Genomic DNA, 228,244 nt, shown 5'->3' with positions numbered 1-228,244 from the left:
ACAATTCTCATTTTAATATATATTTTTTATACTGATTTTATATAATTTTTTGTTACAAATTTACACCTTTTTCAGCTATTTTTTATAAGTGATAAATCAAGCTTTATATCATCATTTTTAATCACACAAATTCCGCGATTTAAAATGTTTTTGGCGATAAGCTTTGCTTCATCTAAGCTATGCATTTTGTAAGTTCCACATTGATACGGATTTAGTTCCGGAATTTGGCTTTGCGAAGCGACATTTAAAATATCTTTCATAGAAGCTTTCCACGCCGAAATAACCGAGCTTTCGCTAGGATTTCCAAGCAAACTCATATAAAAGCCCGTCCTGCAACCCATAGGCGAAATGTCGATTATTTCGACTTCGCTAGAATTTAGATGTTCTCGCATAAATCCTGCAAACAGATGTTCAAGCGTGTGAATTCCCTTTTCGCCTAAAATTTCGTAGTTCGGTCTGCAAAAACGCAAATCAAAAACGCTGATAATGTCGCCTTTTTTGCTTTTCATCGTTTTTGCTAGGCGAACGCCGGGAGCTTGCATTTTAGTATGATCGACTTTGAAGCTATCAAGTAACGGCATTTTAAATCCTTTTGTAAATTTTTGTGGTATTTTACAGAAAAATTTTTAAATTTTAGGATAAATTTTTAAAAAAAATTAATCAGAAAATTCGGTATAGTCATCGCAAGAAAAACCAAATTTGCAAATTCACAAATTTGGTTTAAAAAGAGTAAAAATTTATGCAAGTTCAGATTTTATCTGTCCCACCCACGCTTCTATGCGAGATTGCGTCAAGTCGCTTTGATTGTCGTTATCAAGTGCTAAGCCTACAAATTTGCCGTCTTTTACTGCGTTACTATCATCGAATTCATATCCGTCGGTGGCGACTGCACCAACTATTTTAGCACCTTTTGCAACGAATTTTTCGTAAAGTTCGCCCATTGCATTGCAATAAGCATCCGAATAGCTCGAACTATCGCCCATACCAAAAATCGCAACAACTTTGCCTGATACTTCAAGCCCGTCAAAATCGAAATCCGCCCAGTCATCTTGTAACTCGCCGTCGTTCCAGGTCGAACTTCCGATAATAAGCGATGAGAATTTGTTTAAATCGCTAGGACTTATGTCGGCGACATTTACCACCTCGTTTTCTAAACCCAAACACGCAGAAATCGCCTTTGCGGCGTCCTCTGTATTTCCCATAGAACTACCAAAAATAATTCCTACCATTTTATTTCCTTTCAAAAAATTTTGTTATTTATGCTATATGGAACAAGTTTTACTTTTAAATTTGGCTCAAATTCGAAGCTTTTTATCTCGATATGTCGCCTAAAATTCGCACTTCTTGGATAAACTAAATAAAGCATATCGAATTTGCCTTTTTGTAAAAGTGCATTTTGCAAATCATGGCTAAAATTTTCCGTGTTTAAATTTGAAATTTCTTTAAAATTTGGCACAATTCCAAGTCTAAATTTATCTTTTTTGATGACGATAATATCGTCATCAAAGGTGATCTTTAAGTTTTTATTTTTATGCGAGATTTTATCAAAAACAAAATTTTTAAAACAAGAATTTGCATCAAATTCTATGCCAAAATCAAACGCACTTCTTAATAAAAAAATTATTTTAGCAACTTTTAAATTCGGTAAATTTGCCAAATTTGGTTGCGGTTTATTTTGTAAAAATGAAAAAATAATCAAATTTGAAGATACACAAAATTTGGTTATTTTTTTAAAATTTAGTGGTTTTTTCACTAAATTTTGCGCTATAAAATTCTTAAAAATTTGATTTAATGTAGTGCAATTTTTTGCAAATTTTGGCGGAATTCTATAATCTTTATCAACATTTGCATTATAAATCGTTAAAAAAATCTCTGAAATTTTCTCTTTTTTCAAATTTGAAAAAATTCTTGGCACGAACTCGCCGTTTTCGCAAAAGCCGAATTTTTCGTTATTTTTTGTAGGATTTTGCAAAAAATTACTCCGCACACGACGAGCAAGAAAATTCTTGATTTAAATTAAAAACCTTACAATACTCACAATACACGCAGCTAACGCTTCTTTTAGCGCAAACTAACGGAATTTTTAGTTTTTTAGTTTCACTTTTGATTTTTTTCATAGTGTTGTGATTTAAAAAACTTGTTAGCATAACCACGCAGTCAGTTCCAGCGGGAATTGGCTTTCGATTTACCCTATTTTCGTTTCTAGCGTCCCAGTGCTCTATATCTTTTGCGCCTAAATTCCTTAAAACTGCCTTTATGGGAGTTATTTCATCAGCCCCGATAACCAAAACTCTCATTTTATTTTCCTTTTTCAATTTTTAATTTGATAATTGCTATTATAAAATTTTTTTCTTTAAATTAAACTGATATTCTATATCATAAAATAAATTTATAATAAATATTCTCAAAAAAATTCAAATAAAAATTTTAAAAAATCAAAAAATAATAATCAAATAAATCAAATTTAATCAAATTTCAAGTAAAATACCCGTTATGAATAAGGCTATTTTTTTGGATCGGGACGGAGTTATAAACGAAGATAGCGGATATGTAAGCAAAATCGCTGATTTTCATTTTATTGACGGCGTTTTTGAAGCGTTAAAAGGCTTTAAAAAGCTTGGTTTTTTGCTTATCATCGTTACAAATCAATCAGGCATCGGCAGAGGTTTTTATAGTCTTGGAGATTTTGAAAATTTAAATAAATTTATGCTCGAAGAATTCGCTAAAAACGCCGTTTTTATCGATAAAGTTTATTTTTGTCCGCATAGCCCCGAATTTGGTTGCGAGTGCAGAAAACCGCGTGCAGGTATGATTTTGCAAGCGATAAACGAATTTAAAATAGATCCGAAAAATTCGGTCTTAATCGGCGATAAGCCTAGCGATATAGAAGCAGCCAAAAATGCGAATTTGGCAAATGCTTATCAAATAGGTATTGACGGAGCAAATTTATATGAAATTTATGAAAAAATAAAGGATAATTTATGAGAATAGTTATCACAGGCGGCGGCGGATTTATCGGCTCAAATTTAGCAAAACACTTTATGGCTGAACATGAAGTTTTGGTGGTCGATAGCTTTCGCTCAAACAAAACTTTTAGCAACGGCAACTTACGAAGTTTCGGGCATTTTAAAAATTTGCTAGGATTTGACGGGGAGATTTATTGTGGCGACATTTGCGATGAAAAGACAATGCAAAAAATTAGGCACTTCAAACCTGATGTTATTTTCCACGAAGCAGCCATTTCCGATACGACCGTGAGCGAACAAGACGAACTTTTAAAGGTAAATTTAAACTCATTTTATGATCTGCTTGAAATTTCGCGTGATTTAAATGCAAAGCTCATTTATGCAAGCTCAGCAGCAACTTATGGTAATGCTAGTGCCCCACAAAAGGTATTTGAATGCGAAAATCCAAACAATGTTTATGGTTTTAGCAAACTTATGATGGATAAAACGGCTTTGAAATTTGATAAAGAATTTGGCACCAAAACTATTGGTTTAAGGTATTTTAATGTCTATGGCGGTGGCGAATTTTTCAAAAACAAAACCGCTTCAATGGTGCTTGTGTTTGGTTTGCAAATTTTGGGCGGAAACGCACCAAAACTCTTTGTCGGAAGCGATAAAATTTTTAGAGATTTTATCTATATAAGAGATATTATTAACGCTAACGAACTTGCCATGAAATCAGATACTAACGGCATTTTTAATGTCGGAACAGGAAATGCTAGAAGCTTCCAAGACATAGCCGACATTTTACAAAACGAACTTGGCACGAGTTGCGGCAATGAATATATCCCAAATCCATTTAGCTCACAATATCAGTTTTTCACACAAGCCGACATTGAGCCAACCAAAATGGCACTTGGTTATACGCCAAAATGGACACTAGAAGCAGGGATCAAGGATTATCTACCTGAAATAATTAAAATTCATGAGAGTTTGAAAAATGGCTAAAATACTAGTTATCGGCGATTTGATGATAGATCATTATATTTGGGGGAGTTGCGATAGAATTTCGCCAGAAGCCCCAGTGCAAGTCGTTTTAAAGCAAAATGAAAACAAAAGACTTGGCGGAAGCGGAAATGTCGTTTCAAATTTGATCGCCCTTGGGGCCCAGGTCGGTGTCATAAGCGTAATCGGAGACGACAGCCTTGGCGAAGAAATATTAAATTTAATCTCGCTTCGTGGCGCAAAAGCTGAGCTAGTCATAAAAGAAAAAGGGCGAAAATCTAGCCAAAAATCACGCATAATGGTCGCTCACCAGCAGGTTTTGAGGGTTGATACCGAAAGCGTTTGCGATATTTCGTGCGAAAGCGAAATAATCAATAAATTCGATGAAATTTTAAGCAGATACGACTTAGTTTTGCTAAGCGATTACGGCAAGGGCGTTTTGAGTAAAAATTTATGCCAAGAAATCATTACCAAAACTACGGCTAAAAACAAAATGGTCTTAGTCGATCCAAAAGGCAAGGATTACTCAAAATACAAAGGTGCTACGCTTCTTACGCCAAATAAAAAAGAAGCAGGAATCGCGCTAGATACGGATCTAAATTCATCACAAAGCATAAATCAAGCCGTGCAAAATTTAAAAGAAAAATTCGCTCTAAAATATGGTCTTATAACGCTTAGCGAAGAAGGCATTATTTTATGCGATGAAAATTTGCAAATTCGCTCTTTTCCTGCACTTGCCAAAGAGGTTTTTGATGTAACGGGCGCCGGAGATAGCGTTTTAGCGACTTTGGGATACTGCTTGGCAAGTGGAGCAAACATAGATGAAGCCATAGAAACTGCAAATTTAGCAGCCGCGGTCGTGGTCGGCAAAGTAGGCTCGGCAGATGCTGCTTGGAGCGAAATCGAAGCCCTAAAAAGCACGAAAATCGGCTTAGAGCGAAAGATTGTCGATTTACCGACACTTTTAGGGCTTTATCTAAAAGATAAAAAAGTGGTTTTCACAAACGGTTGCTTTGATATTTTGCATGTGGGGCATATTTCGTATCTACAAAAGGCAAAAGAGCTTGGCGATATTTTGATTGTGGGGCTAAACTCAGATCGCTCAGTAAAAGCCCTAAAAGGCGATCCGCGTCCAGTAAATGAGCAAAATGATAGAGCTAAAATGTTAGCGGCATTAGAGTGCGTGGATTTTGTGGTGATTTTTGACGATGATACGCCACACGACTTAATCAAAGCCCTAAAACCTGATATTTTGGTAAAAGGTGCGGATTACACAGGCAAAAAAGTGGTTGGCAGCGAATTTGCTAAGGAAACAAAACTGATAGAATTCGTTGAAGGTAAAAGCACAACAAATTTGATAAATAAAATTAAAGGTTAAAAAATGTTTGAAAATGAATTAAAAGCACATTTAGAAGCCGCACAAAAAACGGCGAATTTAAGCGGTGCAGTCAAAAAAGCGACTGATATTATAGTAGAGTGCCTTAAAAACGGCGGGAGAGTTTTGATATGTGGCAACGGCGGAAGTGCCGCAGATAGCCAACATTTCGCAGCAGAACTAAGCGGTAGGTATAAAACCGAGCGAACTCCGTTAGCAGGAATCGCCCTTACCACCGATACTTCGGCATTAACAGCCATCGGAAATGACTATGGGTATGATGCGGTTTTTGCTAGACAATGCGGTGCAATCGGACGAACGGGCGATGTTTTGGTGGGGATTTCGACCAGCGGAAATAGCAAAAATGTGCTAAATGCCTTTGAAGTCGCCAAAAAAATCGGTATGCGAACGATAGGTTTTAGCGGCAAAGGCGGCGGCGCGATGAACGAAGCGTGTGAGCTAAATTTAGTAGTCCCTAGCGACGATACAGCCAGAATCCAAGAAATGCATATTTTGATTATTCACACCATTTGCGGTGGCGTGGATAAGGCGTATATGGAATAAAATATGAAATATCCCGTTTATGTAATTTCTTTGGAAAGAGATACCGAAAGAAGGCAAAATTTAAAAAAACAATTTAAAAGCTATGATGAATTTGAAATCATCGACGCCGTAGATGGTAGCAAAATACCGTCAAAAGAATACTACAAATATATGATAAATTCGCTAACTGAATACTCCATACTTCTAGCTCCAAATGAAGTTGCCTGTTCGCTTTCACACATAAAAGCATACGAAAAATTTTTAAATTCAGGCGCAGAATACTGCTTGATTTTAGAAGATGATGTTATAGGTAGCGATGAGTGTATCAATAAAGCTTTTGAATTAGCCGAGAAATTACCTAAAAATAGCATATTTCACTGCGGTAAGAGAAAAAATTTAGAAACAATTTGGGGAAAAAAAGAAGATGATAATCTAATTTTAGTTTCAAAATTTGCTCACTATTTGCTAACGGGGGCTTTTGCTTATGTTCTAGATAGAAAAATTGCCCAAAGCCTTTTAGATACTCAAAGAAATACACTTTGCGAAGCAGATAATTATAAATTTTTCTCGCAAAAAATAAATTTTAATTTATATTATACCGATATTTTTCACCATGAAGACCTGACGGAAGAAAATTCAAACTTGCAAATATCAAGAAATCAACGAGCAATAGCTGATAAAAAAATAATCCAACCAAAACATTCAACAAAACTTAGATGGCTAAGATTTAAAGATAAATATTTAAGCGGAAATAAATATTTTCAAATTTAAATTTATAAATTTAGTGAAGCTACTGCTCCCAAAACCATTTTTGGCGTTAAATTTTTCATGCACTCGTGCGTTTTTAACGGACAAATTCGCTTCATACAGGGCATACATGGCAAATTTAGATGAACGATTTTTGCATTTTTGTTCCCATACGGCGAAGTCTCATCAAATCTAGTCGGTCCAAAAACTGCCACACTTGGGATTTTAAAAGCTGCTGCGATGTGCATAGGACCGCTATCGTTTGTGATAAAAAGATCTAAATTTGCGATATTTTCGCAAAGCTCTTTTATGCTCGTTTTTCCACATAAATTCACACAAACTACGCCATTTTGCCTTAAAATTTGCTCGATTTCATCGCAAATTCCCTTTTCGCCCACTCCCCCAAAAATCACAATGCCAAATCTGTCTTTCAAAGCAGTCGCCACTTCGGCAAAATAAGCAGGATACCAACGTTTTGCCGAGCCGTAGGTAGCTCCCGGATTTAGTCCTAAAAGTTTTTTTGGTGAATTTAGAAGCGATTTTTTTTCAAAATACAACTTTTGATCTTGCGTTAAATTTTGCAAATTCAAGGCAGAATTCACAAAATTTAGATATTTTTGCACTTGATGAATTTTTTCACCATTGTTTTTAAATATAAATTTACGCCTGACACTAGCGAATTTAAGAAAAACTCTGCTTGCAAAATGCGAACGAAAACTCACGGCGATGTCAAATTTGCCAAGATTTTTTGCTGTTTTTATCAAATTTAAAAGCCTAAATTTGCTTTTTCTGCTTTCATCTATAACGATTTTTTCGCAATTGGGGTGATTTTCGTATAAATTTGCACTAGCAAACGAGCCAAAAAAGACTATTTTTGCATTATCAAAATTCGCGCATAAATTTTCAACCGCCGCACTCGCCATCACGCCATCACCTAACCACGACGGAAGCTCAATCAAAATTCGCATTTATCGCCCTTGATAACTATTAATAAAAATAATTTGTTTCATAAATTTCATATTCCATTTTTTTAATAATTTTTTTGTTATAATACCCAAATTTTTAGAAAAAAGACCGATAAATGATAATTTCAAGTGAAAAAAAAATAAAAATTTTTGATAACGCAATATTTGTTTTTGTCTGTTTGTATTTTTTTGCCGAATTTATAATGAACTTAAATATCATAAAAAGTATAGGCGTATATACTAGCGTTGTGTTGATAATGTTTTTTTTAATCTTGTGCCGAGAAATAGCGATAGCTAGATTTAAAGAAAATTTTTTTAGAAATAAAACTATGTTTTTAATATTATTGCTACTAGTTTTGGTAACTTTTGCTTCTTCGCTTTTTCCATACGATTCTACGCATAATTCGGTTAAAGAATTTATGCGAGTTGTAAAAAAAGAGTATCTACTTTTTGTTTTGCTATTTTTTTGGTTTGACGGAAGCGAAAAAAGATCAAAAATCATTTTTTGGGTTTTAGTCGGTTCGCTTTTTTATGAATCGATTTATACTATTATCAAAAGTGTCATAGAATTTGATCCAAAGATGTTGCAAAAAAGAGTAAATGTAGTATATAGGGATTATTCTATATGCGTAGATGGGCTTTTTGCTTTTTCTCTTATAGCATTTTTGTTTGTAAAAAAACGAATTTGGTTGCAGGTAGCATTAGCACTTCTTTTAGCAATGGTAGTTGTTTTGGATATTTTAAGCGGTGCTAGGGCAAGTTGGTTGGCAATGTTTGTAGTATTTTTACTCTGCTTTCTGTTTTTTATTTTTAAAAATAAATTTAGTCTAAAAACGGCACTATATATTGGGTTGTTTTTTGCACTAGTTGGCGGCGTGGCAACCGTAGCATACGAAACCTTTCCGCATATAAAATATAAACTAACACAAAAAACTTCTAGCGGAAGAGATTTGATTTTAAAAAATCGTTTGCCGTTAATCCTAAATAGCGACAGAGCCTTAATAGGCTTAGGTTACGGAACAGATCAATATGAAAAATTTATTTTTGATAACAGAGATAAAGCTACCGGAAATCTAGGCCCTGCCAGAGTAGAAAGAGATAAAAACAAAAAGGTAAAATTTATACATTATTTTCATGACGAACCTGCATTTATAGCTTATTATTACCATGTAGGGGTTGGGGTTATATTTTTTATAGCACTAGTTTTTTATATTATCTATAAAGGTATGAGTGAATTTGTCAAAAGAAATAATTATTTACTTTTTAGTGTAGCACTTAGTGTCGTCTCTTTTTATTTGGTAAGAGGAACTTTTGAATGGTTTGGCGGACTTAAACCAATAATCGCAATGTGCGCACTTTTTATAGTATTAAACTATAAAAATAAAGAAGCGGTAACAAATGAAAATTGATTTTGGTAAATTTATAATCAAATTTTTACTTTTAAATAAACGCATAAAAAAAAGCGAATTTGTAAATTCAGACGAATTTGAAAATGTATGTTTTTTTTCAAATTCTGCTATCGGCGATACCTTGTTTAACACACCTGTTTTTCGTGCTTTTAAACAAAATTTTCCGAATAAAAAACTCACTTGCGTTTTAGATCCCAGAAATTATGAACTCTTTAAAAACGATCCAAATTTAGATGAAATTATTTTGTATCGCAACAAATGGCGAAATTTTTTTCAGATTGCAAAAATTTTAAAAAATAAAAAAATCGATACCATTTTTATTTTGCACTCAAACGAGCCACAAGCCACGCCATTAGCAGTTTTTAGCGGTGCAAAATATATTTTTAAACTGCCAAATTTACATAATGAATTTAATAAATTTCACTCAAATTTGCCAAGCGATGAAAATTTAAACGAATATGTAGTGCAAAGAAGATTAAATCAGCTTAAATTTATCGGTATTGATAGTAGCGATACAAAAATGCAAATTTTCTTTGATGATGATGATTTTACTAGTGTTAATGAGATTTTTGAAAACTCCAAGAAATTTAAATTTATCGGCTTTCAAATGGGAGCAAGCGTGATTTCTAGGCAGTGGATTTTTGAGTATTGGGGTGAGCTAGCAAAAATGCTTTTAAAACACGAAAATATAAAAATAATTTTCACAGGAAGCCCGGGTGAGCGTAAAATAACCGATAAATTAGAGCAAATTTTAGGTAGCGATAGGGTTTTAAATTTAGCGGGGAATTTTAATCTTAAAAAATCAGCCGCCCTAATTTCAAAACTAAATTTATTTATCACCCCAGATACTGGCCCGCTTCACATAGCCATAGCCACTAGAACACCAACTATATCGCTTTATGGAAGTAGCAATCACAAAGAAGTATATCCAAACTACGACCAAGAAATTCACAAATTTATCCAAAAACCGATTATTTGCAAACTTTGCGAAGATAGAAAATGTATCTGCCAAAAAGGTATGCGTCAAATCAAACCAATCGAAGTATATGAAAAAATAAAAGAATTTGGTTTATTTAATGATTAATTTATCAAATTTATCTCTTGTGCCTTAAATTTAATAATCTTACAAATTTGTTCAAAATTTAACTCTGTTAAGCACTTGCTAATGCCCGAATTCTCACAACCTTTCGCACCGCACGGAACGCAATGCCTGTCATCTTGGATAACGATGTGCTTATTTGTGCTTTGGATTCCTTTTCTAGCTAGATAATTACTTTTTTGCAAATCATTATCCCAAGGCCCCCATTCAAATGCACCGCTTGGTCCAAAAAATGCGATAACAGGCGTATTATTTGCAGCACTAATATGCATTATAGAAGTATCCACGCCGATAAAAAGTCTAGCTTTTGAGTTTAAAAATGCCACTTCTTTTAAACTTAAATTTCCTAAAAATTTAATAGGATTTGATTTGCAAAGGCTTAAAATTTGCTCATTTTTTTGCATTTCATCTTCATTTTTATCACCAGTTATAATGACTTTTATGCCTAAATCAATCTCGCAAAAATCGATAATCTTAGCAGCAAGTTCATCGCTTAAACATTTAAAAAAATCTATACTCATTAGATGGATATGAATAAAATTTTGTGGCAAATCGTTGAATTTTTCTCTAAAATCATCAAAATAGATAGAAACTTTTTTACTAACAGGCTCAAATCCTAAAACTCGCAAAACATCTAAATTCTGTTCTACCGTATGTTTTTCTTCGCTATGTTTCAAACTTTTTGTAATAAATTTATTTAACTGCGTGTGTCTTGTAGGATAGGCAACAATCTCTTTTGCGCCGCTTAAAATAGCCAAAATAAGCCCACGATCGCCTTCTGTGGTTTGGATAATAATGTCAAATTTTTCTCGCCTTAATTCAAGAGCAAATTTAATCTCTCCCCAAATTCTAGCAAAGATATTTGCATTTTTTATCTTTTCTCGCTCATAAATGTGAATTTTTGCTACATTTGGATTTTGCGTTATCATCTCTTTTGAGCTACGATTTAGAGCAAAATGAATTTCGGCGTCCCCGTAAAAATGTCTTAAATTTTCTAAAAGCGGAGTAGTTAGTAGCACATCACCGATACGCCTAAATTTCATAACTAAAATTTTCATTTTATCTCTTCGCTCCGTAAAATTGGCTCATTTATAACTCTCTTCATAGTAGTGATTAAATTTTTTATGCATCCAAAAATACTCATCGGGCCCAGTTTCGATAACTTTTTTTGTGGCATCGCTTTGCATTTGCGTGGCGATTTGCACGGCGTTTTTGCCAAGCTTGTTTATGTCGATAGGCTCGTAAAATTCAATATCAGTCATGCTTTCCCCGTTTCTACGGGCAAAAAAAGGAACGATTAGGGCATTTAACTTTTGCGCAAACACAGAAGCTGCTGGCGTGTGAGATATTTTTTTACCAAAAAATTCGCACTCTATGCCCTCATCTCCTGCATTTTGATCGACTAAAATTCCAAGCATTCTGCCGTTTTTAAGCGCTCTTAGCATTTCTTTTGCACCGCCTTTTTTCGAAATCAACTCTATGTCAAATTTTACCCTATTTTTGGTTAAAATTTTATCCATCGCCACACTATCAAGCTTTCGCCCGACTATACTCATTTTACCAAATTTTGCCCCCATAGCAAGTCCCATTATCTCCCAGTTACCATAATGCGCCGTTTGCACTATAATCGGTCGTCCCGAATTAAGTGAATTTTCTAAAAAATGCGAATTTATAAAATTTACTTTTGCTAGAATTTGCTCTTTGTCTAAATTTTGATTTTTTAAAAAATCATAAGCAAAAAATGCAAAATTTTTATATGTTGATTTTATGATTTTATCGATTTCATTTTTAGCTAAATTTGGAAAGCAAAAGCCCAAATTTACGCTCATTATGCGATAATGCTTTTTATCAAATTTATAAAAACAAAATGCGATAAAATTTAAAAATCCTAATACAATTTTATTTGGCAAGGCATTTACTAAAAAATTAAAAAATTTATATAAAAATAGATAAAATTTATCCATTGTCTAGCTCTTTTTTGTAGCTTTCGTCATAGAAATGCCTAAATTTTCTATGCATCCAAAAATACTCATCGGGCTTAGCTTCTATGACCTTTTTTGTGGCATCGCTTTGCATTTGCGTGGCGATTTGCACGGCGTTTTCGCTAATCTCGTTTATGTCGATAGGCTCGTAAAATTCAAAGTCCGTTAAATTTGGATTTTCTAAATTCCTACGGGCAAAAGCCGGAACGATTAGAGCATTTAGCTTTTGCGCAAACACAGAAGCCACAGGCGTATGCATAATTTTTTTGCCAAAAAATTCGCACTCGATACCTTCAAAACCGGCATCTTGATCGACTAAAATTCCTAGCATTATCCCTTTTTTTAGCACACTCATCATCTGCTTTGCGCCGCCTTTTTTATCGATCAGTTCTATATCAAATTTTTCTCTTTTTTTTCTTAAAATTTCGCTCATCACGGCACTTTTTAGTCTTCGCCCTACAATGGCAACTTTGCCGTATTTTGCCGCCATCGCTAGGGAAGTTATCTCCCAGTTACCATAATGCGCCGTTTGCACTATAATCGGTCGTCCCGAATTAAGTGAATTTTCTAAAAAATGCGAATTTATAAAATTTACTTTTGCTAGAATTTGCTCTTTGTCTAAATTTTGATTTTTTAAAAAATCATAAGCAAAAAATGCAAAATTTTTATATGTTGATTTTATGATTTTATCGATTTCATTTTTAGCTAAATTTGGAAAGCAAAAGCCCAAATTTACGCTCATTATGCGATAATGCTTTTTATCAAATTTATAAAAACAAAATGCGATAAAATTTAAAAATCCTAATACAATTTTATTTGGCAAGGCATTTACTAAAAAATTAAAAAATTTATATAAAAATAGATAAAATTTATCCATTTAACAACTCGTTTGCTTTTAAAATCACCATTTCAGGCGGTATTTCGTTGATACAAAAATCATTTTTATCGATTTTTTTTGGATCGATTTTTTTGCCCGTATCGATCACCAAATTTATCGGCGTTTTATATGCGTTTCGCCGGCTTGGACGATTGCCAAAAAGCGTGATTGAACACACATTTTGCGCCCATGCAAGGTGCGTTATAGCACTATCATTTCCGATAATCAAATTCATATTTTCCACTACGCTTATCATTTCATTTATACTCAAACTTGGCAAAACTTCGGCGTTAGAGCTCCCTGCGATGAGTTCGGCACGCTTTTTTTCGTTTTCATTGCCATGACAAATGTAAATTTTTTCTGCGTTTAAGCCATTTATAACTTGCTTAAATTTGTCGTAACATTTGCTTGGCTCACTCGCAAACGGCGCTATTAAGACCTTTTTGGCGTTAGCAAATTCTAAATTTGTTGGCTTAGTGCTAAAACATTTTTGCTTATTTAAAATTTCATTTTCATCAAATTTAAAACCCAAAGCCTTACTTGCTAGTGTCAAATAGCGAATAATCGTATTTTCGCCGTAATCGCAAGAAATTTTATCTTTATAAAAATTTGCAGCAAAACTCTCTCTAATGCTAAATTTGTCAAATCCAAAAGTGTTTTTTCCTAAAATTCTAGCCACAATGGCGGATTTAATCAAACCTTGAAAATCCAAAATAAGATCAAATTTGCCACTAAATTCTTTTAAAATTTGGTAAGATTTTGCGATTTTTTTATCTTTAAGCGGAATTTTTATAATGCCGTTTAAATTTGGCAAATTTTCTAAAATTTTGGCAAATTTTTCATCGCAAACCCAGTAAATTTCGGCATTTTCTACATTTTTTTTGATAAATTGCAAGACTACCGAGGTCTGAATTATATCGCCGAGTGCCGAAAGCCTAATTATCGCTATTTTCAATCTTTTTTCCGTTTTTAAATTTAACTAAATATTTTATAAAAAAAATCCTAAAAAAGCGGTAAAGGGCAATTAAACTCGCTCTTTACTCGCTCAAAGTATTCGCTAACTCTTTTAACGCTTTGAAATTTACTTTTCCGCTACCAAGCACAGGGATTTCATCGATTTTTTTGATTACGCTTGGTTGCATAATGCCCGTGATTTTCGAGCTTTTTATCCGCTCATTAATCTCACTTTCGCCTAGCTCACCGCTATAAAGCATTACGATTTTTTCGCCTTTTTTATCATCGCTAACATTTGCACACGCAAAATTTATCTCATCTTTAAAAATTTCACTTAACGCACTCTCAACTGCGCCCAAACTTATCATCTCGCCACCGATTTTAGCAAATCTAGAAAGGCGATCAGTGATAAATAAAAATCCATCGTCGTCCTTATAGCCTATATCGCCACTTTTATAGTATCTAACGCCGTCATTTTCGATGATGACTTCGGCAGTTTTTTCAGGATTTTTATAATATTCCTTCATAACTTGGCTTCCGCCGATTAAAACCAAGCCTTGTTTGCCGTTTTTAAGCTCTTCATAGCTATTTGGATCTACGATTTTTACGATAGTTCCCGGTAGTGTTAGCCCAACGCTTCCTGGTTTATTAAAAATTAGTTCGCCAAAAAAATCAGGCTCTAAAATGTTTGGCGTATTTATACAAACCACAGGCGCAGTTTCGGTTGCGCCGTATCCTTCGTAGGCTTCTATACCAAATTTAATCTTAAATTCTTGGCGAACCACCGAATTTAGTTTTTCGGCACCTGCTACGACTAAGCGAAGAGTTGAAAACATCAACGGATTTAATTTTTTATTTTTGGTATAAATTCGCAAAAATGTCGAAGTGCCAAACATCAAACTCGCACCATATTTTGCCGCCATTTTACCGACACTAAATGCATCTGTTGGATCAGGCACATGTATGCTAAGCAATCCTTCATTTAACGGAAAATACGCAGTTACCGTTAGTCCAAAGCAGTGGAAAATCGGCAAATTTGCCAAAATCGCTTCATTTTTACTAGCATTTACCAAATCTGCGATTTGTTTTATATTTGCCATTAAATTTTTATGCGTCAAAACCACACCTTTTGGGTTGCCTTCGCTTCCGCTACTAAATAAAATCACCGCTTCATCGTCGATTTTTGTGTAGTGAAAATATAGAAAATCAAGCATAAATTTAGGCAACAAAACTGCTTTTAAAAGTGCTTTTACTCGCTCATTTTGCGAAATTTCTTTGCCTATGTCTTCAAGGAAAACTAGCTTCTCACCGATACTGCTTTCTAGGTCAAATCCACGACCTTTTAAGCGTTCGATAAAGGTGCGAGAAGTTATGATATGCTCTAACTCAGCCATTTCAGAGCATTTGATTAAATTTTCTTCGCTTAAAGTGTAGTTTAAATTTACAACGACTTTTCCCAGCATAAAAAGCACCAAATTTACAATACTTCCCATAACCGAGCTTGGCAAAACAACGCCGACATTTTTATTTTTACCAAGAATTTTCTCAAATTTATTGTGAAATAAAATCGAAGCCGTTAGCACCTTTAAATTTGTCATTGTTAGTCCCGTTGTATCGACCATAACCTTTTTAAAAAGATTGCTTTTAGCCTGTTTTAGCCAGTTATACTGCATAGGTTCTAGCGAATTTAAATATTTTTCCCAGCTAAAAAATGATAATTCAACCACTTTTTCTTTGACTTGCGGTGCTTTTGAATTTATATCCATTGGTTTGCCAAAACTTACACGAAGTGCCGATTTGCCGTGTTTTGAAAATAGTTTTTTGTAGTTTTTGTCGGCTCTTGAAAATGTCGAACCCCAAAGCCCCCTTATGTAAAACGGCACGATTTTTGCGTTAGTATCGGCTGCTGCGACTTCAAAGCCGTGCTGGAATTCATCGATTCGTCCGTTGTAGCTGATATGACCTTCCGGGAAAAGTGCTACAACTTCGCCGTTGTTTAATTTCGTTCTAATAGTTTCAATGGCGCTTTTGCTAACTCCTGCGCCAATCGGAATAACTTTGAAAATTTCCAAAAACCATTTTAGATACCAAAGATCGTAAAAGCTTCTGTGCATAGCAAATTTTATTGGGCGCGGGGAAGCGATTTGCACGACAGCCCAATCAATCCAGCTAATGTGATTTCCAAGCAACAAAACACCGCCTGTTTGTGGTATATTTTCAACGCCATCGACATTTACTTTATAGCCCATTTTTAGGAAAGGAATTGCCAAAATTCGTACAAACAAATGCGGTAAGTATTTAATCGCAAAAAGCGCACTTATCAAAACACAAATGGCTGCTAAAATCAAAATATGCCTTGTGGCAATAGGAAATTTAACAAGCAAAATAACCAAAACAAGGGCAAAAAGCATAAAAATATTTTGAACAAAATTACTTCCTGCCAAAACGCGACCCATTTTGTGTTCTGGCGTGAAAAATTGGATATTTGCATTTAAAGGAACGATAAAAATTCCCCCGGCAAAACCAAATCCAAAACTAGCAACCATCATCCAAAACACAGAGTGCGAATTTGCTAATCCCATTAAACACAAAAATAGACCAAACGCACCAAACGGCACAATTCCCATTTCAATATGTTTTTTGCAATAATTTCCCGCCGTTATAGAACCAAGCGTGATCCCTATGATACTCATCGCTAAAATCAGCTGAACCAATGCTGCATTATCGATGCCGGTAATTGCCTTAAAATGAGCCGGAAAAACGGCGATAATAAGCTGCGAAACGCCCCAAAATACGCCAAGTCCGAGCGTGCAAAGCAGAACATTACTACTTTTTAGCACAAAATTTAAATTTTCTTTTAAATATCCTAGCGTGTAGTATTTTTTTGCTTCAAATTTGGCTTCACTATTTGTAGCTTCAAAATATGGAATTTTAAATGCAAAAACAGCTTCTGCTATCGCGCAAATCACCAAAATAACGCCGATAAACCAAATCGACTGCAAAGTTTCGTTTATGCCATCGCCGACAACGACGATTTTTTCAAAAATTATAGAAAAAATCAATGAAGCAAAAAGTATCGCAACGACCGTGATTCCTTGAATCAAGCCGTTTGCGGTTCCCAAATTTTCAAGTCCGACAAAGCGTTTTATTAGACCATATTTTGCAGGCGAATAAATCGCACTTTGAAATGCAAGTAAAAGAGTAAGCGCAAATGCAGCATAAAACCAGCCAAAATAGTAGCTAATCGTGATTAAAAGCGTAAGCAAAACGCCAAGTAACGCCATAGCTCTTATGACTTTTGTGCGCGAGAATTTGTCATTTACAAAACCTGCAACGCTAAAAAATAGGATAAACGGAAGCAAAATTAGCATATTTACAATCGCCGTTGTAATCGCTAAAAATTCGCCGTCAAAGCTCTTAAAAAGCACATTTTGGATTGTGATTTTATGTCCTAAATCAACACTAGCGTTTATAAACATTATAGCTATAAACGCCCAAAAACCTTTGATATTAAATAAATTTCCCATTAAAATACCTTTTTAGTTTGAACATAAAATCCTACCAAATTTTTGCTTTAAAACTATAAAAATCGTAAAAATTTAAGCCCGAATTTGTTAAAATTGCAGGATTTTTATTTTACGGAGACGATATGGAAGTTACGGTTACCAACAAAGATGTTACAAATTTGAATAAATTTATGCTTAATCATAGCAAAAGTGCGAAAAAACAACGATTTTTTAGCACTTACGCGATTCCTTTTGAATTTATACTAGTGGGTATCATCACAGATACACTTTTGAAATTTTCACCATTTACTACGATTATTTCTACTATTTTAGCAGCTCTTTGGCTGATATATTTTCCAAAATTTTACAACAAAAACATAGAGAAAAATATCAAAAAAGTAGAAAATTTAAATCTTAGCGATTCAAAAATGAATTTTATAGTTGAAGATGACAAAATTTCATTTTCACCTGATAACACACCAAAACCTAGCGAAATTTTTGATATTAGTTTGCTAAAAAGAATAGTTTGCACTGATGAAAATTATTTTTTAGGCTTTGATAAAAGCGTTCATATTGTGCTTCCAAAAACAGACGAAATAGCTCAAATAGCACAAAACCTAAGCCAAAAACAAAATATAAAAATAGAAAATGTGGAAATTTAGATTAAATTTGGCAAAATGGCGCCAAATTTAATCCTTTTAAATCAAATTTATAATTTAAAAATATCTTTTATAGCAGATATTTGTTTATTTGCCATTGTATCGCTATTTTTGGAAATATAACAACACTCTAAAATCGGTTCTAAAACTTCGCTAAAAAAGCTATTTAAGCCATCTTGTGTGATTTGGGAATTGCTTTGAAAATCAACTAGTTTCATAAAAATACCATGCCCTATTTCAGTGCCCAAACGACCGTCTTTGGCGATAAAATCGTTTAAATTTCGGCACACAGCCACGCAAGCGGCTGAATTTTTAATCTTTTCTTCATTTAGCGTATCTTCGATAACGCTATAATTACAACCCATTTTGACCCAGTTAAAAACCTTAGCAGATGATGGCGAAATGCCGTCATTTTTGCCATTTGTAGCACATAAAATGTATAAATTTTTTGGCACCGCAAAATACGACCTGCCATTTTCTACAACCACGCTAAATTCAGCCTTTTTGACTTCGTCAAATTTGTCGATGATGTGCGAATTTTTCGTGCGTATCATCGAAAACGGCTCATTTTGATCGTAGCGTTTTTTTAAAAGTTCAATTGTCTCGCCAAAAATTTCATCAAATTTACCGCAATTAATATTATCTATTACCAAATAATATTCATTTTGTGGATCGCTTAGAGCCTTTTTACAAATTTGTTTAAATTCACCGTTTGTAAATTCGCTTCCGACAAAACCATCGATAATGTCGCTATAATCGTAACTTCGGTGAAGCGAAATATAGCTAAATCTATCAGGACTTAATTTTTTTGATTTGATAATTTCTGCTATTTTTCTACTTTTGCCCGAACCCACAGCTCCATAAAAAATGGTATTTTTGGCAATTTCTTCTGATTTGAAATTTTTGATATAATCAAAAAATAACCCGGTATAAATATATTTCATCAACGAATTTGCATCACTTGGATACGGAGAAAATTCGCTTAGAAATTTATCACATAATCTTTGAAAATCGCTAAAATTTGATATTTTTTCGCCAAAAGTTTGCTCTAATATTTCTGCGTTTTCAGCAGAATAAATAAAACTCGGAAATGTTTCATTTAACATCGCAAACGCAGAAGCTATCGTATAAAGTTCATTTTTTTCTATGCGATGAAAATTTTCATTGTCCGCAATTTTAAAATTCAAAAGTCCGTCATCTGTCAGATAAAGCTCAATCTCATCAAATGAAGTCGCATTAATGGCGGTTTTTATAAATTCGACTAAAATCAAAGGCTGATTATGCAAAACTAAATCAAAATAAAAAAGCGAAATCTCGCCGCCGATGGTATAAAAAATCTTAAAAATAGCATCATAAAATTTGACTAACTTTCCTTTAAATTCATCTCTTTGTGTCCTATCGGCACAAGTTGTGTTAAAATTTTTAGCAACATTTTCGATAAATACATAAAGTGAAATTATGCTTTTATCTTCCCCTTTTAGCGTATTTTCAACGCTTAGAGCAGAAGCATTTTGAAAAATTTCTTTTTTGGCGATAATTTTATTTTTAAAAACAAAATCATAATAGTGCGAAGTCATATTTGATTCTAAAATTTTATCAATAAAGAAAAACTCGGCTCGTTCGTATTTTTCACCAAGTTCTAAAATTTTCGTGCTATGAATATTTCCGTCGCTTGAATTTATATAAAAATTCTGAAAAAAATCATTTTCTGTTTCATTAAATGAGCCTAAAACTGCCCTTAATTCGCCTAAATATTTTGCTATATTGTTTGATTTTTTTACCCAAAATTGATTTTTGTTATGGATTTTCCAGCTCTCAACCATTAATTTGACATTTTCAGGACTCGTTTCTAACATTTTTTATCCTTTGAATTTAGTTAAAAATTTATGAATTTTAGTGTAAAAGTTATTAAAATACAATCAATTTTAAATTTATTCTCGTCCGCTAAGAAGCGGCACAAATTCGCAAGATTCTATGATTTTTTCTACGATACGATACGATTTTTCGCCTGTTTTATCAAAATTTAAAGCCCCATTTGTGCTTAAATTCGGTAAAGGCATTTTTGTATATTTGATGATTTGTTGAACGCCGTTTTTCTCAATCGGGGCAACCAAAATTCCGCCCATTGTAAGCTGATCAAAAAGCCGTTTGTCGATCTGTTTTGCGGCCGCTGAGAGCAAAATTCTATCATAAGGAGCATAGTCTTTCCAGCCTGCATTTCCATCATCGTAACGCACATTTATGTTGCTTAAATTTAAATTTGCAAAGTGTTTTTTGGCTTCTTTTACTAAGCGTTCTATGCGTTCGATTGTAAAAACTCTTCGCACGATTTTACTTAAAATGGCAGCTTGATAACCACTTCCACAGCCGATTTCTAGGACACTATCGGCGTTTTCTAGCTCTAATGCCATTGTCATTTTCGCCACCGTCAAAGGCGAACTTATCCATTGATTTCCTAAAATGGGTTGGGCATTTAGGCTAAATGCGTAAGCTGAAACAGGGACAAACTCAGAACGAGAAATGGCGCAAAATGCTTCATATAAATTTGGGCTGATTTGAATTTTATCGGCGATTTCGTCCGCCATTTTCGCGCATCTTGCTTTTTCCAAAGGTTGCATTTGTATCCTAATTTTTTAAATTTAACGGCGATATTTTAAGATAAATTTGCTTAAATTTAAGATTTTTATGAATTTTTGCAACAACAAATTCGTAATTTTGAATTTATAAAATAGCAAACAGCGAATTTAACCACTAGCGATTGCTTCGAAATGCTTCGCATTTCTCGCAATGACAAATTATGCGATTTTGTTTAATTTATAAAAAAATATTCAAGACAGCATAGGCGTAGTAAGGCGTAAATTCGGACGATTTCAAGTGAAGCTACCTTTGTCGGTAGTGAGCGTAGGAATTGTCCGAATTTACGCCTTAATCCGTTCAAGTCTGGGGAATTAAAAACAAAAATATTTCAATTCCACAAGACATTTAAAAATCGTCGAAACTTAGGCTACCTTTTGAGTAGTTCGTAACCTTACTTTCAAAAAAATTCGACTTTTGATCGTTAAATTTAGAAAAATCATCAACCCATTTTATCGGGTGAGTTGCATTATATTTTTTCTCTAAACCGATTGCGAGCAAGCGTTGATCTACTAAATAGTGAATATACTCTTCGATAATATCATCTGTAAAGCCCATTATTTGGTTATCTGTGATATATTTTCCCCATTTGATTTCCAAATTTCCTGCCGCTTCAAACATTTCATAAATTTTATTTATATTTCGCTCGTGGAAAAGATCAGGTCGTTCCTTGCGAACCGAATTTATCATATTTTGGAAAAGCAATAAATGCGTGATTTCATCTCTTTGAATAAAGCGAATCATTTGCGCTGAACCCAGCATTTTTCCGGCACGAGCTAACGCATAAATCGAAGTAAATCCGCTATAAAAATAAATTCCTTCTAAAATTTGATTTGCAACCATAGCTAAAAGCAGTTTATCTTCGGTAACTTCGCCCGCAAGCTCTTCGTAAATGCTTGAAATGTAGTCATTTTTCTCGCGCAAAACATCGTCGTGTTTTTCCATTTCATAAATCAAATCGGTATTTTCGCAAATGGCTTCGACCATAACGGCGTAGCTTTTTGAGTGATTTGCTTCTTCGTAGGCTTGACGCGCTAAAATTGCATTGATTTCAGGGGCTGTTATATAAGGGTTTATATTATCAGCTAAGTTGTTTGTTTGGAAGCTATCCATTGAGATAAGTTGGCTCCAAACCAAATCATACATGCGTTTTTCGGCAGCTGTTAGGTTGAAATTATAATCCCTGACATCATCAGTTGTATCGACTTCTTTTGGAAACCAAGTGTTTGCTTCCATTATGTCCCATAATTTCAAAGCCCATTGATACTTTGCTTTTGTGAAATTTAAAATTCCTTGCGGATTTCCGCCAAAAACCTTGCGATTTGTAAGCGTTTCATCAGAAAACGGATTGTAGATTTTTTTCCTATTCATTGCATTTTCCTTAAATAAATTTATCGGTAATTCTAGCTAAAAAAGTTTGAAAAATTTATAATTCAGACCTAAAAATTCCGTAATGAAATTTTTAAATTTGAATTTATTTTGCTTGGATCAAATTTACTCACAGGTTCGCCGATACAACCAAAATTTTCCCCTGTATATAAAAAATTTTGCAAAAAATATGTCCCTTTATAACCTTCGTTTTCTAAAATTTTTGCCATTTTTTCTATCAATTTTTCATCAATAAAATCACTATGGACGGTTGTTCTCACTTCAAAGTCAAAATTTATACTTACTAAATAACGCAACGATTGTAAAAAATTGGAATACAAATTTGAATTTGTAATAAATTCAAAGTGTTTTTCATCGCCTTTAAAATCAAGTGCGATAAAATCTATCAAATTCTCTTCTATTGCCTTTTTTAAGATATTTGGATTAGAGCCGTTTGTGTCAATTTTAAGTTTAAACCCAAGCCTTTTAACTTCCCTTGCCAAATAAAAAAAATCGACATTTTGTGTGCATTCGCCACCGCTAAAAACAACGCCGTCAAGCTTATCTACGCGAGATTTCAAAAACTCACTCAGCTCTTCATAGCCGACATTTCCTTCGCTTACGACTAGCTGGGTATTGTAACAATAAATACAGCGCATATTGCAACCCACAAACCAGACGATACAAGCAGTCAGTTCGCCAAAATCGAGCATCGTAAATGGCGTTATTTCATAAATTTGACTTTTATGCACTTTGTTTTTTTACCTTTTTTTCCACGAAAAATACTCGCTCTTTGTGTTCGCCTTTTTTGCCAAGATTAAAGCTCTCAACAGGTCTAAAATAGCCCATAACCCTAGTATAAACTACGCATTTTGTGCGTTTTGCTTCAAGTTCTTTTGGAAATTCCATTTTATGCCCCTTTGTTTTTTTGATATTCTTGCAAAATTTCTTCATCGCATTTCGGACAAAACTCATGCTCACCTGCGATATATCCGTGTTTATGGCAAACGCTAAAAATCGGCGTTATTGTTATGTAAGGAAGTTTGTAATTACTAACAATTTTTCTAATTAAATTTTTACACGCTTCGCCAGAACTAATGCGCTCTTTCATATACAAATGAAAAACCGTTCCGCCTGTGTAGCTAGATTGTAAGTCATCTTGCAAATCCAAAGCTTCAAACGGATCGTCTCCGAAATACGACGGAAGCTGGGTCGAGTTTGTGTAGTAAATATTTTTATGAGATCCTGCTTGCAATATATTTTCATAGCGTTTTTTATCTTCTTTTGCAAAACGATAAGTCGTGCCTTCTGCGGGAGTTGCTTCAAGGTTGTATAAATTTCCCGTTTGCTCTTGGAAAAGGCGAATTTTTTCACGCAAATGCTCGATAATTTCACTAGCAAATTCTCGCCCGAACCTAGTCGTAATGTTTTCTTTATCATCAGTAAAATTTCGTATCATTTCGTTTGCGCCGTTAATGCCAATAGTGCTAAAATGGTTATTAAAGCCGTTTAAATAGCGTTTTGTGTATGGATAAAGCCCACGCTCAAACATTTCATTTACAAATTTGCGTTTTTTCTCCAAGGTTGATTTTGCAAGTTCTAATAGCTCATCAAGTCTAGCAAAAAGCCCTGCTTTATCATCTTTATACAAATATCCAAGACGGGCTAAATTTATGGTTACCACGCCGATACTTCCTGTCATTTCCGCACTACCAAAAAGACCCCCACCCCGTTTTAATAGCTCTCTTAAATCAAGCTGTAACCTACAACACATAGAGCGAACAGCGCCCGGCTTATAGGCTTTTGGGTTTGGCACTTTTTCGCCATTTTCATTTGTGATATATTGGCTTCCGATAAAATTTTGAAAATAGCTAGATCCGATTTTAGCGGTATTTTCAAAAATAGCATGTGCCGCCTTACTTTCCCAATCAAAACTCTCGGTTAAATTCACGGTCGGTATCGGGAAAGTAAAAGGCTGACCGCATTTATCGCCTTGCGTTAGCACTTCATAAAACGCGACCACAATCCGCCCCATTTCAGGCTCAAAATCGCCGTAAGTAAGCTCTTCTAGCGAATTTTTGCCCCGTTTTTTAACTTCTTTTAAAAGCTCGTCATCGCAAATTCCGCGAAATAAATGAATATCGTTGCTAGTTGGAATTTGCTCTTTTAAATCATCAGGGCAAGTTAAATCAATCGTAACATTTGTAAATGGACTTTGACCCCAGCGAGCCGGGACATTTAGGTTAAAAACAAAACTAGTTATTGCCTTTTTGATCTCATCGTCGCTAAGTTTGTCTTTAAAAACATAGGGTGCTAAATATGTATCAAAACTCGAAAATGCCTGAGCTCCCGCCCACTCGCTTTGCAAAATTCCCAAAAAATTTGCCATTTGATAAAGTGCTTCGCGAAAATGTTTTGGTGCTTTGCTCTCAACCCTGCCGCGAACTCCGTTAAAGCCTTCGTTTAATAAAACTCGCAAACTCCAACCGGCGCAGTATGCACTCAAACAATCTAAATCATGTATGTGATAATCCCCGTTTCTATGCGCTGCGCCTTCTTCTTTGTTATAAACTTTATCTAGCCAATAATTTGCAATGACTTTTCCTGCGGTGTTGTTAATAAGCCCTGCATTTGAGTAGCTTGTGTTTGAATTTGCAGAAATTCGCCAATCAGATTTACTTATATATTCATTTATTGTCTGAGTACAGTTTATATAGGTCGTATCGTCATTAAGCCCTAAAATTTGCTCTCTTTGCATTTTATGCGTGTGGCGATAAATCATAAAGCTTTTCATAACGGCAAAGTATCCGTGCGAATACAGCGACTTTTCAATCAAATCTTGAATCTCTTCGACGCCTAGTTTTTCTTTAAAAACTATACTTTGCAAAACACTTTCAAAAACTCGTTTATCATAAGGCCATGATTCACTTTTGAAAGCTTTTTTGATTGCATCTTCGATTTTGTAAGGTAAAAATTCCTGAGCGCTTCCGTCTCTTTTGATAATTTTTTTCATAAAATTTATTTCCTTTCACGAAGCGAGTATAATGAAAAAAATATTTCACTATACTTAAAATTTACAACTTTTTTTGATAAAATTATCAATTTTATGACTTTGTAATAACATATTAATAATATCCTAAATTTCGAACTTTGCAAAATATTTTTAGAACTTAAATTCAAATCAAAAAATTAGTTTTTTGTATCTAAATATTTTGTAAATTTAAAGCATAAATTCATTTAAATAAATTTAATATAATTTCGTAATTTTTTTAATAGGAAAGCCTGTGAATTTGCGAATTTTCGTTTTGATTTTTACGGCATTTTTGTTTAGCGGGTGTGCTGTTTTTACAGGGCATGGCGATAAAATAGCTAAATTTGATTACGAAATTTCACGCGGAATTTGCGACACAAAAGATTACGCAAAAATGGTTGCTAAAAACGACGATAAGATTTTTGCCGCAAATAGCGCAGGTTCGATTGCTAGAAACTGCAAAAACTATGAAGAAAGCAACTATTTTTTTGACATCGCAGAAGGAAATTATAAAACCGCAGTCGATGAGCGAAATTTATTCGTAAGAGGGCTAAATGAGATAGTTTCGTCCTTTACAAATGACAACATTTTAGATTATAACGGCAAATTTTACGAGCGAATTATGACAAATTTATACAAAGCCTTAAATTTTATGAATTTGGGCGAATTTGACAATGCAAGGGTCGAATTTAACCGCATTTTAGAACGCCAAGAAATCGCCAAACGCCATTTTATGGACGATATTTTAGCAGTAGCAAAAACGCAACCAAACTACACTGATGAAACGGGGCGTTACCTTTATAATGCAAATTCAAAAAATATCAACGAATTTTTAAATTTTTACGAAAATTCATACTCAAATTTAAAGGCTAGTAGTAACTTTGTAAATCCTTTCGCTTCGTATTTAGCAGGAATTTTCTTTTTGTGCGACGGCTCTTATGCAAAGGGAGCTGATTTGCTAAAAGAAGTTTCGCTTATAATGCCAAAAAATGGACAAATCAAAAAAGATTTAGCCTATGCAAATTCACTCGCAAATTCGCTAAATGCAAGAAATTCAAAAAGACGAGTTTGGGTTATTTATGAAAACGGACGAGGTGCGGGTTTAAAAGAGAGCGGATTTTCGTTTCCGTTTATAATAGATAGAGCATTTATGTCGCTAAATGTAGCTTTGCCGGTGCTAAAAAAACGAAATACTTCGTATGAATTTTTGCAAATAAACGGGGCAAAAACCACACAAATAACCGATATGAACGAGATTATCGCGGCTGAATTTAAAGCCACGGCAAATCTTAGGGCCAATCGACAAATTTTTCTAGGAATTTCAAAAATCATTTTAGAATATCAGCTTTCACAGCACAAAGACGGAGCGGCATTTGGGGCGATTTATGCTATGTTTAATATATTAAGCAATCGTGCAGATATTCGCTATTGGGGCTATTTACCTGCGAATTTCCAAAGTGCGAGTTTTGAAAACAAAAACGGATTAAATTTGCAAATTTCAGGCGATAATGGCGAAAAAATCACAAATTCGCAAATTCCGCCAAACAAAAATGCAATAATTTATATAAAATCATTACAACGAAATTTAAACTATATTGATACAATCATATTTTAAGGAGTTAGTATGAAAAAGTTTTTAATCTTTTTACTTAGCGTTTTCTTGCTAAGCGGTTGTGTAAAAAAGGTAAAAGATCCAAATTTCACGGTCGAAGATAGCGGAATTTACGATACTTTGGAGTTTGTAGATATGGTTAAGCGCACCAAAGAAGACGGATTTTTAGAAATTCAAGCCGTCTTTAAAAACTATACAAATTCAAACGAAACGGTCGCTTACAAGGTTGATTGGTATGATAATGACGGCTTTTTAATCGATACGATTATGTCAAAATGGAAAGTCGTCGAAGTCGAAGCCAAGCGAAATTTTGTTTTAAAGGCAGTTGCGCCGTCGATTAAAGCGGTGGATTATAAAATTCGTATGCAGTTTCCTAGCGACGATGACGAATTTAGAAATAATCCTGCACAATATGAATATCAAGGGAAATAAGGAGCTATGATGAAGAATTTAAAATTTTTGCTAATTTGCGCTTTGGCTGTGGGAATTTTCACAGGTTGCGCTGATAAAACCGAATATATGAGCAACGGCAAACCAAGCGGCGGAAACGAATATATGACGCTAGGACTTGATCGTGCTGATTTTGAAAAAGCAGCAAGCGATGCGGTCGAAAACCTGCTATCAAGCGGAGTTTTAAACAAAAAAGGTGGCGGCAGGTATGTCGTGGCTATTGGTCGGGTTATAAATGACACAACCCAACGCATAGATACAGATTTGCTGACTAAAAAAATTCGCATTGCAATGCTAAATTCAGGCAAAGCCGTCATCACAAGTGCTATTAGTGGCGACGGAAACAACGAAGAAGGGCTAATCGGCGACATTAGAGATATGAGAGAGAGCGACGAAGTAAATCAAAAAACGCTTCCGCCAAAAGGCTCGATTTACGCACCAAATTTCGCTCTTAGCGGAAAAATAATCCAACGCACTTCGCTAACGGCATCTAAAAAAGCCTTAGTAGCGTATTATTTTCAGCTAACCTTGACCGATTTAGAAACAGGACTAGCGTTTTGGGAAGATGAAAGTGTCATCGAAAAAATCGGCTCAGCCAAAAGCGTAACATGGTAAAAGGATAAAAAATGAAAAAATTAGCTTTGATTTTTTGCGTTTGTGGTTTGGTTTTTGCCATAAGCGCACCAAGTTCAAATTCGCAAGGCAGTTCAGCCGTGCCAAAAATCACAAGTATCGATTTGGGTGGAAATTTAAGTAAAGATAGTGGTTGTGGGGCAGATTTGCCAAATGATGTTTTTAGCGGCGGAGTTAAAATTTGCGCCGTCGATGAAAATGAAACAGACACAAACGCTACAAGCGAAGGTAATTTCACGGCAAATTTAGAAAATAATGCAACCGAAGTTTCGCAAAATACAAACGAAAGTGAAATTTTGCACAAAAGTAACTCAGGCGTAATACAAGGCAAAAACGGTGGCGTAAAACTACCTTTTGATTAAAATTACAAATTCGCCGAGTTTATAAAATTCGGCGAATTTAATTAAATTTAGAATAAAAAATCTAAAAAACGCTAAATTTTATACAAAATTTACAAAATTCAACTATAATTTAACGAATTTTTTAATAAGGAAAAAAATATGAAAAAAACAATTTTAACTTCGGCACTAGCCGTAGCTACTCTAACTAGCCTAAATGCAGCAACTGATGAGCAAATTTTATCAGTTTTTGGTGGTGCGCCAAAAGAGTTAAATTTTAAAGTCGCTGAAAGATTGCCTATTAAAGGACTTGACGGCTTTGAGGCTGTTGTAGTGGAGGTTTTACAAGACGGAAATGTAAGGCAAGAAGAAATTTTAATCTCAAAAGACGATTTGATTTTCCCAGAAGTTTTTAATATAAAAGATAAAATTCGCTATATCGATGAAATCAAAAAACAAAGAACTGCGGTAAAACTTTCTAAGGTTTATAACGAAGAAAAAGCTGAAAATATCATAAAACTAGGCAATGACAAAAACAAACCTACAATGATAATATTTACAGACGCAGAATGCCCATACTGCCGTCAAGAAATGAATCAAATCGAAGAAAGACTTAAAGCTTGGAATTTAGAAATCATTATGACTTCGGTTCATGAAAATAGCGGACACTCAAAAAGCTATATGATTTACAAGGATATTAAAACAGCTAAAACTGATGCCGATAAAATCAAAGTTTTACGCAAATACTACGACAAAGAGCTTCCTTCACAAGAAAAAGAAGCAGGTGCTGAAAATATCGCTAAAATGGAAGCTTTGGCTATAAAATACCACAAAGCAGGCGTAGATAGTGTTCCTTTTAGATTTGAAAAAGACAAAATCATAAAATAATTTATCAAAATTTGTGCGAGTTTTGCTCTCGCACAACTCTTTTTTGTAATAAATTATTATTTTTTAATTCGCCAAATTTCATCACAAAACAAGAAAATTTTATATAATTTTAAATAATAATTACCAAATTTTAACCATAAAAAAAGCCCGAGTTTTTGGCTCGGGCTTAGCAAATTTATTAGAAATTAGGAATAAAAATTTAACGAGAATTCGGTAAATTCTGTTATAGATAGCCTTGATCTATCATCGCATCGGCTACTTTTCTAAAACCTGCAATGTTTGATCCTAAAACCAAGTTGCCTTCTTGACCAAATTCTTTTGAAGTCTCATAACTAGTTCTAAAAATATGTCGCATGATATTGTGAAGTCTTGCATCAACTTCTTCAAATGTCCAGCTTGTCATACTCGCATTTTGCGCCATTTCTAAGCCGCTAGTTGCAACACCACCCGCGTTTGCTGCTTTGGCAGGTCCGAAAAGAAAATCTTTTTTGCTAAGCATAAAATCGATAGCTTCAAGTGTGCTTGGCATATTTGCACCCTCGCAAACCATGCGGCAGCCGTTGTTATAAAGCGTTTTTATATCTTCTAAATTTAGCTCATTTTGTGTCGCACTTGGGAAAGCCGCGTCGCATTTAACGCCCCAAACGCCGTTTCTTCCTGCCGGATAGCTACTAACAGGCGTGAAAACTGCTTTTGGGTGAGTTTTTACATACTCGGCAAGCCCTACTCTCATCTCTTCTTTTAATTTTTTTAGAAGTGCCAAATCAATGCCGTTTTCATCATAAATAAAGCCTGTCGAATCGCTAACGGTTACAGGTTTTGCTTCCATTTCATAAAGTTTTGCAACGGTGTAAATCGCAACATTACCCGCACCGCTTACGGCGCAAATTTTACCGCGTAAGCTATCATCTTTTTTAGTTAGCATTTCATTTGCAAAATAAACCGAGCCATAGCCTGTTGCTTCTGTTCTAGCCAAACTTCCGCCCCAGCTTAGACCTTTTCCTGTTAATGAGCCGTCAAATCTGCGTGTGATTTTTTTGTATTGACCAAACATATAGCCGATCTCTCGTCCCCCGACACCAATATCACCAGCCGGAACATCGGTAACATCGCTAATAAGCCTTTGAAGCTCAATCATAAATGATTGACAAAATCTCATAATCTCGTTATCACTTTTACCTTTTGGATCGAAATTCGCTCCGCCTTTGCCGCCGCCGATATTAAGCCCTGTTAGTGAATTTTTGAAAATTTGCTCAAAACCTAAGAATTTCAAAACGCCCAAATTTACGGTCGGATGAAATCTAATACCGCCTTTATATGGTCCTATGGCTGAGTTAAATTCGACTCTATAACCCGTATGAACGCAAGGTTCGTTTTTATCGTTTGTATAAACAACTCTAAACATCAAAGTTCGCTCAGGAACCAAAATTCTTTCAACAATCTTATGTTTAATGTATTTGTCTTCTCTTTTTAGTAGTGGTTCAAGGCTTGTTAAAACTTCGGTGGCTGCTTGGATAAAAACTTCTTGACCCGGATTTTTTCTCTTAATATCTTCTAAGATATTACTGACATAGTTTTTCATTTAACTCCCTTTCGTTTAGGATTAAAATTGTAAGTTCTTGCTCTTTTTATAAAGATCTTAAACGCCTTTTCTTCTTTTGCGCCGATTTTATAGCTAATAAAATTTAGATACTCTAATATATCTTTTGGCGCAATCTGCCGTGTCTTGGCGTAATCTTGCAAAATGTAGTATGGAATTTTAATCTTACGGCTCAAAAATTTTTTCACCAAAACTTTATATAAATCGCCGTTTTTTATGTAACAAAATCTACCGAAAGTAAAGGGCAAATTCGTCTTTTTTTTCCAAACTTCGCCAAGATCGTGAAAATTCTCACTTCCTTCGCTAAGATTTGCTCTAAGTGCATTATCTCCGATAATGACTTCGCCCCAAAGCCCTAAAATTCGGCAAAGCATATTTGAACTCATCGAAGCGCTATCTAGTTTGGAAGCAGAATTTTTCCTAACCAAAACGCTTTTAACGCTTTTTTTCGCGACTATACCTAAATTTAGTTTCTTGTATTTTGCTCGTCTGCTTTCTATGCTAGAAATCACAGCTGCATCGATTTTGCGGTTGTAGAGTTTTTTGCAAAGTTCGCTTGGAACGCCTTTTTTAAACTCGATTGCCTTTTTTGCGTAATTTTGAAGCGGATAACCTTTTAAAAACACATGAAAGGGCAATAAATTTAGATAATCTATCTTTCCAAAAAGCATTATTTTCCTTTTTGAAGCTTTTATTCTATTATTTGTTCTCTTAAAATTTAATAAAAAAATGAATTTTATTTTATTTTAATGTTTGTAAATTTTTATATAAAATCTCGTTATATCGCGATTTAATTATAAAAAATCACTGAATTTAAGTCTAAATTTAGTCATTTTTGTATTAAATTTTAAAAATTTTCATCAAATTATGATAAAAATAAATTTTATATTTTTTTAATATTAAAAACCTAGTGCCTTAAAATTTGATTTTAAGGCACTTTTAAAATTAAAAATAACTTAAAATTAATCTACAAGATCAATCGTAATTGATTTATATTTATCAAATTCGACAACACCGTATGTGTTTTTAAAATGGATATTTGCTCCGTCGGCTGATTCCATATAAACACCGCTACCTGATGGTTTGCGAACCATAGAATATGATTTTTTATTTTTATTTGTTGTCATTGTCGCTGTTTCGAAATCGTCATTTGAAACCAACTTGACTTTTAAACCGTCTTCACCTTCAAAATTTAAAACTTCTTCATTGATTAAATCAATATTAGTTTCTTTATATTTTCCAAATTTAACTATGCCTTGTGAGCCTTTAAAATGGATATTTGCTCCATCTTTTGATTCCATATAGACACCGCTACCTGATGGTTTGCGAACCATAGAATACGCTTGTTTGCTTTTATTCGTAGTCATAGTAGCTGTTTCAAAATCATCATTTGAAACTAATTTAACCGTTAAGCCTTTTTTACCTGTGAAATTTAAAACTTCTTCTTTGTTTTTTTCGACACTAGAACTAGTTCCTAGACCTAAATTTGCAAGTTCTGCACAACCGCTAAGCAAAAATGCGCCTAAAAACGCACAACATAACATTTTTTTCATGTCTTCTCCTTAAAAAAAGATTTTATTAATTTATTGTATTAAAAACTCTATCTCCTGCATCCCCAAGTCCGGGAACAATGTATCCGTTTTCATTTAATTTTTCATCGATTGCAGCCGTATAAACAGGAACATCAGGGTAGATTTCGCTAAATTTTTTCAATCCCTCTGGTGCAGAGATAATCGAAATAAATTTGATATTTTTAACCCCTTTTTCTTTTAAAAATTTAACCGCATCGATCGCCGTTCCGCCTGTGGCAAACATAGGATCGATGATAATCGCGGTGCGATTTTTGTAATCTTTTGGCAATTTTGCGTAAAAAAACTCTGCTTGAAGTGTTTTTTCGTTGCGTTGAAAGCCCAAAAACCCGACACTCGCATCAGGAATTAGCTTGAAAATCGCATCAAGCATACCAAGAGCAGCTCGTAAAATCGGACAAATCATAATCTTTTCATCAAGCTTTTTTGCGTTCATTTTTGCAACGGGCGTTGTGATTTCTACGCTTTTAAGCTTTAAGTCATTACTGGCTTCAAATAGCATTAAATAGCTAATTTCATCGATTAGCATACGAAATTGAAACGGATCGGTTTTTTTATCCCGTAAAATAGATAATTTATGCTCTATAAGCGGGTGCGAGATGAGTTTTACATTTTTCATTGTATTCCTTTCCTATGCTCGTTTATTAAATTTTCTCTGAGTTCATAAAGTTTTTTAGAGAGATCGACTTTGTAAGTTTGTGGGTGAATATTTCTTAAAAATTCGTCCCAAATGCTCTCTTTTTCGGACTTTGCAAATTCGGCGATTTCATTAACACTATAAATTTTCCCTACAAATTCGCCGTTTATAAACAGCGGTTCAAGCAGTTTTTTAGCGTAAAAATTTGAAATTCGTTTTCGTTTATAAGTATAAAGCGGGTGAAAAATTTCAAGTTCCCTACTCTCGTCGATAATCTCATCATCAAGCGTGATAAGATCGGCAAGTGCTTTATTTGTCGCTTTATCATAAAGTCTAAAAACTTGCTTATAAGCAGGATTATTTATTTTGCGTGGATCGTTTGAAATTTTAATTTTTGGAATTTCTTTACCATTTTTGATAATCGCACTTAGTTTATAAACACCGCCAAGACTAGGGCAATCGCTAGAAGTTATGAGCTTTGTGCCAATCCCCCAGCTATCGACTTTTGCACCAAGAAGTCTTAGTTGATCGATTTTATATTCGTCTAAATCGCTTGAAGCCGTGATTTTAGCGTCAGTAAAACCAGCATTATCTAGCATTTTTCGTGCTTGTTTAGTAAGATACTCAATATCGCCCGAATCAATGCGAATTCCAAGCGGTTTGTAGCCATTTGCTGCTAACTCTTTGAAAACCTTTATCGCATTTGGAACGCCACTATTAAGCGTATCATAAGTATCGACAAGCAAAAGAGTGTTATTTGGGTAAATTTTTGCATACGCCCTAAAAGCTTCGATTTCGCTATCAAAACTTTGAATCCACGAGTGAGAGTGCGTTCCAAGCGCCGTGATACCAAATTTTTTAGCCGCTACTACATTTGAAGTTCCAACGCAACCTCCAACCACAGCAGCCTTTGCGCCGTAAATTCCGGCACTTTTATCTTGCGCTCTTCTTAAACCAAATTCCATTATCGGCGCGTTCCCTGCACTTCGCACCATGCGTGAGCTTTTTGTAGCGATTAGAGTTTGAAAATTTATGGTATTTAAAATGGCAGCTTCCATGAGCTGAGCTTCCATGATATTTGCTTTTACTCTTATTAACGGTTCGTGTGCAAAAACAACGCTTCCTTCACGCATAGCGTAAATTTCGCCGTTAAATTTGAAATCTTTTAGATAAGCCAAAAATCTTTCGTCAAAAATTTTCAAACTTCTTAAATATGAGATTTCTTCATCGCTAAATTTTAAATTCTTAACATATTCGACTACTTCATTTATACCACAAAGTATCGCATAACCACCGCCACACGGAGCTTTTCTAAAAAAAACATCAAAAACAGCAACTTCATCTTTTTTCTCAAAAAAATAGCCCTGCATCATAGTAAGCTGGTAAAAATCGGTAAGTAAAGCAAAATTTTGCATAACGCCTCGTTTGTAAAAAAGTCCGTTAATTATAGTTAAATTTGTTTAATAAAATACTAAATTTTAGGAGTTTTTCCGAATTTACCATAGCAAATTCGGAAAAAAAATATACATTTATTTTAAAAGCGTTTTTAAACTCTCTTTATATGCTTTTTTATCAAAATTTTTCACTAATGCCACGCCGTCATCTACCGCAGCTTGCGCAACAGCAGGAGCTACTTCTGTAAGCACTCTTGGATCAAAAGGTTTTGGTATGATGTAGTCTTTGCCAAATTTCAGCTCACTCACGCCATAAGCCTTTAAAACCTCATCAGGAACTTCTTTCATAGCTAGTTCTGCTAAGGCATTTGCTGCTGCGACCTTCATATTTTCGGTGATTTTAGTCGCTTTTACATCAAGTGCGCCACGGAAAATAAAAGGAAATCCAAGGACATTATTTACTTGATTTGGAAAATCTGTTCTGCCTGTTCCCATAATAACATCGTCTCTTACGGCTTTTACTTCATCAGGATAAATTTCAGGCACAGGATTTGCTAATGCAAAAATTATAGGATTGTTTGGAGCCATTGTTTTTACCATTTCGCCTGTTAAAACGCCCGGTTTTGAAAGACCCAAAAACATATTTGCGCCTTTCATCGCATCTGCTAGGGTTCTATCTTGTGTATCGATAGCAAATTCCTCTTTTTCAGGTGTTAAATTTGGTCTTCCTTTGTAAATCACGCCCTTGCTATCGAGCATTACGATATTTTTGACGCCTAGATTTCTATACATTTTCGCGCACGCTATCCCAGCAGCACCAGCACCGCTTACTACGATTTTAAGGTTTTCTGGTTTATCGCCTGTGATTTTTAGGACATTTATTAGACCTGCTGTCGTGATGATAGCCGTGCCGTGTTGGTCATCGTGCATAACTGGGATATTTACGCTTTCTTGGAGTTTTTTCTCGATATAAAAGCATTTTGGTGCGCCGATGTCTTCAAGATTTATACCGCCAAAAGTAGGTGCCAATGCTTTGCAAATTTCGACGATTTTATCAGGATCTTTTTCATCAAGTTCAATATCAAACGCATCAACTCCTGCAAATTTTTTAAACAAAACTGACTTGCCTTCCATTACCGGTTTTCCAGCTACCGCACCGATGTCGCCAAGCCCAAGCACTGCCGTTCCGTCTGTGATAACTGCTACAAGATTGCCTTTATTTGTGTATTTGTAGGCTAGTTCGTTGTCTTTTTCTATCTCTTTGCAAGGCTCAGCCACGCCCGGAGTATAAGCCAAACCCAAATCTTCCGCGCTAACGCAAGGTTTTGTTACTCTAATCTCAATTTTACCGTTTTCATGGTATTTCAAAGCTTTTTCTTTCAAATCCATTTTATGCTCCTTAAAATTAAATTAAAAACTAATTTTGGAATTATACACCATTTAAGATAAGGTAAAAATAAAATTCTTCTGAATTTATAGCATTTAAGTAGGAATTTAAAAAAATTTTATAAATTTAAGCCGAATTTTAAAAATAAATTTCAAAATTCGGCAAATTTAAATTTATTGTTTTGCATAGGCTAAAAGTTTTGAAATTCGCTCTTTTACGCACTCGCTTCCTAAAATTTCAATAACTTCAAAAATGCTTGGACTCACACTTGTGCCAGTAATCGCAACTCGCACAGCTTGGGCTAAATCTTTTAGCTTTGCGCCTTTGCTTTCAAGGAATTTCATAGTGGCTTCTTCGTAATCAATTGCAACCAAATTTGGCTCTAAAATCTCGCTAAATTCAGCTAAAATTTGCAAAGAGTTTTCATTTATAAATTTATTATATGCCTTTTCGTCGTAGCTTTGCGGGGAATTTAAAAGAGAATTTATGGAATTTGCCATTTCTAGCAAAGTTTTGCTTCGCTCTCTGTATTGATCTATCAAAAGTTCCTTTTTAGCGTGGTTTTTCACATTTACGCCAAGATCATTTAGCTCGTCCAAAATTCTTTGCAAATTCGCTGTTTTTATATAGTGAGCGTTTAACCACTCTAATTTTGTTTGGTTAAATGTGCTTGAAGATTTGCTTAGATGATTTGGATCAAAAAGCCTTTTCATATCATTTATGCTAAAAATTTCATCGTCCCCATGACTCCAACCAAGTCGCACCAAAAAATTTAACAACGCTTCGCTTAGATAGCCCATGCGTTTGTATTCCATAACATCGGTTGCGCCGTGCCTTTTTGATAGTTTTGCGCCGTCGCTTCCGTTTATCATCGCAACATGATAAAATTTTGGAATTTTAAATCCCAAAGCTTCATATAAAATAATCTGTTTTGGCGTATTTGAGAGATGATCGTCCCCGCGAATAATATCCGTTACGCCCATAAGCGCATCATCAATCACAACGGTAAAGTTATAAGTCGGCGTCCCGTCGCTTCTAGCGATAATAAAATCATCTAGTATATCATTTGCGTTAAAGCTAACTTTTCCTTTTACGCCGTCTTCAAATTCGATAACACCGCTAGTCGGGGCTTTTATGCGAATAACAGGCTCGATTCCGCTTGGCGGCGTTCCTGTAAAATCTCTGTAACGCCCGTCATATTTTGGGCGTTCTTTTCTGGCTTCTTGTTCGGCTCTTAAAGCGTCAAGCTCTTCTTTGCTCATATAGCACTTATATGCTTTTCCGCTTTCAAGCAGTTTTGCAACATACTCTTTGTATAAATCAAATCTTGAACTTTGATAAACAATCTCGCCGTCGTATTCTAACCCGCACCAGTTAAATGCCTGAACTATGGCTTCTGCGGCCTCTTTTGAGTTTCGTTTTAAGTCGGTATCTTCAATGCGAAGTAAAAATTTACCCCCATTGGCTCTTGCATAAAGATAGTTATAAAGCGCAGTTCTTAGTCCGCCGATATGTAAATAGCCTGTCGGGCTTGGCGCAAAACGAGTTACAATCATAGAATTTCCTTAAATTTACTAAATAATGTTATAATTCAAGCTTTAATTATAAGTAAAAAAATATAAATAAAGGTTGAAAATGACAAAAAAATTTTTATTAATTTTAGCGTTTGCTTTTGTAAGCGCAAATGCAGAAGTTGTAAATAGCGTTATCGCCGTTGTCGAAAACGAGCCGATTACAAATTATGAATTAGCCCAAGTTAAAAAAGAACGAAGAGTAAGCGACGCTGAGGCGTTAGAAATTTTGATAAATTCAAAAGTAAAAACAGCTGAAATCAAAAAACGCGGTATCATGGTAAATTCTTATGAAATCGACCAACGAATCGCAGCTATTGCGGCACAAAACAATATGAGCGTAGAAGCATTACACGCAGCCGCCGCAAAAGACGGCATAAGCAAAGCCAAATTTAGAGAAGATGTAAAAAAATCTTTGCAAGAAGAGAAGCTTTACGGCGCATTTGAAAACGAAATTCGAAAAAGCGTAACACCTGAAAATGTTAGACAATTTTACAACCAAAATTTATCGCTATTTACGACATTTGATAGCGTTACGCTTACAAGATTTATCGCAAAAAGTGCCGATAGATTAAATGCTGTGCTAAAAAATCCAAACGCTAGACCAAGTGGCGTTCATGTCCAAAAAGGAACGCTTAAAAATTCGCAAATGGACGAAGGTTTGCGCTATATCATCACAAATGTTGCTCAGGGCGAGTTTTCGCCGGTGATTCCTACTGCAAACGGATATGAAACATTTTATGTAAATTCGAAATCCGGCGTGCAAACTGCTGACTTTGAAAGTGTGCAAGAAAAAGCGATCGAAGCCTATGTGCTTTCAAAACGCCAACAAATGCTAAAAGAATTTAACGAACGACTTCGCTCAAACGCAAATGTTCGCATTATAAATCGATAAATTTAGATTTTAATTTACTCAAATTTGCCGAAAAAATTCGGCAAATTTATCTTTTTTTTAAAAAAATTCATAAATTTTGATAAATTTATTTTTCGAAATCTCTATTTTTTTCAAATTTTTTTATATATTTTTTATTTTCACAAAAGCCCATAAATTCGGCATCTATCTCGTTGGAACAAAAAAAACGATTTTAACCCGAGTATTTACTTTTTAAAAATATAATTTCGCTTTCATTTCAAAATTCACACAAAGGAAATTTATGCCAAATATAAACAAAAATGCCTTTTGGATTAAGCCTGTGGTAATTTTCATTTTGCTTTTGCTAATGCTAATTCCGCTTGGTTTTATCAAATCTATTCTTTATGATCGCCAAGCCGTAAAAAGCGAAGCCGAAAGCTCTATCATGCGTCCCGTTGGTGGCACACTCGAAATCGGTGGAATTTTGCTTTCGCTTCCTGTTAAACAATTCGTTAGCACCCAAAATAGCGACGGTCGCTTTACTACGCAAAGCATAACAAAGCAAATTTTGCTAACACCGAAAGATTATAAAATTTCAACCGAACTTGACCCACAATACCTAAAACGAGGCATTTTTAGCGTTCCGATTTTTAATGGCGAAATTGCGTTAGAAGCCAAATTTGAACCGATTGATTTCGAGCATTTGGGCGTCAAAGAGGGCGATATTTTATTTGACGAAGCCGTGATGATTTTGGGTATCGGAAATAAAAAAACTTTCACAGCTTTTCCAAAACTAGTTGCAAATTCAGATGCAAATGCCACCAAAAGCGAACTCGTTCAGTCTTTTGCAGCACCTGAGTATTCACCTTTTAGTCAAAGCATTTTTTATAAACTGCCTTATGATATGGCAAGGTCAAATTTCACAATTTCTGCTTCGCTTTTCGTGCAAGGCGGAGCTAAAATCAGCTTTACGCCACTTGCTACAAACAACACTTTTGCACTAAAATCTACATGGGCATCTCCGTCATTTAGCGGTGGCTGGTTGCCAAAAACACGCCAAATAAACAAAGACGGATTTAACGCCGTTTGGGAAGTTTCAGGTCTTAGCACAAATTTTGCTCCCGCTTGGATAGTAAAGCCAAACGAACGCTCACATTACGAAATGATAGATGTAAATTTCATCAGCCCAATCAACAACTATTCGCTCGTGAAGCGTTGCGTAACTTACGCGCTTTTATTTTTAGTCGTGCCGTTTTTGGCGATTTTCTTGTGCGAAATTTGGGCTAAAACGCGAATTCACCCGGTTCAATACTTCCTAATCGGCGCAGCAGATGTGCTTTTTTATCTGCTTATTTTATCGATTTCAGAGCATTTGGCATTTTTCGCTGCTTACGCGTTAGCGGGAATTGCAGTAACTTTGACGGTATTTTTATACGCAAGTTCGATTTTTAAATCCAAAAAACACGGCGCATTTATCGCAATCGTTCATTTGATTTCATATATTACGCTTTATGGAATTTTGCAATCCGAAGACTACGCACTGCTACTTGGAAGCATTTTGATGTTTGCAGTGTTAGCGATATTAATGTTTGTTACGCGCAAAATCGACTGGTATAAAAATGCTTTTTCAAACGAAGTTGAAGAGTTTTTTACAGATAAAATAGACGGGGAAGATCGGTAAAAGTATAAATTTAAAACCTTAATAAAGGCAAAGCCGCCGGTAAAATACGCAAATTTAAAAGCGAGAAGCTTTTAAATTTGCAATCTTTTAGGCTTTGCAAGAAATTGCAAATTTTATCAAAATTCGAAAAGCAAAACCATACTAAACTTAGCGAATTTGCTTATCAGGGCGAATAAAAATATATAAAATCAGCGAAAAAATTGCTCCTAGCGTATCACAAAGCATATCTTTTTGAGCGTCCCAAATATCACCTTGTGAACCTAAAAACTCAATTCCTGCGTTTCCGCCTTTAATAACAGCATAAAGCCACTCGATAATCTCATAAGCTCCTGCAACGCTCATCATAAAAAATAGCCCAAACCAAAGTGCCGTGCCAAAAGTGCATTTGTGCTTTCGCAGTAGCCACTCGCTCATCGCAAAAGCGTAAAATCCAATGGAAAAATGCGCCAAACGATCAAAGTGGTTGCGCTCTTCGCCAAAAATAGGCGTTAAAAACTCATTTCCCCATTCAAACGGAACGGCTGCAAATGTATATTTTGCGCCGATTGTATGCAAAAGTAGCCAAACGCTCATCAAAATATAAGCCGTGTTGCTAAATTTAAATTTTTTATATGTAAAAACAAGAGCCAAAAATACGATAAAAAGCGGCAAACTTTCAGCATACCAAACTGCTCTATCATTTGGCGAAATTCCAGCCCACAGCGACATTATGATAAAAACATTAGCCAAAATCAAAGGCACGGCGTGGTTTTGCATTGAGTAAAATCCTTAAAAGCAAATTTAGAGCTAAATTTGCTCTAAATTTGCCAAATTTCAGTGTTTTGCTAGATAATTTGTATCAAATTCGTTATTGATAAAATCAGGATTATTCATCATCGCTAGATGAAAATCACGCGTTGATTTTATGCCTTGAATCATTAGTTGTGAAAGCGCCACTTTCATCTTTGCTATGGCTTTGTTGCGGTCTTTGTCATGCACGATTAGTTTGCCTATCATGCTATCATAATACGGCGGAACACTGTAACCTTCATAAACATGGCTATCCATGCGAACACTTCTGCCACCGGGTGCGACATATTTTGTGATTTTGCCCGGATTTGGCGTAAAACTTTTTGGATCTTCTGCTGTGATACGGCACTCGATAGCGTGTCCGCTTAAATTTATCTCACTTTGTTTTGGCAGTTTTTCACCTTGCGCCACTCTTATCATAAGCTCGATTAAATCAACACCGCTTCGCATTTCGCTAACTGTGTGTTCAACCTGCAAGCGAGTATTCATCTCGATAAAATAGAATTTTTTGTCACTGCTATCATATAAAAATTCAAATGTCCCTGCGCTAAAATATCCGATAGCTTTTGCCGCTTTTACAGCTGTTTCATGGAGTTTTTTGCGAGTTTCATCATCTAAGATTACAGCCGGGCTTTCTTCGATGAGTTTTTGATGACGGCGTTGCATAGAGCAGTCTCTCTCGCCGATATGAAGAACATTTCCGTGCTCATCGCCTATAACTTGAACTTCGATATGGCGTGGATTTGTAATGTATTTTTCCATATACATTGTCCCGTCACCAAATGCGCTCACTGCTTCGCTCTCAGCCGACCAAAAAAGTTTTTCTAAATCTTCTTCTTTTTGCACCACGCGCATACCGCGACCACCGCCACCGGCAGCAGCCTTGATGATAACAGGATAACCGATTTTCTCGGCTAATTTTCTAGCTTCTTCGACATCGGCGATTGCGCCGTCAGATCCCGGAACAACAGGAATTCCGGCTCTCATCATAACTTGTTTTGCTTTTGATTTATCGCTCATTAAAGTCATAGCTTCAACGCTTGGTCCTATAAATTTAATGCCGTGTTTTTCGCAAATTTCGATAAAATTTTGATTTTCGCTTAAAAAGCCGTATCCCGGGAAAATAGCGTCTGCCTCTGTTAGCTCACAAGCTGTGATAATCGCAGGTATATTTAAATAGCTATCACTTGACCTAGGTCCGCCTATGCAAATGGAAGCGTCTGCGTATTTGACATAAAGGGCGTCTTGATCGGCTGTCGAATGCACGACAATGGCTTGTTTGCCCATTTCTTGGATAGTTCTAAGCGCTCTAAGAGCTATTTCGCCACGATTTGCTATAAGAATTCTTTTGATTTCTTTCATAGTTTTTCAACCTCAAATAACGCCATAGCGTATTCTACCGGCTGTCCGTCTTCGACAAGGGCTTTTTTGATACGACAATCAAACTCGGCTTCAATCTCGTTCATAATTTTCATAGCTTCAATAATACCGATAGTCTCGCCCTTATGCACGACTTGACCGACACTTACAAACGCATTTGCACCCGGACTTGGGGCTTTATAAAAAGTTCCTACCATAGGGCTATCGATTGTATCTGTGGTGGCTTTCGAGCTTGATTTTTCATTTACAACCACATTTACGCTTGGAGCTGCTTGTGGAGCAACAGGTATTTGCGGTGCCAAATTTTCGCCGTCTGCTCCGTATTTTTTAATCTCTATTTCAAAATCTTTGTCTTTGATTTTTAGCTTATTTATACTTTTTTGTTCGTCAAAAAAGCTCATAAGTTCTTTAATATCGTCTTTATTCATTAAGTTTCTCCTAAAAATATTGTAATTAATAATATTAGCTAAAATTTTATAATTATTTGATTAAATTTGGTTGATTTATTCTTTTGGCGTAGTGTTAAAATTTAAAAAATTCAACTTAAATTTGATTATTTATGCCGACGATTTCGTGTGTTTTGAAGCAAATTTTGAGTGAGATAAGGCTTGTTTGCCTATCGAACAAAAAATTTGCGAAATCACACGAAAGCTAGGCTCGTCTGGCTTTCCAAACAATTACATAAATACTGGAATTTTGGTATTTTTTAGGAAATATTTTGATGCTCCGCCTAAGAAAATCTCTTTTATCCCGTTATCTGCGTGCATTCCTGCTACGATTAGATCGTATTCGCCTTTGCTTGAATGTTCTACTAGCATTTGACCGGGTACTTTCCCTTCGGTATCTAAACACTCAAATTCGACATTTTCTATGCCGTGCAAACTCAAATAGTTTCGAATTCTACCCACTGTTTCTTCTTCGCTATCTGCTAAATAATGTCTAGCGATAACACAATGCACGACTTTTGCTTTTTTAAGCAAAAAAATCGAATTTGTAAGTGCCCTTGCGCTAGCTGCCGTTCCGGATAAGCTAAGTAAAATTTTATCAGCTTTAAATTGATTCATTACACGCGGTATTACTATACAACTTTTTCCGCTTTTGACAACGGCTGCTTCAAAAGTCCCCGTAATGCTGCCTGTCGGTGGGACAGAAGCGATAACCAAATCGCAATAGCGAGAGTGCTTCTCAACTAGCTCAGATCTAACTCCGGTTAAACATTTAAGCCTAGCACTATTTGGAATACCTACTTCATCATTTATATCTAATCCGACACTTTCGCACTCTTCTTTAAAAATTTGATTTAAATTTTCTCTTTCCTTTTCTAGCTCATCATTTGCAGATTTTAAAAATTCGTCCATTAAAACGCCGCCTTTTAGCGTCATTCTGACATTATAAATCGTTCTTGGATCTAACTGGGCTGCCATAATAGTTAAGTGTGTCCCAAAAAATTTATTCACAAGCAAAGCTCCACGAATTCGCTCTCTAAGCTCTTCTCCGCCACCGATTGGGAAAAATAATTTTTTTAACTCCATTTTCATTCTCCTTATGAATTTTCGCTAACTAATTCAAGTGAAATTTTGCTTCCTTTTTGCTCTGCCACTTTTACTTTGACACTATCGCCTTCGTTTAGTTTTGTTTTGATTTTTGAGATATGAAGCAAACCATCTACGCCGTCTCTAAGTGAGATAAATGCACCAAATTCCATTACTTTTTGCACCACGCCATCAAATTCTTCGCCGATTTCAAATTTAATATCTTTTTTGAAATCTTTTCTTGGAGCACCTTTTTTGAAATCTCGTCCGCCACCTTTGACAATAGAAAGAATTTGCTCTTTTGCGCCATCGACACCAGATTTTTTAACGCCGTGAATTTTAACTTCGCCTTTTTCTCTATCTAAATCAATGCTAACGCCGAATTTTTCGGTAATTTCTTTTATAGTTTTACCGCCTTGACCGATAATATCGACGATTTTGCTTGGATCTACGCTAAAAATTTCAAGCTTTGGTAAAATATCTTCATTTATGCAAATTTTTTCATTTGCAATTTCCATTAAATTTAAGATATGCTCTCTGCCTTCTTTTGCTTGATTTAGGGCTTCGCTTAGCACTTCAAGGCTAATTCCGCCAAGCTTTATATCCATTTGAAGTGCAGTGATTCCGTCCTTGCTACCTGCAACCTTAAAATCCATATCTCCGTCGTGGTCTTCTAGTCCCATGATGTCTGTTAAGACCGCGTGTTTATCATCTTCAAAAACTAAGCCCATAGCAACTCCTGCAACTAGTTTTTGTGTCGAAATTCCTGCTGCTCTCATAGATAAAGAACCGCCGCAAACACTCGCCATTGAGCTAGAACCATTGCTCTCTAAAATTTCGCTAACTACGCGAATCGCCCACGGCGAATTTACCGCTACACTTGGGAAAAGCGCTCTTTTGGCTAAATTTCCATGTCCTAGCTCTCTACGACCAGGACTCTTTAAAGGACTTGCTTCGCCGACAGAAAATCCCGGAAAATTGTAATTAAACATAAATTTTTCAGTAATTGCCGAGTTTTCCGTTAAACTATCGCTAAGTTGGGCATCGCTATCGCCGCCAAGCGTAGTAACAACTAACGCCTGAGTTTGACCGCGCGTAAAAAGACAGCTACCGTGAGCGTTTGGAAGCAAATTTGTTTCTATGTCGATTGGGCGAACTTCATTTAATGCTCTTCCGTCAGCTCTACGGCGTTCATTTATGATTTGGCTTCTAATGATTTTGCGTTTATACTTGCCGATGACATTTGAGATAACGCTCTCTTCCCACTCATTTTTAACTGCTTCATCATCAGTTATGATTTTTTTAACGATTTTATCAAGCTCGGTTGCTCGCTCACTTTTTGCCATTTGGTTTATAGCAAATTTGACATCGTCTTTATAGAATTTATCGATATATTCGGCGATTGCTTCATTTTCGATTTCAGGTTTATACTCTAAATTTGCTTCATTTTTTTTGTGTGGCATAAAAACTTCTTCATAAGCCAAAGAGCCTTTTAAAATCGCCTGTCCTGCAAAATCAATGGCTTTTACCATATCATCTTCATTTACTTCGTTCATATTTTGATTTTCGCCGTTTAGTTGTGGCAAAGATCTCATCTCTATCATCAAAAGCTCATCGCCGACACCCGCGACATAAAGATCAAGCGAACTTTGTTTAAGCTGCGAATTTGTAGGATTTATGATAAGTTCGCCGTTGATCTTACCTACTCTAACACCGCAAACAGGGGCTTTCATAGGTATATCGCTTAGATAAAGTGCTGCGCTTGCGGCATTTAGACTTACAACTTGTAAATCAACTTCGGGATCGGCTGAAAGCACAAAAACCACGATTTGCGTAGGATAAGCATAGCCTTTTGGGAAAAGCGGTCTTAAAGAGCGGTCTATTATACGGCTTGTTAGCGTTTCAAAATCTCCGGGCTTAGTCTCCCTTTTTATATAACCACCAGGAATTCTACCTGCTGCGTATTGTTTTTCGATATACTGCACGGTTAGCGGTAAAAAATCTTCTTCAACCTGCCTTTCTTCTCTTGCGACTGTAGCTAAAACAACTGTGTTTTTCACTCTTAAAAGTGCAGCTCCTGCTGCTTGTTTGGCGACTTTGTTAATATCAAAAATCTCTAAATTGTTATTCACATCAACTAAGCACTGCATTTGTTTCTTCTCCTTCTAATACTTCTTTATGTAAAGGTAAATAATACGGACTTTCTTCTAAAATTTGCATTATAATATCAACTTTTGGCTCAATTTTTTCTTTGTAATAAAAATCAACCGAAACAAAATCGGCAATATTATGAACACAAAAAAGCTCATCAACCAAAACGCCCAAATTCTTAGCAACGCTGTTTGGTATTAAAGGCGTTGCGTAAATTATCGTTTTCGCGTTTAAATTTGTAAGCGATTTTATACACGCAAGTGCCGTCATACCGCTTTCGCAACCTTCATCTATCAAAATGACATTGCGATTTTCAAAATCTTGCAAAAGTTCGCCTTTGCGGTATTTATAAACACTTTTTAGAATTTTTTCTTCATATTTTCTATTACTTTGTCCGTAAATATAGTCTAAATTTATGCCAAAAGATTTAACTAATTCGTCCATTATAACGATCTCTTGCGTTTCGCTAACACAAGCAATGGCACATTCAGGGTTATTTGGCGCAAAAATTTGTTCGCTAAATAAAATTTCATAACCGATTTTTAATTTTCTAGCTATCTCATCTACCAAAATAACGGAATCTAGCGACGAACAGATAATAATATAATTATCTTTTTTAAAATCACTTACAGGCAAAATTTCTATTAGTTTTTCGGCTGCTTGAATTTGATTTTCAAACATTAAATTTTCTCTTGGAATCATCAGTTTTGCTCCGTATAATCGTGATTTATAGAAAAGTCATAGCCAACACCACCAAAAGGATAGAAATTTACAAAGAAATAAAATCCTTGTTCTTTGCTCGCTTTTTCATAATTTTGCTTGTTTGTATTTTTTGGCTCAATATCTTCTTGATACACAAATGAGAAATTCCAGCATTTTCGGTTATGCGTAACGCCGACTCGCCACATTTTAGTATAATCTCTTTGCAAATCATAATCAACCCTGCCAAAAAGTTTGTAATAATTTGGCAAATTTAGTGCTAAATTTGCTATGAAATAGTTGTCTTTTGTATATCTATCTCTATCTTCGCTAAATTTTCTATACTCATAAGAGTGCGTCAAAGATCCGCTAAAATAGTCATTTGAATAACCTGCATAGCTTCTAATTCGATCAAAGCTATGGTATTTATGCGAATATAAAAATCTATTTCCAAGTCTAAGACCATTTTTAAAATAAAAATCAATGCTATGATCTAACTCGCCAAATTCATCTTCGTCAAAATCATATCTTTGTTTTATCATGTGGCGAATAAATTTACGCCCATTTCCATCATAAAAATACTGCGTAAAACGCCCTGCAAGGCTATCGTGCGTATAATCATCGCTAAGTTCGTTTATGAAATTATCTTCATAATAAAGCGAACTTTTTACATTATTTAAGGCAGATTTATTTATTTTTGAATTTTCCTTATCATAATCGTAGCGGTAGTATTTAAACAATCTATCATCGATATCGCCCTTTTGATACCAAGGGATAAGCAAATCAAGCCCAAATGAAACGGTGTGGAAAAAATTCTCATAAGATTTTGCTAAATCGCTTTGAAGAGAAATTAAATGATAATTATTTATATATGCAGTTGAATTATCCGTGCTAAATTCGCCATTTGCGTAGTTATACTTTTTATCCCAATCAATATACGAAAAATAGAGATTTTCGCCGATAATCAAATTTAAATACTCATCAAATAAAGGCATAGAAAAACTCACAGGAATATTTAACTCATAATGTCTTGCTTCTACGCCGTCATCTCTAATGTAGTTGTGTGCCTTGGTATCGACAGAATAAAGCAAATTTGGCAAGGCAAAATTATCAACGAATTTATGATAATGCAAAGTAGGAATTTCTTGAACCGTATCGTTATTTTTAAACAAATTCTCGCTATTTAGCTTCGCAGTATCTAAATAATATCTCGCGTAAAGCCCAAAATAGTGATTATCTGTCGTTAGATAATAATTTAGTCTTGAAGTTACAAGCGAATTTGCACTATCGTCGTCAATCCCGCCTTTGCTAACTAAATCATAATACTCCAAATCATTAAGCTTGGTAAAATCAAGCCATAAATTTTCTTTGAAATCGCCGTCGATTAGGTGTTTTACGAGCCTACTTCTATCGTATTGTATCTCGAATCCATGGTGTTGCTTATTTGCAAGTTCAAGTCTTTTTTGATGCTTTGATTTGTTTTCAAACATACCACCCCGAATTTCGCCATAAGAGTAAGGCGAATCGGCAAATCTAAATGTGCCATAAACTCCAACTCCCCTACGAGAACGAATTTGCGGATCGATTTGAAAATCCCAGCTCTCATACGGAGCAAAATAAATCGGCTGTTTATAATACGCACCCTCGCTTCCGATATAGCCAATCTCAGGCGGTAAAAGCCCAGTTCTGCGTGTTTTATCGGTCGGAAAGCCAAAATACGGCAGATACAAAACAGGATAATCGCTAACATAAAAAACAGGATTAAAAATATGCAAAAATTTGCTTTCTTTATTCATTTTTGCACTACTAAATTTAATCTTCCAGTCAGGATCGCTGACATTACAGCTAGAAACCGCGCCGCCTTTTATGCGATAATATTCGCTATCAACGCAGGTTTTATCATTTTGCATCCAAATTTCGCCGTCTTTATCCATGATAAAATTTGCATCGGCTTCTTGCAAATCGTTTTTAAAATCAAGTTTGACATAGTTTGCCCGCGAAGCCTCATTTAACCCACGCATAGAATTTACATTGCCAAAAAGCTCGGCAACTTCGTCTTTTTGATCATACACGGCGCGATCTGCGGTTACGAAATAATCTTGCGAATATATTATTACATTTCCGGTTGCTGTTATTATGTCTCCGTTTTTTACTACATCATCGGCGATAAGCTCGACATTTTGGACTTTTGCATTAAGTAAATTTAGGCAAAATAGCAAAATAACGGATAAAAATTTAAATATTTTAATCAACTTGCACCACCAAAGTTGTCGCAAATTTATCGTGCCAAGTTTGCTTAAATTCGCTAAAAAATGCCCACACAAAGCCCAAATAAAAGGCAAATTCGCTAATAATCCTAACAACGGCTCTCATTAGAGATTCATAAAAATTTGGCACAAGAGCGTCTTGGTTTATGCAACGAATTTTGCAAACAAATTTACCCAAAGTCGCTCCGTAAAAATAGACAAAAAGCGTGTGGTAAAGCACTTTTATGATATAGTATTGCACTATAAAATTCATCATTATATCTTGAAGTTGCTCTTGATTTGCGGCTTTTGAAAATTCGCCCATGTAAATAAGAAAAAATAAAATCGCCAAAACCATTTCATCGATACCACAAGAAAGTATCCTGCGTCCGTTTGTGGCTAGGCTTAATTTTCCGTTTTCAGCCATTTTTTAACGCCTGATACGCTATATCTTTGCGATACTGTGCGCCGTCAAATTTGATATTTTCACAAAGTCTGTAAGCCGTGTCTCTTGCTTCTTTTATGCTTTTTGCAGTTGCTACGCTTACTAAAACTCTGCCCCCGTTTGCTATGATTTTTCCGTTTTCGCTACCTACACCGGCATAGCAAATGTGCGAATTTGGCTCAATTTCGCTTACACTTATCAAAGCAGGTTCGCTAGAAGAAAAAGGATAATTTTTACTAGCCATTACAACACCCACGGCAAATTCGTCTTTTAGTTTTATGCTTTGAAGTTTGCCTATTGCGGCATTATAAAGAATTTCACTCAAACTTCCATCAATCAACGGCATTAAAACTTCGCATTCAGGGTCGCCAAAACGGACATTGTATTCAAGCACAAAAGGCTCGTTTTTAACTATCATAAGTCCTACAAAAAGCACTCCACAAAAAGGATTTCCATCTTCCTTCATGCCTTTTAGAGTTGGTGCTACGATTTCATTTTCCACTTTTTTTATTAGCTCAGGCGTTGCCAACGGACTTGGAGCATAAGCGCCCATTCCGCCTGTATTTGGACCCATATCATTATCTAATAGTCTTTTGTGATCTTGTGCAACAGGAAGCGAGACAAAATTTTCGCCGTCGCAAATGGCAAAAAAGCTAAGTTCAAATCCGTCTAAAAATTCTTCCACAACCACCGTTTTACCGGCATTTCCAAAGCTTTCACCGCTTAGCATACTTTTTACAGCACTCTTGGCTTCATCTTTGCTTTTTGCGATGATTACGCCTTTTCCGGCACAAAGTCCGTCGGCTTTAACAACGATTGTTTCGCCCAAATTATCGATAAATTCGCAAATTTCATTAAAATCGCTTGAACTTAAAAATCTAGCAGTTTTTATATTTTTTCGCTTTAAAAAATCTTTCATAAAGGCCTTACTGCCCTCGAGCCTTGCAGCATTTTTACTCGGTCCAAAAACGGCTAAATTATGAGATTTAAAAACATCGACAATGCCCTTTGTAAGCGGATCTTCTGGACCTACGATAGTTAGATTTATATCTCTTTTGATTGCAAACTGAGCCAAATCTTCAAAGTCGCTTAAATTCACATTTTTGCCGAGTTTTTCGGTCGCTCCGTTACCGGGAGCAAAGTATAAATTTAAAACATTAGAATCTTCTTTTAGTTTTAATCCGATGGCGTATTCTCTACCGCCGTTGCCGATAATAAGTATATTCAAAGCAAATTCTCCAAAAAATAAAAAACCCAAGTGAGCGTTGCGTAGAAAGAATCGGCCCAAAACAAGCCAAATCTTGCGAGTAGGAAAGGTCTTCTAGGTCGCAACTCGTAAGCTTAGAGCCTCAAACCGAGCCGCGTCACACGGACTTTTTCACATCGTCGCTATCACAATTATGTTGGACCCTCATAAAAACGCTGTCGCATCACTCAGGCGTTAGATAATTATATTAAAAAAATACTTAAACTATTAGTAAAGCAAGATTTATTGCCGAATTTATCGACTGAATTTCGCAAATTTTAGGTTCGCAAAAATCTTTTAAAATTTGTGCCGTTGTATTTCCGATACTAACTGCCTTGTAGCTTTCGTCCCAACCGAAATTTCGCACGAAAGAGCGAACATTTTTTGGGGAAGTAAAGATTAAAACCGAGTTTTTTGGCGGTTTGGCTGAATTTGGCAAATTTAATTCTACATTTTCATAGGCTGCAATAACGCTTAAATTTACGCCGTTTTGAAGCAAATATTTATCCAAATTTGAAACGGTTTCTTTGGCTTTTAAATACAAAATTTTTCCTTTTAAAAACGGCAAAATTTCACGCGCAAATTCGCTTCCGTGCGAGTTTTTGGCTAAATATATATTTTTAAATCCAAATTTTTTAGCTTCTTTATGGGAAGCTTCGCCGATAGCGTAAATTTGTGTGTTTAAATTTAAGCTAATTTGGTTAAATTCCAAAGCTTTTATCGCATTTTTCGAAGTTATAACAATACTATCAAATTCGCCCAAGTTTGCAAATTCAAAAAATTTGATTTCGCAAACTTGCAAATGTGCTATGCGTTCATCGCTACAAGGCGTATTTGAGATAAGATAGATTAGGCTTTGCTTTTTAGCCATTTCTCTATCTCTTTGATTTGTGTTTTCACACTTGCATTTGCCGTGCCGCCAAGCGAAGTTCTAGCTTCTTTTGAGTTGGCTAAATTTAGCACTTCTATGGCACTTTCATCGAAATCTGCGTAAATTTTTCTAAGCTCTTTTAGGCTGATTTCGCTTAAATCAATGCCAAGTTTTTCAGCCCTTGCCACGCACTTTCCTGTGATAAAATGAGCCTGTCTAAACGGCACATTTCTTTCTCTCACCAAAAAATCAGCTAAATCAGTCGCACTTAAATGCCCTGTTTTAGTTGCTTTTAGCATATTTTCTTCGTTAAATTTGGTTGTTTTTAACATTTCATTTAAAATAATAAGCGAATTTTTAGCTTGTTCTACACTATCAAAAACGCCTTCTTTGTCTTCTTGCATATCCTTGTTATACGCCAAAGGTAGGGCTTTCATCGTGGTTAGCAGTGCCATTAAATTTCCATAAACTCTGCCCGTTTTGCCTCTAATTAGCTCTGCGACATCTGGGTTTTTCTTTTGCGGCATTATGCTTGAACCTGTGCTAAATTTATCGCTTATCGTAATAAATCCAAATTCTTGCGAACTCCACAAAATAAGCTCTTCGCAAAGCCTTGAAGTGTGCGTAAAAATAACGCTTATGTTAAATAAAATTTCTAACGCAAAATCTCTATCACTAACGCCGTCCATAGAATTTGACAAAGGCGCTTTAAAGCCCATAAGCTCGGCAGTTTGGTTGCGATTTATATTATGTGGCGTTCCTGCAAGTGCTGCGCTTCCCAAAGGAGAGAAATTATTTCGCTCATAACTTGAAATAAGGCGATCAAAATCCCTTTTAAACATAAACGCATACGCCATTAAATGTTGTGCTAGGCTTACCGGTTGAGCGTGTTGTAAGTGCGTGTAACCGGGCATTAGCGTGTTTAAATTTGCTTTTGCGATTTCATTAAAAGATGTGATTAAATTTAGCAAAAGTTTTGAAATTTCCAAATTTGAGCGAAGCACAAATCGCCTAAAATCGGTTGCAACCTGATCATTTCTACTTCGTGCTGTGTGAAGTTTTCCACTAAATTCAGCTCCGATTATCTCGCCAAGGCGTTTTTCAACCGCCATGTGAATATCTTCATCGCTGATTTTTATCTCAAATTTGCCGTTTTCAAACTCTTTTAAAATTTGCTCTAAACCTTTTATGATTTTTTTGCTATCATTTTTTGTTATAATCCCGCACTCACCAAGCATCGTAGCATGGGCAATCGAGCCTGTAATATCCTCAAAATATAAATTTTTATCAAATTCAATCGAAGCGTTAAATTTTTCTAAAAGTTCGCTACTAGCTTCGCTAAATCTGCCTTCCCACATTTTTTTCATCGTCGTTTCCTTGCTAAAAAATAAAATATAATTATAGCTAAAATTATACCGCCCACAGCGTAGATGAGCGGATCTTGCTTGTAATTTTTTGATTTTTCTTTTAAAAACACATTGATAACTTTGCCGTCATTTGTCGTAATTTTTAGTTTCGAACCTTTTGCGCCACTAAGTTTAACTCGCAAAGTATTTGCATGTGGATTTGAAATTTCAGGTTTATTCATAAATGAAGAACTTGCCTTATATGAACTTAGCAAGTCATTGCAATCTTTTGGTGCGATAAAAATATCATAATAAATATCGGGCATAACGCCCAAATTATCGCCATCTTTGGCTACAAAATAGTTGTTTTTTGGTGTGGAAGTTTTAAATTTCCACGCATGAGTTTTATTTTCTCCATCTTGCGTGTAGCTAAATTTGGCTTCGTATTCCGCGTCAAATTCAAAAATGCTTTTACTAAAAAGCACAAACTGGCGGTCGTTTAAAATGCCGTTTGGATCGCTTTTTTTATCCAAAATTTTTGTATCTGTGATTTCTACGCCGTTTTTGTAAATTTTAAAACTTTGCATTTTAACGGGCTTAGCAAATTTATTAAATTCGATACTTATCGGATTTGCCGTGATTTTGCACTCCGGAATAGGATCTGGAATTTCATTGCTAAAAAAAGCTTGTTGGGGTTCCGAATTTGGAAAATAAACAAACGGCGTGGAATTTAATCTATTTGCCATTTCAAATTTATCGGATTTCATTTTTAGCGTTTTATCCTTGCACATACCAAGTATAAATCTGCCGTTGCCTTCGTCGTTTTTGTTTGCGCTACAAAATCGTTCAAGCGATGAATTTCCCATTTCAAAGGCGTAACTGGCGTCTTTTTCGTTTTTAAAGTAGGCAATGCCGACCTCATCGATTTCAAAATCCAAAAATGCAAAGCGATGATAAATCGCACTCATAAGCCCGTCAATTGCACTTTGCAAATCATCGGCATTAAAAGATATATTTTCTCTAACGCTTGAATTATACCCTACAAACTCAGCTCTTTTGCTTGGATTTTCTCCTGTAAAACCGGTTTTTCCTTGAATTTCATCGTGCGACATAACTGAATTTGCAACAACATATTTTGCGTGATTAAGCGCGGCAAGATCTAAAATTTGATTTTGTTTTAGCTGGTTAAGTCCTGATTTTATGCGAAGATTATTTAGATAATTAAGCGGTTCATCATAAACTAAAAAACCGCTTTTTGATTCAAGCGGTTCTTTAAGATTATCTGGGGCTTTTTCGCAAGAAATAAGCAAAAAAGCAGCGCCCAAAAGCAAAAAAAATCTAAGCTTTCGGACCCGCTTTTGCAAATTCTATTCCTTCTTTGACATCTTCGTAGCGTTTGAAATTTTCTACAAACATTTTCGCAAGTTTTTCACGAGTTTTTGCGTATTCATCAGCATTTTCCCAAGTGTTAGCCGGATTTAGAAGTTTTGTCTCAACGCCTGCTAACTCTTTTGGAACAGCTAAATTAAATTTTTCAAAATTTTCAAATTCGCATTTTGTGATACTTCCATCAAGGATTGCATTTATACAAGCACGAGTTGCCTTTATGCTCATGCGTTTGCCAACACCATAAGCTCCGCCACTCCAACCTGTATTTACTAAATATACATTTACGCCGTGTTTGTCGATTTTCTCGCCTAAAAGTTTTGCATAAACGGTTGGGTGAAGCGGCATAAACGGCTCACCAAAGCAAGCACTAAAAGTCGCCACAGGCTCGGTAATACCGCGTTCAGTTCCTGCGACTTTGGCAGTATATCCGCTTAGGAAATAATACATCGCTTGTTCTTTTGTAAGCTTCGCAACAGGCGGTAAAACGCCAAAAGCGTCAGCGCTTAGGAAAATGATATTTTTTGGGTGTCCTGCTTTTAGACTTTTTTGATGATTTTCAATGTGTTCTATCGGATAGCTAACGCGTGTATTTTCGGTTTTATATGAATCAGCATAATTTACAACCCCGTGTTCGTCATAAACGACATTTTCTAAAAGTGCATTTCTTTTGATAGCAGCGTAAATTTCAGGCTCACTAGCAGGGTCTAAATTTATACATTTTGCGTAGCAACCGCCTTCAAAATTAAACACGCCTTCATCGTCCCAGCCATGCTCGTCATCGCCGATTAACGCTCTGTTTGGATCTGTCGAAAGTGTTGTTTTTCCGGTTCCTGAAAGCCCAAAAAATAGTGCAGTATCGCCGTTCTTGCCGACATTTGCTGAGCAGTGCATTGACATTTTGCCTTGAAGCGGAAGCCAATAATTCATCATAGAAAAAATTCCTTTTTTCATCTCTCCGCCATACCATGTTCCACCGATAACCGCAACATTTTCTTCGACATTAAAAATAACAAAAACTTCTGAGTTCAATCCGTCTTTTTCATAATTTTCATTTTCACATTTACAAGCGTTATAAACGACGAAATCCGGGTGAAAATTTGATAACTCATCAGAGCTTGGGCGGATAAACATATTTTTTACAAAGTGCGCTTGCCACGCTACTTCTGTTACGAAACGAACGCTTTTTCGGCTCTCTAAGCTAGATCCACAAAATGCGTCTTGGATATAGATATTTTTATTTGAAAGTTGCGTTTTTGCTTTTTTTAGAAGTTTTTCAAAAAGTTCTTTTGTGATAGGTTGATTGATTTTTCCCCAAGCTATGTATTTTTGGCTAGGGTCTTGTTTGACGAAATATTTATCTTTTGGGCTTCGTCCGGTAAAAATTCCGGTATCAACCATAAAGGTTCCGTTTGAGCTAACCTTGCCCTCATCATTTCGCACCTCATGCTCAAAAAGTTCGTCATAACTTAGGTTATAATAAACTTCCTTCACGCCTTCCAAGCCTAACTTGTCCAAGTCGTTAATCATCGTAATTTCCTTTAAATTTGCTAAGAGATTGAATTTCGTCAAAAAATTCAGACAAAATTCAAAAAATCCACTTATGATTATAGCTAAAAAATGCTTTTTTTAACTTTATAGATAAGAATTATTATTAAATTTACGATGCAGAAAAGTAAAAATTTGGAGAAATTAAAAAATTCCCCCAAATTTATGATTTTATTGAAGTCTAGCCAAAACCTGTCCGCTATCTACGGTTTCGCCTTGTTTGACTAAAATTTCAGCTATCACGCCGTCTCGTGGGCTTTCTATGTTGATTTCCATTTTCATGGCTTCTAGTATTACCACGGTTTGCCCTGCTTTTACATGTTCGCCCTCTTTTACGACGATTTTAAAGACATTGCTTGGCAGTGTTGCTTCGATTTCATTTCCATTACCGCTAGAAACGGCTTTTGGTGCTTCACTTTGGGCTTGTGCTTTTGGTGCTTCTACTTTTTTGATTTGTGGATAATTATTTTCACCTACGCCAACAGCCACTTCGTATTTGTTACCATTTACGCTTACTTCATCGCCGTTTAGCGCGACTTCGTATTTATTTCCATTTACTAAGACGCTATATTTTCTAGTGCCTTTTTTAGGCGTATTAGCTGTTTTTGGCATATCTGAGTTTTTGCGAACCATAACCTTGCCTTCGCCTTTTAAGAAAGCAATTCCTTTTTCTTTACAAGCAAGAGCGATGAAAATATTTTCTTCATTTGCTTCAATACCTTCTTTTTCAAGCTCGGCTTTTGCATAGGCGATAGATTTTTTCTCATCTTTATCGGCTATATCAATCGCATTTTGCGTTGTCGGTTCTAGTTTTAGTTGCTCACTAGCCATTTTTACAATCTCAGGATCTGGCGCAACAGGAGTTTTACCAAAATATCCTAGCACCATTTTGCCATATCCGTCTGCGATTTTTTTCCAGTCGCCAAACATTACATTATTAAATGCTTGTTGGAAGTAAAATTGACTTACAGGTGTTACACTCGTGCCGTATCCGCCTTTTTCAACTACCACACGCATAGCCTTGATAACGGCGTTAAATTTATCCAAAATATTATTATCTCTCATCATTTGCGTATTTGCCGTTAGCGCACCACCCGGCATAGGCGAAAATGGTATCAACGGGCTTACTTGCGTAGCTTCCGGTGGCATAAAATAATCTTTCAAGCAATCATAAAGTGTCTCTTCGTAAATTAAAACTTTTTCAATATCAAGTCCGCCAAGATCGTAGTTTTTGCCTTTTACTGCATGAAGCATAGTTAAAATATCAGGTTGGCTCGTTCCGCCACTTACAGGGTGAGCTGCAAGGTCGATTCCGCTAACTCCTGCTTCAAGTGCTGCTAAATAACAAGCCACGCTAACGCCGGCTGTTTCGTGTGTGTGAAGTCTTATGTGCATATCTTCGCCAAGCAATCTTCTAGCCATTTTTATGGTTTGATATACTTTTTCAGGGCTACTTGTGCCGCTTGCGTCTTTAAAACAAAGGCTATCAAAAGGAATTCCGCTATCTAAAATTTGACGCAAAGTTTTTTCATAAAATGCCGTATCGTGGGCGCCTTCGCATTTTGGCGGAAGATCCATCATAGTAATTACGATTTCGTGTTTTGCGCCGTGAGCCTTGATTCTCTCGCCACTATAACGCAAATTTTCAACATCATTTAGCGCATCGAAGTTTCTAATGGTAGTCGTGCCGTGTTTTTTGAAAAGTTTTGCGTGAAGATCGACGATTTCGCGACTTCCTGTATCAAGAGTAACGGTATTTACGCCCCTTGATAAAGTTTGCAAATTTGCGCTTTCACCGACGATTTCTCTAAATTTATCCATCATATCAAAAGCGTCTTCATTTAGATAAAAATATAAACTTTGAAATCTAGCTCCGCCGCCAAATTCGAAGTGATTAATTCCTGCTTCTTTTGCGGCAGCCACCGCGGGCAGGAAATCCTGCATAAGCACTCTTGCACCAAAAACAGACTGAAACCCGTCACGGAAAGTCGTATCCATGACATCGATAAATTTTTTTGCCATTACAAGCACCTTTTTTGAAATTTTTTAGCAATCTTAAAATTTTAATGTTTCAAAATTATTTTTGGCTTAAAAAATTTAATTTTCAGCAAAAATTTATTTGCGATTTTTTACAAAAATTGATATTAATTTTTAAAAATACTGCTTTGCAAATTTAGCAAAAAGTCGCTATATTGGATAAATTTTAACAATATAAATTTATAAATTTAAATGCTAAATTTGCTAAATTTATACAAAATTTGTCTAAAAATAACTTTTTAAATTTGTAACAAGTTGTAACAATTTATTTTTATCGTTTATGAATTTATTGTAAAATACGGAAATTTAATCGAAGGATTGATTGTGAAAAAGAGTTTTTTAAAAGTTATTTGTGCGGTTTTTTGCCTTTTTTCTTTTGCATTTTGCGAGCAAGATGAACGCTATATCGTGCTTGAAAATCCGATTGAAAATGCCGAAAATTCGCTGATTGAGATTTTTAGTTACGATTGTCCGTTTTGTTATAAATTTGATGAAGTTATCAAAAAAATAATGTGTGAAAATACAAATTTGAAATTTATCCCTTATCATTTAGCAACTAGGGGCGAATTTGGGGTTTTAGGAAGTGAAATTTTTGCAAATTTGATAGCTTATGACAATAATAAAAGTGTTGATTTATTTGATGAGCTTTCCGAATTTAATAGAGCCAAAAAGGCAATTTTTACGGCATATCACGAGAAAAAAGAGCGTTGGGGCGGTGTGGCTGATGAAAACGGAAAAAATGCTTTTTTGCAAACCGCTTTGGCAAATTCGCAAATATCAAATTTTAAATTTGAAAATAACAGCACCGCCGTTAGCGAAATTCTAAATTCTTGGGGTCTGGATAAAAACGGAAAAGCCTATGAAATCGCAAAAATTTTAGGCGTTCCTGCCTTTGTGATAAACGGAAAATATCTTATAAAAACAAGCTCTTTGCGTAGTTTTGAAGATATGGATAAGCTTGTTAAAGAACTAAGTTTAAAGGATTAAAATGAGCTTAAAAGCGATACTAATTAAAATCGGAAATTGGCAAAATGGACGGGATTTTTGGATTTATTTGGCGATAATTTCGGGCTTTTGTGTGTTTTTTTCGCACTATTTTTTCCAAAAATATCTTTTTATGTTGCCGTGCGAGCAATGCGTTTATGTGCGTTTTGCACTTTGTGTGATAGCCCTTGGTGCGATTTTTGCAGCCATTAATCCAAAAAATATCTTTTTAAAAATTTTAGGATTTGTTTTTGGAATTTATGGTGTGATTTTAGGAATTAGCTCTGCACTTCATTTAAATGCCATCCACAAAGCACTTCACGGCGGAGATATGTTTGGAATCCAAGGCTGTTCGGCTGAACCAAAATTTATACTAAATTTGCCTTTGCATGAGATTTTTCCTGCGATTTTCAAGCCATTGGGAGACTGTGGTTATGATATGCCTGTTGTGCCAAACGGCGCAAAACTCGATGCTACGCAAGAAGTTTTAGTCAAACTCTATGAAAACGGCTGGTACTTAGTGCCGCAAATGAGATTGATAAATCTTGCCGAATGCTCATTTATACTATTTTTTGTAATAGCAATTTTATTTGCACTAACAATTCTGTTTGGAATTTTAATGAGAAATAGATTTTAATAAATGCGTGAAAATCCCGCATTTATTAATTTCGTGTTTCTACAAATATAATGCCATCAGAAAATAGCATGTTTTCTAAATTTCTCAAACTTCCGTTTTGCCAAACTTTACTGCATAAACCATTATTTAAATGCATAGTAAGAATAGTTTCATTAATATCTCTATATGTAAATTCTGCACAAGTTTCGCCTTTTATTTGTATAGGATTTGAAACATTTGTCATAGAAGAAATATTTGAATTAAATTTTCCTTGCGAGATATAATAGCCACCAACATCCTGAACAGCATTCCTTATGTTATTTGCTGTTTTGACTATCTCAGCATCATCTCTTGTTGCTGCTAGTCTAGGTATGGCAACTGCCGCCAAAATCCCTAAGATAACGATCACGAAGATCAATTCAATCATTGTAAAAGCTTTCATGTTTTTAACCTTTGTTAAAAAAATTTTGCTTACATATTATACAACTTTTTTTTTAAAAATGTTAAATTTTATAAATTTCTAAGCATTTCATCCAAAAATTTGACATTATTTATATCTAAGACTAAATAAGGATTATTTATCAGGCTCTCGCTGTTGTATCTTGGTAGCTCACGCGTTTTTAAATCTATTATCACACCGCCGCTTTGAGTAACCAAAAAATCCCCCGCAGCGATGTCCCAAAGCGAAGACGGACCAAGCCTAGAATACGCACCTGCTTTGTTTTCGCAAATTCTACAAAATTTAATCGCCGAACCAATTCTTTTTAATTCATAGCCAAATTTGTTAGCTAATTCTGTTCTTTTTGCCGAATTTCCGTGTCTTCCAAGTAAAAACAAATTTGGTGTCCTATCGCATTTGGGCAAAATTTCGCCATTTTTATAGACTATGCCTTCGCCTTTGCTATAAAAAAGCTCATCACTTACGGGGATATAAATCGCACTCAAAATCGGCCGTCCGGCTTTTATCAAAGCAATACAAACGCAAAATTCGCCATTTTGTGCAATAAATTCTTTTGTCCCGTCAAGCGGATCAACAAGCCAAAACATTTCGGTATTTTTGCGTTCATCGGCACTTAAAATGCTCTCTTCGGAGCAAATTTTTATCCCACTTTTGCCTAAAATTTTTAAAATTATCTCATTTGCAGCCAAATCTGCCGTCGTAAGCGGAGATTTATCTTCTTTTTCGTAAATTTCGAATTTTTCATAATGTTTTAAAATTTCCTTGCCGGCATCTTTCGCAGCCATAACTGCCAAATTTAGTAAATCTTGCATTTTTTATCCTTTTAAAATTTGGATTTTACAATAAATTTGATTTATAAATTTTGAAAGAATTTGCCGAATTCGCAAATTTGCAAATTCGGCAAAACGCTTAATTTTTCGGAGTTATATCTTTTGGGCCGACATAAAGTTGTCTTGGGCGAACGATTTTTATAGTATCTTGTTCTTTTAGTTCCATCCATTGAGAAATCCACCCCGGACATCTTCCCATAACAAAAATTACCGCAAACATCTCCGTTGGGATTTTTAGCGCCTTTAAAATCAGACCTGAGTTAAAATCAACATTTGGGTAAAGGTTGCGCGAAACGAAATAATCGTCATTTAGCACGATTTCTTCAATTCTATTTGCAATTTTAATTAAATTTGAATCAATGCCGATTTCATCGATTAGTTGATTTCTCATTTTTTTAAGTACTTTTGCGCGCGGATCGTAGTTTTTATAAACTCTGTGTCCAAAGCCCATTAGTCTAAACGGATCGTTTTTATCTTTTGCTTTTGCGATATATTTATCGACATTATCGACACTTCCTATCATTTCTAGTTGGCGAATTACGCTTTCATTAGCACCGCCATGCGCATGTCCCCAAAGTGCGCCAATACCCGCACTAATGCAAGAATACGGGTGCGAATGCGTTGATCCGACCGTTCTAACCGTCGTGGTTGAAGCATTTTGCTCGTGGTCGCAGTGAAGCATAAGCACGGTATCAAAAGCTTTAACTTCGATTGGTCTTAATTCAAAACGAGAGTGCGGAAATGATCTCATCATATAAAGGAAATTCTCTGTAAATCCGCGATCAAGATCAGGATAAATTTGCGGATAACCGCGTGAGTGGCGATAATAAAATGCTGCAAGTGTAGGCATTTTTGCAACTAATCTTTTTGCAAGTTCCATATATTCAACTGGATCGTCAAAATTCATATCTCGTGAATAATATGTGCTAAGCGTTGCCACACAAGCCTGTAAAACTGCCATAGGGTGGGCACGATCAGGAAATGCGTCAAAAAGTTTTAAGATATTTTCATTGATAAAACAGCGAGTTTTTAACTCGGTTTTGAATTCTTTTAGCTCGTCTGAATTCGGAAGTCTTTTATTTAAAAGCAAATAAACCACATCTAAGAAAATTTTATTTTCGGCAAGCCACGCTATATCATATCCTCTGTGCAAAAGTTCGCCTTTTTCGCCGTCGATATAAGTTATTTGGCTTCGACACATCGCAGTAGAAGTATAACCACGATCGAAAGTAAACATTCCTGTATCTTTATAAAATGTAGAAATATCTACAACACTAGGTCCTAAATTTCCGTCTAATATCGGGAAATTATATGACTTACCATTACGATTATCGGTTAGAGTTACGGAATTTTCTGCCATATCATATCCTTTCAAATTTTTTCTGAAATTGTAGCGAAAATATTATTAAAATTCGAAGGGGCTTAAAATCAGAAATAAAAATTTAAGATTTTTTTAAATTAAATACAAATTTGATTAAAACCATCGAAAGAACGGCTTCAAAAATACTTGATAAAACCAAAGCATAATAAATTTCATTGTTTATAATTTCAAGTGTTTTTCCGATTGTAGCTGTTGCTATAACCAAAGTTAGCGGCATAGAAAGACTTAAAGAAGTTAAAATCGTATTTTTTAATTTAAATTCTTTTAGAAAAACGCTTGAAGCAATCAATCTAAATGCGAACATTGAAACAACGATTATAACGATATTTGGTAAAACTCCCGGAAGCAAAACCGAACGCAAATCCACAACAGAGCCTGTGTAGATGAAAAATATCGGTACCAAAAATCCAAAACCAAAACCCGATAATTTTTGTGGCAAATCTTTTTTATGCTCGAAAAATGTCGGTATGAAGGTTCCTGCGATAAATGCACCGATGACGATTTCAAGGTCTAACATTAGCATAATTCCTGCTACAAAAAACAAAATCGCCGCCGCAAAACGAATATCTTTTTCATTTTTGTCATATTTTGGCATAATGATTGTTTTTAAATTCGGATACCACCAAAATAGCGTCTCTAACCCTTTGAAAACAAAAGTCGCCATAAGCAAAAACGCACAAAGTGCAAAAATATGCAAAAACAAATCGCTTCCAAAGCCGTTTTTTAGGTAAATCGCGCCGATAGTGATGACGCCAATGCTGATAACTTCGCCGATAATGCCTATTAGCATTGCTCTATTTAGCCAAATTTCGTTTTTGCCGTAATCTTTGTAAAGCGTAGAAAGCAAACCGATACTCATCGTAGGGATTACAATGGCAAAAATTTGCTCCAAATTAAAGCCAAAAACCAATAAAATAGTTAAAAAATATAAAATTGCCAAAAATAAAAGCACTTTTTTTAGAATTTCTCGTTTTATATTTAGGAAAATTTTTAAATCAACCTCAGTTCCTGCCAAAAACATCATATAATAAAATCCTATCTCTGAAACTGATTTAAATAGCTCATTTTGTGGCAAAAAGCCAAAAAAACCAAAAATCATACCAAGCAAAATTTCAGTCGGAGAAATGGGAATTTTTATCACTTTTGCGACATAAGGAGAGAGAAAAATAATCAAAGCAACGCTAAATAAAATGGAAATTTCGCTCATAAAATAATTTCCCTTTGGTTCCAAAATTTCTCGCCGAAGTCCTTTTCAACCTTAAAAACTCTAAATTTAGCTTCATCAAATTCGATATATGCAAATTCGTGTTTTGGTTTTTTTCTAGCACAAATTTCACCCGAATTTAGCGTTAAATTTGCACCATTTAAAACACCGGCAAAAAAATGCGTATGCCCGTAAATGGTTAAATTTGCCGAATTTTCAAAATAAAACGGGTGGTGCATAAGGCGAATTTTTAAATCTTTAAATTCAAAATCATAAGGCTCAGGATAAATTTCAAATTCACTCTCGCAACTTTTTAAAAAAGAATCATTATTTCCCAAAACGGCTTTATACGGAATTCCGCTATCTCGCATATCTTTTAGCGTAGAAATTTCTACGATGTCCCCTGCATGAAGCAGCAAATCCACGCCCTTTTCTTTTAGATAATCAATCGCACTTTTTGCGATGTCAGAGCGATGATGGGAATCCGAGATAACGCCGATTTTTAGCATATTTTAATCTTGTTTTTCTTTAAATTTACAAGCCGGACACTCAAAAAAAGTTCCGCTTTTTAGCTCTTTTTTTACCAAATGCGATTTTTTGCACTCAGGGCATTTTAAATTTGTCGGTTCGTAGTTGCTTACAAATTTGCATTTTGGGTAGCTTTTACAGCCATAAAATTTGCCCCGCCTTGAAAATCTCTCCACGATTTCGCCACCACACTCTGGGCATTTTACGCCGATTTCTTTGGCGACTTTTTTTGTGGCAGTCGCACTATTTTCATCGCCATTTTCGCTCTTTAAATTCCTTGAATATTTACATTTTGGAAAATTTGAACAAGCGATAAATTCGCCAAATCTACCACTTCGTTTTAGCAGATCTCCGCCACACTCAGGACATGCTTCGCCGATACTGATGGCTACTTTTTGACTAGCGATATTTGTTTTTCCTTCGCTTATTTTTTCTATAAAAGGATAGTAAAAATCAGATAAAATTTCTTGCCAATCTGCCTTATTTTCGGCTATATCGTCAAGTTTTTCTTCCATTTTTGAAGTAAATTCGCTATCGACTATATTTTCAAAATTTTTCTCCAACATTTCCGTGATTTTAAATGCAATCTCGGTCGGAACCAACTGCTTTTTCTCGATTTCTACATATTTTCTAGCACTTAGCAAAGAAATCGTCGGCGCATAAGTAGAAGGCCGTCCGATACCTAAACTTTCTAGCTTTTTAACCAAACTAGCTTCTGAATACCTTGCAGGCGGCTCGGTAAAATGCTGTTCGCTAGAAATTTTTTCTAAGCTCATTTCATCGCCGATATTTAGGCTTGGCAAAATTCTATCTTTATCCAAATCCCCGTAAATTCGGTAAAATCCGTCAAAACTTACCTTTCTACCGCTTAGCCTAAATTCGCTTTTTTGCCCTTTAATATTTACGGTTTGAATTTGCGACACGCTTGGCGTCATTTGCGAAGCCACAAATCGGTTGTAAATAAGCGTATAAAGCCTTGCTTCATCTTTTGGCAAAGTCGCCGCCGCAAGCTCTGGCGTAAATTTCAAATCAGTAGGCCTTATAGCTTCGTGTGCTTCTTGTGCGCCTTTGCTTGAAGTTGTATAAAAATTTGGGCTTTTTGGCAGGTAATTATCGCCAAATTCGCTCTTTATGAAATCTCTTGCCATAGCAATGGCTTCTTTTGCGATATTTAGCGAGTCGGTTCTCATATAGGTTATCGCACCGCCTGATTTCGTATTTACGCCCTCATAAAGGCTTTGAGCCAAACTCATCGTTTTTTTAGGGCTAAAACCAAGACTTGAACTAGCGCTTTGTTGCAAGGTTGAAGTCATAAACGGCGCATAAGGATTTGTTTTTCGTTCTTTGCTCTCAATCGCACTAACACTAAATTTCTCTATTTCAACGCTTTTAACTATTTCATCGGCAAATTTAGCAGAATTTACGCTTAGTTTTTCCATTTTAACGCCGTCAAATTTAACTAATTCGGCTTCAAGTTTTTTCTTAAAAATCGCATCGATACTATAATATTCAACAGGTTTAAAGGCCTTTATTTCGCGCTCTTTATCTACTACGATTTTTAGAGCTGCGCTTTGCACACGCCCTGCACTTAGCCCTTTTTGGATTTTTAAATTCAAAAGCGGACTTAGTTTGTAACCAACAATTCTATCTAGCAAACGCCTTGCTTGTTGAGCATTTACGCTATCGATATTTAGTTTGCGTGGCGAATTTAAGGCGTTTTGGATTGCAGTTTTTGTGATTTCATGGAAAACAATGCGTGGCAAGGATTCCGGTTTTTTGCCGATAGAAACGGCGATATGATAGGCTATTGCTTCTCCTTCTCTATCTTCGTCCGTTGCAAGGTAAATTTGATCGCTTTGTTTTGCTAAATTTTTTATCTCTTTTACAACCGCAGCGTGGTCGCTACTGATTTCATATTGTGGTTCAAAATGATTTTCATCGATTTTTATACCAAATTTTTTTGTCGGCAAATCCCTAATATGCCCTTTTGAGGCGATTACTTCGTATTCATCGCCTAAAAATTTTTTAATCGTTTTTGCCTTTGCGGGAGATTCCACTATTATTAAATTTTTCATATTTTTACCTTAAATTTAACTCTTTAAATTCTTGTATTCTACCAAAAATTTATTTATTTCAAAATTCGTGGCAAAGTAATGCCTGTTTGACTTTGGTATTTGCCTTTTTTGTCGCTATAACTTACTTCGCACGGCTCATCACCTTGCAAAAATAAAACTTGCGCAATGCCTTCATTTGCGTAAATTTTAGCAGGCAATGGCGTTGTATTTGAAATCTCAATCGTAATATGACCTTCAAATCCCGGCTCAAACGGCGTTACATTTACGATTATTCCGCACCTTGCATAAGTGCTTTTGCCAAGACAAATCGCTAAAACATCGCGTGGCATTTTAAAATACTCCACAGTTCTAGCAAGTGCGAACGAATTTGGCGGGACAATGCAGACATCGCCTACAAAATCAACCACATTTTTTTCATCAAAATTCTTTGGATCCACAACCGTTCCGCCGATATTTGTAAAGATTTTAAACTCATTTCCTACTCTTATATCATATCCATAGCTAGAAACGCCATAACTTACCACGCCTTTGCCAACATTTTCTTCGCAAAATGGCGTTATCATTTCATTTTCTACGCTCATTTTTCGTATCCACTTGTCGCTTTTTAAACCCATTTAAAATCCTTAAAATTTTTTTGGCGAAATTATAGCAATAAATTTTTAAAATGCAAATTTTCGTAAAAGCAAATTCAAAAAGTTAAAAACTTTTTTCTAAATTTGATTTTATGAGAAAATTTGCTTCGCAAATTTACAAAACTAGTTTTTATTTATGGTAAAATTCGCTTAAATTTTTAAATTTACAAAGGATAAGCTATGAATTTCTTAAACAAAGTCGCATTAACTACATTTCTAGCTGCTTCAACGCTTGTTGCAAAACCTACTATTTATATATTAGCTACCGGCGGGACGATCGCAGGAAGCAGCGAAAGCACACTTAGCGGAGACTACACATCAGGCACGGCCACCGTAGATCAGCTTATAGCTTCTGTTCCTGAAATAAAAGAACTTGCAACCATAAAAGGTGAGCAAATTTCAAATATCGGCTCACAAGAGATGAATAACGAAGTCTGGCTGAAACTCGCAAATAGAGTAAATGAGCTTTTGGTTAAAAACGATGTTGATGGCGTGGTTATCACGCATGGAACCGATACTATGGAAGAAAGTGCGTATTTTTTAAATTTGGTAGTAAAAAGCAAAAAACCTATCGTTTTTGTGGGAGCCATGCGCTCAGGAACTTCCATAAGCGCAGACGGACCGCTAAATATTTTTAACGCCGTAAATGTCGCGATAAATCCAAAAAGCTGGGGAAAAGGTGCGTTGGTTGTCTTAAACGATGAAATTCACGCCGCAAGAGAAGTAAGCAAAACAAATACAACTTCGGTTGCTACTTTTGCTTCGCCAAATTCGGGTAAAATCGGAAGTGTAAATTTTGGCATTGTAAATTATTATATGCAAAGCACACGCAAACACACGGTAGATAGCGAATTTAACATAAAAGATATAAAAGAATTTCCACGAGTTGATATTGTTTATGCTCACACAAACGATACGGCAGATTTTGTAAATTTAGCCGTAGAAAAAGGCGCAAAAGGGATTATTTTAGCTGGTATGGGAAACGGAAATCCATATCCAAGTGTCGCAGAAGCACTTGAAAATGCTGCAAAAAGTGGCGTTATCGTAGTTCGCTCATCTCGCACAGGAAGCGGCTCGACTAGTGTCGGCGGCGAAGTAGATGATGAAAAACTCGGATTTTTAAGCGGGGATAATTTAAATCCGCAAAAAGCGAGAGTTTTGCTGATGACGGCTTTAAGTAAAACAGATGATAAGGCAAAAATCAAAGAGTATTTTGCGACGCATTAAATTTCTATGAATTTAATCTCGATTGAAACGAGCCTAGCTTTTTAGCGTGACAACCACCGATAGACAAACAAAGTCTTATCTTGTGTTTGCCACGCTAAAAATCGTCGGCATTTGATTGTCAATTTTGGTATTGGATTATTTTTGCAAATTCGCTTTCATTGTCATTGCGAGACCACGAAGTGGTCGTGGCGATCGCCAGTGTAAGCAAAATTCGCAAATTCGAGTTTAAATTTAACCAAATTTTGAATTTATTTTATAAAATTTGGTAAAATCATCGCTAAATTTGATGAAAGGATTTGCGATGAATAAATTTAGAGTTTTATTTTTGGCAGTTCTTATGACTTTTTTCCTAACAGGTTGTGCTAGTAGCGGTGTTGCGCGAAATTCAGGCATTATAAAATCTAGCGATCCGATTTTTATCACAAATTTACCAGATAAAAAGCTCGTAAATGTCGCATTTACAAACACTAGCAATTTTGATTCAAATTTAACCACTGCAATCGAAGAATATCTTACACAAGACGGATATAGCGTAGTTTCAAAAGACAAAGCAAATATTTTAATCGAAGGAAATTTAAACTATTTTAGACGCATTGCTTATAGAGATGATAGATTTCGCCCGACATTTGGTTTTGGATTTGGTATGGGTAGATTTTCACGCCACTTTGGGCTTGGCATGGGCATGGGATTTCCGTTAGGATTTCCAGATGACGATTATTACGGCGTTACAAGCTATATTTATGACGGGCAATTAAGCCTTTTGATTAGGGTTAAAAACGGCAAAGAATTTAAAGATTACGCAACAAATTTAAACTATCAAAGCGAACCGGACGCCGGTGGTATCGCACGAGTAACCGATTCGTTTAATTACAAAGTTTATCAACAAATTTCACAATTTTTAAGTAGGCAGCAATGACAATTAAAGAAAACAAAAAATCTGCACTTTACACGCTAATTGGAGCGATTATTCTCATAGTCGCAGGAACACTTGGAACGCTAAATAACGAAGGTGGGGCTTATATTTTTGCACTCATCGTTGGGCTTGCTTGTATAGGATTTTGCATAGCAAAACTGCTTAGTAAAAATTATATGGAAATTTATGATGACGGATTTATGATTGAACACTCTAAAAAACAGATGAAATTCGATTTTAAGGACATTGAAGATATAAGCATAAGAACATTTCACACGGCAAAAAATGTGCAGGTTTTAAATTTTAAATTCAAAAAAAATTTTTCGTGCGAAGATAGATTTAATTTCGTTAGATTTTATAGTGAAGATGAAGCTACTTTGCCAAACATTTACGAAAAATCATTTTATGAAATTTGCGGAATTTTAAGAAATAAATTCATCGAATTTAAAGAAAAGGGCGAACAAATTTAGCCTATGTTTGTCTCTTTTTTAAACGGAGCGATTTTAAGCTTTTCCCTAATCATCGCCATCGGCGCACAAAATGTTTTTGTTTTACAACAAGGACTTATGAAAAATCATATTTTTGTTGTTTGCTTTATCTGCTTTATTTGTGATGCGATTTTGATGGCGTGTGGGATTTTTGGTATCGGCGAAGTTTTTGCAAAAAATGAAAATTTATCATTTTGGCTTGGCGTGTGTGGCATTTTATTTTTACTCGCTTTTGGCTTAAACGCTTTTATTTCGTCATTTCGTGGCTCAAATTTCGCTAAAATCAAAAATGCCGTCCCACAAAAACTCTCAAAAACAGCACTCAAAACCCTTGCCGTTACGCTTTTAAATCCGCATGTTTATTTAGATACCGTTGTTATCGTAGGCGGAATAGGAACCACGCTAAATTTGCAAGAGCGAATTTATTTTTGGTTAGGAAGCGTTCTTGCATCTTTTATTTGGTTTTTTTCTCTTGGATACGGTGCTATGAAGCTTTCAAAACTTTTTATGAACACAAAAGCTTGGCGAATTATTGATTTTGTAGTTGGCATTTTTATGTTTTATATAGCTTTTTTGTTGATAAGATTTATATTAAAAATTTAAATAAATTTAGATAAAATGAAGGTTTTAATTTTAAATTTAAAAAGGATAAAAAATGCGATTATCTGTCAAAAACGGTACTAAAATCGATACCGTTGTCAAAAAAATAAAAAAAATGCTCGGAGATGAATATAAAGACGGGGTTTTGACATCAGGAATTAATATTTACATAGGTAGCGATACATGCAATGTTTATGATTGCGAAATTCAAAACAACATACAAGAAGCCTACGCCTATGCAAGGGGTAAATTTCGTAACGAAATGCTAACTTTTTTTGAAAATCATCTAAATTTAGACCTTTCAAAAGAGATAGAAAAATATAACACAAAATATAGAAAACACCTAGAACAAGGGCAAACTATGTTAGCCATGAAATACAAAGAGCTACTAGAAGATACAAAAAAAATGCAAGAGCAAATTCCGTTTTACAGACAGCTATATGCTATGGTGATGACAACCGGCAAAAAAAGCACGATTCATCTTAAAGTCGCTGAAATCGGTAGAAAATGGGTAATAATCAGAGCTTATCAAGAATTTGACCTTGAAAACGGCGAGAAAATTTACTACGCAAATAAAAAAATATATAATAAAATCGATGAAAATTTTGGAAATCGATATAAATTCGCAATTTAAATTTGATAAAAGGAAAACAAAATGAGCCATATTTTGATTATCGGAGCGGGTGGAGTAAGCCGTGTGGCAACCGTGAAATGTGCGATGAATTCGCAGGTTTTTACCAAAATCACACTAGCAAGTAGAACTAAAAGCAAATGCGATGAAATCGCTAAATTTATAAAAGATCGCCTTGGCGTAGAAATCGCAACGGCCAAAATCGATGCCGATGATACGGAAGCCGTGGCAAAATTCGCCAAAGAAATCGGGGCAGATTTGCTTTTAAATGTGGCTTTACCGTATCAAGATCTCACACTAATGGACGCTTGTTTGAAAGCTGGTATCCCATATATCGATACCGCAAACTACGAGCACCCAGACACCGCGCACTTTGAATACAAACTTCAATGGGCGAAAAATGATGATTTTAAAAACGCAGGAATTCCCGCACTTCTTGGAAGCGGATTTGATCCGGGCGTTACAAATGTATTTTGCGCCTACGCGCAGCAAAATTTATTCGATGAAATAAATGAGATTGATATTTTGGACTGCAACGCAGGAGACCACGGATACGCGTTTGCGACAAATTTTAACCCAGAAATTAATCTGCGTGAAGTTTCAGCTAATGGTAGATACTGGGAAGATGGCTCGTGGATCACCACAAAACCGCTTGAAATAATGATGAAATGGGACTATCCCAAAGTCGGCGTAAAAGATAGCTATTTGCTTTACCACGAAGAAATGGAAAGTTTGGTTAAAAATATCAAGGGCTTAAAGCGAATTCGCTTTTTTATGACTTTTGGGCAAAGTTATCTTACGCACATGCGTTGCCTAGAAAATGTCGGCATGCTTCGAATCGATGAAGTAGAACACAACGGCATGAAAATCGTGCCAATCCAGTTTTTAAAGACTTTGCTTCCTGACCCTGCAAGTCTAGGACCACGCACCAAAGGCAAAACAAATATCGGCTGCGTGATAAAAGGCGTCAAAGACGGAAAACCACGCAAAGTTTATATTTACAATGTCTGCGACCACGAAGAGTGCTACGCAGAGACTGGCGCACAAGCCGTTAGCTACACCACAGGCGTACCTGCGATGATTGGCTCAATGATGATAGCAACTGGCAAATGGAATGGAAAAGGCGTATTTAATATGGAAGAATTTGATGCCAAGCCATTTATGGACGAGCTAAATCGCCAAGGCTTACCATGGGAAATCATCGAAATGGATCCAAACGAAAGTAGAGTTGTGGAGTAAATTTATGAGTGAAATTTGCTAAATTTCACTAAATTTATAGACAAAATTCGCCAAATTCGGCAAATTTAAAGTCGAATTTGGCAATTTTAAATTTAAAAAAGGACTAAATTTGCCCTACGAATCGACACTTTGGACTAAATTTCTTGTATATTTGCAAGGCTTAATTTTTACCTATAATCCCTATTTTAAAATTTTTTTAGTTCTATTTTTTGTGATTTTTTGGATTGGCTTTGTTTTTGGCGTGATTAAATTTAAAAAATCTCGCAAATTAGGCAAACAGACATTAAAATATAAATTTATCATCGCCGTTTGCGGAATTTTATTTCTCTTTGGTATTTTTATATATTTTTCTTGCTATTTTGCGATGTGGGCTGCATATATGGGAGTGTGAAATTTCCACTTAAAACATAGTAAAAAAATCTAATTTGCGAATTTGCTAATATTTAATAAAATTTATATTTCCATTTACTTTTATTTAATTTTTATTTAACTTCTGATATTATTCCAAAATTATTAAAGAAAATTTCCGTTAAATTTCTCAAAAAAGGATAATCAATGAAAAAAGTAGCCCTACTTTTAACTGCGTTATTTTTGGCAAGTTCGTTAAATGCAATAACTTCAAACGACAAAATTGCGCTACTCCACATGGTGACAGAAGATTTAAGCAGTATCGATATTAGTAACACATATTGCGAACAAGCAATACTAGATTTTTACAGTATTGTTGCTAAAAAAGGCGAACAAAATGCAAAAATTGTAAAAAAATATAAAGAGTGTATGGCTCAAAAACCAAACTACGAAGTTGTAGAATAATCGATAAATTTTAGGGCTTATATGCAAAAGCATAAAGCCCTTTTTGTATCAGTACAACAATGCCTTATATAAATCGTCAAGCAATAAGTGCTTTCTATCGACTGTTCCTTTATAAAACGATTCAAAAGTATCATCATAAACATCTTTGAAAAAATTTGTCGCACTTAGCTCGATGATTGTATCATTTATGACTTTAAGCAAATCAGTATTTCCCTTAACAACTCCTGCACAAACATAATCCAATCCACCTATGCTTTTAATACCCATTTCAAGGTCGTCATTATTAAGCGGAACAGCAGCATTAAGGATATTTGTATGTATATAGCCATCGCCTTCATCATCAGCTAATGCCTGACCACACTCTTTAACGCTATTACAATACACGACTTCAAGTCCGTATTTTTGAGCATTTATTTGTAGCCAATCATCACTTGTGGTAGCTTTGGTTACTAGCATTCGCTTACCGCTTAAATCTTTTATATTTTCGATTTTATCTATTTTGCGAGTGATAACTGCTTGTGTGTTCGATAAATACGGCGTAGAAAAATCAACTTTTTTTGCTCGTTCAGGTGTTTTGGTGAAATTTGCCACGGCAATGTCGATTTCACCGCTTTCTAACATAGGAATTCTATCTTTTGCATTTAAAACAATAAACTCGATTTCACCATCTTCGCCAACAAGTTTTTTGGCGATTTCCTTGGCTAAGGAAACCTCAAAACCATCGCTTATTCCGTTTTCATCTTGGTTTGAAAACGGCGGAAGTTTTGCCCTTATACCAATTTTAACTTTTTTAGATTCTTGAATTTCTTGCAACGACGCAGAAAAAACAAACGAAGATAAAACAAACAATGAAATAAGTAATTTTTTCATAGCCGTCTCCTTAAACTAAGATCTATAACATTGTTGCATTTAGTGGCGAAATTATAGCAAAAAAACAAAAAAAAAAAAAACGATTTTTTAAATACAAGACAGCAACCGAATTTTAGGCACTTAAAATACTATAAAAAATATAATTAACTTTTTATTAATAAAAATTTTTTTCAAATTTTTCATATTTTTTGTGAAATTATTCTATTTAGGATATCCAATATATGTTTAGCTATTGTTAAGCCTTTTGTTCGGTGCGAAATTTTTAGCTTTGTTTCAATCGGTAACTCGCCAATAGTTTGTGAAAATCCATTTGGAATAAACATAAAATCATACCCAAAGCCATGCTCTCCACGCTCTTCGTTTATCACTTTTCCGTGCATAAATCCGTGTGCGCTAAATTCGCCAAATTTACTCACAACGGCGATACAGGCAGTGTAAAATGCCCTACTTTGGCTCAAATTTAGTGAATTTAGTTCGCTAATTACCTTTGCGCGGTTAGTTGCGTCAGTGGCATTTTCGCCACTATAACGAGCCGAAAAAATCCCCGGTCGCCAATCAATAGCTTCTACGCTAATACCGCTATCATCGCTTAGCACGACAAATTCATCTTGCAAATTTTTCTCTTTTAGTTTTTCAAAAACCGCCCTTGCTTTTATCAAAGCATTTTCTTTAAAAGTTTTTCCGTCTTCAACAATCTCAAAAGGCTCTAAAACTTCATTTAACGCATAAATTTCAAATTCATTGTAAAATTCTTTTATCTCTTTGACTTTTCCGTAATTTCCAGTTGCAAGTAAAATTTTCATGCTTTTCCTTTAAAAAATTTCGCATAATTTTACCCAAATTTAGTGATTTTTAGTTAAACATATACGATAGTAACAAATTTACAAAATATTTTAAATAAAATTTGGTAGAATTATAACTTAATTTTATCTCAAAAACGAAAGGTAGTTAAAATGAAAAAAGTTTTATTTTTTCTTGCTCTTGGAAGTTTTTTATATGCTGATCCTATTAAAGTCGCCATGGATAACGAATTTCCACCATTTGAATATCAAAAAGACGGCAACATTATAGGATTTGATGTTGATCTTGCAACAGAGATCTCAAAGAGAACAGGACTAGAATTTCAAATAGTCTATGTCCCTTACAATGACGCTTGTGCAGCCATAAATTCAGGTAGTGTCGATATAGGAATTTCAGCTTTTGCCACAGATGATGCCACGAAAGATTGCGACCATGGGCTTTCTTATTTTGAATCTTCGTATGTTTTTATCAAAAATAAAAATAGAGATGATATTAAAAATGCGGCTGATTTAAAGGATAAAAAGGTTGCTTACGATAGAGATAGTAGTGCAATGAAGGATTTTATAATTGATTTAGGGGCAAGACCGATTCCAAAAAGAGCAGGAACTATCATACCAAGTCTGCTTTCTTTAAGCGAAGGACAGGTTGATAGCGTTATGGTGTATGATTTAAATATGCCTGTTGTGCATGGCGACACAGAATTTTTAACACAAAATGATATAGATAAGTTAGAATTTATTAGTGGTGGGCTTGAAAGTTTTGCTGTTTTTGATAAACAACACGGATACGATAGCGAAACTTTTGCTATCTTCCCAAAAGACGGACGACACGAAGAGCTAAAAAAGAAAATAAATGGCGCCATTTTGTCGATGAGACAAGATGGTTTTATAAAAAAACTACTTGAAAAATATAAAATTAATTAGAAAATTTCATCTACGAATTTGCCGAATTTTCGGCAAATTCTCTCAAATTTAAATTTTTTTGTTATACCTGTCGCATAAAAGTAACAAATTTAGCTAAATTTTATTTTAAATTCATAAAAAGAGCTATTTTATCTTTTTATTTTGTTCTCATTTCTTTTTTATGAATTTAATTTCTATATTTTTTCATCTGAAATTTCTTATAAATTGGCTAAATTTAGAGATTTTTGTGAATTTTGACTAAAATCGTCTAATTTTTTCAAAACAAATGCTATAATATAAAAACAATTCCAAAAAGAAAGCGAGAAACGATAGATGAAAAAAGTTTTATTTTTGTTTCTGTTTGGTGGAAGTTTTTTATTTGCCGATACCATAAAAGTAGGTATGGATTATCAATATCCGCCATTTGAATACTTAGACCAAGCAGGAAATATCAAGGGCTTTGATGTTGATCTTGCTAACGAACTTGCAAAACGAGCAGGATTTCAAATCGAAATCGTTAAAATGGAATACGATGGCATTTGCGATGCCGTAAATGCAAAAAAAGTTGATATAGGAATTTCTGCTTTTGGAGACGATGAAGCCACAGCGGCTTGTGATCATGGAGTCTCATACTTTGAAAGCGAACTTCTTTTTGTAAAAGATAAAAGTCGAAAAGACATAAATACCCCTGAGAATTTAGCTGGTAAAAAAGTTGCTTATGATGCCGATAGTAGCGTTTTAAAAGATGTTGTTACTGCTTATGGCGGAAAAGCTGTTCCTAAAAAATCAGGAACCCTTGTTTTGACATTACTTTTGCTTCACGAAGGTAAAGTAGATAGTATAGTCTTGGATAGTTGCAATGCGCCTATTTTATATGGAAAGCTTGAAACTTTATCAGATGCCGATAGAGACAGGCTTGATTTAATCAGCGGCGGTTTGAGTAACTTTGAAATTTACAATGTACAACCTGTTGATGATTCCGAAACTTTCGTCATTTTTCCAAAAGACGGTAGCCAAGAAGCTTTGAAAAATAAAATAGATGAAGCAATCGTGCAAATGCGAAATGACGGAACTATACAAAACTTACTTAACAAATATGGTTTGAAATAATTGAATTTGCCGAAAATTCGGCAAATTCGTTGAATTTAAATTTAAAAATTTATTGCAAAAATTCATTAAAAAAGTGGTATAATTTAAACTTGTAAAATCAATGTAAGGATAAGAATTATGAAAAAGGTACTTTTTTCGCTCTTGTTTTTGACTTATTTCTTGTATGGTGAAGATTTAAAAATCGCTATTGACCCGACTTATCCGCCATTTGAATACAAAAATACAAACAATCAATTAGTCGGTTTTGATATTGAACTAATCGCAGCTATCGCCCAAAAAGCAGGTTTTAACTATACTTTTGTAGAAACAGCTCACGATAGCGCTTGTGGTGCTGTTAATGGAAAAAGTGTCGATATAGCAATCTCTGCTTTTACGCACGATAAATTTACACAAGATTGCGATTATAGTGATTCGTATTATAATCCAAGATTTATTTTTCTAAAAATTTCGGGAAGCCCCATAAATTCAACCGATGATTTAGTCGGTAAAAAAGTCGGCTATGTCGGAGATGATGTAGCAAAAGAGATGATAGAAGCTTTTGGTGCAAAGCCTATCAGACGAGATAGAAATGCGCTAATAAATTTATTTACCGCTATGCAAGACGGCAAAGCAGATGCTCTTTTGATTGATTCTAGAAGTATGCCTATACTTTCAAATGATTACGAACACATGAGCCAAGCCGATAAAGATAAACTTGTTGCGTATGAAAGTGTAGGCTATGGAAAAAATTTAGAAATTCTTTATCAAGAAGATGTAGGTAGTGCTGAAACTTCTATTTTATTTCCTAATGACGGTTCAAAAAATGAACTAAAAGGTAGAATAAATAAGGCTATTTCGGAGCTTAAAAACGACGGAACAATTGATAATTTAATAAAAAAATATAATCTTTAAATTTAAAAAATCGCCCAAATTTACGGGTGATTGAATTTTTTTACAACGGATTTTTATGATAAAAAATGTTTTACCTTTAAGTTTTATTGTTGCAACGAGGTTTTTCGGGCTTTTTATAGTTCTGCCCGTTTTAAGCCTTTATGCTCTAAATTTGGACGGAGCAGACGAAAAACTAGTCGGTTTTTTAATCGGAATTTATGCCTTTATGCAAATGGCACTTCAAACTCCATTTGGAATCCTTAGCGATAAAATCGGTCGCAAAAATGCCCTTGCTATCGGGCTTTTGATTTTTATCATTGGCTCTATTGTTTGCGCTTATAGCAGCGGAATTTACACTATGATTTTTGGTCGCTGTTTGCAAGGCTGTGGAGCTGTTGGAGCCGTCGCCACCGCACTCATCAGCGATTTTACAAAAGAAGAAGAACGCGGCAAAGCTATGAGCATAATGGGCGCGATGATTGGCATAGCTTTTGCAAGCGCGATCGTTTTAAGCCCGATTTTAAGCGATAAATTCGGACTTTCTAGCATTTTTAATCTAAGCGCATTTTTGACTTTGATTTGTTTAATCTTGCTTTATGCAGTCGTTCCAAAAGAGCCAAAAATCACCACAAAAAGCGAAAAAACGCCATTTAGCGAGATTTTAAAAGACAAAAATTTACTGCTTTTAAATTTAAGCAACTTTTTGCAAAAAATGCTAATGACCACGGCATTTTTCATAATCCCTATCATTTTGGTAAATAATCTTGGCTTTGATAAAAGTCAAATTTACAAAATTTACATTACGGCGATGATTTTTGGGCTAGTTGCTATGGGACTAAGTGGCGCACTTGGCGAAAAACGGGGCTTGGCAAAGGAAATTTTGCTAAGCGGCATTGCATTTTTTATCGCTTCTTACGCACTTTTTGCCACAGAAAATTCGCTTGGCGTTTTCATCGTTGCCGTGATTTTATTTTTCATCGGATTTAACATGCACGAGCCGATTATGCAAAGCCTAGCGTCAAAATTCGCCAAATCACACCAAAAAGGCTCTGCGCTTGGGGTTTTTAACTCATTTGGATTTTTAGGAAGCTTTGTAGGTGGCGTTTTTGGCGGCATTGCGTTAAAAGAAATCGGGCTTTTTTACCTTGCCCTTGTCGTGGTCGTTTTAGCCGTCATTTGGTTTGTTTTGCTTTTAAATTTGACAAATCCGATAATTTTTAAAAATTTATATTTCGATAAAAGCATAAAAGTCGATTTTACCGCACTTAGCGATACGCACGGCATTATCGAGTGCTACGAAACTGAAAAAAACTTCATCGTCAAATACAATAGAAAACGCATTAGCAAACACCAAATTTTAAAAAAATTAGGGCTAACTCGCTAAATTTGAAAGGAAAAAAATGCCAAATTTGCCGAAATTCGAAGATACAATCGCAAATCTCAAAAAAAGCGTTACAAAATGGGATCGTATAGAAAAAATCGCCCTAACTCAGGCATTAGATAGAGTTCTAGCCACCGACATAATCGCCCCACACAACCACCCAAAACAGCCAACCGCTGCTATGGACGGGTATGCGCTTAAATTTAGCGATTTAAAAGAAAACGCTGAAATTAAAATTTTAGGCAAAACTCCTGCAGGAACGCAAAACAGCATAGAAATTCATAACGGCGAGTGCATAAAAACCTTTACAGGCTCACTTATGGCTAATGGCTCTGACACGCTAATTCCTATCGAAAATGTCGAAGCCATGGACGAATTTATCAAAGTTATAAAGCCAGTATCACAAGGCTTTGCCGTCAGAAAAATAGGCGAAAGCTACGCCAAAGGCGAAATCCTAATCAAAAAAGGAACACGCATAAATTACGCTGTAATCGGGCTTTTAGCCGAACTTGGCATTTCATATATAAGCGTTTTTGTTCGCCCCAAAGTCGCCGTTTTTTCCACCGGAAGCGAAATCAAAGAACTTGGCGAAAGCCTAGAAAACGGGGCGCAAATTTATAGCTCAAACCACATAATGATTGCGAATTTAGTGCAAAAAATGGGCTGCGAAAGTATCATTTTGCCCGTTGTCAAAGACGAAAAAGAACTGCTTGAAAAATCCATAATCTCAGCGCTAAAAAGTGCCGACATAGTGCTTAGCACGGGCGGAGTGAGCGTGGGGGATTTTGATTTTGTCAAAGAAATCGTCAAAGAAAACTTCGAAATCATCGTCGATAAATCCGCCATAAAACCGGGTCGCCACATAAAAATCGCCAAAACCGGCGAAAAATACATTTTTGCGTTGCCGGGATTTCCGTTTTCTGCCGTGGTTACTTGCGTTTTATATTTGCGTGAGTTTTTAAATTCGGCTTTTGGAGTGAGCGAAGAGTGCGAAATTTCGGCGATTTTAGCAGAAGATTATGCCAAAAAATCGCCGTTTTTGGAATTTAGCGCCGTTAGTTTGATAAACGAAAACGGGCAAATTTACGCCACCACAAAAGGCAAAAGGCAAGGAAGTAGCGCGATTTTAAACAACCTTTTGCAAAATGCAAATTTGCTAGTTTGCCCCGCTGAGCGAACGGACGGACTGAAAAAAGGCGAAATTGTAAAAATCATAAAAATGCCTTAAATTTTTGCAAATTGAACTTAGTCTAGCTTTGCACTAAATTTGCAACGATAGACAAACCCAAGTCTTATCTTATGCAAATTTAGTGCAAAATCGTCGGCATACGCATATCGAGTTTAAGTTGAATTATTTTTTAATTACTTCCATTGTCATTGCGAGTTTTTGCAAAGCAAAAACGAAGCAATCGCCAAAGTTTAAATTTCCAAACAATTCAATTTAAAATTTGCGTAGCAAATTTATTGTCAGAATTTACAGTTATTTTGTCAAATTTACCACTATCTCGCCAAATTTGATAAAATTCTCGCCTTTTTCTACGGCAAAATCGCTTTTAAATTCATGCACTTTTGCGTTTGCATAACCACTAAATTTATTGCAAATCACGCCGTTTTTAAGCGTCAGCATTTGCTCGCTTAAATACTCTTTGTCGATAAATTTAGCCGGAATTATCCCAAAAATTTCGCTTTTAACGCTATATAAAAAGCTCGTATCATCGGCGTAGTCGCCAACTGCGACTTCAAATTTGACAAATTCGCTTCCGTCTGCAAATTTGCCAATCTCGCCGTCTTCAAACGAGCCTACAAACTCCAAATTTTCATACTGCAAAATCCACGCCAAATCTCCGATAAAATATTCGCCTTTTTTCATAAATCGCCCTTAAATTCGCCATTTTCAAGCATTTCTTTGATTTTTTCTTTCACTTTTTGCAAATCATCACTCGATAAAATCCCCGTTAAATTTTCTATTTCTTCCACGCTTTTATCCCACCATTTAAGAGTTAAAAGCAAATTTATCATCTCATCATCGAAGCGTTTTCGCACTAGCCGTGCAGGGTTTCCGGCGACTATGCTATATGGCGGGATTGCGCCACCCACTACGCTACTAGCGCCGATTATCACGCCATCGCCGATTTTAGCTCCCGGTAAGATGAGCGAATTTTGCCCTATCCACACATCGTTTCCGACCACCGTGTCGCCCTTAATCGGCAGTTTATCAAGGCTCGGAGCGTCTTGCGAAAAGCCTTTAAAAATATAAAACGGAAATGTGCTAACCCCGCTCATAGCGTGGTTTGCGCCGTTCATCATAAACTCCACCCCAGCCCCGATTTGACAAAATTTGCCGATGATTAGCCTGTCGCCGATAAAATCATAATGGTGCGTAACCTGCTTCTCAAAATCCTGCCCCGCATAGTAGCTAAATTCGCCCACGATTATATTTTTATTTTTAATAGTCGGCTTAATGTAAGTTACACTTTCTAACCCCGATTTTAAGGGGAAAATTTCGCCCCAGTTTGGTAGAGTTTTCATAGTTTGTCCTTAAAATTTAGAATTTTAACGAAAATTAAAAATCCTGAAACCTGCGAGATTTTTCTTTTATGATAACTTGTGTGATATTTTGCTCCGATAATTTTACAAATTCAGAAAAATCCACTTTTTTAAATTTGCCATCTTGTTTGTAAAGATAATGTTTGCAAGGAACACTCGAACTCGTCGGATTAAAAAAGCATTTTATATTTTTTGTCAAACTATACGACTCATCTGCGTCTATAACCACAAGCAAATTTTCTTTATTTTCATCTGAAAGAATACTTGTAAGTTTGCTTTGTTCAAAATTTCGTATATAAAATTCATAACTGTGCAATGGTAAAGTAATATTGTTTTCGCCATTGTTAGCAAACATAATATGATGTATCGTTCCAGTATGCAATCTAGGTATAAAAAGTGCAATTACTATAAATACCAAAATAACTACCAAAAAAGCGTTGAAAATTTTCCTTTTTTTGCTTATTTTTGTTCCCATTTACAACCTCAAATTTTACCCATAAATTTTCTTTAAATTCCCCAAATTTGCACTTGCATTTAGCAAAAGTAAATCAGCCAAGATTAGCCGTAAAAGTGCCGTGCAGACGACACTACCACGCACTCCGATACAAGGGTCATGGCGACCACGAAGCGAACAAATCGTTTCATCGCCGTTTTTATCAATCGTCGGCTGGTCGGCAAAAATGCTAGGGGTCGGCTTAAAATGCGTTTTTATGATGATTTGCTCGCCCGTTGTGATACCGCCTAGAATGCCCCCTGCGTGATTTGATTTAAAGCCATTTTTATCCATAAAATCGTTATTTTGTGAGCCAAATTTGCTTGAAGTTTCCACGCCGTCGCCGATCTCTACGGCTTTTACGCCATTTAGCCCCATGAACGCCCCGCCGATTAACGCGTCAGCCTTAGCATAAAGTGGCTCTCCAAGCCCCTTTGGCACGCCATTAGCGATTGTTAGCACACTTGCTCCCACGCTCTCGCCTTTTTTCTTTAAATTTGCGATTAACTCTTTTTGCGCTTCTTCTACGCCTTTATCCAGTGCGAAAATCTCGCTATTTTGGGCATTTGCGAAGTCTAAATTCTCAGCCATTATTTCGCCCACGCTTAAAACTCCGCTTTTCACGCTCACGCCAAATTCATTTAAAAGCATCTGCGCAAACGCGCCACCTGCGACCCTTATCGCCGTTTCTCTTGCCGAGCTTCTGCCACCGCCTCTGTGATCCCTAATGCCGTATTTGCTAAAATAGCCAAAATCAGCGTGTCCCGGGCGAAAAAGCTCTTTTAAATTTTCATAGTCTTTTGAGTGCTGATTTGCGTTGTAAATCACAAATCCTATCGGCGCGCCCGTGCTAAGCCCATCGAAAACGCCACTTAAAATCTGCACCTCATCGCTTTCTTTGCGAGAAGTGGCAAATTTACCGCCCGGTTTGCGTTTGCCCAGTTCGCTTTGTAAAAAATCCATATCGATTTTAACGCCACTTGGAAAACCATCCAAAACGCCACCAATCGCCATGCCGTGGCTCTCTCCAAAAGTCGTAAGTCGTAATTTTATACCTAGTGTGTTCATTTTTCATCCTAATTATTTTCTAAAATTTCAATCGCAATCTTTGCTGCCTTTTGCTCGGCTTCTTTTTTGCTTTTGCCAACTGCTCTGGATAGTTCTTTATCGCCCAAAATCACAGCCATTTCAAACTCTTTCATGTGATCTGGACCCTTTGAGCCGATTAAGCGGTATTCGGGCGTAACGCCAAATTCGCCCTGAGTTAGCTCTTGGAGTGCAGTTTTGTGATCTTTTAAAAGCGTTTTTGGATCGATTTTTGGGTAAATTTCTTCTAAAATTCTAACGGCGATTTCCTTGCACGGCTCAATCCCGCTTTCTAAATAAATCGCCCCAAAAATCGCTTCAAAAGCATCAGAAAGCAAAGAATCCTTGCTTCTTCCGCCGTTTTTTTCTTCGGCTTGCGAAAGGATTAAATTTTCGCCCAAATTTAGCAAATTTGCAAATTTTGAAAAGCTTTTTTCATTTACCAAAGCAGCGCGAAGTTTGCTAAGATCGCCTTCTGATGTGTTTAGCTTTTTAAAAAGATACTCAGCCACGACTAAATCCATAACCGCATCGCCTAGGAATTCCAAGCGTTCGTTGTTGTATCCTGCGTTTGAACTTTTGTGCGTAAGCGCCGCCTTTAAAAGCTTTGTGTCTTTAAATTTATAACCCAATTTTTCTTGTAAGATTTCCAAATTCATTGATTTGCCTTTTTTAAATTTTCTGCTTGATTCCTTGCTAAGCGGTCGCACTCTTCATTTTGTGGGTGTCCGGCATGTCCTTTTACCCAAAAAGCCGTGATTTTATGGGCTTTTGAAACTTCTAAAAACTCCAACCACAACGGCACATTTTTTACATTTTTGAAATTTTTTGCTACCCAGCCATCTAGCCACAAATTTATAGAATTTGCCACATAGCTACTATCTGTGTAAAGCTCGACAATGCAAGGTTCTTTAAGCGCTTTTAAGCCCATTATGGCGGCTGTTAGCTCCATTTGATTATTTGTTGTTTCAGACTTTGCGCCACTTTGGGATTTTTTAAATTTGCCGTATTCTAAAATATACGCCCAACCGCCAACGCCAGGATTCCCCAGACAACTTCCGTCGCTAAAAAGTTTGACTGATTTCAATGCGTTTTTCCGTGATTTTTGGGATAATGCAGGAAGTATCTAGTTTGTGGCAAATCGGACAGCGATAGAAAAAAAGCGGGATTGTATTTTTGCACTCGGTGCAGACAAACTCAAAGGCTAAATCAGCGTTTAAATTTGATTTTTTAAGCTCTCTTAGGGCATTTATTTCAAAAAATTTGCTCTTTTGCGAATTTTTGCTAAGCCCCTTTGCACCGAAAAACGCTGCATACTCGCTATCTTCTAAATTTACGGCTTCTTTAAAATCATTTAACATATCCACGCATTTTTCAAGCGGCGGAAATTTGCTTAAATTTGAAAACGGCTCTTTGTGTTGCAAACAAAGCTCTAAGGCAAATCTCGGCGCATTTTTAAAGCCGTTTTCAAGTAGCAAAATCTCATTTATTTTCTCGCTAAATGGCATTTTTACATTGTTTGCGATGATTTGCGATTTTATATAATCTGTTTCGCTTCTAGTATCGGCTCCTAGCTCCCTTAGCGCATCTAAAACTTCAAGCGCACGATCAAATTTTTTAAGTTTTTCATAAATCACGCTTAGATGAGTTAGGCTCTCTGTGTTTCGTGGGCTAAGTTTCAAGCTTTCTAAAAAAATCTCTTCTGCACGACCTAAAAATCCTGCTTTGAAATAAATTTTCCCCAAATTTGTAAGGATAAATCTTTTTTCTTTGTTTGAATTTACCTTTTCAAGGGCGATGAGATAAACGCTTATGGCTTTTTCGTAATCTCCGCTTTTGGCAAATGTAAGGGCTAAAAAGCCAAGTGTATCGGCTCCTACTTGCAAATTTTGCAAGATTTTTTTATGCTCGTCATCAAGCCCGTTAGAAATATCAAATTTTTTGATAAATTTTTCGATATTTTCTTGTTCGCTATTTTTGCTAAAAATCCCCCACAAGTAGCTTAGCACCGCAACTAGCAAAATAATGCTAATCAAAACAATCAAACCAAAAATCGGATCTCGATACTCTACAAAAAAATTTTCCACCTAAAATTCCTAAAAAAATTCAAAAGGATTATAGCAAATCTTGTGTATAATTTGGCTTATGATTAAAGAAGAAAGCATAGAACGGCTACTTAGCATTGTTGATATTGTTGAAGTTGTAGAAAGATATGTGCCTTTGAAGCGTTCGGGGCGAAATTCTGTGGGAATTTGCCCATTTCACGACGATAGAAACCCGAGCATGAGCGTAAATTCGCAAATGGGAATTTTTCACTGCTTTTCGTGCAAGGCAGGCGGAAATGCGATAAAATTTATAATGGAATATGAAAAAATTTCCTACCCAGAAGCCATAGAAAAACTCGCCGCAAGTGTCGGTTTTACGCTAGAATACGAAAATAACCATTTTGGCGAAACCAAAAAAGAGAGCAAAAAAATTTTAGAGCTTTTAAACGGATACTATCAAAATTTGCTCTATTCGAACCAAGAAGCGCTGAATTATCTATATTCGCGTGGCATAACCGATGAGCTTATTCGCAAATTTGGCATAGGCTGGGCTCCTGCATCGCAAAATACGATTAGATTGCTTGAAAACGAAGAAATCGAGCCTAGTGAAGCCCTAAATGTCGGCGCGATAAAACAAAACGAACGGGGCTTTTACGCTAGTTTTACAGAACGCATTACATTTCCAATTTGCAATCACACAGGGCATTTGGTAGGTTTTGGGGGACGAACCATTTCAAATCACCCTGCAAAATATGTAAATTCGCCACAATGCTCCGTTTTTGATAAATCTCGCATTTTTTACGCTTTTGATTTGGCTAAAAAATCGGCTTATGATAAAAAAGAACTTATCATCACAGAAGGCTATATGGATGTCATAATGCTCCACAAAGCAGGATTTACAAACGCTGTGGCGGTTTTAGGCACGGCTTTGACCGAGCTTCATTTGCCGCTTATTAAAAGGGGAAATTTTAAAGTTATCCTTAGTTTTGACGGCGATAGCGCAGGTATTAATGCAGCCATAAAATCGGCAAAACTTCTTAGCACAAACGGCATAGATAGCGGTGTTGTCATCATACAAGACGGATTAGATCCTGCTGATATGGTATTTCGTGGCGAGATAAAAAAACTAAAAGAAATTTATGCAAATTCGGTCGAAAGCGGGGAATTTTTGATTAGAAATATCGTTAAAAATTATGACATTTCTCGCCCGATAGTAAAAAATCAAGCCTTAAATGAAATCATAGCCTATACTACCACGCTAAATCCGATTGTAGCAGGATCGTATCAGGATTTGGTAGCAAATTTGCTAAAAATTCCGATAAATTCGTTTAGGCTTACCAAAAATTCGCAACAAAACACAAATTTTAGCGAATTTAAAAACGAAAAAACTCAAAATTCGGTGCAAAATGGTGCATTTTCACGCCAAAAAGATATAAACGAGTTGCAAATTTTAAAATCGATGATTTTAAATAAAGATTATTTGCAACTTTTTTATGATTACGGCGAAAATGATGATTTTAAGGCGCATAAAGATTTGCTTGGTATAGTTTTATCGGGCGATGAAAATGACGAAAACAAGGCGATTTTTCGCAATCTTGCACTCGATGAAAATATTTTGGAATTTAGCGAAGATGATAAATTTATCATGGCACTTAAAATTCTGCGTGAAAATCGCTATCGAGACGAAATCGAAATTCTAAAACACTCAGATGATTCGGATAAATTAAGCAAAATAATGAAGCTTGAAAATCTCATACGAGCGTTAAAATCAAAAAAATTAAGGTAAAATATGAAATGTTTAGCACTTTTTAGCGGCGGGTTAGATTCTATGTTAGCGATAAAAACTATCAGCGATCTTGGTATCAGCGTAACTGCGCTTCACTTTAACATAGGCTTTGGCGGAAAAGAAGATAAAAGCGAGATTATGAAAAAAAGAGCGAACCAAGCAGGTGGCGATTTTAAGCTAGTTGATATTCGCAACGAATATCTCCAAAAGGTGCTTTTTAGCCCAAAATACGGCTACGGAAAGCATTTTAATCCTTGCATTGATTGTCATGGATTTATGCTAAAAACGGCTTTATCTATGCTAGAAAGCGAAGAAGCAAAATTTATCATCACAGGCGAAGTAGTCGGGCAACGCCCGATGAGTCAGCGAAGTGCTGCGTTAAATCAGGTTTTAGGCGTTAGTGGCGATACACAAAATCTTATTTTGCGACCACTTTGCGCCAAACTTTTAAAGCCAAGCATGGCTGAAATCAACGGCTGGGTCGATAGAGAAAAACTGCTTGATATTAGCGGTCGCAGTAGGACGCGTCAAATGGAGCTTGCTAAAATTTATGGTTTTAGCGACTATGAAACGCCGGGCGGTGGGTGTTTGCTGACGATTGAAAGTTTTGCCGAAAAAATAAGAGATATGATTAAATTTGAAAAAATCGAGACTTCGAAAGATACCGAAATTCTTAAATTCGGTCGCCATTTACGCTTAGAAAATGGCGCAAAAATGGTTGTCGGAAAAGATGAAACCGATAACGAAAAACTGCGTCAAATCGCAAATGAAAAATTTACCGAGATTAAAATTCCATTAATCGGAGCGTGTAGTTTGATAAGCAAAAATGCTAATGAAGCCGACTTGCAAACGGCAGCAAAAATCGCTTTAACTTACGCTAAAAGCGAATTTGGCAAAGAATATGAAGTGCAAATTGATGAAAAAAAATTCACCGCAACGCCATTAAAAAGCAAAGATGAGATTAAAAAATATTTTGTAGGCTAGATTTTCAAATTTGAAATTTATATTTTTTAACGGATAAAAACATCGTATCCGTTTTCGATTTTTTCGATACTTAAATTTCCTTCTTTTGTGCCGATTTCGATTGTGTAAAATCCGTCATTTCTGGTAATATTTATATCGCTAAAACCGCCTTTATTTAGGCGAAAACTCACAAATGACAAAGGAATTTCCATACGAAAAAACTCAGCCCTTAAAACGCCGTTTTTAAAGGAATTTGATTTTATCGAGTCTTGCGTTACTAGGCGAATGCTACGATTTTTGATGATAAATTTAAGCTCGTCATCAAATTTCAAAGTTTCAATCGGAAGTTCAAATTGTGGCGTGATAAGCGAGCTAACGGCGCTTGTGGCGCTATTTTCTTTTAAATTCGGATCTTTTGAAGTAACTGAAACATCGATTGCCTTTGATAAATTCGGTCTTTCGCGACTTACGACGCTAAAATCGTGTTGCCAGTTTATGGTTTTATTTATCTCTAAAATTTTCTCATTTAACGCGCCCGTGCCGTCTGTATAGCGAACGATGATTTGATTTAAAATCGCTGCATCGCTTGGCATATTAAAATTTAAATTTTCAAACATTTCCAACTTTGGCTTGTTTAAAATAGCCGTCTGGTTTGTTTCGTTTTTATCCAAATTTGCCAAATTTGAAGTTAAATTTGCAGGAAGCGGAATTTTGTAATTTGTAAGATTAAATTCGCTCTTGTTATTTTCTAAATTTGATGAATTTTTCTCGCTTTTAACGGCATTTTGCGAATTTTTTGGCGTCTTTAAATTTGGCGTGGTATCAGCAAAAGCTAAATTTAAAAAAACCAAAAAAACACTAAATTTGAAAATTTTTTTCATTTTGCAAAGTCCGGATCAAGCGATTTTCGCTCCAAATAGTTGCGTTGAAGCTCGGCATTTTCTTTTTTTAGGCGTTCGGTGTCTTGGTATAAAAACGCCTTTTCCTTTTGCAAATCTCGCAAAACTTCAAACGAGCGTTTGCCAAAAAGTGCATCGCCGATAAAAATTCCGATAAAAATGACAAAAACGGCAAGTGCCAAAAACACAAAAATTTGTTTAAACGGAGCTAGAATGTCTCTATCTAGCCCCGTTTCGATTTCGTCTAAAATTTCGTCTTCGCGTGAAATTTCGCTCAATTTTTAGCCCAAAAATTAAAGTTTATTGCCTAAAAATTCATCGGTATCTACTTCAATTTCAAGCAAACGATTGTATTTTGCGTTTCTCTCACTTCTTGAAGTAGCGCCAGTTTTGATTTCGCCCGTATTTAGCGCGACCGCAAAATCAGCGATAAACGCATCTTCACTCTCGCCACTTCTGTGGCTCATAATGCAGCGATAGCCGTTGCGTTGCGCTAGGCGGACGGTTTGCATGGTTTGCGACACAGAGCCAATTTGATTTGGTTTAATCAAAATCGCATTTGCAACGCCTTTTTTGATACCTTCTAACAAAATTTTCTCATTTGTTACAAACAAATCATCGCCCACGAGTTGCACTTTTTTGCCAAGGCGCTCAGTTAGCTTTTTCCAGCCGTCCCAGTCATCTTCGCTTAGACCATCTTCGATTGAGAAAATCGGGTATTTTTCGCACAAATTCGCATAATACTCAATCATCTCTTCGCTTGTAAATTCTTTGTTTTCAAGTTTGTATTTGCCATTTTCATAAAGCTCACTAGCAGCGACATCAAGAGCGATTTTAATTTGTTCGCCCGGCTTATATCCAGCTTTTTCGATTGCGCTCATAATGATTTTAATCGGCTCTTCGTTATCTTTTAAATTTGGTGCAAAACCGCCTTCATCGCCGACTGCTGTGCTATGACCTGCGTCATTTAGGATTTTCTTTAAAGTTTGATAAATCTCAGCTGCTGCTCTTAGAGCCTCGCTAAAACTACCAAAACCAAACGGCATAATCATAAATTCTTGGAAATCCACGCTATTGTTTGCGTGTGCGCCACCATTGATGATATTAAACATAGGCACAGGCAAAATACTAGCGTTAGCCCCACCCAAATAGCGATATAATGGGATATTTAGACTTTTTGCGGCTGCTCTTGCTACCGCCATAGATACGCCTAAAACCGCATTTGCACCCAAATTTGAGTAGTTTTCGGTGCCGTCGATTTCAAGCATAATATCATCAATCTCTTTTTGATTAAACGGGCTTAAACCCACGATAACTTCGGCGATAGCTTCATTTACATTTGTAACTGCCTTTAAAACGCCCTTGCCGCCAAATCGTTCGTCTTTATCTCTAAGCTCTAAGGCTTCTCTTTTGCCAGTGCTTGCGCCACTTGGGACTGTCGCACTTGCAACCGTGCCATCACTTAGCTCAACTGTTGCTCTAACTGTCGGATTTCCCCTACTATCAAGCACTTCTTGTGCATAAACATTTTCAATAAAAACCATTATTCATCTCCGTTTTGTGAATTTTCATCGTCCCCGCTAGCAGACATTATGTTTGTTCCGCCGATTTGGGCTTTGATTGCGTTTAAGATTTCTTCTCTAACTTCTTTGTTTTCTTTTAAAAAGGCTTTTGAATTTTCTCTGCCTTGACCTAGTTTTGTATCTTTGTAGCTAAACCACGCGCCGCTTTTATCGACAATGTCAAGCTTAACACCATAATCGATTATTTCGCCCTCGCTGCTGATTCCTTCGCCAAACATAACATCAAATTCTGCCACTTTAAACGGCGGAGCGACCTTGTTTTTAACCACTTTTGCCTTAACTCTATTTCCGATAGATTCTTCGTTTTGTTTAAGTGTAGCGATTTTTCTTATGTCAATTCGCACAGAAGCGTAAAATTTAAGCGCATTTCCGCCTGTGGTGGTCTCTGGCGAACCATATCCCATTTGACCGATTTTCATACGAATTTGGTTGATGAAAATCACCGTTGTTCCCATTTTATGCACGACGCCTGTTAGTTTGCGAAGTGCTTGGCTCATAAGACGGGCTTGAAGTCCTACATGCGTATCGCCCATATCGCCTTCGATTTCGGTTTTTGGCGTAAGAGCTGCCACGCTATCAACGACAATTAAATCAATCGCACCGCTTCTAGCAAGAGTTTCGACAATGTCAAGTGCTTGTTCGCCAAAATCGGGTTGGCTCACATATAAATTGTCGGTATCAACGCCCAAATTCGCAGCATATTTTACATCAAGAGCATGTTCTGCATCGACAAAAGCGCAAATTCCACCTGCCTTTTGGCACTCTGCAATGATATGAAGCGTAAGAGTAGTTTTACCTGAACTTTCAGGTCCATAAACTTCGACAATGCGACCTTTTGGAACGCCGCCTATGCCAAGAGCGATGTCTAAGCCGACAGAACCTGTCGAAATAGAATCAATGGGCTCAACTTGTTTGTCGCCAAGCCTAACCAAAGTGCCTTTGCCAAACGCTTTGTCAATCGATTTTAGCGCGGCATCTAATGTTTTTTTCTTGTTTTCATCCATGCGTTACCTTTAAAAAATTTCTCATCATTTTACCAAAAAATATCTTAAAAAATTTAGCTAGATTTAGCTATCATTATGCAAAAATTTATAAAGGTTTGAATTTGAAAAACATTAGCGTTGCTCACTCGCCCGATGCGGACGATATTTTTATGTATATGGCGATAAAATTTGGCTGGGTTGGTTCTTCGTGGCTGAGATTTTCTAACCACGCGGACGATATTCAAACACTAAATTTGGCAAGTCTTGCTGGGACTTATGATGTTTGCGCGATCTCTTTTGCATTGTATCCAAAAATTTACGCCGATTATGCTCTACTTCGCACGGCTGTGAGCTTTGGCGAAGGCTATGGTCCAAAACTGATAAAGAAAAAAGGCGTGAAGCTAAAACCGAATTTCAAAGTCGCCCTAAGTGGCGAACACACGACAAATGCGATGATTTTTCGCATTGCTTACCCAAGTGCTAGGATTGTGTATAAAAATTTCTTAGAGATCGAAAACGCCGTGCTTAGCGGCGAGGTCGATGCTGGGGTGCTGATACATGAAAGCATTTTGGATTTTTCTAGTGATTTGTGTGTGGAGCGCGAAATTTGGGACATTTGGAGCGAATTAAACGGCGAAAATTTACCACTTCCGCTTGGCGGTATGGCGCTTCGCCGCTCACTGCCACTAACTGACGCGATTGAATGCGAAAGGGTGCTAACTGATGCTGTGCGGGTCGCTCACGCAAATAAATCTTTGCTTTCAAAAATGCTGATTGAGCGAAATTTGGTGCGAGTCGATGATGAAAAACTAAAAACCTATCTTGGGCTTTATGCGAACGAAAATTCGATTACGATGGGCGAAACGCAACTAAAAGCGGTACAAAAGCTCTTTGATTTGGGCTTTGAAAATGGCTTTTACTCGGAGCAAATTTGTGCGAGAGATATGCTGATACCGACGGAGTATAAGGAAATTAGGAATTTGTAAAAATTTAATTCCCCAAACTTGAACGGATTAAGGCACAAATTTAGGTAATTTCTACGCTCATTACCGACATAGGTAACTTCGCTTGAAATTACCTAAATTTGTGCCTTACTGCGCCTATTTCGTCTTGAATATTTTTTGTGAAATTAAACAAATTTGCGAAATCGTCGGCATTTGGTTATCAAAATTTAAGTTGAGTTTTTCGTCATTCTGAGCGAAGCGAAGAATCTCAATTCAATCTGCCATTGCGAGAATTTTTATGTAGCAAAATCTTGTTAGCAAATTTTAAAATATTGTATAATAACGCAAAAATTTTAAGGCATTATTGTGGCAAAAATTTATAAGGAAATTGACTTTTCGAAATATAGTTCGGTTAAAATCGGTGGCGTGGAAAAAGTTGAAGTTTTAGACGAAAACAGCGAATTTAACGGCTTTGTCGTGGGTGGCGCAAATAATCTTTTAATCTCGCCAAATCCGCCAAAACTTGGAATTTTAAGCGATAAATTTGATTTTATCACGCTTGATGGCGACATTTTGCAAGTCGGTGGTCGCACAAAAAGCGGTAAAATTTACAACTTCGCAAAACGCCAAAATCTCGCAAATTTCGAGTTTTTAAAAAATATCCCGGGCACTCTGGGCGGTCTAATAACGATGAACGCAGGACTTATGGGCTTTGAAATTAGCCAAAATTTGCTAAGCGTTCGCACAAATCTTGGCGAATTTGGCAAAGACGAGTTAAATTTCGCCTATCGCCACAGCGAAATTAACGGCATTATTTTGGAAGCGAAATTTAGAGTTTCGCATGGATTTAATGCAACCCTTAGCGAACAAATCGCGCAAAAAAGGGCAAATCAACCAAAGGGTGCAAGTTTTGGAAGCTGTTTTAAAAACCCAGGGGGCGATAGCGCTGGCAGGCTCATCGAAGCAGTAGGCTTAAAGGGCTTTCGTATCGGCGGGTGCGGATTTAGTGAAATCCACGCAAATTTTCTTATCAACTACGGCAACAGCAAATTTGACGAAGCAATCGCACTTATAAATCTCGCCAAAAAGCGAGTTTATGAGCAATTTGGCATAAATTTGCAAGAAGAAGTGGTGGTATTGTGAAAATAGATGTGCAAACAAGCTTGTTTCCTAAATTTTTATCAATATTTTTTTTAGTCATTATATCTTTTATGATTACACTTGTATTAATAATATTTATTTGGCTAAAATTTGATAATACGACGCCTATAAATCACACAGAAAAACTCTCAAACCACTACGAAAAATACAAAAATCAAATCATTGAACTTGTGGATTTTGTCGCCAAAAACAATACAAAAAATATCAAATTCCAAATAGAATTTGAAGATGAATATTCTAAATTTTGGTTTAGAATATACGACCAAACAGGTTGGGAGCAAAATAGAAACAAAGATGAATTTTTGCAAATTCTTGACTGGGACGATGAGACTTTAAATTTATTAAAAGACAAACTAAAAGAAGCTAATTGTATATCTTACGAACATAAATTTTATGGTGATAATTTTGCAACAATCGGCATTTATAGGACATTTTTGGATATGTATTTTTTCAAAATTTATGACAATGATGTAAGCAAAAACGAAATTTTAAAACAAACCGATGATTGTTTGCTTCAATATTATAAAGATAATGTCGTGTTTGAATTTAGACAGAGTAACATTACGAGCGGTTGCGGATTTCCGTAAATAGACAAATTCTAATCACTACTTCTAAATCTAAACTGCCCTTTTTTCAGCACCGTTGCGAGATTTGAAACCGAGAGTATCCAGCGATTTTCGATAATATTTTTTAAAAACGCCGCCGCTTCGCCCTTTAAATTCACGCCATACGCCACGCCAACACCGTCAGTATGCCCGATAGCGCAAACCGTTCCCCTGTGGATAAAGTGAAATTTTTCATTTAAGGGCTTATTTTGCGAGATTTTTACCAAATTTTTGGCGCAATACTCGCCCATTTGCGAAGCTAGTTGAGCTGTGGGGGCGTGGATTATGTCGCGTTCGTTGGCGATGGCGCTATCGCCGATGACGAAAACTTCGGGCTTATCTGGCATTTGCAAAAATTCATTTACTTCCACACGGCTATTTTTGTTTGGAATTTGCGAATTTTTTATCAGCTCATTGCCTAAAACCCCGGCGCTCCAAACAACCGTATTTGCCTGAATTTTCTCCTGTTTTTCACCACTTTTTACCACTACGCCGTCTTTCATGCACTCTACGACATCGCCACGAACTAGCGTAACTCCGATTTTACGCAGTTTATCTTCGGCGACACGGCTTAATTTTTCATCAAACATCGGCAAAATTCGGTCCCCCCTGCCGATAAGATAAATTTTGACTAAATTTCTATCGATTCCGCAAATTTTGCAAAGGCTATCTGCCTGTTTTGCAAACTCAGCAGCGAATTCAACGCCTGTAAAACCGCTACCGCAAACCGCCACGCTAAGGTCATCTAAATCGCCTTTAAATGGGAAATCTTTAAAATTCAGTTCTAAATTTTTGCGAATTTTTAGGGCTGAATTTATGGACTGAATTTTATGTGCATATTCGCCAACACCCTTAATACCGAAATCGTTCGGTCTAAATCCAACGCAAACCACCAAATAATCGTATTCATAAACGCCACGCACACACTCGACGCGACGATTTTGCAAATCAATCTTGTTTGCAATATCTTTGATAAATTCGACCCTTTTTAGCAAATTTCGATAAAAAATTCGCGCTTTTCGTGCGCTATATGTGCCGCTTGCGACCTTGTGAAGCAAGGTAGTTTGGTAGTGGTAGTCGTGGCGACTTATCAAAGTTACGCTAAATTCGTCGTTTTTTAGCTTTTTTTCTAGCGTAACGGCACATTTTAGCCCTGCATAACCACCACCTAAAATCAAAATTTTTTTCATTTTTTGCCTTGATTTATAAATTCGGAGCAATTATATCTTTAAAATAATTACAAAATGAAGCGATTTTGAAAATAGAATTTTTCTTTAAATTCTTTTTAAGAATTTGCTGTAATAAAATTTTTCGCAAAATTTTAAGTTTAAATTTGAGATTTTTCGCTTCGCTCAGAATGACACATTATTTAATTTTTTAAAAATAATTCAATGCAAATTTGAATAACAAATGCCGACGATTTTTTGCGTGGCAAACGATGGACTAGACTAAATTCGTCTGTCCGAGTTTGACACGCGAAAAAGCTAGGCTAAACTCAATTTCAACTAAACAACTTATGCCGACGATTTGTCGAGTTGTGAAGCAAATTTCGACTGAGATAAGGCTAGTCGCCTATCGAAGGAGAAATTTGCAAACTCTCGGCAAAGCTAGGCTGAACTCTATTACAAATTCAAATTCTCAAAGTCGCAGGTTGGGTTGATTTGCAAGGTATTATACTGGCTAAATTCGCCCCGTTTAAATTTCGCTAACCCAGCACGAGCAATCATAGCAGCATTATCAGAACAAAATTTCAAAGGTGCAAGAAGTAAATTTGAGCTATGAATTTGACATAAATTCTCAATCTCTTTGCGTAAAAATAAATTCGCACTAGCCCCGCCCACAACGGCAAAATTTGCAAATTTATGCTCTTTAAAAATTAATTTTAATTTATCCATAATATGCAAAATCGCCGTTTTTTCAAAACTCGCCGAAATATCGCAAATATCAGCTAAATTTAGCTCTAAATTCGGCGAAAAACCCAAAATTTCAGCTAAATTTGGTAAATTTTCGCTTTGAATTTTGTCTAAATTTGCATTTTGTTTTAGTTTTTCTATTTGGGTGCGAATTTGATTTTTAAGCCCTGAAAAGCTGTATTCTAGGCGATTTTTATCTTTAATAGGAATTGTAAATTCAAATCTATTTTCATCGCCAAATTTGGCTAATTTTTCAATAGTAGCCCCGCCCGGGTAGCCTAAATTCATCATCTTAGCAACCTTATCAAAACTTTCGCCAAAACTATCATCGGTAGTGGTCGCTAAAATCGTGGCTTTGCCGAATTTATCGATATTTAAAACAAGCGTATGTCCGCCGCTAACGAGCAAAACGCCAAGCGGAAAAACAGCCTTGCTTTCGATAAAAAGCGAATAAATATGCCCTACAAGGTGATTTACGCCGATAAGTGGCACTCTAAGAGCGATAGCAAGGGCTTTTGCCATGCTAACGCCGCCGACTAAACTCACCGAAAGCCCCGGTTCGTTTGTAACGGCGATTGCTTTTATTTGCGAAAAATATGGTTTAATTTCGTCCAAAAGTGCAGGAAGTGCCGCCGTATGAAGCCTTGCAGCCAGTTCGGGCACAACTCCGCCAAATTTGGAGTGTTCGCACTCTTGCGAAATTTTTTTATGATAAATTAGCTTTAAATTTGCCGAATCCAAAAGAGCAACCGAACTATCATCGCAGCTGCTCTCAATCCCTAAAATCATTTTTCTTCTTCGCCTTTTAGTTGCTCGTAGTCTAAATCTTGCAATTTTTCGGTTTTTGGCAAGACTAAATTTAAAACCACGCCGACAATCGCCCCTAGACCAATTCCGCTAAATTTGGCATAAGAAAAATCCAAAACTAGCCCACCTATGGAAACAACTAAAATAAGCGAGATGATTACCATATTTCGCGGATTTGCCAAATCGACTTTGGCTTTTATCATCGATTCCATACCCACAGAAGCGATAATACCAAACAACAAAATCATAATTCCGCCGATTACCGGAACAGGAATTGTAGCGATAAATGCGCCGATTTTACCGACAAAAGCCAACAAAATCGCAGTTATAGCAGTCCAAGTCATAATGGCAGGATTAAAAGCTTTTGTTAGACGAACCGCGCCCGTTACTTCACTATAAGTGGTATTTGGCGGACCGCCAAAACACGCAGCCGCCGTTGTCGCTAAACCATCGCCTAAGAGCGTGTTTTTTAGCCCCGGATTTTTTAGAAAATTTTCTTTTGTAACATTACTGATTGCTAAAATATCGCCGATATGCTCGATTGTAGGGGCGATTGCGATTGGAAGCATATATAAAATCGCATTTAGATTAAAGCTAGGAGCCGTGAAATTTGGTACAGAAAACCAACTAGCTTTTGCGATCGGCGAAAAATCAACAATCCCAAAAAATAGCGAAGCTATGTATCCCACAAAAATGCCCGATAGTATCGGAATAAGCTTAATAATGCCTTTTCCAAACATTATGGCTATAATCGTCGCAACGAGCGAAATTCCAGCGACTATGAGCGCAGTGGTCTCAGAAATGCCTTCTATGCCTTTTGCAGTTGCCATATTTACGGCTGTCGGGCTTAAAATAAGACCAATCGCCATGATAACAGGACCCACGACAACAGGCGGTAAGAGCTTATGGATAAAGCCTTCGCCTTTAAAACGAACGATAAAACTCAAAATCACATACAAAAGTCCGGCTGCCATAAGTCCGCCCATGGTCGCACTCATACCCCAATGCGACACGCTAAAAGTAATGGGCGCAATAAACGCAAACGAACTAGCCAAAAATATCGGCACGACTTGTTTGCGAGTGCAAATTTGAAAAACAAGCGTTCCAATCCCTGCCGTAAAAAGCGCGACATTTGTATCAAGTCCTGTTAAAATCGGCACTAAAACAAGCGCACCAAACGCAACAAATAAAAACTGAACGCCTAAAAGTGAATCTTTTAGACGAAAATTATAACCCTCATATCGCTCCGACATTTAGTTTCCTTTTAACTCATTTTTCGCGAATTCTCGCACTTTTTTATCAATCTCGCAAAGTTCTTGCACTGAATTTGGTTTAACTTCACCAAATTTATCCAAACTTTTAAAAACGATTTTTGAAATATCTGTAAATTTACACTTTGAATTTAAAAAATTCTCAACTCCAATTTCATTTGAAGCGTTTATTATGACGCCTAAATCAGGGTTGTTTAGCAACTCATCTTTAAGCGAAAAAATCGGATATTTTTTTAGGCTGATTTTTTTAAATTTGATTTTTGCTAGCTCGCATAAATTTAGGGGCTTTAAAATTTGCTCTTTTACTCTGCCACAAATCGCCCACGCAATGGCTAGTTTCATATCGGCTCTGCTTAAATGCGCCGTAGTCGAGCCGTCAATAAAATTTATTAAGGCATGAACCATAGAAGTGCATTCTATCACGGCTTCGACGCTTTTTACGCCGTAAAGATGATACGCTTCGATAATTTCAAAAAGCTTGTTTGCCATTGTGGCGCTATCAATTGTGATTTTTGCGCCCATATCCCAGTTTGGGTGTTTTAGTGCCATTTGTGGCGTTACTGAATTTAGGGCTTTAACGGGCGTTTGATAAAATGCTCCGCCACTTGCTGTGATGATTAAATTTGCTACTTTTGTGGGATTTTCAAGCAAAAATTTCAAGCCAAAATGTTCGCTATCAATCGCCCTAATCTCTTTTGTTTTTAAAAATTTACCCCCAACAACCAAGCTTTCTTTGTTTGCAAGAGCTAAGGTTTTGCCTAAACTTTGCGTTTTTATGCTTGGGCGTAGTCCGGCAAAACCCACAAGAGCGTTTATGACAAATTTGCTCTCACACATTTCAAGCATTTCTAAAATGCCGTCCGCTCCGCAAAAAACCTTATCGTGAGTGATTAAATTTTTTAAATTTTCATCGCCGATACAGACGAATTTTGGCTTGAATTCGGCGATTTGAGCGTTTAGTAATTTATAATTTTTATTACAACTTAACGCTTCTACTTTGATACCGAATTTTCGTGCAAGTTCGAGCGAATTTCGCCCGATACTGCCGGTGGAGCCAAGAACTATCATCTTACCAAGAATAAATCAAAAACATCGCAATCGCGCCAAACATATATCCGTCTATGCGGTCTAGCACTCCACCATGACCCGGGAAAATCGTTCCGCTGTCTTTGACATTTGCTCTGCGTTTTAAATAACTTTCAAACAAATCGCCAAACACGCCAAAAACAGAAACCACGATAGTAGTAGCTAAAATCTCTTTGACTTCTAAATTCGTAAAAATTTTGGCATAAATAAAGCTTACAACAAGCGCAAAAACAAATCCGCCGATAACGCCTTCTAGCGTTTTATTTGGGGAGCTTTTGCTAAATTCGATACGCCCAAACGCTTTTCCGACAAAATACGCACCGCTATCACTAGCAATAACGATAAAAATCATCCAAACAAAATAAAAAATTCCCAAATCGCTATAAAGTCCAAACATAATAAAAATCGGCACACAAGGGTAGATGAAAGGAAGTAAAATTTTCATCGTCGGATACTTGGTAAAAGCTATAATCGAAGCGACAGAGATGACCATTAAAACGCTTAATTTAATAGAAGCCGAAAACGGTTCTTCAAGCGTCAAAAACGGCATTACGGCAAAAAAACCAAGCGCAACCAAAACCAAATATTTGCTCTCTTTTTTTAATTTGTAAATTTTTACGCTCTCAAAGAACGCACAAACAAGCATTGCCGCAAAAATCAAAAAATTTAAAACAAAACTATTTATCCAAATTAAAGCAACAAAAACCGCAAGTAAAATAAGCCCCGTTGTCAATCTCTCTTTCATTTTCACTCCTAAAAATTTGCAAAATTATATAAAAAACTTGCTTATTTAGGGCTTTAAAACGGCTATTGTTTTGAAATTTACATAATGCACAAACGAGCCTTTTACGGGGCTTACATTTAGGCGTTTTGTGTAATCTACAAGATAATTTCCTGCTTCTTTCACGCTAAAATTCACGCAAATTTTAGCTGCGAATTCGCAAATTTCATCATTTAGGTTTTGTTTGTTTGTTTGGACGATGACATGCGCACTTGGAATATCTTTTAAATGAAACCAAAAGTCGTTTTTTGCGCTGTTTTTTAGCAAAAATTCATTGCCTTTCTCGTTTTTGCCCACGCTGATTTTAAACTCACCGATATAAAAGCTCTGCACAAATTCGGCGTTTTTTTCCTTTAAATTTGCGCTAATTCGCTTTTTTGGAAGCAAAATTTCAAGCTCTTCGCATGTTTTTGCGTTTGTAATTAAATTTTTTAAATTTTCATAAAATTCGATTTTTTCGTTTAAATTTTCGCTTTGTTTATGCGAATTTGCGGCTTTTTGACGCATTTTTTTGGCACCATTAAAAAATTCGTTCATCGCTATTTTTGGCGAATTTTCTAGATTAAATTCCACGCTCTCGCCGTTTTCATCTTGCAAAGAAAATTCCCTTTGATAATCTTTTAAATTATATAAATTCGCAGATAAAATTTGCCCACGATAAGCCAAATTTTCGGCATCTCGCAAAAGCTCGTCAGGTTTTGGCACGGACGCTAAATTTTCACGCAAAATTTCTAGTTTTTTATCAATTTGCATTAATTTTGAATTTTTGGTTTGGACTAAATTTTGCGAATTTAGCTTTTCAAATTCGCTCACAAAAAATTCATCGAAATTCTCTATTTTTTCAGCTTCTTTTTCTTTTATTTTAGTTGGCGGTAGTGGCACCAAAACTCGCCCTACACGGATACTTCTAATATCATTATCCAAATGCCTAAGCGCTTCGAGTATGATGCTATTTTCATCAGTTATTATCACATTTGTAAAACGCCCCGTAAATTCAAAATATAAATTTGAGATAAACGCCTTGTAACTTGCTTTTAGCTCAGTTTTGATATACAAAATTCGGTTATTTTCAGGGACTCTTATTTGCACGATTTTTGATTTCACTAGCCGTTTGGCTAAAACCCCATCAAATGGTGCTTTATAAATTTTATTTTCCACGAAATTGCCGTTTTTGTGGATATTACAAGCGGTTTTATTCATATCAAAAAACAGCTCATAACTATCAAAGCTTAGCTTAAAAAGGTTATCGCCGACACGCTTTATGTGGCTAAGCGTTTTAAATTTTTGTAAAAATTCGCAAATTTGGATTAGGTGTTGGTATTTCATAAACGCTATTTTAGCAAAAATTCAGTAAAATCAGCTAAAAATTTTTCAAGGATCACTATGAAACAAACTATCACAGAAAAAATTTTCAGCGAACATGTGGGCGAGGCGGTCAGTGCAGGGCAAATCGTAGAGAGCAAAATCGATATGGTCATCGGCAACGACATCACAACGCCGATTTCGATAAAGCAGTTTGAGCTAAGCGGCGCAAAGGCTTTGGCAAATCCAGACGGCTTTGCGATTGTAATGGATCACTATATTCCTACAAAGGACATTTTAAGCGCAAATCAAGCCAAAATTTCACGCGAATTTGCCTACAAACACAACCTAAAAAACTATTTTGACGAAAAAGATATGGGAATAGAACACGCCCTAATGCCTGAAAAAGGGCTAGTCGTACCCGGCGATGTCATCATCGGTGCCGACTCGCATACCTGCACGCACGGCGCACTTGGGGCGTTTTCTACCGGTATGGGAAGCACGGATTTAGCTTATGCGATGATTACGGGCAAAAACTGGTTTAAGGTGCCAGAAAGCATAAAGGTTGTTTTCAAAGGCAAACCGGGCGCACACATTTACGGCAAGGATTTGATACTTGAAGTTATCCGCCAAATCGGCGTTGATGGTGCGTTATATAAGGCTTTGGAATTCACAGGTGAAGCAATTTCATACCTTGATATGGATAGCAGATTTTCACTTTGCAATATGGCTATCGAAGCAGGTGCTAAAAGCGGAATCGTCGCCTGTGATGAGATAACAAAAGAATTTTTGGCAGGACGAACGCTACGAAGCAAGCCAAAATTTCACTACTCAGACGATGGCGCAAAATACGATAAAATCATCGAAATCGACACGGCGAATTTAGACCCGGTTATTGCTTATCCTTTCTTGCCAAGCAACGGCAAAAGCGTGAGAGAAGCGGTAAAAGACGACCTAGCAGTAGATCAAGCTTTTATCGGAAGTTGCACAAACGGGCGACTAAGCGACCTACGAATTGCTGCTGGGATTTTAAAAGGCAAAAAGGTCGCTAAAAAAACAAGGCTTATCATCACACCTGCAACGCAAAAAATCGCCCGTGCAGCGTGGGCGGAAGGGCTAATGGATATTTTCATCGACGCAGGAGCGGTGGTGAGTAACCCGACCTGTGGAGCGTGTTTGGGCGGATATATGGGGATTTTAGGCGAACACGAACGCTGTATAAGCACGACAAATCGCAACTTCGTCGGTCGCATGGGCGATCGCACAAGCGAAGTTTATTTAGCGAATTCTGCCGTCGTGGCAGCGTCTGCAATCGCAGGAAAAATCGTCGATCCAAGAGATTTATAAAATTTAAGAAAAATTTATAATAATATCACATTTTAATATAAATATCAAAAAAAATGTGATATTATATTCTTGTGTTTTACACTTTTTAAAGGAAATGGATAAAGGATGGCGAAGATGAAAGCATTGGATTTGGCAAAATATATCATATTGGATTCGGCTAAAATTGGTTATCCAGTAAGCAATCTACAATTGCAAAAAGTCCTTTATTTCACAAACATGTTTTATATTTCAAAAAATGATACAAATTTAATTGATGAGTCTTTTGAAGCTTGGCAATTTGGACCAGTAATTAGAGAAATTTACGATGAATATTCTATAAATGGTTCTAATAGAATTTATCTTGAAAACGATGAAACCTTTTATAATAAAACAAGAGAAATGCTAGATGAAGAGACAAAAAATGTACTTGTTATGCTATACAAAGCTAATGTGTGGACACTAGTTGATTATAGCCATTATAAAGGTGGTGCTTGGGATAAAACTTTTGATATAAATAATCCCTATAAAAGAGCTGAAATTAGTTATGAAGATATTAAAAAAGATGCTTTAATTTTTTTTCCTAAGCAATAACTATGATAAAACCAGATAATTTTCAGAAAGATATTTTAAAATCAACTCAACAAAACGAAAATTTATCAAAACAAACAAAGCTAATAAAATTTATAGAATCCATTTCAAAAGAAATTATAGCCGAAAGTGATATTGAAAAGAAAATCGCTGAAATATTTGAAATATATAAAGATAATACTTTTAGACATAGTTACGCAGATATAAGTCAATTTTTGATAAATTTAGTTAAACAAGATAAAGAAGAAAAATTTGAAAATTTATCTATAATTACCAGTAATATTGAAAAAATCATAGAAGCCATACAAAAAGATGATAATAATAAAAATAAAGATGAAATAAAAAAAATATTCAAATTAAAAGACCATATTGATTTGGAAATAATTAGACATGAATACATATCGAAAAAATATGGTAGCGATATAAAAAAAATAGAAACAGAAACTAGCAAGCTGAACAGAGAAGCAGAAAAATTAAAAACAGAAACTAGTAATTTAAACAAAGAAGCAGAAAAATTAAATAAAAATTTAGAAATTTCAAAAACAAACCATGTAACAATTCTTGGTATTTTTAGTGCAATTATAATTTCATTTACAAGTGGTATTGGATTTTCAAATCAAATATTAAGCAATATTGGAAAATTTGATTTTTCTATATTACTCATGATAATTAGTGTAATTGCTATTTTTATTGGCACAATTATTTTTTCTTTATTTTGGTTTATCTTAAAATTAAACAATAAGAAATTTTCTTTTAAAGCACCGTTTTTCGCATTTGTTATATTTTTTAGTATCATATTTGTTGGCTCAGCAATATATTACATTTGCAATAATATTTCTAATAAAACAATAGAAAAACCATTAGCAATAGACATAAATATAACTCGGTAAAAATCATAACAATGAATAAGCTCCCTGTTTGCGTGATTTTATGTGGCGGAAAAAGCTCTCGTATGGGGCAGGATAAAACGCTTATGGAATTTGGCGAATTTGGCGATTTGACGCACTTTCAGTTTGCCAAAATGAGCGAGATTTTTAAGAGCGTTTTTATCTCGGCAAAGTCGCAAAAATTCGACCCGCCGCTTCCTGTTTTAACGGACGAATTTAGTGAATTTTCGCCAATGGGGGCGGTTTATAGCATTTTAAAAAATTTTAAAAATGACAAGGTTTTTATAATCCCCTGCGATATGCCGTTTGTGGAAATTTCTACTATTTACGAGCTTTATGAAAATATGGGAAACTGCGATATTTGCGTAGCTAGTGATAAATTTAAACAGCATAATTTATGCGGTTTTTTTGATACTTCTGTCGCCGCAACTGCACTTAAATTTTACAAAAGAAATAATCATAAAATCGCAAATTTATTCAGCTGGGTTAAATTTAAAGCACTCAAATTTGATAATTCTACGCAATTTCACAACATAAATGATAAATCTGATTACGAAAAAGCGGTCTTGCTTTTAAAAAAGGAAATTTGATGAAAAAGGCTATTTTTGGGCTTTTGGCGATATTTTGTATTTTGAGTGCAAATGAAAATTTGCTTGAACTTTATCAAAAAGCAAACGAATTTGAAAAAAATGGCGAAATACAAAACGCAATGCAAATTTATAAAAAAATCGCCGAAATATCGCTAAATTTAGAGCAAAATTCGCAAATTCAAACTACTCAAAATTCACAAAATTCGTCAAATTTAAATCCGCAAAGTATCGTGGAAAATTCACCAAATTCGGAAAATTTAAATTTGCAAAATATCTCCGAAAATTCTACAAATTCAGAGCAAAACGAGCTATTTTTGGGGCTTAAAGCTTACGAGCCGATTTATGTGCTTTGGACGCACGATTTTAAGAGCAAAGAAGATCGCAAAAGAAACGAACTAAAATTTAGTTTTAGCCTTGAACGCCCTATGCTTTACGATTTTTTCGGGCTTAATGAAAAAATTTCACTTGCATACACGCAAACTTCGTGGTGGCAAGTAACGCAAGATTCTATGCCGTTTCGCGAGAGCAACTATCAGCCCGAAATTTTCATGCAAATACCGATTTCATCATTTGATTTCATAGAGTATGCAAAATTTGGGCTAATGCACGAATCAAACGGCAAGGACGGGGCAAATTCTCGCTCGTGGAATAAGGCTTACGCTGAGACTTCGCTAAATTTTGGTAACCTTAGCATAACGCCACGCATTTGGCATAGCTTTTATTTTGACGCCACAAACGACGACATACGCCGATATATGGGACATGGCGAGCTAAAACTTAGCTATGATTACGCTAGACAAAACTTTGCTTTAAAACTTAGAAATAATCTTAAATTTAACGCTGATAATAAAGGCGCTGTGCAGTTTGATTGGTTTTTTCCGATATTTAATAGCGGATTTTACGGCTATTTGCAGTATTTTAGCGGATACGGCGAAAGCCTAGCGGACTACAACCGCCATGTCGATAAAATCGGACTTGGAGTGGCATTTAGGCAGTGAATTTATTGGCGTAAATTCCTGCTAAAAACGCACAAATCGCGATGTTTATCGCCACACTTAGCCCAAAAACCGCTACCGCCGCAGTCCCACTAAAACTAAGAGCAAAAAATGAAACCATGCTAGTAAGAGCCGCAACGCTTATGCCAAAGGTTTTTTTGGCTGTTTGAAGGTGCGAATTTAACGCAAAAATCATATAATCAACCCCCACAGCCCCCGCTAAAATTAGCCCAAAAATCACAAAAATATTGATAGAAAAACCAAAAATACTAAGGATAAAAAGTGTTATTAAATTTGATAAAAATACCGCCGTGACGATATTTGCACTGATTTTTAATCCGAAAAAATAACACAAAAGCGCAAAGGCTAAGGCGTAAGCGATGATTTTAAGGTAAATCGCATTTATCTTAATGTTTAAAAATGCCGAATTTGCGCTATCTTTGAAGCTTAAATACGCTCCGCCACCTGCTAAAATGGCATTTTTTAATGCGATTTTATCTTTTATATCGTATAAAAAAACGATATTTTTATCATCTATTTGCAAATTTTTTAAATTTAAAAAAAGCGATGAATTTAAAACTTCATTTTGCGTGAAGACCTGCGAATTTGCGAGTTTGTCAAGCTCTTTTTGAACCAAATTTGGATTTATGCCTTTCATCAAATCTGCATTGGAATTTGCAAAAATTTGAATTATTTTTTCTTGCGTTTTTGGGCTTTGGATAAATTTTTCCGCACTCAAATACGAGCCGATGATTTCGTTAGAAAGAAGCGTATTTGGCACATTTGAGCCACTATCTAAAACCGCCAAATCATAACTTTGAGAGCTTAGCGTGGATAGTTTAGCGCTCATTTGCAAAAGCGTTTTATCCATACTAGAATACTCGCTAATGTCGTCTTTAAAAACGGCAAAATTATACAAAAATAGCGTTAAAATCGCTATGCAAACAAGATTAAATTTCAAATTTACGAATTTAAATTTAGCAGAGAATTTAATCAAAATTTGCAAAAATTTATCCCAAATTTTAGAGCTTTTGAATTCGCAATTATCAAAAATTTCAGGCAACATAAAATAAGAAAATAAAAACGCTCCCAAAAGCGCAAATATCGCAAACACCGCAATTTGCAAAAGCAAATCAAACGACGAAAACAAAAATACAGCGTATCCCCCAGCGGTAATAAAAAAGCCTAACAAAAAGATTTTTTTCATATCTTTTATGCTCTGTTTTTTTACCAGCGAATTTGCATTTGAGCCAAGCCAATGTGCGCTAAAATCGAGCATTAGTCCGATTAAGCTAGTCGAAATCACCACGCTTATGCTATGAACGCTCTCAAAAAACAAAAATAACGCAAACACCCCGCTAACTAGCCCAAAAGCCACTACGCCAGTAACGGCAAAAATTCTAGCGTTTTTAAAAGCCAAAAATAGCAAAATAGCGCAGATTATCAGCGAAAAACTTCCCATAAACGCACTTTCAAATTTAGCCGAATTTTTCCCAAGTGCCGAGTAAATCGCACCGCCGCTTATAAGAATTTCGCTATTTTTTGCGATTTGGGTTAAATTTAAAAGCACATTTTCATCATAAATTTGCTCTAATTTTGCTTTGGCAAAATAATATTTTTGGCTTTCGATCTCGCCGTAAAATCGATTTTCACTCATATCAAATTTAATCCCGCCGCCGCCTTTTAAAATCTCTGAGTGAAGAGTCAATGAAAAAAAATCCTGCGAAGCACTTAACGGCTTAAATTTATTGAAAAAATCCGCCTGACTTCGCGCAAAAAAGGCAGTAGCATCGTTTTCGAGTAAATTTACGCTCTCATCGTCCAAAAGTGCGATTTTGTAAATTTCAAGCTCTTTTTGATAATCTTTTATCGAATTTATCTTATATAAAATTTCGCTAAAAATCCCGCTATTTTCGCACTCTGCGATAAAATTTTCAAATTTCATTTTATCATTTGAAGCAAAAATTATCTCATCTCTTAAACTATTATTTAGGTTGGTAAAAATTTCCTTGCTTTCTTTATCGAACCCGATTAAGCCGTAAATATCGGAATTTATTTTGCCCAAATTCAAAGCGATAAAAACGCTCATTATGGCAAAAGTTATGGCAAAAACGGCTTTATTTAACATCGCTAAACAAAGTCCTTGTTTCATCGCCCTGCGCGTTAGTAATGGCGATTTCTCGCACCATTTCGCCACCTTTTATGATAATGTTTTTAAAAATTTCTTTAAAAAGCGTCCCTTTTGGGCTTAAATTTAGCTCCCATGCGCCACTTTCGCCACTTAGCGAAATGTCAAAATCTTTTTGCAAAACGCCAAAATCCAAAGAAAAAATCGCCAAAAAAAGCTCTTTATCCATGAGTGAGTTTTTTTGCAGTTCCCATTTGCCGTTTTCTAGGCTAAAAATGCCATTTTGTGCGATTTTAACGCTACTTTCGAGCGGTTCTTTTATATGCCAAATAAGCTCTTTGTTTTTTATTTCAAACTCGCCACTACTTTTAATCGGCTCGTCAAATCCGCCCAAAATCATCTCTTCGTTAAATTTACCGCTTATGTTGTCGGTTTTGAGATTTAACTCGCCCACTTCCAAGCCAAAAACCAAACCACAAAATGCCAAAAACGAAAGCAAAATTCTCATTTTATTCCTTGATAATCAAAAAAATTTATTAATTTTACTATAACTCATAAAATAAATATTGCTAAATTTTGTAAAAGTGCTATTTTGGGTCAAATTTCTTTTAAAATTTAAAATTTCACGCTAACGCAATCTTAGATACTGCGCCGAAATTTTAAACTTGTTAGCAACTTTAATATAAATAATTTTTAAGTTTCAAAAAGTAACATTTCACAAAGGATTTTTAAAAAATGATAGGATATTTGCGACTTATTTTAGCTTGTGGTGTAATGTTTCATCACATACTTGATAAACCATTGATAAATTTTGGTCCATTTTGTGTATTTATTTTTTATATTTTAGCAGGTTCTGTTAGCACAAAATTACTAAATTTATACTCTCCAAAAGAATATCTTAAAGATAGATTTTTACGCATTTATCCTGTGTTTTTCCTTTATATAAGTTTAGCATTTTTATTTTTTTATTTTAGTGGTTTTTGGGAATTTAGAACAACCTTATTAAGGACACTCGCACATTTTACGCTTATTCCGTTAAATTACAATCTAATATTTGATATTGGAGTAGTAAGTGTAGTCAATGATAAGAGTGATATAATTTTACCGCCTGCTTTTTCATTAGCTCTTGAAGTCCAAATTTATTTTATCTTTGCGCTTTTATTTGCCCTGAAAAAAGAGAAATTTATGAAAATTTTAGCCATTATTTCATTTATTATTTTCACTATATCAAATTTGGTGCTTATAGATAATGAAATGATTTATATGTGGGATTATAGATATTTTTGGGGAGTGTTTTTTGTTTTTTATATAGGCAAATTAATCAGAGAAAAGAAACTAAAAGAACTTAGAATTTGGTGGGCTATATTGTTTATAGAACTTATTGTAAATATATATTATTGTGATGCTGTTTCTTTTGAATTACCTTTTGCCGTATTAGTCGGCATTCCGCTTGTTTATGAGCTATCACAAATCAAATTTAAAGCCAAATTTAATAGCGTTTGCGGGGCTTTAAGCTATCACATATTTTTAAACCACGCACTGTTTTATTGTATCTGTATGTGGAAATTTGATGAACTAAACATAACTTTTATGATTATTTCTTCATTTTTATTCGGACTTTTAGCTTATAAATTCATCGAAAAACCTATTGAGAGAATTCGTTTTAAATCTATTTCATAAACTTCTTTGACAAAAAAACACAAAATATTTTTTAAATTCTCTATTTTTTTATCAAAATTTAGAAAAAATCATCAAATTTTTCATTTTTTTCAAAAAAAATTGAAAATTTAAGTTTTTATTAGGGGGGGGGGGGGGTAAAATTATGGATAATTTTTTATAAAATTTTCTACAAGGAGTCAAAAATGACAAAAAGTTTTGTAAAAGTTGGTTTAGCATTAGGCTTATTAATGGGTTCTGCTTCATTTGCTATGGCAGATAGTTGCGAAGCACAACTTGCAGAAAATAGTGCAAAATGGCGAGAGGCTGTTGATCAGCTAATGGAAGAAAACGATAAACTAAAATATGAGAATGAGCAATTGAAAAAGAAACTAGGTCAAAAAAAAGTGACTCAAAAGAAAACAGCCTCGAAGAAACAAACTCAATCTAAAAAATCTGATTGCACGCACGGTGATAGTTGGTTCGGTGGTTGCAGGTGAATTTTTATTTAAGGACCGTAGGGTGGGTATCCTTGCCCACCAAATTTATATGTTTATCCAATTTTATTTTAGTCCCTTTAATTTTTCTTTTAAAATCTCAGGTAGATAAAAGCAGGTTTCCATATTTTCTAAATTTACCGCTGCTTGGGCAGTGGTTGCCTTGCATAAAATTTCGCCCGTATCAGCGTTTTTTATGGTGTATTTAAATTTAAGTAAGCTTTCAAATTCGCTCAATTCTACTTCAACACAAATTTCATCATCAAACATCGCAGGACGCACAAATTTAAAATCCATTTTCACAATCGGATAAGCGTATCCGTCATTTTTCATATCGATATAAGTGTAGCCGATCTCGCGCAAAAACGCACACCGCGCCATTTCGCAGTATTTGACATAGTTTCCGTGCCACACTACGCCCATGCTGTCGGTATCATAAAACTCAACTCTAAATTTATAGCTCTTTTTCACCTTGCCCCCAAAAATCAAAAAAATTATACCATTGCGCGGGATCGCTTACGCATTTGCTCTCTAAATCCGCCACATACGCTCTCAAAGCAGGCATTACAGAAGCGATTTTATCGCTTTTTAGCTCCACGCTTGGCAGTTTTTTCGTTTCAAAAGTATATTTTTTGCCTACTTTGTAACACCAAAATGAGTAAATTTCAGCCTTTAAAATCCCTGCTATGAGATACGCTCCAATGCTAAAATTCGCCGTTTTTCCCAAAAATTTGGCACTTGCGACCTTTTCGCTTTTTATCGGCACACGATCTGCCATTATAGCGATATGTTCGCCGTTATCTAGCAAATTTCCCAAATTTAGCATAGTTTCAATATTTAGTTCATCGACCCAAAAGACATTGATTTTCCCGCCACTGACTTTATCCATAAATTCGTTAAATTTAGCATTGTTTGCGCGATACATAAAGATATTTATTTTCGTGCGACCAAGTTCGCTCACAAGGGCTTTTGCCACTTCGATATTGCCATAATGGCTAGTTAGCAAAATTTTGCCCCGTTTTACGCCGTCGAGCTGTGAGCGAATTTTTTCTAAATTTGTTCGGTCGATTTCTATTCCCTTTTTATTTGTCCAAATGGCGATTTTATCGCAGATTGCAACGCCAAAATTATAAAAATTCGCATACGCGTTTCCGCTTATTTTTCCGCCACTTTGTGCGACATTTTTTCTAAAATTTATTATATTTTCTCTTTGATTTTTTAAAAACAAAAAATAGACGCTAACCACGATAAATACGATACACTTAACGATAAAACTAGGCAGTTTTGTAACCAAAAAAAATGTCGCTTTTAAAAATAAACTTGGTGCGACTTCGTTTTGCTCTGCCCAGTGCTTAGCCATGAAATGCCCTTTTTACCAACCATAAGGGAAGCGTGAAAAACAGCCTTGCGTGGGTTAGTGAAATTTGAAAATTATCCCTAAACATGCGAAAATGGCTAACCCCGCCCTTCTCGTAGCGAACTTTCAGCTCAATCCATTTTAGGTTTATTTTCGCTCTGTAAGCTTGAACCAAAATTTCGATATCAAAGCCCATGCGATCATCTTTTACGCTTGGTAAAATTTCGCAAATCTCTTTTAAGGGATAAATTCTAAACCCGCACATGCCGTCTTTTATGTCGCTTGAAAGAGAATTTATGGCGCACCAAAAATTTGTTATTTTGCGTCCGTAAAAACGGCTTTTTGGTGCATTTTCATCGTAAATCGGATTGGCGCATATTAGCGAGTGCGGATTTATTTGTGCGATTTGCAAAAAATCGTCGCATTTTGAAATATCATGCTGAAAATCAGCATCGATTTGAAATGCGTGAGTGTAGCCTTTTTGCAAAGCGATTTTAAATCCGTCTTTGAGTGCAGCGCCCTTGCCGCCGTTGTTTTCGCGAGTAAAAATTTCAGCTTTTAAGCCGATTAGTGCATTTTTGCTAACTTCATCACTGCCGTCATCGATGATTAAAATCTCGCCCATTTTTGATAAATTTTCTACTAAAACGGCGATTTTAGCGGGGTGGTTGTAGTAAGGCACCAAAAAAACAGGCTTAAAGGCTGATTTTTCCATTGCAACACTCTTTTTGACTTTTGATTTTAAAACTTAGCGTTTTTTCTTTTTTCTCAAACGATACGATTATTTCGTCATTTGGACGGATAAAGTGCATAAATTTTATGCTTGGAATATGGCTTAAATTTTGCAAATCATATCCTAATTTTTCTGCGCAAATCCTAGCAAATTTAAACTGCATAAAGCCCGGTACCACAGGAAAACTCGCAAAATGTCCGTCAAAATAAAAATCACTTGGCTTAATCTTTGCCTTGAATTCATTTTGCGAAATTTGCGTAAATTCAGGCATTTCGTAGGTTTCATAAGCTTTTATGAAATCATCTTTTTTTACCTTACTTTGCGCAGAATACGGGACTTTGCTGACTATTTTAAAATACCTTACAACCGAGCCAAAATCATATTTTAGATATTTTTTTAAGTTTTCTACGACGCTTTTTTTGCCGTTTTTTCTAAACTCTTCTTCGCCGCTCTCGCTTAAAACTATCAAAGCCAAAATTCGCTCAAATTTTGGGTGAAGCCCTAGTTTGCAGTCTTTTATAAGTTCATTTTGATTTAATTTTTCTTCTATGGCGTCTAAATTTACGCGCTTTTCGCTAAATTTAACAATCCTATCAAGCCGTCCGTGCAAAATAATATCATCGCCTCTAATCTCGCCGCTATCGCTACTTTCGAACCTTTTGCACCAAGGCGAAGTTATGATGAGTTCGCCTTTACTGCCCACTTCTAAATTCACAGGCTCAAATTTTTTAAGCCCCATTCCTAAATTTGCCCCTACAACGCCCGTTTCGCTAGATCCGTAAATATCGACGATTTTAGCATTTGTGATTTTATTTAATTCATCTCGCAAATTTTGCGGAAGCCTAGCTCCTGCTGAGATTATCATTTTTAAATTTGCTATTTTTTTGGCGTTTTTGTGCTGATAAAGTGCGTTTAAAATCGTAGGCGATGAGATCAAAATAGAGCCATTTAGGCTTTGATCAAAAATAATTTCAGGGTAGTTGTATTCGCCCTTATAAGACTTCGCGTCCAAAACTAACGGCAAAAAAAACTTAAATGTCAGCCCAAACATATTTTGGTGAGTTACACTGGCTAAAAACTGCTCTTGGGAGCTTAAATTTAGGGCTTTTGCTAAATGCTTTGCTTCTAAGACCATATCCAAAAGCGACTTTTGAATGTTTTTTGGTTTGCCTGTGCTTCCCGAAGTTTTTAGATAAAAAATCTCGCTTCCGTTTAAATTTAATTCGCCAAATTCGCTCAAATTTTCAAACTCAGCACAAATCTTGGCAAATTTTTCATCATCAATGCCAAAAAAACCGTCTTCAAAATGATTATCTCTTAAAAGTTCAGGTTTTGTCCCTGCTAGCATCGCCCCAAAAAAGGCGATTTTAAACTCACTCATATCGCTTAGGAAAATTTGAGTTCGCTTTATGTTTTTATTTTTTAAAACAGCTGCAAATTTGCAAATTTGCTCCGAAATTTCACTTAAATTTTGTATAAATTCACGCATTTTTTATATAAAACTTCCTAAAAATAATCTCGCCAAAAAGCAACGCTCCTACCAAAACATAAGAAATCGCCCCACAATAAACACCCCAATAAATTTTGTTTTCAAAACACGCCAAAATCGCACTTATAAGCCCGTTAAAAATAAAAAATCCTATCCAAATTTTGGTTAAATTTCTAGTATAAATCAAAGCTTTTGGCTCTAAATTTCTTTCTTTTAACATAGCAAATTTAGTTATCATCGGCGTGTTAGCTAAGCTAAAATAAAAAACTGCCCCCAAAAAAGCATTTATTAGCACAGGATAAAGATATTTTATCCCATAAGCACTAAAAACCGCACAAAGTGCGAAAAAACCGCACATAACAAAACTAAATTTACCAAATTCGCTTAAATTTTTGCTCTCAAAGCCAAATTCCAAAATCCCGCGCAGTCCCCATAAAATCGCCATTATAATCAATAAATAAAGGCTAAACTCTCTAAAAAAGACAATTCCAAAAGGATAAATCACGCTAAAAAGCGTAATTATCGCCTTTAAAAAAGTTTTCAAATTTACTCGCCGATTTGGTATTTTTTCGCCACGACCTCAACAATATCGCCAAGCGTTTTTATGGCTTTGAAGTCTTCTGGCATTAGTTTATGACCTGTTTGTTTTTTGACAAAATCAACCAAATCAATCGCATCAATGCTATCTATGTCTAAGTCTTCATAAATCTTAGCATCAAGCGAAATTTTGCTTTCATCTATCTCAAAAAGCTCAACCAAAGCCTGTTTTAGAATTTCAAAAATCTGATTTTTATCCATTTTATTTCCTATTTTTTGATATAAAATCTGCCAAATTTACGACATTTGCGAAAATTTCTTTGACATTTTCAGTTTTTGAGTTTATAACAATGTCATATTTTTTTTGGATCAAAAGTCCAAGTTCAAGCGCATCGACGCTATCGAGCCCAAGTCCTTCTCCAAAAAGCGGTGCATTTTCGTCGATGTCGCTCACGCTCATATCTTCAAGGTTAAGCCCTGAGATAATCATCTCTTTAATCTCTAAAATAAGATCACTCATAAATCTTGCCTTTCATATAAATTTTGCATTTTTTCGTGTAATAATCTAACTCGAATCGGATTTGAACGAGATTTTTCAAATTTGCTCAAATCTAAATTTTCTAAAATATCCACTTCATATTTTATCTTATTTTGTGGCGTATCATACCACGATTGTCCTTTTTTTAAGCTTTTTGGCGACATTTTTATGCCTAGCGCAATTAGCTCTTTTGCGCAGTTTATGGCTATATAAAATGCGCCTTTTTGCATGTAAATTTTATCCTTCGTGCGAGTGCCTTCTGGAAAAATAATCAAATTTTCTCCATTTTGCAACGCTTTTTTTGATAGTTCTAGCATTTTTTCATTTTCTGTATTTAAAATATAATTTGCCGATTTTATCGCCCCAAATAAAAAAATATTTTTTGCTAAACTTGCCTTTACTATGCAATTTGCCCTGCGTATGTGAGATAAAAGCAACACAACATCGAGCAAGGACGGGTGGTTTGCGATGATGATGATAGCGCTATCTTTGCGAACAAATTTTGCTCTAAAATCTATTTTTGCGTATCCATAAAACACAATCAAATACAAAAACACTCGCCAAGCCACAAAAACCAAATCCCTAGCGAAATTTTCTATGATTTTAAATTTGTTTAATCGCAGTATTATTACGGGAATAAAAAAGAGATTTCCAACCATGCAAATAATGCCAAAACTTGCAAAGCATAACGCTACGCAAATTCGCCTAAATAGCAGTTTCATCGACCCATTTCCAGCTTAAATCTTGCTCTTTTGTAACCCAAGATTTTTTGTGATTTTTTAGATTTAGCAAAAATTCAAAATCGCTATTTTTAGTCAAATTTGCTAAATTTGGCTCGTTATTTGGTGAAATTTCAATGCTAAAATTTTTGCCTTTTTCTACTACAACCAAAATCGCATAAATCAAATCATTTTCGTTCATAAGTTCATTATTTATGCTCTCAAAATAGCTAATAATCGCTATTTTATCAAATTCATCAAATTTAGCTACGGCATTTAAAATTCCGTTTTCTAGGCTTAAATTTGTAGAAATCGCTGAAATTTCAGCCCTGTTTTTGGCAAAAATCGCATTTTGTGCCACAATCGCATTATGAACGCTAATGCAAAATGAAGCAGGAGAGAGCGGTTCAAGTCTAGCTAGGCTAGATTGCAAAGAAAAACAGCGATTTATCTCGCCGTGCTTTGAGCTAAAAATCACAGGCATTTCATCGCACTCTTTTAAGAGCGAAATGCAAAATCTAGCCCCCTTACTAAGTCTTCTTCGCTCAATAGGGGCGATATGCGTTAAATCTGGACTTTTTTTGTAAATTTCAAGCTCACCTAAATTCGCGCCAGTATCGATAATAGCGTCGAATTTGGAAATATTAAAATAGACTTTATTTTGCAATTTAACCCCTAAATTAAAATGGCTAAAATTATAGCAAAATATCTCTTAATCTTAAATTGTTATAAATCGGCGTAAATTTGCAAAAATGCAAATTTACGACCATGAAATCGATTTTAAATCTATATTTTCGCTTTGTATAAATTTCGCATAAACATCGTTAAAAATAATACCCATGCACTCTTTAAAACGCGGATCGTCTTCTTTTTCGATAGCTTGTAAGATAGCTTCTTTTGCCTTTGAGCTATCTTTTGTGTCATCGCAACTACCCAAAGCAGAAATAAATTTTTCATAAAGCTCTTTCGCATGAACATAGCTCATCAAAAATTTTGCCTTTTGTAGAACTAATTTTTCAAAATTTGTATCGCCGATTAACGATTTTTGTTCTAAATTTACAAATTCGTCATCTTTATCAAATTTTTCTTCTTTTTGTTTTTGTTCGACTAGCCCAAGCGCATTTGCCAAACCATAAATGATACCGGCTGGATGCGGCGGACAGCCCGGAATAAAAACATCAACCGGAATTATATTTTGCACACCGCCCCAAACGCCGTAACTATCATGGAAAATTCCGCCACTTATGCCACATGCGCCTAAGGCTACTACTATTTTTGGTTCAGGAACTGCTTCATAAGCTCTTAAAAGCGGATAATACATCTGCCTTGTAACAGGACCCGTTACAAGCAAAATATCGGCGTGGCGCGGGTTTGCGACAAGTTTAAAACCAAATCTTTCAGGATCCCAAAGCGGAGAAATTCCTGCAAAAATCTCTATCTCGCAACCATTACAACCGCCACAATCCACACGAAAAACGCTAAAACTGCGTCTAATTTGTTTTAAAAATTTTAATTTATCATCACCGCTCATCACTCAATCCTTTGATAATCTTTTTCACGCATTGCCGTAGAAGTAATCTCTCGTTTGCAATCAGGGCAAATTTGCGTATAGCTTAGCGCTAATTTTTTTCGTTTGCTACTCATATTTGACGAATTTATTTTATTTAATGCCGATTTTATAAACCTTTTTGAAGTAAAAGGTTTTTCGCATTTGGTGCAAATTTGAGCTTCCATTTCGCCTTGAACCAACAAGTCGTTTTTGTTAAAATTTACGCCTAGTTCAAATTTATCGCTTAATTTTATGGCTCCTGTCGGGCAAACTTCTTCACATCGACCACAAAAAATACATCTGCCTGTGTTATATCTCCATACTACGCTTTTGTCTTCTATTTTAACACTTATGGCATTTGGCGGACAAGCAATGCCACATGCGGCACAGCCTATGCAAAAAGAGTAGTTATATTCGGGTTTGCCACGAAAATTTTCACTTACTTCATAAGGTTGCAACGGATACGGGCTTGTAACTACGCCGCTTTTTTTCAATAAATCAATTATTTTCATCTAATTTCCTTTTTGGCAAATGCTTTTAAGCTCTTTTCCGCTTAAAATCTTGCTTTTTCCGCTTTTTATATCGACTACGGTTAGCCTTTCGGTGCATGAATAGCATGGATCTAAGCTGCATACGATAAGCGCGGCATCGGCGACAGTGTAACCACGAAGCTGATGAGCTAGGGCTGGCCAGTTGCTAAATGTAGGAGCCTTAACGCGCCATCTATAAACCTTTTGGCTTCCGCTTTGCATTATCCAGTGTATGTCTTCGCCGCGTGGTGCTTCAATACAGCCGATTGCATAGCTATTTGGCGTTATACGATAATCACTACTTACGATAATATCGCCGCCCGGCATCAAGTCAATACATTGTCTAATTATACTGATAGCATCTATCGTATCGTGATAACGAACTTTTACTCTACCATAAACATCGCAACTGGTTTCGGTATTGATATTAAATTTAAGTTTTTTCGTAAAATCATCAGGGTGATCATAACGAACATCTCTTTTAAATCCGCTAGCTCTTATAGTAGGTCCTACTGAGCCGTAATCCCTGCCAACCTGCGGATCTAAAACGCCGATTCCCTTCCAGCGAGACATTTGTCTTTCATCATTTATGATAACATCCCAAATTTCGTCAAATTCTTGTTCTATTTTAACAAGCAAATGAAGCATTTGTTTTATCTCTTTTGCTCTAATATCTCTTCTCATACCGCCAACGGCAACAGTTCCGTAAGTTTTACGACCGCCTGTAATGATTTGAGCTAAATCAAGCGTATATTCACGAATTCTAAAAACATGCATAAATGCGGTGTAGTTTCCTGTAACTTCACACGCTAAACCGATATTTAGCAAGTTTGAGTGAAGTCTTTCAACTTCTGCACTCATAACTCTAAGAGCTTTTGCTCGTTCAGGGATTTCTAACCCCATAGCGTTTTCTGTGGCTCTTGCCATAGCGATAGAGTGCGCAAAACCGCAAATCCCACAAACTCTCTCGGCTAAAAATGCCATTTGAGTGTAGTTCATACGATTTTCGGCTAGTTTTTCCATGCCCCTGTGCTCATAATACAGCCTATAATCCGCATCTACAATCGTATCGCCGTCACAATAGAGCCTAAAATGCCCCGGTTCATCAGCCGTGATATGAAGTGGTCCAAGCGGAATGGCTTGGGTATTTACGCCCTTTGGCTTTTTAAATTCATAATCAGGCTCCACGCTTAGTGGATCTGGACGAAATTTATAATTCATCTCATCTTTTCTAAGCGGATATAAATCTAGTGGCCAATCATCGCTCATGGCAAGTCTTCTTGGATCTATTAGCCCTTCTGCTCTAAGCCCAAAGAGATCGAAAGCCTCTCTTTCATACCAAACAGCAGCCTTAACGAGTGGCGTAACTGATGGATAAACAGGATCATCGGCCGGAATTAGAGTTTTAACGGTTATAAAGCATTTCTCTTCTAATTCATCATCTTGGCTAAATTTAGAACCCTCCATAGAAAGCACATAATAAAGCGCAAAATGTTTATTTATAGACCTTTCATCGTTTGCTACCATCGTCACTAACCAACCGCCGATACCATAATATAGCTTATTTACCACAGCAGGCAGGTCGTTTCTATCGACCAAAATCGTTATTTGTTTATCGGTTTGTCTAGTGGTTTCAAATATGTTAAATTCGCTTTCGATTTGACTAATGTATAAATCACCTATCATCTTAAATCCTTTATTAAATTCACGCTCAAATCAAGCAAATTCCAGAAAAACTCAAACTTCCAAAGTCCAAAAGCGATAACAAAAAAGCCCAAAAATATAAGTGGTAAATTTTCGAACAAACTCATCTCTTTATCGTATTTTAGCTCGCTTTGGTTTTTGCCAAATGAAGCTAAGAAAAAGTGTGAAAAGTCTGCTATGAAAATAACTGCTAATGCAATCGCAAAAATAATCGCTACGACATATCGCTCTGTCAAAATTGCTTGTGTAAAAGTCATAAATTCGCTTACGAAAATCGCAAAAGCTGGAACTCCAACAAGTGAGCAAATCGAAATTCCAAAGAATACACAAGTAAGCGGTGCAGTGTAGGCTAGACCACCCATTTTGTGCATGTTGTTTGTTTGGTAAATTCTCCAAGTATTTCCTGTGGTAAGGAAAGCTAGGGCTTTTGTAAGGCTGTGAGCTAGGCAATGGAAAAGTGCTGCCGCTACGCCGATTTTTCCGCCAACTCCCAAAGCAAATGCGATAACGCCCATATGAACTACGCTGTGATAAGCAAGCATGCGTTTTACATCGTGTTGAGTTACCAAGAAATACCCAGCCACATAAAGAGTAATCACGCCACTTACAAGCATAGTATCCATTACAAACTCCATACCGACTGAATTTGCAGCGATAAAATAGTATCTAATGAGAGCTAGCATTGCCACTTTTAGCACGATACCGCTAAGCACGGCAGAAGTTGGAGATGGACCTTGCGCGTGAGCATCAGGAAGCCAAGTATGAGTTGGAACAAGACCTGCTTTTGTGCCAAATCCCACAAGAGCTAGGATAAAAATAACTTTCATCGTAAGCGGATCGATTTTTTTATCAATCAAATCTGTAAATAAAATCCCGCCGCTTGAATAAAGCAAAATAGTAGCCAGCATAGCAAATGCTAGACCAAGAGAGCAGACCATTACATATTTATAACCGGCTTCTACGATTTGTTTTTTCTTGTTATAAACAACCATAAAAACACTACTTAGCGTTGTCGCTTCGACAGCCGCCCACATGATAGCAATATCATTTGCCACGGCAGAAAGTATCATAGCAAATGTCGTGATATAGGCTAAAACTAGCATTTTTTTGATTTTTTTAGGGCTTTCATCTCTCCAACCAAGATAGGTAGGAAAATATAGCGTTACCAAAGTCCCTGTAATGCCGATGATTGTCAGATAAATTCCACCCAAGCTATCTAAAAACAGCATTTTATTTAGCGCGAAAAGCGGAGTAAAGCCTATCAAAGAGATAGCTTTAAATATAACCGCACAAATAACGAGCGCAAAGGCTAAATTTGCGATTTTTATCAGCCTATCAGGCACGAAATAAATCAACGCCGCACATATTAACGGCAAAATAAGCATTAAATATATTATCATATTAACCCTTTAACTCACTGGCTAAATTCGTATTTTGGCTACCAAAGACCTCTTTGTATCTAACTGCCAAAATAGCCATAATCGCGATTCCAAACACAGCGTCGCTTAAAATTCCAAGCTCGACTAGCGAACTAGCATTACAAGCGTTTGTGGCTAAATTTAGATGAACCGCGTTTTCTATCAAACAATAAGCCAAAATTTGTTTTAAAAACGACCTTCTTAAAATAAATCCGCAAACCCCAATCCAAAATGTAAAAATCGCAGCACAAATAACCACTTCATTTTGAATAATTGCAAATTTCATAAATATCGGCGTTAAAAGAAGTGCCAATCCAAGCGAAAATGCAAAAGCTATCACAGGCGATAAGAAAAATCCTGTATATGGATCATTTTCATAACGCATATCGATTTTACTAAGAGCATAAAACAAAATCGCAGGAACCAAAATAACCTTTGTAATAATCGCAATTACCGCCCAAGAACGAAGCTCATGAGCATCAAATTTAGCTGCCATAATAAAAAATAGAGTTACCAAACAAACAGTATTTAACGCATAAAGAGAAATTGAAATTTTATAATCCCTAAACGAAAATACCGCCAAAGAAATCATCATTAAAAGTATTGCAAATGCTTCCATATTAAACCCCCGCAGCAAACAAAATCACGCTTAAAATGCCAAGTCCTAACATCCACGAAGCGTTTAATTTCAAAGTCGAAAGCATTGCATACCTAGGACCGAAGTTATCGATTAACACAGCAGCCGTTGTGGCAAATTCGACCAAAATCACCGTAAAAATGCAATCTAGTAGTAAATTATTAAACCCAAAAGGGATAAAAATTTTAACAAATAAGCAAATTACGGCAAATTGTTTTAGCATAGCGCCAATGTCGATGAGTGCTAAATCTCTACCGCTAAATTCAGCCACGACGCCTTCTTGAACCTCTTGTTCTGCTTCTGCTATATCAAAAGGCTTTCTTGACATTTCGATATAAACAGACCATAACAATACAATTCCTGCTATTATAAATGAAATTTTAAATCCAATTTCGCCGTTAATGACTGCATTATGAATAGTGGTTAAATTTGTAGTTCCAAACATTACACAAACCACAATCAAACCGCAAATCATAATAGGCTCAGCATATAACGCTAGCATATTTTCTCTGTTTGCGCCGATTGCCGCAAATGGGTTAAGACTATCAAATGCTGCTAAATTTAGGATAAATCTAAATGCGACAAGCAGATAAACAATAACAATTAAATCTGAAATGCTCTCACACCTAGCAGCCGTTAGCATTACCAAAAACGCTCCGATTGCCACAAGTAGATACGGCGTCCATTTAAAGACAAAATGGGCTGAATTTGGAGCCGTTCGCTTTCTGCGCAAAAGTTTTAACAAATCATAATAAGTTTGCCAAATCGGCGGTCCTTGGCGAGACTGGATTTTTGCACGCAAACTTCGACAAATACCGTCAAATAGTGGCATCAAGGCAAGAGCTAAAAGTAGTTGTAATATCATAGTTTGCCTCCAAAAAAGTAAAATATTCCCAAACCTAAAATGCCAAGGTAAAGCACCATATAAAATGCGTAAGTCGCACTCTTGCCGTTTTGCATAATGGCGATTTTATCGGCTATTTTCATATTAATATCGATTATAGGCTTATAGATATACTCCATAAAAACATCTTTTACGACAATGCTATAAGACGCACCTTTTTTACGCATTTTTATGCACATAAATTTAGCCAAAACTCGTCTTAAATCGCCTACGGCTGTGTTTGAATTTGGTAAAAATTCACTCTGGAATTTAAATCCGTTTGCCCACGGATCGCTTAATTTTGGTTTCTCAAATGGCGATTTAAAAGCTAGTAAAATCGCAAACGGCAAAATAAGCATAGCAATCAAACATAGCCAAAGTAGCGAAAATGACATCGTTGTGGCGTCTGCATTAGTCGGCAAAAAGCTGCAAATTTCTTTGATTAGTATCGGTGAAATTAGAGCAAAAATAACACAAAATGCAGATAGTATCACCATAGGAATCAGTGAAAAAATCGAAGCTTCCCTATAAGAATCTTCTTTTTCTTTTCCGCTAAAAACAAGTCCATAAAATTTAACAAAGGCAAACGCACAAAGCACACCAGCTAATGTTAAAGCGATAGTCGAAATCGCAAAGATTAGTTTAGAATAAAACGAACCTGTATTTGTAAGTAAGGCTTTATAAATCAACCACTCACTTGCAAATCCGTTAAACAGCGGAATCGCAACCGCACTAAAAATTGCAACCAAAGCACATATCGCACTTATTGGCATAAATTTGGCTAAACCGCCAAGTGAGTTGATTTTTAGTTTTTTGCTTGCGACATATACATTTCCTGCCGCAAAAAACAAAATTGCTTTAAAAACGCTGTGGTTTAGACTATGAAAAATCGCTCCTGCTAAGCCAAATGCCGTTAAAATAGCATTTTGTGTGCTAAGTCCGTAAAGCCCGGCACCAAGAGCAAGTAAAATTATGCCCATATTTTCAACCGAACTATAAGCGATAAGCTTTTTATACTCGTTTTGAAGTGTAGCAAAAATTATGCCCCAAATCGCTCCAAATCCACCCAAAATCATCATAGCTAAGGCAAAAGAAGCAGGAATTTTTGCAATCAGCATAAATTTAATCAAACCAAAAATCGCAACTTTGCTCATAGCAGAGCTAAAAAGTGCCGAAACATTTGAATTTACATGCGGATAAACTATCGGACTCCATACATGAAAAGGCGCTAGACCTGCTTTCGTGCCAAATCCTATAAAAAGCAAAATGCAGATAAAAAGAGATGGAGAATTAAAATTCCAATCACTAAAATGCAAACTTCCGCTAGTATTTGCCATAATAAGCATTGCAATAACTAAACAAAATGCACCGACTTGTGCTACCCCAAGATAGAGCATAACGCTGTAATTTGAGCTTGGGGTATCGTTAAATTTAAGCATTAGTGCAGATACTAATGTCATTAATTCCCAAAGCACGATAAATCCAAACACATCGTTGCTATTTAGAACCATTAACATGCTAAGCATAAAAAAGCTAAATAGTGATGAAAAAACTGCAAAATTTACCTTGAAATTTTTTAGGTATCCAAGCGAATAAATTGCACTCATCGCCCCTATAAAGCAGATTATAAAGCTAAAAAAAGCCCCAAACGGCGTTAGCATAAAATTTGGTTCAAACAAAAATCCTTTTAAGCTAAATTCATATTTCGAGTTTAGATTTGTTATAAAATAAAGCGCACCTAAAAGCGAAATAAGCGCATTTGAAACAAATCCAAAATAAAAAGCTATTTTTTTGGATTTATAAAGAATTAAGCTTATTATTCCGACACATAAATAAGAAAAAAATAGAAATTTAAGCATTGTCTTCCTTGTTATCCGTTGGATTTTGCAAATTCGCCGAATTCTCGTCTTTTTTCGGTTTTTCTTGCGAATTTGCAGAAGTTTCGGAATTTGCAGCTTCTGCATTAGGAGTTGCAGGTGCAGGTTTTGGCGGTGCTTTTGGCACAAATTTTTCTACATCTACCTTTTTTCCGCTTATTGCGTGGATAAATTCCTGCATATTTTCCGTATCTTTTAGCTTTTTGCCGAATTTATGGTTGTCTTTAAAATCCAGCATAATAATAGCACCTTTTGGACAGGCTTCAACACAAGCAGAACCTTCGACTCTACCGTCGCAAATATCGCATTTTACGGCGATATTAGGAAATCCGGGCTGAGATAGATCGCTTTCATCTCTATCTACGCCAAAAACATCCATACAATCAAGACTAATCGCACCATACGGACATGCTACCGTGCAAAGCCCACAGCCTATACATAAATGCTCATTTAAATGGACGAAATCGCCCAAATTTTGTAAAGCACCGCTAGGACAAACGACCGCACACGGAGCATCGTCGCACTGACGACACTGATTTGTAGAAGAAGTTTTTTCTACTTTGGAAACCTTAATTCTGGTAATCCCTAACTTTCCGCGTTTTATAGATTCTTTAACGCAAGCCTTTTCACAGGCCTTACAGCCTATACAAAGACCGGGATTTGTAATGACAAATTGATGTGTTTTACTCAAAGAATCACCTTTATTTGGAGATTATTTTAAATTTTATTTGACAAAATTTACTTTAAATTTAATAAAATTTAACTTAATATTTTAGCTAAATTCTTAAAATTTTATTAAAGTATCGGTATAATCACAATCTTTAAGAATAAAAAAAGATTAAAAAACTATTTTTAAATTTATCAAAATCAAAAATTTCAACAATGTTACAAAATTTGCGTAACAAAAAAATTATTTTTACAATATTTATTTATAAAAAATATAGCTAAAATAACCAAATAATCATATTTTTAAGTTTTTAACGATAATGTAAATTTGCGAATTTAACATATCAAATTCGGTGCAATTTGATACAATATCGCACCGAATTTACTAAATTTATTTTGCAATATAGCCACGAAGTGTAACGCCGACCATTATATTTCCGACACCGCACTCAAATTCTTTACTGCTTATAAATTCATTTTTATAATAGTAGCTAGAAAGATTTACAACCTTGCTTCCGCCTTCTCTTTTGGCTCTTTCTTGAAAAGTCTTAATCGCAGATAAAAACGCCCAGTTGCAGGCTGCTTCATCGCTTTTGCCTACGCCGTTTGTCTTTTTGTTGGCTGAGAGCTGCTGGGTAATTTTTTTAGCTTTACCGCCGTCTTTACCAAAATATAACTTAATGCTAGGATCTAGCACCTCTTTTGCTCTTGGGTCGTTTAATGCACCCTGAATAGAAAATCGCATTACATCATTTTTCGCCCAAACACTGCTAGTAAGTAGCATTGCACCTAAAAATAAAACAAATTTTTTCATTTTGTCTCCTTTAAATTTACTCTTTAAAATCTCTAAAAATCAAAGATGTATTAACCCCGCCAAATGCGAAATTATTATTCATTACAAATTCGGTTTTTATCTCAGTAATATCGCGCAAATAGTTTAAATTTGCGCACTCGCAATCTACTTTATTTAAATTTAAATTTGGATAAAACCTACTTTGTTTCATCATCATTATACTAAAAAAACTCTCCAATGCCCCGCACGCCCCCAAAGTATGGCCAAGATAGCTTTTAAGTGAGCTAATTGCTACTTTATCTCCAAAAAGCTCATTTGTAGCATGGCTTTCTGCAATGTCGCCTTGTTTGGTAGCTGTGGCGTGAGCGTTTATGTAGCCGATTTTTTCAGGCGTCAAATTTGCATCTTTTAAAGCTAAACGCATAGCTTCTTTCATCGTGGCACTTTGCGGTCTAGTGATGTGAGTGCCATCACAACTTGATCCAAAACCTACAATTTCAGCGTAAATTTTGGCATTTCTTTTTTTTGCACTTTCTAAACTCTCTAAAACTAGCATCGATCCGCCTTCGCCCAAAACTAGCCCGTCTCTATCCGCATCAAACGGCGCAGGAGCGGTTTTTGGCGCATCATTTTTGCAACTTGTCGCAAACAATCTATCAAAAACAAAGGCTTCGCTAGGACAAAGCTCTTCTGCGCCACCTGCTAACATCATATCGATTTGTCCGTATTTTATGGCTTCATAAGAGTATCCTATGGCATGACTTGCACTCGTACAAGCCGAACTTGTCGGAATCATGCGACCTTTTAGCCCATAAAAAATAGAAATATTTGCTGCTGTGGTGTGTGGCATCATTCTTATATATGTGTTTGCATTAAAATTGCTCTCCATGCCAAGTAGCAAAGTAACCGCCTGAGACATGGCTTCTGTGCTTCCTGTGCTTGACCCTGCTGCCACGCCCATTCGCCCGTCTTTTATGCTCTCATCATCTAAAAGTCCAGCATCTTTTAAGGCTAGTCCTGCTGCTTCGACGGCGTATTGAGAAACTATCCCCAAAGAGCGAAGTTGTTTTCTATCCCACTGCGAAGGCGGTGCGTAGTTTATTATCGGAGCGGCTAAGCGAGTATTTAATTCACTCCCAAATCTATCCCACTCGCTCATAAATTTAACGGCATTTTGCTTAGCTTCAAATTTAGCTCTTATCTCGCTCCACTCACGCCCAAACGCACAAACATTTCCAAAACCAGTAACAACAACCCTATTTAACATAATCCGCCATTTACTCCTATTACTTGTCTTGTGATATAGCTAGCATTTTCGCTTAGCAAAAACTCAGCCAAAGCCGCCACTTCGTCTGCTTCCCCGATGCGACGAGCCGGAATTTGCTTGATTATCTCATCTTTTAATTCGCCCAAATCCGTCATCGCCGTATCTATTAGCCCCGGTGCTATGCAATTAACGGTTATTTTCCTGCTTGCAAGCTCAATCGCCAAAGATTTTGCCGCTGCGATAAGGCCTGCTTTACTAGCGGCGTAATTGCTCTGTCCGCGATTTCCCATGATTGCGCTAACTGAGCTCATTACGATTATTCTAGCCGGACTTTTTGCCCTTATCATCGGCATTAGCACGGGATTTAGCACATTGTAAAAACTATTTAAATTTGTATCAATTACGCTTTTCCACTCAATCTCTTCAAGCCCTGCAAATGTGTTATCTCGCGTGATTCCTGCGTTTAAAATCACGCCGTAATACACGCCGTTTTGCAAATCTTTTGTAAGAATTTCTTTTGCCCCCTCAGTATCTGCGACATCAAAATTTAAAATTTCAGGCTTTTTGCCGCTAAATTTGCAAATTTCATCCGCTACGGCTTGTAAATTTATCAAATTTCGCCCGTGCAAAACCACTTCATAACCGGCTTTTGCTAGTCTTAAAGCACACGCCTTGCCGATCCCAGCACTAGAACCTGTAATCAAAACCCGCCTATTCATTTATCGCCTTATCTAAAAATTCTTTGCTTGGATTTAACACACTCAAACTCGCCCTTGCAACGCACTCATTGCTAAGCAAAATTTCACAATCAAACACAAACATTCCGGCCCCGTCGCTTAGACTCTCGACTGCCTTTATGATTAGCTCATCGCCCACATTTACAAAAGGGCGGAAAATATCCATTTTGCGACAACTTAGCAAAAATCCAAGCTCGATTTTATCGTTGCTTCCTGCATACGCCGCGATTGATTGTGCCATTATTTCGATATATGTGCAGCTTTCAAGTCGTCCGTTTTCTACAAATGGCGAATTGGGTGGAATTTTCACACCACAAACTATCTCGCCTTGCCTGATTTCTTTGATTTCGTCCAAAAAAACCATATATCCGCTTTGGGGCAAAATTGATTTTATATTCATATTTTTCCTATCACGCTAACTGCGTTGTCTCCGCCAAAAGCAAAGCTTAAATTCATCGCAGTTTTTATGTTTGTCTGTATTTTTTCATCTATTATATTTATTTTTGGCAAAATTTGCTCTTTATCGTAAATTTGAGGTGGCAAAATGCCGTTTTTTATGGCTTGAAAGCAAATTCCAAGTTCAATAGCACCGGCAGCTCCTAGCGTATGCCCAAAAATCGGCTTACTCGAACTACACGGCGTGTTTTTTAGCGTCGAACTTATCGCCACGCTTTCCATAATGTCGTTTGCATTTGTGCCTGTGCCGTGTAAATTTACATAATCCACTTCGTCCAAACCCGCTTTTTGCAAGGCTAAATTTATCGCCTCAATTTGCATAGTGGCATTTGGATTTGGTTTGGTTATATGAAAAGCGTCCGAGTTTGCGTGGTATGATAGCAAAGCAATGTCTGAAATCTCATCACGGCTTAGCAAAAAAACTCCCGCTCCTTCGCCCAAATTCGTGCCTTTTCGGTTAAGAGAGAACGGATTTAATCTCTCATCGCTTAGCACTCCAAGACTCTCAAATCCCAAGACGGTCAAAGTATCGATCCCGTCGCTCCCACCGCAAATCACAGCGTCGCAAATCCCGCTTTTTATAAGCCTTGCAGCTTCGATTACGGCTTTATTTCCGCTAGTGCAAGCTGACGAAATCCCCACCGCAACGCTTTTTAAGCCAAAAAAATCTCTCACGAAATTCGCAGGATTTCCCTGAGAGTTTTGCTCTGTGTTGTATCCTTTAAATTCGCCCGTTTTTGCGTGATTTTCAAAGGCTTTAAAATTGCTTTGCACGCCTGTTACGGTCGTGCCAATGACCACACCGACGCGGTGCGAACCAAATTTAGCAATCGCATTTTTAATCTCATTTTCAATCTGCATAAAAGCAAGAAACAAAATTTGATTTGTGCGATTTGCAAAATCTCCTTTAAATTTAGGGCAAATTTGATCTAAATTTTGCGAAATTTTGCCCAAAACAAAGCTTTTGTTATTATAAAAATTTTCTATTTTTTTTATGGCTGAGTTTTTGTCGCAAACTGCCTTAAATACGGCGTTTGTATCATTTCCGGCAGAGCTTATAAGACCTGGGCTACTTAGATAAATTTGCATTTTTGACCTTGTAAATTTGACCTTGCAAATTTATCTCAAATTCGCTTTTTTCGATATTTTCAAGCAAATTCAAAAATAAATTTTCAGCCCATTTATTTGGCGGCAAAAATCCGTCGTTTTCAAATTCTGCGCAAATTTTTTCACCGCAATTATTTAAATGCAAAAATTTCCTTGCAATCGGGGCTTTTAGCATATCAAGCCAGATAAAATGATAAAATCCATCGCCGCTTCTAGCAAAAATTTGGCTTTTTACGCCGTCCTTTTCTACTAAAAAATGCTTTTGGCTAAATTTGGGCGTATCGCTAAGTGTAAATTTAGCAGCACACCCAAAAAACAAAAAAACCAAAAAAACGGCAATCAAAAATCTCATTTGCAAAGCTCAGCTAAGGTATCTAAATGCCTTTTTGCATCTTTTACAAATGGATTGCTTTTATCCCACGCATAACCCGCTAAAACCGAGCTTATGTAGCGTTTGATTTTGTGATCTTTTTTCGGATAATAAATCACATCTTGGAATTTGCCATCATACCAGCCATCGACATAAACTCTAAATGTATCAACGCCGCTCATTAGCTCTTTTGCGTAATCATTTTCCCAATCAGCCTTGCCGTTTTTGATCTCGTCTATCACGCATTTTGCGGCGATTTTAGCTGAATACAATGCAATCGTAACGCCTGAGCTAAATACAGGATCTAAAAACTCAGTCGCATTGCCCAAAAGTGCGTATTTATCGCCATACAGACGGCTTACATTTTTTGAATATCCGTTGAGATTTCGCACAGGCGTATCCCAGAGAGCATTGTTTAAAAGCCTTTTTAGCATAGGGCATTCATAAACGCATTTTTTAAGAATTTCGGCGTTATTTTCAGAATTTATTTCTAAATTTGATGGATTTATGATATGTTTTTCGCCAACCACGCCGATAGAACAACGCCCATTTGAAAACGGAATCAACCAAATCCAAACATCTCTATGAACGGGGTGAGTGGTGATTAAAATCTTATTTCTATCATAAAGCGGCTCGGTTATATTATCCTCTATATGCGTAAAATACGCACTTCTAGGTGGCAAATGCGACGGCGTTTCTAAATTTAAAAGTGTCGGCAAAATCCGTCCGTATCCACTTGCATCAAGGACAAATTTGCTTTGCAAATTTTCGCTAATGCCGTTATTTTCCACGCTTAAAACTGCATTTTGTCCGCTAAAATCGACTGCTTTTACTTCGCATTTGTAGGTTACTTCTACGCCCAACTTTTGAACTTCATCGATTAAAAGCTTGTCAAAATCAGCCCTTGGGACTTGAAAAGTCGTCCCGCTTCCAACGCTTGATTTATCGCAAAAATCGATATATGTGTATTTTTCGCCCCACGAAAAAGCTGCGCCGTTTTTGTATTGAAATCCGTAGTTATAAACAGCGTCTAATAGACCTGCTTCTTCAAGGATGTTGTTGCAGTTTGAGAGCAAACTCTCGCCAATGACGAATTTTGGCATGGTTTCTTTTTCCAAAACTCGCACTTTAAGACCGGCTTTGTGCAAAAATGCCGCCGTCACGCTACCACTTGGTCCAGCACCAATTACCAAAGCATCATACATTTTTTACTCCTTGAAACAAACAGAAATCAAAAATCTATTATAAAGTAAATAAGTTTTAAAATTTATAAATTTGCCTTTGTGGTTTTTGGCTTTGATTTCGTTTTGATTTGTGCTTAGCCCGACCCTTGCAAGGTCGCTAAATGCGAGATTTTCTAGCTTAATGATAGCTTCTTTGATGGTGTAAATTTGATAAAAAAGGATTGTTTTTTCGCTTTTATCGCAAATTTGCATTAAATTTTTTTCAAATTCGTTAAAACAAAAATCAATCACGCTGTCAAAATCTCGCTCCGCTAAAATTTCCAAATCAATCCCAAATTTTTTATTTGAAAAGCCAACAGCTGCGATATGGAAATTTTGCAAATTTCTATCAAATTTTTTATGCGAAATGCAAAACTTGCCCCGTTTTTTAATGCGTGATTTAATAGAACGAGAAAGCAAAAAATCAGCAGAATTTTTACGGGATTTGTATGATTTTTTGTCTTTTTTATCTAGCTTTGATTTATCAAATTTAAAGATTTTATCGCTAATGTGTATTTCAAATCGTTGCATAATTTTATCTGAAATAAAAAGTGGTGGTTAGAGGCAGAATCGAACTGCCGACACGCAGATTTTCAGTCTGCTGCTCTACCGACTGAGCTATCCAACCACGAAAAAGAAAAATTATTATATTCAAAGAGTGCTTAAAAAAGATTTAAATTTGATAAATTTAAATCTTTTTTGTAAAATTCCGCCCAGCTAAATTCAAAAGCCAAGCGGAATTTATACGCCAAGTTAGCCTTTATTTGCCAGAAAATGTCAGATCTACGCTAAGTCTAGCAGATACATTGTCCCCGGCCAATACAAATCTATCAAGATTATTTTTAGCGATGTCTTCTTCTTCGATTTGTTCGCTTATGTAAGAGTGTAAGAAAATCTCAGTAGCGTAATCGCCCTCTTTTCTAGCTAATTCGAGCAGTTTTGAAATACGAGCGGTAACTTTTTGCTCGTGTTCTAGGATAAGTTTTGCTACTTCAAGCGGAGTTTTGACATCGACTGGGCTAAATTTAATATCCCCAAGCTCAGGCGTGATGTCGCGTTTTTGCAAAAATGCAATAAAATCTTCTGCGTGAGAAAATTCTTCTTTGTAATGCTGAAATAACCACGCGGCATAACCTTTGTAGTTTTCACGCTCCATAACCAAAGAAGCTTGTAAATAAATGTAACCTGAATACATCTCAAAGACCGCATGCTCGCTCATAGCTTTTGCTATATTTTTTTTCATTTTTTCTCCTTTAAAACGAAATTATTTTGAAAATTTACAACAAAAAAACTTAAATTTATCTTATCAATATTTAATATATTTTGATAATATAAAATAATAACTATAATCAAATTTTACAACAAAAGAGCTTACTATAAATTTAACTAATAAATTTTCACTCATAACAGTAATGAAATTAATTATCTACTTTTAAAATGGTCGTTTTTTCCAAATATCTAGCAAAACACGACGCAACCATAGTTTCGTTTGGAGGCTGAAAAATAAAGCAAATATTTTTTGCACTTTTATTTTATATTGTAAAACTAAATACTTCTTTACGCTCGTTTTGTAGCACAATAAATTTAACAAGAAATTTTACACGCTCTAACTTTTACTTATCCAAAACTTTCACACTATCGTAATGAAAATTCTAATGCAATCTTGGCAAATTTAAAGTCTGAATTTGCCAAGATTTATAAATTTATTGATAAAAATTAATCTTTTTTTGCTTTTTTAACGTTTTCTTTTACTTCGTCTTTTGCTTTATTTGCAGTTTTTTCTGATTTTTCTTTTACTTTTTTAACTTTTTCTTTTGTTTCGCTTTTAGCCTTTTTAGTGCTATCTTTTGCTTCTTTTGTCATTTCTTTGGCTTCATCTTTTGCCTTTTTGACATTTTTTTCTGTTTTTTTGGCTTTTGCTTTTGCCTTTCTTTCGGCTTTTGCTTTTTCTTTTTGGGCAACTGATTTTAAATTTGTCGTATCGGTTTCGCCACTAACGCTCAAATCATCTTTTAGCATTTCAAATCTTTTATTTCCGATACCTTTTATGTTTTTTATATCTTCAATTCTTTCAAATTTATTTGATTTTCTATATTCTATGATAGCTTCTGCTTTTCCTGCGCCAATACCCGGTAGCATCATAAGTTCTTTTTTTGTAGCTGTGTTAAGGTTTATCTGCGCAAACGCAAAGCTCGCCACCGCCGTAACTAGAACTAGAATTTTTGATAATTTCATTTTAAATCCTTTATCTGAAAATTAAAGTTAGATTCTAACTTTTAAAAGTTTAAATTTAGTTAAATTTTTATTAAAGTTAGAAATAATTATTTACAATTTTTTAAAAAATTTAAACATTTTTTCATAATATCGCTAATATATTTTTCGTGCGACATATATTCATGTGTGGCACAATGTGGCGACATAAGCACATTTGGCAATTTATGAAAATCATATTTTGATGGTAAAATTCTATCTTTTTTATCGTTTTTATTAGCCTCTTTATACCAAACATCACTAGCAAAGCCCTTTATATATCCGTTTTCTAGCAATTTAAAAAGATAATATTCATCACATATATGAGCCCTAGAAATATTTATAATATACTTATCTTTAAACATTTTTAACTTTTCTTCACACAGCAAATTCACATTTTCATCATTTAGCGGTAAAGAAATAAATACAAGATTGCATTTGTTTATTAATTCATCTAATTCATCTACAAGTTTTATTCCTTTTGGATATTTTTTACCACGATTGATAATGTAAATTTTCTTGACCATACTAGAAAGCATTTTGTAAATTTCAGAACCGATAGAGCCATATCCTAAAATACCTACATTTAAATCACCAATACTTTTCCAAAAATAATTTTTTGTATCACTATACCAAATTCCATTTTGTAAATCACTATGAAATTCGTTTATTCTGTGTAAAAGCGATAAGGCTAAGGCAATGGCGTGTTCTGCTATATTTTTTGAATTTGCATTAGAATTAAAAAATACTATGTTTCTTCTTTTTAATTCATTAACAGGTATATTCTCAAAACCACTTTTAAATATAAATAAAGCCTTTAAATTTTGCATTTTATTTAATAAATCGATACTTAAATTAGTTGTAATTAAAATATCGCATTTCATAAAAAGCACTAAATTTTCATATATTTTATTTTCAAATATAATATAAACTTCGCCGAATTTTTCTAATTTTTTTATATATTTTTGCCAAATACTATCTTCTCGTCTTAATTTTAAAACTATTTTCATTGTTTTTACCTTATTATTTTTCTTACTAAAACGCTGGTTATAATCGCCAACAATATAATGCCTATAATATTTTCGGAAGTATCAAAAATAGGTAAAATTTTTATATTATTATCTGAAATATTAAAAAAACGATTTATAGAAATTTCCAACGATTGTATAAAATTTAGTTTTGAAAAATTATTATACAAAATTGCAAAAATCACCATTACCACAATGGCACTAATTATATTGTTTGTTATTTTTATACCCCATCCAAACACTGTTTGTAAAATAGCAATATTTAAAAAACCAAAAATTTTTTTGAATATACTTTTATTTTCTTTTATATAAATTAAACTATTTAATTTTCTGATAAAACACAAGCAATTATCAGATTGAACGAAATTATTGCTATCTTTTGCTGCTAAGTAAATTGCGTTTGTAAGCATATAATTATATTTAAGAGAACTAATACTATGTTGCCTATTTTTTTCTTTAAAGGCGGAATTTATATATTCTCTTATTTGTTGATAATCAATTTTATTTGTAAAATACTTTTCTATTTTTCCATTGCTTTTTATATTAATCCTAATAAAATTTTCGCTATACAATTTGCTTATCACAGAATTTGATATTATAAAATCATCCACTTTCGAACTTTTCTTAAATTCACAACTATCACAAAACGAATTCATTTGAAAATTTAGTTTTTCTATGCAAGAATTTACGGATACAAATTTTTGAATTTCGCTTTTTTCAAATTCTATCTTTTTAGTTTTTTTACTATCTTCTATACTGAAAATTTCAATTTTACAATTATTAAAAACACTCTCTCCATCAATACTATAAAAAGAAATTTTATGAATTTCACAGTTTTCAAATTTTATTTTATTTCTGCAATTTTTAAAAATTATAAAATTTTTAAATTTACAATCTTTAAATTTGATATTATTTTTCAATTTATATATTTCTAGCTCGTCTTCAAAAATTTTATTTTCTATAATATCATTTTCAAATTTTTCAATTTTTGTTCTTAAATTTGGTAATTCTTTCATATCGATATTATTAAGATTCATCTATTTTTATAAATTTTTTTATAAGATTTGTTGTTTTAATTTGATCTGTATTTTTAATAACCAAATCAAAAGGCATCTGACGCAAAATATCTTTTAAATCATCAAATTCTTGTTCTAATGCCAAAATTCGTTTTTGCATTTCATTTTGATTTTTTTCTCTATTTATTATTCTTTCTTTTAATAGTTCTGCATTTTCACAAAGTAAAAAATGATAAATTTTCGGTGAATTTGGAATTTTAGAAATATTATCTTTTAAAATATAATAATTTTCAATTCTACCTATATGAATTATTTGATGTTTATCTATATTTTTCATAATCTCATTACGCTCAACACCATAATAATGTCCGTATCTCTCATGAAATTGCAAAAAATCGTTATTTTTTATTTTTTTCTCAAATTCCAACTTTGAAATATTATAATAAGTATCTTTTAAAATATCACTACTTTCAACACTTTTATGTTTTTTGAATGCTATAAAATTATCATCTTTTATCAAAAGTTCCGTTATAGTATCCTTTCCGCTAGCCGGCATACCACTAAAAATAATTAAAGCCATTTTATGACCTCTAAAATTGCTTCATCAAAGTTTATATCTATATCATTATTAAATATAAAAGCGCCGTATCGTTCGTCGGGAGTAATTTTTTCTATACCAGACTGATATTTATCCCAATCTTTCATCTTATTATGATCTCTAATTGCATTTCTATTATAAATTCTCTCTTTTTCTAACTCTGCATTATGTAAAATCCATATAAATCTTATATCTATCCCTAATGAAATATATTTTTCTATCTCATTTTTGAAATCATCATAATTTTGAATTTTTCCTATGAAAGGTATTGTTAAAATTACGCCTTTACCTAATTCTAAATTTTCATCACAAAGTTTAAAACTAATTTCATATTCTAAATTTCTCAAATTATTCACATAAAATTCACTCTCTCTATCATAAGGACCGGAATTGTTTTGTGTCAATACATAATCGGTATATTGCCTAGTAGCAGTATCTTTATCTATATAAACATAATCAAGCTTTTTTGCCAACTCTTTACCAAGAGTTGTCTTTCCACTACCAGCAAAGCCAGTTATGACAATAAATTGTATTTTACTATTATCTTTTTTGTCATTTTTTATTGTTTTTTTAAATAAATCAAACATATTACTTCTTTATAAATTTAAGCGTAAGGATACAAAAAAAAAAAAACGGATAGTAAATAATGCTATTAAAACAGCTGAAATAAATTAAAATGTAAAAAATTGAGAACAAAAAATAATAATAAATTTAAAAGAAAGAAAAAAAACTTCGAATAACCTCAGATTTTAAAAAAGATAAGAAATTTGAAAGAAAGACAAAAAAAAGACAAAGTATAAACAACAAAGTCCGCAACGACCTACTTTCCCCGTCCCAGTAAGGGATAGTATCATCAGCCATGATGAGCTTAGCTTCTTGGTTCGGTATGGAGCAAGGCGTTTCCTCATCTGTATAGTCACGGACAGTGTTAATTAAGGAAACTTATAAAGTTTGCTTAATTAACACTGCAAAAGTCATCAAGCTTAATAAAAATAATTTTGCTCGTAAGGATTAAATTTGATTTATTCAAATTTAAAGTTGCGAGTATTGTGAGCAAGATTTGTATGTTGTGAGTTGTGAGCGACTGAGACGCACTTTATCGTGCGTCGCAAGGAAGCGAACAACGAAACTCATACAAAGATTGCCACAAGACGAAGCAAGTTTTATCCTTAACAAGGAAGTAATGCTTAAAAAGATAAGCAAACGAGCTATTAGTACCGGTCAGCTAAATGACTTTCATCACTTACACATCCGGCCTATCAAACAGATAGTCTTTCTGAGCTCTTAAAAGAAGATTCATCTTGGAGTTGGCTTCGAGCTTAGATGCTTTCAGCTCTTATCACATCCGAACTTAGCTACTCGGCGATGCTCTTGGCAGAACAACCGATACACCAGTGGTTCGTTCGACTCGGTCCTCTCGTACTAGAGTCAACTCTCCTCAATCTTCTTACGCCCACGGCAGATAGGGACCGAACTGTCTCACGACGTTCTGAACCCAGCTCGCGTACCGCTTTAAATGGCGAACAGCCATACCCTTGGGACCTGCTCCAGCCCCAGGATGCGATGAGCCGACATCGAGGTGCCAAACCTCCCCGTCGATGTGAGCTCTTGGGGGAGATCAGCCTGTTATCCCCGGGGTACCTTTTATCCTTTGAGCGATGGCCCTTCCACACAGAACCACCGGATCACTAAGACCGACTTTCGTCTCTGCTTGACTTGTGTGTCTCGCAGTTAAGCTGGCTTATGCCTTTATACTCTACAAGCGATTTCCAACCGCTTTGAGCCAACCTTTGTAAGCCTCCGTTACATTTTGGGAGGCGACCGCCCCAGTCAAACTACCCACCAGACATTGTCCTACCTGAGGATATACTCAGGCTAGTTAGCTACCCAAATAAAGAAGAGTGGTATCTCAACAATGGCTCACCATAAACCGGGGTCTATGGATCAAAGCCTCCCACCTATCCTGCGCATCTTTATCCAAGTAGCAGTGTCAAGCTATAGTAAAGGTCCACGGGGTCTTTCCGTCTTGCCGCGGGTAGGAGGAATTTTCACCTCCACTACAATTTCACTGGATCCCTCTTTGAGACAGCTCCCATCTCGTTACGCCATTCATGCAGGTCGGTATTTAACCGACAAGGAATTTCGCTACCTTAGGACCGTTATAGTTACGGCCGCCGTTTACTCGGGCTTCGATCAGATGCTTCGCAAAAGCTGACATCATCAATTAACCTTCGAGCACCGGGCAGGCGTCACACCCTATACATCCAATTGCTTGTTAGCAGAGTGCTGTGTTTATGGTAAACAGTCGGGAGGGACTCTTTGTTGTAACCTTCTTTGCTTACGGAGTAAATCCTTAACAAAGTTAGGCACACCTTATACCGAAGATACGGTGCTATTTTGCAGAGTTCCTTAAAGAGAGTTCTTCCACGCGCCTTAGAATACTCATCCCACCCACCTGTGTCGGTTTACGGTACGGGCAATATTAGCTAAACTTAGAAACTTTTCTTGGCTCGATAGTATCAAGGATTCTCCATCTACTCCGAAGAGCGTCAAGAGCCTTTAATGTCTCGGATAAAGAGTTACGGATTTGCCTATAACTCAACCTACACACTTAGACCAGCACTTCCATCAGCTGGCTCCCCTAACTTTAAGCGTCCTTCCATCGCACACTAATATTGGTATCGGAATATTAACCGATTTTCCATCGCATACCCCTTTCGGACTTTGCTTAGGACCCGACTAACCCTACGATGACGAGCATCGCGTAGGAAACCTTGGGTTTACGGCGAATATGATTCTCACATATTTTATCGCTACTCATGCCTGCATGCTCACTTCTATCCGCTCCACCACTCCTTGCCGGTATGGCTTCGACGCTGAATAGAACGCTCTCCTACCGCTTGCACACAATTTAACTCTCTTAATTTTATCCTTGAATTATTTTAAAACTTTTTTGCTTATGCAAAAACCGCTAACGCTAGTTTTAAATATAATTTCTATTAAATTTAGTCAAATTTAAAAGAACTAAATTGTGTGCAAACCTACGACTTCGGTACTTATTTTAGCCCCGTTATATTTTCCGCGCAGAATCACTAGACCAGTGAGCTATTACGCTATCTTTAAAGGATGGCTGCTTCTAAGCCAACCTCCTGGTTGTTTCAGTAACTCCACATCGTTTTCCACTTAAATAAGATTTAGGGACCTTAGTCGGTAGTCCGGGTTGTTCCCCTCTTGACGACGGATTTTATCACTCGCCGCCTGACTGCTGTGATTACATTATAAGTATTCGGAGTTTGATAGGGTTTGGTACATTGGTGTATGCCCTAGCCCATTCAGTGCTCTACCCCTTATAATTACGACACAACGCTATACCTCGATATATTTCGGAGAGAACCAGCTATCACGATGTTTGATTGGCCTTTCACCCCTATCCACAAGTCATCCGGAGCTTTTTCAACAGCCGTCGGTTCGGTCCTCCACCGGTTCTTACACCGGTTTCAACCTGCTCATGGATAGATCACATCGTTTCGGGTCTGCAGCATCTGACTTAGCGCCCTATTAAGACTCGCTTTCGCTACGGCTCCGGGTTTCCTTAACCTTGCCAGATACCACAACTCGCAGGCTCATTATGCAAAAGGCAGTCCATCACCCTGATAAATCATAGGGCTCTGAATGATTGTAAGCAAACGGTTTCAGGTTCTATTTCACTCTGATCACCTCAGTTCTTTTCACCTTTCCCTCACGGTACTTGTGCACTATCGGTCTAGTAGTAGTATTTAGGGTTGGATAGTGGTCTACCCGGCTTCAGACAGGATTTCGCGTGTCCCGCCCTACTCAGGATACTGCTAAGTAAAAAGGAGATTTCGCATACGGGATTATCACCCTCTATGATTAAACTTTCCAGTTTATTCTGCTATCTGCTTTTAGTCTTTTATGCAGTCCTACAACCCCACTAGCAAGCTAGTGGTTTGCCCTCTTACGCTTTCGCTCGCCGCTACTAGCGTAATCTCTTTTGATTTCTTTTCCTGAGGGTACTAAGATGTTTCAATTCCCCTCGTTCGCTCCCGTAGGTAGTTAATATTACTATTAACTGGGTTGCCCCATTCGGAAATTCCCGGATCAAAGCCCCTTGACGGCTCCCCGAGACTTATCGCAGCCTGGCACGTCCTTCATCGCCTCTACTAGCCAAGGCATCCACCGTTTGCTCTTAGTAGCTTACCTTTTTTTACTTCATAATAAAATGAAGTATTAGACTATGTTAATATTCTAATTTGCATTACTTCCTTGTTAAAGATAAAAGATTTAATTTATAAATTTAAATTTAGTTAAATTTGCTTTTACAATATTTAATTTATTTGATTAAGACGGAAAGAGATTAAAATTATAAAGTAAGTTAGGCTTTATAATCGTGTTATTAATCTTAGCGTTTAAATTTGGATAACAAATAAATTTAAAAGCTTGGCTTTCATCAAATATAATTAAAGCTTTAACAAGATCCTGTAAAATCGTTTTTATTAAAACTTGATTGTGACTTTTAACAATGGTAAATTAAAGAACATTAAGCCATAAAAGACTTAAATAGAAAGTTTAAATTCGCAACTTCCTATTTAAGTCTTTAAAACTATCTTTTGATTTTAAATTTGAGATTAAATGGTGGAGAATAGCGGGATCGAACCGCTGACCTCCTGCGTGCAAAGCAGGCGCTCTCCCAGCTGAGCTAATTCCCCATTTCAAATTTAGTGTCAATCCCTCAAACCTAAACAAGGACGATTGAGTTTATGATGAATATCTTGTGAGAGAATATTCATTTGTACTCTAGAAAGGAGGTGATCCAACCGCAGGTTCTCCTACGGTTACCTTGTTACGACTTCACCCCAGTCGCTGATTCCACTGTGGACGGTAGCTAGTTTAGCATTCCGGCTTCGAGTGAAATCAACTCCCATGGTGTGACGGGCGGTGAGTACAAGACCCGGGAACGTATTCACCGTAGCATGGCTGATCTACGATTACTAGCGATTCCGGCTTCATGCTCTCGAGTTGCAGAGAACAATCCGAACTGGGACATATTTTATAGATTTGCTCCATCTCGCGATATTGCGTCTCATTGTATATGCCATTGTAGCACGTGTGTCGCCCTAGGCATAAGGGCCATGATGACTTGACGTCGTCCACACCTTCCTCCTCCTTACGAAGGCAGTCTATTTAGAGTGCTCGGCCGAACCGTTAGCAACTAAATACGTGGGTTGCGCTCGTTGCGGGACTTAACCCAACATCTCACGACACGAGCTGACGACAGCCGTGCAGCACCTGTCTCAACATTCTAGCAAGCTAGCACTCTCTTATCTCTAAGAGATTTGTTGGATATCAAGCCTAGGTAAGGTTCTTCGCGTATCTTCGAATTAAACCACATGCTCCACCGCTTGTGCGGGTCCCCGTCTATTCCTTTGAGTTTTAATCTTGCGACCGTACTCCCCAGGCGGTATACTTAATCCGTTAGGTGGATTACTGCCATGACTAGCATAGCAACAACCAGTATACATCGTTTAGGGCGTGGACTACCAGGGTATCTAATCCTGTTTGCTCCCCACGCTTTCACGCATTAGCGTCAGTTAAGTTCCAGTAGATCGCCTTCGCAATGGGTATTCTTCTTGATCTCTACGGATTTTACCCCTACACCAAGAATTCCATCTACCTCTCCCTTACTCTAGATTACCAGTTTCCCAAGCAGTTTAACGGTTAAGCCGTTAGATTTCACAAGAGACTTGATAATCCGCCTACGCGTCCTTTACGCCCAGTGATTCCGAGTAACGCTTGCACCCTCCGTATTACCGCGGCTGCTGGCACGGAGTTAGCCGGTGCTTATTCGTTAGGTACCGTCAGTGTTCTTCCCTAACAAAAGGAGTTTACGCTCCGAAAAGTGTCATCCTCCACGCGGCGTTGCTGCTTCAGGGTTTCCCCCATTGAGCAATATTCCCTACTGCTGCCTCCCGTAGGAGTCTGGACCGTGTCTCAGTTCCAGTGTGACTGATCATCCTCTCAGACCAGTTATGCGTCATAGCCTTGGTAAGCCATTACCTTACCAACTAGCTGATACAATATAGTCTCATCCTACACCGAAAAACTTTCCCGACTTAACTTGTGTTAAGAAGGAGTATGGAGTATTAGCAGTCATTTCTAACTGTTGTCCTCCAGTGTAGGGCAGATTAACTATACATTACTCACCCGTGCGCCACTAACTCATAAGAGCAAGCTCTTACTTGTCCGTTCGACTTGCATGTATTAGGCACGCCGCCAGCGTTCACTCTGAGCCAGGATCAAACTCTCCATAAAAAATGTATCAAAGATAAAAAGAAACTTTTTATCTTTTAACTTCAATTTATGAAGTTTTTAATCTAAAAACTTAATTGTTTGTAACTTTTAAATTTGACAATTATAAAAATTGCCTTTGGCTCAATCGATCACTTGTTTAGATTTCAAAGATTGACTAAAAGATAGTTTAACAATACTAATTTAAAAAACGCTTTTTAACAAAAACAAAATCTAGGATTTAGTCCGAGAAGGTTGTTTCCGTGAAAAGGAAATGTGATTATATATGAGGGTTGCTTAAAGACAGCTTAATAAATGGCTAAATTTTTAAAATTTTTACAAAATTTATAAAAAATGCTAAAATAATGCAAAAAATTTGGAGAAAAATATGAATATAACAAAAATTTTAATCATTTTTGCTGTGGTTTTTGCAGTCGCAGTTTATAAATCTAATACAAATAAATCAAACGGTAAAGGAAATTCGGCTCACTATATAAATTCTATCTCCCAAAACGACACCTTGGGCGACAATGTAGTGCTAAATTTAGATAGCGGGAAACAAATTTCTTTGCAAAAAAGCAAAGACGGCTTTACTATGCAAAATAACAACCAGCCTACGCTATTTGTGTTTTTTGCGACTTGGTGTCCGTCGTGTAAGAAAAGCGTTCCTTTTTATTTAAGCTTACAGAAAAAATGTTCAAATTTACGCATTGTCGGTGCTTTATTAGAAGACAAAGAACGAAGTGTTATCCAAAAATACAAAAAAACGCTAAACATTAATTATGAAATCACGCAAAGTGGTGCAAGAGCGTTAGAAAGAGCAAACGGCGGAGTAAATGCCATACCTAGTTTGCTACTTTTAGATAAAAACGGTATTACCAAACATAGCGGAGTTCTAACCCCGCAAAATATGCAAAATTTCTTATCATCAATAGATAAAATTTGCGGATAGTTGCTCTTTTAATAGAATTTATTAGTTCAAATTTAATTTTTTCGTTTCTCCGAAGCTAAATTTAGAATTTCGTATCATCTCTATGCGTTTTTGAAGCTTCGGGTGGGAGCTAAAAAGATTTGAAATCATATTTTCATCGCCGTCTTTTGCCATACTTACAAAAAATTCGTCCGCCCCACCGACATGCCCGTAGTAGCAATTTAGCACTTCAAGCGCACTTTTATCGGCTGCACTTTCTTGGTCTTGTGAATATTTACTAAATCCTAAATTTTGGATTAAATTTAGCAGAGCATTGCTTTCGCCAAGACTAGCAGAAATCACACCAAATACCAAATTTATAGCAGTTCCACGCAAATGGTCGCGGTTTTTAAAATGTGAAAGTTCGTGCGCTAGAATAAAAACTAGCCCGTTTTCGCTTTTTATATGCGAAAAAAGTTCGCTAGTTACGACGACATCGCCACCGATTTTAGCGTAGGCATTTGGGATTTTATTATCTTCTATATGAATTTGCAAATCGTATTTTATGTCAGCGCAAGGTTTGATTTTATCGACTAAAATTTGCAAATTTTTATCTTTTTGAGTGAGTTTTTCAGCTGGAATTTTTGATGAGAAAATTCTGTGTTCAGTCTCTTCTGGGATAAATTTAACCACGAAATTTACTAAAATTTGCAAAACAAAAACCAAAACAATAATCCCGGCAACCGCCCCTAGCGTAAGTGCAAGAAAATTTTTTATATGATTTTCTTTGCTTATATTTTCATCGCTTTCGGTATATCGTGGTTCGTAGTTCATTTTTTATAATAAATCGCCGTAGCATAAGCAAAAACTTCGATCGAGCCGACACTTTTTGTATTTTTTGTTATCGACGCTGTTTCGATGCGTAAATTCATAAATTCATCAGCCGTCGGAGCCGATTCTTTTAAACGCAAAACCGCCTCTCTTCTAGCACGATCAAGCAGACTTTCATACGGCACGACCTTGCCGCCAAAAATATTTATAACACTTGCGTAAATTCGCTTAAAATAATCCACCGAAACAACAACGCTTCCTTGCACGAGCGCTGAATTTACAACCTCATCGCTTCGCATAGGAAATTTTTTATTTGTTGTCGGAATTCGTAAAAATTTAAGCTCGCGTTTTTTAATCGATTTGTAGTGATTAGCTTCTGCGGCACTTCCGAAAAAATACCCCAAAGCCAAAAGCACTAAAAATATGATAATATCGCTCATAAAACTACCTTACGACCACTGCCGTGCCATAAACATAAATTTCAGCCGCACCCGCTGCAATCGACGAAGTAGCATAGCGAACATTTACGATTGCGTTTGCGCCAAGTCTTTGCGCTTGGGCTATCATACGATTTGTGGCTTCTTTACGCGAATCTTCTAAAAGCTCGGTGTAGCCTTTTAGTTCGCCACCAAAAACATTTTTTAGCCCTGCCATCATATCTCGTCCGATATGTTTAGCTCTAATCGTGCTTCCTGAAACCACGCCAAAAACGCTTTGAATTTCCTTTCCCGGCACGGTTTCTGTATTTACCAAAATCATTTTTGTCCTTTAAATTTAAATAAGCAAAATGGTAGCATAAATTTATTTAAATTTAAATGCAAATTTAAAAAATTCTCAAATTTAAACTTTTAAGTGTGTGCTAAATTGTTAAAAGTTATAATACAAATGTTAAAAAATTTTTTAGGAGATGAGTATGAGAACAATTCAAGCAGAAGAAATCTCTAAAACAGTCGCTGAGCTTTGTAAAAAAGCTTGTTATGTCGTTACGCCTGATATGAGAAAGGCGTTTGAAAAGGCGCGTGAGAGCGAAGTTTCGCCTATCGGAAAAGATATTATCGGAAAGCTTTTACAAAATGCCGACATTGCCGCAAAAGGCGTAACGCCGATTTGCCAAGATACGGGCATGGCGGTAGTTTTTGTAGAAGTCGGACAAGATGTGCATATCGAAGGCGGATATATCGAAGATGCTATCAATGAAGGTGTAAAAAACGGCTATGTCGATAACTATCTTAGAAAATCAGTCGTGGCTGAGCCTTTGTTTGAGCGAAAAAATACCACAAACAACACTCCTGCGGTTATAAATTTACGCATTGTGCCTGGGGAAAAAATCAAAATCACAGTCGCTCCAAAAGGCTTTGGTAGTGAAAATAAATCGATTTTAAAAATGCTAGTTCCGGCTGACGGCGTTGAAGGCGTAAAAAAGGTATTCCTTGAAGCCGTCAAATACGCAGGACCAAACGCCTGTCCTCCTATGGTTGTGGGCGTTGGAATCGGCGGAACAATGGATAAAGTCGCACTTTTAGCAAAAAAAGCTGCCGTTAGATCAGTCGATAGTAGAAATCCTGATGAAAGATACGCAAAACTTGAAGATGAACTACTAGAAATGGCTCGTGCCACAGGCGTAGGACCGCAAGGGCTAGGCGGCATAAATACTGCCGTTAAAGTAAATGTCGAGTGGTATCCAACCCACATAGCAGGGCTTCCTGTGGCGATAAACATCAACTGCCACGCAGCAAGACACGCTAGTGCCGAAATTTAAGGAGATAATCATGTCAGAAGTAAAAAGAATAACCGCACCGTTTAATAAAGAAGTCGCAAAAAGCCTAAAAGCCGGAGATAATGTGCTAATCTCAGGCACAATCATAGCAGCCCGCGATGCCGCCCACAAAGTTTTGACCGAAACTTTGGCTCGTGGAGAGAAACTACCTGTAAATTTAGCAGGAGAGACGATTTATTATCTTGGGCCAAGCCCTGCTAAACCGGGAAATGTAATCGGCGCAGCAGGTCCTACGACAAGCGGCAGAATGGACAAATACACCCCTACAATGATAAACGAAGTCGGCATTAACGGCATGATCGGCAAAGGTTATAGAAGCGAAGCCGTCGTTGAAGCGATGAAAAAATCAGGCTGCGTTTATATGGTAGCCATAGGTGGTGCTGGCTCACTCATCAGCCAAAGCATAAAATCTTATGAGGTCCTAGCCTACCCGGAACTTGGTCCAGAAGCCGTCGCAAGACTAGTGGTAGAAGATTTCCCTGCGATTGTGGCGATTGACTGCGACGGAAATAATTTCTACGAAACAGGTCAAGCACCATACAAAAAAATCTAAATTTAAAAAACCAAAGCGAAATTCGCTTTGGTTTATCTTTTAAAACTAAAAACTCTCACCGCAAAAATAATCGCACCAAAAATCGCCAAATATTCGCAAATGCTTAGTATTAGCGAATTTTTATTTTCAAGCCCAAAGCCTACTTTAAAAAACAGATATTCATAAAAATGCAAATCAACAAATGAGTAAATTCCAAAAGATAAAAGCGCCAAAAATAGAGCAAATTTGACGAATTTATTAAATTTTATGCTCTTTAAATTTGCTAAAATTTTTAAATTTAAGCCGATATGGATACTTGCGAGTAAAAATAACAAATGCGTAGCAAACATGTGGATATTTTTTGCGCTGTCTGAGCCAAATCCAAAATCGGCAAACGCAAAAATATATTCAGAGAGAAAAACAGCACTCACAAAAGTCGCACACAGCGTAAATAAAAGCGTCAAATTTAAAATGCTTCTAAAAAATTTTCTATTAAATTTAGCAAGATTTTTTCGTCTAAAAAATGCGTGAGTTAGAGCAAAAATCACAATGATTAAGCCCAAAATTTCATGCACAAATTCGCCGATTTTTTTGTAATTCATGCTCAAAATAAGGCACAAAATCGCCGTCAAATAAAAAAATCTAGCGTATTTTTTCATCATAAATTTGCAAAATTTAGTTATTAATCTTATCAAACCACGCTTTTAGCTCTTTTTTCGCCTTTTCGCGTTCGTTTTGTGCGACAGCACCCCTAATGCTAAAATATCCCAAAACTTTGTTTTTTGTCGTTTTCTCGACCGAATTTACCGTCCTATCTAAGCCGCTTCCTTCGTGTGTGTTGAAGACAAAAATCGGTTTGCCTTGCAAATTCACGCTTTCTAAAAATGTAAAAACACCCATCGGCAAATCGCCCCACCAAGTCGGAAAGCCCAAAAATATGGCGTCATAATTAGCAATATCATCACCAAATGGCTTAATCTCAGGACGAGCACTTCGTTTTTGTTCGCTTTTTGCGTAATCAATGGCTTCTTGATAGCCTTTTGCGTAAGGCTTTAAAGTTTCGATTTTAAATAGTTTTCCGCCACTAAATTCAGCCAAAAATTCAGCTAAAATCTCTGTGTTGCCTTTTTCTATATAGCCTACCTGATAATTCTCATCAGCCCTAGAAAAATACGCGATCAAAATCTTTTTATCGCTCATATTAAAGCTTTGCGAAACCTTCGTGTCGGCGGCATTTCCCGCACACCCAAAAAAAATCATCACAAAAAAAATCAAAATTTTCTTCATCGTTTTTCCTTGTTTTAAATTTGATTCTAAACAAAGAAATTATATAAAAAAGATGAAAAAATCAGTAGAACGATTCTCCAAATTCATTGCCCAATTCTACAAAATTTAACAAGTCGAAATAAAATTTGCAAATTTTAAAAAATTACGATAAAAAAACTTTAAATTTAGTCGTTTTGTGTCTTATTTTCATCTTTTAGGCTGACTTTTACCGAACCGATTGTCGTGCCGTCCATTTTAAGCACTTCATAAATGCAGTTTTCATCTTCGATGACATCACCGACAACCGGCAAACGACCAAGTAGGTTAAAGACATAACCGCCTATGGTTAGTTGTTCGGTTTCATCATCAAAGGCTATTTCCATTAGCTCTTCAACACTTTCGATCTCAAAGCGACCTTTGAATTCGTAAGATTTATCATCAAGTTTTTTATAAGCCAAATTTTTATCATCGTGCTCGTCGTTTATCTCGCCAAAAATCTCTTCGATAATGTCTTCCATAGTAAGAAGCCCTGCCGTACCGCCGTATTCATCGATGACAAGGGCGGCTGAAATTCGCTCTTTATTCATCATCGGCAAAATTTTTGAAATCGGGCTATTTTCGGGAACTATTATTATTTTTCGCACGATTTTATCAAAATTTTTCTCGCCACTATGTTGCAAAATATCCCTGATATGGATAAGCCCTAGCACATTATCCTTGCTTCCGTCGATATAAGGAAAGCGAGTAAATTTGCTATCTATCATAATTTTATAATTTTCTTCATAGCTTTTTTGCTTATTTAGACAAATCAAATCTTTCCTAGGCGTCATTATCTCTTTTGCCACCGTATCGCCGAATTCAACGGCATTTTTGATGATTTCAGTCTCTAAGGAATCCAAAACTCCGCCTTTAAGGCTTTCGCTTGCTATGATTTTTATCTCTTCTTCGGAGTGCGCTACTTCGCTATCTTTGACGGCACGAATTCCAAAAAGTCTAACCACGCTTGAAGCGATAAAATCAAACGCCTTAATCGCAGGCAGGCACAAAACCCAAAAATAATACAGCGGTCTAGCAATCCAAAGCACGATTTTTTCGGATTTTGCGATAGCGATTAGCTTTGGAGCCTGTTCGCCTAAGACAATATGCAAAATCGTAATAACGCTAAAAGCGATAACAACGCTAATAGTATGCACAGCAGTAGTGCTAAAACCATAAGCACTAAGCGGTTCTTTTAAAAGTCTTGCGACAGCAGGTTCGCCTATCCAACCAAGTGCTAGCGAAGCAAGAGTAATGCCGATTTGACAAGCGCTTAAATATGTATCGATTGAATTTGTCATTTTTAGCGCAAGTTTTGCATTACTTACCTTATCTTTAACCATTTCTTCGAGTTTTGAGCGACGAACTTTAACAAGAGCAAATTCAGATAAAACAAAAAAAGCATTTAAAAAAATTAAAACAAAAGCGAGTAAAAGCATAAAGACCGAATGATCCGTGTCCAAAATTTAATCCTTAAATTTAAAAAATAAAAGCAAATTATATCAAAAATTTTGTAAATAAAAAAATTTAAATTTGCGTTGATTGCGACAGCACCGAGTTTTTGAGCCAAATTTGAATATGGAAATTTGCATTAAAATTTGCTAAATTTAAGTGAAATTTAATGAAATATTATAAATTTTGCAATCAAAAAAGGCTTTAAATTTATGCAAATTTACACAAATTTAAAGCCGTAAATTTAACTACTTTTTAGCAGTTTTTGTTGATTTTTTTGTCGCTTCATACAAAGGCATAACCTTTGGAATAGCCTTATTTAACTCTTGAATTCGTGTTTCATTTGACGGGTGAGTTGATAAAAATTGCGGTGTGCTACCCTCGCTTAATAGGCTCATCTTTTTCCATACATTTACAGCTGCATTTGGATCGTATCCTGCTCTTGCCATTAGTTCAAGTCCCATCAAATCGGCTTCGCTCTCGTGGCTTCTTGAAAACGGCAAAGATATGGTGTAGTGAGCCGCCATATTAACCGCGGCAGTTCCTAGATCACCAAGTCCTGCTGCTTGGCTAACTGCAAAAATTCCTACATTTTTAAGTTGATCTTGTGAAGCCTGTTCCCTGCTGTGTTCTCTTAAAGCATGAGCAATCTCATGTCCGATAACGGCTGCCAACTCGGCATCGGTTAGTTTAAGCGAATTTATAATGCCCGTATAAACGGCGATTTTGCCTCCGGGCATACACCAGGCATTAACCGTTTTATCATTGATTACATTTACTTCCCAATTCCATTTTAACGCATCAGGTCTAAAAACTCCGACTTGATTTATAAGTTTATTTGAAATTGTTTTCACTCTTTGTGTTTGTTTTTTGTCTGTATTTAGCGTTTTTGAAGCGTTTGCTTTTTTCAAAGTATCGGCATACGCCAAAGTAGCACTTTGATTCATCGCTTCTTCACTCACCACCAAAAGCTGAGTTCTGTTTGCGCCTACAACGCCACCTTGCGTGGTGCTAGCACAACCTGAAAAAATAACACCTATAAAAATAGAAACCAATAAAACCAATTTTTTCATACTATTCTCCTTGTGAAAATTTCATAAAATTCTATCATTTAACAACTTCAATCAGACTTAATCAAATTTGCTAATTTTATCTTAAATTTGGTAATGTTTTGCAAAATTATTAAATTTTTTCTTAATCTATATAAGCAATATTTTGATAATATTTTTGCAAATATGTCCAAATTTAGGAGATAATTTAAGTCTTAAATGATTAAATAAATTTAAATTTTTCATCGTTTATTGTAAATTTTAATTAAATTTTAAATAGCAAAGCTATAAAATAAAAATTAAGTTCAATAGAAAGGAACAACAATGAGTTTTTTAACTGAATTGAGCCAAGGAACACAATTTGCACTTCAATTGTTGATAGTGCTTGGTTGTTTGTTTTACGGCGCTAGAAAGGGCGGTATAGCCCTTGGTTTGCTAGGCGGTATCGGTCTTTTGGTAATGGTATTTTTATTCCATATCCAACCAGGAAAACCTGCGATTACCGTTATGTTGGTTATTCTTGCGGTTGTTGTTGCAAGTGCGACACTACAAGCAAGCGGCGGTTTGGACTGTATGTTGCAAATAGCCGAAAGAGTTTTGCGAAAGCATCCAAAATATGTAAGCATTTTAGCCGGTTTTGTAACCTGCACCCTAACCGTTCTTTGTGGAACAGGACATGTTGTTTATACCGTTTTGCCTATCATCTACGATGTTGCGATTAAAAACAATATTCGCCCTGAGCGTCCTATGGCAGCAGGTTCTGTTTCAGCGCAAATGGGCATTATCGCAAGTCCGGTTTCAGTTGCCGTTGTGTCGCTAACTGCATTTTTACTTGCAGCCGAGACAAAATTACCAAATTTTGACGGATATTTGGATTTATTAAAAATCACTTTCCCATCTACATATTGTGGTGTTTTAGCAATCGGTCTATTTAGTATGTTTAGGGGCAAAGACTTGGAAAAAGATGAAGAATTCCAAGAAAAGATGAAAGATCCTGAATTTAGACACTATGTTTATGGCGAAAACGAAGGCGCTTCGCTACTTGGCGTAAAACTAGAAAAACAAAAATGGGTTGCTATGTGGATTTTCTTAGGCATTATCGTTGTTGTTGCTGTTTTGGGTTATTTTAAAGAACTTCGCCCTGCATGGCCAAGTGCAAAAGATCCTGCTAAATTATCTCCTATGAGCATGACAGATGTTATCCAACTATTTATGCTACTAGCCGGTGCGCTTATTATCATCTTTACAAAAACAGATGCAAACAAAATCAGCAGAAACGAAATTTTCCGCTCAGGTATGATTGCTTTGGTTGCCGTTTTTGGAATTTCATGGATGGCAGATACTATGTTTGCAGTTCATACAAAAATGTTTAAAGAAGCGCTTGGTGGCGTAGTTCAAGCTCACCCTTGGACCTATGCTGTTATGCTTTTATTGATTTCAAAATTTGTTAATTCACAAGCTGCGGCTTTGGCTGCGTTTGTTCCGATTGCACTAGGTATCGGCGTAAGTCCGGGCGTTATTGCTGCGTTTGCACCTGCTTGCTATGGTTATTATATCCTTCCTACATACCCAAGTGACCTTGCGGCTATCCAATTTGACCGCACAGGCACGACCCACATAGGAAAATTTGTAATCAACCACAGCTTTATATTCCCAGGATTAATCGGCGTATTTACTTCATGCGTTGTAGGTTATATTCTAGCCGGAGTTTATGGCTATCTATAATAGTTAATTCGGAAGCAAATTTATTGCTTCCGAAATTCCCCATATCGACTAGATTAATTATTTAAATTTCTCTGTTCCATCACTCACTACCGACTCAGGTAGCTTCGCTTGAAACAGAGAAATTTAAATAATTACTATACCCACTCTGTCTTGAATACTTTTATAAAATTAACCAAATTTCTAAATCATCGGCATTTGTATATCTAATTTAAATTGAAATCATCTACGAAATCACTTGCATACGCATTTTAAATTTGACGGCAAATTTGAAAATGCCGTCAAATTAGTAATTAAAGATTATTTATTTTCGTCTTTTTTATCTTCGCCTGTTTTTTTAGTTTTTAGCGAATTTTTCGCAGCTTCAAAGGCTCTTGCGCCAAATTCTTTGGCTTTTTCGTTGAAGTTTTTTGCCGTGTCTGAGTTTTTAAATTCGTTAAATTTTTCACCCAATTTTTTCTCAAAATCCAAAAATTCTTTTTTAATGTCATTAAATTTTTCATCTAAATCCAAATTTTCGATAAATTTAGAACTTTTTTCATTGAATTCTTTTTTAAGCTCTTCAAATTTTTCATTGCCGATTTTTGCGATTTCTTTGTATTTGCTTTCCAAATCAAGCTCTTCGATTTTTGCATTTATTTGATCTGAAAGCTCGGTTGAAATTTTCTTAAATTTACCCGCATATCCGCTAAATTCGTCATCTAAAACCTTTTGCAACGCACTTTTTGCAGGTTCGTCTGCTTTGGCATGAAACTCTTTTAAAAGTGCGCTAAATTCGTTCTGAATGTGCGGAATTTCACTTCTTGTATCTTCTAAATTCGCCACCACCTCATCGGGCGCAAAGTTTAGATTGTCTTTAAATTTTTCGATTGATTTTAAAATTCCGTCGTTTGCTCCACTAACGGCACCGCAAATTAGCTCACTAGCGTAAATTTTACTCTCATTTGCTACTAAAATCGCCCTTGAAACAACGATTTTAGCAATCTGCAAAATGCGAGATTTTTTAAATTCGCCATCATTTATCGACATAAAAACGATATTTTTCGCCACTTCGTGCGCAGTTTCTTTTATATCCAAACCATTTTCGATAACCGAAATAAAGGCAAGTTCAGAGCTTTCTTTTAAAATGCCTTTCATATCAAGTTCGTTTATCAAAACATCGTTTAAGATACCTAAAATTTCATCTTTTTTGTCAAATTTGCCGTCTTTAACCGAATTTTCTATCGCTTCAAAGCCGCTCGAAACGGCGTTTTTCATCTCGGCTCGTTGAGCAAAAATTTGTTTTTTTAGTTTGTCGGCTTCGTAAATCAGCTTAAATAAATACTGCTCTTCTTCATCACAAATCGCCTTTTTAAGCCCCAAAAGAACAGCTTTTACGCTTTTTTCGTCCAAAATTTCAAGCTTTTTTAAATCTGCGCAAAATTTACTAAAAAGCGAACTTGCTTTTTTATTTTTCGCTTCTCTATCAAGCCCACGAAATGCCCTTAAACTCTCATCAAACGCCAAATTTTCAATGCTTTGACTAAGCTCAGCGGAACCTAATTTTTCTTTTAGGTTATCAAAAAATTTACTCATCACACTCCCCTATAATACAAATTTGAAATTTGCTCTTAATTTATCAAAAATCTCAACTCTTTTTTCATCACTATCAACCAACACAGCGACATTAAAACTACTAAATTTTCCGCCGTTTGAAAAATTTGAAAACGAAATTTTATACTCTTCGCCCTTTAAAAGCTCTTCGATATGCGCTCTTTCGTGCCTGATAGTCTCTAAAATCACTTTGTATTGCCAAAAATTTGGATACTCTATCTTTGGTTTTTTACCATTAACATCGCAAATACTCGCCACTTTTGCCTCCGCTCTTGCTTTCTAGTCTAATTTCAGAAATTTCCATTGATTTATCGATTGCTTTTACCATATCGTAAATCGTTAAAAGTCCCACGCTAACGCCTGTTAGCGCTTCCATTTCAACACCTGTTTTGCCAAAAATTTTAACCGTTACAAAAAGTCTAAACGCACAAATTTCGCTTAACTCTTCAATGTCTGTTTTAACCGAATTTATAAAAAGCGGGTGCGTCATCGGGATTAATTCGCTTGTTTTTTTTGCTCCCATTATGGCTGCAACCACCGCCGTTTGCAAAACAGGACCTTTTTTTGCGGTATTATTTCGCACCGCTTCAAATGCCTCGCGGCTCATTTTTATAACCCCGCTAGCTGTTGCGACTCGCTTAGTTTCGGCTTTTTCGCCCACATCAACCATTTTTGGCATATTATTTTCATCTAAATGTGTTAGCATAATTTTTCCTTGTTTTAAAAAGACGATTATAGCAAATTTAATAAAATTAAGGGTAAAAATAAAAAAACCCGAGCCGTTGGAAGAGCTCGGGTCAATACAAAAAGGAGGTTTTTATCTTGTCGGACAACGGAATAATAATATCTTTTTTTAAATTTGCAATCAATTTTTATTAAATAAAATATAACGAGATAAGAATTTTTATAATTTAGAGCTTGTGCGGAAAAAATTCCGCACAAATTTTGTTATTTTAGACCTTTTAGAAGTGCGCCAAGCATTCCAAGATCTAATCCGCCTGAGTTTTGTTGTTGAGCGTTTTGTTTATTTCCGCCCAAAAAGTTACTAGCAAGTCCCGGTAAATCAGCCAAATCTAGCTTTCCGTCGCCGTTAGTATCAAATTTAGCAACCGCAAGTCTTGCTATAAGTGAATTAAAATCAATGCCGGAAGCTTTATCGACTGCGTTTGCTTGTTTTTGACCTAAAAAATTTGCACCGATTCCTGCTATAATCGCATTTAGCGTATCAGGATTCATATTTGAACCCAAAAATTTTTGAACGAAATTTTCAGGTTGTTTTTCGAATTTATCGACATTTTTTTGGCTTTGTTGCAAAGCTGAAACCAATTTTAACAAATCATTTATTTCCATTTATTTCTCCTTTTTTACAGTCGCTTTTACGACTTCTTTTGCAATCATTTCTACAACTTTTTTGCAGTCGCTTTTTTGTTTGAAATCTTCGCTAACAGCGATGATTTGACCATTTCGCGCAGTTAATCTAAATCTAAATTTACCGGCTTTATCCTCGTAAATTTGGAATTTAGGGTGCGTTAAGGCTTCGCCTTTTTCGGTTAAGTCTTCGACTTTGTTCAAAGCGGCATTTTTCTTTACACTTTCGATGCCGTTTTTGCAGCCGTCTAAACTTTTATAGACTTCAGAAGTGCAAACAGTATGTCCGTTTGTGCTGATAAAATCGAACTTGCAGCCGTCTTTGGCTGGTTTGATTAAAAAGTGAGCCATTTTTTATCCTTTCAGAAAAAATTTCTATTATTTTAGCAAATTTAAATTAATTAGTTGTATTAAAATTAAAAAATAAATTTATTTTTTTCGCTATAATCGCCAAAAAAATTTGGAGTTGGTATGAGATTGAAAATTTGCATTTTTTGTCTAATTTGTGCGTTATTTTTTGGTTGTGATGACGGCGGATCTGCATTTGGTAGCAGTGAAAAATTATCCCCGCTTCCTTGCGATTTAAATTCGCAAATTTGCGAAAAAGAATTTAACGCCACAAAAGTTAAATTTGAAATCTCGCCAAAACCGATTTTGGCAATGGAAAAACACATTTTAAAAATTTCAAATTTAAACGCAAATTTCAAAAATCCTGAAATCGTCTTTAAAGGCGTAAATATGTATATGGGCGACATCGCTTCGCCTTTACAAAAAGACGAAAATGGCGAATTTAGGGCAAATTTTATGCTAAGTTTTTGCACCACTAGCGTTATGCGTTATCGTGCTGAAATCTATGACAATAAAGAACCAACCGGATATTTCATCGAATTTGATGTGATTAAAAGATAAAAATATGGCAGACAGGAAGGGATTTGAACCCTCGAAAGCTTTCACTTTACACGCGTTCCAGGCGTGCTCCTTAAACCACTCGGACACCTGTCTATGAAATAAAAAATATCAAATTTGATAAAATTTAATCTGAAATTTGCCAAATTTAGTGAAAATTTAATAAATTTAGCAAATTTAAAAAGCGTAAATTCGCTAAATTTGCAAATTTACGCCAAATTTTTTATGAATTTAAAAGCTCTTTTGCTATTTTAGCGACATTGACATCGCTAAAACCAAAGAGCTTAAACAGCTCGTTTGCGTTTCCGCTCTCGCCAAAACTCTTCATGCCAAGCACTTCATCGGCAAATTTATACCATTCCAAGCCACTAGCTGCTTCGACGGCTAAGACTTTTGTATTTTTGTTAAAAACTCTATCTAAATAGCTCTTTTCTTGCTTACACAAAAGCTCAAAACAAGGTGCGCTAACGACATTTGCTTCTATATCTTCGCTTTGTAAAATATCGGCAGCCTTCAAACAAAGCGAGACTTCGCTACCGCTTGCAACAAGCGTGATTTTAGCGTTTTCTCTTTCTTTTACGAGATAAGCGCCGCCTTTAACGCTTCCAAAAACTGCTTTCGGCAAGCACTCTAAGCCTTGGCGAGAGCAAACAAACGCGCAAGGACTTCCCAAATTTAGGGCTTCCTTCCAGCACTCCACATTTTCATTTCCATCCGCTGGGCGAAATGTGTAGAAATTCGGCATTGACCTAAAAGTTGCTAGTTGTTCGATAGGTTCATGTGTTGGCCCGTCTTCGCCAACGCCGATACTATCGTGTGTAAAAATAAAATAATGGCGTAAATTCATAAGTGCAGCAAGCCTTGCTCCACATTTTAGATAATCACTAAAAATGAAAAATGTCGCCGAAAACGGCACAAAAAGCCCATATCTAGCAATCGCGTTATTTATCGCCGCCATTGCGTGTTCGCGAATTCCAAAGTGCAAATTTTTTCCGTTTGGAAAATCGCCCATATCTTTAAGCTCAGTTTTATTTGAAGCAGCCAAATCGGCACTTCCGCCTAGGAAACTTGGCACAGACGCAGCGATTGCATTTAAAATTTTGCCGTTGCTGTCCCTTGTGGCGACCTTTTGACCGCTAAAATCAGGGAAAGCTACCTTGCTAAAATCAGGATTTAAAAGCGAATTTAGTAAATTTTTCTTTTCATCGCTTAGTTTTGCAACCTTTTCGTTCCAAAGTTTTTCTTCTAAATCGCCCTTTTCAACGGCACTTCGTGTCTCAAAAAGCACATCTTCATCAACCACAAATGTTTTATCAGGGTCAAATTTAAGCTCAGCCTTTGCTCTTTTTATCAAATCTTCGCCAAGCGGCGCACCATGCGTTTTATGGCTTCCTTCAAGCTCTAACGCACCTTTGCCGATAGTCGTATTTGCGATGATTAAGTATGGTTTTTCTTTATTTTTAGTTTCATCTAGCACGAATTCGATTTGATCAAAATTATGTCCGTCAATGCGCGCCACTTCAAAACCTTGCGCTTCAAAACGCACCTTAACATCTTCGTCCCACGCGATGTCTGTGCTTCCGTCGATTGTGATTTTGTTGCTATCATAAATTATGACTAAATTGTCTAAGTTATGGCGACCGGCTAACGCACAGGCTTCGTAGCTAATGCCCTCTTCTAAATCGCCGTCCCCGCAAAGGCAGTAAATTTTATGATCGATTATTTCGTTATTTTCTTCATTTAGCAAATTTGCAGCGTATTTTGCCGCCATAGCAAAGCCAACGGCATTTGCTACGCCTTGACCAAGTGGTCCTGTTGCGATTTCAACGCCGTCGGTGGTAATTTCAGGGTGTCCGGGCGTTTTTGAGTGGAGTTGTCTAAAATTCTTTAAATCGTCCAAATCAAGGTCGTATCCACTTAAATACAAATAGCTATACACCAAAGCACTTGCATGACCACCTGAAAATACGATTCTATCGCGGTTTAGCCACTTTGGATTTTTTGGATTGTGCTTGATTTTACTCATTAAGACACTCATCACATCGCTTAGCCCCATTGGGGTGCCCGGATGCCCTGAGTTTGCCTTTTGAATCATATCGGCACTTAAAAACTTAATGGTGTTTGAAATTTTGCTTCGCATATTTATCCTTTTAAATATTTTTCTATTAAATTTGATATTAAATTCACTAAATTTTCATCATAATTTTGCAAATTTTCGCTTATTTGGGCGATGATTTTTTCTTTGTAGGCTTTTGAGCGTTCAATGCCGATTAAATTTACAAATGAATTTTTAAATTCGTCGTGATTTACAGGCTTTCCTGCTTCTTCGCTGGTTGCGGTTGCATCGATTAAATCATCTTGAATTTGAAAAGCTAGTCCTATTTTTAGCCCGATTTTATATAGCTCTTTGGCTTTTTCATCACTAAGTCCTGCGATAATCGCACCAAGCTCCAAACTAGCTGCGATTAGTGCGCCTGTTTTTCGTAAATGCAAGAATTCTAATTTATCAAGTTCGAGCGTAGTTTTTTCAAAAAAGCAATCAAGCGCTTGGCCCAGCACCATACCTGCCGAACCTGCGTTGTGGGCTAGAATTCGCACACATTTTACTTTGATTTCATCGCTTAAATTCGCATTTGCTATGCGCAAAAAAGCGTCCGAATTTAGCGCGTCCCCGACCAAAATAGCCGTAACTTCGTCATATTTTTTATGAATCGTAGGAATTCCGCGACGAAAATCAGCATTATCCATGCTTGGCAAATCATCATGTATTAGCGAATATGAGTGAATCATCTCTAATGCCATCGCAACTGCCATTGCATCGTTAAATTTGCTCTTATCGACGGCATTAACTACGCCTAAGAGAAGCTGAGCGCGAAAATGTTTGCCACCTGCTAAAAGCATATAATTTAACGCCTCTTCAAAATACGGGTGATAGCTTTTGCATTTTGTTAAATTCTGCTTTAAATAATCCTTGAAACACTCTAAAATATTCATTTTTGCACCTTAAATTTACAAACCAAAATTCCCTAAATTCCCAAGCCCTAGCATTTGTGCTGCTGTTTGTTTTTTCTCATTTTCTATGAGTTTAACGGCGTCGTTCATCGCAGAAATGAGCAAAATTTGCAAACTCTCTTTGTCTTCAAACAAGCTATCGTCGATATTTAAATCCATTACTTCGCCGTTGCCGTTGATTTTGATAGCGACTAAACCGCCGCCTGATTTGACCGAGTATTCTTTATTTGCATTGGCTTCTTCGATTTCTTTTGCCTTTTTTTGCATTTCTTCGACCATTTCGCCCATTTTTGAAAAATCAAACCCTTCAAACATCATTTACTCCACAATTTCATTTTTTTCATTTACATGCACGATTGTCGGCTTGTGCGTTTTAGCTTCATTTGCGTCCATATCGGCATAACTTACGATTATGACAAGATCTCCAACGCAAACTTTCCTTGCGGCTGCGCCGTTTAGGCAAATTTCGCCCTTTTTCTCGCCTTTTATGATATATGTGCTAAATCTCTCGCCGTTGTTAATATCAAGCACATCGACTTTTTGAAATTCAAGCAAATTTGCAGCTTTCATTAGATTTTTATCGATTGTAATCGAGCCGACATAGTTTAAATTCGCATCGGTTATGGTCGCTCTGTGAATTTTGCTTTGCATCATTGTTATCGTCATTTTATCTCCTTTAAAATTTCCCTAACGCACTCTTTGTCGCTAAATGGGTATTTTACCCCTTTTATCTCTTGGGTGCTTTCATCGCCCTTGCCTAAAATCGCCACAACTTCGCCGTTTGTAGCCAAACTTAAAGCCTTTTTTATCGCTTCTTTTCTGTCTGCGATTTTTAGAATTTTATCAAATTTACTCATTCCTGCGTAAATTTCTTCTATGATTTCATCAGGATTTTCGCTTCTTGGATTATCACTTGTTATAATGCAAATTTTAGCAAATTTTTCGGCGATTTTCCCCATTAACGGGCGTTTTGTTCTATCGCGATCGCCACCTGCACCAAAAACAACAATTAGCTCGTTATCTTTTAGCGCATTTAGCACTTTTTCTATGCCATCAGGCGTATGAGCAAAATCAACGATTACAAGCGGATTTTTGCTGACGATTTCAACGCGACCTTCGACACCTGCGAAATTTGCCAGTGCGTTTGCGATTTTTTCGTTTTCTAAATTTGTTAGAATTTTAACGGCACAAAAAGCAGAAATGATATTGTAAAGATTAAATTCGCCAACCAAATCGCTTTCTATCTCACACTCGCCATACGGCGTTTTTAAAACAGCGTTTATGCTATCTTTAACGCTGTAAGCAAGAACGCTAAAAGTGGCTGGATTTTTTATCCCATAGGTAAAAGCGTTTTTAAGATTGAAATTTATAAATTTGTCATCTTTATTTATAAGTTTTACGCTCTCATCGGCAAAAAAACTGCTTTTAACTCTTGCGTATTCTTCAAAAGTTTTGTGATAATCAAGGTGATCTTGTGTTAAATTTGTAAAAATTTTAAGAGCAAATTTAAGCCCTTCTATGCGATTTTGCGCGATAGCATGAGAGCTAACTTCCATTACCAAAAATTCGCATTTTTGCTTTGTGGCTTCATATAAATAACTAAGCGTTTTGATAACCGAGCTTGTGGTTAGCCCTTTTTCGTCAATGCGTTTATCATTTATAAATGCACCGCGCGTCCCCGTTAAGGCGCATTTATAGCCCAAATCCAAAAGCGTAGAATAAATGGCTGCTGCTGTGGTCGTTTTGCCGTTAGTGCCTGTAATGCCCACTATTTTGATATTTTCATCGATTCCAAGCATTTCTTTGGCTTTTTCTATGCTAATTATCTTTGCGCCGTTTTGGCTCGCCGAATTCACAAAAGCCGAATTTGCCGAAGTTTGCAAAAAAAAGCAACCATTTTCGCACTCGTTAGAATTGTCCGTGATAAAGCTATTTTGAATTTGAATTTTCATTGTTTTTTATCTTTTCTATAAGTTTATTAAATTTCAAATCGTCCGTAAATACCCAAGAAAAATCTTCGATATATCGCAAACTCATATCAATAAAATCGTTTTCGACCAAATTTTCTAAGAAATTTAGCATTTCGTCTTTGCTCTCTATGGTTATGCTCGATGAAAACATTACACCTTCTAAAACCTGCTTGAAATCGCCCGTTTTACCCAGTATTTCTCTAAATTCTTTATACGAAATCGAATTTTTTACATCATCTTTGAGATTTTCAGGAATTTGCGGTTCTTCTTCGTAAATATTTTTATAAAGCGAATTTAAAATGTCAAAAAATTCGTCCATATTTTTTTTGGATTTGATTTGATAAAATTCGAAAATCGGCATAACTTCGCTTCTATCGATAAGCGCTAACTCGGCAAGTTCTATCAAAAACAAAAGCTCATCACTTGGTTCTTGCTCATAAGCAAGGCTAAAATAAAGCTTTGCGTCTTTAAATCTATAACGCGAAAATGCCTTTATGCCTAATTCTTTATAATCCATCTACGCTCTCGCCCATTGGGATATTTACGACGCTTAGTTCTGGGTGAATGTCTATGCGAAGTTGGCGTTCGACGCCGTATTTAAGGGTCTGACCGGCAGCCGCACAGCCGTGGCAATGCCCTGTTAGCTGCACATAAACAACGCCGTTTTTGATTTTTAAAAGCTCTATATCGCCGCCGTCATTTTGTAGCATTGGACGGATTGCGTTTAGGCTATTTTGAACCGGTTTTAAAAGTTCTTCATCGCTAAATGGTATCACTAAATTTTCCTTTATTTTTTTGTGCGAATTATACTATAAAAGCACTAAAATAAGACTTATTAAATTTGATAACAAGCATAACACAAAATAAATATTTTTTAGCGATTTAAAAACCAAATTTAGCTTTTTGATAAGTAAAAAATTTAAATATAATTGCTCGTTACAATAACTATTATTTGATTTTATTTTTTAGCCTTTCAATCGATTATTTAAATAGTAAAAAATAAAAATCAATCACTTAAAATGTTGATTTTTTATTTTTTTTCAATAATTTTCAAAAAATAGTTATAGAATGTGAAAAATTTTACGAAAGGAGAAAAAATGATAAATTTAATAGCAATTGCGATTTTTGCAATTTCAACTTTTAGTCTTTCATTTTTTATTGGAATGACTGTAATTGAATTTTGCAAAAACAAAATTTTATAAAATTTCGTAAGGTGGGTAAGGATGCCCACCTTACTTTGAATTTGTGGATTAAAAAAATAGGGGCAAATTCGCCCCTAAAATTTGGATTATTCGCCGATTAGTTCGATGAAAGCCATTTCGGCTGCATCGCCTTTGCGAATTCTAGTTTTAATGATTCTTGTATAGCCACCGTTGCGACCTGCATATTTTGGTGCAACTTCGGTAACTAGTTTGTTTGTAGCTGCTTTATCTTGCAATGCAGCAAAAACAAATCTATGAGCTTCGCTATCGCCAATTCTTGCTCTTGTGATTAGTTTTTCTACATAGCTTCTTAACTCTTTTGCTTTTGGCAAAGTCGTCTCAATCTTACCGCTATTGATGATTGCGATTGTCAAATTTTTAAGCAATGCGGCTCTGTGAGACGAAGTGCGACCTAGCTTTCTATATCCGTGATTGTGTCTCATTTATTATCCTTCGCTCTTTTGTGATTTTAACTCTTCAAGTTTTGCTCTTAGCTGTTCTTTTTTGTCCTTTAAATCAGGATTTCCGACAGGATAACCGATTTCTTGCATAACAGCCTTGATCTCTTCAAGAGATTTTTTGCCTAAATTTTTAAGCTCTTTTAGCTCATTTTCTTCCATAATGGCAAGTTCGCCGATAAATCTGATTTCAGCTTTATCAAGGCAGTTAAAGCTTCTTGCGCTTAAATTTAGGTTTTCTACGCTTTCAAAAAGTTTAGCGTGTTCGTTGCTTGGAATTTGTTTTCCCAAAGTGTTTGAAATATCAATATCAACGATACCTTTGAAAACCGACATTTGTTGATACATAGCTTCTAGCGCATTTTTAAATGCGTCGATTGCGCTTACTTGTCCGTCAGTTGTGATCGTAAATACGATTTTTTCAAAATCAGGATTGTCTTCAACAAAAACATTTTCAATATCATAAACCGCTTTTGTTACAGGTGTAAAAAACGCATCAAGTGCGATATAATCGCTATCGATATAATCTCTAATCTCTTCGCTAGGGACATATCCTATGCCTTTTTCTACAACAAGTGAAAATTTAAGTTCGGCATCTTCGTTTATGGTCGCTAAGTAACTGTCAGGATTTACAATTTCAACGATGTCGTTAGTTAAATCTTTTCCGTAAATTTCTTTTGGACCTTTAAAGCTATATTCAACAACTTCTCTTTTTGAATCTCCTTTGATTTTAAATCTTAATGCTTTTAAATTTATGATAAAAGCAGCAACATCTTCAAGCATACCTCTCATGCTGTCAAATTCGTGGCTTACGCCTTCGATTTTAACGGCAGTCGGAGCAAATCCGACGGTGCTTGTAAAAAGTAATCTTCTCAAAGGGTGAGCAAGAGTAACGCCGTATCCTGTTTCAAAAGGATAAGCTATAACCTTAGCAACATTTTCGCTAACATTAACAACTTCGATTTCGGTTGGCATATGAGCTGATGTTGTAATTTTTCTCATAATTTGCTCCTACTATTTTGAATAAAGCTCGACTATAAATCTTTCCTCAACAGGAATAACAACTTCTTCTCTTTCAGGAACTCTTGAAAAAATTCCGTATCTTTTATCTTTTTCTACATCAACCCAAGCAACAATACCTGTTTGAGCTGTCAAATCGATAGCTCTTGAAATTTGCGGATTGTTTTTGCTTTTTTCGATAACTTCGATTTTTTGACCTGCTTTTACGCTGTAAGACGGAATATCTAGTCTTTTGCCATCAACTAAAATATGTCCGTGAGTTACAAGTTGTCTTGCAAATCTTCTAGTTGTAGCAAAGCCCATTCTATAAACAACATTATCTAGTCTTTGTTCTAAAAGTTGAACAAGGATAGCTCCTGTGTTGCCGTCTCTTCTGGCAGCTTCTGCAAACAATCTTCTAAATTGTTTTTCGCTTACGCCATACATAAATTTAGCTTTTTGTTTTTCTCTAAGTTGAGAGCCGTATTCGCTTACTTTTGCTCTGCGTTGTCCGTGTTGGCCTGGGGCATAAGGTCTTTTTAGAAGAGCGCTTTTTCCAGCTAATCTTCTTTCGCCTTTCATAAACAAATCAACGCCTAGTCTTCTTTCTAATTTTTCAACTGGTCCTCTATATCTAGCCATAATATTCTCCTAAATTCCTAATTATACACGGCGTCTTTTTGGCGGTCTGCAACCGTTATGTGCCAAAGGCGTGATGTCTTTTAAAAATGTAACTTTAATGCCTTCTACGCCGCCTACGCTTTTAACGGCAGTTTCTCTACCGCTTCCTGGACCTTGAACTTTGATGCCTACTTCTTTAATGCCGTGTTCTTTTGCTTTATTAAGTGCATCTTCGATAGCTTGTTGCGCTGCATAAGGAGTTGATTTTTTGCTTCCTTTGAAATTTAACGCACCTGCACTACTCCATGCAATAGCATTTCCCATTTCGTCTGTTACAGTAACCATAGTGTTGTTAAATGTAGCAGAGATATAAACTATACCTTTTGCAATACTTTTTCTTGCTGTTTTTTTCTTAACTACTTTTCTTTTTGCCATTTCTCAATCCTTATTTAGTTGCCGCGCCGACAGTTTTGCGTTTGCCTTTTCTAGTTCGTGCATTTGTTTTTGTTTTTTGACCACGAACAGGAAGACCTTTTCTATGTCTAAGACCACGATAGCCGCCTAAATCCATAAGTGCTTTGATATTCATAGCAACTTCTTTTCTAAGATCACCTTCGACCATATAGTGTTCTTGGATCTCTTTTCGGATTGTCGCAGCTTCTTCTTCGGTTAAATCAGCAACTCTCTTGTCATAAGAAATGCCAGTAGCATCAAGAATTTTTCTTGAAGTAAAAAGACCTATACCATAGATATAAGTTAAGCCATATTCAATTCTTTTTTTCTTTGGTAAATCAACACCTGCAATACGAGCCATAACTTATCCTTGTCTTTGTTTATGTTTTGGATTTTCACAAATAATGTGAACAACACCTTTACGCTTAACGACTTTACATTTGTCGCACATCTTCTTCACAGAAGGACGAACTTTCATCCTACACTCCTAAAAAAATTATTCCGCTTAGGTGCAACTTGCACTTAGGTTTAACGAATTTCAGGCGAAAGTATCAAACCAACTGTTTTCAAAATAGCGGTGATTTTGAAAACACTTCTTCACGCAGTTAGTTGCAAAAACTAGGATTTTACCCAAAGTTTGCTTTAAAATTTATAAATTTGTGTGAATTCGGTTTTGCTCTACTGCAAATTCGAAGTTAAATTTTAAATTTAACTTAAAAAAAATCAATTTTTTTAAAAATATGGATAATCACAGCAAAAAAATATTATAATCGCCAAATCAATTTAAATTTTAGGAGAAAAAAATGAGTGATTACGCAAGTATGCAAAGTTCAGACACAAGTAGAATCAAAAGCAAAGTTTTTTTAGACAAAGTAGTTTCGGCAGATAAAGCTGCTGAATTTGTCCAAAATGACGCATTAGTCGGTTTTAGCGGTTTTGTGGGCGCTGGTGCTCCGATAGCTGTGCCTATGGCATTAGCCCAAAGAGCAGAAAAACTTCACGCCGATGGCAAAGAATTTCAAATCAAAGCACTAACAGGAGCTTCAACTGATCCAAATTTAGACGGCGTTTTAGCAAGAGCTGGTGCCGTTAGTTTTAGGGCACCTTTTAATACAGATAAAGATATGCGAATATCAGTAAATTCAAATAAAACTAAATATATGGATATTCATCTTTCATCATTGGCTCAGTATGCTGAATCTGGATTTTTTGGAGAAATGGATTTTGCTATTGTTGAGATTTCGGGCATTACAGAAGACGGGAAATTGATACCTTCGACTTCAATCGGTAATAATCAAACATGGCTAAATATCGCTAAAAAGGTTATTTTAGAAGTAAATAACTACCAACCAACCGCATTAGAAGGAATTCACGATGTGGCGACTCTCGGACTTCCGCCACATAGAAAGCCACTAAATATCACAAAAGTCGATGATCGCATAGGAACACCATATTTAACAGTCGATCCAGATAAAGTCGTAGCCGTAGTAGTAGCAAACACACCAGATCGTGTTAATAAATTTACTCCACTTGATGAAATTTCAATCGCAATCGGAGATAATGTCGTTAAATTTTTTGAAAATGAAGTAAAAGCTGGAAGGTTGCCAAAAGATACGCTTTTGCCACTTCAATCTGGCATTGGCAATGTCGCAAATGCCGTTTTGGCTGGACTTAAACGAGCAGGATACAAAGGCCTTACATGCTACACAGAAGTTATCCAAGACGGACTTTTAGACTTAATCAAAGACGGCGTTGTCGAAATGGCAAGCTCTGCTTCGCTCTCTCTTAGCCCTGATGCAGTTGATGACTTCCGCGAAAACATCAACTTCTACTCCAAACACATAGTCCTTCGCCCACAAGAACTTTCAAACAACCCGGAAGTCATAAGAAGACTTGGCGTAATAGCAATGAACGGAATGCTAGAAGCCGACATTTACGGAAATGTAAATTCGACAAATGTTATGGGAACACAGATGATGAACGGCATAGGCGGAAGCGGTGATTTTGCAAGAAATGGTTATATTTCTATATTCCTTACGCCATCAACTGCAAAAGGTGGAGCAATAAGCTCAATCGTTCCTTTTGTAAGCCATGTCGATCACACAGAACACGATACAATGGTAATAGTTAGCGAATATGGTTATGCAGATTTGCGTGGTAAAAGCCCAAGAGAAAGAGCCGCTGAGATGATAAAAATCGCTCACCCTGATTACAGAGAAGCTTTGCAAGATTATTTCGATAGAGCTTGTGCTAATGAAAAAGCAGGACATACGCCACATATTTTAGACGAAGCACTATCTTGGCATGATAGATTTAATAAAACAGGAACGATGAAAAAGGCGTAGGCTTTTTAAGTTGAAATCAGCCTAGCTTTTACACCGAATTTGCAACGATAGACAAATCAAGTCTTATCTTATGCAAATTCGGTGCAAAATCGTCGGCATAGGCAATTCAAAATTTGCAATGGAAATTCAGCCTAGCTTTGTGGTGATTCGTCACAAAACTCGCTCAAACAGACAGACGCCTAGTTTTTCGCTTGTTTTGTTCGAAAACACCACAAATCATCGGCATTTGGTTTTTAAATTTAGGTTGAAGTTACACTGCGATAATTGTCAAATTTGAATTTTAGAGTAAAATTTTATGCAAAGTATAATCTTATCTGCCGTTTTCATCATCGCTTCGTTGTTGCATGGAATTTCTGGCATGGGGTTTCCTATGTTGGCTACCACAACACTTGCGTTTTTTATGCCGTTATCAAAGGTTGTCGCCCTAGTTGCCTTGCCTAGCTTATTAATGAGCGCACTGGTGCTTTGCAGTCATAGCAAACAGGGTATTTTGCAAGAAATTTTGTATTACACTAAAAGCTATAAATTACTAGCTATTAGTAGCGTTATTGGCACGATTTTGGGTGTGAAGCTACTTTTGATACTAAGTGTTTCTTATTTGTATCTGCTTATGGCGTGTGTTACGCTGTATTATTCGATTAATGGATTACTAAATATTTTTGGCAAGGCTAAAAGCATTAAAATAAATTCAAACAATAAAAATATGATTTTATTTGGATTTTTAGCAGGAATTATCGGTGGTTCGACCAATGCTATGTCGCCGATTTTGCTTATGTTTTTATTTAGCCAAAGCGATGATAAAAATCGTGTTGCAAAGGCGAGTAATCTGTGTTTTTTACTAGCAAAAATCGTGCAAATTTATATGCTAAAAGAGCAATATTTCTTACTAGAACAAAGCGAATATGCCCTAATATTTTTGCTAACTTTGTTTTCAATTGCTGGTTTGTATGTAGGAATTTGGCTAAGACACAAAATCAGCACCAAATTTTTTAAGGTGTTAAATTTTGCGATACTACTTGTGTTGGCTTTGAAAATCGGCTATTCTGGGATTTTAAAATTTTTTGCCAACTTGTAACGGCGATAAATTTGTTTTATAGCAAACAAAGTATATTTTTCATAAAATGTTAGAGTAATTTTTTAAAAAGGTTGCGAAAATGGATTTTGAAAAGATAACTAAAAATTTAGAAAATTTAGGCTACAAGGTCAGTGTTTTTGAAAACAAAGAAAAAGCGACGCAGTATTTAAATTTGCAAATAAATGGCGTAAGCGTGGGCTTTGGTGGCTCGATGAGTATCAAAGAAATGGGGCTTTATGAAGCTCTAAATTCACACAACGACACTTACTGGCACTGGGTGCTTGATAAAAATTTAAGTGCCGATGAGACACGCAAAATTGCCCTTACGACCGATATTTACATTTCATCGGTAAATGGCATTTCGCAGAGTGGCCAAATCATCAATATCGACGGCACAGGAAATCGCATAGGCGCACTTTGCTACGGGCACAAAAAGGTTTATTTTGTCGTCGGCAAAAACAAAATCGCACCTGATTTTGATAGTGCAATGAGCAGGGCTAGAAATGTGGCTGCGGTCAAAAATGCAAATAGATTTGGCGTGAAAACTCCGTGCGTATTAAACGGCGATAAATGTTATGACTGCAATAGCAAAGAGCGAATTTGTCGTGGTTTTAGCGTGTTTTATTATCCGCCAAACGGCTGCGAATACGAAGTCGTTTTGATAGATGAAAATTTGGGATTTTAAATTTTGTAATCGCCAAAAGTGCGGAATTCAATAAATGCATTGCAACGCTTGAAATAAGATTTTTAAATTTATTTAATTAGCTAAAAATATTCAAGACAAGATAGGCGTAGTTACGCACAAATTTAGGCAGTTTCGAGCGAAGTTACCTGTGGCGGTAATGAGCGATGAAATTGCCTAAATTTGTGCGTAAATCCGTCAGGCTTGGGGAATTAAGAGCTAGGCTAGTTTCAACTTAAAAAGCCTACGCCTTTTTCATCGTTCCTGTTTTATTAAATCTATCATGCCAAGATAGTGCTTCGTCTAAAATATGTGGCGTATGGCCTGCTTTTTCATTAGCACAAGCTCTATCAAAATAATCTTGCAAAGCTTCTCTGTAATCAGGGTGAGCTATTTTTATCATCTCAGCGGCTCTTTCTCTTGGGCTTTTACCACGCAAATCTGCATAACCATATTCGCTAACTATTACCATTGTATCGTGTTCTGTGTGATCGACATGGCTTACAAAAGGAACGATTGAGCTTATTGCTCCACCTTTTGCAGTTGATGGCGTAAGGAATATAGAAATATAACCATTTCTTGCAAAATCACCGCTTCCGCCTATGCCGTTCATCATCTGTGTTCCCATAACATTTGTCGAATTTACATTTCCGTAAATGTCGGCTTCTAGCATTCCGTTCATTGCTATTACGCCAAGTCTTCTTATGACTTCCGGGTTGTTTGAAAGTTCTTGTGGGCGAAGGACTATGTGTTTGGAGTAGAAGTTGATGTTTTCGCGGAAGTCTTGCGTAGCTTCAAAACTAAGATATAATGAAGCTGAGCTGACGGTACCTGCGATACCTTCTTTTATAAGCTCTAAAAGTCCATCTTGGATAACTTCGGTATAAAAATTTAACTCTTTATAAGATGCTTTTTTTAATGCGGCTAAAACGGCGTTTGGAATATTTCCTACACCTGATTGTAAAGGCAAGAGAGTATCTTTTGGCAACCTTCCGGCTTTTACTTCTTGTTCAAAAAATTTAACGACATTATCTCCGATTGCGATTGAAATTTCATCAAGTGGAGTAAATTTATTAACACGATCTGGTGTGTTTGCTACTACTACGGCTACGACTTTATCTGGATCGACTGTTAAATATGGTGTTCCTATGCGATCTCCTACTTCATTGATAGGTATTTCTTTTTGATACGGCGAACGAGCCAAAACAGCGACATCATGCAGTTTTTCTAATTCCAATGGCTGAGAAATATTTACTTCTAAAATAACTTTTTTGGCAATATTTAGCCAATTTTGCGCATTACCCACCGAAGTCGATGGCACCAATTTCCCATCTTCTGTGATACCTGAAATCTCAACAATAGCAAAATCCATTTCTCCAAAAAATCCAGATTCGGCATACTGAGCTAGACTTGAAAGATGAATATCCATATATTTAGTTTTATTTGAATTTACTGATATTCGCATATCTTTATCTGTATTAAAAGGCGCTCTAAAACTAACGGCACCAGCTCTTGCTAAAACGCCGTCTAAATTTGGATCAGTTGAAGCTCCTGTTAGTGCTTTGATTTGAAATTCTTTGCCTTGTGCGTGAAGTTTTTCTGCTCTTTGGGCTAATGCCATAGGTACTACAATTGGGGCACCGGCACCCACAAAGCCTCCAAAACCAATCAACGCTCCGTGCGGAATTAGCTTGGCAGCCTTTGTGGCTGAAATGACTTTTTTTAAATACTCTTTATTTTTAACTCTACTCGTGTCCGAAACTTCAAATTTTTCGTAGCTAATGCCCACTTTTACTCCTGCTAAATTTTAATTAAATTTGCATTATAATATTTTTTTGCTGTGATTATCCTACGAGAAAAAATTTTAAAACCAAATTAAACCTAAATTCTGTAAAATTCACAATTTATCAATATTAACAAAATTTTACAAGGTAATAAATGAGTATAAAAGTGCGTGAATTTAGACAAGATGACATTAAATTTATAATCCAAATTTGGAACGAAGTGGTCGAAAATGGCGTTGCCTTTCCGCAAACTGAGCTTTTAGATGAAATTAGTGGATTTAAGTTTTTCTCTTCTCAAAGTTTTGTTGGAGTTGCGGTTGAAACTGGTGCAAATTCAGATAAAAAGGGTGAAATTTTGGGACTTTATATCTTGCACCCAAATAATGTCGGCAGGTGCGCTCATATCGCAAACGCAAGTTACGCTGTGGCTAAAAATGCACGGGGTAAGGGCGTGGGCGAGATTCTGGTTCGCCATAGCCTTTTAAGGGCGAAAGAGCTTGGTTTTCGCATTATGCAGTTTAACGCCGTTGTCGCAAACAACGAAGTAGCACTAAGACTTTATGAAAAATTAGGATTTACCAAACTTGGCGTGATTAAGGGTGGTTTTTTAAATAAAAACGGCATTTATGAAGATATAATTCCACATTATATAGAGTTAATTTGATTAAATTTAATGCAACAATCTTGCTAAATTTAGAAAAATAATTCAATGCTAAATTTAAACTGCGTATGCCGACGATTTTTTGAGCTGTGAAGCAAATTTCGACTGAGATAAGGCTGTTGCCTATCGAAGGAGAAATTTGCAAACACTCGAAAAAGCTAGGCTGAATTTAATGATAAATTTATTTATAGCGATAAGTAATTCTACCTTTATCTAGGCTATATGGCGTAAGCTCGACTTTGACACGATCGCCCGGCATAATTTTAATATAGTGCATACGCATTTTGCCCGCGATATGGCATAAAATCACATGCTTATTATCAAGCTCGACCTTAAATGTCGCATTTGGCAACGCCTCGATTACATTTCCGTCAATCTCAATGACATCATCTTTTGCCATTAAATTCTCTCCTTTTTTAATCTTTCAAGCTTTTGCTTAAAATTTCGACTTTATTATTCACAACCGCCAAACAATGCTCATAATGGCTAGTTCTAAGCCCGTCTTTTGCCGTTGTTGTCCATTTGTCTTTTGCGATTACTGCCGTGCCGTCTTTTTGGCAAATCATCGGCTCAATGCAAAAAACCATACCATTCTTGATTTTTGGACCTGCTTTTGGGTTATTACCTTCTAAGTAGTTTGGAATTTCAGGCTCTTCGTGCGGTTTTTTTCCGATACCATGACCACAAAAGCCAATTAGCGGCACAAAACCGCGTGATTTTATAAATTTTTCAAGCTCGAAGCAAACTTCTTTAAAGTGCATACCGACCTTTATAAAATCAATCGCATGATAAAGAGCGTCCTTACTACACGCAATCAAATCTTCATCTTCTTTTGAAATTTTACCGATAGGAAAGGTTCGTGCGCTATCGCCGTAATAGCCGTTTAGTTTGCTTCCGACATCAACGCCTAAAATATCGCCTTCTTTTAAAGTGGTATTATCAGGAATTCCGTGAATTATAACTTCATTTAGTGATAAACAAGCAGCATTTGGAAAGCCGTAAAGTCCTTTAAACGCAGGATATGCGCCCTTGCTAGTGATAAATTCGTCGATTTTTTTATCGACTTCTAAAAGCGTCATACCCGGTTTTAAAAACTCTTCTGCGTAATCAAGGGCGGCAGCGACGATTTTATTCGCCGCCCGTAAGCCCTCAATGTCTTTTGCGTTTTTTAGCGTGATTGCCATTTTATAAGCCTACCGCGCTTAAAGTTTGATATTTATTCATGTAAATTTGAGCTTCGATTCTTCTCATGGTATCAAGCGCAACAGATACAACAATCAAAACGCTTGTTCCGCCGAAATAAAACGGAACGCCCATAAATTTAACTAATAGCCATGGTATAACGGTTACTAAACCCAAATAAATAGAACCCCAAAATGTCAAACGACTTGCAATATCATTTAGATATGTCGCCGTTCCTTCTCCCGGGCGAATTCCAGGAACAAAACCGCCTTGTTTTTTGAGATTTTCGCTAATATCTTTTGAGTTAAACGCAATCGAAGCGTAAAAATATGCAAAAAATACAACCAAAACAAAAGTTAAAAAGTTGAAAAAATATCCGCTCGGACTTAAAAAGTCGTTGATTTTTTGGATATACGGATTTGTGCTAGCTTGTAAAATCGTGCTAGGAAACATCAAAACCGCACTCGCGAAAATCGGCGGAATAACACCGCTTAAATTTAACTTGATAGGGATATAGTTCATTATTCTTTTATTTTGATTTTGCATAATCACTTTTCTAGAATACGAAATAGGAATTCTTCTCTCGCCAAGCTCGACATAGATAATAATGCCGACGGTTGCTAGAACGATTAATAAAATTAAGAATAAAACCAAGAAATTCATTTCGCCTGTATTTACCAAATTTACGGTTCCGCCAATAGCAGCAGGAATAGCACTAACAATACCTGCAAAAATGATTAAACTTGTTCCGTTTCCGATACCTCTTTGAGTGATTTGTTCGCCAATCCACATAAGCAGCATAGTTCCTGCTAACATCGAAACACACGAAATAAATATAAATTCGTTTGAATTCTCAGTCATAATGGCAGGTGCGCCGTTATTTCCTGTTAGACTTTGCAAACCGATACTAACACCAATTGATTGAACTATTGTGATTGCGATTGTTGCATAACGGATTATTTGCATATATTTTTGCATTCCGTCTCGCTCTTTTTTTAACTTGCCTAAATTCGGAAATGTAGCCGCAAGAAGCTCCATAATAATAGAAGCGGTAATGTAAGGCATAATACCGAGCGAAATAACGCTCAGTCGTTCAGCGGCCTTACCGCTGAACATATTAAACATGCCTAGTGCATTATCGCTATTATTTTTAAAAAATTCCTTTACGACCTCAACATCTACTCCGGGCACCGGAACATAAGCCAGTAGCCTAAAAGCAAGCAAAAAACCCAATGTAATGAGTATCTTGTTGAGTAATGGATTTTTCATTATTTTTGTCCGCTTGTAACTATTTTCTCATCTTTGATTTTTGAAGCAAGATCTTTTGCGCTTGCACCTATTAGTTTGATTTTTTTCACGCTGTTAGAGAATTTATGCACACTTGCGATAGTCTCAAATGTAATCTCGCTTAACTCTTTAACGGCTGAAATTTTCTCAACATTTATAACATAAGGTTTTTCAAATTTAGAAGCAAAACCTACTTTTGGTAGTCTTCTTTGAAGCGGTTGTTGTCCGCCTTCAAAACCTCTTTTTTCGTTATAACCTTTTCTTGCAGTTTGACCTTTACCACCTTTTGTAGCAGTTTTGCCCCAACCGCTTCCTTGACCGCGACCGATTCTTTTTGTTTTTTTAGTTGAACCTGCGGCTTTTTGTAAATTTTCAAGTCCCATCATCTATCCTTTAATTTTTTAGCATACTAAGAGCTTTCATTGTAGCTCTTACAACATTTGATGAGTTGTTTGATCCAAGTGATTTTGTCAAAATATCTTTGATACCTGCAAGTTCTAAAACAGGGCGAACAGAACCACCTGCGATAACGCCGGTACCTTCGCTAGCCGGTTTTAGTAAAATTCTACTTGCATTGTATTTAACCTCTATATCGTGAGATATAGTTGAACCTTTTAACTTAACATCAATAATGTTTTTAAAAGCATCATCTACGGCTTTTTTGATAGCATCAGGAACTTCTTTTGATTTACCAAATCCGTATCCTACTAGTCCGTTTCTATTTCCGACAACAACAAGAGCTGTAAATCTAAATCTTCTACCGCCCTTTACGACTTTTGTAACCCTGCCGATATTGACGATTACTTCTTCGAATTCTTCTCTGTTATATTTTTCCATCATCATTTCCTTTGGGTTATAGTTTAATTCCGTTTTCTCTTAGCGCATCAGCAAAAGCTGCGATTACGCCGTGATACAAATAGCCGTTTCTGTCAAAAACACCTTGTTCGATTTTTTTATCTTTTAATTTTGCCGCAAAATCTTTCGCAAGTTCAGTCGCACCTGCTTTATTTGCCTTCAAATTTAAAGATTTTCCGCTACTTGCACAGATTGTGCTACCATTAACATCATCAATCGCTTGAACATAGATTGTTCTGTTTGATTTGAAAATAGAAATTCTTGGGCAAGCAGGGCAACCTGAAATGTTTGCTCTAATTCTTCTTTTTCTTTTGATTCTTAAAGAAAGTTTTCTTTTTAATACATTTGCTGTCATTGTCTTAACCCTTATTTCTTAGATGTTTTACCGGCTTTGCGGATAATGCGTTCTTCGACATATTTAACACCTTTACCTTTGTATGGTTCAGGCGGTCTAAAACCTCTAACCTCAGCAGCTACTTGACCTACTTGTTGTTTGTCTGAGCCTTTGATTGTGATGATATTTTTCTCAACTGAAATTTCGATTCCTTGCGGAGCTTCATAATTTATAACATGAGAAAAACCTAGACTTAGCTCTAAAACTTTACCTTTCATCGCCGCTTTGTAACCAACGCCGTTGATTTCAAGTTGTCTAGTAAAGCCGTCAGTCAAACCAACGATAATGTTGTTTGTTAGGGCTCTATAAGTTCCCCAATATGCTCTACTTTGTCTATCTTCGCCTTTTGGTGAAAATACAACTTTTCCGTCTTCTATTTTTACATCAACTTGATTTTTCAAGTCTAGTTCTTTTACGCTATTTCCTTTTTTAAATTTAAGCGCAGAACCTTCAAATTTAACCTCTACTCCGTTTGGAATAGTTACAGGTTGTTTTCCTATTCTTGACATATCTTTCCTTCTTTACTTGTCTAGGGTATGACTACTTTTACGAATGGATACCACAATACCATAAAAAAGTAGAAACTAATCTTACCAAATAGTGCAAAGCACTTCGCCGCCAACACCGGCTTTACTTGCTTCGATACCGCTCATAACGCCTTTGCTTGTGCTAACGATAATAGTTCCGTAACCGTTTTTAAATCTTTTTATCTCGTCTTTACCTTGATAAACGCGTCTTCCCGGTTTTGAAACTCTTTTTATTTCGTTAATTACGCTTCTGCCTCGTTCATCATATTTAAGCACAACATTGATGAATTTTTTGTTGTTTTCTTCAACAACATTGTAGCTTTCGATATAACCTTTTGCAGCCAAAATACTCAAAGTTGCTTCAACAACTTTTGAGTGGAGAAGCTTGGTTGTATCAAGTCTTCTCATAGCGGCATTTCTGATACGAGTTAGTCCGTCTGAAATCAAATCATTTATCATAACTTTTCCTTACCAACTTGCTTTTTTAAGGCCTGGGATCAAACCTTCATTAGCCATTTTTCTTAAACATACACGGCAAATTCCAAAATCTCTATAAACAGAGTGCGGTCTTCCGCAAATTTGGCATCTTGTATATGCACGAGAGCTGAATTTAGCAGGGCGTTTTGCCTTAGCTATCATTGATTTTTTTGCCATCTTACTTTCCTTTCGCAAAAGGCATGCCAAATAGTTCTAGCAATTTAAACGCCTCTTTGTCGCTGTTTGTTGTAGTTACGATTGTTATATTCATACCGTGAGTTCTTAAAATTTTATCATACTCAACTTCCGGGAACATTAGTTGTTCGTTTAAACCGAAGTTATAATTTCCTCTTCCGTCAAATCCGTCTCTTGGAACGCCTCTAAAATCTTTAACTCTTGGCAAAGCAATTGTAATTAGTTTATCTAAAAACGCATACATTTGCTCTTTTCTTAGTGTAACTTTTATACCAACAGGAAAGCCTTCTCTGACCTTAAAACCTGCAACAGATTTTTTAGCATTTGTAATAAGTGCTTTTTGACCTGCAATCAAAGATATAGTATCTGCCATATTTTGCAACACTTTTTGATCTTTGCTTGATTCGCCAGCACCCACACTGATAACTACTTTTTCAAGTGCAGGGATTAGCATAGGATTTTTTATGTCAAATTCCTTAACCAAAGCAGGTTTAATTTTTTCGTTATATTGTTCTTGTAATCTACTCATAATTAACCCTCGATCAATGCTACATTTGAAATATCAATCGGCATCTCTTTATTTACAAATCCGCCGTTTGGATTTTTTTCGCTAGGTTTGATTGCTTTTTTAGCCATTTTACAACCCTCAACGATAACTTGACCTTTTTTAGGATAAACAGCTTTTACAACGCCTGTTTTACCTTTATCGTCTCCTGCAATGATTTTTACTTCATTGCCTTTTTTAATTTTAAATTTGGTTGCCATTATAAAACCTCCGGAGCAAGAGATACGATTTTCATAAAACCGCTATATCTAACTTCACGACCAACAGGTCCGAAAATACGAGTTCCGATAGGCTCTTTTTTGTTATCTAGGATAACAGCTGCATTTTCGTCAAATCTGATTAGCGATCCATTTTCTCTGTGAATTTCTTTTGTAGTTCTAACTACAACAGCTTTTACAACTTGACCTCTTTTAATTTTTCCGTTTGGAAGTGCTTTTTTAACGCTACAAACGATAATATCACCGATTGTAGCATATCTTCTTTTACTTCCGCCAAGAACTTTAATACACATAAGTTCTTTTGCACCGCTATTGTCGGCTACTGCTAGTCTTGTAAAACTTTGTATCATTATTCAACTCCTGCTTTCAAAACTGCTTTTAGGCGGAATGATTTTCTAGCACTTAGTGGTCTGCACTCAACTGCTGAAATCGTATCACCGATATTTACTACATTATTTTCATCATGAACAAGATATTTTTTAAATCTTTTTACGATTTTTCTATATCTTGGATGAATAACTCTTCTTTCTACCAAAATAGTTGCGGTTTTATCGCCCGCTTTTTTAAGAACTACGCCTTGAATTTCTCTTTTAAATGCCATAATTCCACCCCTTATTTCATTGCACTAATTGCAGTATTGATTTGTGCGATCTCTTTTTTAACCGCACGAATTTCATTTGGGTTAGTTAGCTGCATAGTTTTTAGCTTTTGTCTAAGTTCAAACAAAAGCACCTTTTTTTCTTTTAACATAGCGTTTAATTCGCTCAAATTTTTATCTTTCAACTCAGTATAGTTCATTTTCACTTTCCCTCGTTACGATTTTTGTCTTAAACGGCAATTTGTGAATAGAAAGTGTAAGAGCTTGTCTAGCTACTTCTTCACTAACACCGGTCATTTCAAATATAATTCTTCCCGGTTTAATATTCATAACCCACTCTTCAACACCTGCTTTACCTTTACCCATACGAGTTTGAAGAGGTTTTTTAGTAAGCGGTTTATCAGGGAATACTGTAATCCAAATTTTTGCTTGTCTTTTAACAAAACGAGTCATAGCAACACGAGCTGCTTCGATTTGGCGTGAATTTATTCTACCTGCTTCAACAGCTTTAATACCAAATTCGCCATAACTTAGTTGATTTCCTCTTGTTGCATAGCCGCGATTGCGACCTTTCATCATTTTGCGATATTTTGTTCTTTTAGGCATCAACATGACTATTTACCCCTTCTTGATCTTCGTGGTTTTTTAGGCGCATTTTCTTCTGATTTTTCAGCTTGAATTCCTTTTTGAAGAACTTCGCCTTTGAAAATCCATACTTTTACGCCGATATTTCCGTAAGTAGTGTGTGCTTCTGCAAAGCCATAATCGATTCTAGCTCTTAGTGTATGAAGCGGAACTCTACCTTCTAAATACCACTCGGTTCTTGCCATTTCAGCACCACCTAAACGACCTGCAACTGAAATTTTAATACCTTTTGCACCTGCTTTTTGCGCACCTTGAATAACTTTTTTCATAGCGCGTCTAAATGCAACACGGCGCTCTAGTTGCATAGCAACATTTTCTGCTGCTAATTGAGCTGAACTTCCTGCTTTTCTCTCTTCTTTAATATTGATTGTTACATCTTTATTAACCAAAGCAACTACTTCATTTTTCAAATTCTCTACTTCGCTACCTTTTTTACCGATGATAATTCCAGGGCGTGCCGCAACGATAGTAACACGAATTTTTTTAGCAGTTCTTTCAATCAAAATTTGATTGATTCCTGCATAGTAAAGCTTCGCTTTTAAGAATTTGCGAATTTTGTAGTCTTCGCCGATACTTTCAGGAAGCGTAGCTTTTGAAGGAAACCATCTTGATTCCCAGTTTCTATTTATGCCTAATCTTAGGCCAATCGGATTAACTTTTTGTCCCATATTATGCTTCCTTACTTGGTTTAGCTACTTCAACGCTAATGTGTGAAGTTGGTTTTCTTATTCTACTTGCTGTTCCTCTTGCTCTTGGTCTAAATCTTTTTAGCACGGGACCAGCATCTACACGACAACTTTTTACTATAACTTCTTCCGGTTCAAAACCGCCGTTTGCAACTGCACTTGAAATAGCAGTAGCGATATATTTTGCACCGCGATTTGGAGTAAATTCCAAAGTTGCAAGTGCAAATTCAGCGTTCATGCCTTGAACTTGTTTTGCGATAAGTCTTGCCTTAGTCGGTGAAAGGCGAACAAATTTAATAGTTGATTTACTCATTTATTTCCCCTTATTTACCGATTTTCTTTTGAACTGAGCCTTTGTGGCCTTTGAAAGTTCTAGTTGGAGCAAACTCACCTAATTTATAACCGATATGGTGTTCTGTAACATAAACAGGAATAAAACTTTTTCCGTTATGAACATTAAATGTTAGTCCAATCATCTCTGGCACGATTGTGCTGCGTCTTGACCAAGTTTTGATCGGCTTATTATCATTAGCTTTTTTTGCTGCAACAACTTTTTTCATTACATGATCATCTACGAAAGGACCTTTTTTTAGCGATCTAGCCATCTTTATTTTCCTTTCCTTCTAGAAATTATAAGTTTATCACTTGCTTTTTTACGACGAGTTTTCGCACCTTTTGTTGGTTTGCCCCATGGAGTAACTGGGTGACGACCTGAATTTTTCTTGCCTTCACCACCACCGTGTGGGTGATCAACCGGGTTCATAGCAGAACCTCTTGTTTGAGGGCGAATTCCTCTGTGGCGATTTCGTCCTGCTTTACCAAGTGTAACATTTGCCCAATCTTCATTGCCGACAACGCCGATAGTAGCCATACACTCAGCCAAAACTCTTCTCATCTCACCGCTTGGAAGTCTTAAAATTACATATTTTTCTTCTTTACCCATAAGTTGAGCATAACCGCCTGCTGATCTAGCCATTTGAGCGCCTTTGCCAGGCTTCAACTCGATATTGTGCAAAATCGTTCCCACAGGAATGCTTTTCATTTTCATTGCATTGCCCGGTTTTATATCTAAACCTGCTTCGGCAGAAGCGATAACATCGCCAACTTTTAGTTCGCTTGGTTTGATGATATATCTTTTTTCGCCATCTGCGTAAGAAATCAAAGCGATTCTACAATTTCTATTTGGATCGTATTCGATAGCTTCTACTTTACCAGGAACACCAAATTTTGTTCTTTTAAAATCGATAATTCTGTAAAGTTTTTTAGCACCTGCTTCTTTATGACGACTTGTGATTCTGCCGTGGTTGTTTCTACCTGACGAGGCAGGAATTTTCACAAGCAGACTTCTAACACTAGCTTTTGCAGTAATATCTTCACTGCTAATGCCTGTCATAAATCTTCTACTAGGAGTATATGGTTTATATGATTTTATCGCCATCTTATGCCTCCGCACTTTCTAGGGTCGCACCCTCAGGAAGCTTGACATAGAATTTCTTAAAATCATTTCTTACGCCGATTCTTCCTCTAAATCTTTTAACTTTTCCGTCCATTCTAAGAGAATTTACTCTTAACGGAGTGATTCCAAAATAGTCTTTTAACACAGCTTTTAAACCGTTTTTTGTCATACTAGGGCTTGTTTGAATAACAACAACACCTTGTTCTTGAAGACCAAGTGATTTTTCTGTGTAAAGAATTGTTTTAATATCTGTTATATCTGCCATTTTAGCCCTCTTTCACTATTGAATCTAGTGCCGCTTTTTCAACGATAACCGCACTATAAACCGCAACCAAATAAGCATTGATTTCACTAGCGTCGATAACATAGCAGTTTGCTAAATTTCTATATGCTAGTAAAGTTTTGCTATCAAGTTCATTTTTAACTATTAAAGCATCTCTTACGCCTAGTTTTTTGATAAATTCACTAGCGTCTTTTGTTTTTCCGCTTGAAATTTCTAGGCTATCTGTAACGAAAAATTTGCCGTTTTCGGCTTTTTCGTTAAGTGCAAATTCAAGAGCCAATCTTTTTTGTTTTTTATTGACTTTTTGCTCATAGTTTCTATCTGTCGTAGGACCAAATGCAACAGCTCCGCCAACCCAAACATTTGTTCTTGTTGAACCTGCTCTTGCGCCGCCTCTACCTTTTTGTCTCCAAGGTTTTTTGCCGCCTCCGCTGACTTCTGAACGACCTTTGGTTTGTGCCGTATTTGCACGAAGTGAAGCAAGGTAAGATTTGACATAAAGGTATAAATTGTGCGGATTGACTTCTGCATATTTTGCAGGAAGTTCAATTTCACTTGCTTTTTCTAATTTTTCATTAAGAACACTTACTTTGCTCATTTTACTATCCTTATTCTACCCATTGCGCCGTTAAATCCCGGAACTGAACCTTTTACGACTAAGATTTTATTTTCGGCATCGAAGCTAACGATTTCATTTTTTACGGTGATTTTTTCATTTCCCGTATGTCCTGCCATTTTCATGCCCGGTTGAACGCGTCCCGGCCATTCGCAGTTACCGATAGATCCGTGTCTTCTGTGAAAACGGCTACCGTGTGATTTAGGACCACCTGAAAATCCGTGTCGTTTCATAACACCTTGATAACCTTTACCTTTTGAAGTAAAGCTTGTTTTTATAATTTTTGCACCCGCTAAAACTTCCAAATTTTGATCGCCGACTTCTGCATTTTCTACACAGATAGTAGCAAATTTGTTAAATTCTTTGCTTAGGTTGTATTTTTTTTGCTGACCGGCGATTGCTTTGTTATAAGCTTTGCCGTTAGCGTAAGCAACGATTGCTTTTCCGCCTTCACAAACTTCGCAAACTTTTGTGTTGATAAGTTTCAAAAGCGTTACGGGCGTGCTGCTTCTGCTGATAGTTCTACTCATACCTATTTTTTCTACGATATATTCCATCACTTACCCCTTATTTTCCCATCGCGCGCACTTCGACATTAACCTCAGGAGCTAAGTCAAGTTTTGTTAGCGAATCTACCGTATCAGGCGTAGCTGCTACGATATCTAGCATACGAGCGTGAATTTTCATCTCAAACTGCTCTCTCGAATCTTTGTTAATGTGTGGAGATTTTAAGACTGTGTAGCGTTTGATTTTTGTAGGCATCGGAACCGGACCTCTCACATCGGCACCCGTTCTTTTGACAGCTTCTACGATTGCTGCAACTGTGCGATCTAAAACCCTATGGTCATAAGCTTTTAGCTTTAACCTGATTTTTTGCATCTTTTTTCCTTTAAAAAGAACTTGTCGCAAACGCGCGACCTTTTGTTTGTAACAAAAGACTGCGATTATATAAAATATAGCCCAAATTTGTCAAGAATTTGTATTAAATTTATAAAATTCTTTCCTTTTTTCAAGGAAAGAATTTACTATTTGGTAAGAATTTAAAAAATTTATTGAAGTCCGTATTTTTTTATTATAGTTTCTATCGTGCCGTCATCTTTCATATCTTTGATAGCTTTATTTATCTTTTCAAGCTCTTCGCCAAATGTACCTTTTTTAACCATCATACCTTGCTCGGCACTTCCTTCAAAATCTATATGGAAAACTTCTGCTTTTTTGAGCGTTCCAAACGATTTTAACATATCAAGCCCTTGTTTTTCTTTTTCGCTCAAAAATTCGTATCTATTATGCACGACTATCGGCGTAGCAACAGATTCTATAATCAAAGCATCTATTTTGCCGTTATTTAAATATAATACTCCGTTCATAAGACTATTGCATACTATGACTTCATTTCCTAGCCTTTTAGCAAGCTCTTCTTGTGTGCTTTCAGGAGAGATAACGCCTATTTTGGCGTTTTTTAAATTCTCTATTGAATTAAATTTTCCTTCTAGTGCCACAAAAATATTCGTCGTAGTATAGTAACTCTCTGAAAAATCAAAATCAACTAGTCTTTCTGGTGTTATGTCGATTGCAGACATGGCAATATCAGCATTTCCGTATTCTACGACGGAAAAAATCTTATCAAAAGGTGTCTTTTCGGGCTTAAATTCCAACCCTGTTCTTTTTGAAATTTCAGCTAAAATTTCAGTTTCAACTCCTTTTAATTCGCCTTTTTCAAGAAACTGAAACGGCGGATACGACATATCTGTTGCCAACCTTAAAGGCTGCGCTCCTAGAAACTGTGCATAAAATAGACTCAAAACAACTCCGAATAGTAATTTTTTCATAAAAAATCTCCTAAAAATATTTTGGAATTCGCAATTCTATCGTTTTTTTTTTTTTTGTTTTCTTAAAAAATATACATTTATTATTATATAACAAAATTTATTTCCTTTTAAAAAGGAAAATAATATAATTTTTTATGCAAAATTTAAAATTTTTTTACGAAAATCCGCCGGAAGTGCAAAAATTTATACCACGCAAAAAAGGGGTAAATTCGCCAAAAACGATACTTTTTGGTTGTGTGGGAAGCGGAAAAAGCTATATTTTGGCTGAGTATATTTTGAATTTCAAAAAAGATGAATTTTTGTATATAAATTTTGCCGATTTGCGTTACAAATTTACGCGCTTAAACACTGAATTTGATAAAATTTTTGAATTTTTAGAAAAAAATTTGCAAATTGGGGCACTTTTTTTGGATAATTTAGACGAATTTAGCGAAAATGAAATTTTACATTTGCAAAATTTACTAAATTTGGCTTTTTCAAATTCGCCATCAAATTCGCTGTCAAATTTGTCGCAAAATACCGTAAATTTGCGAAGCGTAGTAATTTCTACGCGAAAAAATAGCCTAAATTTGCAAGGTTTTGAAAAGGTGAGAATAACGCCGCTTTGCTTTGAAGAATTTATCGCCTTTGATAAACGAAGAACCGACATAAACGCCATTATTTCGGCATTTTTTTTGCAAGGCGGGACACCAAAAAACTCATTTTTGCTCGGTAGCGAAATCATATCATCTGAGCAAAATGCCTTAAAATCGGCACTAAATAAAAATGAAATCGCCGTTTTAAAAGAGTGCTGCGAATTTATCGCTCAGCCATTTAGTGCAAATAAAATTTATCTTAGCCTAAAAGAGCAAATTCGCATTTCAAAGGACAGCATTTACGGGTGCGTGGCGAAATTTGAAGATGAAAATTTTGTAAATTTTGTAAGCAAATTTGGCGATGAAAAGGCGGCAAAAAGGCTGTTTTTGTCGAATTTTAACCTAAAAGACGCGCTTAGCTTTAAAAAAGATTTTTCCAAAAAATTTATAAATGCGATTTTTTGCGAAATCGCAAATTTAAATGAGCCGATTTTTTACACGAAAGATTTGGATTTTTATCTGCCAAGCAGGAATTTAGGGCTCTTAGCAATCCCGTTTAGCGCAAGTGAGATTGTGTTTTTAAAATTTAAAAAACTCATAGGTGAACTAAAACGGCTTAAAATCACCCGTTTAAGCGTGATTTCAATGGCAAATTCAGGCTTACTTGAAATCGAAGGGATTAAGTGCGAAGTCGTGCCGTTTCCGCAGTTCGCACTTGGACTTTGATTATTTTACGACGATTGTAGCCATATCTCCAATTTTTCTTGTTTTAAAATCATCAAAATTATCAAAAACTTCTTCGCATATTCCACTTTTATTAGTTATGATTTCAACTTCGTTTTCGCTTTTTAGATTATAAGTTACGCAAACTTCATTTTCTATGCTTATTGGCTGCTTCACATGGGTCATTTTCAAAGGGTCGATAAATTTTCCAAACCCAGTGTAATACGATTCAAAATCTTGCATAACTGTATATAATGATGCCCTAGCTCTCGATATATGGGCGTCAGTTCTATCTGCCGATGCCATGATAACTTCTTGCGTGGTTTTGTCAAATTCTGAAATTGTTAATTCTTTTTCTAATTTTGCAAAAGCGCCTTTTATTTTTTCAAACTGCTTTATATCTCGCTTTTTTAAATCTTTTACGCTTTGTCCTTTTATTTGGGCTCCTTTTTCAATATCTAAAATATAATCACCTCTTTTTATCCATGCCATCGTGTTTTTATTGTCTTTTTTGCCATAAATCTTAAAAATAGAAACGCCATCCTGGCTTTCATTACCTATATTTTTGCCAAAAATTTCTATAATTTGCGTTTTCATTACACTTTGACAAACTTCGCTTTTAATATTTTCGCTTTCCATTATATATAATCCATTTTGACCAATAAAAAATTCAGCACAAAAATTTTCATCATTTTTATTAAAACCAAATGCCATAGCACATATAATCCCAGAAAATAATATCTTTTTCATAGTTGTCCTTGAATAAAAATTTGTCGATAATTATACTACTTTTTTTGTTTTACTGAAAGTTATAAAAAGTTGAGAAAAATTTGTAAATTCATATAGTTTTAGAATTTTCGACTTCGGTTTGTTCGTAACGAGAAGGCTGAATTGTTTCGAGAATTTAAAACTATTTATTTTGATTTACAGCAATACCAACATACTCTTCTAGCGTTAAATTATTATCCGCTATCTCTTTCGCCGCCTTTTTGCCGACATATCTAATGTGCCAGTTTTCAAATTTATAGCCCGTGATTTGCTCTTTGCCTTTTGGAAAACGCACGATAAAGCCGTATTTATGGGCGTTTTCTCCTAGCCATTTATAGTTTTCATCGCTTAGCCTTGCATTTTTAAGTGCCATATTTTTCAGATCAATCGCTAAGCCCGTTTGATGCTCGGAATATCCAGGTCTTGCTGAATAAGTATCGGCTGCTTTAACGCCGTCTTTTTTGACATATTTATCGTAAAGCGTTTTTTGAAAATTTTGATCCCTAAATGCGGTTGTAGGCATTAGTTTTATCCCGATTTCGTTTTTTGCCGCCGTTTGCAGGGCTAAAAAATCATCTTTTAAAATACTTCTTATAGGCACTTTGTTTCCATACGCTCCGTCTATATATACCAAATCACTAGGCTTATAATCTTTTGGGAGATAGTTAAATTTATTCACAAGCACAAGCAAATCGTTTGGACCCCTTACTTCTTTGGTGTCTGTGTAAAATTCTTTGCAAAACGCCAAAACAGACAATAAAACGAGTAAGAATATTTTTTTCATATCTGTCCTAAAATAAAATTTGGCTAATTTTAGCGTTTTATAACTAAATTTAGTAAATTTTCAAATTTGTTTAAATTCGCTAAAAATATTCAAGACAGAGTAGGCGTAGTAACTATTAAAATTTGCCTATTTCGAGCGAAGCTACCTATGTCGGTAGTGAGCGATGAAATAGGCAAATTTTAATAGCTTAATCCGTTCAAGTCTGGGGAATTAAAAGCCTAAAACAACGATTTTTGCGACAAAGATTTGATTTTAAAGCTTTTTCTGTGGCATGGCGTTAGACCAAATTTCTCAATCGCTTCGATATGCATTTTCGAGCCATAACCCTTATTTTTTTTAAAGCCGTATTCGGGGAATTTTTTATCAAATTCAAGCATTTTTTTATCGCGTGAGACTTTGGCTAGGATACTGGCTGCACTCACGGCTGGGATAGTGGCGTCAGCCTTTACAAGCGTTTTAAAGCCACACGCTCCAAAAGTCGTATTTCCGTCATAAATAATCTCGCAATCAAAATCTTTAAAAAATTCAACTATGCTTTCAAGTGCCATTTTCAGGCATTTACTAAGCCCCATTTCATCGACTTGCGAATTTGAAAATTCCACGATTTTATAATGAGAATTTGCCGTGATTTCGGTAAAAAGCTCGTTTCTGCGTTTTTCGCTAAGTTTTTTGCTATCATCTAGCCCAGCGATTTGCTTTTTTAAAATGCACCCTGCCACGCACAAGGGACCTGCTACACAGCCCCTTCCTGCTTCGTCAATCCCGCAAATAACGCCGTTTTTGCCTACTTCGTCGTCCCTAAAAAACACGCCCTACTCCAAATCCAAATTCGCCAAATTCTACGCAAAATTTCTTTATTAAAGCTAAAATTTGCTAAAATCCGCTTTGGAAAAAATTTGGAGTAGGTTTTGAAATACTTTTATTCATCATTTATCATCACGGCTTTTGGACTTGTTTTAGCCTATTTTTTAGGCGGTTTTAGCGCCGTTTATATCTGTTTTTTGCTCTGTATTTTAGAAGTTAGCCTTAGTTTTGATAATGCCGTTGTAAATGCCAAAGTTTTAGGGCAAATGAGTGAGCTTTGGCAACGCCGTTTCATCGTGTGGGGCATACCTGTGGCGGTTTTTGGTATGCGGTTTTTCTTTCCGCTTTTAATAGTCGCAATCGCCGCTAAAATAGGCATTTTTGAAACATTTTTTCTAGCTTTAAATGATCCAGATCGCTACCACGAAATTTTAAGCGAAGCAAAGGAAGAAATTTACATTTTTGGCGGCGGATTTTTGCTAATGGTTTTTTTCAATTTCTTTTTTGACAGAGAGCGAAATGTCTTTTGGCTGAGCTTTTTAGAAAATAATGCCATTGTGCGAAATTTAAGCCGAATTCGCGGAATTTCAGTTTTAATCGCCGCTATTTTTGGCGGAATTTTATATGCAAAAACGGCAAATTTGACATATTTGGCGATTTATTTTAGTGCGATTTTTGCCTTTGTGGCAGTTTCATCTTTTGATAAATTTTTTAGCAAAGGTGCCGTTAAAAACGGCGTTGCGGGCTTTTTATACCTTGAAATGTTGGATGCCAGTTTTAGTTTTGACGGCGTTATCGGGGCGTTTGCGTTAAGCGAAAACATTTTTATCATTATGATTGGACTTGGTTCAGGAGCGATGTTTGTGCGAAGTATGACGATTTATCTCGTTAAAAAAGGCACACTTGCCGAGCTAATCTACCTTGAACACGGCGCACACTACGCTATTTTAGCCCTTGCCGTGATAATGTTTTTGAAAATTTTCTACGAAGTGAGCGAAATACTAACCGGCACGATAAGTTTTATTTTAATCGCCCTGTCGCTTTTTGCGTCGCTGAAATATCGAAAAAGCAGTTTAAAAAATTTACAAGGCGACTAATTCGCCTTGTAAATTCAGTTCAAATTTAGCTTGATTTTGTCGTCTTTCATTTCGGCGTTATAAAGCTTTTGAAGTGCCTTGTGAAGCGTTAAACCGTATTCTGTGTAGTCCCATTTTTCTTTGACGACTTTATCGAGTTTATCATCGATTTTTATCCAGCCGTTTTGGTCCTTAAAATCGCTTGGCAACTCGCGCAAAAGTGCATATAGCTTACCAAGCGGGATTTTACGACAATACATACGACTTTGTTCATCGACCTTAAACTGCAAATTTCCAAGATTTTTTAACATATTTGAAATTTTTGCATATCCATAGCTTCGCGGGTCAAAATCGGGGTTTATGCCGTTTATATAATTGCTAATTCCGCTAACATACGCCCAGCCCATTTCATCGCTTTTGGCTTTGATTGCGCTAAAAAGCAGAGTTTTGATACCTCCGTCAAGGACTTGTTGGGTAGTAGGCAAGTTTTTTTGTGTTTGTGAATTTGCCGCTGCGTTATCATCTTCGCCTAAATTTTCGACATAGATAAATTGATTACACGCCTTGATTAGGGCTTTTGGGGTCTGTTTTTTGCCAAAACCATAAACCATTTTTCCGCTTTGACGCAACCTAGATACTAACGGCGTAAAGTCGCTGTCGCTACTAATGATACAAAATCCATCAAGCGAAGTCTCGTGGAGCAGGTCGATAGCGTCAATGATAAGTTGCATATCGGTGGCGTTTTTGCCCTTTGTGTAGGCGAATTGTTGAATCGGCACAATCGCAAAATCGAGCAGTTTTTCTTTCCATGATTTTAAGCCGTCGCTCGTCCAGTCGCCGTAAATTCGCTTGACATTTGCGGTGCCAAATTTGGCGATTTCTTCAAAAAGCTCTTCAACTTTTTCCGCACTTGCGTTGTCGCCGTCGATTAAGACGGCAAGTTTCCTATTTTCAATGATTTCCATAAAAAACCTTTCCGCAGTTTTGCTTTGCAAATTTCTTTGAATTTTAGCAAAATTTTAATTTAAAATTCGCAAATTTTTAGAAAAAAGTTTTCTCTTTTTTCTAAAAATTTGCCACATTGAGCGTGCAGGGGTTGGGGGTTGTTAAGGGGGAAGGGGGCGCTTCGCAAGTCAGCCCACTTCCCCCTTAAAAGAAATTTCTGATTATTTAATTTTAAATTCAGATAATTTTATAAATTGCACTTACTTCGCCATTTCAAAAATTTTGGCTAAATTTTCTTTTGTGTAAATCTCGCTTCCGCCCCACGAATTCGTGTAAGAATTTGCTAAATTTATGATTTCATCTAAATTTGAATTATCGATACCGACTTGTGAAAGTTTTGTCGGGGTGCCGATTTTTTCAAACCACGCTTTGAGTGCGTTTATGCCGTCATCAGCAGAATTTAGCCCAAAAATTTCTTTTGCAAATCGCTCAAAGGCTTCTAAATTTCGCTCTTTATAAAATTTCATCCACGCTGGCATTACTACGCTTAGACCCGCTCCGTGTGGGCAGTCTGTAACTGCGCTCATGGCGTGTTCTATCATGTGATTTGGATAAGAATATACGCTAATGCCGACATAGGTTAGTCCATTAAGCGCCATTGTCGCAGCCCATGCAAAATCGCCCCTAGCTTCGTAGTTTTCAGGCTCTTTTAGCAAAATTTCAGTCGTTTTCATAACGGTTTTTATATTTGCTTCTATGTAGGCTCTTATGATTTCTGGGTGTGCAGTTGCCGTAAAATAGCCTTCAATCGAGTGTGCGATGATGTCGCTGGCTGAATAAACTAAATATTCTTTGCTGACTGTTTTTTGAAGTTCTGGGTTTATGACTGATACTTTTGGATACAAAGCCACGCCATCGCAGCCAAATTTTTCTTTGGTTTCTTCGTTTGTAACTACGCCACCGCGGTTCATCTCTGAACCAGTTGCTGCCAAAGTGATAATATCAAAAATCATCAAAGCCTTATCGGCACTTTTATTTACGAAAAAATCCCACACATCGCCGTCATAAACCGCACCCGCTGCGATTGCTTTACAGCTATCTAAAACTGAGCCGCCGCCGATTGCTAGCACGCTGTCAGCTTTAAATTCTTTTGCGATTTTTACGCCTTCTCGCACCTTTGTTAGCACAGGATTGCTTTTTACACCGCCAAGCTCGGTAAATTCGATACCATTAGCTTTTAGCGAATTTATCGCCACTTCAAAAAGACCACTTTTTTTAACGCGATCGCTTCCATAAACCACAAGCACTCTTTTTGCACCAAACTCGCTCATATACGAGCCTATGTTTTTTTCTTTGCCTTTACCGAATTCGATCCGAGTGGGATTGTAGAATTTGAAATCTTGCATAACTTCTCCTTGCGTTTAAATTTGTGAAATTCTAGCAAATTTATGCCTAAACTTGATAGAACAATTCTCCAAATTTATTGCCTAATTCTACAAATTTGTTTTGGTTTGCTAAAAATATTCAAGACATAGTGAGTATAGTAATTTAAAAAATTTTGCGCTTCCAAGCGTAGCGCACTTCGTCGTGCGTGAGCGATGGAAGCGTGAAATTTTTTAAATTAATCCGTTTGGTATGGGGAATTATTCTTTGTTCAAACAATTTTCAAAGATGAACTTATGCTCATCAGGCAACGCTTCATAAATCAAATTTGCCAAATTTCTTATCTCCCACAATGCCGATTTGCTAGTGCGAAGGGAGAGAAAATTTTGCAAACTTCGTGCATTTATACTCCATGAAAGCTCCGTTTTATAGCACTCAGGCAGGCAGTATTTTGCAATATCAAGGCTAATAGGCGTTTGCAAAATTTGGCGTAAATTTTCAAGTGCTAAAATTCCGGCATTATCGACGGTTTCGTTGCCTGTTAGTACTATATAGCGTGAAGCGTTTTCAAAATCTCCCCGCTTAAATTCGCTTTCGTTTTTTAGCTCTTTTAGCGTGTAGCGGGTTGATTTAACCGACAAATTCGCCATGCGGTGGCGGGCAAGTTCTTGCAACAACGCCCTTGAAATGCCTTTTAGATAAAAGTTGTAACTTAAATGTTCAAGCGTGGAAGCGTGTTTAAATTTATTCCCTACTCTATCGATTAGTTCTATGTCCTTTTCGCCACCATTATCGCCTTTATCGAAACTTTGCCAACAAGTGCGTATCGCATTAGAACAAACCCAAAGTGGTGTAAAATTTAAAAGCTTTACTTCCATTTTAACTCCTTATAAAAACATTGCAAAAACCACGCCAAAGACGATTAACGGGATATTGAAAAACAAAAATGTCGGCACACAAGTATCATAGATATGATTGTGCTGTCCGTCTGCGTTTAGGCCCGCCGTTGGTCCAAGAGTGCTATCACTAGCAGGGCTTCCGGCATCGCCAATTCCTGCTGCTATGCCGATAATCAAAATCGTCGCAGCCGCACTAAAACCAAGCTCTAATGCCAAAGGACAATAAATCGTTGCGATTATCGGAATTGTTCCGAAACTGCTTCCTATGCCCATTGTGATGACTAAACCTATCAAAATCATAAGCAAAACGCCGCCGAATTTGCCACCGCTTAGTCCGGCAGCAAAATTTACTAGCTCGGCGATACCGCCTGTGGCTTTTATGACGGCACCATAACCTGCCGCAACTAACATAACAAAAGCGATATATCCCATCATTACGATACCGTCTTGAAAAGTTTTATCAAGATTTTTATAAACTATTCCGCCCGTTACTATCATAACTATAATGCCAACAAGCGCAGCAAGCGGCATAGAACCGCTTATTAGTTGGATTGCAAACGATACGATAATGCCAAGCAAAACGCCTATTTCTTGGCGACCAAATTTAAGATTTTCAAATTTTTCATCAACTTGCGTTGCGATTTCTTGATATTCGCGTGGCTTTCGATAAACAAAAATCGCCAAAATAAGCCCAAAAAGCATAGGAATCGCCGTTAGCCACATAACAGAGCTAATATCGCTCAAATTCACAGCTATGCCGTTTTCGGTCATATTTTTTTGAATTAGTCCAAAAAATATCAAACCAAAACCAAGCGGAAGTGCCATATATGGCGTTTGTAACGCAAAAGTTAGCGCACACGCTACGGCTCTTCTATCGATTTTTAGCAAATTCATAACCTTTAAAAGCGGTGGTATCAAAATCGGAATAAAAGCGATATGAACAGGGACTAAATTTTGCGAAAAGCACGAAAAAAAGGCAATCGAAGCGATGAAAAGGTATTTTTTGTTTGAGATTACGCTTGAAACTTTATTTACCAAAATCGCCGTCAAATTTGTCCTTGCGATCGCACTTGCGATAACGCCCAAAAGCACATAAGAAAGCGCAGTTTCAAGGTTTCCGCCCATACCGTCGATAAAAAGCGAAAGCGGATTTTCAATCGCAGTGCTACTTAAAAACACAGCACACATAGCCGAAATCAAAATAGCTAACATTACATTGCAACGAAGCAAACACAGCACCATCATAATTATGATACTAAGCAACACAGGATTTGTAAGCATAGATTTTCCTCTTTATTGAAATTTGAAATTTAATTGTTCCCAAAGCGAAAGTATATAAAAAGTTAATGAAATTTTAGCTTTAATGGAAATTTATGCGCCAAATAGGACATTTGAGTGATAAATTTTGAGTAGTTGTTTAATAAAATTAATGGTGGAGTTAAGCGGGATCGAACCGCCGACCTCTTGAATGCCATTCAAGCGCTCTCCCAGCTGAGCTATAACCCCAAAAGCGATTAAATAATAATTCCGTAATTTTACAATTTTTTTCTTATGTTATTTTGAAATTTGACGAAGTATCGCAAAAAATTTGTCAAATTTAGCTGAATTTAGCCAAATTTATCGCCAAAAATTCACAAATTTAACCAAATTTTGCAAAATAAAATAAATTTTTAAGCTTATATTAGATAATATTTCAATTCCCTTTAATGTTTGCGGGAATAGCTCAGTGGTAGAGCGCGACCTTGCCATGGTCGATGTCGCGAGTTCGACTCTCGTTTCCCGCTCCATTTGTTTTTTAATTTTGTTTATAAGCGTTGCCCGGATGGCGGAATTGGTAGACGCAAGGGACTTAAAATCCCTCGGAATTTTTTCTTCCGTGCCGGTTCAAGTCCGGCTCCGGGCACCATAAGGTTTAAGTTTAGTGCATGGCGACATGGCCAAGTGGTAAGGCAGAAGCCTGCAAAGCTTTTACCCCCGGTTCGAATCCGGGTGTCGCCTCCAAGATAAAGGAGTTAAGATGCGTTATTTAGCTATGGTTTTTGTATCGTTACTATTTTTTGCGGGTTGCTCAAATACTTGGCATGGTGTCAAAGAAGACACAAACAACGCTTATCAATGGTCCAAAGACAAGGTTCATGACGGAGCCGAGTGGGTCGGAGAAAAAACAAAATAGACTTTGTTAAATTTTCGGGAGATGGCTGAGCGGTCGAAAGCGGCGGTCTTGAAAACCGTTGAGGTGAAAGCCTCCTGGGGTTCGAATCCCTATCTCCCGGCCACTTTTTTTAAATTTTTCCACATTTTTATTTAAAATTAGAGTTTGCTATTTCGCTTTTTGGATTAAAACTTTCTCGCATTTTATGATTTCATCAAATCCAGTTTGGAATTTACCAAGTTTGATAAGTCCGTCATAGTAAGGCTGAGATTTGTAAAACAGCACCAAATTTCCCCACGGCGAGAAATAGCCAAGATCGCCAACTTTGCCGTCCGAGCTGGGATCACCAGCAAAATTCAATCGCACGGGCAAATCCGCGATTTTTTCTCGCCCAGCGTAATCTTTCAAATTTAACTCTAATGGCAAATTTTCATAAAAACTCTTTGCTGCGTTAGTATCGTTTAAAATCGCCACTGCACGGACATTTTCACAGCTAAATTCTACTCTCATCTCGCCTCCAAATGCCAAATTTAATCCTAAAATCATAATAAAAAATAGTTTAAAAACTTTCATTTTTATCCTTTCAAAAATTTGGCAAATTTGAGCTAAATTTGCCAAATTTAAGAGAAATTATTTCAAATTTGCCTTGAAAAACTCTTCAAATTTATCAAACGGAATTTTCAGATCATACAAATCCGTGTGGCTTGCCCCCGGCACGATAAAAAGCTCTTTGTTTTTGCTTCCAAGCTCTTTAAATGCGTCTTCGCTAAAATAGCGCGAATGCGCAATCTCGCCGTGAGCTACCAAAACAGGGGCTCGAAGCTCATTTGCGTAAGTTAAAATTTTATCGCTCATACGCGCTAACGCGTCTGTTTTGCTCCAAAAATGCTCTTTTGAGTTGATAGCGCGTTCGTGGTAACCGCGCTCGGTTTTATAATACAGCGCGTAGTCAGCGACAAATTTTGGTGTTTGCTCGGTAATGGTTTTAGGGTCGATATTTCCGCTTGGCAAATACTCTACCTCGCCCTTTTCGAAATCTGTCCAGCGTTGCAAATTTAACGCCTTTTTGGCTTCATACCTAGCATTTTCATCTACACTGTCGTTGTATCCTTTTGCCGTAACGCGCGTCATATCATACATCGTCGTGGTCGCAACCGCCTTTATGCGAGTGTCGCTGATAGCGGCATTTAGTGCAAATCCAGCCCAGCCACAAATTCCGATAATGCCGATTTTTTCTCTATCGATGAAGTCTTGCACACCTAGATAATCCACGGCCGCGCTAAAATCCTCTGTGTTTATGTCAGGGCTTGAAATGTCGCGCACATCGCCACCGCTCTCGCCTGTGAAGCTTGGATCAAAGGCTAGTGTTACAAATCCTCGCTCGGCTAGGGTTTGTGCGTGAAGTCCGCTAGATTGCTCTTTGACTGCGCCATAAGGGCCAGAAATGGCGATTGCGGGGAGTTTGCCGTTCATATTTTTTGGCGTGTATAAATCCGCAACGATTACAATTCCGTAGCGGTTTTTGAAGGCTATTTTTTTGTGATCAACTTTTTCGCTTTTGGCAAAAACTTTGTCCCAGTCGCTTGTTACATTTTTTGGCATATCTACTTCGCCTTTGGCGACCAAACTTGTCGCTAAAATCGTACCTAGTGCTAATGAACTTAATACCTTTTTCATCTTTTCTCCTTGATTAAAAATAAGATTTTTTACAAGGAAATTTTATCTAAAATAAAAAAAATCAACTAGAACAATTCTCCAAATTTCTTGCCTAATTCTACAAATTTAAAAATTTAATATATTTTTTTAATTTCTAGTGTAAATTTACAACTCCATTTGCGTAAGTCTTTTGCCAAGCTTAAAAGCATTTTGCAAATCTTGCGGAAACTGCGTTTCTCGCACACTTTTTTTGTGCGGTTCGCTAAACATATTGCAATCGTATTTCGAATAGTCCTTAAACTGGTAAGTATCGCACACCAAAAGCGTTTCGCAGTGCCCATAGACCATTTTTAGTCCGAGCTCGTTTCCGCTCCACATCGCTTCCATGTTATACTGCGCGACCTGCTCTTTTGTCGCGTTCATCGTATAGATTAACCCAACCGGGATTTTTTTCTTTAAATTTAGCTCATAGCGTCCGTTTTCATCTAGCATATATGACCCACCGGCAAAAAGCATACGCTCCAAAAGGTTTCTAAACATGCCTGTCGGATAAAAATCATAAATCGGAGAGCCGATTATTAGGGCATCGGCGTTGATTATTTTTTCTAAAACCGCCCTTCCTTCGTCTTTTACGGCGCAAAGTCCGCCTAGACTTTTGCCCTTTCTTTTACAGGCAAAGCAACTTATACAGCCCTTAAAATCTATATCGATTAAATTTATAAATTCCGTCCCTGCGCCCACGCTTTGCGCGCCCTTTTCGCTAGATTTTAAAACCTCAGCCGTGTTGAAATTTTTCCTTGGACTTGCGTTTATGATGATAACTTTTTTCATATTTTTCCTTAAATTTATTGCCTAATCCTGCAAATTTTATTTTAGCAAAATTCCGTTAGCATTTAGCCACGCCCTTATATCATCGCTCAAACTCGCACCGCCTGAATAATGCACCGATAACGCATTACCGATAGGCGAATTTGGCGCAAGTTTGGCGATTGCCGTGACACTAGCCCCCATTCTGCCACCGCCATGCGAAGCAAATGGGATTATCGTTTTGCCGTCAAAATCATAGCTTTCAAGTAGCGTTGCAATGGGCATTGGGATACTTGCCCACCAGTTTGGATAGCCTAGTAGTATCGTATCATACTGCTCGAAATTTTTGATTTGCGCATCTATTTTTGGGCGTTTTTGCCTGTGCTGATCGTCCTGCGCTTGCATTAAACAAGTATTGTAATCATCAGAATACGGCGTTTCTAGGCGAATTTCAAAGATGTCTGCGCCAGTGATTTTACGAATTTCTCTGGCTATGCCACGCGTATTTCCGCCCCACGAATAAAACACAATTAGAATTTTTTCGTGTTTGCTTTGAATAAAGCTTTCGTTTTTGGCTTCGATTTTGCCAGAAATGGCTGAATTTTCGGCATTTCTTGCAAGGCGAATTCCAAGATTATGATTTTTATAATTTGACTGAGCCGCCGCTCTGTAAGCACTGCGTAAATTTTTGCCAAAGTCGTTCCAACCACCACCCCTATAAACATGCCTTGTACCGACACTTACGCCTGTGGGATTTAGCGCGTCCCCGCTCTCGTAAGTGCCGTAAAAATCCCAGCACCACTCATTTACATTGCCGTGTATGTCAAAAAGACCAAAGCCGTTTGGCGCGAAGCTGCCTACTTCTATCGTGCGATAGCGTGGGCTTGTGGGTTTTGCTTTTAGTTTGCTATTGTCAAAATAATTTTCTTCGATTTCATAAGGGTAGTTTGAGTAAAAATTTGCCTCATTTCCGCTTGGTGGGATAGCTGAGCTAAATGGTGTGGAAGTCCCCGCGCGCGCGGCAAATTCCCACTCGGCTTCGCTTGGCAATCTGTATCCGTTTGCGCTTCTGTCCCAAATGACCGAGTCTGGCGTGATTTCATAGGCTGGGTTTAGCCCTTCGCTAAGGCTTTTTAGGTTGGCAAACATTATCGCATCTAGCCACGAAACATTTTCCACAGGCAAATTTTCACCCTTGTTTTCGCTTGGGTTTTCGCCTGTGATGCGTTCGTATTCGCCCTGCGTGATTTCGTGAGTGCCGATATAAAAATCACTCACGCCCACTTCATGCGCCATCTCATCATTGCTTCGCCAGTTTTCGCTTTTCTCGCTTCCCATGATGAAATTTCCGCCTTTAATCAAAACGAAATTTTTATCTAAATTTGTGGAATTTTTCTGCGTATCGCTTAAAATTTGCTTTGATTTTTCATCTAAGGCTTTTAGTTTTTCTAAATTTTCATTTTCGTTTGAAACGCTCGCTGTGGCGGTGTTTTCGATGATATTGCCCTTTTTTGAGCCAGTAATATTATAAATCACCCCGCCAAAAATAAAAATCGCCAAAAGCGCGAAAATAGGCATAAATTTTTTCATTTTGCTTCCTTTAAATTTTTGATAAATTTGGCTACTAAAAATCCGATAAACGCCCATGAAAAGAGCATTATGGCACCGCTTAGCATACTTTGGTAAAGCGGAATTTTAAAATCCAAAAATGCAAATTGCACTTTGCCAAGCATGTAATCAATCATGCCAGTATCTAAAAATAGCCAAAATCCATAAAGCGAAATTAGCCACGAGCCGACGATTAGGGCATTTGCGAAAGTGCTTGGTTTTAGTTTTTTGGCTAAATTTAGCGCGTGAAAACCGATATGAAGCCCAGCAAACACAAAAAACCAGTGCGTAGCGCACAGATGAAGCACCCTAGCAAATGAAATTTTCATAAATCCGCTAAAAATAGCCGCGGCGTATTTACTCATCGCTAGACCTGATATTATGGAGATTGCAAAAGAAATTATAAGGGCTAAATTTATGAAATTTTGAGCCAAATTTGATGAATTTTTTAAAATTTTGAGCTTATACCACCACGAGTTTAAAATTTGGTGGATAAAAACCACAAAAAGAGCAAAAACGCCGATAAATTCGTGCGCTCTTTGCTCTGTGGATTGCGAACTCATAAGCAAAATTAACAAAAACGCCAGAAAAATGTCGGTTAGATGTTTTTGGCTTTTTTTACTCATTTTTCGCCTTGCAAAGCCCATTAATCAGGCAGTTTCCAGCCGTTTAATCGCTCTACTGTCGCAGGGTCGTTGTGATAAACTTCGCTAAAAAGAGATTTTTGCTCGTCCATTGCAGCGATTGTTTGCATATCAGTTTGGCTTAGTTCAAAGTCAAAAACGCTGAAATTTTCAACCATACGCTCTTTGCGAGTGGTTTTTGGTATGATGATAACATCAAGCTGGATAAGATAGCGCAAAATCGTCTGAGCGACGCTCTTGCCGTATTTTTCGCCGATTTTTTTGAGAATTGGGTTGTTAAACATATCGTTTCTACCTTCGCCAAAACTAGCCCAGCTTTGCACAGCTATGCCGTATTTTTTGGCGATTTCGCGGTCAAATTTACGCTGATGAAATGGATTTAGCTCGATTTGATTAACGGCGGGTTTGATTTCGTTATTTAGAGCAAAATCCACTAAGCGATCGGGATAAAAATTGCTAACGCCGATTGATTTTATGCGTCCTTCGTTTTTTAAGCGGCTCATTGCCCGCCACGCTCCGTAAATATCATTATATGGCTGATGAAGTAAAAGCAAATCAAGATAATCTAAGCCCAGCTTTTTCATACTAGCTTCAAAACTGCGTAAAACGCCACTTTCTGTCGCGTTGCTAACCCAAATTTTGGTTGTGATAAAAAACTCTTCTCGCTTAATTCCGCCCTTTATCGCCGAATTTACCGCCGCACCCACGCCAAGCTCATTTTGATACGCCTGAGCCGTGTCGATAGAGCGGTATCCCGCGCTAATAGCGTCTTCAACGCACCTTTGGGTGTCGTTTTGCGGGATTTGATACACGCCGTATCCTAAAATAGGCATTTTGTTGCCGTTGTTTAAAGTGATAAATTTCATAGCTTCTCCTTTTAAATTTTGCGAATTCGCGTTTAAATTTAACGCACCGCCAAGCAGTGCCACGCTACCTAAGATCGCAGAATTTTTTAAAAATTCTCGCCTTTGCATGAAAATCCTTTCGGCAAATTTGATGAAATTTTAGCAAATTTGGACTAGAATTTAATAGAACAATACTCCAAATTCCTTGCCTAATCCTGCAAATTTTATTTTCGCTCGATTCGTTCCGGTCCGCCTTTGTTGATAGCGCCTACCACTTTGTGCGGGACATACAGCTCTTCAAGGTATTTGATTTCACTCTCATCAAGGCTGATTTCAAGGCTTTTAACCCAGTCATCTAAATGCTCAGGCTTAATTGCGCCAAGAACTGGGCTATCCACACCCTTAGCAAAGTGCCAAGACAAAGCGATTTGCGCCATATTTACGCCACGATTTTTCGCTACTTCATCAATCCTAGCGATGATTTTAAGGTCGCTTTCTTTAAATTCATCGTATTTTACGCGCAAAACCTTGTCTTTATTTACTCGCTTTGAATACCCGTCCCACGAAGTGTGAGCTAGATGACCGCCAGCTAGCGGACTATACGGCGCGATACTTGTGCCAAACTGCCTACACACAGGGATCAAATCTCGCTCATCTTCCCTATAAATCAGGCTATAATGATTTTGCATAACGCTAAATTTGGTCAAATTTTCGCGTTTGGCACATAGTTGCATGTTAAAAAACTGATAACCATACATCGCACTAGCCCCGAGCGTTCGGACTTTTCCGGCTTTTACTAACTCATGAAGCGCGCTCATAGTTTCATAAATTTCATGGTCGTAGTCGAAGCGATGTATCATATACACATCGACATAGTCCATATTTAGGCGTTTTAGTGAGCCTTCGATTTCACGCATGATTGCCGTTTTGCTTAGTTTGCCTTCGTTGAAAAATACCTTAGTTTCGATGATGACATCTTCTCTTTTGACGCCTAAATTTCGAAGTGCCTTGCCTAGATAAATCTCAGAATCGCCGTTGGTATAGACATTTGCAGTATCAAAATAGTTTATACCAAGCTCCAATGCTCTTGCTACGACCTTTTCGCAGGTTTTCTCGTCCCCGTCAGTCCAAGTAAGAAAGTTTGGATTTGGTCTGCCAAAACCCATACAACCAAGGCAAATTTGCGAAATTTTAATATCAGTTTGCCCTAAATTTGTGTATTTCATAATCTCTCCTTTTATTGCCTAATTCTGCAAATTTTATTTTAATTTCTCATATTTTTTACTTAAATTTAGACCCAAAATTCCCCAAACAAACGAAATTATTGCACCCAAAATCAAAACTCCACTCACGCCAAATTTAGCCAGTGCTACGCTTTCAACTTGCGATGAGAGCGCGTCTCCGCCACGATAAACGACCGTGTCAAGGAAGTTTTTGACCTTGTATTTGCTCTCGCTATCAAGCGGGACAAAAAGCATTTCGCGAGCCGGTTTTACAAGGGCGTATTCGCCGACCCTACGCAGGCTCATCACAAGCGCAATGCCCCAGAATGCTGGGTGCGTGAAATTTAGCATAATAAATCCGAGCGCAATCACAAATCCAAGCAGAGCCAAAAGCCACTTTATGCCAAAAAATTTAGCGATTTTTGCCGTTAGGAAAATTTGTATAAAAAAACTAGCACTTTGCACGATGAGATCGATGTTTGCAAAGGCTGCGGCTCTGGCTTCGCGGGTATCAAAGACGGCTCGGACGATTCTAGCTTGTTCCATGTATAAAAATGTGCTAACGCTTGTAAGCAATAAAACAAAGCCTACAAAAGATAGCAAATAGGGCGATTTAGCGATGATTTTAAAGCCATCAAGCGGGTTTTTGCTAGGTAGTGGAGTGCTGAATTTTTGAGTGAAATTTGCCTTTTCATCGGCATTAGGGAGTAAATTTAGACTCTCTTTTATGATTAAATTTTTCAAAATCAAGGCAAAAAGTAGCAAAAAAGCCGACAAAAATATGAAATTTTGCGTCGAAACTCCACGCAAAAAGCTAACCAAACTAGCCCCTGCAATCCCGCCCAAACTCGCTCCCGCGCTGATTATGCCAAACATTGATTTGCTAGTTTCTTTTCTAAAAACATCAGCCAAAACGCTCCAAGCCGAGCTTATGACAAAGAGATTAAAAACGCTCACCCAAATGTAAAAAACCTTGCAAAGCGTGGCAAATGCGGGGCTTTGGGCGTCAATAAATCTCATAGCCACGAAAAAGCCAAGCAAATTTAGGGCAAAAAATATAAAAATGGCGTCGGTGTAGAGTTTGCGCCTAATAGCCCCGCTTAGCCACATAGCCACAAACGAACAAACAAGCGTGGCGACAAAAGTGCCTAAAAATAGCCATTTTAACTCGTCGCTTCCGCCGTGGATCCCCAGTGCATCGCGAATCGGGCGCAAAAGCGCATACGAGCAAAAAAGCGAAAAAATAAAAAACGCACTGTAAAGCAAAAGCTTGAATTCTTCGCGCCTTATTTCAAAAAGCAAGTCAAATTTATCTTTAAATTTCGCTTTGTTCATTTTAAATTTGCCTACGATAAATTTTTGCGCATTTACCTAATGAAATTTGTCAAAATTTGCTCTTCATATTCTGGCATAGCAACAGCATTTTTGGCAAATTCTTTGTTTTTGACAAACCAAGCGATATTTTTGGCTAGTGTTCGCATGGTCTGCAAGCCCTCTTCGTCCTTTGGAAGGTCATCGGGCGTCATGGCGTGGGCTTCGTTCCAATACTGCGAACCAGCCAAAAACATATTTGCAATCGTAAAAAATTTATTTAGCCTATCAAAACTCGCACTAGCCCCGCCACGCCTAGCTATAAGGACACTTGCGCCGATTTTACCGCTAAATTTATTTCCGCCCACGAAAAAAAGCCTTGTCAAAAACGCCTGAATTCTAGCTGTGGGTCCGGCATAATACACAGGGCTTCCGGCTACAATGCCGTCAAATTCATCAAGCCTTTGGATTATGTCATTTATGGAATCGTCTTTTATGGCGCAACGCCCAGTTTTAGCGCAAGAAAAACAGGCAATGCAATCATTTATCGCCTTTTTGCCAAGGTATAAAATTTCGCTTTGAACGCCGTTATTTTCGAGCTCTTTTGCGATTTCGCTAAGAGCTAAATTTGTGCTTCCGTTTTTGTTCGGACTGCCGTTTATTAGTAAGATTTTTGACATATTTGCTCCTTAAATTTACTAAATTCAAACACCCTTGCCGTCAAGATAAAATTTTTTCCCTGCTACATAATGAAGCGTTTTTAGCTCATCGCCAACTTCATCAAAATGCCAGTGGCTGCCGTCAAAAACCCTATCGTCGCCATAAGCTGCCACAACCTGTCCGATAAAAAGGTCGTAGGTCTGCTCATTGTGAGGTTCCGGGATAACCTTGCAAATAATCCATGCAGCGCAACCTGCGACTAGCGGGACTTTGAATTCATCTTTATAAAACAGCTCCACGCCGTCCATTTTATGCGGGTTGTCGAAGCGAGAATTGTTTTCATCACCCAAATTTAAAAGCAGATCTTTTTGCGTAAAAACCGGAATTTGCACGGCAAAATATCCGCTTTTTTCGATAAGAGTGCGTGTAAATGAGCCGTTGTGTGGCACTATCGTAACTTTGTCGTAATCAAGCGGACACGCCCAAGTAACCGCCATAGCGTTTTTTACGCCGTCAAATTCAGCCGAGACTATCGTCGTGGCACCGTGGTTTAAAATGTGGTAGGATTTTTGAATATCGACATTAATTATTGCCATTTTTTGCTCCTTAAATTTTGGTTTTTAAATTTATCTGTTTAAATTTGCAATCTCTCTCATATCATCATCGCTAAGTTTGAAATCAAAAATGCTTATATTTTCGATCATACGGGACTTTGTCGCGGTTTTTGGGATAGTGATAATATTTCTTTGGATTTGCCAACGCAAAATAACTTGTGCTGCCGTTTTGCCGTATTTTTCGCCAATTTTTTGAAGCGTTTCATTTTTTAAAATTTTAGAACTTCCCGTGCCAAAAGGCGAATAAGCCTGAGTGGCGACACCAAGCTTATCAAGCCCGGTTTGCGCACGAATTTGTTGTTTGAAAGGGTGAAGCTCGATTTGATTAAGCACAGGTTTCATAGCAAATTCATCGCAAAGCTCTCTCACTAAATCCACGCTAAAATTGCTAACGCCGATTGATTTTATTAGCCCCTTTTCTACTAGCTCGCAAAACCCAGCCCAAATGCCCTTAATATCGCCATACGGAGCGTGGATTAGATACAAATCAATATAATCAAATTTAAGCGCATCTAGGCTTTCATAAACTGCCCTTTTTGCACCCTCTTTGCCCACATTTGCGCCCCACATTAGCTTTGAAGTTACGAAAATCTCATCTCGCTTAATACCGCTATTTCGCACAGCCTCGCCCACGATGTCTTCGTTGCGATAATACTGCGCTGAGTCAATGTGGCGGTAGCCGACTTCTAGGGCATTTTCTATGGCTCTAAGCCCGTCTTTGCCACGAATATCCCAAGTCCCATATCCTAAAATAGGGATTTCCCTGCCGTTATTTAAAATAAAATTTGGAATTAAATTTGATGAATTTTGCATATTTTCTCCTAAAATTTCATTTGCAAAAAGTGGATTTAAGCCCAATGCCATAGCCCCCAACGCCATAGAATTTTTTAAAAAACTTCGTCTTTGCATAAAAATTTCCTTACGAGTAGTTAAATTTCGTAGAAATTTTACCAAATTTGGCTGGAAATTTAATAGAACAATTCTACAAATTTCTTGCCTAATTCTACAAATTTACAAAGATAATAGTATTATAAGAAAGAGCCCGAATTTGAGTAAAATCGGGCTATATTAGATTAAAATGTGTTTTTGTTGTTTTTAGATTCTTTTTTAAATTTGCTTCTAATTATAGGAAGCAGGACGACCAAAGCAGTTAAAACAATAAAAGTCCAGCACAAAGGAGAACCGACAAAAATGCTCAAATCTCCGTCATGAAGCTTATAAGCTTTTCTAAAATACTGCTCCATGCCTTTTCCTACGATACACGCTAAAACTAGTGGTGTCATAGGGAAATTTGCCCTTGATAGCAAATAGCCAATAATTCCAAATATAAGTAATATGTAAAAATCACTTGTAGCTGCACTTATAGCATAAACACCTAAAAATGTGAAAGCTAAGACTACTGGATATAAAATTTTTGGTGGAACAGATAAAACCCTTACCAAAAGTCCTGCAAGCGGGATATTTACAAAAGCCAAAATGACATTTCCCACAAACATACTGGCGATTAATCCCCAAACGATGGTTGATTGATTTTGAAATAGCAATGGTCCTGGCTGCATACCTAAAATAGTCAAAGCTCCAAGCATAACAGCAGTCGTTCCAGATCCAGGAACACCCAAAGTCAGCATAGGGATCATAGCTCCAACAGAAGCTGCGTTATTAGCTGATTCAGGAGCAGCAACACCGTCAATGGCACCTTTGCCAAATTTATAAGGTTGTTTTGAGAACGATTTTTGTGTATTATACGCCATAATCGCAGCCACCGTTCCACCGGCACCAGGGAGTACGCCGATTAAAAATCCCATAGGGGCACTTCTAAAAATAGCACCCTTGCTTAACATCCAGTCTTCTTTTGTAATCCAAATTCGACCGAATTTTTTCTGAACTTGTTTTTTGCCTTCGCCTATATTTTCAAAGCTTCTTAAAACTTCGCCAAACGCAAATATTGCAATGATTACGATTAGAAAATCAATACCGCCGTGAAGTGATAATAGATCAAATGTAAATCTTTGAACGCCAGATTGTGGATCTAGCCCAATAGTGCTTATCATAAGACCTACAATCATCATAATAAAGCCTTTTAAGCGCTGTTTTTCCATAACCGCAGTTGCCGTTAATGCAAAAACAAAAAGCAAGAAATACTCGGCAGGTCCAAATTTCAGTGCAAATTTAGCAACGGGAATCGATAAAAATACCATAAAGACAGTAGCTATCAAGCCGCCAAAAAACGAAGCAATAGCTGAGATAGCGAGTGCTGCTTCTGCTCTGCCTTGCTGTGCCATAGGATAACCGTCCCACATAGCAGCAATCGCAGCGCCGTCTCCCGGAGTATTTATCAAAATCGAAGACCTAGAACCGCCATACATCGCACCGTAATAAACTCCCGCCATAGTAATAAGCGCAGGAACGGCTCCCATAGAAAATGTTAGTGGTAAAAGTATCGCAACACCAGCAGCAGGTCCAAGACCAGGTAACATTCCTACGATAGTTCCTAACACACCACCAAGCGTAACCCAAAATATATTCATAGGTTCTAGTGCAACACCAAAACCTTGCATTAATAATTGCAAACTATCCATAACCAAATTCCTTTATATAAAGCCTAATGCTGAGTTAGGCAAAATAATGCCAAGTAGATTATTAAAGATAAAATATATAGCCAAAGAAAAAATAATGGAAACAATTATTCCGTATTTTAAATTTTTAACTCCGCCAAAGATTAAAAATTGAAGTATCAAAAATATAATTGTTGAAAAAACATATCCTATCTGATTAAATATAAGCGTATAAATTACGCCATTTACGACAGTTAATAATATTTGAAGAACATATTTTGCAGAAATTCTGCTTATGCCCCCGTATTGTTTTTTTTCGAGTTGTTGAGCCTTAAATTCTTTCACAAGCAAAATAGTACCGCACACAATTAAAAAAATAGCTAACATAGCAGGAAAAATTTTTGGCTCGTGCGGTCTGCCTAATGCGGCTTCGGGCAACATAAATGTAGCAACCGCATACACTATACCTAAAACCGTTAAAAGAAATGATGATATAACTGAAAGCGACATATGAGCTCCATAAAATTAAATTTAAACATAAAAAATGCCTATGAACTAGGTTCATAGGCAAATTCAGATTTATTTTTTAAGCATACCGATTTCTTTCATAACTCCGATATACTCGCCCTCTGTTTTTTCCAAGAATCTTACGAATTCAGGAGCATCCATATAGATGTTATCCCATCCTTTTTCCTTGCAAACTTGTGTCCATTCTTTTGTATCTTGTAGTGCTCTTAGAGCATCTCGCCAGAATTTAACCGCATAGCCCGGCATATCAGGTGTGCCAAATAGACCACGCCAGTTAATGAAAGTTGCGTTGATTCCGCTTTCGATACAAGTTGGAATTTCAGCCATTTTGCCTTCGCCAATGCGTTTTTCAGCTGTTTGAGCTAAAACTCTTAAATCGCCGCTTTCAACCAAGCCTTTAACATCTGATAGACCTGTTGAGAATAGATCAATATGTCCGCCTAGTAGCTGAGCAGGACCGTCGCCGTCATCGAACGGAACATAGTCGATTTTACCGATATTTGAAACACCAGCAGCTTGTGCGATGATTAGGAATTGAACATGGTCCATAGAGCCAATCGCAGAAGTTCCGCCGATTTTAACAGCCTTTGGATTTTCTTTTAGTGCCTCCATAACATCGTGGATTGTTTGATATGGAGAATCTGCTTTAACAACGAATGCAGCATAATCGGCAATTAGTCTTGCCAAAGGTGTTGTATCACGGAAACCATAAGGGCTAGAACCATTTAGGTTAAAGAACAAAATAGGCGGTGAATAAACAGTAATTGTGTTTGGATCAGCTTTTTTGTTTGCTGCTTGTAATGTGCTTAGATGAACCGCACCACCAGCACCCGGAGCATTTCTAACTGGCATAGGAGCTTTTACAATGCCTGTGTCGCTTAGAGTTTTAGCAACCATGCGGATTGTTGTATCCCAACCGCCACCTGCACCTGCCGGAGCAACTAAGTCAAGGTTGCCTGACGGATAGTTAGCTTCTGCTTTTGCGTTTGCATTTGAGCTACCTGAATTGTTTTGGCAGCCAACAATAGCAGCACCCAAAGCAACTACACAAAGTGATGAAACGAAAAATTTTTTCGATTTACCAAATAGACTCATCGTCTTACCTCCATAATAAAATAATTTTTTAACAAGTTTCAAATAGTAACATATTTTTTTTAAATAATCAATCAAAAACGGCTTAAATTCTTACTATATTGTTTAATATAAAAAATAACTAAATTTAACCAAAATTTTGCAAAAAATATCGCTAAATTCGAGCTTTTTGCACTTAAAAGAGCTTTAAATTTAATAATTGTCTCTGCAAATTTATCATTGGCATTTAGGTAAAAATTTGCTTAAAGTTATATTTTTTCACTCATTTTTATCGTTTTTATTTAAATTTGTAGCAAATTTGATATAATTGCCTAAATTTATAATAAAAATCAAGTAAAATGAAAAACAAATTTGTCTATATTTTGGCATTTTCGCATTTGTGCTGTGATATAAATCAAGGCGCACTCGTGGCAATTTTGCCGTTTTTAATCGCCAGCTATCACTACGATTACGCAACTGCTGCAAGCCTAGTCATGGTCTCAAATATCGTCGGCTCGCTAATCCAGCCCGTTTTTGGCTCACTAGCTGATAAGAAAAACACACCTTACATTATCCCGCTAGGTCTTATTTTAGCAGGTGGCGGTATCGCGCTAAGTGGCGTTGCGCCCTCGTTTGCCGTGCTTTGCGCGGTCGTGATGATCACAGGAATTGGCGTGGCGATGTTTCACCCACAAGCCGCAAGAGCCATAAATAAATGCTCTAATCCGCACAACAAAGCCCAAAATATCGGCATTTTCTCATTTGGCGGGATTTTGGGATTTTCTTTGGGACCGCTTTTTATGACGGCGATTATTAGTGCGTTTGGGCTAAAAGGCACGCTGATTTTCATAATTCCGCAAATTTGCGTTAGTACCCTGTATAGATTTTTTTACGCCGAATTTAAAAGACTTGGCGAAATTACACCCAAAACAGCCACAAACACCCAAACTAGCGGCGTCGATGACTGGGGCGGATTTTATAAACTCATGGCGTTAATCTGTGGGCGTTCTATCATTTTTCACGGATTTAATACATTTTTGGCACTTTATTTTATCTACAAATTTGACCAAAGCAAGGCTTACGCAAATACGGTTTTGAGTGCATATATCGGCGTGAGCGCGATTTTTACCCTTCTTGGCGGCAGGTTTGCCGATAAATTCGGCTTTACAAAGATGATAAAAATCTCATTTCTTTGCCTTTTGCCGATTATGATAATGCTAGCAAGCACGCAAAATTTGGGCTTTGCTGTGGTTTTATTAGCACCGCTTGGCATTTTTCTAGCTCTTTCTTATAGCCCGATTATCGCGCTTGGGCAGGGTTATTTGCCAAACCGCGTTGGGCTTGCTTCTGGCGTTACATTTGGGCTGACTGTTAGTATTGGTGGGATTTTTGCGCCGATTTTGGGCTTAATAGCCGATAAATTTGGGCTAGGATATGTTTTATACACGCTTTGCGGGGTTTGCGTTTTGCCACTAATCATGGCGTTTTTCTTGCCAAATTTAGAAAAAAGGCAAAGCTTATGAAATATTTTTGGCGTTATAGCTCACCGCTTGGCGAGATTTTTATGCAAAGTGATGGAGCAAATTTAACAGCGCTTAAATTTGGCAAATTTAGCGATTTTGGCGCAGAATTTAGGGAGCAAAATTTGCAAATTTTTGGGGATACCTGCGCGTGGTTGGACATTTATTTTAGCGGAAATTTACCAAATTTCACACCTAAAATTTCACTAATTGGCAGCGATTTTCAGCTTGAAATTTGGCAAATTTTAATGCAAATTCCTTTTGGAGCAACCATGACTTACGGCGAGATTGCGCGCGAAATCTCACTAAAAAGACAAATCCCAAAAATGTCCGCCAGAGCCGTAGGTAGGGCAGTGGGAGCAAATCCAATTGCGATAATTATCCCTTGCCACCGAGTTATCGGCAGTGGCGACAAACTCACAGGCTACGCATACGGGCTGGATAAAAAAGAGTTTTTGCTAAATTTAGAAAATGCGAAATTTAGGGCTTAATTTAATCTATTTTTTTGACTAAAAATTTCTCACAATTCTATGATTTTTTCAAATTCTATGATTTTTTTTATAGCTAGTTTTGCGTTTTTTTTGGCTTTTTTGGATAAATTAGAATTAATTTCACTTAAAGTAAGCAAATCAACCTTAATGCCTAAAAATAGGATTTTTGGGATAAATTCGCGCAGGTATTTTATCCACACGCAAGCAGGTATGTTATGTGCGCTGTAAAAATAACTCACATCATCACTTAAATCTACAAATTCGCACTCAAATTCGTCATTTTCATCTGCGATAACGCCGATTGCATCGACGATAACTAAAATTTCAGGCGCATAATCTCTGATATTAGGAAATTCGTTTTCTGGCATATCGTTTCCGAAAAAAACTTTCCACTCTTTTAGCTCTTCTAGGGCGATTTTACCGACTTCTATGCCAACGCCGTCATCGCCACGGAGCTCGTTTCCTACGCATAAAATCGCTTTTTTCATCTAAAAACTTTCCTAAGCGTTAAATAACCCTCATCTAAATCCTTTAAAAACTCGCCAAAAGCCGAATTTTCAAGGCTTTGCAAAAGTTTTATGGCGTGTTCCGGGAAAATTTCGATTTCGTAAAGCCGGTCTAATTTTTCTAATTTATTTTTGGCGTATTCATCGCCACTACTGACGATTTTTTGCCAATCTTCATCGCTGAATTCGCCTACTTTTTGACTAAAATCGATACTTCCTGCGCCATGCCCTAGGCTTTTTACAACCAAAATATTTTTATAATTAGGTGCGGTTTTTTCTTCTGAAACACTTTTTCTTGTCAATTTCCAAATTTCAATCATGGCAATATCCTAATAAATTATTTGCTTGAAATTATATAAATAAATTCATAAATTTTACGAATTTGGCATAGTCAAATTTGCAAATTTAAATCACAAAAAAGATAAATTTAGCCATTTTTAGCTAAAATTACAAAATTTTCAAAAAAGGATATAAAATGAGAAGCGATATTGTAAAAAAGGGTTACACAAGGGCTCCGCACCGCTCACTTTTGCGTGCGACGGGCTTAAAAGACGAAGATTTTTCTAAGCCATTTATCGGTGTGGCAAACAGCTTTATAGAAGTTATTCCGGGTCATTTTTTCTTAAATAAATACGCCGAAATCATCAAAGATGAAATTCGCAAAAACGGCTGTGTTCCGTTTGAATTTAACACTATCGGCGTTGATGACGGTATCGCCATGGGGCATAGCGGTATGCTTTATAGTTTGCCAAGCCGTGAAATCATCGCAAATTCGATCGAAACTATGATGAACGCTCACGCGTTAGACGCTCTTATTTGCATACCAAACTGCGATAAAATCGTGCCCGGAATGCTAATGGGCGCTTTAAGAGTAAATGTGCCGACCGTTTTCGTAAGCGGCGGTCCTATGAAAGCTGGTGTAGGGCAAAAAGGCGAAGCGTTGGATCTGAATTCCGTTTTTGAAGCAGTCGGCGCATATGAAACCAAAAAAATAGACGAAAACGAGCTTAAATTTATCGAGTGCGCGGCGTGTCCGGGCGGTGGAAGTTGTAGCGGAATGTTCACCGCAAACTCGATGAATACGCTATGCGAAGCCATGGGAATCGCTCTTAGCGGAAACGGCACGATTTTGGCCCTAACGCCTGAGAGAGAAGCGCTTTTGCGAAAAGCAGCAAGGCGAATTTGCGAAATCGCCCTTGACGATAAATTTAAAATTCGCAACATAATCAACGAAAAATCAATCCGCAACGCGATGGTTGTGGATATGGCGATGGGCGGCAGCTCAAATACGATTTTACACATGCTTGCGATCTCTCGTGAAGCAGGCGCACCGCTAAATATCGCCGAGCTTAATGACATTAGCAAAAGCGTTCCGCATATCGCAAAAATCGCCCCAAGTCTGCCAAGCGTGCATATGCAAGACATTGAAAATTCAGGCGGATTGAGTGCTGTTATCAATGAAATCGCTAAATTTAATCCAAATTTACTAAATTTAGACGCTCTTTGCGTGAGCGGAGAAACACTCGGGCAAAGGGTAAAAGACGCTAAAATCAGCGACGAAAATATAATCCGCCCTGTTTCAAACGCCTACTCTATGCGTGGCGGGTTAGCGATTTTGTTTGGAAATTTAGCTGAGCAGGGTTGCGTTATAAAAGCAGCAGGAATCATCGGAGAGCGCAAATTTAGCGGAACGGCGATTTGCTTTAACAGCCAAGATGAAGCAATCGAAGGCATAAGCAGTGGAAAAGTGCAAAAGGGAAATGTCGTGGTGCTACGATATGAAGGGCCAAAAGGGGGTCCTGGAATGCAAGAAATGCTAAGTCCAACTAGCCTAATCGTGGGCAGGGGACTAGGAGCTGATGTAGCGCTCATCACAGACGGGCGTTTTAGCGGTGCTACAAGGGGGCTAAGCATAGGTCATATAAGCCCAGAAGCCGCAGAAGGCGGTATGATAGGACTGCTTAAAGATGGCGATATAATCGACATCGATGTGGATAATTTTAGCATAAATGTGCGTTTAAGCGACGAAGAAATCGCAAAACGCAAAGCAGAGTGGAAATATCAAGGCAAGGAAGTGGGGAGCAAATGGCTTCGCCAGTATCAAAAACTGGTAACCAACGCCAGCAACGGCGGAGTTTTGGAAGCGTGATAGTTTGGCTAGGAATTGAAACCAGCCTAGCTTTTCCGAGAGTTCGCAAATTTAAAGTTCAATAGACACACAGCCTTATTTTTACTTTAAATTTGCTTCACAGCTCGAAAAATCGTCGGCATTTGGTTTTTAAAATTTAGGTTGAGTTTGGCTGTGCTACCGACAAGGTGAAATAAAATATCTTTGAGAGAGAATTTTACGATAGCGATTGAGATAAAAACGAAAAAGAATTTTTAGAAAAAACGCTTGATGAATTTACAAATTTCACCAAATTTGTGCTAAATTTGGTGAAATTTTTAATTTATCTACCCAACGCCCTTTTTAGCCGTTCTAACCCGTCAAGCAAATTCGCCCTTGGCGTGGCGATGTTTAGGCGTAAAAATTTCTCTCCGCCTTTTCCGTAAATCTCGCCGCTACTTAGATAAAGCCCTGATTTAGAACGGATAAAATTTGCAAGTTCGGTTGAATTTTTAAACTCCGCAAAGTGTGGGATTTTCAAATTTTCACTAGTTGCGATAGGAATTTTGCTACTTAGATTTATCAAATTCGAACAATCAAGCCACATTAAATATGTCGCATCGCACGGCAATGCCCTTATATAAGGCAAATTTTCGCTTAGGAATTCACGCACGATTTTTTTATTTTCGCTTAGATAAATTCGCAATTCATCAAGCCACTCTTCGCCTTTTTCAAATGCCGCCACAGTGGCAGCGACTGCAAATGCGTTTGGCTCGGCGATTTCATCTGTATTAAAAGCTCGCCACGATTTGTGCCTTAAAAATTTATTTTTCGCAAACACGGCAGCGCTATTAAGACCTGCGATATTAAAAGCTTTTGTCGGCGAAATGCACGAAATGCTGATATTTGCGTTTGTTTCGCTTATGCTTGCAAACGGCGTGTAACTCAAATTTGGCTCACACAAGTCGCAGTGAATTTCATCGCTGATGACCGTTACGCCGTGTTTAGCACAAAGCTCGCCCATACGAGCTAGTTCGTCTTTTGACCAAATTTTGCCGATAGGATTGTGCGGATTACAAAGGATAAAGAGCGTAGTTTGCGGATCGCTTAGCTTTTCTTCAAAATCCGTCCAGTCGATTTCATATTTGCTATTTTCATAGACGAGTTCGTTGCAAAGCACCTTTGCGCCGTTGTTTTGGATAGATGAGAAAAAGCAGTTATAAACAGGGCTTTGCACCAGAACGCTTTCATTTGGCGTGGTAAATTTTCGCACGAGCGATGAAAGCGCAGGAACAACGCCTGTGCAAAATATAAGCCAGTGTTCTTCAATGCGAAAATTGTGGCGTTTTTGCCACCAATTTTGATACGCCAAAGCCCACTGGGTGGAGATTTCGCTGTATCCAAAAATGCCATGCTTCACTGCTTCTTGCAACGCTTCTAAAATGCAAGGCGCGGCGCGAAAGTCCATATCTGCCACCCACATAGGAAGCTCATTTTTGCCGACCGCCCATTTTAGCGAGTTTGAATTTCGTCTATCGATGATTTCGTCAAAATTAAATTTCAAAATTTATCCTTTGTGATTATCTCAAATTTGCTAGAATCCGTTGTGCCGTCAATGATGATTTCACCGATTTCATCGGCGATTATTTTGCCTGAGCTTGGATTTTTTACGCTATCAATTTTACCTAAAATTTCAGCCTGAGCGTCGCTAAATTCAAACGCCAAAGTCGTATTAATCAAACGGCAATCTTTCATAACCAAATTTTTCATATAGCAAAAGCCTTGCAAACTCGATACCACGCAGTTTTCAAGGCAAACATTAGATGAATTCCAGCCAAAATACTCACCACTTATAAAGCAGTTTTTGATAACCACATTTTCGCAGTTCCAAAAAGCGTCTTTGCTAAGCAGTTTCGAATCTGAAATTTCGATATTTTTGCACCCGTCAAAGCAGTAATCTCCACTCAAATTTAGGTTTTGTATGCGTAAATTCTCGCTTTTCATGCCAAAATACTGCCCGTTTGCGACGATATTTTTTAATTTTACATTTTTGCAAAACCAAAGAGTTTCAGCAGCGTTTGGAATTTGGATATTTTCAAGCTCAAAATTTTCGCTCCCGCGAAACCCTTTTGGCGCATAATACAAGCAATCTTTTAAGCTAAAATCCTTGCTATACCAAATTCCTGCTCTTGCAATTTCGTCAAAAAAGCAGTTTTTAATGCGAAAATTTTTGCTATACCAAAACGGATACTTCCACTCGAAATTTGACGCCGTTACAGCGATATTTTCGCTCTCTTTTAAGGGCGATTCGCCGTCCCCAAACGAACAATGCGAAATTTCTAAATTTTTTGCCATAAATAGGGCTCTCTCCCCTGTAAATCGTTGATTTTCGATTTTTTTCATTATTTTACCTTTTAATTTTTTCTAATTTTAGCTAAATTTTATCCGATTTTGGTAGAACAATCCTACAAATTTCTTGCCTAATCCTACAAATTTAATCAATTTTACGAAAATCTATTTCGAATTTAGCCATTTATCAAACATCGCTTCGTATTGCTCGATAGTGTAGCCGTTTCCGCCAGAGCCATAAACTCCGCCGTAAGTTTTATTTGCCAAACTAGCTCCCGTTACGCTATAACTAGAATTTACCAAATTCAAATAATGCCCCGTGTTTGCGCTAAATTTGCAGTTTTTTGCAGATTTGTTCGGGCAGTTTGATTTTTCGCTATACCACGCATTTACGGCTGCTGCGCCGTTTGCTTGACCTTTGGCAAGATTTTCGGCTACACTTGCAACGCCCGTTAGTGGTGCGTGAGAAAATTTATAATGCGCCGCGTAATTTGTGCGAATTTGCGAGATTGCCATCATTTTATGGCTGACTTTAAGAGCGCTTTTGCCTTCGCTTTTGCGTTTTGCATTGGTTTGTTTGATGATAGCTAGTGAAGCTTTCATGTTTTGCAAATTTGTTGCGTCATTTGCGCCACCAAGTGTGGTTTTGCTTTGCGCGAACCAAGACGGAGTGTTTTTGTGAGTGCCTTTTACGATTTGCGCCGCTTCATTATCTCCCATTGCCGTAAAAAAGTCTGCTGAGCTGTTTTTGGCAGTTTTGGCTGGTGTTGTTTTGCCTGTTTGCGTAGTTTTACCCTTGTTTGTTTTATTTGTTTGAATTTGTGGAAACTGCTTTGCAATTTCGTTGTCGATTTCATTTAAAACTTCCGCACAGCCTGTCAAAAATATCGCCACAAAAATAAATATGCAAAATTTTTTCAAATTCATAATAGCCCTTTAAAAACTTAATGTGGAATTATACAGAAAGTTTGCTAAATTTAATATTTTCTTAAATTCAATGGCTTTTAACTAAATTTTAGATAGACTTAAAAATTACATTTTTATTTTAAAGGACAAAATCATGAAAAAAAGAATAGTTTTTTTCGAAGCCGTAGGCGGCACGGACAAGGGCGAAGACGGACACAGACGAGATACGATGCCGATGGTAAATGCACTTAGCACTCACGGCTGGACGGGGGAAGTTATCCAATTAAGCGATGAAATTTTGCGAGACGAAAATGAGAGCAAAAAAATTTACGAATTCGTTAGAGACAACGCTGACGGCTATGTTTCGCGTGTAAATCCGGGAAATATCAAAGAAGAAAAACTTTATTTTGAAATGCTACGAAAGCTCTGCACTGATGGCCTAGTCGGTATGCCGCACCCTGATGCGATGATAGGATATGGCGCAAAAGACGCTCTAACCAAACTCGCTGACACCGAGCTAGTGCCTGATGATACTTATGCGTATTATGATATTGCGACATTTAAAAGCACATTTCCAAAATCACTTGCCAAAGGCGAGAGAGTTTTAAAACAAAATCGCGGATCTACGGGTGAAGGAATTTGGCGTGTAAGACTTGAAAATGCAGGCGATTACGGCAAATTTGATAGCTTAGCACTTGATACCAAAATCATCTGCACCGAAGCCAAAGACAATCACTCAGAAGAGCGAAAACTTGGCGAATTTATGGACTTTTGCGAACAATACATCGTCGGCGATAACGGAATGCTTGTAGATATGACATTTTTGCCACGCATTAAAGAGGGCGAAATTCGCATTTTAATGCTTTATAAAACGCCTGTTTATGTCGTGCATAAAAAACCGGCAGAAGGCGGGGACGCATTTAGCGCGACACTTTTTAGCGGTGCAAAATATCGCTATGATGAGCCAAAAGAGTGGGAAAATTTGATCGGCTGGTTTTTAGAGCGTCTGCCTGAGATTCGCACAAAACTTGGAAATTACGATTTGCCTTTGATTTGGACGGCAGATTTTATCCTTGATACTGACGAAAATGGCAAAGACAAATATGTGCTTGGCGAAATCAACTGCTCGTGTGTTGGATTTACAAGTCCGGCTGAATTTATGGCAAAAATCGCCGTTATGGTCGGAGAAAATATCGTAAATATCGTAAGCGAGAAAAAGGCGTAAGTTGGATTATACTTTGCCTTATTTTGCAATTAAATTTACGAATTTGTTTAAATAATAGTCAAAATTTAATCTAAATTTTGACTATTAAATCAAATTTATATAAATTACTATTTTATGACTTCAAATCCCGCATTTTGCAGTGCTTTCTCGCCTTTTTCGTTATCATCGAGCGAAAATACAAAAATGCCAAAATTTGTATCAGCATAATAGCTATAACAATAATTTATGCTAATTCCAGCCCCGCTTAGAGCTTCAACGATTTTAGCAAATGTGCCTTTTTTGTTTGCGATTTTAACGGCGACCACATCGACGGTTCTTGCGCTAAATCCTGCTTTTTTTAGAGCGTCCGCCGCTTTGTCAAATTCGCTAGTGATGATACGCACAACGCCAAATTTAGAAGTCTCTGCTATGACAACTGAATCAATAGAAATGTCGCTATCTCGCAAAATATCGCTCATGGCAGTTAGTTCGCCGGGTTTGTTTTCTAAAAATACGCTAAGTTGTTTCATGCTTCGTTCCTTTTGTCGATTACTCTTTTGATTTTGGTATCGCTAGCACCGATACTACGCGGTTCTACTATATTTACACTTGCGTGGATAAATAAATTTGTTAGCAGTTTTGCGGCTGTTTCTTTTTGTAAATTTTCAATCGCCGAAATGCTATCAAAGTTGAAATCATCGCTCATTTCGACCTTGACTTCAATCTTATCTAAATACCCTTTTTTGCTTAGGACGATTTGATAATTTAGACTTAATCCTTCGATAGTCGATAAAACATGCTCTACTTGGCTTGGGAAGACATTTACGCCGTTTATGATAACCATATCATCGCTTCTTCCTACGATACTTTCGATCATACGCAAATTCCTGCCGCAAGGGCATTTGCCAGTTTTTATCGAAGTTACATCGCCAGTTCGGTAGCGAAGTAGCGGAATAGCTTCTTTTGTAAGCGTTGTTATGACTAACTCGCCTTTTTCTCCATCAGGCAAAACTTCACCTGTTTTTGGATCGATAATCTCAGGATAGAAGTGATCTTCAAAAATATGCATTCCTTCGCTTTTACCGCACCCTCCGGCGACACCGGGTCCTAAAATTTCACTAAGTCCGTAAATATCGTGATAATTTATCCCCCACGCTTCGGCAATAGCTTGTTTTAGAGCTTTGCTAGTCGGCTCAGCACCAAAAATTCCTGCTTTTAGCTTAAAATCTTTTTTAAGATCATAACCCAAAGCTTTGGCATGATCTGCTAAGTGCATAGCAAATGACGGAGTGCATGAAATCGCAGTCGCTCCAAAATCCCTTAAAAGCATAAGTTGGCGTTCTGTAAAGCCAGAGCTAGACGGCACGACAGAAGCCCCGACAGTCTCAGCACCATAGTGCGCTCCAAGACCGCCTGTAAAAAGCCCGTATCCGTAGGCATTATGCACGGTGTCGTTTTTGCCCACACCTGCCATAGTAAAGACCCTAGCCAAAACTTCGCACCAAATTTCTAAATCTTTTCTAGTGTATCCTACGACGGTCGGCTTACCGCTTGTGCCACTACTAGAATGAATTCGCACGACCTTTTTTTGCGGAACTGCAAAAAGCCCAAATGGATAATGATCTCGCATATCTTTTTTTGTCGTAAAAGGAAGCTTTGAAAGCTCGGAAATATCTTTGATTTCATCAAATTTAAGCCCAAGTTCGGCAAATTTTTTCTGATAAAATTCAACCTTAGAAATCCTTTTTAAAAATTTGGCAAATCTTTTGTTTTGGATTTCTCTTAGCGTTTCTTTATCAACGATTTCGTTGATGGACCAGTATTTTGGCGTATCACTCATCTTAGCTCTCCATTGCTAGTTTTAAAATTTGTTTGTTTTTTTCGGCGACTTTTGGGTTAAAAATTTCGATTGCTTTGCAAATTTCATCATAAGAAAACGGAAAATTTGCTACATTTTTGATAACAATTCCTAGCATATAAACATTTAACCCGCCTATGTCAAATTCGCCTGATTTTGCCTTTTTAAAGGCGTTTGTTGCGTAAATTTTAAACGGCAAATTTGGAAAATTTTCATCTGAATTTACGGCAATTACGCCTGAATTTTGATTTAAAAATTGCAAATAACGAAGCGCTTCTGTTTGCTCCAATGCAATCAACAAATCAGCCGAATTTTCATCGATATTTGGGCTAAAAAAATCGCCGATTTTAATGCCGCATGAAACACTTCCGCCCCTTTGGCTCATGCCGTGATTTTCCGTGCCAAGACACGCATAGCCTTTGTTTGCGGCTGCGATTGAAAGCAGTTTTACTAAAAAAACGGCACCTTGTCCGCCATATCCAGCGATTAAAATTTGATATTTCATTTTGACCTCACTTCAAAAGCATCTGTCGGACAAAGTCCGCTAATACATGCCGAACAGCCCGTGCATAAAAACGGATCGATCTCAACTTTATGGCGTTCGTTGTAGCTCATAGCAGGGCATTTGTATTTGCCCACGCAAGTATCGCACTCAACGCATTTTGCTTCATTTACGACGGCGTAAATTTGCGGAATTTTTGAATTCGATTTATCCAAAATGCAAAACTGGCGAATCACCGCTACCACAGGCACTTCACTGCTCTCATAAGCCGATTTTAAACCTTTCATAAAAAGCATGGTTTTGTTTAAATCAGGCTCGTAAAAATACTCATGGCATTTTATGCCACAGCCTTCGACCAGCTTTTTGATGTCAATATCGCCCGAAGCCCTTTCTGGCGTAGTTTGGCGACCTGTCATCGCAGTAGTTGAGTTGTCTAAGATTATCAAAATAAATTTGTGTTTTTGATAAACTGCGTTGATGAGCGGCGGCATACCTGAGTGCAAAAATGTGCTATCGCCAATCGTAGCAACGACCGTTTTATCAGGGTTTGCTAGGCTAAAACCACTTGCAGTAGAAATACTAGCACCCATGCAAAGGAAGTGATCTATCGCATTTTGATTAAGTGCGAGAGTATAGCAACCAATGTCGCTTGCATAAATAGACTGCTTTGTGCGAAAAGTTTTGGTAATGCTATAAAAAATATCTCTATGCGGACAGCCAGGGCATAAATTTGGCGGTCTTTTTGGAAGCTCGTAACCACTAAATTTTGGTGCTTTAAAAGGATTTTTGCCGTCTAAAATACCCAAATTTGCAAACGCTTCAAAAACTTTATCTTTGCCAAATTCATGGATTTTATGGACATGTCCTGTTTTTTTGCCGTAGATATTTTCGCCGCTTAAATCTTCTTCCATACAAGCATACGGCTCTTCAAAAACCACGACTTTTTTGTAGCTTTTGCAAAGTTCATTTAGCTCGTTGTATGGCAAAGGTGTGGGCATATCGATTTTAAGGACATCGGCGTTTATTTTTAGATCACTCGCTGCTTCGCTTACATAGCTACTTGCAACCCCGCTTGTGATACAGAGAATTTCAGCCTTATCGCCGCCTTTTAAATTTGCAATCTTTGGTTTAATAAAATTTTCATAGTTAAATTTGCGAATTTGCTCGATTTTTTCAAGTAATTCTACACCTTGAATATATCTTGGACCAGGTGGCACACCTGCCCAGCGATTTGTATTTTTGATAAATTCGCCTTTTGGCGGGTTAAATTCGCTATTTTCTGAGATTTCGCAGTTTTGCCTTGCGTGGGCAACTCGCATTATAGAGCGAAACATTACGGGGATTTCAAATTTGCGTGATATTTCTGCACAAATTTTTATAAAATCATACGCTTCTTGGGGACTAGCAGGATCAAGAGCAGGAATCCTAGCGAATTTAGCAAAAACTCTGCTATCTTGCTCTGTTTGAGATGAGTAAAAGCCCGGATCATCGGCACTTATTAAAATCATCGCGCCGATATTGCCTATGTAGGCTGAGTTCATCACAGCGTCTGCTGCGACATTTAAGCCCACCTGTTTCATCGTAGCACAGGCGTTTTTACCGCTCATAGCGTGAGCGTAAGCTACTTCGTAACCGACCTTTTCGTTACTCGCCCACTCAGCGTAAGCTTGTAAGCCCATTTTGTCGCGTAATTTTTGGAAATTGCCTAGAATTTCACTCGACGGCGTCCCGGGGTAGCCCGATACGACATCGACATTTGCGTGTATTAGCCCAAGCGCAATCGCTTCGTTTCCCATTAAAATTTGTTTCATAAAAAACCTTTTTTTGAAAAAAATTAAATTTATAGAATAGCATAAATTTCATATTAAGAAATTTAAATTTTGTAATTTATTCAGTAAATTTGAATTATAAGTTAAATTTGTTTGATTTACTCTGCTTCGCTACGCTTCGCAAGAAACATTTTTTGCTATGCAAAAAAGCGTTACACTTGTTTTGTCATTGCGATACTTTGCGACAGCAAAGTCGTGGCGATTTACGAGTTAAATTTACGATTTGATTTTATATCATTCCGAGCTAAACGAAGCTAAGCGAAGAATATTTATTTAAATTGAATATTGAATTATTTTATCTTTTTTGGTGGGCAAGGATGCCCAGCCTACGATACTAATATCACATAAACGATTATTTGTAGGTTTGGATACCTACAAATAAACAATAGAATTAACGAAATTCTCGTCTGAAAAATTTAGGACCCTTTTTATAGCTTAAATTTTGTAAAAATCTATATACACCTTTGACGATACAGACCAAGCTACCGATAAAGCAAGCAAGCCCAACAAGGTCAGCAATAAAGCTATATCTATTGCTAATAAGAATACAAGATACGATAAACAATATTACACCCACAATTAAAACTGGAGCCCAGTCTACACCATATCTAATCTCAGCTTGGCAACCACTGCAAACTGATACTCCGTATTTGATGTCGTCCTTGCCACAAAATGGGCAGCCTAAGTGTAGCTCTTCATCCATAGTTTTCTCCTTGAAAAAAAATAAAGTCTTATTATACCCCCCCCCCTTAAAATGGGTTGAAATTTTGATTATGTGGTGCAAAATTTTGTATTGATTTATTATAAGCTTGCGAAGTAACTTTGTAAATTGAGAAATTCGTAGAAATTTCGTTGGATTTTAAAAAGCAAAATTTCGGAGCAGTATTTCAAATTTGCGATAGCGGAATTTTGAAATTTGCAAAATTTTGTAGAATTTTAAAATTTGGCTAGGAAATCCTAGCCAAATTTTGCTTATTTCGCGCCTTTTGGCGGCATAAACGCAGTTAGCGTGATGTCTTCGCCGTCTTTTGGTTTATAGACTTCCACATTTACAAGGCAAGTGTGAGAGATATTTCCGTTGGCTAGTTTGCTTGTCGGAATATCGATAGTAAGCACATTTGCCGAGCCGTTTTTGCAAAGTCCGTTTTCGTTTGGATCATACCAAGCACCTTCGCATAGTTTTACGACATTTCTTGGAGCGTCATCATTTACGACCGCACCTGCTAGAATTTGACCTCTGGCGTTGAAAACTCTTACCAAATCGCCGTTTTTTATGCCTAGCTCTTTTGCGTCTTCTTCGTTGATAAAAATCGGCTCTCTTCCCGCCACTGCATAGCTATCTCTTAGCTTAGTTTGGTTTTGTTGTGAGTGTAAGCGATCATTTGGGTGTGGGCTTATCATGTGGAATCTGGCTGGTTTATCCTTCATACCTAGCCACTCGATTGGCTCAAACCATGTCGGGTGAGCTTTGCAGTCATCATAGCCCATTTTTTCGATTGTTTCAGAGTAAATTTCAATCAAACCTGACGGCGTTCCGAGTGCATTTAAAATCGGATCTTCTCTAAAATCTGCAAAAGTTACATAGCTTTCGCTCTCCATTGTAGGGCTAAATTCAGTCGGTTCGTTTTTGTTCCACCACTCTTCAAAGCTTGGCATTTTTATTCCCAAAGCTTCGTTTGCATTTACTTGATTCGCCGCTGTTTCATAAAACTCTTTTATCCAGTCCATTTCGGTTTTGCCGCCTTCTGTGTAAGCTTCGGCTAGACCGTCTGCATAAGCTTTACATAAATCAACGAAAACTTGATAATCATCTTTTGCGCCAAATTGTTTTTCTACGACCTGTTTTTGTGGGACAATGTGCATATTTGTGTAGTCCCCTGTCATAGAAATGTCATTTCTCTCATACGAGCTAGTTACTGGGAAGACAATATCAGCCATTTTCGCTGTCGGCGTCCAGTAAATTTCATTTACGACGATAGTTCGTGGTTTTCGCCAAGCTTTAACATTTTTATTTGTGTCTTGTTGTTGTGTTAGCGGATTTCCGCCGACCCAGTAGATAAAATCCATATCAGGATATGTGATTTTATTTCCGTTATCATCAAGCGTTGCGCCCGGATTTAGCAAAGCGTCTGCGTTCCTTGCGACAGGATATGACATTAGTGCCGTATTTGATAGCCAAGATTGCGCTGCATTTTCTTTTGCGCCGTCAGCATTAGCAGGACCCATATATTTGCCGTCTTTGATAACGCCTACGCTTCCTGCGTTGATTGTTTTAATTACGCCACCAACGCAACTTGGCGTTCCGCCGTTTGCATAGTGGTAGCTAAAACCAAATCCACCACCTGGGAGCCCTATTTGACCAAGCATACTAGCAAGAGTTACTATCATCCAATGGACTTGTTCGCCATGGTGCGCTCTTTGCATACCCCAACCAGCCATAATCATAGTGCGATTATCAAAGAATTTTTCAGCTAATTCTTTTATAACTTTTGCTTCGATTCCGCAAATTTTCTCTGCCCACTCAGGTGTTTTTTCTACGCCGTCTTCTTTGCCTAGTAAATACTGCTCAAATTTATCAAAGCCAACGGTGTAAGTGCTTAAAAATTCTTTATCATATTTACCTGATTTTAGCAGGTGATTTGCCATAGCTAACATCATCGCAACATCGGTATTTGGAGTAGGTCTGATATGAGTAGCTTTGCCTTCAAAAAATTTAGTTGTGATTGTTTTGAGCGGATCTATGATGATGATTTCTTTACCGCTATCACGCAATTTTTCAAAATATTTAAACGAGCCTTCATCAGAAACCGTAAATGACAAACGCAAAGTGCCGATTGGATTCATACCCCAAAGCACGACAACTTTTGAATTTTCTAAAACCACAGGCCAAACGGTTTGTTGCTCATAAACTTGGCTAGATCCCACGACATGTGGCAAAATCACTTGCGCAGCTCCGGTTGAAAAATCCCCGGTAACGCCCACAAAACCACCTGTCATATTCATAAATCTATGCAAAAGCGTTCTTGCCATACCAAGTGCGCCTGAGCTTTGCCAAGCGTAGCTTCCTGCACAAATGCTATTCATACCTTTTTGTTCGCGCGTTTTTTTAAGTTCTTTTGCAACTAGCTTGATAGCGTCTTCGTATTTTACTTCTACCCACTCGTCCTTACCGCGAAGCTCTGGTTTTGGGCTATCTGGATTTTCAAGGTAGCTTTTGCGAACCATCGGGGCTTTGATTCTTGCTTTATAAACCAAATCGTCCATCGCAGTTTGCAAAGGATTTGGCACATTTGAAGTTTTTTTCCAAGCTTCCGATTTTACGATTTTGCCGTCTTTTACGGTAGCTTTTAAAATTCCCCAGTGCGCTCCCGTGATGACTTCGCCGTTTTTTACCAAAGCGGTATTTGCGGCTTCGCCGAAAACAAAACTAGGCATAGCACTTGCTGCGCCAAGTGTAGCTGTTCCTTTTAGAAAACTTCGTCTTTTCATTTGATCTCCTTTATGTTGAAGTCTTTTGAATGTTTTTGTAAAAACTGAGTTATAGTCCAAATTTCATCTTGATTTAACGGCGTTCTAGCTTGCATTGATTTAATGAGTGCTGGCCAGCGATTTGCCACTTGCGTATGTCCTAAATGTGGCGGGTGGCAAGTGCCGCAGTTTTCCATAAATTTAGTATTCGCTTCCGCAAACATTTCGTCTAAATTCGCACTAAAATCGCCGTCATTTGTGTAGGCTATTAATTTTACTTTTTTAAAGCCGTCTTCATCGCCTAAAACTTCAAATTGGGGCACTTTCGTTTTAGCAAAAGATACAACCAAAATTCTAGCTTTTGGCGTAAAATATACGATATTTGGCGATTTTGGATTTTGATAGCCTGTAACGGCGAATTTAACCACGCCGTCCTTTTTTTCTAAAATTTCAACGCCGTTTGTAGGCAGGAGTTTTCCTGCGACTTCCTTTAAATTCTCGCTCAAAGAAACATTTTTTACAACGCTTGGATAGAGCAACTCCCCTGCACTAAGACAGGAAATAAGCAAAGAAAAAATGATAGCTTTTTTCATAAATTCTCCTTAAAACAGATACCAAAATTATAATTAAAAGCCAAAAAAGCCGTTGTCATTTTTGCGACAAATTTAAAAAATTTGGCTTTGTTTTTGCGAAAAATTTTCATTTTTCGTTTTTTTTTTTTTTGTTTTTTTCGAATTTTTCTGTATAATTCAAAAAAGGGGAATTTTATGGGAACGAGAACGACAGGGGTTTTTGACGGACAAGAGTTATCATTTTTTAACGAAGAAGATTTAGCTAAATTTAGACATCTTTGCTACCAAAAAGGTGCGATGATTTACGCACAAAAAAAACTTTTTATGATTATCCTAAAAGGCGAGGGCAAGTTAAACACCTATCACGAAAGCGGCAGGGAGTATGTGCTAAGCTATTTTAGAGCAGGTTCATTTGTGCTTGTCGATACTTTTTCGTCTTTTGAAATCACGCAAAATGCGGAAATTTTAGAAGCAAATTTATCCACCGTGATTGATCTGTTTGAGTTCAACCAAGACTTTGCGATTTATCTTTTTAACTCGTTTTTGAAAAATATGACAATGCAAAAAAATGTGATAAAAGAGCTAGTTTTTGATAGCGTCGAAACCCGAACTTATAAATTTTTGCTTCAAATCGCAAACGGCGATATAGCACATGTCAATGGCGGAGTTAGCGAAATCGCTAGTTTTGTAGGCGCCCCACGCCAAAATGTCTCGGTCGCCGTAAATAGGCTAATCAAAAACAAAAAAATTCGAAAAATAGATCATCAAAATTTCCAAATTTGCGATTAGATTTAAGTTTGTAAATTTAAAAACGCCTAACGGCGTTGCTGGATTGCCACGAATTTGCTACGCAAATTCTCGCAATGACTACAGATTTGGCAAATTTGCTTAATTTTCTACAAAAATATTCAAGACAGAATAGGCGTAGTAAGGCGTAAATTCGGACGATTTCAAGCGAAGTTACCTTTGAGTGGTAATCAAGGAAACCTGCTTCGGCTTCGCCTTGCACCGCTTCGCTTGTTTTGAGCGTAGGAATTGTCCGAATTTACGCCTTAATCCGTTCAAGTTTGGGGAATTAAAACTAGGCTCATATAATTTTAAGACTTAGTCTTCGACATACGCTTTCTGATATTCGGATCTAAATATCGCTTTCTAACGCGAATACTTATCGGCGTAACTTCGACTAGCTCGTCTTCTTCGATCCATTCCAAAGCTCTTTCTAAATTTAGCGTTCTAGGCGGAACTAGTTTTATCGCATCATCGCTTCCGCTAGCGCGAACATTTGTTAAATTTTTGCCTTTTATAGGATTTACTTCAAGGTCGTTTGGACGGCTATGTTCGCCGATAATCATACCGACATAAACCTTTGCTTGTGGCGCGATAAATAGCACACCTCGATCTTGCAAATTCCAAAGGCTGTAACCCAAAGCAACGCCGTCTTCCATACTCACTAATGCGCCGTTTTGGCGTTTTTCAACATTTCCTGTTAATGGGCGAAATTCCAAAAAGCTATGGTTCATCACGCCCTCGCCTTTTGTATCGGTTAGAAACTGCGAACGAAAACCGATAAGCCCACGAGCAGGGATTTCAAATTCGATTCTTGTTTGTCCGTCGCCTGTCGGGTTCATAACTTTCATTTCTGCTTTTTTTCGACCTAGTTTTTCGATGACCGTTCCGGTGCAATCATCTGGCGCGTCGATAACCAAATGCTCGAAAGGTTCGCATTTTACGCCGTTTATTTCTTTTACGATGACTTCTGGGCGACCAAGACAAAACTCAAACCCTTCCCTACGCATATTTTCAGCTAAAATGGTAATTTGAAGTTCGCCCCTACCGCTAACTTTAAATTTGCCCTCGCCGACATTTTCATAACGCATTGCGATATTTGTTTTCATTTCTGCCGCTAAGCGTTCATCGATTTTATTTGAAGTTACAAATTTACCCTCAGTTCCTGCCAAAGGTCCGTCATTTACGCTAAAAATAACGCTTAAAGTCGGCTCTTCGATATGCAAAGCTTCAAGTGGAATCGGATTAGCAGGATCAACGATACTATCGCCAACATCAAGGGCTTCAAATCCGGCAATCGCCACAATATCGCCCGTCCCTGCTTCGTCAATATCAATCCTATCAAGCCCCAAAAATCCGATAAGCTTTGAAATTCGCCCTGTTACTTTTGTGCCGTCAGCTTTGGCTAACATTACGCTTTGATTTTTTGCGATTTTTCCGTTGAAAATTCGTGCAATACCGATTTTACCGACATAGTTATCATAATCAAGCGTAAAAACTTGCAACTGCAAAGGGTTTGCATTATCCCCGCTAGGTCTAGGCACATGCGAAACTATCGTTTCAAAAAGCGGCTGCATATCGTTGTTTGTATCTTCTAGGCTGTATCTAGCAAAGCCGTTTTTAGCCGCTGCATAAATCACAGGGAATTCAAGCTGTTCGTCGTTTGCATCAAGCGCGACAAAAAGGTCAAAAATTTCATTTACCACGCGATCAGGATCTGCTGCCGGTTTATCTATTTTATTTACCACGACTATCGGGCGAAGTCCCAAAGATAGGGCTTTTTTAACGACAAATTTAGTTTGAGGCATTACGCCTTCTTGCGCATCGACTAGTAACAAAACGCCATCGACCATTTTTAAAACTCGCTCGACTTCGCCACCGAAATCAGCGTGTCCCGGGGTGTCGATGATATTTATTTTTGTGTCTTTATATTTGATGGCCGTATTTTTTGATAAAATGGTAATTCCGCGTTCTTTTTCTATGTCGTTGCTATCCATTACCCGTTCGCCGATATTTGCGCGTTCGTCAAATGTGCCTGATTGCTTTAAAAGTTCATCTACGATTGTGGTTTTTCCGTGATCGACATGGGCGATAACGGCGATATTTCTTATATTTTCCAAAATTTACTCCGTTTGTGATTTTATAAAAAGGGTCTATTATACAAAATTTATTCTTAAATTTATGAATAACTTTTTACTTCGCTGACAAAAAATTCATAAACTCTTTGCTGTATAAGCGCGTCAGTATCGTCATCGCAAATAAGTCGTCTAAGGTGTGAAAAATCGATTTTTTTGATAAGCCTTTTGTGCGTTTTTAAGTCTTTATCAATCTCATTTAATAAAGAATCCAAATTTAAATTTTTGTAAATTTTTGCCTTCCTGACATACTCTTTTACCGTCGAAATCAGTAGCTCTATGCACTTTTGATCATTTGGATAAATTTCGCTAGCTAACTCATTTATGATTTCATAATCTTCATCGCTTTGCGTTTTTTTGGCTAGTAGCATTGCCGCAAAAACCTTACCGCGAAACTCCATAGACTTATGACGGCGGATAAAAAGTTGTCTAAACACATCCGATAAAAAAATTTTAAAACTCATCTTATAACCTTATTTTAAGCAAAATTCAAATATAATCCGAATTCGCCTCTTCTTAGACCTGTGCAATGCTTTTAAAAAGCACCGCTTCAGGGTGGGAACACAGCAGAGCACTTTTTTTAGGTGTGTGCCGCAGTCATCTGGGAAGGGGTTTTTTAAATTCTGCTTCCTTTAAATTCACAAATTTTCACGCTTCAAGCCAAAATGTTTTTTAAAACTTTCGCAAATTTCGCAAAAATTTACGCCTTCGACCTTTGGTTTTTCCTTGAAAAACTCTTCCATACCTTCAAAACCTGCGACTAGTTCTTTACTTTTTACGCCGTAGCTTATGGAAATTCCAGCTTCAAAATAAGCTGCGATTTTATCGCAATATTTAAGCGCTTTGCCATCAATAGCATTAAATTTATCGTCATTTACGCTTTGCAAACTTCCTTCTATGAATTTTGGCTCATTTTCGCAAATTCTATTTTCAAATTCATCTTTTATAAATTTTTCGCCGTTTTTGCGAATTCCAAGAATATAGCTAAAACTATCTCTTATATTCCCAGGCACAAAAGGCAAAATTTTATCGTCAATCAAACGCATTTCATAATCATTTATGATTTCACTTAGCCCGTCAATGCCGTATTTTACAGGGCTTATAATGTCCCTTGTCAAACTTTCAGGCAAATCGTGAAATAAAGCGCAAAAAAAGTTGTAAATTTTGCGGGTTTTACAAGCGCCGACTTTTAGCGAGTAAAAATAGCTTAAAATCGCCACAACCAACATGTGCCCTAAAACCGAAGTCTCAGGAATTCGTGGTGTTTGCGCCCAACGCTTTTGAAAGCGAAGTCTGCCACTAAGATCAACTAGTCTTGCTAGTTTTTTATTCATAACGATTTTGCGAACGCCAATTAGCTCATAATAATCTTCAAGCTCTTCTTCAACTTTAAATTTAAGCTCTTCAATGTCGTTTAAAAACTGGCTAGTTTGATAAACGATATTAAATTCCCATCTTGTAGCAAGGTAGCCGGAAGCCTTTAAAATGGTCTTTTCTTTGATATGATCTTTTGAATTCAAATAATTTTTAAAACGCTCGAAAAATTCGCCGTTTTGCACGAGTTTTAAATCGTTTTCAAGGATTGATAAAACCCAATTATTTATCTTTTCTTTGTGTGTTTTTTGGATATGATGAAAGACATCAGGGCGAATGTCGGTTACGACAATACGAGCCAAAAATTCAAAAATCCCAGCTTCAATCAAATAGCCCATATCAATATCATCTTCAAAACTAGCCAAAAAATAAGCGATAATAAATTTATGTGCCTGTTTGTCAAGCTCGACTAAATTTACCATTTTTGGGTAGTCGTTCCAACGACTAATACTAGCGCTTTTGAAAATTTGCTCGATTATAACAGGAGTTATCATTTTTCTATGCTTTTTGAGCTGATTTCTATGACGGTATGGACATTTCCGCGCGGATTGAAATCGCCGATGATTTTCATCGATTTTGGTTTTAGTTTTTCTTCTAAAACGCCGTAAATTTCGTTTATGCTATCTTCGTGGCTTATGTGGCGATTCATAAAGGAATTTATATAAAGTTTTATCGCTTTTAGCTCAACGACGAATTTATCAGGCACATACTCCAAATAAATGGTCGCAAAATCCGGATAACCAGATCTCGGACATAAACAACAAAACTCAGGCAGGGTTATTTTTATCAAATAATCCCTTTTGTGTTTATTTTCCCAAATTTCTAAATCTTTATCTACATCAAATTCTTTTATCTCTTTTTCGCCGTATCTCATATTTGCTCTCTTAAATTTTCTAAATCAACAGGTTTTTCGACACAAAAACCTTGAACTATGTCGATCCCGCTTTCTTTCAAATCTTCATAAAACGGCTTTTTATCGACAAATCTAATAGCTGTTTTTACGCCGATTTCCTTGCACATTTTATTTAAATTCAGAAAAATTTCGTGCGTTTTTTCTTCGTAAAAATTTTTATTAAATTCAATGTCATAAATGACAAAATCAACATTTAAATGTTTTAGATACTCAAAACTTGCATTTGCACCACCAAACTGGCTTAATCCAAAACTAAATCCAAGCTCTTTAAACTGCAACAAAATCTCGCTAAATCGCTTAATCTCAGGATAAATCAGCTCTTCGTTAAATTCAAAAACGATCTTTTTAGGATCGATTAGATTATTATCAATTAGCTTTAAAATTTCCTTTTTAAAGTCGCTATTTCGCAGTGTGCTTGCTATAATTTCTACAAAAATTTTACCCTTAATATCCCTAAAATATATATTTTTAGCGATATATTTTATCAAATTCAAATCATATTTCACGGCATAGTTATTTTGCAAAATAATATCAATAATCTTGCTTTTTGTTATCTTGCCCTGCTCTTTTAAATCTATTTTTGGGATAAAATTCAGATACTCATCTTCGCCATTTACAGATTTCATTAGCTGATATTTTATGCTGTATTGTTCGTTATTTATCGCTTCTAAAACATCATTTTCAAAGGTTCCAATTTCGATTTTATCAAAATCAAGCTCTTCATCATCTTTGTGATTTATCTTGTAAAATAGCGCATTTATGACATTGTTTAAATTTTTATCATAATCTGCATTGATTGTAGCATATTCCATTTTTAGTTCGATATTATTTATCGTTTGATTTGCGATTTTTCGCTCAAACATATTTAAAATATGGTGTAAATTTGCCCTTTTTCCGTCGATT

242 protein-coding genes, 8 tRNA genes, 3 rRNA genes, 1 other RNA gene and 1 pseudogene (1 of these 255 running past the window's edge) are annotated in these 228,244 nt (G+C 36.6%); 64 read left to right on the top strand and 191 right to left on the bottom strand.

Annotated elements, in window-relative coordinates:
• Window positions 1-71: 71 nt before the first annotated feature.
• From luxS to PF028_RS07225, 4 genes are all read right to left on the bottom strand, one after another.
• Window positions 72-581 (bottom strand): S-ribosylhomocysteine lyase, encoded by a 510-nt coding sequence (gene luxS / locus PF028_RS07240; protein ID WP_270860531.1) that lies wholly within the window; start codon window positions 579-581, stop codon window positions 72-74.
• A 156-nt stretch (window positions 582-737) separates the two neighbouring features.
• On the bottom strand, window positions 738-1,229 hold the full coding sequence (fldA, locus tag PF028_RS07235) for a flavodoxin FldA (RefSeq protein ID WP_270860530.1): 492 nt from the start codon (window positions 1,227-1,229) through the stop codon (window positions 738-740).
• Between the two features lie 11 nt (window positions 1,230-1,240).
• On the bottom strand, window positions 1,241-1,972 hold the full coding sequence (locus PF028_RS07230) for a hypothetical protein (protein WP_270860529.1): 732 nt from the start codon (window positions 1,970-1,972) through the stop codon (window positions 1,241-1,243).
• 4 nt (window positions 1,973-1,976) lie between these two features.
• Entirely contained in the window at window positions 1,977-2,297 is a 321-nt protein-coding gene (locus PF028_RS07225; RefSeq protein WP_270860528.1) for a DUF2325 domain-containing protein, read from the bottom strand.
• Between the two features lie 196 nt (window positions 2,298-2,493).
• Between PF028_RS07225 and gmhB the strand changes: the two genes are divergently transcribed.
• Genes gmhB through PF028_RS07200 form a run of 5 tightly spaced genes read left to right on the top strand, consistent with a single transcriptional unit; the run spans window position 2,494 to window position 6,639 of the window.
• On the top strand, window positions 2,494-2,985 hold the full coding sequence (gene gmhB / locus PF028_RS07220) for a D-glycero-beta-D-manno-heptose 1,7-bisphosphate 7-phosphatase (protein WP_270860527.1): 492 nt from the start codon (window positions 2,494-2,496) through the stop codon (window positions 2,983-2,985).
• Window positions 2,982-3,953: an ADP-glyceromanno-heptose 6-epimerase gene (gene rfaD / locus PF028_RS07215; protein ID WP_270860526.1), complete on the top strand. Its 972-nt coding sequence runs from the start codon at window positions 2,982-2,984 to the stop codon at window positions 3,951-3,953. Before gmhB ends, rfaD begins: the two co-directional genes overlap by 4 nt.
• Complete coding sequence (gene rfaE1, locus PF028_RS07210; protein WP_270860525.1) at window positions 3,946-5,328, top strand: D-glycero-beta-D-manno-heptose-7-phosphate kinase; 1,383 nt, start codon at window positions 3,946-3,948, stop codon at window positions 5,326-5,328. The genes rfaD and rfaE1 overlap by 8 nt, the downstream gene beginning before the upstream one ends.
• Before the next feature lie 3 nt (window positions 5,329-5,331).
• Window positions 5,332-5,889 carry a D-sedoheptulose 7-phosphate isomerase gene (gene gmhA, locus PF028_RS07205; RefSeq protein WP_270860524.1) on the top strand — a complete coding sequence of 186 codons (558 nt, stop codon included), beginning with the start codon at window positions 5,332-5,334 and terminating at the stop codon, window positions 5,887-5,889.
• Between the two features lie 3 nt (window positions 5,890-5,892).
• A complete protein-coding gene (locus PF028_RS07200; protein WP_270860523.1) occupies window positions 5,893-6,639 on the top strand; it encodes a glycosyltransferase family 25 protein in 747 nt (248 codons plus the stop codon).
• 2 nt (window positions 6,640-6,641) lie between these two features.
• Here PF028_RS07200 and waaF read toward each other — a convergent pair whose 3' ends face one another.
• Entirely contained in the window at window positions 6,642-7,583 is a 942-nt protein-coding gene (waaF, locus tag PF028_RS07195) for a lipopolysaccharide heptosyltransferase II (protein ID WP_270860522.1), read from the bottom strand.
• Window positions 7,584-7,696: 113 nt separating this feature from the next.
• Here waaF and PF028_RS07190 point away from each other — a divergent pair, with 113 nt between their 5' ends.
• Window positions 7,697-8,989: an O-antigen ligase family protein gene (locus PF028_RS07190; protein ID WP_270860521.1), complete on the top strand. Its 1,293-nt coding sequence runs from the start codon at window positions 7,697-7,699 to the stop codon at window positions 8,987-8,989.
• Window positions 8,979-10,073, top strand: coding sequence for a glycosyltransferase family 9 protein (locus tag PF028_RS07185; protein ID WP_270860520.1), 1,095 nt, complete (start codon window positions 8,979-8,981; stop codon window positions 10,071-10,073). The genes PF028_RS07190 and PF028_RS07185 overlap by 11 nt, the downstream gene beginning before the upstream one ends.
• On the opposite strand, the gene PF028_RS07180 is transcribed toward PF028_RS07185, so the two are convergent.
• The 5 genes from PF028_RS07180 to PF028_RS07160 form a co-directional block, all read right to left on the bottom strand.
• Window positions 10,070-11,146, bottom strand: a complete 1,077-nt coding sequence (locus PF028_RS07180) for a glycosyltransferase family 9 protein (RefSeq protein ID WP_270860519.1) — start codon at window positions 11,144-11,146, stop codon at window positions 10,070-10,072. The two genes, PF028_RS07185 and PF028_RS07180, sit on opposite strands and share 4 nt — an antisense overlap.
• Before the next feature lie 27 nt (window positions 11,147-11,173).
• Complete coding sequence (locus PF028_RS07175; RefSeq protein WP_270860518.1) at window positions 11,174-12,052, bottom strand: lipid A biosynthesis lauroyl acyltransferase; 879 nt, start codon at window positions 12,050-12,052, stop codon at window positions 11,174-11,176.
• Window positions 12,045-12,947, bottom strand: a complete 903-nt coding sequence (locus tag PF028_RS07170; RefSeq protein ID WP_270860517.1) for a lipid A biosynthesis lauroyl acyltransferase — start codon at window positions 12,945-12,947, stop codon at window positions 12,045-12,047. Before PF028_RS07170 ends, PF028_RS07175 begins: the two co-directional genes overlap by 8 nt.
• Complete coding sequence (gene waaC, locus PF028_RS07165) at window positions 12,940-13,902, bottom strand: lipopolysaccharide heptosyltransferase I (RefSeq protein WP_270860516.1); 963 nt, start codon at window positions 13,900-13,902, stop codon at window positions 12,940-12,942. Before waaC ends, PF028_RS07170 begins: the two co-directional genes overlap by 8 nt.
• 82 nt (window positions 13,903-13,984) lie before the next feature.
• A complete protein-coding gene (locus PF028_RS07160; protein ID WP_270860515.1) occupies window positions 13,985-17,428 on the bottom strand; it encodes an acyl-[ACP]--phospholipid O-acyltransferase in 3,444 nt (1,147 codons plus the stop codon).
• 122 nt (window positions 17,429-17,550) lie between these two features.
• Here PF028_RS07160 and PF028_RS07155 point away from each other — a divergent pair, with 122 nt between their 5' ends.
• Window positions 17,551-18,069 (top strand): hypothetical protein, encoded by a 519-nt coding sequence (locus PF028_RS07155; RefSeq protein WP_270860514.1) that lies wholly within the window; start codon window positions 17,551-17,553, stop codon window positions 18,067-18,069.
• Window positions 18,070-18,116: 47 nt separating this feature from the next.
• Here PF028_RS07155 and PF028_RS07150 read toward each other — a convergent pair whose 3' ends face one another.
• From PF028_RS07150 to PF028_RS07125, 6 genes are all read right to left on the bottom strand, one after another.
• Window positions 18,117-19,922, bottom strand: a complete 1,806-nt coding sequence (locus PF028_RS07150) for an AAA family ATPase (RefSeq protein ID WP_270860513.1) — start codon at window positions 19,920-19,922, stop codon at window positions 18,117-18,119.
• Window positions 19,923-19,997: 75 nt separating this feature from the next.
• Window positions 19,998-20,684: a protein-L-isoaspartate(D-aspartate) O-methyltransferase gene (locus PF028_RS07145; RefSeq protein WP_270860512.1), complete on the bottom strand. Its 687-nt coding sequence runs from the start codon at window positions 20,682-20,684 to the stop codon at window positions 19,998-20,000.
• 364 nt (window positions 20,685-21,048) lie between these two features.
• On the bottom strand, window positions 21,049-22,071 hold the full coding sequence (locus PF028_RS07140) for a ribonucleotide-diphosphate reductase subunit beta (RefSeq protein ID WP_270860511.1): 1,023 nt from the start codon (window positions 22,069-22,071) through the stop codon (window positions 21,049-21,051).
• Between the two features lie 68 nt (window positions 22,072-22,139).
• Entirely contained in the window at window positions 22,140-22,820 is a 681-nt protein-coding gene (locus tag PF028_RS07135; protein ID WP_270860510.1) for an anaerobic ribonucleoside-triphosphate reductase activating protein, read from the bottom strand.
• Window positions 22,813-22,977: an anaerobic ribonucleoside-triphosphate reductase gene (gene nrdD / locus PF028_RS07130; RefSeq protein WP_270860509.1), complete on the bottom strand. Its 165-nt coding sequence runs from the start codon at window positions 22,975-22,977 to the stop codon at window positions 22,813-22,815. Before nrdD ends, PF028_RS07135 begins: the two co-directional genes overlap by 8 nt.
• A gap of 1 nt (window position 22,978) precedes the next feature.
• Window positions 22,979-25,081, bottom strand: a complete 2,103-nt coding sequence (locus tag PF028_RS07125) for a ribonucleoside triphosphate reductase (protein ID WP_270860508.1) — start codon at window positions 25,079-25,081, stop codon at window positions 22,979-22,981.
• Window positions 25,082-25,352: 271 nt separating this feature from the next.
• Here PF028_RS07125 and PF028_RS07120 point away from each other — a divergent pair, with 271 nt between their 5' ends.
• The 5 genes from PF028_RS07120 to PF028_RS07100 all read left to right on the top strand — a co-directional run bounded on the left by PF028_RS07120 (window position 25,353) and on the right by PF028_RS07100 (window position 29,020).
• The gene (locus PF028_RS07120) at window positions 25,353-26,714 is read left to right on the top strand and encodes a COG3014 family protein (RefSeq protein ID WP_270860507.1); all 1,362 of its coding nucleotides are present in this window, start codon (window positions 25,353-25,355) and stop codon (window positions 26,712-26,714) included.
• Between the two features lie 9 nt (window positions 26,715-26,723).
• The gene (locus PF028_RS07115) at window positions 26,724-27,143 is read left to right on the top strand and encodes a DUF1425 domain-containing protein (RefSeq protein WP_270860506.1); all 420 of its coding nucleotides are present in this window, start codon (window positions 26,724-26,726) and stop codon (window positions 27,141-27,143) included.
• Between the two features lie 9 nt (window positions 27,144-27,152).
• Window positions 27,153-27,776: a penicillin-binding protein activator LpoB gene (gene lpoB / locus PF028_RS07110; RefSeq protein ID WP_270860505.1), complete on the top strand. Its 624-nt coding sequence runs from the start codon at window positions 27,153-27,155 to the stop codon at window positions 27,774-27,776.
• Between the two features lie 11 nt (window positions 27,777-27,787).
• Window positions 27,788-28,156 carry a hypothetical protein gene (locus tag PF028_RS07105; RefSeq protein ID WP_270860504.1) on the top strand — a complete coding sequence of 123 codons (369 nt, stop codon included), beginning with the start codon at window positions 27,788-27,790 and terminating at the stop codon, window positions 28,154-28,156.
• A 138-nt stretch (window positions 28,157-28,294) separates the two neighbouring features.
• Window positions 28,295-29,020, top strand: coding sequence for a thioredoxin domain-containing protein (locus PF028_RS07100; protein ID WP_270860503.1), 726 nt, complete (start codon window positions 28,295-28,297; stop codon window positions 29,018-29,020).
• 223 nt (window positions 29,021-29,243) lie between these two features.
• On the opposite strand, the gene gdhA is transcribed toward PF028_RS07100, so the two are convergent.
• From gdhA to gltX, 7 genes are all read right to left on the bottom strand, one after another.
• The gene (gene gdhA / locus PF028_RS07095) at window positions 29,244-30,602 is read right to left on the bottom strand and encodes an NADP-specific glutamate dehydrogenase (protein ID WP_270860502.1); all 1,359 of its coding nucleotides are present in this window, start codon (window positions 30,600-30,602) and stop codon (window positions 29,244-29,246) included.
• Window positions 30,599-31,291, bottom strand: a complete 693-nt coding sequence (locus PF028_RS07090; protein ID WP_270860501.1) for an MqnA/MqnD/SBP family protein — start codon at window positions 31,289-31,291, stop codon at window positions 30,599-30,601. The genes gdhA and PF028_RS07090 overlap by 4 nt, the downstream gene beginning before the upstream one ends.
• Window positions 31,292-31,582: 291 nt before the next feature.
• Entirely contained in the window at window positions 31,583-32,173 is a 591-nt protein-coding gene (locus tag PF028_RS07085; protein ID WP_270860500.1) for a hypothetical protein, read from the bottom strand.
• Window positions 32,174-32,198: 25 nt separating this feature from the next.
• A complete protein-coding gene (gene upp, locus PF028_RS07080) occupies window positions 32,199-32,828 on the bottom strand; it encodes a uracil phosphoribosyltransferase (RefSeq protein WP_270860499.1) in 630 nt (209 codons plus the stop codon).
• Entirely contained in the window at window positions 32,825-34,261 is a 1,437-nt protein-coding gene (locus tag PF028_RS07075) for a nicotinate phosphoribosyltransferase (RefSeq protein ID WP_270860498.1), read from the bottom strand. The genes upp and PF028_RS07075 overlap by 4 nt, the downstream gene beginning before the upstream one ends.
• A gap of 114 nt (window positions 34,262-34,375) precedes the next feature.
• On the bottom strand, window positions 34,376-35,629 hold the full coding sequence (locus PF028_RS07070) for a malic enzyme-like NAD(P)-binding protein (RefSeq protein WP_270860497.1): 1,254 nt from the start codon (window positions 35,627-35,629) through the stop codon (window positions 34,376-34,378).
• A 171-nt stretch (window positions 35,630-35,800) separates the two neighbouring features.
• Window positions 35,801-37,183, bottom strand: a complete 1,383-nt coding sequence (gltX, locus tag PF028_RS07065; RefSeq protein ID WP_270860496.1) for a glutamate--tRNA ligase — start codon at window positions 37,181-37,183, stop codon at window positions 35,801-35,803.
• A gap of 79 nt (window positions 37,184-37,262) precedes the next feature.
• Here gltX and PF028_RS07060 point away from each other — a divergent pair, with 79 nt between their 5' ends.
• Together PF028_RS07060 and creD are read left to right on the top strand one after the other, a co-directional pair.
• Window positions 37,263-38,093: a peptidylprolyl isomerase gene (locus tag PF028_RS07060; RefSeq protein ID WP_270860495.1), complete on the top strand. Its 831-nt coding sequence runs from the start codon at window positions 37,263-37,265 to the stop codon at window positions 38,091-38,093.
• Between the two features lie 259 nt (window positions 38,094-38,352).
• The gene (gene creD, locus PF028_RS07055; protein WP_270860494.1) at window positions 38,353-39,732 is read left to right on the top strand and encodes a cell envelope integrity protein CreD; all 1,380 of its coding nucleotides are present in this window, start codon (window positions 38,353-38,355) and stop codon (window positions 39,730-39,732) included.
• Window positions 39,733-39,879: 147 nt separating this feature from the next.
• Here creD and PF028_RS07050 read toward each other — a convergent pair whose 3' ends face one another.
• From PF028_RS07050 to PF028_RS06985, 14 genes are all read right to left on the bottom strand, one after another.
• A complete protein-coding gene (locus tag PF028_RS07050) occupies window positions 39,880-40,488 on the bottom strand; it encodes a DUF2238 domain-containing protein (protein WP_270860493.1) in 609 nt (202 codons plus the stop codon).
• A 57-nt stretch (window positions 40,489-40,545) separates the two neighbouring features.
• Window positions 40,546-41,883, bottom strand: coding sequence for an acetyl-CoA carboxylase biotin carboxylase subunit (locus PF028_RS07045; protein WP_270860492.1), 1,338 nt, complete (start codon window positions 41,881-41,883; stop codon window positions 40,546-40,548).
• Window positions 41,880-42,329, bottom strand: coding sequence for an acetyl-CoA carboxylase biotin carboxyl carrier protein (gene accB, locus PF028_RS07040; RefSeq protein ID WP_270860491.1), 450 nt, complete (start codon window positions 42,327-42,329; stop codon window positions 41,880-41,882). The genes PF028_RS07045 and accB overlap by 4 nt, the downstream gene beginning before the upstream one ends.
• Before the next feature lie 249 nt (window positions 42,330-42,578).
• Window positions 42,579-43,433, bottom strand: a complete 855-nt coding sequence (locus PF028_RS07035; protein WP_270860490.1) for a universal stress protein — start codon at window positions 43,431-43,433, stop codon at window positions 42,579-42,581.
• 11 nt (window positions 43,434-43,444) lie between these two features.
• Window positions 43,445-45,583 (bottom strand): polyribonucleotide nucleotidyltransferase, encoded by a 2,139-nt coding sequence (locus PF028_RS07030; protein ID WP_270860489.1) that lies wholly within the window; start codon window positions 45,581-45,583, stop codon window positions 43,445-43,447.
• Window positions 45,567-46,286, bottom strand: coding sequence for a phosphoribosyltransferase family protein (locus PF028_RS07025; RefSeq protein WP_270860488.1), 720 nt, complete (start codon window positions 46,284-46,286; stop codon window positions 45,567-45,569). Before PF028_RS07025 ends, PF028_RS07030 begins: the two co-directional genes overlap by 17 nt.
• Window positions 46,286-48,646: an LPS-assembly protein LptD gene (locus tag PF028_RS07020; protein ID WP_443101036.1), complete on the bottom strand. Its 2,361-nt coding sequence runs from the start codon at window positions 48,644-48,646 to the stop codon at window positions 46,286-46,288. Before PF028_RS07020 ends, PF028_RS07025 begins: the two co-directional genes overlap by 1 nt.
• The gene (locus PF028_RS07015; RefSeq protein WP_270860487.1) at window positions 48,528-48,956 is read right to left on the bottom strand and encodes an RDD family protein; all 429 of its coding nucleotides are present in this window, start codon (window positions 48,954-48,956) and stop codon (window positions 48,528-48,530) included. The genes PF028_RS07020 and PF028_RS07015 overlap by 119 nt, the downstream gene beginning before the upstream one ends.
• A complete protein-coding gene (gene purD, locus PF028_RS07010; RefSeq protein ID WP_270860486.1) occupies window positions 48,949-50,202 on the bottom strand; it encodes a phosphoribosylamine--glycine ligase in 1,254 nt (417 codons plus the stop codon). Before purD ends, PF028_RS07015 begins: the two co-directional genes overlap by 8 nt.
• Window positions 50,203-50,440: 238 nt before the next feature.
• Window positions 50,441-51,091, bottom strand: coding sequence for a uroporphyrinogen-III synthase (locus PF028_RS07005; protein ID WP_270860485.1), 651 nt, complete (start codon window positions 51,089-51,091; stop codon window positions 50,441-50,443).
• The gene (argH, locus tag PF028_RS07000; RefSeq protein ID WP_270860484.1) at window positions 51,070-52,458 is read right to left on the bottom strand and encodes an argininosuccinate lyase; all 1,389 of its coding nucleotides are present in this window, start codon (window positions 52,456-52,458) and stop codon (window positions 51,070-51,072) included. Before argH ends, PF028_RS07005 begins: the two co-directional genes overlap by 22 nt.
• Window positions 52,455-53,801, bottom strand: coding sequence for a CAP domain-containing protein (locus PF028_RS06995; RefSeq protein ID WP_270860483.1), 1,347 nt, complete (start codon window positions 53,799-53,801; stop codon window positions 52,455-52,457). Before PF028_RS06995 ends, argH begins: the two co-directional genes overlap by 4 nt.
• Window positions 53,776-55,350: a phosphoenolpyruvate carboxykinase (ATP) gene (pckA, locus tag PF028_RS06990; protein ID WP_270860733.1), complete on the bottom strand. Its 1,575-nt coding sequence runs from the start codon at window positions 55,348-55,350 to the stop codon at window positions 53,776-53,778. The genes PF028_RS06995 and pckA overlap by 26 nt, the downstream gene beginning before the upstream one ends.
• Window positions 55,351-55,542: 192 nt before the next feature.
• Window positions 55,543-57,393 carry a biotin/lipoyl-containing protein gene (locus PF028_RS06985; protein WP_270860482.1) on the bottom strand — a complete coding sequence of 617 codons (1,851 nt, stop codon included), beginning with the start codon at window positions 57,391-57,393 and terminating at the stop codon, window positions 55,543-55,545.
• 339 nt (window positions 57,394-57,732) lie between these two features.
• Between PF028_RS06985 and PF028_RS06980 the strand changes: the two genes are divergently transcribed.
• Both PF028_RS06980 and dsbI read left to right on the top strand, forming a co-directional pair.
• Window positions 57,733-58,395 carry a thioredoxin domain-containing protein gene (locus PF028_RS06980; protein ID WP_270860481.1) on the top strand — a complete coding sequence of 221 codons (663 nt, stop codon included), beginning with the start codon at window positions 57,733-57,735 and terminating at the stop codon, window positions 58,393-58,395.
• Window position 58,396: 1 nt separating this feature from the next.
• Window positions 58,397-59,029 (top strand): protein-disulfide oxidoreductase DsbI, encoded by a 633-nt coding sequence (gene dsbI / locus PF028_RS06975; protein ID WP_270860480.1) that lies wholly within the window; start codon window positions 58,397-58,399, stop codon window positions 59,027-59,029.
• Between the two features lie 25 nt (window positions 59,030-59,054).
• Here the strand turns inward: dsbI and PF028_RS06970 are convergent, their stop codons facing one another.
• The 7 genes from PF028_RS06970 to dcd form a co-directional block, all read right to left on the bottom strand.
• Complete coding sequence (locus PF028_RS06970) at window positions 59,055-59,450, bottom strand: type II secretion system protein (protein ID WP_270860479.1); 396 nt, start codon at window positions 59,448-59,450, stop codon at window positions 59,055-59,057.
• Between the two features lie 68 nt (window positions 59,451-59,518).
• Window positions 59,519-60,280, bottom strand: coding sequence for a 3'(2'),5'-bisphosphate nucleotidase CysQ family protein (locus PF028_RS06965; RefSeq protein ID WP_270860478.1), 762 nt, complete (start codon window positions 60,278-60,280; stop codon window positions 59,519-59,521).
• A 97-nt stretch (window positions 60,281-60,377) separates the two neighbouring features.
• Entirely contained in the window at window positions 60,378-61,658 is a 1,281-nt protein-coding gene (locus tag PF028_RS06960; protein WP_270860477.1) for a citrate synthase, read from the bottom strand.
• 82 nt (window positions 61,659-61,740) lie between these two features.
• Entirely contained in the window at window positions 61,741-62,886 is a 1,146-nt protein-coding gene (locus PF028_RS06955) for a cation:proton antiporter (protein ID WP_270860476.1), read from the bottom strand.
• Window positions 62,883-63,392 (bottom strand): YfcE family phosphodiesterase, encoded by a 510-nt coding sequence (locus tag PF028_RS06950; protein ID WP_270860475.1) that lies wholly within the window; start codon window positions 63,390-63,392, stop codon window positions 62,883-62,885. Before PF028_RS06950 ends, PF028_RS06955 begins: the two co-directional genes overlap by 4 nt.
• 3 nt (window positions 63,393-63,395) lie before the next feature.
• Complete coding sequence (gene topA, locus PF028_RS06945) at window positions 63,396-65,486, bottom strand: type I DNA topoisomerase (RefSeq protein WP_270860474.1); 2,091 nt, start codon at window positions 65,484-65,486, stop codon at window positions 63,396-63,398.
• A gap of 53 nt (window positions 65,487-65,539) precedes the next feature.
• Window positions 65,540-66,100 carry a dCTP deaminase gene (gene dcd, locus PF028_RS06940; RefSeq protein WP_270860473.1) on the bottom strand — a complete coding sequence of 187 codons (561 nt, stop codon included), beginning with the start codon at window positions 66,098-66,100 and terminating at the stop codon, window positions 65,540-65,542.
• A 198-nt stretch (window positions 66,101-66,298) separates the two neighbouring features.
• On the opposite strand from dcd, the gene PF028_RS06935 reads away from it, so the two are divergent.
• The 8 genes from PF028_RS06935 (at window position 66,299) to PF028_RS06900 (ending at window position 72,029) form a co-directional block, all read left to right on the top strand.
• On the top strand, window positions 66,299-67,345 hold the full coding sequence (locus tag PF028_RS06935) for a type II asparaginase (RefSeq protein ID WP_270860472.1): 1,047 nt from the start codon (window positions 66,299-66,301) through the stop codon (window positions 67,343-67,345).
• A 301-nt stretch (window positions 67,346-67,646) separates the two neighbouring features.
• Window positions 67,647-68,261, top strand: coding sequence for a hypothetical protein (locus PF028_RS06930; protein WP_270860471.1), 615 nt, complete (start codon window positions 67,647-67,649; stop codon window positions 68,259-68,261).
• Window positions 68,258-68,728, top strand: coding sequence for a hypothetical protein (locus PF028_RS06925; RefSeq protein ID WP_270860470.1), 471 nt, complete (start codon window positions 68,258-68,260; stop codon window positions 68,726-68,728). The genes PF028_RS06930 and PF028_RS06925 overlap by 4 nt, the downstream gene beginning before the upstream one ends.
• Window positions 68,729-68,731: 3 nt before the next feature.
• Window positions 68,732-69,349 (top strand): LysE/ArgO family amino acid transporter, encoded by a 618-nt coding sequence (locus tag PF028_RS06920; RefSeq protein WP_270860469.1) that lies wholly within the window; start codon window positions 68,732-68,734, stop codon window positions 69,347-69,349.
• A 52-nt stretch (window positions 69,350-69,401) separates the two neighbouring features.
• Window positions 69,402-69,980 (top strand): hypothetical protein, encoded by a 579-nt coding sequence (locus PF028_RS06915; protein ID WP_270860468.1) that lies wholly within the window; start codon window positions 69,402-69,404, stop codon window positions 69,978-69,980.
• 21 nt (window positions 69,981-70,001) lie between these two features.
• Complete coding sequence (locus tag PF028_RS06910; RefSeq protein ID WP_270860467.1) at window positions 70,002-71,216, top strand: saccharopine dehydrogenase family protein; 1,215 nt, start codon at window positions 70,002-70,004, stop codon at window positions 71,214-71,216.
• A gap of 109 nt (window positions 71,217-71,325) precedes the next feature.
• A complete protein-coding gene (locus tag PF028_RS06905) occupies window positions 71,326-71,607 on the top strand; it encodes a hypothetical protein (protein ID WP_270860466.1) in 282 nt (93 codons plus the stop codon).
• Between the two features lie 164 nt (window positions 71,608-71,771).
• A complete protein-coding gene (locus PF028_RS06900) occupies window positions 71,772-72,029 on the top strand; it encodes a hypothetical protein (protein WP_270860465.1) in 258 nt (85 codons plus the stop codon).
• Between the two features lie 48 nt (window positions 72,030-72,077).
• Here the strand turns inward: PF028_RS06900 and PF028_RS06895 are convergent, their stop codons facing one another.
• Together PF028_RS06895 and PF028_RS06890 are read right to left on the bottom strand one after the other, a co-directional pair.
• Window positions 72,078-72,899 (bottom strand): transporter substrate-binding domain-containing protein, encoded by an 822-nt coding sequence (locus tag PF028_RS06895; RefSeq protein ID WP_270860464.1) that lies wholly within the window; start codon window positions 72,897-72,899, stop codon window positions 72,078-72,080.
• A gap of 179 nt (window positions 72,900-73,078) precedes the next feature.
• Window positions 73,079-73,702, bottom strand: coding sequence for a non-canonical purine NTP pyrophosphatase (locus PF028_RS06890; RefSeq protein WP_270860463.1), 624 nt, complete (start codon window positions 73,700-73,702; stop codon window positions 73,079-73,081).
• A 150-nt stretch (window positions 73,703-73,852) separates the two neighbouring features.
• Between PF028_RS06890 and PF028_RS06885 the strand changes: the two genes are divergently transcribed.
• The 5 genes from PF028_RS06885 to PF028_RS06865 all read left to right on the top strand — a co-directional run bounded on the left by PF028_RS06885 (window position 73,853) and on the right by PF028_RS06865 (window position 79,191).
• Window positions 73,853-74,623 carry a substrate-binding periplasmic protein gene (locus PF028_RS06885; protein WP_270860462.1) on the top strand — a complete coding sequence of 257 codons (771 nt, stop codon included), beginning with the start codon at window positions 73,853-73,855 and terminating at the stop codon, window positions 74,621-74,623.
• A gap of 312 nt (window positions 74,624-74,935) precedes the next feature.
• The gene (locus PF028_RS06880; protein ID WP_270860461.1) at window positions 74,936-75,712 is read left to right on the top strand and encodes a substrate-binding periplasmic protein; all 777 of its coding nucleotides are present in this window, start codon (window positions 74,936-74,938) and stop codon (window positions 75,710-75,712) included.
• 117 nt (window positions 75,713-75,829) lie between these two features.
• On the top strand, window positions 75,830-76,603 hold the full coding sequence (locus PF028_RS06875; protein ID WP_270860460.1) for a transporter substrate-binding domain-containing protein: 774 nt from the start codon (window positions 75,830-75,832) through the stop codon (window positions 76,601-76,603).
• Between the two features lie 55 nt (window positions 76,604-76,658).
• Window positions 76,659-77,966: an MFS transporter gene (locus PF028_RS06870; protein ID WP_270860459.1), complete on the top strand. Its 1,308-nt coding sequence runs from the start codon at window positions 76,659-76,661 to the stop codon at window positions 77,964-77,966.
• A 16-nt stretch (window positions 77,967-77,982) separates the two neighbouring features.
• Window positions 77,983-79,191 carry a molybdopterin molybdotransferase MoeA gene (locus tag PF028_RS06865; RefSeq protein ID WP_270860458.1) on the top strand — a complete coding sequence of 403 codons (1,209 nt, stop codon included), beginning with the start codon at window positions 77,983-77,985 and terminating at the stop codon, window positions 79,189-79,191.
• A gap of 252 nt (window positions 79,192-79,443) precedes the next feature.
• On the opposite strand, the gene PF028_RS06860 is transcribed toward PF028_RS06865, so the two are convergent.
• The 7 genes from PF028_RS06860 to PF028_RS06830 are packed head-to-tail and all read right to left on the bottom strand — an operon-like array spanning window position 79,444 to window position 84,176.
• The gene (locus tag PF028_RS06860) at window positions 79,444-79,833 is read right to left on the bottom strand and encodes a hypothetical protein (RefSeq protein ID WP_270860457.1); all 390 of its coding nucleotides are present in this window, start codon (window positions 79,831-79,833) and stop codon (window positions 79,444-79,446) included.
• On the bottom strand, window positions 79,830-80,492 hold the full coding sequence (locus PF028_RS06855; RefSeq protein WP_270860456.1) for a CatB-related O-acetyltransferase: 663 nt from the start codon (window positions 80,490-80,492) through the stop codon (window positions 79,830-79,832). The genes PF028_RS06860 and PF028_RS06855 overlap by 4 nt, the downstream gene beginning before the upstream one ends.
• Window positions 80,493-80,526: 34 nt before the next feature.
• On the bottom strand, window positions 80,527-80,985 hold the full coding sequence (locus tag PF028_RS06850) for a hypothetical protein (RefSeq protein WP_270860455.1): 459 nt from the start codon (window positions 80,983-80,985) through the stop codon (window positions 80,527-80,529).
• Between the two features lie 15 nt (window positions 80,986-81,000).
• Window positions 81,001-82,071 carry a chorismate synthase gene (aroC, locus tag PF028_RS06845; RefSeq protein ID WP_270860454.1) on the bottom strand — a complete coding sequence of 357 codons (1,071 nt, stop codon included), beginning with the start codon at window positions 82,069-82,071 and terminating at the stop codon, window positions 81,001-81,003.
• Between the two features lie 8 nt (window positions 82,072-82,079).
• Complete coding sequence (gene rnc / locus PF028_RS06840) at window positions 82,080-82,748, bottom strand: ribonuclease III (protein WP_270860453.1); 669 nt, start codon at window positions 82,746-82,748, stop codon at window positions 82,080-82,082.
• Complete coding sequence (gene rnhA / locus PF028_RS06835) at window positions 82,745-83,176, bottom strand: ribonuclease HI (protein ID WP_270860452.1); 432 nt, start codon at window positions 83,174-83,176, stop codon at window positions 82,745-82,747. Before rnhA ends, rnc begins: the two co-directional genes overlap by 4 nt.
• Complete coding sequence (locus tag PF028_RS06830) at window positions 83,154-84,176, bottom strand: tetratricopeptide repeat protein (RefSeq protein WP_270860451.1); 1,023 nt, start codon at window positions 84,174-84,176, stop codon at window positions 83,154-83,156. Before PF028_RS06830 ends, rnhA begins: the two co-directional genes overlap by 23 nt.
• Before the next feature lie 40 nt (window positions 84,177-84,216).
• On the opposite strand from PF028_RS06830, the gene dnaG reads away from it, so the two are divergent.
• Window positions 84,217-85,920, top strand: coding sequence for a DNA primase (gene dnaG / locus PF028_RS06825; protein ID WP_270860450.1), 1,704 nt, complete (start codon window positions 84,217-84,219; stop codon window positions 85,918-85,920).
• Window positions 85,921-85,923: 3 nt separating this feature from the next.
• Complete coding sequence (locus PF028_RS06820; RefSeq protein ID WP_270860449.1) at window positions 85,924-86,904, top strand: ATP-binding protein; 981 nt, start codon at window positions 85,924-85,926, stop codon at window positions 86,902-86,904.
• A 26-nt stretch (window positions 86,905-86,930) separates the two neighbouring features.
• On the opposite strand, the gene PF028_RS06815 is transcribed toward PF028_RS06820, so the two are convergent.
• From PF028_RS06815 to recA, 4 genes are read right to left on the bottom strand one after another with little or no spacing between them, the layout of a single operon-like run.
• The gene (locus PF028_RS06815; RefSeq protein WP_270860448.1) at window positions 86,931-87,764 is read right to left on the bottom strand and encodes a hypothetical protein; all 834 of its coding nucleotides are present in this window, start codon (window positions 87,762-87,764) and stop codon (window positions 86,931-86,933) included.
• Window positions 87,761-88,060, bottom strand: coding sequence for a hypothetical protein (locus PF028_RS06810; protein WP_270860447.1), 300 nt, complete (start codon window positions 88,058-88,060; stop codon window positions 87,761-87,763). Before PF028_RS06810 ends, PF028_RS06815 begins: the two co-directional genes overlap by 4 nt.
• A 15-nt stretch (window positions 88,061-88,075) precedes the next feature.
• Window positions 88,076-89,326 carry a phosphopyruvate hydratase gene (gene eno, locus PF028_RS06805; protein WP_270860446.1) on the bottom strand — a complete coding sequence of 417 codons (1,251 nt, stop codon included), beginning with the start codon at window positions 89,324-89,326 and terminating at the stop codon, window positions 88,076-88,078.
• Window positions 89,326-90,369 carry a recombinase RecA gene (recA, locus tag PF028_RS06800; protein ID WP_270860445.1) on the bottom strand — a complete coding sequence of 348 codons (1,044 nt, stop codon included), beginning with the start codon at window positions 90,367-90,369 and terminating at the stop codon, window positions 89,326-89,328. The genes eno and recA overlap by 1 nt, the downstream gene beginning before the upstream one ends.
• A 101-nt stretch (window positions 90,370-90,470) precedes the next feature.
• Here recA and PF028_RS06795 point away from each other — a divergent pair, with 101 nt between their 5' ends.
• From PF028_RS06795 to PF028_RS06785, 3 genes are all read left to right on the top strand, one after another.
• The gene (locus PF028_RS06795) at window positions 90,471-91,334 is read left to right on the top strand and encodes a menaquinone biosynthesis family protein (protein ID WP_270860732.1); all 864 of its coding nucleotides are present in this window, start codon (window positions 90,471-90,473) and stop codon (window positions 91,332-91,334) included.
• Between the two features lie 333 nt (window positions 91,335-91,667).
• A complete protein-coding gene (locus tag PF028_RS06790; protein WP_270860731.1) occupies window positions 91,668-92,435 on the top strand; it encodes a UDP-N-acetylmuramate dehydrogenase in 768 nt (255 codons plus the stop codon).
• A 68-nt stretch (window positions 92,436-92,503) separates the two neighbouring features.
• Window positions 92,504-93,040, top strand: coding sequence for a hypothetical protein (locus tag PF028_RS06785; RefSeq protein WP_270860444.1), 537 nt, complete (start codon window positions 92,504-92,506; stop codon window positions 93,038-93,040).
• 11 nt (window positions 93,041-93,051) lie between these two features.
• Here the strand turns inward: PF028_RS06785 and PF028_RS06780 are convergent, their stop codons facing one another.
• The 6 genes from PF028_RS06780 to PF028_RS06755 all read right to left on the bottom strand — a co-directional run bounded on the left by PF028_RS06780 (window position 93,052) and on the right by PF028_RS06755 (window position 100,242).
• Entirely contained in the window at window positions 93,052-94,248 is a 1,197-nt protein-coding gene (locus PF028_RS06780; protein ID WP_270860443.1) for an NAD(P)/FAD-dependent oxidoreductase, read from the bottom strand.
• A 432-nt stretch (window positions 94,249-94,680) separates the two neighbouring features.
• Entirely contained in the window at window positions 94,681-95,760 is a 1,080-nt protein-coding gene (gene tsaD, locus PF028_RS06775) for a tRNA (adenosine(37)-N6)-threonylcarbamoyltransferase complex transferase subunit TsaD (protein WP_270860442.1), read from the bottom strand.
• A complete protein-coding gene (locus tag PF028_RS06770) occupies window positions 95,757-97,031 on the bottom strand; it encodes a uracil-xanthine permease family protein (RefSeq protein WP_270860441.1) in 1,275 nt (424 codons plus the stop codon). Before PF028_RS06770 ends, tsaD begins: the two co-directional genes overlap by 4 nt.
• Window positions 97,032-98,117, bottom strand: coding sequence for a 1-deoxy-D-xylulose-5-phosphate reductoisomerase (dxr, locus tag PF028_RS06765; RefSeq protein ID WP_270860440.1), 1,086 nt, complete (start codon window positions 98,115-98,117; stop codon window positions 97,032-97,034). It lies immediately after the preceding gene.
• Window position 98,118: 1 nt separating this feature from the next.
• Window positions 98,119-98,880 carry a phosphatidate cytidylyltransferase gene (locus PF028_RS06760; protein WP_270860439.1) on the bottom strand — a complete coding sequence of 254 codons (762 nt, stop codon included), beginning with the start codon at window positions 98,878-98,880 and terminating at the stop codon, window positions 98,119-98,121.
• Window positions 98,881-98,925: 45 nt separating this feature from the next.
• Complete coding sequence (locus tag PF028_RS06755) at window positions 98,926-100,242, bottom strand: NFACT RNA binding domain-containing protein (RefSeq protein ID WP_270860438.1); 1,317 nt, start codon at window positions 100,240-100,242, stop codon at window positions 98,926-98,928.
• 57 nt (window positions 100,243-100,299) lie between these two features.
• Here PF028_RS06755 and PF028_RS06750 point away from each other — a divergent pair, with 57 nt between their 5' ends.
• The 5 genes from PF028_RS06750 (at window position 100,300) to PF028_RS06730 (ending at window position 104,607) form a co-directional block, all read left to right on the top strand.
• Window positions 100,300-101,565, top strand: a complete 1,266-nt coding sequence (locus PF028_RS06750; protein WP_270860437.1) for a 3-isopropylmalate dehydratase large subunit — start codon at window positions 100,300-100,302, stop codon at window positions 101,563-101,565.
• Window positions 101,566-101,679: 114 nt separating this feature from the next.
• Window positions 101,680-102,135 (top strand): Panacea domain-containing protein, encoded by a 456-nt coding sequence (locus tag PF028_RS06745; RefSeq protein WP_270860436.1) that lies wholly within the window; start codon window positions 101,680-101,682, stop codon window positions 102,133-102,135.
• 2 nt (window positions 102,136-102,137) lie between these two features.
• Window positions 102,138-103,022, top strand: a complete 885-nt coding sequence (locus tag PF028_RS06740) for a hypothetical protein (RefSeq protein ID WP_270860435.1) — start codon at window positions 102,138-102,140, stop codon at window positions 103,020-103,022.
• 11 nt (window positions 103,023-103,033) lie between these two features.
• Entirely contained in the window at window positions 103,034-103,609 is a 576-nt protein-coding gene (locus PF028_RS06735) for a molybdenum cofactor guanylyltransferase (protein WP_270860434.1), read from the top strand.
• On the top strand, window positions 103,609-104,607 hold the full coding sequence (locus tag PF028_RS06730; RefSeq protein ID WP_270860433.1) for a phospholipase A: 999 nt from the start codon (window positions 103,609-103,611) through the stop codon (window positions 104,605-104,607). The genes PF028_RS06735 and PF028_RS06730 overlap by 1 nt, the downstream gene beginning before the upstream one ends.
• On the opposite strand, the gene PF028_RS06725 is transcribed toward PF028_RS06730, so the two are convergent.
• Both PF028_RS06725 and PF028_RS06720 read right to left on the bottom strand, forming a co-directional pair.
• Window positions 104,597-106,756 carry a hypothetical protein gene (locus PF028_RS06725; protein WP_270860432.1) on the bottom strand — a complete coding sequence of 720 codons (2,160 nt, stop codon included), beginning with the start codon at window positions 106,754-106,756 and terminating at the stop codon, window positions 104,597-104,599. The genes PF028_RS06730 and PF028_RS06725 overlap by 11 nt on opposite strands.
• Window positions 106,722-107,240, bottom strand: coding sequence for a LolA family protein (locus PF028_RS06720; protein WP_270860431.1), 519 nt, complete (start codon window positions 107,238-107,240; stop codon window positions 106,722-106,724). Before PF028_RS06720 ends, PF028_RS06725 begins: the two co-directional genes overlap by 35 nt.
• A 227-nt stretch (window positions 107,241-107,467) precedes the next feature.
• Here PF028_RS06720 and PF028_RS06715 point away from each other — a divergent pair, with 227 nt between their 5' ends.
• Both PF028_RS06715 and PF028_RS06710 read left to right on the top strand, forming a co-directional pair.
• Window positions 107,468-108,412 (top strand): acyltransferase family protein, encoded by a 945-nt coding sequence (locus PF028_RS06715; RefSeq protein ID WP_270860430.1) that lies wholly within the window; start codon window positions 107,468-107,470, stop codon window positions 108,410-108,412.
• A gap of 182 nt (window positions 108,413-108,594) precedes the next feature.
• Window positions 108,595-108,888, top strand: coding sequence for a hypothetical protein (locus PF028_RS06710; protein ID WP_270866825.1), 294 nt, complete (start codon window positions 108,595-108,597; stop codon window positions 108,886-108,888).
• A 63-nt stretch (window positions 108,889-108,951) separates the two neighbouring features.
• On the opposite strand, the gene PF028_RS06705 is transcribed toward PF028_RS06710, so the two are convergent.
• From PF028_RS06705 to PF028_RS06530, 36 genes are all read right to left on the bottom strand, one after another.
• Window positions 108,952-109,356 carry an acyl-CoA thioesterase gene (locus PF028_RS06705; RefSeq protein ID WP_270861434.1) on the bottom strand — a complete coding sequence of 135 codons (405 nt, stop codon included), beginning with the start codon at window positions 109,354-109,356 and terminating at the stop codon, window positions 108,952-108,954.
• On the bottom strand, window positions 109,340-110,245 hold the full coding sequence (locus tag PF028_RS06700; RefSeq protein ID WP_270861435.1) for a hypothetical protein: 906 nt from the start codon (window positions 110,243-110,245) through the stop codon (window positions 109,340-109,342). The genes PF028_RS06705 and PF028_RS06700 overlap by 17 nt, the downstream gene beginning before the upstream one ends.
• On the bottom strand, window positions 110,238-110,957 hold the full coding sequence (locus PF028_RS06695) for a glycosyltransferase family 2 protein (RefSeq protein WP_270861436.1): 720 nt from the start codon (window positions 110,955-110,957) through the stop codon (window positions 110,238-110,240). Before PF028_RS06695 ends, PF028_RS06700 begins: the two co-directional genes overlap by 8 nt.
• The gene (locus PF028_RS06690) at window positions 110,938-112,464 is read right to left on the bottom strand and encodes an AMP-binding protein (protein WP_270861437.1); all 1,527 of its coding nucleotides are present in this window, start codon (window positions 112,462-112,464) and stop codon (window positions 110,938-110,940) included. Before PF028_RS06690 ends, PF028_RS06695 begins: the two co-directional genes overlap by 20 nt.
• Entirely contained in the window at window positions 112,457-113,008 is a 552-nt protein-coding gene (locus tag PF028_RS06685; RefSeq protein WP_270861438.1) for a DNA gyrase subunit B, read from the bottom strand. Before PF028_RS06685 ends, PF028_RS06690 begins: the two co-directional genes overlap by 8 nt.
• A gap of 2 nt (window positions 113,009-113,010) precedes the next feature.
• Window positions 113,011-113,262 carry an acyl carrier protein gene (locus PF028_RS06680; RefSeq protein WP_270861439.1) on the bottom strand — a complete coding sequence of 84 codons (252 nt, stop codon included), beginning with the start codon at window positions 113,260-113,262 and terminating at the stop codon, window positions 113,011-113,013.
• 1 nt (window position 113,263) lies between these two features.
• Complete coding sequence (locus tag PF028_RS06675; RefSeq protein ID WP_270861440.1) at window positions 113,264-113,521, bottom strand: phosphopantetheine-binding protein; 258 nt, start codon at window positions 113,519-113,521, stop codon at window positions 113,264-113,266.
• Window positions 113,518-114,261, bottom strand: a complete 744-nt coding sequence (locus tag PF028_RS06670; protein WP_270861441.1) for a lysophospholipid acyltransferase family protein — start codon at window positions 114,259-114,261, stop codon at window positions 113,518-113,520. The genes PF028_RS06675 and PF028_RS06670 overlap by 4 nt, the downstream gene beginning before the upstream one ends.
• Window positions 114,245-114,925, bottom strand: a complete 681-nt coding sequence (locus tag PF028_RS06665; protein ID WP_270861442.1) for a beta-ketoacyl synthase chain length factor — start codon at window positions 114,923-114,925, stop codon at window positions 114,245-114,247. The genes PF028_RS06670 and PF028_RS06665 overlap by 17 nt, the downstream gene beginning before the upstream one ends.
• A 93-nt stretch (window positions 114,926-115,018) precedes the next feature.
• Entirely contained in the window at window positions 115,019-115,789 is a 771-nt protein-coding gene (locus PF028_RS06660; protein ID WP_270861443.1) for an NADH-quinone oxidoreductase subunit B family protein, read from the bottom strand.
• Window positions 115,789-116,319, bottom strand: a complete 531-nt coding sequence (locus PF028_RS06655; RefSeq protein WP_270861444.1) for a formate hydrogenlyase complex iron-sulfur subunit — start codon at window positions 116,317-116,319, stop codon at window positions 115,789-115,791. Before PF028_RS06655 ends, PF028_RS06660 begins: the two co-directional genes overlap by 1 nt.
• Window positions 116,320-118,023 (bottom strand): NADH-quinone oxidoreductase subunit C, encoded by a 1,704-nt coding sequence (locus PF028_RS06650; RefSeq protein WP_270861445.1) that lies wholly within the window; start codon window positions 118,021-118,023, stop codon window positions 116,320-116,322.
• Window positions 118,020-119,441: a proton-conducting transporter transmembrane domain-containing protein gene (locus tag PF028_RS06645; protein WP_270861446.1), complete on the bottom strand. Its 1,422-nt coding sequence runs from the start codon at window positions 119,439-119,441 to the stop codon at window positions 118,020-118,022. The genes PF028_RS06650 and PF028_RS06645 overlap by 4 nt, the downstream gene beginning before the upstream one ends.
• 1 nt (window position 119,442) lies before the next feature.
• Window positions 119,443-120,078, bottom strand: a complete 636-nt coding sequence (hyfE, locus tag PF028_RS06640) for a hydrogenase 4 membrane subunit (RefSeq protein ID WP_270861447.1) — start codon at window positions 120,076-120,078, stop codon at window positions 119,443-119,445.
• A 1-nt stretch (window position 120,079) separates the two neighbouring features.
• Window positions 120,080-120,961, bottom strand: a complete 882-nt coding sequence (locus tag PF028_RS06635; RefSeq protein WP_270861448.1) for a respiratory chain complex I subunit 1 family protein — start codon at window positions 120,959-120,961, stop codon at window positions 120,080-120,082.
• Window positions 120,958-122,838 carry a proton-conducting transporter transmembrane domain-containing protein gene (locus PF028_RS06630; RefSeq protein WP_270861449.1) on the bottom strand — a complete coding sequence of 627 codons (1,881 nt, stop codon included), beginning with the start codon at window positions 122,836-122,838 and terminating at the stop codon, window positions 120,958-120,960. The genes PF028_RS06635 and PF028_RS06630 overlap by 4 nt, the downstream gene beginning before the upstream one ends.
• Window positions 122,831-123,547, bottom strand: coding sequence for a 4Fe-4S dicluster domain-containing protein (locus PF028_RS06625; protein WP_270861450.1), 717 nt, complete (start codon window positions 123,545-123,547; stop codon window positions 122,831-122,833). The genes PF028_RS06630 and PF028_RS06625 overlap by 8 nt, the downstream gene beginning before the upstream one ends.
• A 366-nt stretch (window positions 123,548-123,913) precedes the next feature.
• Entirely contained in the window at window positions 123,914-124,336 is a 423-nt protein-coding gene (locus PF028_RS06620) for an excinuclease ABC subunit A (RefSeq protein WP_270861451.1), read from the bottom strand.
• 16 nt (window positions 124,337-124,352) lie between these two features.
• A complete protein-coding gene (locus PF028_RS06615; RefSeq protein ID WP_270861452.1) occupies window positions 124,353-125,582 on the bottom strand; it encodes a beta-ketoacyl-ACP synthase in 1,230 nt (409 codons plus the stop codon).
• Entirely contained in the window at window positions 125,576-126,301 is a 726-nt protein-coding gene (gene fabG, locus PF028_RS06610) for a 3-oxoacyl-ACP reductase FabG (protein ID WP_270861453.1), read from the bottom strand. Before fabG ends, PF028_RS06615 begins: the two co-directional genes overlap by 7 nt.
• Window positions 126,294-126,719: an ApeP family dehydratase gene (locus PF028_RS06605; protein ID WP_270861454.1), complete on the bottom strand. Its 426-nt coding sequence runs from the start codon at window positions 126,717-126,719 to the stop codon at window positions 126,294-126,296. The genes fabG and PF028_RS06605 overlap by 8 nt, the downstream gene beginning before the upstream one ends.
• Window positions 126,716-127,864: a beta-ketoacyl synthase N-terminal-like domain-containing protein gene (locus tag PF028_RS06600; protein WP_270861455.1), complete on the bottom strand. Its 1,149-nt coding sequence runs from the start codon at window positions 127,862-127,864 to the stop codon at window positions 126,716-126,718. Before PF028_RS06600 ends, PF028_RS06605 begins: the two co-directional genes overlap by 4 nt.
• On the bottom strand, window positions 127,845-128,234 hold the full coding sequence (locus PF028_RS06595) for a hypothetical protein (protein ID WP_270861456.1): 390 nt from the start codon (window positions 128,232-128,234) through the stop codon (window positions 127,845-127,847). Before PF028_RS06595 ends, PF028_RS06600 begins: the two co-directional genes overlap by 20 nt.
• Window positions 128,231-129,457, bottom strand: coding sequence for an NAD(P)/FAD-dependent oxidoreductase (locus PF028_RS06590; protein ID WP_270861457.1), 1,227 nt, complete (start codon window positions 129,455-129,457; stop codon window positions 128,231-128,233). The genes PF028_RS06595 and PF028_RS06590 overlap by 4 nt, the downstream gene beginning before the upstream one ends.
• Window positions 129,458-129,460: 3 nt before the next feature.
• Entirely contained in the window at window positions 129,461-130,006 is a 546-nt protein-coding gene (locus PF028_RS06585; RefSeq protein WP_270861458.1) for a 4'-phosphopantetheinyl transferase superfamily protein, read from the bottom strand.
• Window positions 130,007-130,027: 21 nt separating this feature from the next.
• A tRNA-Phe gene (locus PF028_RS06580) sits at window positions 130,028-130,103 on the bottom strand.
• Window positions 130,104-130,235: 132 nt separating this feature from the next.
• Window positions 130,236-130,718: a ferritin gene (locus tag PF028_RS06575; RefSeq protein ID WP_270861459.1), complete on the bottom strand. Its 483-nt coding sequence runs from the start codon at window positions 130,716-130,718 to the stop codon at window positions 130,236-130,238.
• Window positions 130,719-131,191: 473 nt separating this feature from the next.
• On the bottom strand, window positions 131,192-131,710 hold the full coding sequence (locus PF028_RS07765) for a ComEA family DNA-binding protein (RefSeq protein ID WP_270861460.1): 519 nt from the start codon (window positions 131,708-131,710) through the stop codon (window positions 131,192-131,194).
• Between the two features lie 86 nt (window positions 131,711-131,796).
• On the bottom strand, window positions 131,797-132,735 hold the full coding sequence (locus PF028_RS06565) for an NAD(P)-dependent oxidoreductase (protein ID WP_270861461.1): 939 nt from the start codon (window positions 132,733-132,735) through the stop codon (window positions 131,797-131,799).
• Between the two features lie 5 nt (window positions 132,736-132,740).
• Complete coding sequence (locus tag PF028_RS06560) at window positions 132,741-133,769, bottom strand: hypothetical protein (RefSeq protein WP_270861462.1); 1,029 nt, start codon at window positions 133,767-133,769, stop codon at window positions 132,741-132,743.
• 10 nt (window positions 133,770-133,779) lie between these two features.
• On the bottom strand, window positions 133,780-134,349 hold the full coding sequence (locus tag PF028_RS06555) for a hypothetical protein (RefSeq protein ID WP_270861463.1): 570 nt from the start codon (window positions 134,347-134,349) through the stop codon (window positions 133,780-133,782).
• Window positions 134,340-134,954, bottom strand: a complete 615-nt coding sequence (locus tag PF028_RS06550; RefSeq protein ID WP_270861464.1) for an AAA family ATPase — start codon at window positions 134,952-134,954, stop codon at window positions 134,340-134,342. Before PF028_RS06550 ends, PF028_RS06555 begins: the two co-directional genes overlap by 10 nt.
• A 220-nt stretch (window positions 134,955-135,174) precedes the next feature.
• Window positions 135,175-135,291: ribosomal RNA gene (gene rrf / locus PF028_RS06545) — 5S ribosomal RNA — on the bottom strand.
• 267 nt (window positions 135,292-135,558) lie between these two features.
• Window positions 135,559-138,588: ribosomal RNA gene (locus tag PF028_RS06540) — 23S ribosomal RNA — on the bottom strand.
• Window positions 138,589-139,018: 430 nt separating this feature from the next.
• Window positions 139,019-139,094 (bottom strand) — tRNA-Ala (locus tag PF028_RS06535).
• Window positions 139,095-139,186: 92 nt separating this feature from the next.
• Window positions 139,187-140,697 (bottom strand): 16S ribosomal RNA (locus PF028_RS06530).
• The 16S, 23S and 5S rRNA genes sit together here with 1 tRNA gene alongside, the layout of an rRNA operon.
• Window positions 140,698-141,061: 364 nt before the next feature.
• Here PF028_RS06530 and PF028_RS06525 point away from each other — a divergent pair.
• Window positions 141,062-141,625 (top strand): TlpA family protein disulfide reductase, encoded by a 564-nt coding sequence (locus tag PF028_RS06525; RefSeq protein WP_270861493.1) that lies wholly within the window; start codon window positions 141,062-141,064, stop codon window positions 141,623-141,625.
• Between the two features lie 21 nt (window positions 141,626-141,646).
• Here PF028_RS06525 and PF028_RS06520 read toward each other — a convergent pair whose 3' ends face one another.
• From PF028_RS06520 to PF028_RS06510, 3 genes are read right to left on the bottom strand one after another with little or no spacing between them, the layout of a single operon-like run.
• Window positions 141,647-142,417, bottom strand: coding sequence for a M48 family metallopeptidase (locus tag PF028_RS06520; protein ID WP_270861492.1), 771 nt, complete (start codon window positions 142,415-142,417; stop codon window positions 141,647-141,649).
• Complete coding sequence (locus PF028_RS06515; RefSeq protein WP_270861491.1) at window positions 142,414-142,854, bottom strand: YbjQ family protein; 441 nt, start codon at window positions 142,852-142,854, stop codon at window positions 142,414-142,416. Before PF028_RS06515 ends, PF028_RS06520 begins: the two co-directional genes overlap by 4 nt.
• A gap of 4 nt (window positions 142,855-142,858) precedes the next feature.
• Complete coding sequence (locus PF028_RS06510) at window positions 142,859-143,173, bottom strand: YbjQ family protein (protein WP_270861490.1); 315 nt, start codon at window positions 143,171-143,173, stop codon at window positions 142,859-142,861.
• Window positions 143,174-143,327: 154 nt separating this feature from the next.
• Between PF028_RS06510 and PF028_RS06505 the strand changes: the two genes are divergently transcribed.
• Window positions 143,328-144,173 (top strand): fumarate hydratase, encoded by an 846-nt coding sequence (locus PF028_RS06505; RefSeq protein WP_270861489.1) that lies wholly within the window; start codon window positions 143,328-143,330, stop codon window positions 144,171-144,173.
• A gap of 10 nt (window positions 144,174-144,183) precedes the next feature.
• Window positions 144,184-144,744 (top strand): Fe-S-containing hydro-lyase, encoded by a 561-nt coding sequence (locus tag PF028_RS06500; RefSeq protein WP_270861488.1) that lies wholly within the window; start codon window positions 144,184-144,186, stop codon window positions 144,742-144,744.
• A gap of 32 nt (window positions 144,745-144,776) precedes the next feature.
• Here the strand turns inward: PF028_RS06500 and PF028_RS06495 are convergent, their stop codons facing one another.
• The 4 genes from PF028_RS06495 to PF028_RS06480 all read right to left on the bottom strand — a co-directional run bounded on the left by PF028_RS06495 (window position 144,777) and on the right by PF028_RS06480 (window position 148,550).
• On the bottom strand, window positions 144,777-145,418 hold the full coding sequence (locus PF028_RS06495) for a DUF4405 domain-containing protein (protein WP_270861487.1): 642 nt from the start codon (window positions 145,416-145,418) through the stop codon (window positions 144,777-144,779).
• Complete coding sequence (locus tag PF028_RS06490; protein WP_270861486.1) at window positions 145,399-146,010, bottom strand: flavodoxin; 612 nt, start codon at window positions 146,008-146,010, stop codon at window positions 145,399-145,401. Before PF028_RS06490 ends, PF028_RS06495 begins: the two co-directional genes overlap by 20 nt.
• Window positions 146,011-146,174: 164 nt before the next feature.
• On the bottom strand, window positions 146,175-147,464 hold the full coding sequence (locus PF028_RS06485; RefSeq protein WP_270861495.1) for a hemolysin family protein: 1,290 nt from the start codon (window positions 147,462-147,464) through the stop codon (window positions 146,175-146,177).
• A gap of 261 nt (window positions 147,465-147,725) precedes the next feature.
• Window positions 147,726-148,550, bottom strand: a complete 825-nt coding sequence (locus PF028_RS06480; protein ID WP_270861485.1) for a M48 family metallopeptidase — start codon at window positions 148,548-148,550, stop codon at window positions 147,726-147,728.
• A gap of 300 nt (window positions 148,551-148,850) precedes the next feature.
• Between PF028_RS06480 and PF028_RS06475 the strand changes: the two genes are divergently transcribed.
• The gene (locus PF028_RS06475) at window positions 148,851-150,251 is read left to right on the top strand and encodes an anaerobic C4-dicarboxylate transporter (RefSeq protein WP_270861484.1); all 1,401 of its coding nucleotides are present in this window, start codon (window positions 148,851-148,853) and stop codon (window positions 150,249-150,251) included.
• A 297-nt stretch (window positions 150,252-150,548) separates the two neighbouring features.
• On the opposite strand, the gene PF028_RS06470 is transcribed toward PF028_RS06475, so the two are convergent.
• The 5 genes from PF028_RS06470 to PF028_RS06450 form a co-directional block, all read right to left on the bottom strand.
• A complete protein-coding gene (locus tag PF028_RS06470) occupies window positions 150,549-151,823 on the bottom strand; it encodes a hypothetical protein (protein ID WP_270861483.1) in 1,275 nt (424 codons plus the stop codon).
• A 9-nt stretch (window positions 151,824-151,832) separates the two neighbouring features.
• Window positions 151,833-152,099 carry an HP0495 family protein gene (locus tag PF028_RS06465; RefSeq protein WP_270861482.1) on the bottom strand — a complete coding sequence of 89 codons (267 nt, stop codon included), beginning with the start codon at window positions 152,097-152,099 and terminating at the stop codon, window positions 151,833-151,835.
• Complete coding sequence (gene moaC, locus PF028_RS06460; protein WP_270861494.1) at window positions 152,077-152,550, bottom strand: cyclic pyranopterin monophosphate synthase MoaC; 474 nt, start codon at window positions 152,548-152,550, stop codon at window positions 152,077-152,079. Before moaC ends, PF028_RS06465 begins: the two co-directional genes overlap by 23 nt.
• Before the next feature lie 239 nt (window positions 152,551-152,789).
• Window positions 152,790-153,191 carry a hypothetical protein gene (locus PF028_RS06455; protein ID WP_270861481.1) on the bottom strand — a complete coding sequence of 134 codons (402 nt, stop codon included), beginning with the start codon at window positions 153,189-153,191 and terminating at the stop codon, window positions 152,790-152,792.
• Window positions 153,192-153,560 (bottom strand): YegP family protein, encoded by a 369-nt coding sequence (locus PF028_RS06450; protein WP_270861480.1) that lies wholly within the window; start codon window positions 153,558-153,560, stop codon window positions 153,192-153,194. It abuts the gene before it with no gap.
• Window positions 153,561-153,680: 120 nt separating this feature from the next.
• On the opposite strand from PF028_RS06450, the gene PF028_RS06445 reads away from it, so the two are divergent.
• Complete coding sequence (locus PF028_RS06445) at window positions 153,681-154,118, top strand: hypothetical protein (protein WP_270861479.1); 438 nt, start codon at window positions 153,681-153,683, stop codon at window positions 154,116-154,118.
• A gap of 5 nt (window positions 154,119-154,123) precedes the next feature.
• On the opposite strand, the gene PF028_RS06440 is transcribed toward PF028_RS06445, so the two are convergent.
• The 14 genes from PF028_RS06440 to rpmJ form a co-directional block, all read right to left on the bottom strand.
• Window positions 154,124-154,211: transfer RNA gene (locus PF028_RS06440), tRNA-Ser, on the bottom strand.
• 127 nt (window positions 154,212-154,338) lie between these two features.
• Complete coding sequence (gene tkt / locus PF028_RS06435) at window positions 154,339-156,255, bottom strand: transketolase (protein WP_270861478.1); 1,917 nt, start codon at window positions 156,253-156,255, stop codon at window positions 154,339-154,341.
• Window positions 156,256-156,257: 2 nt separating this feature from the next.
• A complete protein-coding gene (locus PF028_RS06430; protein ID WP_270861477.1) occupies window positions 156,258-157,109 on the bottom strand; it encodes a polyprenyl synthetase family protein in 852 nt (283 codons plus the stop codon).
• A 15-nt stretch (window positions 157,110-157,124) separates the two neighbouring features.
• Complete coding sequence (locus tag PF028_RS06425) at window positions 157,125-157,442, bottom strand: YbaB/EbfC family nucleoid-associated protein (RefSeq protein ID WP_270861476.1); 318 nt, start codon at window positions 157,440-157,442, stop codon at window positions 157,125-157,127.
• A 3-nt stretch (window positions 157,443-157,445) separates the two neighbouring features.
• Window positions 157,446-157,793, bottom strand: coding sequence for an aspartate 1-decarboxylase (gene panD, locus PF028_RS06420; protein WP_270861475.1), 348 nt, complete (start codon window positions 157,791-157,793; stop codon window positions 157,446-157,448).
• Complete coding sequence (locus PF028_RS06415) at window positions 157,790-159,079, bottom strand: UDP-N-acetylmuramoyl-L-alanyl-D-glutamate--2,6-diaminopimelate ligase (RefSeq protein WP_270861474.1); 1,290 nt, start codon at window positions 159,077-159,079, stop codon at window positions 157,790-157,792. The genes panD and PF028_RS06415 overlap by 4 nt, the downstream gene beginning before the upstream one ends.
• Entirely contained in the window at window positions 159,057-159,614 is a 558-nt protein-coding gene (locus tag PF028_RS06410; RefSeq protein WP_270861473.1) for a hypothetical protein, read from the bottom strand. The genes PF028_RS06415 and PF028_RS06410 overlap by 23 nt, the downstream gene beginning before the upstream one ends.
• Window positions 159,604-159,873, bottom strand: a complete 270-nt coding sequence (locus PF028_RS06405; RefSeq protein ID WP_270861472.1) for a NifU family protein — start codon at window positions 159,871-159,873, stop codon at window positions 159,604-159,606. The genes PF028_RS06410 and PF028_RS06405 overlap by 11 nt, the downstream gene beginning before the upstream one ends.
• Before the next feature lie 512 nt (window positions 159,874-160,385).
• Window positions 160,386-160,742, bottom strand: coding sequence for a 50S ribosomal protein L17 (rplQ, locus tag PF028_RS06400; protein ID WP_270861471.1), 357 nt, complete (start codon window positions 160,740-160,742; stop codon window positions 160,386-160,388).
• 3 nt (window positions 160,743-160,745) lie between these two features.
• On the bottom strand, window positions 160,746-161,759 hold the full coding sequence (locus PF028_RS06395) for a DNA-directed RNA polymerase subunit alpha (protein ID WP_270861470.1): 1,014 nt from the start codon (window positions 161,757-161,759) through the stop codon (window positions 160,746-160,748).
• A 12-nt stretch (window positions 161,760-161,771) separates the two neighbouring features.
• Window positions 161,772-162,398, bottom strand: a complete 627-nt coding sequence (gene rpsD / locus PF028_RS06390) for a 30S ribosomal protein S4 (RefSeq protein ID WP_270861469.1) — start codon at window positions 162,396-162,398, stop codon at window positions 161,772-161,774.
• Between the two features lie 21 nt (window positions 162,399-162,419).
• Window positions 162,420-162,812: a 30S ribosomal protein S11 gene (gene rpsK / locus PF028_RS06385; protein ID WP_270861468.1), complete on the bottom strand. Its 393-nt coding sequence runs from the start codon at window positions 162,810-162,812 to the stop codon at window positions 162,420-162,422.
• Window positions 162,813-162,822: 10 nt separating this feature from the next.
• Window positions 162,823-163,191 (bottom strand): 30S ribosomal protein S13, encoded by a 369-nt coding sequence (gene rpsM, locus PF028_RS06380; RefSeq protein WP_270861467.1) that lies wholly within the window; start codon window positions 163,189-163,191, stop codon window positions 162,823-162,825.
• Window positions 163,192-163,194: 3 nt separating this feature from the next.
• Window positions 163,195-163,308, bottom strand: a complete 114-nt coding sequence (gene rpmJ / locus PF028_RS06375; protein ID WP_270861466.1) for a 50S ribosomal protein L36 — start codon at window positions 163,306-163,308, stop codon at window positions 163,195-163,197.
• A gap of 325 nt (window positions 163,309-163,633) precedes the next feature.
• Between rpmJ and PF028_RS06370 the strand changes: the two genes are divergently transcribed.
• From PF028_RS06370 to PF028_RS06360, 3 genes are all read left to right on the top strand, one after another.
• Entirely contained in the window at window positions 163,634-165,175 is a 1,542-nt protein-coding gene (locus PF028_RS06370) for an acetyl-CoA hydrolase/transferase family protein (RefSeq protein ID WP_270877202.1), read from the top strand.
• A gap of 295 nt (window positions 165,176-165,470) precedes the next feature.
• On the top strand, window positions 165,471-166,250 hold the full coding sequence (locus tag PF028_RS06365) for a sulfite exporter TauE/SafE family protein (RefSeq protein WP_270861497.1): 780 nt from the start codon (window positions 165,471-165,473) through the stop codon (window positions 166,248-166,250).
• Between the two features lie 79 nt (window positions 166,251-166,329).
• Complete coding sequence (locus tag PF028_RS06360; protein WP_270861498.1) at window positions 166,330-166,935, top strand: lactate utilization protein; 606 nt, start codon at window positions 166,330-166,332, stop codon at window positions 166,933-166,935.
• Window positions 166,936-167,176: 241 nt separating this feature from the next.
• Here the strand turns inward: PF028_RS06360 and PF028_RS06355 are convergent, their stop codons facing one another.
• Window positions 167,177-168,721, bottom strand: coding sequence for a succinate CoA transferase (locus PF028_RS06355; RefSeq protein WP_270877201.1), 1,545 nt, complete (start codon window positions 168,719-168,721; stop codon window positions 167,177-167,179).
• 149 nt (window positions 168,722-168,870) lie between these two features.
• Here PF028_RS06355 and PF028_RS06350 point away from each other — a divergent pair, with 149 nt between their 5' ends.
• The gene (locus PF028_RS06350; RefSeq protein ID WP_270861134.1) at window positions 168,871-169,380 is read left to right on the top strand and encodes a GNAT family N-acetyltransferase; all 510 of its coding nucleotides are present in this window, start codon (window positions 168,871-168,873) and stop codon (window positions 169,378-169,380) included.
• Between the two features lie 178 nt (window positions 169,381-169,558).
• Here PF028_RS06350 and infA read toward each other — a convergent pair whose 3' ends face one another.
• The 24 genes and pseudogenes from infA to PF028_RS06230 form a co-directional block, all read right to left on the bottom strand.
• A complete protein-coding gene (infA, locus tag PF028_RS06345) occupies window positions 169,559-169,777 on the bottom strand; it encodes a translation initiation factor IF-1 (RefSeq protein ID WP_005869854.1) in 219 nt (72 codons plus the stop codon).
• 16 nt (window positions 169,778-169,793) lie between these two features.
• Complete coding sequence (gene map, locus PF028_RS06340) at window positions 169,794-170,561, bottom strand: type I methionyl aminopeptidase (RefSeq protein WP_270861133.1); 768 nt, start codon at window positions 170,559-170,561, stop codon at window positions 169,794-169,796.
• 1 nt (window position 170,562) lies between these two features.
• Complete coding sequence (gene secY, locus PF028_RS06335) at window positions 170,563-171,828, bottom strand: preprotein translocase subunit SecY (protein ID WP_270861132.1); 1,266 nt, start codon at window positions 171,826-171,828, stop codon at window positions 170,563-170,565.
• Complete coding sequence (gene rplO, locus PF028_RS06330) at window positions 171,828-172,229, bottom strand: 50S ribosomal protein L15 (RefSeq protein WP_270861131.1); 402 nt, start codon at window positions 172,227-172,229, stop codon at window positions 171,828-171,830. The genes secY and rplO overlap by 1 nt, the downstream gene beginning before the upstream one ends.
• A 10-nt stretch (window positions 172,230-172,239) precedes the next feature.
• The gene (gene rpsE, locus PF028_RS06325) at window positions 172,240-172,683 is read right to left on the bottom strand and encodes a 30S ribosomal protein S5 (RefSeq protein ID WP_270861130.1); all 444 of its coding nucleotides are present in this window, start codon (window positions 172,681-172,683) and stop codon (window positions 172,240-172,242) included.
• Between the two features lie 16 nt (window positions 172,684-172,699).
• The gene (gene rplR, locus PF028_RS06320; RefSeq protein WP_270861129.1) at window positions 172,700-173,056 is read right to left on the bottom strand and encodes a 50S ribosomal protein L18; all 357 of its coding nucleotides are present in this window, start codon (window positions 173,054-173,056) and stop codon (window positions 172,700-172,702) included.
• 11 nt (window positions 173,057-173,067) lie between these two features.
• Window positions 173,068-173,604: a 50S ribosomal protein L6 gene (gene rplF / locus PF028_RS06315; RefSeq protein ID WP_270861128.1), complete on the bottom strand. Its 537-nt coding sequence runs from the start codon at window positions 173,602-173,604 to the stop codon at window positions 173,068-173,070.
• Window positions 173,605-173,685: 81 nt separating this feature from the next.
• On the bottom strand, window positions 173,686-174,081 hold the full coding sequence (rpsH, locus tag PF028_RS06310) for a 30S ribosomal protein S8 (RefSeq protein WP_270861127.1): 396 nt from the start codon (window positions 174,079-174,081) through the stop codon (window positions 173,686-173,688).
• A 9-nt stretch (window positions 174,082-174,090) separates the two neighbouring features.
• On the bottom strand, window positions 174,091-174,276 hold the full coding sequence (locus PF028_RS06305) for a type Z 30S ribosomal protein S14 (RefSeq protein WP_270858565.1): 186 nt from the start codon (window positions 174,274-174,276) through the stop codon (window positions 174,091-174,093).
• A 1-nt stretch (window position 174,277) separates the two neighbouring features.
• A complete protein-coding gene (gene rplE / locus PF028_RS06300) occupies window positions 174,278-174,823 on the bottom strand; it encodes a 50S ribosomal protein L5 (RefSeq protein WP_270861126.1) in 546 nt (181 codons plus the stop codon).
• Window positions 174,824-174,825: 2 nt separating this feature from the next.
• On the bottom strand, window positions 174,826-175,059 hold the full coding sequence (gene rplX / locus PF028_RS06295; protein WP_270861125.1) for a 50S ribosomal protein L24: 234 nt from the start codon (window positions 175,057-175,059) through the stop codon (window positions 174,826-174,828).
• On the bottom strand, window positions 175,059-175,427 hold the full coding sequence (gene rplN, locus PF028_RS06290) for a 50S ribosomal protein L14 (RefSeq protein ID WP_270861124.1): 369 nt from the start codon (window positions 175,425-175,427) through the stop codon (window positions 175,059-175,061). The genes rplX and rplN overlap by 1 nt, the downstream gene beginning before the upstream one ends.
• The gene (gene rpsQ, locus PF028_RS06285) at window positions 175,427-175,678 is read right to left on the bottom strand and encodes a 30S ribosomal protein S17 (RefSeq protein WP_270861123.1); all 252 of its coding nucleotides are present in this window, start codon (window positions 175,676-175,678) and stop codon (window positions 175,427-175,429) included. The genes rplN and rpsQ overlap by 1 nt, the downstream gene beginning before the upstream one ends.
• Window positions 175,679-175,689: 11 nt before the next feature.
• Entirely contained in the window at window positions 175,690-175,875 is a 186-nt protein-coding gene (rpmC, locus tag PF028_RS06280; protein ID WP_270861122.1) for a 50S ribosomal protein L29, read from the bottom strand.
• Window positions 175,862-176,287, bottom strand: coding sequence for a 50S ribosomal protein L16 (rplP, locus tag PF028_RS06275; protein ID WP_270861121.1), 426 nt, complete (start codon window positions 176,285-176,287; stop codon window positions 175,862-175,864). The genes rpmC and rplP overlap by 14 nt, the downstream gene beginning before the upstream one ends.
• Window positions 176,288-176,289: 2 nt before the next feature.
• Window positions 176,290-176,988, bottom strand: coding sequence for a 30S ribosomal protein S3 (gene rpsC / locus PF028_RS06270; RefSeq protein ID WP_270861120.1), 699 nt, complete (start codon window positions 176,986-176,988; stop codon window positions 176,290-176,292).
• A 19-nt stretch (window positions 176,989-177,007) separates the two neighbouring features.
• Window positions 177,008-177,319 (bottom strand): annotated as a pseudogene (gene rplV, locus PF028_RS06265) (50S ribosomal protein L22); the annotation flags it as partial.
• 10 nt (window positions 177,320-177,329) lie between these two features.
• Window positions 177,330-177,611: a 30S ribosomal protein S19 gene (gene rpsS, locus PF028_RS06260; RefSeq protein ID WP_270861119.1), complete on the bottom strand. Its 282-nt coding sequence runs from the start codon at window positions 177,609-177,611 to the stop codon at window positions 177,330-177,332.
• Window positions 177,612-177,613: 2 nt separating this feature from the next.
• On the bottom strand, window positions 177,614-178,444 hold the full coding sequence (gene rplB / locus PF028_RS06255) for a 50S ribosomal protein L2 (protein WP_270861118.1): 831 nt from the start codon (window positions 178,442-178,444) through the stop codon (window positions 177,614-177,616).
• 1 nt (window position 178,445) lies between these two features.
• Window positions 178,446-178,727 carry a 50S ribosomal protein L23 gene (locus tag PF028_RS06250; protein ID WP_270861117.1) on the bottom strand — a complete coding sequence of 94 codons (282 nt, stop codon included), beginning with the start codon at window positions 178,725-178,727 and terminating at the stop codon, window positions 178,446-178,448.
• Window position 178,728: 1 nt separating this feature from the next.
• Complete coding sequence (rplD, locus tag PF028_RS06245) at window positions 178,729-179,343, bottom strand: 50S ribosomal protein L4 (RefSeq protein WP_270861116.1); 615 nt, start codon at window positions 179,341-179,343, stop codon at window positions 178,729-178,731.
• Window positions 179,340-179,918: a 50S ribosomal protein L3 gene (rplC, locus tag PF028_RS06240; protein WP_270861115.1), complete on the bottom strand. Its 579-nt coding sequence runs from the start codon at window positions 179,916-179,918 to the stop codon at window positions 179,340-179,342. Before rplC ends, rplD begins: the two co-directional genes overlap by 4 nt.
• 10 nt (window positions 179,919-179,928) lie before the next feature.
• On the bottom strand, window positions 179,929-180,240 hold the full coding sequence (rpsJ, locus tag PF028_RS06235; RefSeq protein ID WP_270861114.1) for a 30S ribosomal protein S10: 312 nt from the start codon (window positions 180,238-180,240) through the stop codon (window positions 179,929-179,931).
• 170 nt (window positions 180,241-180,410) lie between these two features.
• Window positions 180,411-181,190, bottom strand: coding sequence for a substrate-binding periplasmic protein (locus PF028_RS06230; RefSeq protein ID WP_270861113.1), 780 nt, complete (start codon window positions 181,188-181,190; stop codon window positions 180,411-180,413).
• Between the two features lie 134 nt (window positions 181,191-181,324).
• Between PF028_RS06230 and PF028_RS06225 the strand changes: the two genes are divergently transcribed.
• Window positions 181,325-182,491, top strand: a complete 1,167-nt coding sequence (locus tag PF028_RS06225; RefSeq protein WP_270861112.1) for an AAA family ATPase — start codon at window positions 181,325-181,327, stop codon at window positions 182,489-182,491.
• Here the strand turns inward: PF028_RS06225 and PF028_RS06220 are convergent, their stop codons facing one another.
• The 3 genes from PF028_RS06220 to PF028_RS06210 all read right to left on the bottom strand — a co-directional run bounded on the left by PF028_RS06220 (window position 182,492) and on the right by PF028_RS06210 (window position 184,849).
• Window positions 182,492-183,238: a hypothetical protein gene (locus PF028_RS06220; RefSeq protein WP_270861111.1), complete on the bottom strand. Its 747-nt coding sequence runs from the start codon at window positions 183,236-183,238 to the stop codon at window positions 182,492-182,494.
• A 160-nt stretch (window positions 183,239-183,398) separates the two neighbouring features.
• Window positions 183,399-184,040 carry a M15 family metallopeptidase gene (locus tag PF028_RS06215; protein ID WP_270861110.1) on the bottom strand — a complete coding sequence of 214 codons (642 nt, stop codon included), beginning with the start codon at window positions 184,038-184,040 and terminating at the stop codon, window positions 183,399-183,401.
• Between the two features lie 218 nt (window positions 184,041-184,258).
• A complete protein-coding gene (locus tag PF028_RS06210) occupies window positions 184,259-184,849 on the bottom strand; it encodes a ribonuclease HII (RefSeq protein WP_270861109.1) in 591 nt (196 codons plus the stop codon).
• A 99-nt stretch (window positions 184,850-184,948) separates the two neighbouring features.
• On the opposite strand from PF028_RS06210, the gene PF028_RS06205 reads away from it, so the two are divergent.
• Entirely contained in the window at window positions 184,949-185,941 is a 993-nt protein-coding gene (locus PF028_RS06205; protein WP_270861108.1) for a DUF475 domain-containing protein, read from the top strand.
• A gap of 14 nt (window positions 185,942-185,955) precedes the next feature.
• Here PF028_RS06205 and PF028_RS06200 read toward each other — a convergent pair whose 3' ends face one another.
• The 5 genes from PF028_RS06200 to PF028_RS06180 all read right to left on the bottom strand — a co-directional run bounded on the left by PF028_RS06200 (window position 185,956) and on the right by PF028_RS06180 (window position 190,653).
• The gene (locus PF028_RS06200; RefSeq protein WP_270861107.1) at window positions 185,956-186,885 is read right to left on the bottom strand and encodes an NYN domain-containing protein; all 930 of its coding nucleotides are present in this window, start codon (window positions 186,883-186,885) and stop codon (window positions 185,956-185,958) included.
• Between the two features lie 240 nt (window positions 186,886-187,125).
• Complete coding sequence (locus PF028_RS06195; RefSeq protein WP_270861106.1) at window positions 187,126-188,271, bottom strand: iron-containing alcohol dehydrogenase; 1,146 nt, start codon at window positions 188,269-188,271, stop codon at window positions 187,126-187,128.
• A gap of 237 nt (window positions 188,272-188,508) precedes the next feature.
• Complete coding sequence (gene thyX, locus PF028_RS06190) at window positions 188,509-189,126, bottom strand: FAD-dependent thymidylate synthase (RefSeq protein WP_270861105.1); 618 nt, start codon at window positions 189,124-189,126, stop codon at window positions 188,509-188,511.
• A 9-nt stretch (window positions 189,127-189,135) separates the two neighbouring features.
• Window positions 189,136-190,428, bottom strand: a complete 1,293-nt coding sequence (locus tag PF028_RS06185) for a Na+/H+ antiporter family protein (RefSeq protein ID WP_270861104.1) — start codon at window positions 190,426-190,428, stop codon at window positions 189,136-189,138.
• A gap of 149 nt (window positions 190,429-190,577) precedes the next feature.
• Window positions 190,578-190,653, bottom strand: a tRNA-Ala gene (locus PF028_RS06180).
• A 206-nt stretch (window positions 190,654-190,859) separates the two neighbouring features.
• Between PF028_RS06180 and PF028_RS06175 the strand changes: the two genes are divergently transcribed.
• The 5 genes from PF028_RS06175 (at window position 190,860) to PF028_RS06155 (ending at window position 191,423) form a co-directional block, all read left to right on the top strand.
• Window positions 190,860-190,934 (top strand) — tRNA-Gly (locus PF028_RS06175).
• A gap of 29 nt (window positions 190,935-190,963) precedes the next feature.
• Window positions 190,964-191,053: transfer RNA gene (locus tag PF028_RS06170), tRNA-Leu, on the top strand.
• A gap of 21 nt (window positions 191,054-191,074) precedes the next feature.
• Window positions 191,075-191,148: transfer RNA gene (locus PF028_RS06165), tRNA-Cys, on the top strand.
• A gap of 16 nt (window positions 191,149-191,164) precedes the next feature.
• Window positions 191,165-191,320, top strand: a complete 156-nt coding sequence (locus PF028_RS06160; RefSeq protein WP_270861103.1) for a hypothetical protein — start codon at window positions 191,165-191,167, stop codon at window positions 191,318-191,320.
• Between the two features lie 15 nt (window positions 191,321-191,335).
• Window positions 191,336-191,423: transfer RNA gene (locus PF028_RS06155), tRNA-Ser, on the top strand.
• A 44-nt stretch (window positions 191,424-191,467) separates the two neighbouring features.
• Here PF028_RS06155 and PF028_RS06150 read toward each other — a convergent pair.
• The 14 genes from PF028_RS06150 to PF028_RS06085 form a co-directional block, all read right to left on the bottom strand.
• Window positions 191,468-191,872 (bottom strand): cyclophilin-like fold protein, encoded by a 405-nt coding sequence (locus PF028_RS06150; protein ID WP_270861102.1) that lies wholly within the window; start codon window positions 191,870-191,872, stop codon window positions 191,468-191,470.
• A 57-nt stretch (window positions 191,873-191,929) separates the two neighbouring features.
• Entirely contained in the window at window positions 191,930-192,901 is a 972-nt protein-coding gene (locus PF028_RS06145; RefSeq protein WP_270861139.1) for an alpha/beta hydrolase, read from the bottom strand.
• 219 nt (window positions 192,902-193,120) lie between these two features.
• Entirely contained in the window at window positions 193,121-193,786 is a 666-nt protein-coding gene (locus PF028_RS06140; RefSeq protein ID WP_270861101.1) for a flavodoxin family protein, read from the bottom strand.
• Window positions 193,787-193,822: 36 nt separating this feature from the next.
• The gene (locus tag PF028_RS06135; protein WP_270861100.1) at window positions 193,823-195,352 is read right to left on the bottom strand and encodes a flavodoxin; all 1,530 of its coding nucleotides are present in this window, start codon (window positions 195,350-195,352) and stop codon (window positions 193,823-193,825) included.
• Entirely contained in the window at window positions 195,349-195,996 is a 648-nt protein-coding gene (locus tag PF028_RS06130; RefSeq protein ID WP_270861099.1) for a DUF4405 domain-containing protein, read from the bottom strand. Before PF028_RS06130 ends, PF028_RS06135 begins: the two co-directional genes overlap by 4 nt.
• A gap of 20 nt (window positions 195,997-196,016) precedes the next feature.
• On the bottom strand, window positions 196,017-196,988 hold the full coding sequence (locus PF028_RS06125; RefSeq protein ID WP_333720458.1) for an aldo/keto reductase: 972 nt from the start codon (window positions 196,986-196,988) through the stop codon (window positions 196,017-196,019).
• 95 nt (window positions 196,989-197,083) lie between these two features.
• Entirely contained in the window at window positions 197,084-198,085 is a 1,002-nt protein-coding gene (locus PF028_RS06120; protein WP_270861098.1) for an aldo/keto reductase, read from the bottom strand.
• Between the two features lie 33 nt (window positions 198,086-198,118).
• On the bottom strand, window positions 198,119-199,417 hold the full coding sequence (locus PF028_RS06115) for an NTP/NDP exchange transporter (protein WP_270861097.1): 1,299 nt from the start codon (window positions 199,415-199,417) through the stop codon (window positions 198,119-198,121).
• A gap of 32 nt (window positions 199,418-199,449) precedes the next feature.
• Entirely contained in the window at window positions 199,450-200,073 is a 624-nt protein-coding gene (locus PF028_RS06110) for a flavodoxin family protein (RefSeq protein WP_270858527.1), read from the bottom strand.
• A gap of 24 nt (window positions 200,074-200,097) precedes the next feature.
• Window positions 200,098-200,649 (bottom strand): flavin reductase family protein, encoded by a 552-nt coding sequence (locus PF028_RS06105; RefSeq protein WP_270861096.1) that lies wholly within the window; start codon window positions 200,647-200,649, stop codon window positions 200,098-200,100.
• 30 nt (window positions 200,650-200,679) lie between these two features.
• On the bottom strand, window positions 200,680-201,576 hold the full coding sequence (locus PF028_RS06100; RefSeq protein WP_270861095.1) for an aldo/keto reductase: 897 nt from the start codon (window positions 201,574-201,576) through the stop codon (window positions 200,680-200,682).
• 164 nt (window positions 201,577-201,740) lie between these two features.
• Window positions 201,741-203,246 (bottom strand): tripartite tricarboxylate transporter permease, encoded by a 1,506-nt coding sequence (locus tag PF028_RS06095; protein WP_270861094.1) that lies wholly within the window; start codon window positions 203,244-203,246, stop codon window positions 201,741-201,743.
• A 12-nt stretch (window positions 203,247-203,258) separates the two neighbouring features.
• Window positions 203,259-203,732, bottom strand: a complete 474-nt coding sequence (locus tag PF028_RS06090) for a tripartite tricarboxylate transporter TctB family protein (RefSeq protein WP_270861093.1) — start codon at window positions 203,730-203,732, stop codon at window positions 203,259-203,261.
• Window positions 203,733-203,801: 69 nt separating this feature from the next.
• Window positions 203,802-204,845: a tripartite tricarboxylate transporter substrate binding protein gene (locus tag PF028_RS06085; protein ID WP_270861092.1), complete on the bottom strand. Its 1,044-nt coding sequence runs from the start codon at window positions 204,843-204,845 to the stop codon at window positions 203,802-203,804.
• A gap of 335 nt (window positions 204,846-205,180) precedes the next feature.
• Between PF028_RS06085 and PF028_RS06080 the strand changes: the two genes are divergently transcribed.
• On the top strand, window positions 205,181-206,344 hold the full coding sequence (locus PF028_RS06080) for an MFS transporter (RefSeq protein ID WP_270861091.1): 1,164 nt from the start codon (window positions 205,181-205,183) through the stop codon (window positions 206,342-206,344).
• Window positions 206,341-206,832, top strand: coding sequence for a methylated-DNA--[protein]-cysteine S-methyltransferase (locus PF028_RS06075; protein ID WP_270861090.1), 492 nt, complete (start codon window positions 206,341-206,343; stop codon window positions 206,830-206,832). The genes PF028_RS06080 and PF028_RS06075 overlap by 4 nt, the downstream gene beginning before the upstream one ends.
• A 29-nt stretch (window positions 206,833-206,861) precedes the next feature.
• Here PF028_RS06075 and PF028_RS06070 read toward each other — a convergent pair whose 3' ends face one another.
• Both PF028_RS06070 and PF028_RS06065 read right to left on the bottom strand, forming a co-directional pair.
• Window positions 206,862-207,320 carry a hydrogenase maturation protease gene (locus PF028_RS06070; protein ID WP_270861089.1) on the bottom strand — a complete coding sequence of 153 codons (459 nt, stop codon included), beginning with the start codon at window positions 207,318-207,320 and terminating at the stop codon, window positions 206,862-206,864.
• The gene (locus PF028_RS06065) at window positions 207,317-207,658 is read right to left on the bottom strand and encodes a formate hydrogenlyase maturation HycH family protein (RefSeq protein WP_270861088.1); all 342 of its coding nucleotides are present in this window, start codon (window positions 207,656-207,658) and stop codon (window positions 207,317-207,319) included. The genes PF028_RS06070 and PF028_RS06065 overlap by 4 nt, the downstream gene beginning before the upstream one ends.
• A 155-nt stretch (window positions 207,659-207,813) precedes the next feature.
• Here PF028_RS06065 and ilvD point away from each other — a divergent pair, with 155 nt between their 5' ends.
• Window positions 207,814-209,487, top strand: a complete 1,674-nt coding sequence (ilvD, locus tag PF028_RS06060; protein WP_270861087.1) for a dihydroxy-acid dehydratase — start codon at window positions 207,814-207,816, stop codon at window positions 209,485-209,487.
• 301 nt (window positions 209,488-209,788) lie between these two features.
• Here the strand turns inward: ilvD and PF028_RS06055 are convergent, their stop codons facing one another.
• The 3 genes from PF028_RS06055 to PF028_RS06045 form a co-directional block, all read right to left on the bottom strand.
• Window positions 209,789-211,009, bottom strand: a complete 1,221-nt coding sequence (locus PF028_RS06055; protein WP_270861086.1) for a MalY/PatB family protein — start codon at window positions 211,007-211,009, stop codon at window positions 209,789-209,791.
• Complete coding sequence (locus PF028_RS06050; RefSeq protein WP_270861085.1) at window positions 211,006-211,848, bottom strand: DUF3737 family protein; 843 nt, start codon at window positions 211,846-211,848, stop codon at window positions 211,006-211,008. The genes PF028_RS06055 and PF028_RS06050 overlap by 4 nt, the downstream gene beginning before the upstream one ends.
• A 111-nt stretch (window positions 211,849-211,959) precedes the next feature.
• Complete coding sequence (locus tag PF028_RS06045; protein ID WP_270861084.1) at window positions 211,960-212,721, bottom strand: CAP domain-containing protein; 762 nt, start codon at window positions 212,719-212,721, stop codon at window positions 211,960-211,962.
• 133 nt (window positions 212,722-212,854) lie between these two features.
• Here PF028_RS06045 and PF028_RS06040 point away from each other — a divergent pair, with 133 nt between their 5' ends.
• Complete coding sequence (locus PF028_RS06040; protein WP_270861083.1) at window positions 212,855-213,925, top strand: Cj0069 family protein; 1,071 nt, start codon at window positions 212,855-212,857, stop codon at window positions 213,923-213,925.
• Between the two features lie 107 nt (window positions 213,926-214,032).
• Here the strand turns inward: PF028_RS06040 and PF028_RS06035 are convergent, their stop codons facing one another.
• From PF028_RS06035 to PF028_RS06005, 7 genes are all read right to left on the bottom strand, one after another.
• Window positions 214,033-214,434 carry a hypothetical protein gene (locus tag PF028_RS06035; protein ID WP_270861082.1) on the bottom strand — a complete coding sequence of 134 codons (402 nt, stop codon included), beginning with the start codon at window positions 214,432-214,434 and terminating at the stop codon, window positions 214,033-214,035.
• Window positions 214,431-215,744 (bottom strand): phenylacetate--CoA ligase family protein, encoded by a 1,314-nt coding sequence (locus PF028_RS06030; protein WP_270861081.1) that lies wholly within the window; start codon window positions 215,742-215,744, stop codon window positions 214,431-214,433. The genes PF028_RS06035 and PF028_RS06030 overlap by 4 nt, the downstream gene beginning before the upstream one ends.
• A 1-nt stretch (window position 215,745) precedes the next feature.
• Window positions 215,746-216,267, bottom strand: coding sequence for a 2-oxoacid:acceptor oxidoreductase family protein (locus PF028_RS06025; protein WP_270861080.1), 522 nt, complete (start codon window positions 216,265-216,267; stop codon window positions 215,746-215,748).
• Window positions 216,264-218,075, bottom strand: a complete 1,812-nt coding sequence (locus PF028_RS06020; protein WP_270861079.1) for a thiamine pyrophosphate-dependent enzyme — start codon at window positions 218,073-218,075, stop codon at window positions 216,264-216,266. The genes PF028_RS06025 and PF028_RS06020 overlap by 4 nt, the downstream gene beginning before the upstream one ends.
• Before the next feature lie 409 nt (window positions 218,076-218,484).
• Window positions 218,485-218,796 (bottom strand): hypothetical protein, encoded by a 312-nt coding sequence (locus PF028_RS06015; protein WP_270861078.1) that lies wholly within the window; start codon window positions 218,794-218,796, stop codon window positions 218,485-218,487.
• A 269-nt stretch (window positions 218,797-219,065) separates the two neighbouring features.
• Window positions 219,066-221,582, bottom strand: a complete 2,517-nt coding sequence (locus tag PF028_RS06010) for a molybdopterin guanine dinucleotide-containing S/N-oxide reductase (RefSeq protein WP_270861077.1) — start codon at window positions 221,580-221,582, stop codon at window positions 219,066-219,068.
• Complete coding sequence (locus PF028_RS06005; protein ID WP_270861076.1) at window positions 221,579-222,154, bottom strand: cytochrome C; 576 nt, start codon at window positions 222,152-222,154, stop codon at window positions 221,579-221,581. Before PF028_RS06005 ends, PF028_RS06010 begins: the two co-directional genes overlap by 4 nt.
• A gap of 174 nt (window positions 222,155-222,328) precedes the next feature.
• On the opposite strand from PF028_RS06005, the gene PF028_RS06000 reads away from it, so the two are divergent.
• Window positions 222,329-222,922 carry a Crp/Fnr family transcriptional regulator gene (locus PF028_RS06000; RefSeq protein WP_270861075.1) on the top strand — a complete coding sequence of 198 codons (594 nt, stop codon included), beginning with the start codon at window positions 222,329-222,331 and terminating at the stop codon, window positions 222,920-222,922.
• 308 nt (window positions 222,923-223,230) lie between these two features.
• Here PF028_RS06000 and typA read toward each other — a convergent pair whose 3' ends face one another.
• Both typA and PF028_RS05990 read right to left on the bottom strand, forming a co-directional pair.
• A complete protein-coding gene (gene typA, locus PF028_RS05995; RefSeq protein WP_270861073.1) occupies window positions 223,231-225,039 on the bottom strand; it encodes a translational GTPase TypA in 1,809 nt (602 codons plus the stop codon).
• A 59-nt stretch (window positions 225,040-225,098) separates the two neighbouring features.
• Window positions 225,099-225,518 carry a hypothetical protein gene (locus PF028_RS05990; RefSeq protein WP_270861072.1) on the bottom strand — a complete coding sequence of 140 codons (420 nt, stop codon included), beginning with the start codon at window positions 225,516-225,518 and terminating at the stop codon, window positions 225,099-225,101.
• Between the two features lie 49 nt (window positions 225,519-225,567).
• On the opposite strand from PF028_RS05990, the gene ffs reads away from it, so the two are divergent.
• Window positions 225,568-225,665: signal recognition particle sRNA small type (gene ffs / locus PF028_RS05985), an RNA gene on the top strand.
• Window positions 225,666-225,692: 27 nt separating this feature from the next.
• On the opposite strand, the gene PF028_RS05980 is transcribed toward ffs, so the two are convergent.
• The 3 genes in view from PF028_RS05980 to PF028_RS05970 are tightly spaced (each overlapping or abutting the next) and all read right to left on the bottom strand, a layout consistent with a single transcriptional unit that may run on beyond the window.
• Complete coding sequence (locus tag PF028_RS05980) at window positions 225,693-226,922, bottom strand: HD domain-containing protein (RefSeq protein ID WP_270861071.1); 1,230 nt, start codon at window positions 226,920-226,922, stop codon at window positions 225,693-225,695.
• Complete coding sequence (queF, locus tag PF028_RS05975) at window positions 226,919-227,302, bottom strand: preQ(1) synthase (protein ID WP_270861070.1); 384 nt, start codon at window positions 227,300-227,302, stop codon at window positions 226,919-226,921. The genes PF028_RS05980 and queF overlap by 4 nt, the downstream gene beginning before the upstream one ends.
• Window positions 227,299-228,244: the 3' portion of an EAL domain-containing protein gene (locus PF028_RS05970; RefSeq protein WP_270861069.1), read on the bottom strand. The gene runs 467 nt beyond the window's last position; only the last 946 of its 1,413 coding nucleotides appear in the window; its start codon lies off the right edge, out of view — the gene reads right to left on this strand; the stop codon is at window positions 227,299-227,301. Before PF028_RS05970 ends, queF begins: the two co-directional genes overlap by 4 nt.

Source organism: Campylobacter sp. CN_NE2 (assembly GCF_027797465.1).
Lineage (GTDB): Bacteria > Campylobacterota > Campylobacteria > Campylobacterales > Campylobacteraceae > Campylobacter_B.
The sequence above is the reverse complement of the archived record's forward strand: the minus strand, read 5'-3'. Positions and strand labels throughout refer to the sequence as shown.

What these genes read in the sequence shown, in the direction of transcription:
- PF028_RS06720 (WP_270860431.1), bottom strand. Translation starts at nt 107,240, where the DNA reads ATGAGAATTTTGCTTTCGTTTTTGGCATTTTGTGGTTTGGTTTTTGGC.
- PF028_RS06565 (WP_270861461.1), bottom strand. Translation starts at nt 132,735, where the DNA reads ATGAAAATAGTTTTAAAATTAAGACGAGAAGATAGTATTTGGCAAAAA.
- PF028_RS07015 (WP_270860487.1), bottom strand. Translation starts at nt 48,956, where the DNA reads ATGGCTGAAAACGGAAAATTAAGCCTAGCCACAAACGGACGCAGGATA.
- PF028_RS06915 (WP_270860468.1), top strand. Translation starts at nt 69,402, where the DNA reads ATGCGATTATCTGTCAAAAACGGTACTAAAATCGATACCGTTGTCAAA.
- PF028_RS06185 (WP_270861104.1), bottom strand. Translation starts at nt 190,428, where the DNA reads ATGCTTACAAATCCTGTGTTGCTTAGTATCATAATTATGATGGTGCTG.
- PF028_RS06935 (WP_270860472.1), top strand. Translation starts at nt 66,299, where the DNA reads ATGAATTTCTTAAACAAAGTCGCATTAACTACATTTCTAGCTGCTTCA.
- creD (WP_270860494.1), top strand. Translation starts at nt 38,353, where the DNA reads ATGCCAAATATAAACAAAAATGCCTTTTGGATTAAGCCTGTGGTAATT.
- rpsH (WP_270861127.1), bottom strand. Translation starts at nt 174,081, where the DNA reads ATGATAAATGATTTGATTTCAGACGGACTAACTCGTATCAGAAATGCC.
- rpmJ (WP_270861466.1), bottom strand. Translation starts at nt 163,308, where the DNA reads ATGAAAGTTCGTCCTTCTGTGAAGAAGATGTGCGACAAATGTAAAGTC.
- PF028_RS07150 (WP_270860513.1), bottom strand. Translation starts at nt 19,922, where the DNA reads ATGTTAGAAACGAGTCCTGAAAATGTCAAATTAATGGTTGAGAGCTGG.
- PF028_RS06745 (WP_270860436.1), top strand. Translation starts at nt 101,680, where the DNA reads ATGAAAGCATTGGATTTGGCAAAATATATCATATTGGATTCGGCTAAA.
- PF028_RS06525 (WP_270861493.1), top strand. Translation starts at nt 141,062, where the DNA reads ATGAATATAACAAAAATTTTAATCATTTTTGCTGTGGTTTTTGCAGTC.
- fldA (WP_270860530.1), bottom strand. Translation starts at nt 1,229, where the DNA reads ATGGTAGGAATTATTTTTGGTAGTTCTATGGGAAATACAGAGGACGCC.
- PF028_RS06030 (WP_270861081.1), bottom strand. Translation starts at nt 215,744, where the DNA reads ATGAGTGATACGCCAAAATACTGGTCCATCAACGAAATCGTTGATAAA.
- PF028_RS06675 (WP_270861440.1), bottom strand. Translation starts at nt 113,521, where the DNA reads ATGAGTGATCTTATTTTAGAGATTAAAGAGATGATTATCTCAGGGCTT.
- PF028_RS06450 (WP_270861480.1), bottom strand. Translation starts at nt 153,560, where the DNA reads ATGGCTCACTTTTTAATCAAACCAGCCAAAGACGGCTGCAAGTTCGAT.
- PF028_RS06890 (WP_270860463.1), bottom strand. Translation starts at nt 73,702, where the DNA reads ATGAAAATTTTACTTGCAACTGGAAATTACGGAAAAGTCAAAGAGATA.
- PF028_RS06250 (WP_270861117.1), bottom strand. Translation starts at nt 178,727, where the DNA reads ATGGCAGATATAACAGATATTAAAACAATTCTTTACACAGAAAAATCA.
- PF028_RS07060 (WP_270860495.1), top strand. Translation starts at nt 37,263, where the DNA reads ATGACAAAAAAATTTTTATTAATTTTAGCGTTTGCTTTTGTAAGCGCA.
- PF028_RS06045 (WP_270861084.1), bottom strand. Translation starts at nt 212,721, where the DNA reads ATGAATTTGAAAAAATTTTGCATATTTATTTTTGTGGCGATATTTTTG.
- PF028_RS07090 (WP_270860501.1), bottom strand. Translation starts at nt 31,291, where the DNA reads ATGCTTTTTGGAAAGATAGATTATCTAAATTTATTGCCCTTTCATGTG.
- PF028_RS06785 (WP_270860444.1), top strand. Translation starts at nt 92,504, where the DNA reads ATGATTACACTTGTATTAATAATATTTATTTGGCTAAAATTTGATAAT.
- PF028_RS06695 (WP_270861436.1), bottom strand. Translation starts at nt 110,957, where the DNA reads ATGGAAAAATCAGCCTTTAAGCCTGTTTTTTTGGTGCCTTACTACAAC.
- PF028_RS06110 (WP_270858527.1), bottom strand. Translation starts at nt 200,073, where the DNA reads ATGTCAAAAATCTTACTAATAAACGGCAGTCCGAACAAAAACGGAAGC.
- PF028_RS06730 (WP_270860433.1), top strand. Translation starts at nt 103,609, where the DNA reads ATGAAAAAGGCTATTTTTGGGCTTTTGGCGATATTTTGTATTTTGAGT.
- PF028_RS06615 (WP_270861452.1), bottom strand. Translation starts at nt 125,582, where the DNA reads ATGTTAAATAGGGTTGTTGTTACTGGTTTTGGAAATGTTTGTGCGTTT.
- PF028_RS06560 (WP_270861462.1), bottom strand. Translation starts at nt 133,769, where the DNA reads ATGAAAGAATTACCAAATTTAAGAACAAAAATTGAAAAATTTGAAAAT.
- PF028_RS07070 (WP_270860497.1), bottom strand. Translation starts at nt 35,629, where the DNA reads ATGGATTTGAAAGAAAAAGCTTTGAAATACCATGAAAACGGTAAAATT.
- PF028_RS05980 (WP_270861071.1), bottom strand. Translation starts at nt 226,922, where the DNA reads ATGATAACTCCTGTTATAATCGAGCAAATTTTCAAAAGCGCTAGTATT.
- PF028_RS06850 (WP_270860455.1), bottom strand. Translation starts at nt 80,985, where the DNA reads ATGGGAACAAAAATAAGCAAAAAAAGGAAAATTTTCAACGCTTTTTTG.
- secY (WP_270861132.1), bottom strand. Translation starts at nt 171,828, where the DNA reads ATGAAAAATCCATTACTCAACAAGATACTCATTACATTGGGTTTTTTG.
- PF028_RS06820 (WP_270860449.1), top strand. Translation starts at nt 85,924, where the DNA reads ATGAAATGTTTAGCACTTTTTAGCGGCGGGTTAGATTCTATGTTAGCG.
- rplQ (WP_270861471.1), bottom strand. Translation starts at nt 160,742, where the DNA reads ATGAGACACAATCACGGATATAGAAAGCTAGGTCGCACTTCGTCTCAC.
- rnc (WP_270860453.1), bottom strand. Translation starts at nt 82,748, where the DNA reads ATGAATTTGGAAATCTTACAAGAAAAATTGGGTTATAAATTTAAAGAC.
- PF028_RS07225 (WP_270860528.1), bottom strand. Translation starts at nt 2,297, where the DNA reads ATGAGAGTTTTGGTTATCGGGGCTGATGAAATAACTCCCATAAAGGCA.
- PF028_RS06970 (WP_270860479.1), bottom strand. Translation starts at nt 59,450, where the DNA reads ATGAAAGCTTTTACAATGATTGAATTGATCTTCGTGATCGTTATCTTA.
- PF028_RS06760 (WP_270860439.1), bottom strand. Translation starts at nt 98,880, where the DNA reads ATGAAAGAGAGATTGACAACGGGGCTTATTTTACTTGCGGTTTTTGTT.
- PF028_RS06920 (WP_270860469.1), top strand. Translation starts at nt 68,732, where the DNA reads ATGTTTGTCTCTTTTTTAAACGGAGCGATTTTAAGCTTTTCCCTAATC.
- nrdD (WP_270860509.1), bottom strand. Translation starts at nt 22,977, where the DNA reads ATGGAATTTCCAAAAGAACTTGAAGCAAAACGCACAAAATGCGTAGTT.
- panD (WP_270861475.1), bottom strand. Translation starts at nt 157,793, where the DNA reads ATGACGATAACAATGATGCAAAGCAAAATTCACAGAGCGACCATAACC.
- rplN (WP_270861124.1), bottom strand. Translation starts at nt 175,427, where the DNA reads ATGATACAAAGTTTTACAAGACTAGCAGTAGCCGACAATAGCGGTGCA.
- PF028_RS07175 (WP_270860518.1), bottom strand. Translation starts at nt 12,052, where the DNA reads ATGGATAAATTTTATCTATTTTTATATAAATTTTTTAATTTTTTAGTA.
- PF028_RS06025 (WP_270861080.1), bottom strand. Translation starts at nt 216,267, where the DNA reads ATGAAATATCAAATTTTAATCGCTGGATATGGCGGACAAGGTGCCGTT.
- PF028_RS07100 (WP_270860503.1), top strand. Translation starts at nt 28,295, where the DNA reads ATGAAAAAAACAATTTTAACTTCGGCACTAGCCGTAGCTACTCTAACT.
- PF028_RS06680 (WP_270861439.1), bottom strand. Translation starts at nt 113,262, where the DNA reads ATGGATAAAAATCAGATTTTTGAAATTCTAAAACAGGCTTTGGTTGAG.
- PF028_RS07025 (WP_270860488.1), bottom strand. Translation starts at nt 46,286, where the DNA reads ATGATTCCAAGAGAAAATTTAATGTTTGAAAATCAAATTCAAGCAGCC.
- PF028_RS06865 (WP_270860458.1), top strand. Translation starts at nt 77,983, where the DNA reads ATGCCAAATTTGCCGAAATTCGAAGATACAATCGCAAATCTCAAAAAA.
- PF028_RS06215 (WP_270861110.1), bottom strand. Translation starts at nt 184,040, where the DNA reads ATGAAAAAAATATTCTTACTCGTTTTATTGTCTGTTTTGGCGTTTTGC.
- PF028_RS06700 (WP_270861435.1), bottom strand. Translation starts at nt 110,245, where the DNA reads ATGGCTAAGCACTGGGCAGAGCAAAACGAAGTCGCACCAAGTTTATTT.
- PF028_RS07075 (WP_270860498.1), bottom strand. Translation starts at nt 34,261, where the DNA reads ATGCAAAATTTTGCTTTACTTACCGATTTTTACCAGCTTACTATGATG.
- rplF (WP_270861128.1), bottom strand. Translation starts at nt 173,604, where the DNA reads ATGTCAAGAATAGGAAAACAACCTGTAACTATTCCAAACGGAGTAGAG.
- PF028_RS07125 (WP_270860508.1), bottom strand. Translation starts at nt 25,081, where the DNA reads ATGAAAAAAATTATCAAAAGAGACGGAAGCGCTCAGGAATTTTTACCT.
- PF028_RS06750 (WP_270860437.1), top strand. Translation starts at nt 100,300, where the DNA reads ATGAAACAAACTATCACAGAAAAAATTTTCAGCGAACATGTGGGCGAG.
- PF028_RS07005 (WP_270860485.1), bottom strand. Translation starts at nt 51,091, where the DNA reads ATGGCTAAAAAGCAAAGCCTAATCTATCTTATCTCAAATACGCCTTGT.
- rpsD (WP_270861469.1), bottom strand. Translation starts at nt 162,398, where the DNA reads ATGGCTAGATATAGAGGACCAGTTGAAAAATTAGAAAGAAGACTAGGC.
- PF028_RS07170 (WP_270860517.1), bottom strand. Translation starts at nt 12,947, where the DNA reads ATGGATAAATTTTATCTATTTTTATATAAATTTTTTAATTTTTTAGTA.
- lpoB (WP_270860505.1), top strand. Translation starts at nt 27,153, where the DNA reads ATGAAGAATTTAAAATTTTTGCTAATTTGCGCTTTGGCTGTGGGAATT.
- dcd (WP_270860473.1), bottom strand. Translation starts at nt 66,100, where the DNA reads ATGGGTTTAAAAAGCGACAAGTGGATACGAAAAATGAGCGTAGAAAAT.
- PF028_RS06220 (WP_270861111.1), bottom strand. Translation starts at nt 183,238, where the DNA reads ATGAAAAAGATATTATTTTCTGGGATTATATGTGCTATGGCATTTGGT.
- PF028_RS06015 (WP_270861078.1), bottom strand. Translation starts at nt 218,796, where the DNA reads ATGGATGAAGAGCTACACTTAGGCTGCCCATTTTGTGGCAAGGACGAC.
- PF028_RS07140 (WP_270860511.1), bottom strand. Translation starts at nt 22,071, where the DNA reads ATGAATAGGAAAAAAATCTACAATCCGTTTTCTGATGAAACGCTTACA.
- ilvD (WP_270861087.1), top strand. Translation starts at nt 207,814, where the DNA reads ATGAGAAGCGATATTGTAAAAAAGGGTTACACAAGGGCTCCGCACCGC.
- PF028_RS06950 (WP_270860475.1), bottom strand. Translation starts at nt 63,392, where the DNA reads ATGCTAAAAATCGGCGTTATCTCGGATTCCCATCATCGCTCTGACATC.
- rfaE1 (WP_270860525.1), top strand. Translation starts at nt 3,946, where the DNA reads ATGGCTAAAATACTAGTTATCGGCGATTTGATGATAGATCATTATATT.
- PF028_RS07115 (WP_270860506.1), top strand. Translation starts at nt 26,724, where the DNA reads ATGAAAAAGTTTTTAATCTTTTTACTTAGCGTTTTCTTGCTAAGCGGT.
- PF028_RS06725 (WP_270860432.1), bottom strand. Translation starts at nt 106,756, where the DNA reads ATGAAACAAGGACTTTGTTTAGCGATGTTAAATAAAGCCGTTTTTGCC.
- rpsK (WP_270861468.1), bottom strand. Translation starts at nt 162,812, where the DNA reads ATGGCAAAAAGAAAAGTAGTTAAGAAAAAAACAGCAAGAAAAAGTATT.
- dsbI (WP_270860480.1), top strand. Translation starts at nt 58,397, where the DNA reads ATGAGCTTAAAAGCGATACTAATTAAAATCGGAAATTGGCAAAATGGA.
- PF028_RS06075 (WP_270861090.1), top strand. Translation starts at nt 206,341, where the DNA reads ATGAAATATTTTTGGCGTTATAGCTCACCGCTTGGCGAGATTTTTATG.
- PF028_RS06080 (WP_270861091.1), top strand. Translation starts at nt 205,181, where the DNA reads ATGAAAAACAAATTTGTCTATATTTTGGCATTTTCGCATTTGTGCTGT.
- argH (WP_270860484.1), bottom strand. Translation starts at nt 52,458, where the DNA reads ATGAAAAAAATGTGGGAAGGCAGATTTAGCGAAGCTAGTAGCGAACTT.
- PF028_RS06410 (WP_270861473.1), bottom strand. Translation starts at nt 159,614, where the DNA reads ATGGATTATAAAGAATTAGGCATAAAGGCATTTTCGCGTTATAGATTT.
- PF028_RS06485 (WP_270861495.1), bottom strand. Translation starts at nt 147,464, where the DNA reads ATGCTTTTACTCGCTTTTGTTTTAATTTTTTTAAATGCTTTTTTTGTT.
- fabG (WP_270861453.1), bottom strand. Translation starts at nt 126,301, where the DNA reads ATGAATAGGCGGGTTTTGATTACAGGTTCTAGTGCTGGGATCGGCAAG.
- PF028_RS06085 (WP_270861092.1), bottom strand. Translation starts at nt 204,845, where the DNA reads ATGAGTCTATTTGGTAAATCGAAAAAATTTTTCGTTTCATCACTTTGT.
- PF028_RS06645 (WP_270861446.1), bottom strand. Translation starts at nt 119,441, where the DNA reads ATGATAATATATTTAATGCTTATTTTGCCGTTAATATGTGCGGCGTTG.
- PF028_RS06040 (WP_270861083.1), top strand. Translation starts at nt 212,855, where the DNA reads ATGAAAAAAAGAATAGTTTTTTTCGAAGCCGTAGGCGGCACGGACAAG.
- PF028_RS06125 (WP_333720458.1), bottom strand. Translation starts at nt 196,988, where the DNA reads ATGCAAAGGCGAGAATTTTTAAAAAATTCTGCGATCTTAGGTAGCGTG.
- topA (WP_270860474.1), bottom strand. Translation starts at nt 65,486, where the DNA reads ATGAAAAATTTAATAATAGTGGAATCTCCCGCAAAGGCAAAAACGATT.
- hyfE (WP_270861447.1), bottom strand. Translation starts at nt 120,078, where the DNA reads ATGGAAGCATTTGCAATACTTTTAATGATGATTTCTTTGGCGGTATTT.
- PF028_RS07085 (WP_270860500.1), bottom strand. Translation starts at nt 32,173, where the DNA reads ATGAAAAAAATGTTATGTTGTGCGTTTTTAGGCGCATTTTTGCTTAGC.
- PF028_RS05990 (WP_270861072.1), bottom strand. Translation starts at nt 225,518, where the DNA reads ATGAGTTTTAAAATTTTTTTATCGGATGTGTTTAGACAACTTTTTATC.
- PF028_RS06115 (WP_270861097.1), bottom strand. Translation starts at nt 199,417, where the DNA reads ATGAACAAAGCGAAATTTAAAGATAAATTTGACTTGCTTTTTGAAATA.
- PF028_RS06005 (WP_270861076.1), bottom strand. Translation starts at nt 222,154, where the DNA reads ATGAAAAAAGCTATCATTTTTTCTTTGCTTATTTCCTGTCTTAGTGCA.
- PF028_RS06600 (WP_270861455.1), bottom strand. Translation starts at nt 127,864, where the DNA reads ATGCAAATTTATCTAAGTAGCCCAGGTCTTATAAGCTCTGCCGGAAAT.
- gmhB (WP_270860527.1), top strand. Translation starts at nt 2,494, where the DNA reads ATGAATAAGGCTATTTTTTTGGATCGGGACGGAGTTATAAACGAAGAT.
- PF028_RS06500 (WP_270861488.1), top strand. Translation starts at nt 144,184, where the DNA reads ATGTCAGAAGTAAAAAGAATAACCGCACCGTTTAATAAAGAAGTCGCA.
- tkt (WP_270861478.1), bottom strand. Translation starts at nt 156,255, where the DNA reads ATGCGAAGCAAAATTTCAAACACCATTAAGTTTTTAAGTGCCGATATG.
- PF028_RS06860 (WP_270860457.1), bottom strand. Translation starts at nt 79,833, where the DNA reads ATGAAAAAAGGCGAATATTTTATCGGAGATTTGGCGTGGATTTTGCAG.
- PF028_RS07045 (WP_270860492.1), bottom strand. Translation starts at nt 41,883, where the DNA reads ATGAAAGAAATCAAAAGAATTCTTATAGCAAATCGTGGCGAAATAGCT.
- PF028_RS06690 (WP_270861437.1), bottom strand. Translation starts at nt 112,464, where the DNA reads ATGCGTGAATTTATACAAAATTTAAGTGAAATTTCGGAGCAAATTTGC.
- PF028_RS06090 (WP_270861093.1), bottom strand. Translation starts at nt 203,732, where the DNA reads ATGTCGCTTTCAGTTATATCATCATTTCTTTTAACGGTTTTAGGTATA.
- PF028_RS06100 (WP_270861095.1), bottom strand. Translation starts at nt 201,576, where the DNA reads ATGCAAAGACGAAGTTTTTTAAAAAATTCTATGGCGTTGGGGGCTATG.
- PF028_RS06900 (WP_270860465.1), top strand. Translation starts at nt 71,772, where the DNA reads ATGAAAAAAGTAGCCCTACTTTTAACTGCGTTATTTTTGGCAAGTTCG.
- map (WP_270861133.1), bottom strand. Translation starts at nt 170,561, where the DNA reads ATGGCAATCACGCTAAAAAACGCAAAAGACATTGAGGGCTTACGGGCG.
- PF028_RS06145 (WP_270861139.1), bottom strand. Translation starts at nt 192,901, where the DNA reads ATGCCAAAAAATGTAACAAGCGACTGGGACAAAGTTTTTGCCAAAAGC.
- rplX (WP_270861125.1), bottom strand. Translation starts at nt 175,059, where the DNA reads ATGGCAACCAAATTTAAAATTAAAAAAGGCAATGAAGTAAAAATCATT.
- PF028_RS07190 (WP_270860521.1), top strand. Translation starts at nt 7,697, where the DNA reads ATGATAATTTCAAGTGAAAAAAAAATAAAAATTTTTGATAACGCAATA.
- PF028_RS06755 (WP_270860438.1), bottom strand. Translation starts at nt 100,242, where the DNA reads ATGAAATACCAACACCTAATCCAAATTTGCGAATTTTTACAAAAATTT.
- rpsS (WP_270861119.1), bottom strand. Translation starts at nt 177,611, where the DNA reads ATGGCTAGATCGCTAAAAAAAGGTCCTTTCGTAGATGATCATGTAATG.
- PF028_RS06020 (WP_270861079.1), bottom strand. Translation starts at nt 218,075, where the DNA reads ATGAAACAAATTTTAATGGGAAACGAAGCGATTGCGCTTGGGCTAATA.
- PF028_RS06000 (WP_270861075.1), top strand. Translation starts at nt 222,329, where the DNA reads ATGGGAACGAGAACGACAGGGGTTTTTGACGGACAAGAGTTATCATTT.
- eno (WP_270860446.1), bottom strand. Translation starts at nt 89,326, where the DNA reads ATGGTTTTTATTGAAAATGTTTATGCACAAGAAGTGCTTGATAGTAGG.
- PF028_RS06595 (WP_270861456.1), bottom strand. Translation starts at nt 128,234, where the DNA reads ATGAGATTTTTGATTGCCGTTTTTTTGGTTTTTTTGTTTTTTGGGTGT.
- recA (WP_270860445.1), bottom strand. Translation starts at nt 90,369, where the DNA reads ATGGATGAAAACAAGAAAAAAACATTAGATGCCGCGCTAAAATCGATT.
- PF028_RS06880 (WP_270860461.1), top strand. Translation starts at nt 74,936, where the DNA reads ATGAAAAAAGTTTTATTTTTGTTTCTGTTTGGTGGAAGTTTTTTATTT.
- dxr (WP_270860440.1), bottom strand. Translation starts at nt 98,117, where the DNA reads ATGATAGTTCTTGGCTCCACCGGCAGTATCGGGCGAAATTCGCTCGAA.
- PF028_RS06585 (WP_270861458.1), bottom strand. Translation starts at nt 130,006, where the DNA reads ATGCAACGATTTGAAATACACATTAGCGATAAAATCTTTAAATTTGAT.
- PF028_RS06095 (WP_270861094.1), bottom strand. Translation starts at nt 203,246, where the DNA reads ATGGATAGTTTGCAATTATTAATGCAAGGTTTTGGTGTTGCACTAGAA.
- PF028_RS06875 (WP_270860460.1), top strand. Translation starts at nt 75,830, where the DNA reads ATGAAAAAGGTACTTTTTTCGCTCTTGTTTTTGACTTATTTCTTGTAT.
- PF028_RS06395 (WP_270861470.1), bottom strand. Translation starts at nt 161,759, where the DNA reads ATGAGAAAAATTACAACATCAGCTCATATGCCAACCGAAATCGAAGTT.
- PF028_RS07145 (WP_270860512.1), bottom strand. Translation starts at nt 20,684, where the DNA reads ATGCAACCTTTGGAAAAAGCAAGATGCGCGAAAATGGCGGACGAAATC.
- PF028_RS06735 (WP_270860434.1), top strand. Translation starts at nt 103,034, where the DNA reads ATGAATAAGCTCCCTGTTTGCGTGATTTTATGTGGCGGAAAAAGCTCT.
- PF028_RS06010 (WP_270861077.1), bottom strand. Translation starts at nt 221,582, where the DNA reads ATGAAAAGACGAAGTTTTCTAAAAGGAACAGCTACACTTGGCGCAGCA.
- rplB (WP_270861118.1), bottom strand. Translation starts at nt 178,444, where the DNA reads ATGGCGATAAAATCATATAAACCATATACTCCTAGTAGAAGATTTATG.
- PF028_RS06510 (WP_270861490.1), bottom strand. Translation starts at nt 143,173, where the DNA reads ATGATTTTGGTAAATACAGAAACCGTGCCGGGAAAGGAAATTCAAAGC.
- PF028_RS06365 (WP_270861497.1), top strand. Translation starts at nt 165,471, where the DNA reads ATGCAAAGTATAATCTTATCTGCCGTTTTCATCATCGCTTCGTTGTTG.
- PF028_RS06660 (WP_270861443.1), bottom strand. Translation starts at nt 115,789, where the DNA reads ATGAGCGGTGATGATAAATTAAAATTTTTAAAACAAATTAGACGCAGT.
- PF028_RS07185 (WP_270860520.1), top strand. Translation starts at nt 8,979, where the DNA reads ATGAAAATTGATTTTGGTAAATTTATAATCAAATTTTTACTTTTAAAT.
- PF028_RS06985 (WP_270860482.1), bottom strand. Translation starts at nt 57,393, where the DNA reads ATGGCAAAAAAATTTATCGATGTCATGGATACGACTTTCCGTGACGGG.
- PF028_RS06415 (WP_270861474.1), bottom strand. Translation starts at nt 159,079, where the DNA reads ATGAAAATTCAAATTCAAAATAGCTTTATCACGGACAATTCTAACGAG.
- PF028_RS06955 (WP_270860476.1), bottom strand. Translation starts at nt 62,886, where the DNA reads ATGAGCGAAATTTCCATTTTATTTAGCGTTGCTTTGATTATTTTTCTC.
- PF028_RS06815 (WP_270860448.1), bottom strand. Translation starts at nt 87,764, where the DNA reads ATGAAAAAAATTTTCAAATTTAGTGTTTTTTTGGTTTTTTTAAATTTA.
- PF028_RS06070 (WP_270861089.1), bottom strand. Translation starts at nt 207,320, where the DNA reads ATGAAAAAAGCGATTTTATGCGTAGGAAACGAGCTCCGTGGCGATGAC.
- queF (WP_270861070.1), bottom strand. Translation starts at nt 227,302, where the DNA reads ATGAGATACGGCGAAAAAGAGATAAAAGAATTTGATGTAGATAAAGAT.
- PF028_RS06715 (WP_270860430.1), top strand. Translation starts at nt 107,468, where the DNA reads ATGATAGGATATTTGCGACTTATTTTAGCTTGTGGTGTAATGTTTCAT.
- PF028_RS06520 (WP_270861492.1), bottom strand. Translation starts at nt 142,417, where the DNA reads ATGAACTACGAACCACGATATACCGAAAGCGATGAAAATATAAGCAAA.
- PF028_RS06305 (WP_270858565.1), bottom strand. Translation starts at nt 174,276, where the DNA reads ATGGCAAAAAAATCAATGATAGCTAAGGCAAAACGCCCTGCTAAATTC.
- PF028_RS06630 (WP_270861449.1), bottom strand. Translation starts at nt 122,838, where the DNA reads ATGCTTAAATTTCTATTTTTTTCTTATTTATGTGTCGGAATAATAAGC.
- gmhA (WP_270860524.1), top strand. Translation starts at nt 5,332, where the DNA reads ATGTTTGAAAATGAATTAAAAGCACATTTAGAAGCCGCACAAAAAACG.
- PF028_RS07030 (WP_270860489.1), bottom strand. Translation starts at nt 45,583, where the DNA reads ATGCAGTGCTTAGTTGATGTGAATAACAATTTAGAGATTTTTGATATT.
- PF028_RS06590 (WP_270861457.1), bottom strand. Translation starts at nt 129,457, where the DNA reads ATGTATGATGCTTTGGTAATTGGTGCTGGACCAAGTGGTAGCGTGACG.
- PF028_RS06430 (WP_270861477.1), bottom strand. Translation starts at nt 157,109, where the DNA reads ATGAATATTTTAGAGTGTTTCAAGGATTATTTAAAGCAGAATTTAACA.
- PF028_RS06505 (WP_270861489.1), top strand. Translation starts at nt 143,328, where the DNA reads ATGAGAACAATTCAAGCAGAAGAAATCTCTAAAACAGTCGCTGAGCTT.
- PF028_RS06065 (WP_270861088.1), bottom strand. Translation starts at nt 207,658, where the DNA reads ATGATTGAAATTTGGAAATTGACAAGAAAAAGTGTTTCAGAAGAAAAA.
- rplE (WP_270861126.1), bottom strand. Translation starts at nt 174,823, where the DNA reads ATGAGTAGATTACAAGAACAATATAACGAAAAAATTAAACCTGCTTTG.
- PF028_RS06160 (WP_270861103.1), top strand. Translation starts at nt 191,165, where the DNA reads ATGCGTTATTTAGCTATGGTTTTTGTATCGTTACTATTTTTTGCGGGT.
- PF028_RS06050 (WP_270861085.1), bottom strand. Translation starts at nt 211,848, where the DNA reads ATGAAAAAAATCGAAAATCAACGATTTACAGGGGAGAGAGCCCTATTT.
- PF028_RS06655 (WP_270861444.1), bottom strand. Translation starts at nt 116,319, where the DNA reads ATGAAAATAATTGATTTATTGAAAAAAAGCGGCGTAGTTACAAGCCCG.
- PF028_RS06225 (WP_270861112.1), top strand. Translation starts at nt 181,325, where the DNA reads ATGCAAAATTTAAAATTTTTTTACGAAAATCCGCCGGAAGTGCAAAAA.
- PF028_RS07160 (WP_270860515.1), bottom strand. Translation starts at nt 17,428, where the DNA reads ATGGGAAATTTATTTAATATCAAAGGTTTTTGGGCGTTTATAGCTATA.
- rplD (WP_270861116.1), bottom strand. Translation starts at nt 179,343, where the DNA reads ATGAGCAAAGTAAGTGTTCTTAATGAAAAATTAGAAAAAGCAAGTGAA.
- rpsJ (WP_270861114.1), bottom strand. Translation starts at nt 180,240, where the DNA reads ATGCAAAAAATCAGGTTAAAGCTAAAAGCTTATGACCATAGGGTTTTA.
- PF028_RS07105 (WP_270860504.1), top strand. Translation starts at nt 27,788, where the DNA reads ATGAAAAAATTAGCTTTGATTTTTTGCGTTTGTGGTTTGGTTTTTGCC.
- tsaD (WP_270860442.1), bottom strand. Translation starts at nt 95,760, where the DNA reads ATGATTTTAGGGATTGAGAGCAGCTGCGATGATAGTTCGGTTGCTCTT.
- accB (WP_270860491.1), bottom strand. Translation starts at nt 42,329, where the DNA reads ATGAATAAAGACGATATTAAAGAACTTATGAGCTTTTTTGACGAACAA.
- PF028_RS06670 (WP_270861441.1), bottom strand. Translation starts at nt 114,261, where the DNA reads ATGAAACTGCTATTTAGGCGAATTTGCGTAGCGTTATGCTTTGCAAGT.
- PF028_RS06965 (WP_270860478.1), bottom strand. Translation starts at nt 60,280, where the DNA reads ATGCAAGATTTACTAAATTTGGCAGTTATGGCTGCGAAAGATGCCGGC.
- PF028_RS06445 (WP_270861479.1), top strand. Translation starts at nt 153,681, where the DNA reads ATGAGATTGAAAATTTGCATTTTTTGTCTAATTTGTGCGTTATTTTTT.
- aroC (WP_270860454.1), bottom strand. Translation starts at nt 82,071, where the DNA reads ATGAACACACTAGGTATAAAATTACGACTTACGACTTTTGGAGAGAGC.
- luxS (WP_270860531.1), bottom strand. Translation starts at nt 581, where the DNA reads ATGCCGTTACTTGATAGCTTCAAAGTCGATCATACTAAAATGCAAGCT.
- PF028_RS06605 (WP_270861454.1), bottom strand. Translation starts at nt 126,719, where the DNA reads ATGAATATAAAATCAATTTTGCCCCAAAGCGGATATATGGTTTTTTTG.
- PF028_RS06130 (WP_270861099.1), bottom strand. Translation starts at nt 195,996, where the DNA reads ATGAGTAAAAAAAGCCAAAAACATCTAACCGACATTTTTCTGGCGTTT.
- PF028_RS07050 (WP_270860493.1), bottom strand. Translation starts at nt 40,488, where the DNA reads ATGCAAAACCACGCCGTGCCTTTGATTTTGGCTAATGTTTTTATCATA.
- PF028_RS07155 (WP_270860514.1), top strand. Translation starts at nt 17,551, where the DNA reads ATGGAAGTTACGGTTACCAACAAAGATGTTACAAATTTGAATAAATTT.
- rpsE (WP_270861130.1), bottom strand. Translation starts at nt 172,683, where the DNA reads ATGGAAAAATATAACAGAGAAGAATTCGAAGAAGTAATCGTCAATATC.
- rpsM (WP_270861467.1), bottom strand. Translation starts at nt 163,191, where the DNA reads ATGGCTCGTATTGCAGGTGTTGATTTACCAAAGAAAAAAAGAATTGAA.
- gltX (WP_270860496.1), bottom strand. Translation starts at nt 37,183, where the DNA reads ATGATTGTAACTCGTTTTGCGCCAAGCCCGACAGGCTATTTACATATC.
- PF028_RS06780 (WP_270860443.1), bottom strand. Translation starts at nt 94,248, where the DNA reads ATGAAAAAAATTTTGATTTTAGGTGGTGGTTATGCAGGGCTAAAATGT.
- PF028_RS06910 (WP_270860467.1), top strand. Translation starts at nt 70,002, where the DNA reads ATGAGCCATATTTTGATTATCGGAGCGGGTGGAGTAAGCCGTGTGGCA.
- PF028_RS07035 (WP_270860490.1), bottom strand. Translation starts at nt 43,433, where the DNA reads ATGGAGTTAAAAAAATTATTTTTCCCAATCGGTGGCGGAGAAGAGCTT.
- rplR (WP_270861129.1), bottom strand. Translation starts at nt 173,056, where the DNA reads ATGACAGCAAATGTATTAAAAAGAAAACTTTCTTTAAGAATCAAAAGA.
- PF028_RS06195 (WP_270861106.1), bottom strand. Translation starts at nt 188,271, where the DNA reads ATGCAAGATTTCAAATTCTACAATCCCACTCGGATCGAATTCGGTAAA.
- PF028_RS06200 (WP_270861107.1), bottom strand. Translation starts at nt 186,885, where the DNA reads ATGGAAATCATTGAAAATAGGAAACTTGCCGTCTTAATCGACGGCGAC.
- rfaD (WP_270860526.1), top strand. Translation starts at nt 2,982, where the DNA reads ATGAGAATAGTTATCACAGGCGGCGGCGGATTTATCGGCTCAAATTTA.
- PF028_RS06635 (WP_270861448.1), bottom strand. Translation starts at nt 120,961, where the DNA reads ATGATATTACAACTACTTTTAGCTCTTGCCTTGATGCCACTATTTGAC.
- PF028_RS06770 (WP_270860441.1), bottom strand. Translation starts at nt 97,031, where the DNA reads ATGTCGGAGCGATATGAGGGTTATAATTTTCGTCTAAAAGATTCACTT.
- PF028_RS07765 (WP_270861460.1), bottom strand. Translation starts at nt 131,710, where the DNA reads ATGAAATTATCAAAAATTCTAGTTCTAGTTACGGCGGTGGCGAGCTTT.
- PF028_RS06350 (WP_270861134.1), top strand. Translation starts at nt 168,871, where the DNA reads ATGAGTATAAAAGTGCGTGAATTTAGACAAGATGACATTAAATTTATA.
- PF028_RS06140 (WP_270861101.1), bottom strand. Translation starts at nt 193,786, where the DNA reads ATGAAAAAAGTTATCATCATAAACGCAAGTCCAAGGAAAAATTTCAAC.
- PF028_RS06035 (WP_270861082.1), bottom strand. Translation starts at nt 214,434, where the DNA reads ATGAAACAACTTAGCGTATTTTTAGAAAACAAACCCGGCGAACTAACT.
- upp (WP_270860499.1), bottom strand. Translation starts at nt 32,828, where the DNA reads ATGAAAAATGTAAAACTCATCTCGCACCCGCTTATAGAGCATAAATTA.
- PF028_RS06650 (WP_270861445.1), bottom strand. Translation starts at nt 118,023, where the DNA reads ATGATAGGTGATTTATACATTAGTCAAATCGAAAGCGAATTTAACATA.
- PF028_RS06870 (WP_270860459.1), top strand. Translation starts at nt 76,659, where the DNA reads ATGATAAAAAATGTTTTACCTTTAAGTTTTATTGTTGCAACGAGGTTT.
- PF028_RS06925 (WP_270860470.1), top strand. Translation starts at nt 68,258, where the DNA reads ATGACAATTAAAGAAAACAAAAAATCTGCACTTTACACGCTAATTGGA.
- PF028_RS06885 (WP_270860462.1), top strand. Translation starts at nt 73,853, where the DNA reads ATGAAAAAAGTTTTATTTTTTCTTGCTCTTGGAAGTTTTTTATATGCT.
- rplP (WP_270861121.1), bottom strand. Translation starts at nt 176,287, where the DNA reads ATGTTGATGCCTAAAAGAACAAAATATCGCAAAATGATGAAAGGTCGC.
- PF028_RS06455 (WP_270861481.1), bottom strand. Translation starts at nt 153,191, where the DNA reads ATGGAAATAAATGATTTGTTAAAATTGGTTTCAGCTTTGCAACAAAGC.
- rpsQ (WP_270861123.1), bottom strand. Translation starts at nt 175,678, where the DNA reads ATGGCATTTAAAAGAGAAATTCAAGGCGTAGTTCTTAAAAAAGCGGGC.
- rplC (WP_270861115.1), bottom strand. Translation starts at nt 179,918, where the DNA reads ATGGAATATATCGTAGAAAAAATAGGTATGAGTAGAACTATCAGCAGA.
- PF028_RS06120 (WP_270861098.1), bottom strand. Translation starts at nt 198,085, where the DNA reads ATGAAATACACAAATTTAGGGCAAACTGATATTAAAATTTCGCAAATT.
- PF028_RS07200 (WP_270860523.1), top strand. Translation starts at nt 5,893, where the DNA reads ATGAAATATCCCGTTTATGTAATTTCTTTGGAAAGAGATACCGAAAGA.
- rplO (WP_270861131.1), bottom strand. Translation starts at nt 172,229, where the DNA reads ATGGGACTTGAAAATTTACAAAAAGCCGCAGGTTCAACTAAAAAAACA.
- PF028_RS06555 (WP_270861463.1), bottom strand. Translation starts at nt 134,349, where the DNA reads ATGGCTTTAATTATTTTTAGTGGTATGCCGGCTAGCGGAAAGGATACT.
- PF028_RS06550 (WP_270861464.1), bottom strand. Translation starts at nt 134,954, where the DNA reads ATGTTTGATTTATTTAAAAAAACAATAAAAAATGACAAAAAAGATAAT.
- PF028_RS06480 (WP_270861485.1), bottom strand. Translation starts at nt 148,550, where the DNA reads ATGAAAAAATTGGTTTTATTGGTTTCTATTTTTATAGGTGTTATTTTT.
- PF028_RS06360 (WP_270861498.1), top strand. Translation starts at nt 166,330, where the DNA reads ATGGATTTTGAAAAGATAACTAAAAATTTAGAAAATTTAGGCTACAAG.
- PF028_RS07180 (WP_270860519.1), bottom strand. Translation starts at nt 11,146, where the DNA reads ATGAAAATTTTAGTTATGAAATTTAGGCGTATCGGTGATGTGCTACTA.
- PF028_RS06150 (WP_270861102.1), bottom strand. Translation starts at nt 191,872, where the DNA reads ATGAAAGTTTTTAAACTATTTTTTATTATGATTTTAGGATTAAATTTG.
- rpmC (WP_270861122.1), bottom strand. Translation starts at nt 175,875, where the DNA reads ATGAACTATACTGAGTTGAAAGATAAAAATTTGAGCGAATTAAACGCT.
- infA (WP_005869854.1), bottom strand. Translation starts at nt 169,777, where the DNA reads ATGGCAAAAGATGATGTCATTGAGATTGACGGAAATGTAATCGAGGCG.
- PF028_RS06105 (WP_270861096.1), bottom strand. Translation starts at nt 200,649, where the DNA reads ATGGCAATAATTAATGTCGATATTCAAAAATCCTACCACATTTTAAAC.
- PF028_RS06620 (WP_270861451.1), bottom strand. Translation starts at nt 124,336, where the DNA reads ATGAAAAAATTTGTTTTATTTTTAGGTGCAATGCTACTTACTAGCAGT.
- PF028_RS06370 (WP_270877202.1), top strand. Translation starts at nt 163,634, where the DNA reads ATGAGTGATTACGCAAGTATGCAAAGTTCAGACACAAGTAGAATCAAA.
- PF028_RS06740 (WP_270860435.1), top strand. Translation starts at nt 102,138, where the DNA reads ATGATAAAACCAGATAATTTTCAGAAAGATATTTTAAAATCAACTCAA.
- PF028_RS06895 (WP_270860464.1), bottom strand. Translation starts at nt 72,899, where the DNA reads ATGAAAAAATTACTTATTTCATTGTTTGTTTTATCTTCGTTTGTTTTT.
- PF028_RS06425 (WP_270861476.1), bottom strand. Translation starts at nt 157,442, where the DNA reads ATGTTTGAAGGGTTTGATTTTTCAAAAATGGGCGAAATGGTCGAAGAA.
- PF028_RS06470 (WP_270861483.1), bottom strand. Translation starts at nt 151,823, where the DNA reads ATGAGTAAATTTTTTGATAACCTAAAAGAAAAATTAGGTTCCGCTGAG.
- PF028_RS06575 (WP_270861459.1), bottom strand. Translation starts at nt 130,718, where the DNA reads ATGAAAAAAAATATAGCAAAAGCTATGAGCGAGCATGCGGTCTTTGAG.
- thyX (WP_270861105.1), bottom strand. Translation starts at nt 189,126, where the DNA reads ATGGAAGTAAAGCTTTTAAATTTTACACCACTTTGGGTTTGTTCTAAT.
- PF028_RS06710 (WP_270866825.1), top strand. Translation starts at nt 108,595, where the DNA reads ATGACAAAAAGTTTTGTAAAAGTTGGTTTAGCATTAGGCTTATTAATG.
- PF028_RS06490 (WP_270861486.1), bottom strand. Translation starts at nt 146,010, where the DNA reads ATGAAGAAAATTTTGATTTTTTTTGTGATGATTTTTTTTGGGTGTGCG.
- PF028_RS06930 (WP_270860471.1), top strand. Translation starts at nt 67,647, where the DNA reads ATGAATAAATTTAGAGTTTTATTTTTGGCAGTTCTTATGACTTTTTTC.
- PF028_RS06230 (WP_270861113.1), bottom strand. Translation starts at nt 181,190, where the DNA reads ATGAAAAAATTACTATTCGGAGTTGTTTTGAGTCTATTTTATGCACAG.
- PF028_RS06515 (WP_270861491.1), bottom strand. Translation starts at nt 142,854, where the DNA reads ATGAGCGATATTATCATATTTTTAGTGCTTTTGGCTTTGGGGTATTTT.
- gdhA (WP_270860502.1), bottom strand. Translation starts at nt 30,602, where the DNA reads ATGAAAAACTATGTCAGTAATATCTTAGAAGATATTAAGAGAAAAAAT.
- PF028_RS06960 (WP_270860477.1), bottom strand. Translation starts at nt 61,658, where the DNA reads ATGGCAGAAAATTCCGTAACTCTAACCGATAATCGTAATGGTAAGTCA.
- PF028_RS06475 (WP_270861484.1), top strand. Translation starts at nt 148,851, where the DNA reads ATGAGTTTTTTAACTGAATTGAGCCAAGGAACACAATTTGCACTTCAA.
- rpsC (WP_270861120.1), bottom strand. Translation starts at nt 176,988, where the DNA reads ATGGGACAAAAAGTTAATCCGATTGGCCTAAGATTAGGCATAAATAGA.
- PF028_RS06135 (WP_270861100.1), bottom strand. Translation starts at nt 195,352, where the DNA reads ATGAAAAAATTTATGCCTATTTTCGCGCTTTTGGCGATTTTTATTTTT.
- PF028_RS06855 (WP_270860456.1), bottom strand. Translation starts at nt 80,492, where the DNA reads ATGAAAACTCTACCAAACTGGGGCGAAATTTTCCCCTTAAAATCGGGG.
- waaF (WP_270860522.1), bottom strand. Translation starts at nt 7,583, where the DNA reads ATGCGAATTTTGATTGAGCTTCCGTCGTGGTTAGGTGATGGCGTGATG.